224 protein-coding genes, 1 tRNA gene, 1 other RNA gene, 5 pseudogenes, 1 riboswitch and 4 other annotated features (1 of these 236 cut by a window edge) are annotated in these 230,686 nt (G+C 42.0%); of the genes and pseudogenes, 33 read left to right on the plus strand and 198 right to left on the minus strand.

The window, feature by feature from the left end; translation table 11 throughout:
• Positions 1–36: 36 nt before the first annotated feature.
• Together ABC374_RS16440 and rpsU are read right to left on the minus strand one after the other, a co-directional pair.
• Positions 37–480, minus strand: coding sequence for a GatB/YqeY domain-containing protein (locus ABC374_RS16440; protein ID WP_101222605.1), 444 nt, complete (start codon positions 478–480; stop codon positions 37–39).
• Between the two features lie 14 nt (positions 481–494).
• A complete protein-coding gene (gene rpsU, locus ABC374_RS16445) occupies positions 495–668 on the minus strand; it encodes a 30S ribosomal protein S21 (protein WP_028391853.1) in 174 nt (57 codons plus the stop codon).
• A 236-nt stretch (positions 669–904) separates the two neighbouring features.
• Here rpsU and ABC374_RS16450 point away from each other — a divergent pair, with 236 nt between their 5' ends.
• Complete coding sequence (locus ABC374_RS16450) at positions 905–1,837, plus strand: Na/Pi symporter (protein WP_350299511.1); 933 nt, start codon at positions 905–907, stop codon at positions 1,835–1,837.
• Between the two features lie 656 nt (positions 1,838–2,493).
• Here ABC374_RS16450 and deoC read toward each other — a convergent pair.
• The 13 genes from deoC to gpr all read right to left on the minus strand — a co-directional run bounded on the left by deoC (position 2,494) and on the right by gpr (position 17,678).
• Positions 2,494–3,165: a deoxyribose-phosphate aldolase gene (deoC, locus tag ABC374_RS16455; RefSeq protein WP_241589839.1), complete on the minus strand. Its 672-nt coding sequence runs from the start codon at positions 3,163–3,165 to the stop codon at positions 2,494–2,496.
• Between the two features lie 162 nt (positions 3,166–3,327).
• Positions 3,328–4,668 carry a tRNA (N(6)-L-threonylcarbamoyladenosine(37)-C(2))-methylthiotransferase MtaB gene (gene mtaB / locus ABC374_RS16460; RefSeq protein WP_413018950.1) on the minus strand — a complete coding sequence of 447 codons (1,341 nt, stop codon included), beginning with the start codon at positions 4,666–4,668 and terminating at the stop codon, positions 3,328–3,330.
• A 6-nt stretch (positions 4,669–4,674) separates the two neighbouring features.
• On the minus strand, positions 4,675–5,427 hold the full coding sequence (locus ABC374_RS16465) for a 16S rRNA (uracil(1498)-N(3))-methyltransferase (RefSeq protein ID WP_413018952.1): 753 nt from the start codon (positions 5,425–5,427) through the stop codon (positions 4,675–4,677).
• 138 nt (positions 5,428–5,565) lie between these two features.
• On the minus strand, positions 5,566–6,507 hold the full coding sequence (gene prmA / locus ABC374_RS16470; RefSeq protein ID WP_137019093.1) for a 50S ribosomal protein L11 methyltransferase: 942 nt from the start codon (positions 6,505–6,507) through the stop codon (positions 5,566–5,568).
• 36 nt (positions 6,508–6,543) lie between these two features.
• Positions 6,544–7,659, minus strand: a complete 1,116-nt coding sequence (gene dnaJ, locus ABC374_RS16475; protein ID WP_101222611.1) for a molecular chaperone DnaJ — start codon at positions 7,657–7,659, stop codon at positions 6,544–6,546.
• Positions 7,660–7,961: 302 nt separating this feature from the next.
• Positions 7,962–9,794 carry a molecular chaperone DnaK gene (gene dnaK, locus ABC374_RS16480; protein WP_202313405.1) on the minus strand — a complete coding sequence of 611 codons (1,833 nt, stop codon included), beginning with the start codon at positions 9,792–9,794 and terminating at the stop codon, positions 7,962–7,964.
• A 37-nt stretch (positions 9,795–9,831) separates the two neighbouring features.
• Complete coding sequence (gene grpE, locus ABC374_RS16485; protein ID WP_413018956.1) at positions 9,832–10,422, minus strand: nucleotide exchange factor GrpE; 591 nt, start codon at positions 10,420–10,422, stop codon at positions 9,832–9,834.
• Positions 10,423–10,522: 100 nt separating this feature from the next.
• Positions 10,523–11,551: a heat-inducible transcriptional repressor HrcA gene (gene hrcA / locus ABC374_RS16490; protein WP_048682856.1), complete on the minus strand. Its 1,029-nt coding sequence runs from the start codon at positions 11,549–11,551 to the stop codon at positions 10,523–10,525.
• Positions 11,552–11,675: 124 nt separating this feature from the next.
• Positions 11,676–12,827 (minus strand): radical SAM family heme chaperone HemW, encoded by a 1,152-nt coding sequence (gene hemW / locus ABC374_RS16495; RefSeq protein ID WP_350299517.1) that lies wholly within the window; start codon positions 12,825–12,827, stop codon positions 11,676–11,678.
• A gap of 89 nt (positions 12,828–12,916) precedes the next feature.
• A complete protein-coding gene (lepA, locus tag ABC374_RS16500) occupies positions 12,917–14,752 on the minus strand; it encodes a translation elongation factor 4 (RefSeq protein ID WP_413018959.1) in 1,836 nt (611 codons plus the stop codon).
• A gap of 176 nt (positions 14,753–14,928) precedes the next feature.
• A complete protein-coding gene (locus ABC374_RS16505; protein ID WP_053535740.1) occupies positions 14,929–15,252 on the minus strand; it encodes a YqxA family protein in 324 nt (107 codons plus the stop codon).
• Positions 15,253–15,273: 21 nt separating this feature from the next.
• Entirely contained in the window at positions 15,274–16,473 is a 1,200-nt protein-coding gene (gene spoIIP, locus ABC374_RS16510) for a stage II sporulation protein P (RefSeq protein WP_350299518.1), read from the minus strand.
• Between the two features lie 86 nt (positions 16,474–16,559).
• Positions 16,560–17,678, minus strand: a complete 1,119-nt coding sequence (gene gpr / locus ABC374_RS16515) for a GPR endopeptidase (protein WP_241589849.1) — start codon at positions 17,676–17,678, stop codon at positions 16,560–16,562.
• Between the two features lie 274 nt (positions 17,679–17,952).
• On the opposite strand from gpr, the gene rpsT reads away from it, so the two are divergent.
• Positions 17,953–18,219, plus strand: a complete 267-nt coding sequence (gene rpsT / locus ABC374_RS16520; RefSeq protein ID WP_034308554.1) for a 30S ribosomal protein S20 — start codon at positions 17,953–17,955, stop codon at positions 18,217–18,219.
• Between the two features lie 90 nt (positions 18,220–18,309).
• Here the strand turns inward: rpsT and holA are convergent, their stop codons facing one another.
• Positions 18,310–19,323 (minus strand): DNA polymerase III subunit delta, encoded by a 1,014-nt coding sequence (holA, locus tag ABC374_RS16525; RefSeq protein WP_350299520.1) that lies wholly within the window; start codon positions 19,321–19,323, stop codon positions 18,310–18,312.
• A 343-nt stretch (positions 19,324–19,666) separates the two neighbouring features.
• Here holA and ABC374_RS16530 point away from each other — a divergent pair, with 343 nt between their 5' ends.
• Complete coding sequence (locus ABC374_RS16530) at positions 19,667–19,801, plus strand: YqzM family protein (RefSeq protein ID WP_034308559.1); 135 nt, start codon at positions 19,667–19,669, stop codon at positions 19,799–19,801.
• 76 nt (positions 19,802–19,877) lie between these two features.
• Here the strand turns inward: ABC374_RS16530 and ABC374_RS16535 are convergent, their stop codons facing one another.
• The 3 genes from ABC374_RS16535 to ABC374_RS16545 form a co-directional block, all read right to left on the minus strand.
• Positions 19,878–22,184 carry a DNA internalization-related competence protein ComEC/Rec2 gene (locus ABC374_RS16535; RefSeq protein WP_413018963.1) on the minus strand — a complete coding sequence of 769 codons (2,307 nt, stop codon included), beginning with the start codon at positions 22,182–22,184 and terminating at the stop codon, positions 19,878–19,880.
• A gap of 19 nt (positions 22,185–22,203) precedes the next feature.
• The gene (locus ABC374_RS16540) at positions 22,204–22,764 is read right to left on the minus strand and encodes a ComE operon protein 2 (protein WP_413018965.1); all 561 of its coding nucleotides are present in this window, start codon (positions 22,762–22,764) and stop codon (positions 22,204–22,206) included.
• Positions 22,765–22,842: 78 nt separating this feature from the next.
• Positions 22,843–23,478 (minus strand): helix-hairpin-helix domain-containing protein, encoded by a 636-nt coding sequence (locus ABC374_RS16545; RefSeq protein WP_413018967.1) that lies wholly within the window; start codon positions 23,476–23,478, stop codon positions 22,843–22,845.
• Positions 23,479–23,588: 110 nt separating this feature from the next.
• Between ABC374_RS16545 and comER the strand changes: the two genes are divergently transcribed.
• Positions 23,589–24,419, plus strand: coding sequence for a late competence protein ComER (comER, locus tag ABC374_RS16550; protein WP_413018970.1), 831 nt, complete (start codon positions 23,589–23,591; stop codon positions 24,417–24,419).
• A 103-nt stretch (positions 24,420–24,522) separates the two neighbouring features.
• Here comER and ABC374_RS16555 read toward each other — a convergent pair whose 3' ends face one another.
• From ABC374_RS16555 to ABC374_RS16590, 8 genes are read right to left on the minus strand one after another with little or no spacing between them, the layout of a single operon-like run.
• Positions 24,523–25,266, minus strand: coding sequence for a class I SAM-dependent DNA methyltransferase (locus ABC374_RS16555; RefSeq protein ID WP_350299525.1), 744 nt, complete (start codon positions 25,264–25,266; stop codon positions 24,523–24,525).
• Positions 25,263–25,619, minus strand: a complete 357-nt coding sequence (rsfS, locus tag ABC374_RS16560) for a ribosome silencing factor (protein WP_101222622.1) — start codon at positions 25,617–25,619, stop codon at positions 25,263–25,265. The genes ABC374_RS16555 and rsfS overlap by 4 nt, the downstream gene beginning before the upstream one ends.
• Positions 25,619–26,191: a bis(5'-nucleosyl)-tetraphosphatase (symmetrical) YqeK gene (yqeK, locus tag ABC374_RS16565; RefSeq protein WP_350299526.1), complete on the minus strand. Its 573-nt coding sequence runs from the start codon at positions 26,189–26,191 to the stop codon at positions 25,619–25,621. Before yqeK ends, rsfS begins: the two co-directional genes overlap by 1 nt.
• A complete protein-coding gene (locus ABC374_RS16570) occupies positions 26,181–26,750 on the minus strand; it encodes a nicotinate-nucleotide adenylyltransferase (RefSeq protein WP_098369749.1) in 570 nt (189 codons plus the stop codon). Before ABC374_RS16570 ends, yqeK begins: the two co-directional genes overlap by 11 nt.
• 11 nt (positions 26,751–26,761) lie before the next feature.
• Entirely contained in the window at positions 26,762–27,052 is a 291-nt protein-coding gene (yhbY, locus tag ABC374_RS16575) for a ribosome assembly RNA-binding protein YhbY (protein ID WP_076365174.1), read from the minus strand.
• Positions 27,046–27,888, minus strand: coding sequence for a shikimate dehydrogenase (gene aroE / locus ABC374_RS16580; RefSeq protein WP_350299527.1), 843 nt, complete (start codon positions 27,886–27,888; stop codon positions 27,046–27,048). The genes yhbY and aroE overlap by 7 nt, the downstream gene beginning before the upstream one ends.
• A gap of 20 nt (positions 27,889–27,908) precedes the next feature.
• Positions 27,909–29,018 (minus strand): ribosome biogenesis GTPase YqeH, encoded by a 1,110-nt coding sequence (yqeH, locus tag ABC374_RS16585; RefSeq protein WP_413018975.1) that lies wholly within the window; start codon positions 29,016–29,018, stop codon positions 27,909–27,911.
• A complete protein-coding gene (locus ABC374_RS16590) occupies positions 29,015–29,536 on the minus strand; it encodes a YqeG family HAD IIIA-type phosphatase (RefSeq protein WP_101222627.1) in 522 nt (173 codons plus the stop codon). Before ABC374_RS16590 ends, yqeH begins: the two co-directional genes overlap by 4 nt.
• Positions 29,537–30,001: 465 nt before the next feature.
• On the opposite strand from ABC374_RS16590, the gene ABC374_RS16595 reads away from it, so the two are divergent.
• Positions 30,002–30,142, plus strand: a complete 141-nt coding sequence (locus tag ABC374_RS16595; RefSeq protein WP_034311351.1) for a sporulation histidine kinase inhibitor Sda — start codon at positions 30,002–30,004, stop codon at positions 30,140–30,142.
• 52 nt (positions 30,143–30,194) lie between these two features.
• Here ABC374_RS16595 and ABC374_RS16600 read toward each other — a convergent pair whose 3' ends face one another.
• Positions 30,195–30,980 carry a phosphatidylserine decarboxylase gene (locus ABC374_RS16600; RefSeq protein ID WP_350299529.1) on the minus strand — a complete coding sequence of 262 codons (786 nt, stop codon included), beginning with the start codon at positions 30,978–30,980 and terminating at the stop codon, positions 30,195–30,197.
• A gap of 136 nt (positions 30,981–31,116) precedes the next feature.
• On the opposite strand from ABC374_RS16600, the gene pssA reads away from it, so the two are divergent.
• Positions 31,117–31,656 (plus strand): CDP-diacylglycerol--serine O-phosphatidyltransferase, encoded by a 540-nt coding sequence (pssA, locus tag ABC374_RS16605; protein ID WP_350299530.1) that lies wholly within the window; start codon positions 31,117–31,119, stop codon positions 31,654–31,656.
• A gap of 64 nt (positions 31,657–31,720) precedes the next feature.
• Here pssA and ABC374_RS16610 read toward each other — a convergent pair whose 3' ends face one another.
• A complete protein-coding gene (locus tag ABC374_RS16610; protein ID WP_413018978.1) occupies positions 31,721–33,511 on the minus strand; it encodes a M3 family oligoendopeptidase in 1,791 nt (596 codons plus the stop codon).
• Positions 33,512–33,674: 163 nt separating this feature from the next.
• On the opposite strand from ABC374_RS16610, the gene ABC374_RS16615 reads away from it, so the two are divergent.
• The gene (locus ABC374_RS16615; protein ID WP_350299532.1) at positions 33,675–33,977 is read left to right on the plus strand and encodes a hypothetical protein; all 303 of its coding nucleotides are present in this window, start codon (positions 33,675–33,677) and stop codon (positions 33,975–33,977) included.
• A gap of 193 nt (positions 33,978–34,170) precedes the next feature.
• Here the strand turns inward: ABC374_RS16615 and sigK are convergent, their stop codons facing one another.
• Positions 34,171–34,893, minus strand: coding sequence for an RNA polymerase sporulation sigma factor SigK (gene sigK, locus ABC374_RS16620; RefSeq protein ID WP_034308596.1), 723 nt, complete (start codon positions 34,891–34,893; stop codon positions 34,171–34,173).
• A 184-nt stretch (positions 34,894–35,077) separates the two neighbouring features.
• On the opposite strand from sigK, the gene ABC374_RS16625 reads away from it, so the two are divergent.
• On the plus strand, positions 35,078–35,272 hold the full coding sequence (locus tag ABC374_RS16625; protein WP_413018981.1) for a hypothetical protein: 195 nt from the start codon (positions 35,078–35,080) through the stop codon (positions 35,270–35,272).
• 306 nt (positions 35,273–35,578) lie between these two features.
• Here ABC374_RS16625 and ABC374_RS16630 read toward each other — a convergent pair whose 3' ends face one another.
• The 6 genes from ABC374_RS16630 to ABC374_RS16655 all read right to left on the minus strand — a co-directional run bounded on the left by ABC374_RS16630 (position 35,579) and on the right by ABC374_RS16655 (position 40,092).
• Positions 35,579–35,719 carry a YrzI family small protein gene (locus ABC374_RS16630; protein ID WP_072273247.1) on the minus strand — a complete coding sequence of 47 codons (141 nt, stop codon included), beginning with the start codon at positions 35,717–35,719 and terminating at the stop codon, positions 35,579–35,581.
• Positions 35,720–36,205: 486 nt separating this feature from the next.
• Positions 36,206–36,472 carry a YrhC family protein gene (locus tag ABC374_RS16635; protein ID WP_350299534.1) on the minus strand — a complete coding sequence of 89 codons (267 nt, stop codon included), beginning with the start codon at positions 36,470–36,472 and terminating at the stop codon, positions 36,206–36,208.
• Positions 36,473–36,585: 113 nt separating this feature from the next.
• Entirely contained in the window at positions 36,586–37,722 is a 1,137-nt protein-coding gene (locus ABC374_RS16640; protein WP_350299535.1) for a bifunctional cystathionine gamma-lyase/homocysteine desulfhydrase, read from the minus strand.
• A gap of 1 nt (position 37,723) precedes the next feature.
• A complete protein-coding gene (locus tag ABC374_RS16645; RefSeq protein ID WP_413018984.1) occupies positions 37,724–38,647 on the minus strand; it encodes a PLP-dependent cysteine synthase family protein in 924 nt (307 codons plus the stop codon).
• Positions 38,648–38,741: 94 nt separating this feature from the next.
• Positions 38,742–39,437: a 5'-methylthioadenosine/S-adenosylhomocysteine nucleosidase gene (mtnN, locus tag ABC374_RS16650; protein ID WP_101222634.1), complete on the minus strand. Its 696-nt coding sequence runs from the start codon at positions 39,435–39,437 to the stop codon at positions 38,742–38,744.
• 16 nt (positions 39,438–39,453) lie between these two features.
• Positions 39,454–40,092 (minus strand): class I SAM-dependent methyltransferase, encoded by a 639-nt coding sequence (locus ABC374_RS16655; RefSeq protein ID WP_413018987.1) that lies wholly within the window; start codon positions 40,090–40,092, stop codon positions 39,454–39,456.
• Positions 40,093–40,252: 160 nt separating this feature from the next.
• On the opposite strand from ABC374_RS16655, the gene ABC374_RS16660 reads away from it, so the two are divergent.
• Positions 40,253–40,465 carry a DUF2536 family protein gene (locus tag ABC374_RS16660; RefSeq protein ID WP_048682770.1) on the plus strand — a complete coding sequence of 71 codons (213 nt, stop codon included), beginning with the start codon at positions 40,253–40,255 and terminating at the stop codon, positions 40,463–40,465.
• A 65-nt stretch (positions 40,466–40,530) separates the two neighbouring features.
• On the opposite strand, the gene ABC374_RS16665 is transcribed toward ABC374_RS16660, so the two are convergent.
• The 8 genes from ABC374_RS16665 to mltG all read right to left on the minus strand — a co-directional run bounded on the left by ABC374_RS16665 (position 40,531) and on the right by mltG (position 48,900).
• Positions 40,531–41,235 (minus strand): YrrS family protein, encoded by a 705-nt coding sequence (locus ABC374_RS16665; protein WP_413018989.1) that lies wholly within the window; start codon positions 41,233–41,235, stop codon positions 40,531–40,533.
• Positions 41,236–41,322: 87 nt separating this feature from the next.
• Positions 41,323–43,074 (minus strand): peptidoglycan D,D-transpeptidase FtsI family protein, encoded by a 1,752-nt coding sequence (locus ABC374_RS16670; RefSeq protein ID WP_350299539.1) that lies wholly within the window; start codon positions 43,072–43,074, stop codon positions 41,323–41,325.
• 122 nt (positions 43,075–43,196) lie between these two features.
• A complete protein-coding gene (greA, locus tag ABC374_RS16675; protein ID WP_101222638.1) occupies positions 43,197–43,673 on the minus strand; it encodes a transcription elongation factor GreA in 477 nt (158 codons plus the stop codon).
• A gap of 304 nt (positions 43,674–43,977) precedes the next feature.
• Positions 43,978–44,616: a uridine kinase gene (gene udk, locus ABC374_RS16680; protein WP_034308619.1), complete on the minus strand. Its 639-nt coding sequence runs from the start codon at positions 44,614–44,616 to the stop codon at positions 43,978–43,980.
• Between the two features lies 1 nt (position 44,617).
• The gene (locus ABC374_RS16685) at positions 44,618–45,889 is read right to left on the minus strand and encodes a peptidase U32 family protein (RefSeq protein ID WP_144479406.1); all 1,272 of its coding nucleotides are present in this window, start codon (positions 45,887–45,889) and stop codon (positions 44,618–44,620) included.
• A 32-nt stretch (positions 45,890–45,921) separates the two neighbouring features.
• The gene (locus ABC374_RS16690; RefSeq protein WP_350299540.1) at positions 45,922–46,851 is read right to left on the minus strand and encodes a peptidase U32 family protein; all 930 of its coding nucleotides are present in this window, start codon (positions 46,849–46,851) and stop codon (positions 45,922–45,924) included.
• Entirely contained in the window at positions 46,838–47,503 is a 666-nt protein-coding gene (locus tag ABC374_RS16695; RefSeq protein ID WP_350299541.1) for an O-methyltransferase, read from the minus strand. The genes ABC374_RS16690 and ABC374_RS16695 overlap by 14 nt, the downstream gene beginning before the upstream one ends.
• A gap of 260 nt (positions 47,504–47,763) precedes the next feature.
• Positions 47,764–48,900 carry an endolytic transglycosylase MltG gene (mltG, locus tag ABC374_RS16700; protein WP_350299542.1) on the minus strand — a complete coding sequence of 379 codons (1,137 nt, stop codon included), beginning with the start codon at positions 48,898–48,900 and terminating at the stop codon, positions 47,764–47,766.
• Between the two features lie 483 nt (positions 48,901–49,383).
• Between mltG and ABC374_RS16705 the strand changes: the two genes are divergently transcribed.
• Entirely contained in the window at positions 49,384–49,539 is a 156-nt protein-coding gene (locus ABC374_RS16705) for a hypothetical protein (RefSeq protein ID WP_202190573.1), read from the plus strand.
• Positions 49,540–49,789: 250 nt separating this feature from the next.
• Here ABC374_RS16705 and ABC374_RS16710 read toward each other — a convergent pair whose 3' ends face one another.
• From ABC374_RS16710 to cymR, 14 genes are all read right to left on the minus strand, one after another.
• Positions 49,790–50,080 (minus strand): DUF1292 domain-containing protein, encoded by a 291-nt coding sequence (locus tag ABC374_RS16710; protein ID WP_063232962.1) that lies wholly within the window; start codon positions 50,078–50,080, stop codon positions 49,790–49,792.
• An 11-nt stretch (positions 50,081–50,091) separates the two neighbouring features.
• Complete coding sequence (gene ruvX / locus ABC374_RS16715; protein ID WP_034308633.1) at positions 50,092–50,517, minus strand: Holliday junction resolvase RuvX; 426 nt, start codon at positions 50,515–50,517, stop codon at positions 50,092–50,094.
• Entirely contained in the window at positions 50,517–50,786 is a 270-nt protein-coding gene (locus ABC374_RS16720; protein ID WP_034311358.1) for an IreB family regulatory phosphoprotein, read from the minus strand. Before ABC374_RS16720 ends, ruvX begins: the two co-directional genes overlap by 1 nt.
• A 66-nt stretch (positions 50,787–50,852) precedes the next feature.
• Positions 50,853–53,489, minus strand: a complete 2,637-nt coding sequence (gene alaS / locus ABC374_RS16725; protein WP_413018995.1) for an alanine--tRNA ligase — start codon at positions 53,487–53,489, stop codon at positions 50,853–50,855.
• A 311-nt stretch (positions 53,490–53,800) separates the two neighbouring features.
• Entirely contained in the window at positions 53,801–54,877 is a 1,077-nt protein-coding gene (locus ABC374_RS16730; RefSeq protein ID WP_230177052.1) for an AI-2E family transporter, read from the minus strand.
• A gap of 226 nt (positions 54,878–55,103) precedes the next feature.
• Positions 55,104–55,319, minus strand: a complete 216-nt coding sequence (locus ABC374_RS16735) for a hypothetical protein (RefSeq protein WP_034311361.1) — start codon at positions 55,317–55,319, stop codon at positions 55,104–55,106.
• Positions 55,309–55,767, minus strand: coding sequence for a PRC-barrel domain-containing protein (locus tag ABC374_RS16740; RefSeq protein ID WP_413018998.1), 459 nt, complete (start codon positions 55,765–55,767; stop codon positions 55,309–55,311). The genes ABC374_RS16735 and ABC374_RS16740 overlap by 11 nt, the downstream gene beginning before the upstream one ends.
• A 147-nt stretch (positions 55,768–55,914) precedes the next feature.
• Complete coding sequence (locus tag ABC374_RS16745; protein WP_413019000.1) at positions 55,915–56,688, minus strand: TPM domain-containing protein; 774 nt, start codon at positions 56,686–56,688, stop codon at positions 55,915–55,917.
• Positions 56,688–57,257, minus strand: coding sequence for a LemA family protein (locus tag ABC374_RS16750; protein WP_413019002.1), 570 nt, complete (start codon positions 57,255–57,257; stop codon positions 56,688–56,690). Before ABC374_RS16750 ends, ABC374_RS16745 begins: the two co-directional genes overlap by 1 nt.
• 80 nt (positions 57,258–57,337) lie before the next feature.
• Positions 57,338–59,743 (minus strand): SF1B family DNA helicase RecD2, encoded by a 2,406-nt coding sequence (gene recD2, locus ABC374_RS16755; protein WP_413019004.1) that lies wholly within the window; start codon positions 59,741–59,743, stop codon positions 57,338–57,340.
• Positions 59,744–59,779: 36 nt separating this feature from the next.
• Complete coding sequence (locus ABC374_RS16760; protein ID WP_137019033.1) at positions 59,780–60,445, minus strand: tetratricopeptide repeat protein; 666 nt, start codon at positions 60,443–60,445, stop codon at positions 59,780–59,782.
• A gap of 122 nt (positions 60,446–60,567) precedes the next feature.
• Entirely contained in the window at positions 60,568–61,683 is a 1,116-nt protein-coding gene (gene mnmA / locus ABC374_RS16765; RefSeq protein WP_413019007.1) for a tRNA 2-thiouridine(34) synthase MnmA, read from the minus strand.
• Positions 61,684–61,712: 29 nt separating this feature from the next.
• Entirely contained in the window at positions 61,713–62,858 is a 1,146-nt protein-coding gene (locus ABC374_RS16770; protein WP_413019009.1) for a cysteine desulfurase family protein, read from the minus strand.
• Positions 62,859–62,918: 60 nt separating this feature from the next.
• Positions 62,919–63,338 carry a cysteine metabolism transcriptional regulator CymR gene (gene cymR / locus ABC374_RS16775; RefSeq protein ID WP_034308657.1) on the minus strand — a complete coding sequence of 140 codons (420 nt, stop codon included), beginning with the start codon at positions 63,336–63,338 and terminating at the stop codon, positions 62,919–62,921.
• A 1,153-nt stretch (positions 63,339–64,491) separates the two neighbouring features.
• On the opposite strand from cymR, the gene ABC374_RS16780 reads away from it, so the two are divergent.
• Both ABC374_RS16780 and ABC374_RS16785 read left to right on the plus strand, forming a co-directional pair.
• Complete coding sequence (locus tag ABC374_RS16780; RefSeq protein WP_413019011.1) at positions 64,492–65,421, plus strand: nuclease-related domain-containing protein; 930 nt, start codon at positions 64,492–64,494, stop codon at positions 65,419–65,421.
• Between the two features lie 303 nt (positions 65,422–65,724).
• Positions 65,725–66,996 (plus strand): replication-associated recombination protein A, encoded by a 1,272-nt coding sequence (locus ABC374_RS16785; RefSeq protein ID WP_413019013.1) that lies wholly within the window; start codon positions 65,725–65,727, stop codon positions 66,994–66,996.
• Positions 66,997–67,025: 29 nt separating this feature from the next.
• Here the strand turns inward: ABC374_RS16785 and ABC374_RS16790 are convergent, their stop codons facing one another.
• From ABC374_RS16790 to ABC374_RS16810, 5 genes are all read right to left on the minus strand, one after another.
• On the minus strand, positions 67,026–67,673 hold the full coding sequence (locus ABC374_RS16790) for a DUF2642 domain-containing protein (RefSeq protein ID WP_413019015.1): 648 nt from the start codon (positions 67,671–67,673) through the stop codon (positions 67,026–67,028).
• 213 nt (positions 67,674–67,886) lie between these two features.
• Positions 67,887–68,876, minus strand: a complete 990-nt coding sequence (locus ABC374_RS16795; RefSeq protein WP_413019017.1) for a hypothetical protein — start codon at positions 68,874–68,876, stop codon at positions 67,887–67,889.
• Between the two features lie 399 nt (positions 68,877–69,275).
• Complete coding sequence (locus tag ABC374_RS16800) at positions 69,276–69,968, minus strand: ABC transporter ATP-binding protein (RefSeq protein WP_413019019.1); 693 nt, start codon at positions 69,966–69,968, stop codon at positions 69,276–69,278.
• Positions 69,965–70,342, minus strand: a complete 378-nt coding sequence (locus tag ABC374_RS16805) for a GntR family transcriptional regulator (protein ID WP_413019021.1) — start codon at positions 70,340–70,342, stop codon at positions 69,965–69,967. The genes ABC374_RS16800 and ABC374_RS16805 overlap by 4 nt, the downstream gene beginning before the upstream one ends.
• Positions 70,343–70,345: 3 nt before the next feature.
• On the minus strand, positions 70,346–71,131 hold the full coding sequence (locus ABC374_RS16810) for a hypothetical protein (RefSeq protein WP_413019023.1): 786 nt from the start codon (positions 71,129–71,131) through the stop codon (positions 70,346–70,348).
• 155 nt (positions 71,132–71,286) lie between these two features.
• On the opposite strand from ABC374_RS16810, the gene tagU reads away from it, so the two are divergent.
• Positions 71,287–72,216, plus strand: coding sequence for a polyisoprenyl-teichoic acid--peptidoglycan teichoic acid transferase TagU (gene tagU, locus ABC374_RS16815; RefSeq protein ID WP_413019025.1), 930 nt, complete (start codon positions 71,287–71,289; stop codon positions 72,214–72,216).
• 806 nt (positions 72,217–73,022) lie between these two features.
• On the opposite strand, the gene ABC374_RS16820 is transcribed toward tagU, so the two are convergent.
• The 15 genes and pseudogenes from ABC374_RS16820 to ABC374_RS16890 all read right to left on the minus strand — a co-directional run bounded on the left by ABC374_RS16820 (position 73,023) and on the right by ABC374_RS16890 (position 87,886).
• Positions 73,023–73,511 carry a VanZ family protein gene (locus ABC374_RS16820; RefSeq protein WP_413019027.1) on the minus strand — a complete coding sequence of 163 codons (489 nt, stop codon included), beginning with the start codon at positions 73,509–73,511 and terminating at the stop codon, positions 73,023–73,025.
• On the minus strand, positions 73,508–73,639 hold the full coding sequence (locus ABC374_RS16825) for a YwzD family small protein (RefSeq protein ID WP_413019029.1): 132 nt from the start codon (positions 73,637–73,639) through the stop codon (positions 73,508–73,510). The genes ABC374_RS16820 and ABC374_RS16825 overlap by 4 nt, the downstream gene beginning before the upstream one ends.
• A 432-nt stretch (positions 73,640–74,071) precedes the next feature.
• Positions 74,072–75,223: a non-hydrolyzing UDP-N-acetylglucosamine 2-epimerase gene (gene wecB, locus ABC374_RS16830; protein ID WP_413019031.1), complete on the minus strand. Its 1,152-nt coding sequence runs from the start codon at positions 75,221–75,223 to the stop codon at positions 74,072–74,074.
• Between the two features lie 72 nt (positions 75,224–75,295).
• Positions 75,296–76,021, minus strand: a complete 726-nt coding sequence (locus ABC374_RS16835) for a WecB/TagA/CpsF family glycosyltransferase (RefSeq protein ID WP_413019033.1) — start codon at positions 76,019–76,021, stop codon at positions 75,296–75,298.
• 1 nt (position 76,022) lies between these two features.
• Positions 76,023–77,123 (minus strand): glycosyltransferase family 4 protein, encoded by a 1,101-nt coding sequence (locus ABC374_RS16840; protein ID WP_413019035.1) that lies wholly within the window; start codon positions 77,121–77,123, stop codon positions 76,023–76,025.
• Positions 77,124–77,300: 177 nt separating this feature from the next.
• Positions 77,301–78,440, minus strand: coding sequence for a GumK N-terminal domain-containing glycosyltransferase (locus ABC374_RS16845; RefSeq protein WP_413019037.1), 1,140 nt, complete (start codon positions 78,438–78,440; stop codon positions 77,301–77,303).
• Between the two features lie 52 nt (positions 78,441–78,492).
• A complete protein-coding gene (locus ABC374_RS16850; RefSeq protein WP_413019039.1) occupies positions 78,493–79,653 on the minus strand; it encodes a hypothetical protein in 1,161 nt (386 codons plus the stop codon).
• A 254-nt stretch (positions 79,654–79,907) separates the two neighbouring features.
• Positions 79,908–81,059 carry a glycosyltransferase gene (locus tag ABC374_RS16855; RefSeq protein ID WP_413019041.1) on the minus strand — a complete coding sequence of 384 codons (1,152 nt, stop codon included), beginning with the start codon at positions 81,057–81,059 and terminating at the stop codon, positions 79,908–79,910.
• Positions 81,060–81,071: 12 nt separating this feature from the next.
• Positions 81,072–82,172 carry an oligosaccharide flippase family protein gene (locus ABC374_RS16860; RefSeq protein WP_413019043.1) on the minus strand — a complete coding sequence of 367 codons (1,101 nt, stop codon included), beginning with the start codon at positions 82,170–82,172 and terminating at the stop codon, positions 81,072–81,074.
• 334 nt (positions 82,173–82,506) lie between these two features.
• A pseudogene (gene wecC / locus ABC374_RS16865) lies at positions 82,507–83,767 on the minus strand (UDP-N-acetyl-D-mannosamine dehydrogenase).
• A gap of 21 nt (positions 83,768–83,788) precedes the next feature.
• Positions 83,789–84,469, minus strand: a complete 681-nt coding sequence (locus tag ABC374_RS16870; protein ID WP_413019045.1) for a sugar transferase — start codon at positions 84,467–84,469, stop codon at positions 83,789–83,791.
• A 28-nt stretch (positions 84,470–84,497) separates the two neighbouring features.
• The gene (gene galU, locus ABC374_RS16875; RefSeq protein WP_413019047.1) at positions 84,498–85,373 is read right to left on the minus strand and encodes a UTP--glucose-1-phosphate uridylyltransferase GalU; all 876 of its coding nucleotides are present in this window, start codon (positions 85,371–85,373) and stop codon (positions 84,498–84,500) included.
• A gap of 225 nt (positions 85,374–85,598) precedes the next feature.
• Positions 85,599–86,366: a tyrosine-protein phosphatase gene (locus tag ABC374_RS16880; RefSeq protein ID WP_413019049.1), complete on the minus strand. Its 768-nt coding sequence runs from the start codon at positions 86,364–86,366 to the stop codon at positions 85,599–85,601.
• Between the two features lie 94 nt (positions 86,367–86,460).
• Positions 86,461–87,153 (minus strand): CpsD/CapB family tyrosine-protein kinase, encoded by a 693-nt coding sequence (locus tag ABC374_RS16885; RefSeq protein ID WP_413019051.1) that lies wholly within the window; start codon positions 87,151–87,153, stop codon positions 86,461–86,463.
• Positions 87,146–87,886 carry a YveK family protein gene (locus tag ABC374_RS16890; RefSeq protein WP_413019053.1) on the minus strand — a complete coding sequence of 247 codons (741 nt, stop codon included), beginning with the start codon at positions 87,884–87,886 and terminating at the stop codon, positions 87,146–87,148. The genes ABC374_RS16885 and ABC374_RS16890 overlap by 8 nt, the downstream gene beginning before the upstream one ends.
• Before the next feature lie 198 nt (positions 87,887–88,084).
• Between ABC374_RS16890 and ABC374_RS16895 the strand changes: the two genes are divergently transcribed.
• Positions 88,085–88,867, plus strand: a complete 783-nt coding sequence (locus tag ABC374_RS16895; RefSeq protein ID WP_413019055.1) for an SGNH/GDSL hydrolase family protein — start codon at positions 88,085–88,087, stop codon at positions 88,865–88,867.
• Between the two features lie 47 nt (positions 88,868–88,914).
• Here ABC374_RS16895 and ABC374_RS16900 read toward each other — a convergent pair whose 3' ends face one another.
• Positions 88,915–89,682: a tyrosine-protein phosphatase gene (locus tag ABC374_RS16900; protein WP_413019057.1), complete on the minus strand. Its 768-nt coding sequence runs from the start codon at positions 89,680–89,682 to the stop codon at positions 88,915–88,917.
• Between the two features lie 970 nt (positions 89,683–90,652).
• Here ABC374_RS16900 and ABC374_RS16905 point away from each other — a divergent pair.
• Together ABC374_RS16905 and ABC374_RS16910 are read left to right on the plus strand one after the other, a co-directional pair.
• Entirely contained in the window at positions 90,653–90,844 is a 192-nt protein-coding gene (locus ABC374_RS16905; RefSeq protein ID WP_289350504.1) for a hypothetical protein, read from the plus strand.
• Positions 90,845–90,971: 127 nt separating this feature from the next.
• A complete protein-coding gene (locus ABC374_RS16910; RefSeq protein ID WP_413019059.1) occupies positions 90,972–91,208 on the plus strand; it encodes a VOC family protein in 237 nt (78 codons plus the stop codon).
• 173 nt (positions 91,209–91,381) lie between these two features.
• Here ABC374_RS16910 and ABC374_RS16915 read toward each other — a convergent pair whose 3' ends face one another.
• Positions 91,382–91,612, minus strand: coding sequence for a hypothetical protein (locus ABC374_RS16915; protein WP_413019061.1), 231 nt, complete (start codon positions 91,610–91,612; stop codon positions 91,382–91,384).
• Positions 91,613–91,874: 262 nt separating this feature from the next.
• On the opposite strand from ABC374_RS16915, the pseudogene ABC374_RS16920 reads away from it, so the two are divergent.
• Positions 91,875–92,174, plus strand: a pseudogene (locus ABC374_RS16920) (MFS transporter); the annotation flags it as partial.
• A gap of 203 nt (positions 92,175–92,377) precedes the next feature.
• Positions 92,378–92,569 carry a hypothetical protein gene (locus ABC374_RS16925; protein WP_048681418.1) on the plus strand — a complete coding sequence of 64 codons (192 nt, stop codon included), beginning with the start codon at positions 92,378–92,380 and terminating at the stop codon, positions 92,567–92,569.
• Positions 92,570–92,732: 163 nt separating this feature from the next.
• On the opposite strand, the gene ABC374_RS16930 is transcribed toward ABC374_RS16925, so the two are convergent.
• A complete protein-coding gene (locus ABC374_RS16930; RefSeq protein WP_413019063.1) occupies positions 92,733–93,242 on the minus strand; it encodes a hypothetical protein in 510 nt (169 codons plus the stop codon).
• Between the two features lie 207 nt (positions 93,243–93,449).
• On the opposite strand from ABC374_RS16930, the gene ABC374_RS16935 reads away from it, so the two are divergent.
• A complete protein-coding gene (locus ABC374_RS16935; RefSeq protein WP_413019065.1) occupies positions 93,450–93,923 on the plus strand; it encodes a VOC family protein in 474 nt (157 codons plus the stop codon).
• 48 nt (positions 93,924–93,971) lie between these two features.
• Here ABC374_RS16935 and ABC374_RS16940 read toward each other — a convergent pair whose 3' ends face one another.
• The gene (locus tag ABC374_RS16940; protein ID WP_413019067.1) at positions 93,972–95,858 is read right to left on the minus strand and encodes a S8 family serine peptidase; all 1,887 of its coding nucleotides are present in this window, start codon (positions 95,856–95,858) and stop codon (positions 93,972–93,974) included.
• Positions 95,859–96,289: 431 nt separating this feature from the next.
• Here ABC374_RS16940 and ABC374_RS16945 point away from each other — a divergent pair, with 431 nt between their 5' ends.
• Positions 96,290–96,421 (plus strand): hypothetical protein, encoded by a 132-nt coding sequence (locus tag ABC374_RS16945; protein WP_413019069.1) that lies wholly within the window; start codon positions 96,290–96,292, stop codon positions 96,419–96,421.
• Between the two features lie 62 nt (positions 96,422–96,483).
• On the opposite strand, the gene ABC374_RS16950 is transcribed toward ABC374_RS16945, so the two are convergent.
• The 17 genes and pseudogenes from ABC374_RS16950 to ABC374_RS17030 form a co-directional block, all read right to left on the minus strand.
• Complete coding sequence (locus tag ABC374_RS16950) at positions 96,484–97,191, minus strand: ABC transporter ATP-binding protein (RefSeq protein ID WP_350299582.1); 708 nt, start codon at positions 97,189–97,191, stop codon at positions 96,484–96,486.
• Positions 97,191–97,973, minus strand: a complete 783-nt coding sequence (locus tag ABC374_RS16955; RefSeq protein ID WP_101222747.1) for an ABC transporter ATP-binding protein — start codon at positions 97,971–97,973, stop codon at positions 97,191–97,193. Before ABC374_RS16955 ends, ABC374_RS16950 begins: the two co-directional genes overlap by 1 nt.
• The gene (locus tag ABC374_RS16960; protein ID WP_101222748.1) at positions 97,945–98,910 is read right to left on the minus strand and encodes a branched-chain amino acid ABC transporter permease; all 966 of its coding nucleotides are present in this window, start codon (positions 98,908–98,910) and stop codon (positions 97,945–97,947) included. Before ABC374_RS16960 ends, ABC374_RS16955 begins: the two co-directional genes overlap by 29 nt.
• 13 nt (positions 98,911–98,923) lie before the next feature.
• Positions 98,924–99,802, minus strand: a complete 879-nt coding sequence (locus ABC374_RS16965) for a branched-chain amino acid ABC transporter permease (RefSeq protein WP_095390668.1) — start codon at positions 99,800–99,802, stop codon at positions 98,924–98,926.
• A gap of 162 nt (positions 99,803–99,964) precedes the next feature.
• Entirely contained in the window at positions 99,965–101,143 is a 1,179-nt protein-coding gene (locus tag ABC374_RS16970) for an ABC transporter substrate-binding protein (protein WP_350299583.1), read from the minus strand.
• A 549-nt stretch (positions 101,144–101,692) separates the two neighbouring features.
• Positions 101,693–102,400 carry an ABC transporter ATP-binding protein gene (locus ABC374_RS16975; RefSeq protein ID WP_137020395.1) on the minus strand — a complete coding sequence of 236 codons (708 nt, stop codon included), beginning with the start codon at positions 102,398–102,400 and terminating at the stop codon, positions 101,693–101,695.
• A complete protein-coding gene (locus ABC374_RS16980) occupies positions 102,400–103,179 on the minus strand; it encodes an ABC transporter ATP-binding protein (RefSeq protein WP_260358218.1) in 780 nt (259 codons plus the stop codon). The genes ABC374_RS16975 and ABC374_RS16980 overlap by 1 nt, the downstream gene beginning before the upstream one ends.
• On the minus strand, positions 103,154–104,125 hold the full coding sequence (locus ABC374_RS16985) for a branched-chain amino acid ABC transporter permease (protein WP_413019074.1): 972 nt from the start codon (positions 104,123–104,125) through the stop codon (positions 103,154–103,156). The genes ABC374_RS16980 and ABC374_RS16985 overlap by 26 nt, the downstream gene beginning before the upstream one ends.
• A 13-nt stretch (positions 104,126–104,138) precedes the next feature.
• Entirely contained in the window at positions 104,139–105,017 is an 879-nt protein-coding gene (locus ABC374_RS16990; protein WP_101222754.1) for a branched-chain amino acid ABC transporter permease, read from the minus strand.
• A gap of 76 nt (positions 105,018–105,093) precedes the next feature.
• Positions 105,094–106,284: an ABC transporter substrate-binding protein gene (locus ABC374_RS16995; protein ID WP_413019077.1), complete on the minus strand. Its 1,191-nt coding sequence runs from the start codon at positions 106,282–106,284 to the stop codon at positions 105,094–105,096.
• A 191-nt stretch (positions 106,285–106,475) separates the two neighbouring features.
• A complete protein-coding gene (locus ABC374_RS17000) occupies positions 106,476–107,237 on the minus strand; it encodes a tRNA threonylcarbamoyladenosine dehydratase (protein WP_413019079.1) in 762 nt (253 codons plus the stop codon).
• Positions 107,238–107,348: 111 nt separating this feature from the next.
• Complete coding sequence (locus tag ABC374_RS17005; RefSeq protein ID WP_350299586.1) at positions 107,349–108,455, minus strand: M20 family metallopeptidase; 1,107 nt, start codon at positions 108,453–108,455, stop codon at positions 107,349–107,351.
• A gap of 195 nt (positions 108,456–108,650) precedes the next feature.
• Positions 108,651–109,622, minus strand: coding sequence for an NERD domain-containing protein (locus tag ABC374_RS17010; protein WP_413019081.1), 972 nt, complete (start codon positions 109,620–109,622; stop codon positions 108,651–108,653).
• Between the two features lie 540 nt (positions 109,623–110,162).
• A non-coding RNA gene (ssrS, locus tag ABC374_RS17015) (6S RNA) lies at positions 110,163–110,348 on the minus strand.
• Between the two features lie 86 nt (positions 110,349–110,434).
• Positions 110,435–112,204, minus strand: a complete 1,770-nt coding sequence (gene aspS, locus ABC374_RS17020; protein WP_413019083.1) for an aspartate--tRNA ligase — start codon at positions 112,202–112,204, stop codon at positions 110,435–110,437.
• A 12-nt stretch (positions 112,205–112,216) separates the two neighbouring features.
• Positions 112,217–113,489: pseudogene (gene hisS / locus ABC374_RS17025) on the minus strand (histidine--tRNA ligase).
• Positions 113,490–113,586: 97 nt separating this feature from the next.
• Positions 113,587–113,824, minus strand: a binding site (T-box leader).
• An 80-nt stretch (positions 113,825–113,904) separates the two neighbouring features.
• Positions 113,905–114,078: a hypothetical protein gene (locus tag ABC374_RS17030; RefSeq protein WP_034308777.1), complete on the minus strand. Its 174-nt coding sequence runs from the start codon at positions 114,076–114,078 to the stop codon at positions 113,905–113,907.
• A gap of 129 nt (positions 114,079–114,207) precedes the next feature.
• On the opposite strand from ABC374_RS17030, the gene ABC374_RS17035 reads away from it, so the two are divergent.
• On the plus strand, positions 114,208–115,977 hold the full coding sequence (locus tag ABC374_RS17035) for an N-acetylmuramoyl-L-alanine amidase family protein (protein WP_413019085.1): 1,770 nt from the start codon (positions 114,208–114,210) through the stop codon (positions 115,975–115,977).
• Positions 115,978–116,041: 64 nt separating this feature from the next.
• Here the strand turns inward: ABC374_RS17035 and dtd are convergent, their stop codons facing one another.
• The 6 genes from dtd to ABC374_RS17065 all read right to left on the minus strand — a co-directional run bounded on the left by dtd (position 116,042) and on the right by ABC374_RS17065 (position 124,807).
• Entirely contained in the window at positions 116,042–116,485 is a 444-nt protein-coding gene (gene dtd / locus ABC374_RS17040; protein ID WP_241593340.1) for a D-aminoacyl-tRNA deacylase, read from the minus strand.
• Positions 116,486–116,500: 15 nt separating this feature from the next.
• A complete protein-coding gene (locus ABC374_RS17045) occupies positions 116,501–118,699 on the minus strand; it encodes a RelA/SpoT family protein (protein WP_413019088.1) in 2,199 nt (732 codons plus the stop codon).
• A gap of 320 nt (positions 118,700–119,019) precedes the next feature.
• Positions 119,020–119,532 carry an adenine phosphoribosyltransferase gene (locus ABC374_RS17050; RefSeq protein ID WP_034308789.1) on the minus strand — a complete coding sequence of 171 codons (513 nt, stop codon included), beginning with the start codon at positions 119,530–119,532 and terminating at the stop codon, positions 119,020–119,022.
• Positions 119,523–121,898 (minus strand): single-stranded-DNA-specific exonuclease RecJ, encoded by a 2,376-nt coding sequence (gene recJ / locus ABC374_RS17055; protein WP_413019090.1) that lies wholly within the window; start codon positions 121,896–121,898, stop codon positions 119,523–119,525. Before recJ ends, ABC374_RS17050 begins: the two co-directional genes overlap by 10 nt.
• A 146-nt stretch (positions 121,899–122,044) precedes the next feature.
• Positions 122,045–124,306 (minus strand): protein translocase subunit SecDF, encoded by a 2,262-nt coding sequence (gene secDF, locus ABC374_RS17060; protein ID WP_350299593.1) that lies wholly within the window; start codon positions 124,304–124,306, stop codon positions 122,045–122,047.
• 195 nt (positions 124,307–124,501) lie between these two features.
• On the minus strand, positions 124,502–124,807 hold the full coding sequence (locus ABC374_RS17065) for a post-transcriptional regulator (RefSeq protein ID WP_137020410.1): 306 nt from the start codon (positions 124,805–124,807) through the stop codon (positions 124,502–124,504).
• A 171-nt stretch (positions 124,808–124,978) separates the two neighbouring features.
• Here ABC374_RS17065 and spoVB point away from each other — a divergent pair, with 171 nt between their 5' ends.
• A complete protein-coding gene (gene spoVB, locus ABC374_RS17070; protein ID WP_413019093.1) occupies positions 124,979–126,541 on the plus strand; it encodes a stage V sporulation protein B in 1,563 nt (520 codons plus the stop codon).
• Positions 126,542–126,570: 29 nt separating this feature from the next.
• On the opposite strand, the gene ABC374_RS17075 is transcribed toward spoVB, so the two are convergent.
• Positions 126,571–127,227, minus strand: a complete 657-nt coding sequence (locus tag ABC374_RS17075) for a DUF421 domain-containing protein (RefSeq protein WP_350299595.1) — start codon at positions 127,225–127,227, stop codon at positions 126,571–126,573.
• A 193-nt stretch (positions 127,228–127,420) separates the two neighbouring features.
• Between ABC374_RS17075 and ABC374_RS17080 the strand changes: the two genes are divergently transcribed.
• A complete protein-coding gene (locus tag ABC374_RS17080) occupies positions 127,421–127,792 on the plus strand; it encodes a TIGR04086 family membrane protein (protein WP_413019096.1) in 372 nt (123 codons plus the stop codon).
• Between the two features lie 46 nt (positions 127,793–127,838).
• On the opposite strand, the gene yajC is transcribed toward ABC374_RS17080, so the two are convergent.
• From yajC to safA, 10 genes and pseudogenes are all read right to left on the minus strand, one after another.
• Positions 127,839–128,123 (minus strand): preprotein translocase subunit YajC, encoded by a 285-nt coding sequence (gene yajC / locus ABC374_RS17085; protein ID WP_214773395.1) that lies wholly within the window; start codon positions 128,121–128,123, stop codon positions 127,839–127,841.
• Positions 128,124–128,166: 43 nt separating this feature from the next.
• Positions 128,167–129,306 carry a tRNA guanosine(34) transglycosylase Tgt gene (gene tgt / locus ABC374_RS17090; protein WP_034308807.1) on the minus strand — a complete coding sequence of 380 codons (1,140 nt, stop codon included), beginning with the start codon at positions 129,304–129,306 and terminating at the stop codon, positions 128,167–128,169.
• A 36-nt stretch (positions 129,307–129,342) separates the two neighbouring features.
• Positions 129,343–130,371, minus strand: coding sequence for a tRNA preQ1(34) S-adenosylmethionine ribosyltransferase-isomerase QueA (gene queA, locus ABC374_RS17095; RefSeq protein ID WP_350299596.1), 1,029 nt, complete (start codon positions 130,369–130,371; stop codon positions 129,343–129,345).
• Between the two features lie 38 nt (positions 130,372–130,409).
• The gene (locus ABC374_RS17100; protein ID WP_034308809.1) at positions 130,410–130,616 is read right to left on the minus strand and encodes a DUF2905 domain-containing protein; all 207 of its coding nucleotides are present in this window, start codon (positions 130,614–130,616) and stop codon (positions 130,410–130,412) included.
• Positions 130,613–131,611: a Holliday junction branch migration DNA helicase RuvB gene (gene ruvB, locus ABC374_RS17105; RefSeq protein WP_413019099.1), complete on the minus strand. Its 999-nt coding sequence runs from the start codon at positions 131,609–131,611 to the stop codon at positions 130,613–130,615. The genes ABC374_RS17100 and ruvB overlap by 4 nt, the downstream gene beginning before the upstream one ends.
• An 11-nt stretch (positions 131,612–131,622) precedes the next feature.
• A complete protein-coding gene (ruvA, locus tag ABC374_RS17110; RefSeq protein WP_350299598.1) occupies positions 131,623–132,237 on the minus strand; it encodes a Holliday junction branch migration protein RuvA in 615 nt (204 codons plus the stop codon).
• A 335-nt stretch (positions 132,238–132,572) separates the two neighbouring features.
• Positions 132,573–133,073, minus strand: coding sequence for an intercompartmental signaling factor BofC (locus ABC374_RS17115; protein ID WP_230176806.1), 501 nt, complete (start codon positions 133,071–133,073; stop codon positions 132,573–132,575).
• Positions 133,074–133,183: 110 nt separating this feature from the next.
• Positions 133,184–133,783 carry a YhcN/YlaJ family sporulation lipoprotein gene (locus ABC374_RS17120; protein WP_413019102.1) on the minus strand — a complete coding sequence of 200 codons (600 nt, stop codon included), beginning with the start codon at positions 133,781–133,783 and terminating at the stop codon, positions 133,184–133,186.
• 102 nt (positions 133,784–133,885) lie between these two features.
• Positions 133,886–134,833: a phosphotransferase gene (locus ABC374_RS17125; RefSeq protein ID WP_413019104.1), complete on the minus strand. Its 948-nt coding sequence runs from the start codon at positions 134,831–134,833 to the stop codon at positions 133,886–133,888.
• A 2,859-nt stretch (positions 134,834–137,692) separates the two neighbouring features.
• Positions 137,693–137,837 (minus strand): annotated as a pseudogene (safA, locus tag ABC374_RS17130) (SafA/ExsA family spore coat assembly protein); the annotation flags it as partial.
• A gap of 384 nt (positions 137,838–138,221) precedes the next feature.
• Between safA and ypfJ the strand changes: the two are divergent.
• Complete coding sequence (gene ypfJ / locus ABC374_RS17135) at positions 138,222–139,067, plus strand: KPN_02809 family neutral zinc metallopeptidase (RefSeq protein ID WP_413019106.1); 846 nt, start codon at positions 138,222–138,224, stop codon at positions 139,065–139,067.
• A 419-nt stretch (positions 139,068–139,486) separates the two neighbouring features.
• Here the strand turns inward: ypfJ and nadA are convergent, their stop codons facing one another.
• From nadA to nadB, 3 genes are read right to left on the minus strand one after another with little or no spacing between them, the layout of a single operon-like run.
• On the minus strand, positions 139,487–140,593 hold the full coding sequence (gene nadA, locus ABC374_RS17140; RefSeq protein WP_350299604.1) for a quinolinate synthase NadA: 1,107 nt from the start codon (positions 140,591–140,593) through the stop codon (positions 139,487–139,489).
• Complete coding sequence (gene nadC / locus ABC374_RS17145; protein ID WP_413019108.1) at positions 140,590–141,441, minus strand: carboxylating nicotinate-nucleotide diphosphorylase; 852 nt, start codon at positions 141,439–141,441, stop codon at positions 140,590–140,592. Before nadC ends, nadA begins: the two co-directional genes overlap by 4 nt.
• Complete coding sequence (gene nadB, locus ABC374_RS17150) at positions 141,422–143,005, minus strand: L-aspartate oxidase (protein WP_413019110.1); 1,584 nt, start codon at positions 143,003–143,005, stop codon at positions 141,422–141,424. Before nadB ends, nadC begins: the two co-directional genes overlap by 20 nt.
• Before the next feature lie 103 nt (positions 143,006–143,108).
• Here nadB and ABC374_RS17155 point away from each other — a divergent pair, with 103 nt between their 5' ends.
• Both ABC374_RS17155 and ABC374_RS17160 read left to right on the plus strand, forming a co-directional pair.
• The gene (locus ABC374_RS17155) at positions 143,109–144,236 is read left to right on the plus strand and encodes an IscS subfamily cysteine desulfurase (protein WP_413019112.1); all 1,128 of its coding nucleotides are present in this window, start codon (positions 143,109–143,111) and stop codon (positions 144,234–144,236) included.
• A 49-nt stretch (positions 144,237–144,285) separates the two neighbouring features.
• Positions 144,286–144,816 carry a transcription repressor NadR gene (locus tag ABC374_RS17160; RefSeq protein WP_101222780.1) on the plus strand — a complete coding sequence of 177 codons (531 nt, stop codon included), beginning with the start codon at positions 144,286–144,288 and terminating at the stop codon, positions 144,814–144,816.
• Between the two features lie 58 nt (positions 144,817–144,874).
• Here ABC374_RS17160 and ABC374_RS17165 read toward each other — a convergent pair whose 3' ends face one another.
• From ABC374_RS17165 to ABC374_RS17215, 11 genes are all read right to left on the minus strand, one after another.
• The gene (locus ABC374_RS17165) at positions 144,875–145,567 is read right to left on the minus strand and encodes a DUF6944 family repetitive protein (protein ID WP_413019114.1); all 693 of its coding nucleotides are present in this window, start codon (positions 145,565–145,567) and stop codon (positions 144,875–144,877) included.
• A 368-nt stretch (positions 145,568–145,935) separates the two neighbouring features.
• Positions 145,936–146,811, minus strand: a complete 876-nt coding sequence (pheA, locus tag ABC374_RS17170) for a prephenate dehydratase (protein WP_350299610.1) — start codon at positions 146,809–146,811, stop codon at positions 145,936–145,938.
• A 610-nt stretch (positions 146,812–147,421) separates the two neighbouring features.
• Positions 147,422–147,871, minus strand: coding sequence for an ACT domain-containing protein (locus ABC374_RS17175; protein ID WP_034308837.1), 450 nt, complete (start codon positions 147,869–147,871; stop codon positions 147,422–147,424).
• Between the two features lie 40 nt (positions 147,872–147,911).
• Entirely contained in the window at positions 147,912–149,201 is a 1,290-nt protein-coding gene (gene obgE / locus ABC374_RS17180; RefSeq protein ID WP_048688961.1) for a GTPase ObgE, read from the minus strand.
• A 48-nt stretch (positions 149,202–149,249) separates the two neighbouring features.
• Positions 149,250–149,789 (minus strand): Spo0B domain-containing protein, encoded by a 540-nt coding sequence (locus ABC374_RS17185; protein ID WP_350299611.1) that lies wholly within the window; start codon positions 149,787–149,789, stop codon positions 149,250–149,252.
• Between the two features lie 541 nt (positions 149,790–150,330).
• Positions 150,331–150,621, minus strand: a complete 291-nt coding sequence (gene rpmA / locus ABC374_RS17190; RefSeq protein ID WP_061143474.1) for a 50S ribosomal protein L27 — start codon at positions 150,619–150,621, stop codon at positions 150,331–150,333.
• Positions 150,622–150,633: 12 nt separating this feature from the next.
• Positions 150,634–150,966 carry a ribosomal-processing cysteine protease Prp gene (locus ABC374_RS17195; protein WP_101222784.1) on the minus strand — a complete coding sequence of 111 codons (333 nt, stop codon included), beginning with the start codon at positions 150,964–150,966 and terminating at the stop codon, positions 150,634–150,636.
• A 13-nt stretch (positions 150,967–150,979) separates the two neighbouring features.
• Positions 150,980–151,288: a 50S ribosomal protein L21 gene (gene rplU / locus ABC374_RS17200; RefSeq protein WP_034308849.1), complete on the minus strand. Its 309-nt coding sequence runs from the start codon at positions 151,286–151,288 to the stop codon at positions 150,980–150,982.
• A 13-nt stretch (positions 151,289–151,301) separates the two neighbouring features.
• Positions 151,302–151,385 (minus strand) — a sequence feature (ribosomal protein L21 leader region).
• 75 nt (positions 151,386–151,460) lie between these two features.
• A complete protein-coding gene (locus ABC374_RS17205; protein ID WP_413020386.1) occupies positions 151,461–152,933 on the minus strand; it encodes an Rne/Rng family ribonuclease in 1,473 nt (490 codons plus the stop codon).
• Positions 152,934–152,975: 42 nt separating this feature from the next.
• The gene (locus ABC374_RS17210; RefSeq protein WP_101222786.1) at positions 152,976–153,842 is read right to left on the minus strand and encodes a M50 family metallopeptidase; all 867 of its coding nucleotides are present in this window, start codon (positions 153,840–153,842) and stop codon (positions 152,976–152,978) included.
• The gene (locus tag ABC374_RS17215) at positions 153,835–154,584 is read right to left on the minus strand and encodes a peptidoglycan DD-metalloendopeptidase family protein (protein WP_413019118.1); all 750 of its coding nucleotides are present in this window, start codon (positions 154,582–154,584) and stop codon (positions 153,835–153,837) included. The genes ABC374_RS17210 and ABC374_RS17215 overlap by 8 nt, the downstream gene beginning before the upstream one ends.
• 235 nt (positions 154,585–154,819) lie before the next feature.
• Here ABC374_RS17215 and ABC374_RS17220 point away from each other — a divergent pair, with 235 nt between their 5' ends.
• Positions 154,820–155,263, plus strand: coding sequence for a S1 domain-containing RNA-binding protein (locus tag ABC374_RS17220; protein ID WP_034308861.1), 444 nt, complete (start codon positions 154,820–154,822; stop codon positions 155,261–155,263).
• Positions 155,264–155,388: 125 nt separating this feature from the next.
• On the opposite strand, the gene minD is transcribed toward ABC374_RS17220, so the two are convergent.
• From minD to ABC374_RS17270, 10 genes are all read right to left on the minus strand, one after another.
• On the minus strand, positions 155,389–156,192 hold the full coding sequence (gene minD / locus ABC374_RS17225; RefSeq protein ID WP_034308862.1) for a septum site-determining protein MinD: 804 nt from the start codon (positions 156,190–156,192) through the stop codon (positions 155,389–155,391).
• 2 nt (positions 156,193–156,194) lie between these two features.
• The gene (gene minC / locus ABC374_RS17230) at positions 156,195–156,878 is read right to left on the minus strand and encodes a septum site-determining protein MinC (protein ID WP_350299613.1); all 684 of its coding nucleotides are present in this window, start codon (positions 156,876–156,878) and stop codon (positions 156,195–156,197) included.
• Between the two features lie 116 nt (positions 156,879–156,994).
• Entirely contained in the window at positions 156,995–157,513 is a 519-nt protein-coding gene (gene mreD / locus ABC374_RS17235; RefSeq protein WP_350299614.1) for a rod shape-determining protein MreD, read from the minus strand.
• Positions 157,510–158,382 carry a rod shape-determining protein MreC gene (mreC, locus tag ABC374_RS17240; RefSeq protein ID WP_034308869.1) on the minus strand — a complete coding sequence of 291 codons (873 nt, stop codon included), beginning with the start codon at positions 158,380–158,382 and terminating at the stop codon, positions 157,510–157,512. Before mreC ends, mreD begins: the two co-directional genes overlap by 4 nt.
• A gap of 126 nt (positions 158,383–158,508) precedes the next feature.
• The gene (locus tag ABC374_RS17245; protein ID WP_034308871.1) at positions 158,509–159,528 is read right to left on the minus strand and encodes a rod shape-determining protein; all 1,020 of its coding nucleotides are present in this window, start codon (positions 159,526–159,528) and stop codon (positions 158,509–158,511) included.
• A gap of 148 nt (positions 159,529–159,676) precedes the next feature.
• Positions 159,677–160,351, minus strand: coding sequence for a RadC family protein (gene radC / locus ABC374_RS17250; RefSeq protein WP_413020387.1), 675 nt, complete (start codon positions 160,349–160,351; stop codon positions 159,677–159,679).
• Positions 160,352–160,409: 58 nt separating this feature from the next.
• Positions 160,410–160,979: a Maf family protein gene (locus tag ABC374_RS17255; RefSeq protein WP_413019121.1), complete on the minus strand. Its 570-nt coding sequence runs from the start codon at positions 160,977–160,979 to the stop codon at positions 160,410–160,412.
• Positions 160,980–161,170: 191 nt separating this feature from the next.
• Entirely contained in the window at positions 161,171–162,145 is a 975-nt protein-coding gene (locus tag ABC374_RS17260) for a hypothetical protein (protein WP_413019123.1), read from the minus strand.
• Positions 162,146–162,452: 307 nt separating this feature from the next.
• A complete protein-coding gene (locus tag ABC374_RS17265) occupies positions 162,453–163,205 on the minus strand; it encodes a prepilin peptidase (RefSeq protein ID WP_350299617.1) in 753 nt (250 codons plus the stop codon).
• A gap of 362 nt (positions 163,206–163,567) precedes the next feature.
• The gene (locus ABC374_RS17270) at positions 163,568–164,857 is read right to left on the minus strand and encodes a bifunctional folylpolyglutamate synthase/dihydrofolate synthase (protein WP_413019125.1); all 1,290 of its coding nucleotides are present in this window, start codon (positions 164,855–164,857) and stop codon (positions 163,568–163,570) included.
• A gap of 98 nt (positions 164,858–164,955) precedes the next feature.
• Between ABC374_RS17270 and ABC374_RS17275 the strand changes: the two genes are divergently transcribed.
• Both ABC374_RS17275 and ABC374_RS17280 read left to right on the plus strand, forming a co-directional pair.
• The gene (locus tag ABC374_RS17275) at positions 164,956–165,897 is read left to right on the plus strand and encodes an ATP-grasp domain-containing protein (protein WP_413019127.1); all 942 of its coding nucleotides are present in this window, start codon (positions 164,956–164,958) and stop codon (positions 165,895–165,897) included.
• Positions 165,866–166,708, plus strand: coding sequence for an ATP-grasp domain-containing protein (locus ABC374_RS17280; RefSeq protein WP_413019130.1), 843 nt, complete (start codon positions 165,866–165,868; stop codon positions 166,706–166,708). The genes ABC374_RS17275 and ABC374_RS17280 overlap by 32 nt, the downstream gene beginning before the upstream one ends.
• A gap of 49 nt (positions 166,709–166,757) precedes the next feature.
• Here the strand turns inward: ABC374_RS17280 and ABC374_RS17285 are convergent, their stop codons facing one another.
• Positions 166,758–169,409: a valine--tRNA ligase gene (locus ABC374_RS17285; protein ID WP_101222797.1), complete on the minus strand. Its 2,652-nt coding sequence runs from the start codon at positions 169,407–169,409 to the stop codon at positions 166,758–166,760.
• A 43-nt stretch (positions 169,410–169,452) separates the two neighbouring features.
• Positions 169,453–169,679: a binding site (T-box leader), on the minus strand.
• Between the two features lie 225 nt (positions 169,680–169,904).
• On the opposite strand from ABC374_RS17285, the gene ABC374_RS17290 reads away from it, so the two are divergent.
• A complete protein-coding gene (locus ABC374_RS17290) occupies positions 169,905–170,096 on the plus strand; it encodes a hypothetical protein (RefSeq protein WP_101222799.1) in 192 nt (63 codons plus the stop codon).
• Between the two features lie 57 nt (positions 170,097–170,153).
• Here ABC374_RS17290 and ysxE read toward each other — a convergent pair whose 3' ends face one another.
• From ysxE to hemA, 8 genes are all read right to left on the minus strand, one after another.
• Positions 170,154–171,224, minus strand: coding sequence for a spore coat protein YsxE (gene ysxE / locus ABC374_RS17295; RefSeq protein ID WP_413019133.1), 1,071 nt, complete (start codon positions 171,222–171,224; stop codon positions 170,154–170,156).
• Positions 171,225–171,311: 87 nt separating this feature from the next.
• On the minus strand, positions 171,312–172,742 hold the full coding sequence (locus ABC374_RS17300) for a LysM peptidoglycan-binding domain-containing protein (protein WP_413019135.1): 1,431 nt from the start codon (positions 172,740–172,742) through the stop codon (positions 171,312–171,314).
• Between the two features lie 494 nt (positions 172,743–173,236).
• On the minus strand, positions 173,237–174,526 hold the full coding sequence (gene hemL, locus ABC374_RS17305) for a glutamate-1-semialdehyde 2,1-aminomutase (RefSeq protein WP_413019137.1): 1,290 nt from the start codon (positions 174,524–174,526) through the stop codon (positions 173,237–173,239).
• 48 nt (positions 174,527–174,574) lie between these two features.
• Entirely contained in the window at positions 174,575–175,570 is a 996-nt protein-coding gene (gene hemB, locus ABC374_RS17310) for a porphobilinogen synthase (protein ID WP_413019139.1), read from the minus strand.
• A 1-nt stretch (position 175,571) separates the two neighbouring features.
• Positions 175,572–176,363, minus strand: coding sequence for a uroporphyrinogen-III synthase (locus ABC374_RS17315; protein ID WP_413019141.1), 792 nt, complete (start codon positions 176,361–176,363; stop codon positions 175,572–175,574).
• Positions 176,363–177,295, minus strand: a complete 933-nt coding sequence (hemC, locus tag ABC374_RS17320) for a hydroxymethylbilane synthase (RefSeq protein ID WP_137020109.1) — start codon at positions 177,293–177,295, stop codon at positions 176,363–176,365. The genes ABC374_RS17315 and hemC overlap by 1 nt, the downstream gene beginning before the upstream one ends.
• A 9-nt stretch (positions 177,296–177,304) precedes the next feature.
• Positions 177,305–178,135, minus strand: coding sequence for a cytochrome C assembly family protein (locus ABC374_RS17325; RefSeq protein WP_350299627.1), 831 nt, complete (start codon positions 178,133–178,135; stop codon positions 177,305–177,307).
• 10 nt (positions 178,136–178,145) lie between these two features.
• Positions 178,146–179,492: a glutamyl-tRNA reductase gene (gene hemA / locus ABC374_RS17330; protein WP_350299628.1), complete on the minus strand. Its 1,347-nt coding sequence runs from the start codon at positions 179,490–179,492 to the stop codon at positions 178,146–178,148.
• A gap of 254 nt (positions 179,493–179,746) precedes the next feature.
• On the opposite strand from hemA, the gene ABC374_RS17335 reads away from it, so the two are divergent.
• Positions 179,747–180,229 (plus strand): LiaI-LiaF-like domain-containing protein, encoded by a 483-nt coding sequence (locus ABC374_RS17335; protein WP_101222808.1) that lies wholly within the window; start codon positions 179,747–179,749, stop codon positions 180,227–180,229.
• Between the two features lie 59 nt (positions 180,230–180,288).
• On the opposite strand, the gene yihA is transcribed toward ABC374_RS17335, so the two are convergent.
• From yihA to ABC374_RS17435, 20 genes and pseudogenes are all read right to left on the minus strand, one after another.
• On the minus strand, positions 180,289–180,870 hold the full coding sequence (yihA, locus tag ABC374_RS17340; protein ID WP_034308918.1) for a ribosome biogenesis GTP-binding protein YihA/YsxC: 582 nt from the start codon (positions 180,868–180,870) through the stop codon (positions 180,289–180,291).
• A complete protein-coding gene (lon, locus tag ABC374_RS17345; protein WP_137020107.1) occupies positions 180,867–183,188 on the minus strand; it encodes an endopeptidase La in 2,322 nt (773 codons plus the stop codon). Before lon ends, yihA begins: the two co-directional genes overlap by 4 nt.
• A gap of 255 nt (positions 183,189–183,443) precedes the next feature.
• A complete protein-coding gene (gene lonB / locus ABC374_RS17350; RefSeq protein WP_350299629.1) occupies positions 183,444–185,114 on the minus strand; it encodes an ATP-dependent protease LonB in 1,671 nt (556 codons plus the stop codon).
• 407 nt (positions 185,115–185,521) lie between these two features.
• Positions 185,522–186,790 carry an ATP-dependent protease ATP-binding subunit ClpX gene (gene clpX, locus ABC374_RS17355; RefSeq protein ID WP_101222811.1) on the minus strand — a complete coding sequence of 423 codons (1,269 nt, stop codon included), beginning with the start codon at positions 186,788–186,790 and terminating at the stop codon, positions 185,522–185,524.
• A gap of 430 nt (positions 186,791–187,220) precedes the next feature.
• A complete protein-coding gene (tig, locus tag ABC374_RS17360; RefSeq protein ID WP_101222812.1) occupies positions 187,221–188,513 on the minus strand; it encodes a trigger factor in 1,293 nt (430 codons plus the stop codon).
• Between the two features lie 184 nt (positions 188,514–188,697).
• Positions 188,698–189,732: a tetratricopeptide repeat protein gene (locus tag ABC374_RS17365; protein WP_413019146.1), complete on the minus strand. Its 1,035-nt coding sequence runs from the start codon at positions 189,730–189,732 to the stop codon at positions 188,698–188,700.
• A 160-nt stretch (positions 189,733–189,892) separates the two neighbouring features.
• A complete protein-coding gene (leuD, locus tag ABC374_RS17370) occupies positions 189,893–190,492 on the minus strand; it encodes a 3-isopropylmalate dehydratase small subunit (RefSeq protein WP_241593815.1) in 600 nt (199 codons plus the stop codon).
• Between the two features lie 28 nt (positions 190,493–190,520).
• Positions 190,521–191,930: a 3-isopropylmalate dehydratase large subunit gene (gene leuC / locus ABC374_RS17375; protein WP_413019149.1), complete on the minus strand. Its 1,410-nt coding sequence runs from the start codon at positions 191,928–191,930 to the stop codon at positions 190,521–190,523.
• 70 nt (positions 191,931–192,000) lie between these two features.
• A pseudogene (gene leuB / locus ABC374_RS17380) lies at positions 192,001–193,114 on the minus strand (3-isopropylmalate dehydrogenase).
• A gap of 15 nt (positions 193,115–193,129) precedes the next feature.
• Complete coding sequence (locus tag ABC374_RS17385; protein WP_350299633.1) at positions 193,130–194,665, minus strand: 2-isopropylmalate synthase; 1,536 nt, start codon at positions 194,663–194,665, stop codon at positions 193,130–193,132.
• On the minus strand, positions 194,652–195,680 hold the full coding sequence (gene ilvC, locus ABC374_RS17390; protein WP_101222818.1) for a ketol-acid reductoisomerase: 1,029 nt from the start codon (positions 195,678–195,680) through the stop codon (positions 194,652–194,654). Before ilvC ends, ABC374_RS17385 begins: the two co-directional genes overlap by 14 nt.
• A 49-nt stretch (positions 195,681–195,729) precedes the next feature.
• Positions 195,730–196,242, minus strand: a complete 513-nt coding sequence (ilvN, locus tag ABC374_RS17395) for an acetolactate synthase small subunit (RefSeq protein ID WP_101222819.1) — start codon at positions 196,240–196,242, stop codon at positions 195,730–195,732.
• Positions 196,243–196,245: 3 nt separating this feature from the next.
• Entirely contained in the window at positions 196,246–197,961 is a 1,716-nt protein-coding gene (gene ilvB / locus ABC374_RS17400; protein WP_413019152.1) for an acetolactate synthase large subunit, read from the minus strand.
• Positions 197,962–198,076: 115 nt separating this feature from the next.
• Positions 198,077–198,335: a binding site (T-box leader), on the minus strand.
• 291 nt (positions 198,336–198,626) lie between these two features.
• Positions 198,627–199,148 (minus strand): M15 family metallopeptidase, encoded by a 522-nt coding sequence (locus tag ABC374_RS17405; protein WP_413019154.1) that lies wholly within the window; start codon positions 199,146–199,148, stop codon positions 198,627–198,629.
• Between the two features lie 149 nt (positions 199,149–199,297).
• Positions 199,298–199,573 carry a GNAT family N-acetyltransferase gene (locus tag ABC374_RS17410; protein WP_350299637.1) on the minus strand — a complete coding sequence of 92 codons (276 nt, stop codon included), beginning with the start codon at positions 199,571–199,573 and terminating at the stop codon, positions 199,298–199,300.
• Between the two features lie 440 nt (positions 199,574–200,013).
• A complete protein-coding gene (locus tag ABC374_RS17415; protein WP_413019157.1) occupies positions 200,014–200,370 on the minus strand; it encodes a YidH family protein in 357 nt (118 codons plus the stop codon).
• A 44-nt stretch (positions 200,371–200,414) separates the two neighbouring features.
• Positions 200,415–200,588: a hypothetical protein gene (locus tag ABC374_RS17420; RefSeq protein ID WP_170971560.1), complete on the minus strand. Its 174-nt coding sequence runs from the start codon at positions 200,586–200,588 to the stop codon at positions 200,415–200,417.
• Positions 200,589–200,767: 179 nt separating this feature from the next.
• Entirely contained in the window at positions 200,768–201,046 is a 279-nt protein-coding gene (locus ABC374_RS17425) for a 2TM domain-containing protein (RefSeq protein WP_252278123.1), read from the minus strand.
• A 139-nt stretch (positions 201,047–201,185) separates the two neighbouring features.
• Complete coding sequence (locus ABC374_RS17430) at positions 201,186–201,548, minus strand: GIY-YIG nuclease family protein (RefSeq protein WP_413019159.1); 363 nt, start codon at positions 201,546–201,548, stop codon at positions 201,186–201,188.
• Positions 201,549–201,566: 18 nt separating this feature from the next.
• Complete coding sequence (locus ABC374_RS17435; RefSeq protein WP_350299640.1) at positions 201,567–202,322, minus strand: DUF2087 domain-containing protein; 756 nt, start codon at positions 202,320–202,322, stop codon at positions 201,567–201,569.
• Positions 202,323–202,589: 267 nt separating this feature from the next.
• Here ABC374_RS17435 and ABC374_RS17440 point away from each other — a divergent pair, with 267 nt between their 5' ends.
• Positions 202,590–202,850 carry a hypothetical protein gene (locus tag ABC374_RS17440; RefSeq protein ID WP_413019162.1) on the plus strand — a complete coding sequence of 87 codons (261 nt, stop codon included), beginning with the start codon at positions 202,590–202,592 and terminating at the stop codon, positions 202,848–202,850.
• A 91-nt stretch (positions 202,851–202,941) separates the two neighbouring features.
• Here the strand turns inward: ABC374_RS17440 and ABC374_RS17445 are convergent, their stop codons facing one another.
• From ABC374_RS17445 to ABC374_RS17525, 17 genes are all read right to left on the minus strand, one after another.
• Positions 202,942–203,142 carry a hypothetical protein gene (locus ABC374_RS17445; RefSeq protein WP_063575539.1) on the minus strand — a complete coding sequence of 67 codons (201 nt, stop codon included), beginning with the start codon at positions 203,140–203,142 and terminating at the stop codon, positions 202,942–202,944.
• Between the two features lie 191 nt (positions 203,143–203,333).
• Positions 203,334–203,407, minus strand: a tRNA-Arg gene (locus ABC374_RS17450).
• A gap of 172 nt (positions 203,408–203,579) precedes the next feature.
• Positions 203,580–204,092: a metallophosphoesterase gene (locus tag ABC374_RS17455; RefSeq protein WP_350299642.1), complete on the minus strand. Its 513-nt coding sequence runs from the start codon at positions 204,090–204,092 to the stop codon at positions 203,580–203,582.
• A gap of 2 nt (positions 204,093–204,094) precedes the next feature.
• A complete protein-coding gene (locus ABC374_RS17460) occupies positions 204,095–204,706 on the minus strand; it encodes an XTP/dITP diphosphatase (RefSeq protein WP_413019164.1) in 612 nt (203 codons plus the stop codon).
• Positions 204,707–204,913: 207 nt separating this feature from the next.
• Positions 204,914–205,606 carry a Ger(x)C family spore germination C-terminal domain-containing protein gene (locus tag ABC374_RS17465; RefSeq protein WP_413019166.1) on the minus strand — a complete coding sequence of 231 codons (693 nt, stop codon included), beginning with the start codon at positions 205,604–205,606 and terminating at the stop codon, positions 204,914–204,916.
• A 39-nt stretch (positions 205,607–205,645) separates the two neighbouring features.
• Positions 205,646–206,035, minus strand: a complete 390-nt coding sequence (locus tag ABC374_RS17470) for a Ger(x)C family spore germination protein (protein ID WP_413019168.1) — start codon at positions 206,033–206,035, stop codon at positions 205,646–205,648.
• The gene (locus ABC374_RS17475; protein ID WP_413019170.1) at positions 206,032–207,504 is read right to left on the minus strand and encodes a spore germination protein; all 1,473 of its coding nucleotides are present in this window, start codon (positions 207,502–207,504) and stop codon (positions 206,032–206,034) included. The genes ABC374_RS17470 and ABC374_RS17475 overlap by 4 nt, the downstream gene beginning before the upstream one ends.
• Complete coding sequence (locus ABC374_RS17480; RefSeq protein WP_350299646.1) at positions 207,501–208,583, minus strand: GerAB/ArcD/ProY family transporter; 1,083 nt, start codon at positions 208,581–208,583, stop codon at positions 207,501–207,503. The genes ABC374_RS17475 and ABC374_RS17480 overlap by 4 nt, the downstream gene beginning before the upstream one ends.
• Before the next feature lie 217 nt (positions 208,584–208,800).
• On the minus strand, positions 208,801–209,886 hold the full coding sequence (locus ABC374_RS17485; protein ID WP_350299647.1) for a GerMN domain-containing protein: 1,086 nt from the start codon (positions 209,884–209,886) through the stop codon (positions 208,801–208,803).
• 62 nt (positions 209,887–209,948) lie between these two features.
• Positions 209,949–210,182, minus strand: coding sequence for a dihydrofolate reductase family protein (locus tag ABC374_RS17490; protein ID WP_413019173.1), 234 nt, complete (start codon positions 210,180–210,182; stop codon positions 209,949–209,951).
• Between the two features lie 148 nt (positions 210,183–210,330).
• Entirely contained in the window at positions 210,331–211,134 is an 804-nt protein-coding gene (gene racE, locus ABC374_RS17495; RefSeq protein ID WP_413019175.1) for a glutamate racemase, read from the minus strand.
• Positions 211,135–211,144: 10 nt separating this feature from the next.
• Entirely contained in the window at positions 211,145–211,588 is a 444-nt protein-coding gene (locus ABC374_RS17500; protein WP_413019177.1) for a MarR family winged helix-turn-helix transcriptional regulator, read from the minus strand.
• 222 nt (positions 211,589–211,810) lie between these two features.
• A complete protein-coding gene (locus tag ABC374_RS17505) occupies positions 211,811–212,035 on the minus strand; it encodes a helix-turn-helix domain-containing protein (RefSeq protein ID WP_413019179.1) in 225 nt (74 codons plus the stop codon).
• A gap of 122 nt (positions 212,036–212,157) precedes the next feature.
• Positions 212,158–212,622: an acyl-CoA thioesterase gene (locus ABC374_RS17510; RefSeq protein ID WP_350299650.1), complete on the minus strand. Its 465-nt coding sequence runs from the start codon at positions 212,620–212,622 to the stop codon at positions 212,158–212,160.
• A gap of 228 nt (positions 212,623–212,850) precedes the next feature.
• Entirely contained in the window at positions 212,851–213,624 is a 774-nt protein-coding gene (sdhB, locus tag ABC374_RS17515) for a succinate dehydrogenase iron-sulfur subunit (RefSeq protein ID WP_048689018.1), read from the minus strand.
• 17 nt (positions 213,625–213,641) lie between these two features.
• A complete protein-coding gene (gene sdhA / locus ABC374_RS17520; RefSeq protein ID WP_048689080.1) occupies positions 213,642–215,393 on the minus strand; it encodes a succinate dehydrogenase flavoprotein subunit in 1,752 nt (583 codons plus the stop codon).
• Positions 215,394–215,463: 70 nt separating this feature from the next.
• Positions 215,464–216,072: a succinate dehydrogenase cytochrome b558 subunit gene (locus tag ABC374_RS17525; RefSeq protein WP_034308986.1), complete on the minus strand. Its 609-nt coding sequence runs from the start codon at positions 216,070–216,072 to the stop codon at positions 215,464–215,466.
• Positions 216,073–216,456: 384 nt separating this feature from the next.
• On the opposite strand from ABC374_RS17525, the gene ABC374_RS17530 reads away from it, so the two are divergent.
• Positions 216,457–216,927: a YslB family protein gene (locus ABC374_RS17530; RefSeq protein ID WP_101222837.1), complete on the plus strand. Its 471-nt coding sequence runs from the start codon at positions 216,457–216,459 to the stop codon at positions 216,925–216,927.
• A 63-nt stretch (positions 216,928–216,990) separates the two neighbouring features.
• Here ABC374_RS17530 and ABC374_RS17535 read toward each other — a convergent pair whose 3' ends face one another.
• From ABC374_RS17535 to polX, 12 genes are all read right to left on the minus strand, one after another.
• The gene (locus ABC374_RS17535) at positions 216,991–218,223 is read right to left on the minus strand and encodes an aspartate kinase (RefSeq protein WP_350299651.1); all 1,233 of its coding nucleotides are present in this window, start codon (positions 218,221–218,223) and stop codon (positions 216,991–216,993) included.
• Between the two features lie 90 nt (positions 218,224–218,313).
• A riboswitch (Lysine riboswitch) is annotated at positions 218,314–218,490 on the minus strand.
• 61 nt (positions 218,491–218,551) lie between these two features.
• Positions 218,552–220,324 (minus strand): excinuclease ABC subunit UvrC, encoded by a 1,773-nt coding sequence (gene uvrC, locus ABC374_RS17540; RefSeq protein ID WP_350299652.1) that lies wholly within the window; start codon positions 220,322–220,324, stop codon positions 218,552–218,554.
• A 103-nt stretch (positions 220,325–220,427) separates the two neighbouring features.
• Positions 220,428–220,748, minus strand: coding sequence for a thioredoxin (trxA, locus tag ABC374_RS17545; RefSeq protein WP_328113193.1), 321 nt, complete (start codon positions 220,746–220,748; stop codon positions 220,428–220,430).
• 201 nt (positions 220,749–220,949) lie between these two features.
• Positions 220,950–221,927: an electron transfer flavoprotein subunit alpha/FixB family protein gene (locus tag ABC374_RS17550; protein ID WP_309078462.1), complete on the minus strand. Its 978-nt coding sequence runs from the start codon at positions 221,925–221,927 to the stop codon at positions 220,950–220,952.
• A gap of 69 nt (positions 221,928–221,996) precedes the next feature.
• Positions 221,997–222,770, minus strand: coding sequence for an electron transfer flavoprotein subunit beta/FixA family protein (locus tag ABC374_RS17555; protein WP_413019183.1), 774 nt, complete (start codon positions 222,768–222,770; stop codon positions 221,997–221,999).
• Positions 222,771–222,892: 122 nt separating this feature from the next.
• The gene (locus tag ABC374_RS17560; protein ID WP_413019185.1) at positions 222,893–223,666 is read right to left on the minus strand and encodes an enoyl-CoA hydratase; all 774 of its coding nucleotides are present in this window, start codon (positions 223,664–223,666) and stop codon (positions 222,893–222,895) included.
• 124 nt (positions 223,667–223,790) lie between these two features.
• Positions 223,791–224,378, minus strand: coding sequence for a fatty acid metabolism transcriptional regulator FadR (fadR, locus tag ABC374_RS17565; protein ID WP_053535880.1), 588 nt, complete (start codon positions 224,376–224,378; stop codon positions 223,791–223,793).
• A 197-nt stretch (positions 224,379–224,575) separates the two neighbouring features.
• Positions 224,576–226,279 carry a long-chain-fatty-acid--CoA ligase gene (locus ABC374_RS17570; protein WP_413019187.1) on the minus strand — a complete coding sequence of 568 codons (1,704 nt, stop codon included), beginning with the start codon at positions 226,277–226,279 and terminating at the stop codon, positions 224,576–224,578.
• 594 nt (positions 226,280–226,873) lie between these two features.
• Positions 226,874–227,044: a hypothetical protein gene (locus ABC374_RS17575; RefSeq protein ID WP_413019189.1), complete on the minus strand. Its 171-nt coding sequence runs from the start codon at positions 227,042–227,044 to the stop codon at positions 226,874–226,876.
• Positions 227,045–227,243: 199 nt separating this feature from the next.
• Entirely contained in the window at positions 227,244–227,651 is a 408-nt protein-coding gene (locus ABC374_RS17580; RefSeq protein ID WP_034309012.1) for a DUF350 domain-containing protein, read from the minus strand.
• Positions 227,652–227,716: 65 nt separating this feature from the next.
• Positions 227,717–230,071, minus strand: a complete 2,355-nt coding sequence (locus ABC374_RS17585) for an endonuclease MutS2 (RefSeq protein ID WP_413019191.1) — start codon at positions 230,069–230,071, stop codon at positions 227,717–227,719.
• Between the two features lie 35 nt (positions 230,072–230,106).
• Positions 230,107–230,686 carry the final stretch of a DNA polymerase/3'-5' exonuclease PolX gene (gene polX, locus ABC374_RS17590; RefSeq protein WP_413019193.1) on the minus strand. It continues 1,139 nt past the right edge of the window, so only the last 580 of its 1,719 coding nucleotides appear in the window; its start codon lies off the right edge, out of view — the gene reads right to left on this strand; it ends in the stop codon at positions 230,107–230,109.

Raw genomic sequence — 230,686 nt, forward strand, 5'->3', positions numbered from 1 at the left:
TGCCTGCGGTTAGGTTTCGAGTTTTAAGTTTAGAGTTTAAGATAGATGTTGTTGTACTAATTTGTTTACTAGAGAACCATCCGCTTTACCTTTAACTTTAGGCATTAAAGCTCCCATAACTCGCCCCATATCTGCTTTGGATGTTGCATTGACTTCTTCAATCGTTTGTTTAACGATATTAGAAATGTCTTCTTCTGAAAGTTGCTCAGGCATATAAGCCTCTACGTATACTAGTTCGGTGCGGACTTTATCCACGAGATCTGAACGACCTGCGTTTTCAAACTCCTGGAGGGAGTCTTTGCGTTGTTTTAATTCGCGAGAGAGCACTGTCAATTCTTCATCATCTGTTAAATCTTGCCTCTGCTTCAAGGCTTCGTTTTGAATGGAAGCCTTCAGCATCCGAATAACAGATAGTTTGTCCTTTTCCTTGTTCTTCATCGCTTGTTTCATATCATTATTTAAACGCTCGAGAAGACTCATCTTTCCACCCTCTCTTAGAATTTACGTTTTCTTGCAGCTTCAGACTTTTTCTTACGTTTTACGCTTGGTTTTTCATAAAATTCACGCTTCCTAGCTTCCTGAAGCGATCCTGCTTTAGATACAGTACGTTTGAAACGACGAAGAGCATCTTCAAGCGATTCGTTTTTACGAACGACGGTTTTAGACATCTCTTTCCCTCCCTCCGAAAACAACACACTAACTCAAGTTGTCAACATGTTATACATGTACTAAACAATTATAATATATCATCTTTAGCAGGTCAACCAATAAAATCAAACTTATTTTGAATATCATCATGTTATTATCATAATTTTTCACTAAACAATCATTCAACTTGCATGAAAATCCAATTTATAGCATGTCTCCCGTTAATGGGCCATAAGCTTACTAAGAGGTGACAGTCATGCATGAGCTATTTTTATTCCTATTATTCATTGCGATATTTTTGGCCGGTATGTCAGTTTTACGAATAGGACTGTTCAATATGTCCGGTGCAGCATTAAAAAATTTTCTCTCGAAAGTTACGGATAAGCCATGGAAAGGCTTCATGGCCGGAACCATCTTTACGGGGATCCTGCAGAGCAGCTCGGCGGTCATGGTCATGACGGTCGGCCTCGTTTCCGCAGGAAGCTTAACGTTCCCGCAAACAATCGGGATTATTCTTGGAACGAATATCGGATCCACCTTTACAGCAGAGTTCATGACCTTTTCCTTGGATCGTTGGATCATTCCCGGTGTCGTAAGCGGCGCTTTCCTTTGCTTCATGCCAAAAGCATTACCGAGAAGCATAGGGATGTCCCTGATTGGAATCTCGGCCATCTTCGCGGCGATGAGCGGTTTTAAAATGCTTTCGACACCGATTGCAGCCTATTCTTCGATACAAACGCTCATCCATTACATAGAGGGCCATATGATTTATGCCCTATTAGCCGGGATATTATTAACCGCACTCATTCACTCCAGTTCGGCAACCATCGGGATAGCCATGAGCTTTTTGATGAACGGGGAGTTATCCGTCTCCTCCGCAATCATCATCATGCTCGGATCGAATATTGGCACTTGCATCACCGGATACATGGCCAGCATCGGTTCTGGCAGACAAGCTGCCTTCACAGCTTATGCACATATTTGGCTAAACGTCATCGGGGTTGCCGCATTCCTGCCTTTTGTGGACATTCTGGAAAGCGCTGCTGCCTTTTTCACCGAAAACAAGGGGACACAGCTCGCCCATGCCAGTGTCATTTTCAATATCTTGACTTCTTTGGCCGTCTTGCCATGCGCACGCCAATTCTCCAACCTCATTCTTTTGGTGCATCGGCAACACTTAAAGAAATAAGGAGCTGTCCAAAAGTTATTAGAGACATTCTTATGGGCAGCTTCAGGGGAAGATGGACATAATATATAGCTGTAACAGATATAAAAGGATAAATGATTACCGGGAGGTTTTTTAGCTAATCTTTTTATAATTAACTTTATAGTTTAATAAGCTCAAACCACTCAATATAACAGCAGCTAATATCAAAATCCACAAACCTTTATTAGAGAAGGATGTTAGATAAAAAACGATTACTGCCATTATATATAAAACGGTTATTAATGTGTTATATACCCAAAATTTCATCATGCATTTCGTCACTCTTTGTAAGTAGTGTTAATGATAAAAGAAAGTTAAATACCCGTTTTTTCATTTTTCTCCCCCTGTTTATGCATTTAATATAAGTATGTTTACTCCCTGTTTGATACCCCTAATATCCATTGAATCCACAATAAACTTTTTTTTGAATGTATGGGTTCCAAAAATGACAAGTAAAAGTCCAAAATTGATACGTTTCCTCTTTTTCAAGGAAATAAGCGCAATGCACTCCACAAAGGCATGGGCACTCGACTTATACTCCGTTTTATGGAAGTAATAAAAAACAGGCGGAGAAAAATAATTCATTTTTCTCCGCCTGTTTTATTTTTAAGGACTTATTATACGGGTCCCTTACAAAATCAATAATCGGAATCAGCCGTTAAGCCCTTTACGATTGAGACACCTGCACTCGCACCAATTCTTGTTGCACCAGCTTCAATCACTTTCTGGGCATCGCTCGTGTTGCGGACTCCGCCTGAAGCTTTGACACCGATATCCGGGCCAACTGTTTTTCTCATAAGCGTGATATCTTCAACAGTCGCTCCGCCGGTCGAAAAACCAGTTGATGTTTTCACATAATCCGCTCCGGCTTTTACGGCCAATTCACATGCACGGACTTTTTCTTCATCAGTCAATAAAGAAGTTTCAATGATCACTTTTGACAGAGCCTTACCAGTGGATGCCGCTACAACAGCACGAATATCCCGCTCTACCAACTCATCATCCTTGTCCTTCAAAGCGCCGATATTGATCACCATATCGACTTCATGAGCGCCATTGGAGATGGCGTCTTTCGTTTCAAAAGCTTTGGTTTCCGGTGTGGTTGCACCTAGAGGGAAGCCGATAACGGTACAAACTTTCACTTCTGAACCTTCCAAAAGTTCGCTTGCATATTTCACCCAAGTTGGGTTCACGCATACGGAAGCAAAGTTATACTCTCTCGCTTCTTCGCATAATACCTTTATTTGCTCTTTGGTTGCATCTGCTTTTAATAACGTGTGGTCAATTAAACCTGCTACATTTTGTGACATTAATAAATCCTCCTCAAAAACAATCTATACCTAGTTGTACGTACCTCTCATAATACCATAGTTTATCCACTTTGACGATATATATAGTCTTTACCCGAAAGTGCCAAGATAACACATTTAAAAGAGGATAAAAAAAAGACAGCGATTTACCGCTGTCTTAGATTAGATATTGGATGCTTGTTGCAACGGAAAATCCTTCACGACCGTCACGAACTGACCTTCACTAAATGGATAGCCAGACTTTGAAATCTTCACTTTGACGATTTCACCGACCATTTCTTCCGAAGCCGGGAAGACGACTTTCATGTAATTATCGGAATAGCCTTCATAAAGGCCATTTTCCAACTTCGTTTCAGGAATGACTTCAAGAACTTCCCCCTCGAATCGGGAGGCATACTCTTTTGCCAGCTGATCCGACAACGTGATAAGGCGATGTACGCGTTCATTCTTGACATCTTCATCCACTTGATCTTCCATACGGGCAGCCGGAGTCCCTGTCCGTTTTGAATAAGGGAAAACATGAAGTTCGGAGAATTTATATTTTTCTATAAAGTTATATGTCTCCATGAATTCTTCTTCTGTTTCACCTGGGAAACCTACGATGACATCAGAGGTAACAGCAAGACCCGGAAGCGCAATTTTCAACTTCTCGATCCGATCACCGAAGAAATCCATCGTATATTTACGTCTCATCCGTTTTAGAACTGTATCGGAACCCGATTGGATTGGTATATGCAAATGACGTACCACTTTTTTCGAATTCGTCAGCACTTCAATGATCTCATCTGTAATCTGGCTGGCTTCGATGGATGAAATACGGATACGCTTCAATCCATCGACTTTTTCCAAGTCACGCAGAAGCATCGCCAAATTATAGTCTTTCAAATCGTCTCCGTAGCCGCCAGTATGAATTCCGGTGAGGACTAGCTCTTTATAGCCTGCCTCGACAAGCTGTTCAGCTTGGTGAACGACGACTTCCTTTGGATCGCGGGAACGCATCAAGCCACGGGCCCAAGGGATGATGCAGAAAGTGCAGAAATTATTGCAACCTTCCTGGATCTTAAGTGAAGCTCGTGTACGGTCTGTAAAAGCAGGTACATCCAACTCTTCGTAGACACGGTTTTTCATGATATTCCCTACGGCATTGATTGGCTCACGCTCAACCTTGAATTGCTCGATGTAATCAAGGAGTTTAACCCTGTCCTGTGTTCCTACAACAATATCCACACCTGGTATGGCCATGATTTCTGCCGGTGATGTCTGTGCGTAACATCCCGTTACCGCTATGACTGCATTCGGATTTTTACGAATGGCCCGACGGATGACTTGACGGCTCTTCTTATCGCCAGTGTTTGTCACCGTGCATGTGTTGATGACATATACATCGGATGTATTTTCAAACTCAACACGATCATATCCTCCAGTTTTGAATAATTGCCATATAGCCTCTGTTTCATAATGATTCACTTTACAGCCTAATGTATGGAAAGCGACCGTTGCCATTTTTCATCACCTCAATAGTTCTACATGATAAGAAACAGCGGAAAGTGCATATAAAGGTGCTGTTTCAGTTCTTAATATTCTTGGTCCAAGACCGCAAGCCATAAAACCGGCATCAGTCAGTTTTTCAATTTCCTTATCTGCTAAACCACCTTCAGGCCCAAAAACGAATAGGATGGATTGCCCAGCGGTGATATCTTTCAAGACAGAAGCGAGTACAGAAGTTTCCCCCCGTTTTGCCACTTCTTCAAAAGCGATTAATTTATGATCGAAACCAGTTGCATAACCAGCTAGCTGATCTGCCGTCATCGGTTCCTTGATGGCAGGGATGACCGTGCGGTGAGATTGCTCAGCCGCCTCTTTTGAAATCTTCTGGAGCCTCTCCAATTTCTTACCTACCTTTTTGTGGTCCCATTTTACCACCGAACGAGCAGCAATAAAAGGGATAAATTCAACGGCACCCAGTTCAGTACCCTTTTGAACGATATATTCCAACTTATCCCCTTTAGGCAGACCGCTCGCTATCACAACCCTTACAGGAAGTTCCTTTTCTTCATTCTTCCATTCGGAAACGGTCCCTATAACAGCATCATCAGTAATTTCCGAAATTTCCGCAACAGCTGTCATACCATTACCTTTTACCGTAATGATCCGCTCCCCCGGTCCCATCCTCATCACCCTGGCGATATGGTGAAAATCATCGCCTGATATCGTCACCGTGTTTCCATTGATGTCTACATCGTTAAGAAAATACCGTTGCACACTGCCACCCACTTCGTCTAGTCTAAAAAACTCACAGGCTAACAGTCAGGAATCCAGAATGCAAGCCATGCAAAGATTCAAGCTAAAAAAAGGTACTCTGACTATCAAAATACCCGATAATCAGAGTAACTTTTTCAATTAATCATTTCTTTTCGCTATTATTGCCACCCAATCTTCCATCAAGATCGTTTCCTCAACGGTGAAACCAGATGCTATAATCGCATCCTTCACATCTTGTTTCTTAGTTTGAATGATTCCGGAAGCGATGAAATGTCCGCCAGGTTTAACGACCTTCGCTACATCATCCGTAAAACGCATGATCACCTCGGCAAGAATATTAGCCACGACGATATCCGCTTGTTCATTCACACCATCCAGCAAATTGCCTTGTGAAACGGACACTTTATCCTGCACGTTATTTATTTCCACGTTTTGTATGGCTGACTGTACTGCCACTTCATCCAAATCAAGGGACTGGATTCGTTTTGCGTCCAATAATGCAGCTGCAATGCTTAGAACACCAGAACCCGTTCCTACATCAACGACTAAATCCCCAGGCCGTACTGTACGCTCCAGCGCTTGGATGCACATGACCGTAGTCGGGTGTGTACCCGTTCCGAAAGCCATGCCTGGATCAAGTTCAATGATCAATTCGTCACTGCTTACTGGAGTGTAGTCTTCCCATGTTGGCACGATGGTAAAACGTTCGGATATCTTGACGGGGTTATAATATTTTTTCCAAGCCGTCGCCCACTCTTCCTCGTTCACTTCACTAATTGAAACAACATTTTTCCCAAGGTCTATATCAAAAAGAAGGAGATTATTGATTGATTCCTTAATAGCATCAACTGTATCGTTAAGGAAGCTGTTAACGGGCAGATAAGCCTTGATGACTACACCTTCATCCGGATAATCATCTGGGTTTAAATGGTAGATTTCGCCAAAAACATTTTCACGTTCCTTGACTAATTCTAGAGGATCCTCAATGACAACACCGCTCGCACCTGCCTCATGAAGAATATTCGAAACAGGTTCAACCGCTTCATTCGTTGTTTGGATTGCAAATTCAGACCACTTCATAATCTACCAACTCCCAATTTGTTCTTTTACTTTTATTCACCTATCTTTAAAAGCACGCTTTACTTTTGAAAAAAAGCCATCATCTTGTTCATCTACGCCTTGTCCGCTGATATCACTGAACTCACGAAGCAAGTCCTTTTGTTTTTCCGTTAATTTCTTAGGGGTGACCACTAATACGACCACATGCTGATCTCCTTGGCCATATCCTCTTACATTCGGAACACCTTTGCCTTTTAAACGGAAACGAGTGCTTGTTTGTGTACCTGCAGGAATCTTCAGCTTTACTTTTCCATGCAGCGTCGGAACTTCTATTTCATCGCCCAATGCTGCCTGGGCAAAGGTAACCGGCATTTCACAATAAATATCATCGCCATCCCGCTCAAAGAATTCATGGCTGCGTACATGGAAGACTACATACAGGTCTCCTGCCGGACCGCCATTGATTCCTGGCTCTCCTTGGCCGGTTACACGCAACTGCTGGCCATCATCAATTCCTGCTGGCACCTTGACTTGGATCTTTTTACGTTTTTGGACTTTTCCGTCGCCGCCGCATGTTGAACATTTATTAGGAATGATTTTTCCTGTACCTTGACAATGGTGACATGCTCTCCGGTTCACAATCCTTCCGAACGCTGTGTTTTGTTCAACATTCAATTGACCGGTTCCATGACAATGTGAACAGTTTTCCACTTTTGTACCTGGTTTGGCACCAGATCCTTTACATGTATCACAATTCTCTTCACGCGGAATTTCGATCTCAGTTTCTTTTCCGAATGCTGCCTCTTCAAAAGAAAGCGTCATCGTATACTGTAAATCCGCCCCTTGACGCGGTGCATTAGGATCTCTCCTGCGACCGCCGCCACCAAAGAAGCTACTGAAAATATCTTCAAAACCGCCAAAACCGCCAAAGTCCTGACCGCCAAAGCCCTGATTGGGATCTGTATGTCCGAATTGGTCATAATGGGCCTTTTTCTGTTCGTCACTCAATACTTCGTAAGCTTCCTTGATTTCCTTGAATTTATCCGCAGCATCGTCCGCTTTATTAATATCAGGGTGATATTGTTTGGAGAGCTTTCGATACGCTTTTTTGATTTCATCCTTCGAAGCACTTTTCGAAAGGCCTAACACCTCATAATAATCGCGTTTACTCATATCTAAAATCCACTCCCGATTCGATTCACATAAAGGTAATATTATCACTGAACGAAGATAATAATCAACTAGAAAAGTACAATCGGCTTTGACACATTTTTGTAATTTGTACTGCCAGCCCCGATTTGCACATCTTTTTCTCTAAAATCCCATGATTCCCCACCAGCGATTGTAACACTTCCTGACAATGATTCCATCCATTGTAAAAAAAGCCAAAGTCAAGATAACCTGACTTTGACTTTTTTACAATGGCAGGCAGAAACTAACTGCCCAATATTTCAGTGCCCCGATTGGGCCACTTTTTATTTTTTCTCTTCTTCGTTAACTTCTGTGTATTCAGCATCAACCACATTATCGTCTTGAGCTGATTCGCCAGCACCGGCTTCTCCAGCTTGCTGAGCTTTTGCCGCTTCTTCATAAAGCTTCATTGTCAAAGCTTGAACGATTTCGTTAAGCGCATCTTTTTTCACGCGGATTTCTTCAAGCTCATTTTTCTCGATTGCAGCTTTCAGTTCATCCTTCGCTTCATTCGCTTTTGTTACTTCCGCTTCGTCCACTTTGCCTTCTAGATCTTTTAGCGTTTTTTCCGTTTGGAAAACTAACTGATCAGCTTCGTTACGAAGTTCAACTTCTTCTTTACGTTGTTTATCGCTATCGGCATTTTCTTCCGCTTCACGTACCATGCGTTCGATCTCTTCATCAGAAAGTCCTGAAGATGATTTGATGGTGATCGCTTGTTCTTTGTTCGTGCCAAGATCTTTCGCACGAACATTCACGATACCGTTTTTATCGATATCGAATGTCACTTCAACTTGTGGAACTCCACGCGGTGCCGGCGGAATGTCACTCAATTGGAAACGACCAAGAGTTTTGTTATCCGCTGACATTGGACGCTCACCTTGAAGGACATGGATATCAACTGCCGTTTGATTATCAGCCGCTGTCGAGAATACTTGTGATTTACTTGTCGGAATCGTAGTATTACGGTCAATCAGTTTCGTGAATACTCCGCCCATCGTTTCAATTCCAAGTGAAAGTGGAGTTACATCAAGAAGGACAACGTCTTTAACATCTCCTGTTAATACGCCACCTTGAATTGCAGCACCCATAGCCACCACTTCATCAGGGTTTACGCCTTTGCTTGGTTCTTGACCGATTTCCTTTTTGATCGCTTCAACAACCGCAGGAATACGTGTAGATCCACCAACAAGGATTACTTTGTCGATTTCAGATGCTGAAAGTCCAGCATCTTTCAATGCTTGACGAGTTGGTCCCATAGTGCGTTCCACAAGACCTGAAGAAAGCTCATCGAATTTAGCTCTAGTCATCGTTACATCCAAGTGAAGCGGGCCAGCTTCTCCAGCAGTGATGAATGGTAAAGAAATTTGAGTTGACGTTACGCCGGAAAGATCTTTTTTCGCTTTTTCAGCTGCATCTTTCAAACGTTGAACCGCCATTTTGTCTTTTGAAAGGTCGATTCCGTTTTCTTTCTTGAATGCTTCAACCAGGTAATCAATGATGACTTGGTCGAAATCATCCCCACCTAGACGGTTATCACCGGCTGTGGACTTAACTTCGAAAACGCCGTCTCCAAGTTCCATGATCGACACGTCAAATGTACCGCCGCCAAGGTCGAATACAAGGATCGTTTGATCTTCTTCCGTTTTATCCAAACCGTATGCAAGTGCTGCAGCTGTCGGTTCGTTGATGATACGTTCCACTTCAAGGCCGGCAATTTGACCAGCATCCTTTGTTGCTTGACGTTCTGCATCATTGAAGTAAGCAGGTACAGTGATAACCGCTTTAGTAACTTTTTCGCCAAGATACTCTTCAGCGTATGATTTCAAGTATTGAAGGATGATTGCAGAAACTTCTTGAGGTGAGTATTCTTTTCCTTCAATTACTTCTTTATGGTTGGTACCCATATGGCGTTTAATGGAAATGATCGTGTTAGGGTTTGTAATCGCTTGGCGTTTTGCCACTTCCCCTACTTGCCTTTCTCCATTTTTGAATGCCACTACGGATGGTGTTGTACGGTTTCCTTCTGGATTCGGGATTACTTTTGGTTCCCCGCCTTCAAGTACAGATACACAAGAGTTTGTTGTACCTAAGTCAATACCAATAATCTTGCTCATAGTTTCACTACCTCCCAATTATTTATATGTAAAAATCCTATTCGTTCACTTTTACCATTGCAGGTCGAATCACACGGTCTTTAAGAAGGTATCCTTTTTGGAATTCCTCGACGACGATGTTCGAACCGAAGTTTTCATCTTGAACTTGCATGACCGCTTGATGCAAACGCGGATCGAACTCTTGGCCAACCGAACTGATCGGTTCGATGCCTTCTTTAGACAATGCATCAGTAATCGCTTTATAGACCATTTCCATGCCGGATAGCAAGGATTTCGTCTGTTCATTTTCCGCTTCGATTTTTGTAGCTCTTTCAAAATTATCAAGAGCCTCCACTAAATCACTAGCAATGCTTTGAACTCTATATTTTTGAGCCGCCTCCATATCAAGCTTGGCACGGCGTCTTGAATTATCAAAATCGGCCTGCAGACGAAGATAACGGTTATCCATTTCTTCGATTTTCGCCTCAAGTTCAGCAATCTTTTCATGAGCCAATTGAAGTTCATCTTTTTCAACCGGACCTTGGTTATCTTCCGCTGGAATTTCTTCTTCAGCGAAAACTGCTTCTGCAGCACTTTCCTCGATTGTTTCATTTTCCAATGTTTGTTCTTCGTTTTTATTTTCTGTCACAATCTCACCTCCCTAAAAGGGTTTATACAATTTATGCTAAAGTAATATGCCAGGCCGCGGAATATGCTCCCCCGCCACCTTAACAATATTACCTTTGCTACTATTTTTGATACAGTTTTGTCATTAGGGCCGTTAAATCTTTCGAGAAAAACGAAAGCAAACTGATCACTCTCGAATATTCCATTCTCGTTGGACCCAATATAGCCAATGTGCCCACTTGCTCCTGCCCGATTGAGTAGGTCGCCGTTATCAAACTGCAGTCATCGAGCACTGTATTTTGATTTTCACGGCCAATCTTGACGTGGATGCCCGATGGATTTTGAGTAATCAGCTCATAAAATCCCTGTTCCTGCTCAATCATCGATAAAAGCGTGCTTACTTTAGCAATATCATGAAACTCCGGCTGCCTCAGCATATTAGTTTTCCCGCCGAAAAATATTTTTTCGGGCTTTGTGTCCGTCAGGGTCTCCGCAAGGACCGAGACCATCGATCCATAGTTATGGATATGGCGGCTCAACAGAACTGCCACTTCCTTATAAATCTTATCCTTCAGATCAACTAACGGAACATCGACCAAACGGGAATTCAATATGTTCACCATCTTTTCAATTTCGTTTATATCAAAAGAAGGCGGTAAGGAAATCATTCGATTTTCCACATGACCTGTATCGGTAATGATGATGGCTATTGCCGTTTCAGGACTTAAAGGAATGATCTGGATTTTTTTCAGCTTATGCTCATTCACTTTTGGCCCCAGTACAATCGCCGTATAATTCGTCAGTTCCGAAAGTATTTTCGCTGACTTCTGAACGATCTTTTCCAATTCATAAATTCGTTCTACGAAAACGGATTTTAATATCTTCACTTCATTCTTTTTCGGAGCTTGAGGAGAAAGTAAATGATCCACATAATATCTATACCCTTTTTCAGAAGGGATCCTACCGGAAGAGGTATGGGTTTTTTCTAAAAATCCCATTTCTTCAAGATCGGACATTTCGTTGCGAATTGTGGCAGAGCTGAACGTAATTTCATCTTTCTTCGACAAGCTTCGTGACCCGACTGGCTGGGCAGAATGGATGAAATCCTCGATTATCACTTGAAGAATCAATAATTGACGATCAGTTAGCATGTATGATCACCTCTGTTAGCACTCTGTCTCATCGAGTGCTAATATACTAATAAATTATCAAATGAAGCTTATGATGTCAACAATGAAAACCGCTAATTCACCGTTAAAATAACTTGAGTTTCCTTCAGTCGGAATCAATAACGCCCAAAAATGATTGGAACACTTCATTCCCAAGCAGTTTGCCCTGCTCAGTCAAGCGCACGAACCCGCCTTCCACCTTAAGCAGACCCTTTGCCGATCCTTCTTCGAGCGGTTTCCTGAAAATCTCCGTCATTTCAACAAAAAATTTATTCTTGAAGATTTCCAATGATACACCTTCCGTTTTCCGGAGCCCCAAAAACATCTCCTCTTCCATCCGTTCATGAAGCGGTACTGGGTGTTCTTCCAATACAGGCAGCTCGTTCTCCAGCAATGGCGTAATATATTTCTTCACAGGACCGTGATTGGCCACCCTTTTTCCTCCAGTATAGCCATGTGCACCTGCACCAATCCCATAATACTCCACATTATCCCAATATGTCAGGTTGTGCCTGCTTTCAAACCCAGCTCGGGCAAAATTACTGATTTCATATTGATGCAGACCATGCTTCTCCATCTCTTCCATTAGCCTCTCATACATCGAAGCCTCGAGCTCCTGCGGCGGCAGGTTCAATTTACCCCTTCTCATCTGGTTATAAAAAACCGTCTTCGGCTCAACGATCAATGAGTAGCTGGAATAGTGCGGCAATTGAAGGGCAATCGCTTTATCCAGCGTATCCTTGAAATCTTCCATCGTTTGGCCTGGCAATCCATATATCAAGTCGATGCTGATATTCGTAAAGCCAACCTCTTGAGCCAAATGAATCGTTTCATAAACTTCTATAGCCCGGTGAGTCCGGCCAATTCGTTTTAACAATTCATCATTGAAGCTTTGCACTCCAAAGCTAAGTCTATTGACTCCTGAATCATAAAGTATCTCGAGTTTTTTCCTCGAAAGATCCCCTGGATTGGCTTCGAATGTATATTCAGCCTTTTTGGGATCAAAGGGCAGGGTTTCATTGATCGCTTCACATAAGAATGCAAGCTGCTTTTCATCCAGAGAGGTCGGTGTCCCTCCACCGACGAAAACCGTATCCAAACCGGCAGTCGGGTATTTGGAAAGCTGCATCTCCATTTCCCTTTTCATCATCTGTAAATATTCGTCCACCGGCTGTCCCTGCAAAAATACTTTATTGAAATCACAATAGTGACAAATATGTTCACAAAATGGTATATGGAGGTAGGCGCTTTTGATCATTGTGTTCACAACCTTTTAATCGAATGAGTCGATAGAAAAAGAGGCTAGATTTCCTCTACCCTCTTTTTTCTATCTATCGTTTATTTTATTTATTTCTTTGGTGTCGTATCATCCATTTTCAAAACAGCCATGAAAGCTTCTTGCGGAACTTCAACGGAACCTACCTGTTTCATCCGCTTTTTACCTTCTTTCTGTTTTTCGAGCAACTTACGTTTACGGGAAATATCGCCGCCGTAACATTTAGCCAATACGTTTTTGCGCATTGCACTAATTGAAGAACGGGCGATGATTTTTTGCCCGATTGCTGCTTGGATCGGCACTTCAAATTGTTGTCTTGGAATCAATTTCTTCAATTTTTCAACGATGACTTTACCGCGTTCATAAGCAAAGTCCTTATGAACGATGAAACTTAAAGCATCGACAGTTTCAGCATTCAGCAAGATATCCATTTTCACAAGCTTGGACGGTTTATAGCCGATCAGCTCATAATCGAATGAAGCATAGCCTCTTGTATTGGATTTCAATTGATCGAAGAAATCATACACGATTTCCGATAATGGTATTTCGTAATGAATGCTTACACGGGTCTCATCGATATATGCCATATCAATGAAGTTACCGCGTTTATTTTGACAGATTTCCATGATCGCCCCGACAAACTCCGTCGGTGCCATCATCGTTGCTTTGACATATGGCTCCTCGACCCGTTCGATTTTTTGAGCATCAGGCATATTAGACGGGTTATCCACTTTCAGGACCGTTCCGTCCGTTTGGACCACATCATAAATAACACTCGGTGCAGTGGTGATCAGATCGATTTTGAATTCACGTTCAATCCGTTCCTGGATAATTTCCATATGAAGGAGTCCAAGGAATCCGCAACGGAAACCGAAGCCCAATGCTTGCGATGATTCCGCCTCGAACTGCAGCGCTGAATCGTTCAATTCCAATTTCTCCAACGCATCCCGTAAATCATTGAATTTCGATGCGTCAATTGGGTATAGACCGCAATATACCATCGGATTCATCTTCCGGTAACCCGGCAATGGTTCTGTCGCACTATTCACGGCACTGGTAATCGTATCACCAACAGTCGTATCACCAACGTTTTTAATGGATGCCGTAAGGAAACCTACATCACCTACGTTCAGTTCATCCAACAGCTGGGTTTTAGGGTTGAAGACACCCAATTCGGTAACATCGAATTCCTTGCCAGTGGACATCATTTTGATTTTGTCGCCCACTTTAATGGAACCCTCAACAACACGGATATAGGCAACTACACCGCGGTACGCATCAAACAGTGAATCGAAAATAAGAGCCTTGAAAGGAGCATCTGGATCACCTTTTGGAGCTGGAACCAATTCAACGACCTGTTCCAGAATCTCCTCGATTCCGATTCCCGCTTTAGCCGAAGCCAAGACTGCATCGGAAGCATCCAACCCGATCACTTCCTCGATCTCTCCACGCACCCGTTCCGGATCTGCACTCGGCAAATCGATTTTATTGATGACCGGAATGATTTCCAGGTTGTTGTCCAATGCTAAATAAACGTTTGCAAGCGTTTGGGCCTCAATACCCTGTGCCGCATCGACAACAAGGACAGCTCCTTCACAAGCTGCAAGGCTTCGTGACACTTCATACGTAAAATCGACATGTCCCGGTGTATCAATAAGATGGAAGATATATTCTTCTCCATCTTTCGCGTTATATTTCAATTGAATCGCATTCAATTTAATCGTAATTCCACGCTCACGCTCTAAATCCATGGAATCCAACAACTGACTCTTCATTTCACGCTGAGTCATGGCGTTCGTTTTTTCAATGATCCGATCCGCCAATGTAGATTTACCATGATCAATATGAGCGATGATGGAAAAGTTACGAATTTTTGATTGTCTTTTTAATTTTTCTTCTCTATTCATGACGTTCACTCCCACTTGTCGACACAATACACTATTTTTTATTATATCAATAGAAAATGCAAGATTCAACAGAATAGTTACAAAAGAAGCATCATTACAGGGCAACGGATAAAAAAAGGCTGCATTCCGGATTCGGATGCAGCCTTTTGGCAGGGCACACTCAACTTATTTCATACCTAAATCATATCAATAAGTGCTTGAAAGGCACCTGATATGGTCTCTCCAAGCGTTTTGCCGATCGATGAGAAAAAGTTGAAGGCCTTCATTTCTTCAAGCTTTTCTTTTTTCGTCTCCAAATCATGACTCGTTACTTTTTCGCCAAGGATATCCGCTTCCATCTCGCCTTGGTCCGATTGGTTAATAATGAATGCACTATTCAAAGAGGGATCTTCATACCCCTTCATTTTTTTCATCCCGTCGTTCGCTTGCTGCATCCCGATTAGAACACCTAAAAATAATACGAGCACAATCCCTGTACATTTCAACCAAAATCGAACCATGATAAGAGAACTCCTTTCAAATTACTGCGCTTCCGAATCCCCGGTCGGGTTATCCACTGCTTTGGCATCCCAGTAAAATTCACTGAAAACCTCGGTAAAGGCATCAACGGTCAAGTACATTTCCTCGAAAGTATTATCAACACCGCCAATTTCCAAGAGCATGGCATTGCCTGACAAATCCTGATTGTATACTCCATTATGTCCCGCTCCGCCTTGTTTCATAACCCCTCGTGAAATGCCAGGGTATTTTTTCTCCAAAGCTTTATGAAGCTTATTGGCAAGCGCTGCATTTTTTTCGAAGTTCGGGTTATTGCCCCCAACCACGAAGGCAATCTTGGCATAATCTTTACCTTTAATGTTAATGGTCGTATGTTTTTTTCGTTTAGAATCACGATGGATATCAATGATATATTCTAAATCTTTGTTATTGGCCAATGCCGTCTGGACGGATTTTCGTGATTCTTGATAGGATTTGGCATAATTCAATCCTTTATTATTCAGATTTCCCATGATATCCGTTTTATCGAGCGAGGAGCCAATCCCCTTATCAGCCATATCTTCAACCATCCGTTCCCCGAGTTTCGTAATATTGATTTTCGAATGATAGGCTAGATCCGGGTTGGTCACTCCTTTTAAATATGGAAGATATGACTCCCGGTTATGGCTATGGTATATCTCGACCACTTTCCGTCCATTCGTCGTTTGTTTCGGCTGATCGGCGACTCCTTTTTCCGGTTCTTCAATCTCATCCAGGTTTTGCAGGGACGCATCCCTTTCTTCATTCAGGACGTCCACTGGCGGCGAGGATTCGTATGGCATATTCGTATAATTCGTTCCTTCCCCGGCAACGAGGATCTCATTATCAAAAATCGAAAAGCCAGGAAGTTCCCTGCCAAGTAAGCTTCGCGGGTCCTCCAGCGAAATGTTGGTCGAAGCTTTTATCAATTGATTCGTGATCATCGATTCCTGCTTACCTTCCGGCAGGGCATTAAAAAGATAATGATTTTCATTGGCCAGCATCGAGAACAGCATTTTTCCCGAGAATTGGTTGGCTACAGTATGTACGGAATTAGAAGATATCCGATACTCCGGTCTTAGGGAAGTCATGACCCCACTGACTGAAAAAACAAAAAGAAGCAAGGCGAGAATACCTAGAAAAGTTTTTATTATTGTTGATCCGTGAACGGCTGTTATGATTCCTGGGGAATTTCTTCTTTTCATCCTTCCACCCTCTCTATAGCTTGTCTATTAATACCTATGACTTTGCTAGAAAGGGTAGAACACCATTTTTGGGCACTAAAAATGATTTAACGGGTGTAATAGCCGGTATTATCTTGATTTATTGAATGATGCAAGGCTGCATTTAACCCATTGGCTATTAAATTGGCCATATCCTCAATGAAAACATCGACTTCTTTCGGTGTAACCATTAAATTTTGACCAAGCGGTGACAGTACCTCATAAATCAATTTCCGTTTCTCTTCATCAGGGAGGACACCTATCATTCCCAAGAAGGTTTGGCGCTCCTTTTCACCTGGCATATCCTCTTCGGTCAGCTTTGTGCGCTTTCCAAAACTGAATCCAGCGGGCGCCAACGAACGTGATGGCCTGTCCCCTTCATTCAGTTCCTTGCCAAAGTGCTTCAAGATATAATCTATCGTATCGCTGGCAATTGATACGGCATCCACGACGGTAGGTATACCAATCGCTATAACAGGAACTCCCAGTGTAGCCTGGCTCAATTCTTTTCGTTTATTCCCAACACCAGACCCAGGATGGATGCCTGTATCCGTTATTTGAATCGTCGAATTCACTCGTTCGATCGAACGGGCAGCCAATGCGTCAACGACGATCAGGAAATCCGGATTACTTTTTTCGATGACTCCTTTTATGATGTCACTCGTCTCGATTCCCGTAATCCCCATCACCCCGGGGGAAATCGCACTGACCGGCCGATAGCCTTCCTTGACGGACTCCGGCTGCAATTCGAACAAATGTCTTGTGACCACAAGGTTCTCAACGACTGCAGGCCCAAGAGCATCGGGAGTAACATTCCAATTACCAAGGCCGACAACCAAACAACTGCTTTCTTTGGTGATTTTATTCCGTTTCAAAAAGGAAGCCAGTTCGTTGGCGAACACCTTTTCCACCCGTTGCTGCGTATCCGTATCCTGCTGGCGGATCCCCTGCACTTCGATGGTCAAATAGCTGCCCTGCTTCTTCCCGATTTCTTTTTCACCCTCAGCCGTGACCTCGACTAAGGATACCTTCAGATCATCCACTTCTTTTTCCTTAATAATGACCCCTTCGATACGGGATACATCCACTTCCTCTACAACACCTTTATGTTCAAGGGCAATTTCCTTTGCTTCAATCGCCAAATCTGTACGAATTCCGTATTCACTAAGGTCCAAATTATTTTCCATAACGGCCTCCTGATGTTTGAATTGAATCTAATCTAGTATTTTCAATAGTCTCTCTTAAACATTCTGTCGTTTTTGCTTTTTTATTATTCATTTTTTTGGTACAATGAGTGATGACGAGATGAATTTATTCCCGAAATTATAATTACTTTTCGATTCTCAATCTGAAGTATTGCATATTTATGGGCAGTCTGATAGAATATCACTTGTGCTATTTGATATGGATTTGAAAAGTCGAGTTCATATAATCTCGATTTCTTTGTAGGAGGTGAACGGAATGCCAAACATTAAATCTGCTATTAAACGTGTAAAAATCAACGACAAAAAACGCGTTCATAACATTACTGTTAGATCAACTATGCGTACTACAGTGAAAAACGCTGAAGTTGCATTAGCTGGTGAAAACGTTGAAGCTGCTAAAGAAGCTCTTTTAACAGCTGCTGTGAAATTAGACAAAGCTGCATCTAAAGGATTAATCCATAAAAATGCGGCAGCCCGTAAAAAATCTCGTTTAGCGAAAAGACTTAACGCTCTTAACGCATAATGACAAAAAATTAAACGATCCAACCGGATCGTTTTTTTTGTGCCGTTTTTTGCATAAAAAAGGCAGCAGGATATCTGCCGCCTTTTTTTATCATCTAATTTTTAAAAGCAGCAGCTCAAGCGTGATTGCCTTATCGGCTTGGCCCGTCTTCATTTTATAATCCGCTTCCGCTAAGTCGTTGATGATGCTCAATAGCTCGCGTTCCTGGAATTTCCCCGTCTTTTCAAGTGCCAGCTTTACCCTGTATGGGTGCACCTTCAGTTGACCTGCAATTTTTTGCTGGCTATAACCCTGACGGGAAAGCTCCTTCACTTGATACATGAGCCTGACCTGACCCGCCATGACACTCAAGATTTTGATCGGCTCTTCATTCTGCCTGAGAAGATCGTGCAGTATCGTCATCGCACTCTCCATTTTTCGCTGTAAGACATGATCAACAAGCGTGAAGATATTCTGTTCAAGGGATTTAGCAACCAGCTTTTCCACTACCTCGACCGTAATGTGTTTATCAGCTTCTACATAAAGCACCATTTTATCCAGTTCATTCGTAAGCATCATCAGATTCGTTCCTGCAAGTTCAAGTAAAAGCTCTGTAGCCTGCTCATCTATTTGGACTGAAGAAGCTTCGACCCTCTCCTTCACCCACCCTTTTAACTCATGATCACCAAGCTTTTTCGCTTCAACGAGAACCGCCTTACGCTTAAGTTCCTTGGTGATTTTTTTCCGTTCATCCAGTTTCTCATAAGGTGCGGTCAATACGACAATTGAATAAGGAACCGGGTCAGCCAAATACGCTTCGAGTCTTTTCACATTATGTTCAACTCTTGATTTCGTTTTTTCAGCTGTCAAAAAAAATGGGTTTTGCATGAAAACAAGGCGCCTTTCCCCAATAAACGGGAGGGTTTCGACATCTTCAAGTGCAGTTTCAACAGGTGTCTCTTCTAAATCAAATTGAGAAAAGTTAAAATCCATCTCATCCTCGTGAAGGACATTCTCGATCAATAGCTGCTTCGTTTCATTAATTAGATAGGCTTCCGACCCATATAACAAGTATACCGGCGCGAATTGCCCTTTTTTTATACTTTTCCAAACATCTAATACCAATAGAATCCGCCTCTTTACTATGTATTCTTCTCTAATGGTATAGGTGGATGGACCATTTGACAAGCTATAAAGGGAACTAGCCCTTTAAAAGGGCTAATTCCGGATCTATATGAACACTTTCAAGAAAGGCCCGGGTAATCTCCCTTGAAAGCGGGTAGAGTATTCATGTAGAACAAAAATTGAGCTTTTCTTTTTCGCTTGCTTTGTTTGTACTGTTATTTTGACCTCAAAATCCCAAACTATTTGTGACAACTCTTGTCAGTAAAGGAAATGAAGGAATGAAGCCTGTAGATTTTTTTTTGGTAATGTTTTATACTATTAGCAGAAATAGGAGGGGTAAACAATGAACGAATTCGAAAAGAATGTTCAATCAAAGACAGATGACGTCGCTGATTCCGCTATAGGATTCATCGGTTCTTTTGTATTTTTCGCTGCCATGTTCACCATAGCTGTCGTCATTAAAGCTGTCGGATCCTGATTTCAATTACTACATGCACTTATTTTTCCTGATGGAGGCTGCCGCTGCAGTCTCTTTCTTTTTGATTTTCTACATACTATGGGAGAGTCTTCCGAAAGGTTCCACTGCTTTTGTGATACTTGTAAATAATAGAACCATCTTCGTCCGTCCTGAACACCTTTATGCCATTTCTCTCCAGATTCCCAATTACGTCTCGATGAGGGTGACCGTAGCCATTATCTTTTCCAACTGAAATAAGCGCCGCTTTCGGCTGCAGCTGTTCAAGGAAGGGCGTGGAAGAAGAAGTTTTGCTGCCATGGTGACCGACCTTCAAGATATCCGCCTGCAACTGCGGAAATGTTCTCAAAAGTTCACTTTCCCCTTCTTCTCCCATATCGCCGGTCAATAACCATGAAAATCCCCCAAGCTCCGTGAATAGAACTATGGATGAATCATTCTTATTTTCTTCTTTCTCATATGGACTTAGCACAGCAAACGGCGCTCCGCCCGCCACCCAATGGTCCCCCCTTTTCAGGACAGTCATTTTCATTTTTTTATCTCTTGCCACAGTCACAAAATCCATATCCCTGTATTGCTCTTCACTCCAGCCTCCAATGATGATCTCCCCAACTTTAAAGTTTTCTATTAATTCTTTTGCACTTCCCATATGATCTGCGTCCGGATGGGTTAAAATCAGTTTGTCCAATTGGTGGATTCCCTTACTTTTCAATAATGGAACAATGATATCATCCGCGGTGTTGAACTTCTTTCGCTTTTTTGCCCACGTGTCGATTGGAAATGTAATTTGTCCACCCGTATCAATCAAATAGTTACCGCGATTGAAAGGCAGGATAATTAAAATGGAGTCACCTTGCCCAACGTCGATGATCTGCACTTCACCAAAAGGCGAGAACCTTTGTAAGTTATATTGCAAAAGTAAAAGGACAATTATTATTCCGCACCAGATTTTACTTTTTTCAAAGGATACTTCCCATGTCAGGTATAATCCTAAAAGCGAAATAACAAGTAATCCCATCATGATGAAAGGCGGTTTTCCAAACGGAATGGAGGCCAGCGGCAAATCCGATGCAGCATCCGCAGCTTTATTGCAGAGTATGAAGGTATAATTCAATAATGAGATGAGGGGTTGCCCCAAGGAAGGCAGTAATATATGAATGAAGAGGGAAATCAGTGAAAATGGCAGCAATACGATGGAATAAAGCGGAACATACAATACGTTCAGAAACACCCCAAGAAAGAATGCTTCAAAAAAGTGAAAAAGCAGAATCGGAAGGGATGCCAATTGGCATATGGAGCTGACGATGAATAGCTGCGTTGTTTTCTTCGGGTATTGCAAGAAAATGCTTGAAGACATGATAATGGAGAAAGTGACCGCGAATGAAAGCTGAAAACCTATATCAAAGAGCATATTAGGCCGAAAAAACAAAAGTGCCATATAAGCCGATCCGATTGCGATACCCGCCGAGATTCGCTTCTTGAGAAGCAGCAGTAGAAAGAAAAGCATAGCCATTAAACAGGATCTCACCACTGATGGACTGGCACCTGAAAGTAACATGTAAACCGGAAGGAAGATTAAGATGGCCATCATCATTCTTTCCCGTGTAATCCCGACCCTGATGCCGAAGTAAAATAACAGCCCCGTTAAAAAACTGACATGAAGACCGGAAATAGCCAGTAAATGAACCAGTCCGAGCCGCTGATAATTAGTAAGGTCGCCTTCATCTATATATGTCTGGTCGCCGAATATGAGGGCTGTGACAAAACCGCTGGATTCTTCCGGAAAGTGTTCTCTAATATACGTAATCCCCTTCAGGCGCAAATTACGAATCGAAACAAGAATCGGGTTTCCAACCACTTTACAATCTTGAAATGAAATTGAATCCGCTTTGAAAATCCAATGGGTGCCTTGACGCAAAAGATAACGCTGATAATCGAAACTGTTTTCATTTCTGTTTTTGTCGGGAATTTGCAATGTCCCTTCGGCAGGACATGATAAACCTATTCGCAGAAACCGACCCAGCTTTTCCTGTTCCAGTTCTGTGGTGATTTTATAACGCAGCACTAACCGTTCGCCTTTCTCACTGGCAACGAATCCTTTTAAAGAATTTCCATCTATATTCGGTTGATCGGTAAATGTAATGATAAATTGGCTTTCCGTTCCATGATAGGCAGTTTTGTTGCGGTGATCGGTGAAGGAGGCGGACCCTAAAAACACCCCCATGATCACCAAATGAAAACTAAGGGCCTTCACACTTAATCCCACCGAAAAGTAAAGTAAACAGAGAAAAATAAGGATGATGATCAGCAGCCTTACATTTATAAAAGAATGGGCCGTAACACCAAATGTGGCCGAAACGGCTAATAAGATAAGGTGTCGAGCCATGCCTGCCCCCCTGTCCTATTTAATTTTCAAAAATCTGATTGGCCTGCTTTTCCAGCTCCAATACAGCTTCTTTTCCCAGGCCTGTTCGTTCAAGTTGAGCTAACAATGAGAATACAAAGTCCTTTTTTTGTTTTCCATTAACATCGATGGCCCCTTTTGCTTCAACCTTCTCGGTCTTGACGTCAGCCTGTTTAAATAATTCCAGGGCATATGGATGATTTTTGTAATCTTCCGCATAATAAACAGCCTTGATACCAGCTTGGATGAGTGATTTACAGCACTGAAGACACGGAAAATGCGTCACATATATTTCCGCCCCATCAGTAGGCACCCCAAATTTCGCACATTGTAAAAGTGCATTCATTTCTGCATGTATCGTTCTGACACAATGATTATCAATTACATAACAGCCGTCATCAATACAATGCGTCCCACCCGCAATGGACCCATTATACCCCCCCGCAATGATTCTGTTGTCCCTGACGATGGTCGCCCCTACAGTGAGGCGTGTACATGTGCTTCTTAAGGCTAATAAATGGCTTTGCGCCATGAAATATTGATCCCAACTAATTCTGTTCATGTTGTATCCCCTTACCACTAGAATGATTTTCTTCAATTTTACCCTCTTCCTGTCCATTTGTGTAGCATATTCAATCATTCATTTCACCGAAATGGAATCCCGTAACCTTTCAAACGTTTTATCGCCGATTCCCGTTACCTTCTTCAATTCATCGACCTCCTTGAATTTCCCTACCGTTTCCCTGTACTCCAGGATCGCATTCGCTTTGGATGGTCCAATCCCCGTCAAGGTTTCCAAATCTTCCTGTGTAGCTGTATTCAAGTTCACCAGTCCTCCTGACGCCCCCATAGTGGCGGCATCACCATACGATCCGACTGGTATATTCTCCAAGCTCCCCGTGACTTCTTCACCTATTTCCGGAACATAAATGACCATTTGGTCTTCGACGATTTGGGCAAAATTCACTTTATTTTTATCGGCCTTGTCCGTAAAACTGCCTGCAGCCGAAATTAAATCAATCACCCGGTCACCTGCCTGTGCAGTAAAAATCCCTGGGGACTTGACCGCTCCTTTAATGTCCACTTTAATGATGACAGGTTCGGCAGCCGTTTCATTTTCACTTTGTTCGATTTCAGCTTCTTTTTCAGAAATGGAAAATATATCTTCCGTATCCGCCGGATCCTCCCCTTGTTGCAAAAAAAAGTAAATGCCAGCTGCAACAAATGCCACCGCAACGGTAATCTTCGTCATTTTCCTTTTTAAAATTTCATCCATTTCTTTGCCTCCTTGTTGGATTTCGCACGATACATAGTCATAGGACAGATTAAAAATACATAGTGTTTTTAGGAGAATCAATCGCTTTAAGTGAGAGGAGTTGAACGGAATTGAAGAAAATCGGTGTTATCGGAACCGGAAATATGGGTACCATTTTAATCGAGGCATGGCTGGAGGCAAAAATATTGAATCCGGCAGATCTAGTCATTACAAATCGCACACTTTCCAAAGCATTGGTGCTGAAAGAAAAACACCCTGGCATCAAGGTTGCGGAAAGCGCAGCCGAAATCGTCCAACAAGCCGACTTTATCTTTCTATGTGTAAAACCATTACAAATTAACAGCCTATTACAAGGCATCAAACATCATATAAAAAGGGATCAGCTGGTCATTTCCATCACAAGCCCGCTTTCAGTCTCCCAGCTTGAATCGGCAGTGAATGCCCCCTGTGCCCGTTTTATACCGAGCATAACGAACCGTGTCGGTTCAGGGGTTTCGTTACTGAGTTTCAGCCAGAGCTGCAGTAAAGAGAAAGTGTCAGCTTTATATGATTTGGCCTCCGCCATATCGGCACCGGTCATCATTGAAAATGATATAACCCGGGTAGCTTCCGATATCGTCAGCTGCGGTCCTGCCTTCTTCAGCTATTTAGCACAAGCTTTTATTGACGCGGCCTGCCAAACGACGAAGATAGATAAAGAAACGGCTACGACTTTGACTGAGAATATGCTGGTTGGCTTAGGGGAACTGCTTGGTAAAGGGGTTTATACATTGCCGACCTTGCAGGAAAAGGTTTGTGTAAAGGGTGGAATAACGGGTGAGGGGATCAAGGTTTTAGAAGCTGAAACAGGGGAAATGTTCCATCATCTTTTTCAAGCGACACATGAAAAGTTTGCAGAGGACCTATACGAAGTTGAAAAGCAGTTCGGCCATCCTTATTAATATTCGTAATTTATATCTCAATTCCTTCTTAAAATAAAAAAAGAAGAGGTCAGACCTCCACTCGTACAGGATGATGTACGAACGGGGATTCTTGACCTCTTTATTATTTACTGGCTACAAACAAGATTCTTTCGGTTTCCGTTACGAGCGGTGCTTCTTCAAGATCCGCCAGAATTTCAGAAACCGTAAAACCTGCTTGCTCCAACCACTTTTTATATTGTTCAACCGGATAGGTCCGTTGATAATGCAACTCATCAAAACGGTCATACAGTCCGCTTTCATCGTCCCTTACGAAAAAACTTAAATCATGCTCAACACTGTAAAGTTCTTCACCCGGGAAGCAGTCCCATATATAAGATACTTCTTCACCGTTGACAGCAAACGTATTATCGCGAAAGATTTCTTCCATTTTATAAATGGAATGGATATCAAACAAGAATAATCCGCCATCCTTCAAATGCTCATGAACCCGGCTGAACGTCTTGACTATATCCTCCTCATCGCGAAGGTAGTTCAGCGAATCACAAAAAATCGTGACACAATCAAATTGGCCAAGTCCCTCGAGTTCTGCCATATTCTGCTGGAAAAGCGGAATTGATAATCCAAGCTTAACCGCCTTTTCATTGGCAACAAGAAGCATTTCATCAGATAAATCCACGCCGGTGACTTCGAATCCATGCTGCGCCAATTCAACTGTCATTTCCCCGGTTCCACACGCTAAATCCAGGACTTTCCTTCCACCAATTCCATACTGTTCCAGCTTCGCCGTAAGGATCATCAGCCATTTTTCATAAGGTGCGTCCTTCATCAATTCATCGTATACATAGGCAAAGCGTTCATAAGTCATGTAGTCAGTTCACTCTCTAGATCTTCAAAAGGTGCATCTCCCCATAAACGTTCAAGATTATAGTAGTTTCTTTCATCTTTATGGAAAATATGGGCCACTACATCGCCAAGATCCACAAGCACCCATTTCGCCTCGTCAAAGCCTTCAAGACGTTTTACATTGATTCCTGATTCATCAGCTTTGCTCTTCATTTCACGAGCTATTGCTTGTACTTGTTTTTCAGAATTACCGTGGCAGATCAAAAAGTAATCCGCTACAAGGGAAATACCTTGCATGTTCAATGCCACGATATCCTCCGCTCTTTTATCATCCGCCGCTTTTGCTGCAATTACAAGAAGTTCACGTTCAGTCATTACATCTTCTCCTTCAAATTCATGATCAAATCATTATATGTCTTAAATGTGTCAGGGTAAATTGCCTGATTTCTTTTCATTAAAAAAACAACAGTATTCCTTAAAGCCTGGATGACAGCATGATCCAAGTTTTGCTTTGCCGTCTGCCTGACTTCTTCGACACCGGGAAAAGAACGTCCCGGCTCAATATAGTCGGCAAGGTATACGACTTTATCCAAAAGGCTCATGCCAACCCTGCCAGACGTGTGATAGGCAATCGCATCCAAGACTTCAGCGTCCTGAATGCCAGCTTCCTTTTTCACCAGATAAGCCCCGACAGGAGCGTGCCACAGCTCCATATTGTATTCAAGTAACGCCTGGTCCATTTTTTCAGCGATAATAATTTGCTCCATTTCCTCTTTTGGACGGAATTTTGCATAATCATGGAAAATGGCTGCCAGTTCCGCTTTTTGGACGTCGGCACCATACCGTTCAGCAAGTTCAATCGCTGACTCAACCACACCCAAGGTATGAATGTACCTGTGCTCAGTGATTTGTTCTTTGACCAGTGCCAATGCTTCCTCACGATTCATATAAACCATTCCCTTTAATATACTTCACCACTGGATCTGCTATTAAATATTTCACGGTTTTCCCCGTTCTTAACTTCCTTCGTATCATGGAAGAAGAAATGAACATTTGGGGGACTTTCACCATCGTGATTGGGTATACGGTCTTTTCATTATATCCAGGGCGCTTCACCCCGACGAAATTTACCATATGCACCAGCTCGTCGATACGGTGCCAATTCGGTAAGTACTCAATCATGTCTGCGCCAATTATGAAATAGAACTCATTGGTTGGCTCAAGCTCTTTAAGCAATTTTATCGTGTCATACGTATAAGATGTGCCTTTTCTTTCTATTTCAATACCCTCAATATAAAAAGATGGGTTTCCGGCTATCGCGTTTTCCAACATAGCCAGCCTGTCCATATCGGTTACTTCCTCCGATTTTTCCTTATGTGGAGGAACGTGATTTGGCATGAACCTGATTTCATCTAGCTCAAGGGCATCAAGCACTTCATTCGCTATAATCAAATGCCCGATATGCGGAGGATTGAATGTACCGCCAAGAATTCCAATTTTTTTCATAGATAGGTTCCTTAAGGTAATTTAAGTTGTTTGTTTTCTTTTGATTCTTTATACAGCACAATTGTGTTGCCGATAATCTGAACCAATTCCGCCCGTGCACCCTTTGATAAAGAAAGTCCCACATCATCGCGGTCCTCTTCACAGTTTTGCAGGATGCTGACCTTGATTAATTCACGTACTTCAAGCGCCTCACCAATTTGCTTGATGAGATTATCATTGACGCCACCTTTACCAACTTGAAAAATTGGATTGAGGTGGTGGGCCTTTGATCGTAAAAATCTTTTTTGTTTTCCTGTTAACATGTGTTACCTCCTAGTTTGTTCAAGACAATATCTGTCATTCTTGCTGTATCCGGCATAATGCCTGTCCATATCTCAAAAGCGAGCGCAGCCTGGTTGATGAACATCCCCAGCCCATTTTGCGTTTCCGCCCCTTTTTCCCCCGCTTCACGCAGCAGCTTGGTTTGCAGAGGGTTATAAATGATATCACTGACAATGGCACCGGTTTTAAGCTGGTCGACCTTTAACGGTGAATGATCCAATTCAGGACTCATTCCAGAAGAAGTCGTTTGGATGATTAAATCATATTGTGATAAGCTTTCTTCCGCTTCGATAATCGAGAGTGCCTTCGATACTTTATCATATGGGCAATCAGAAACAAGCTGGGCCGCTCTTTCCTTTGTCCGGTTTGCAATATCAACTTGCTTTACCCCTTCTTTCACGAGGGTAAAATAAATCGCACGCGCAGCACCGCCCGCTCCGATCACTAACGTTTTTTTAGCCTTGATGTCACCTGATATTTCATCGCATAAAGATTTGAAAAATCCTTTTCCGTCTGTATTATACCCTATAAACCGACCATTTTTGTTAACAACCGTATTTACAGCCCCGATTGCAAGGGCCAGTTCATCCACTTCATCAAGGAAAGGGATGATTGAAGTCTTATGAGGAATCGTGATGTTAAACCCTTCAATACCAAGGGCTTTCATGCCTTTTACGGCATCGTTCAATCGCTCAGGTGTCACATGAAAATGATGATAAACCGCTTCTATATTTTCTTTTTCAAAAGCATCATTATGAATGTCCGGTGACATCGAATGCGCAATTGGATCTCCCATTACCCCATATATCTTTTTCATAGACTAGACGACCCCTATATTTAGATTAATGATTTGCGAACGATCACATTGACGCCCTTTGGAACATGTGCAACGACTTTCGCTCCTGGCTCATTGACCGTCACCCAGCCAAGACCAGAAAACACAATATCCATTTTACCATCTTTCAAGGAGAATTCATGTGGAATCAGCTTCGGAAACTCCTCGATTTGTTCAGGCCGTGGGGGCGTCAATAATTCCCCGGCATGGTTTTTATACAATTCATCGGCATTTTCCAGTTTCGTACGGTGAATATTCAATTCATTCGAAAGGTAGCAAGTCAGTGAACGCCTTCCGCCTGAGACATAGTCCAGCCGGGCCAACCCTCCGAAAAATAGCGTCTGTCCTTCATTCAGTTGGTAAACTCTCGGCTTGATTTCCTTTTTCGGCATAATCACCTTGAAGTCCCGTTTGTCCACATAGTGAGCCATTTGATGATGATTAATGATTCCTGGTGTATCGATCAATGCCTGTTCATCATCCAAAGGAATTTCGATCATATCCAAGGTAGTCCCAGGGAAGTGGGAAGTCGTGATGATATCGTCTTCACCGCTCAATTCTTTTATAAGACGGTTAATGAAAGTGGATTTACCTACATTCGTACAGCCCACCACGTAGACATCTTTACCTTTGCGGTACCGCTCAATCGCATCAGCCGCTTCCAGTATGTGCTTTCCCTTTTCCGCACTGACAAGCAGGACATCAACCGGGTTTAGACCCAATTCCTTGGACGATTGCTTCATCCAATTGATCAACTTGTTCGTTTTTACGGATTTAGGCAATAAATCGACCTTATTTCCGATCAAAAGAACATCATTTCTTCCTACAAATCGATGAAGGCCAGGCAGCCAGCTTCCATTGAAATCAAAAATATCGACGACTTTGACGATTAAAGAGTCGGTTTCGCCTACTTTATTCAAGATTTTCAAGAAGTCATCGTCTGTTAAGGATACATCCTGAACTTCGTTATAATGTTTCAATTTAAAGCAGCGCTGACAAACGATCGTCTCTTTTTCCAGGGCTGATTTAGGGGCATAGCCCAACTCCTTCGGATCTTCAGTCTGGACCTTCACACCGCAGCCGATGCACACTAATTCTTGATGATTGTTCAATTGTGATCCTCCCATTCTATCATTCCTTTTCGTTTAAAGAACGCCATGATCTTTCTTTCAAAATAACGATTGATCCTTGTTCTGAATTCGTCGGTTTGTGCTACAGGGAGCACTAAGATCGTATGAAACCCGCCTCTGTTCCCTCCCAATACATCCGTCAATAACTGATCGCCGATTACCACCGTTTCTTCCAATTTCAATCCCATTGACTTACGGGCTTTATTGAAAGCTCTTACCATCGGTTTTCTGGCCTGGAAGATAAACGGAATGTGCAGCGGATCGGAAAAAGCCCGAACCCGATTTTCATTATTATTGGACACGATCGTCACTAAAATCCCATGATCCCGCAAATTGTCGAACCATTTGATTAAATCGGGGGTGGCAGTTGGCCTGTCCCATTCAACGAGAGTATTATCCAAATCGGTAATGACTCCCTTGATCCCTCTTTTTTTCAATTCTTGAGGATCTATATTAAAAATGCTTTTAACATGTTCACTCGGCAAAAATAATTTAAGCATATTGACACCTCTATATTTTCATTAAAATTTACCGTTTCCATCATATCGAATTTTTAGCTCACTTTCAAAAAAAATTAGGAAAGAAGGGCTGACGGTAAAGAAACATCATAATGGATGTTTTAAGATATGGAAAGGCATTTTTTATTAAATAATGGGAAATTTGCAGGCAGACCAGAACCAAAGAACTAATTATTCATAAAAGATTTCGACAAAAATTTCATTTGTTCAACCTGTGGATAACTTTACTAACATTTTCCATACTGATGTGCACCATTTCGTTCACCTTGTAAACAACTTAACCACAGGTTATCCACTTTCAACTGTGGATAACAGAACGATTGTTCTCCACGTTTATTTCTGATACAGTAGGGGTACATCAAGGAAGACTTATCAATATATGCAAGTAAACACCAAATTATTCCTCGCAATCCCTACTGGAGGTGAGCAGCCGTATATGGCGTTCTGATGCAAAAACTATCTGATGACCTGTTGCTTGAATCCTATTTTAAAGCACAGAATTTAAAGTTGAGTACCGATTTCATCCGCCTCATAGAAACGGAAATTCATCGAAGATCCCTAACGCATAAAATCCGATCAATATTTTAATATGGAATACATAGGCTGACATCAAATGTCAGCCTCTTATTTTCAATTGAAGTTAGACGGCCCTCATGAAACCAATCGTTTCACCTACACGGACATCTGCGGGAATGGATATGTTTCCTTCAAGTTCAAAACTGCCTTTTTCAAAAAGAAGCACCACTGTTGACCCAAAGCTGAAATAAGAAAATTCCTGCCCTTTTTCCAATTCATGAGATTCATCAGTAATGACGATCGAATTTATGAACATGGCCCCGACTTTCACCATAGCCAGACTTCCCGCTTCATTTTGCAATTCAGTTACTGTCCGATAATTTTTTGATAAAGGCTCTTTTCCATATTTCATCCCCCATTTATTGACGGGGTACGATTTCCTTCCAAGGGTCCAGCGTTTGACTACGGAACCCTTGATTGGTGAATGGATCCTATGGTAATGACTCGGGCTTAAGTATAACACGAGATATTTGCCCCCTAAGTACTTTTCCAAAAAAAGCTCATCCCCGAGCATTTCCTCCATTGAATATATCTTTCCCTTAACGACGATCTTTTTATCAGCCTGTATCTCCCCTGAATCCTCGAGAACACCGTCCACAGGACAAGCTACCGCAGAAGGATCTGCCGTAATTGGCCTGGCGTCCGCCTTTAACTGCCTTGTAAATAGCTCGTGCAGATTGGTATAAGCTTTTAACTCTTTACCAAATTCTTGTTGATTAAGGTTGAATGTTTTTACATACAGTAAAATTAAGGGCCTGCTCCAACGAGATTGGCTAAAATGCTTTAATAATCCTGATGAATACTGACCATTCGTCAGTTCAATAAGAATGCGATATAAAGACTGAAACAAATAAAACCACTCCAAATTGTAAAATTATTCTAAAATTCCCTTGCATAAATTGTGTTAAGTAAAATATTATTATATAATAAATACTTATGTTTACTATATATTGTTTTAATTTGTTTCATTTGAAAGGAGTGAAAAGATGTTTTTATTACACGCCCTCGATCAAACCATTAAAAAAGTGAAAGCACAAACAGCAAATATACTTACTTTAATGAATTTATCCCTTGGTGGATTTGCAATAATTGCCGTGATGCACGGCCAATTGAATTTAAGCCTGCTTTTAATCTTCCTGGCTGCCCTTGCAGATCGCTTTGACGGTATGGTTGCACGGAAGTTCAACATTGAATCGGAATTGGGTAAGCAGCTTGATTCCATGTGTGACATCATATCTTTCGGCGTCGCACCAGCTCTATTATTATACCAAGGAATATTAATAGAATTCGGAGCACCTGGCACACTCTTCACCGTTTTCTATATTGGCTGTGGCGCATTTCGTCTCGCCCGCTTCAATATAAGTGAAAGCAATGGATATTTTATGGGAGTGCCAATTACGGTTGCGGGCTGCATCGCTACTTTAAGTTATCTCGCCATCCCGTATTTCCATCCGGTCTTTTTCTTATCCCTCATGATTATATTATCATTGCTTATGGTCAGTCCATTTAAACTGAAGAAAGTTTAAATAAGAAAGCGGATGTCCTAATGGACATCCGCTTTTTTTCGTTCATATTCAGCCTAAACCCCTTTTATGCTTTTCGGACTAAGGGGTCGGTCAAACGCATGAATTCTTCAACATCCTCCATACAGGCATTGACCGCTTCTTCCCAAAAATCCCGGGTCTTCAAATCGACGCCTAAATGTTTCTCCGCCAGATCCTCGACCTTCATGGAACCGGTATCCTTTAATAGAGCGATATATTTTTCTTCGAATCCTGCAGGTTCTTTCAGGGCATTCGCGTAAATGCCTAATGAGAATAAGTAACCGAATGTGTACGGAAAATTATAAAATGGTACACCTGTAATATAGAAATGGAGCTTTGAAGCCCAGAACGTTGGATTATAATCACTTAAAGCATCGCCATAAGCTTCTTTTTGTGCATCGACCATCAGTTCATTCAACCGTTCGGCACTGACATACCCTTGTTTCCTCTCATCATAAAACCTTGTCTCGAATAAGTAGCGGGCATGGATATTCATGAGTAATGCAACCGAACGCTGTATTTTATCTTCTAAAAGCACAAGCTTTTCTTCCTCACTGGCCGCTTCCTTCACAGCCGCATCCGCTACGACCATTTCAGCAAAAGTTGAGGCGGTTTCAGCCACATTCATGGCATATGACCGATTCAATGGATGGATATCCCTCATTGCATAAGAATGGAATGCATGTCCCAATTCATGAGCCAATGTCGATACATTGGATGGGGTGCCCGAATACGTCATGAAAATCCTTGACTGCTTATTTAATGGGAAGCCGGTGCAAAAACCGCCTGGTCTCTTACCTGGTCTATCCTCCGCTTCAATCCAGCTGTCTTCAAAAGCTTTTTGGGTGAAGCTTACTAATTGAGAACCGAACTTAGAGAATTGCTGTATGATGAAGTCTGCACCTTCTTGATAATCCATTACTTTGGACTGTGCCGTAACAGCAAGCGGTGCATCCAAATCCGCCCAACTTAATTTATCCAAATCCAATAACTCCGCTTTCCTTTTTAAAAACCTCACAAGCGGCTCCTTATGATCGGCAATGACATTCCACATGCTTTCGAGGGTTTCTTTTTTCATCCTCCCTATTTCAAGAGGCTCTTTCAAAATATCATCCCAGCCCCTTTTTTCATTCACACTAAGACGGAATCCAGCCAAGTGGTTCAGCGTCCGGGCAAAAAGGTCACTCTTTTCCTCCCAAGCCTGTTCCCACCCGGTAAATAACTCTTTCCGGGCACCTTCATCAGGATCAGAAAATTTATTCGCCGCTTGGCCTACAGAAAGCTTTTCACCCTTATAAGGGATCGTCATTGAACCGACGATCGTATCATACATTTGGCTCCATCCTTCGAAACCATCCATGGCCAATTGGGTGATTAATGATTCTTCCTTTACGGAAAGCTTTTCCTTTGCCTTTTCCCGACGTTCATCCAATACAAATTTCAATTCATTCAATGGTTCTTTTTCGAGGATTTCTTTAAAAAACGCATCATCAAGCTGTATCAACTTTTCATCCAGCTTGCTTACCACCATTTTTAGTGAAGCGACTATCTTCATTTGTTTGATCCGCAGCTGACCAGCCTTTTTATCGTGCGCATTTTGAGCTTCCAGGCATCCAATGAATGCACTGGCCTGCGTGGATTTCATATTTGTATTTTTATAAAGATCAAATGCCTGGATTAAACTGCTTTCATCATTTCCTTCTGGATTGATATTGCTTACAACCCGGTCTAATTCTTTTACCTCTTCGTTAATTTCATCTAAAAAAATCAGGAACTCCTTAGAAGAGCTTCCTCCTTTAAAAAAGATATCCAAATCCCACGTCAAAGAATATCCCATCCTGCTTTGCCCCCTTTTTATCACTAATCCCATTATAGAGGTAAATTCAATATTTTTCTAATTAAAAGGAATTTTCAGTATTTTTGCCAGAACATTTTTCTATATCCCAGATTAAAAGCATGTTATGATGAATATATTCTTGGGAAAGGGGTGGTTGATTCATATGAAATTCTTTATTCACATGTCTGCCATCATCCTGCTCCTTTGGACGCTGCCCATACAGTTCCATCATCATGCACAGCAGCTGACCATTGAAGAACATACCGATGTTCACCATTGGGATAAGGCCGACAAGAAGCAGCCTTTCGTGCCTTCCTTCAATTCCTGGCAGTCACTTATCATTGTTCTCATTTTCGAATTTTCCATTTTGAGTTATCTTTATTTTCACTCAAATCTACGCCTGCGATATCTCAGTCCGGTTTTTTTTCAGGCGAATTACGTAGCCTTACGCTCTGACATTTTATAAAAACAATAAAATGGAGGAGTGATTCATATGTGGTTCCGACTAATTATGATAGGGGTATTTTCTTTAACCGCTTCACGTCTGTTCCTTTTTCAGGGAATCGAGATTTATCATGCATTTACGGATTTGATCCGAAATAAATATTAAAAAGAAGAGTGCGGGGAAATTCCCCGCACTCTCTTTGACTTTAACATTCCTATCCTTTAGCTTTCTTTTCCTTTTCTTTTTCTGCTCTGTAAAATTCGTGGAACATCTTCATCAATGCACGTTTTTCGATCCTTGATACATAACTGCGGGATATGCCAAGCTCCTTAGCGATTTCCCTCTGGGTTTTTTCCTTTTTCAAATCCAGTCCGAACCTGCCTACAATGACTTCCTTTTCGCGTTCATCCAAAATATCAATATACTTTTTCACTTTTTCTATTTCCATATTGAGCTGAATCGTATCGATGACATCTTCCGATTCCGATTTCAGTACATCGATTAAACTGATTTCATTTCCTTCTTTATCCTGACCGATCGGATCATGCAGGGAAATATCTTTCTTCGTTTTCTTTGTCGCTCGTAAATGCATCAGGATCTCATTCTCAATGCATCGTGCCGCATATGTGGCCAGCTTCGTACCCTTCCCATCCGAATAACTCTCAATGGCCTTGATCAAACCAATTGTCCCAATCGAAATCAAATCCTCTGTATCTTCGCCCGTATTCTCGAATTTCTTGACGATATGGGCAACAAGCCTGAGATTATGCTCGATCAGGATGTTACGGGCATCACCATCACCCTCACTCATAAGCTTCAGATATTTCTTTTCATCCTGAGATGACAGAGGCTGGGGAAAAGCGTTGTTTTTCACATAGGAAACGAATAAGTAAAATTCTTTGATAATATAACCGACAACTGTAAGTATTCCGGGCATTGGTTTCATCCCCCGTTTCTTTGGTTTCCCTATTCATACCTATGCAGCAGTGGGCTTGTTCGTGTCTGTCCCACTAAAAGAAATCAGGAAAGTGTTAAATGTTCAAACCAGCCTGGAGGAATTCCCAAACGAAGGAAGGCAAATGTTCATGATAGGGAATTTTTTAGGGAAGGGGGTTTTTACGATGCGATATAACTATGGACCATACGGATGCAGCTATGGTTATCCGGCTCCGGTTCCTGCGCCTTGCTATGCAGGGTCCGGTTACGGCTTTGGTTATGGCCTGTTTATTGTCCTCTTGATTTTATTGCTCATTTTCGGGTTTTGGTGGTTGCCGGGATGTGGATTTGGTTATGGAGGATCAGGTCCGTGCTGCTGATTCAGGCAAAGAAAAAAACTCGGCCCGAGTGCCGAGTTTCCCCCTTTACATATTCATCTCTACCGTTGCAGTTCCGAGTTAGCGTCATAACAACATACCTTCAATTTTATCATGTTTCCAATGGCCTCTTCCGCTGTACATATATACATACAAACGCTGGCAATACACCGGCAGATCCGTTAGCCGGTATCCTTCTCCTGCCAATAGCAACGCTTCTCTCCTTTTACATAAAACAAATTCAACATTTTAACCTCCACCTTTCTTTAAATTTTATTTTAATGAACGGGATACCAACCTCGTATGTTTTTAGAAAAATGGACGGTGCTTCATCGCTTTATCTAGATGTTCTTCTCGAATCTTGTGAATTCTCTCCTGCTGCAAACATTCCTCGGCAGTCATTTTTTTCATTTTAATCGTGATTGTGAAAAAAAGCATATTCAGTGTCATAATATCACCTCCTTTAAAGGGGCGGCCCATCAAAAAGGCATAAAAAGGCCGCAGAAAGTTAAGTTCTCCTGCGGCTTCTTTTTGAAAATATAAAAAGGCCGCAGGATAAAACACTTCTCCCTGCGGCCGCTATGTTTGAATGATTAATAAAGCCAAATTGCTTTAGAAATATTCCGCTTGGCACAGGTCGAATGTTATTTGATTGTCATTTGAAACGGACCGGCTAATAGTGACGACTCCATGTAGATACAATGTCATTTTCTTCGACCTCCTTTGGAATATTTTTTATTACTTGGTAAGTATATCCACAAATCCGATATTTGTAAACGGCTTTTGCCTATTTATTTGAAAATTTCGATCTTTTTACCCATTTTCAAGAGCTATTATTACCTAAAGGAGGTAAGTGGTATGATAATCTGCCCCTTAATGGGCAACACCAACAGAAAAATAAAAAAACCTGATTCCATTAAAGAATCAGGTTTGCTTTTATTGTTTTAAAGAGTCCTGGTCATCCATTTCGGCCAAGATCTTTTTATATTTTTTGGATAATGAGAAAAATACTATGGATATGCCCAGGAATGTTATTGTCGCTCCCATATAGACATATGTGTCAATGATCGCTTTGTCGCCAGAGGGAAGGATGGTTCCTAAATAGAAGAACGAACCTACACATAACAAAGTGATCGCAAATTGTTTAAAATCGACCATTTTCGAACGCAGCATTGCCGCCGTTTGCATTTTGCGGTTTTTCATGCCATTCCACCTTCTTTCAAGCTAATAAGATATCGATATCTCATTCTACCATATTTATTCCAAATTCCAGGGTGTAAATAATGGCAGTAAGCTTGGAAGCGTTCCCTCTCCGATTATCCTTGTAGCGCTTGTTCCAAGTCTTCCAACAGGTCTTCAACATCTTCCAGGCCAACTGAAATGCGAATCAACCCATCGGTTATTCCAAGCTCTGCACGGCGCTCAGCCGGAATGGAGGCATGTGTCATCAAGGCTGGAATCGAAATTAAGCTCTCCACTGCTCCCAGACTTTCCGCAAGTGTAAAGAATCTCACTTTATTCAAAACGGATGCGGCTTTTTCGGCACTGCCGACATCAAATGAAACCATACCGCCGAATCCACGCGATTGTTTTTTGGCAATATCATGATTTGGGTGGTTTTCAAGACCAGGGTAATAGATTTTCGAAACGTCTTTATGCCCGGATAGGAAACGGACGATTTCGGATGTGTTTTTTTCATGTTCTTCCATCCGGATACCCAGCGTTTTAATGCCTCGCATCAGCAGCCATGAATCCTGGGGCCCTAGCACGCCTCCTGTAGAGTTTTGGATGAAATGAAGGTCATTGCCAAGTTTTTCATCATTCACCACGACAAGACCCGCTACAACATCGCTGTGTCCCCCCAGGTACTTCGTAGCGCTATGAAGCACGACGTCGGCTCCAAGTGTAAGTGGATTTTGCCAGTATGGCGTACTGAAGGTATTATCAACAATGGTCAGGATGCCGTTTTCTTTAGCTATTTTTGATACTTCCTCCAGATCGGTGATTTTCAATAATGGATTCGTCGGGGTTTCTATGAACAATGCCTTCGTATTGTCTTTTATCTCTTTTTCGATCGAGTGCATGTCACTCGTATTGATGAACGTAGCCTCCACCCCGAAGCGGTTAAGCACTTTAGTGATGACCCGGAAAGACCCTCCATAAACGTCATCGGTCATCAATACATGATCACCTTGATTGAACAGCATCATAACCGCGGTCATCGCTGCCATTCCTGATCCGAAGGCAAAGCCTCTTTTTCCTTCTTCTAGATCCTTGATCAACTCTTCGAGGGCATGGCGGGTTGGGTTGCCTGTACGGGAATATTCATATCCCCGGTGATCTCCCGGTCCATCTTGTTTATATGTGCTCACTTGATAAATCGGCACCGAAACCGCTCCTGTTTTTTCATCACCAACAATGCCGCCATGAATCAATTGTGTTTTTTTTCTCATTTCAAATACCTCCTTGATAAATTTTTTTGCTTAAGTATCGTTCACTGGAATCCGGAAATATGACGACGATATTCGACCCACGGGAAGCCTTCGCTGCTTCTTTCATGGCCGCTGCAAATGCCGCGCCCGAAGAACTGCCGACAAGGAGGCCTTCTTTAAGCGCCAATTCCTTTACCATATGGAAAGCATCATGATCGCTTATCGTATGGATTTGATCAAAATACGTTTCATCCATATAGGTTGGCAAAAATTCCATCCCGATGCCCTCTGTTTTATGGGGTCCTGCTTTGCCGCCGTTTAAAATCGATCCTTCTGGTTCGACAATGACCGTTTTGACAGCAGCGTTCTTTTCTTTTATATATCGCGATGTTCCCATGAATGTCCCGCCCGTCCCGGCACCGGCAACAAACACATCTACATCGCCCTCCATCTGTTCCCATATTTCAGGTCCCAGCGTTTTATAATATGCTTCAGGATTGGATGGGTTGGCGAATTGCTGAGGACAATAAGATCCCGGAATTTCAGCCAGCAGCGCCTTAGCCTTGGCAATCGCTCCTGTCATTCCTTCCTCTGTCGGGGTCTGGATCACATTCGCTCCAAGAGCACGCATCAATTCCTGTTTCTCTGCACTGAATTTCTCCGGAACGCAAAAAATCACGTCTACGCCACTGTTTATCGCAGCCAACGCCAAGCCAATTCCAGTATTTCCGGCAGTCGGTTCGATGATCGTCCCGCCCTTTTTCACCTTCCCTGTCTGTAACGCTTGGGCTAACAATTCTTGACCAAGCCGATCCTTCACACTGCCTCCCGGATTAAAGTATTCCAGTTTGGCAAAGATGCGGACTTCATCCGGAAGCGGGAACTGGGTGATTTCCATCATCGGTGTTTCCCCTATCAACTCATGAATGTTTTGAAAGACTTTCATATTCGGACATCCTTTCATAGTTATCCTACCAATTTAATAAGAATTATGCAATAAAGAATGATCAGCGGAAAGGCTTCCGCTGATCACTTACCATTCATTTCATTTTTTCGACCATTTTCAAAATCAGTGCCGCTGAATGAAGAGCCGCAGTTTCCAGGAATTTATCAAAGGAAATATTGGACTCCTTACCTGCGATATCCGAAAGGGAACGAATGATGACAAACGGTGTTTTGAATTGGAAGGCTACCTGTGCAATGGCTGCCGCTTCCATTTCCACCGCATATAAATCAGAGAATTTCCCTCTGACGAATTCAACCCTGACAGGATCATTCATGAAAGAATCCCCCGTAACGATCAACCCTTTCGCCACTTGAATATCCTCGATTTCTTTTGCTGCTTCTTCTGCGATTGCGAGAAGCTTTTCATCCGGGATGAAAGCTGCCGGAAGCTGAGGGACTTGACCGTACTCATATCCAAAAATCGTCACATCGACATCATGGTGGCGAACTTCCGTGGATATGACCACATCCCCTACATTAAGTGCTGGATGATATCCGCCGGCAGAGCCAGTATTGATGACTGCATCCGGTTTGAATTTTTCTAACAGAATCGTTGTGGACATTGCCGCATTCACTTTACCGATTCCCGATTTAAGCAAAATGACCTCGACACCATTCAGTGTTCCTGTATTAAACTCGGAACCGGCAATGGTCACCCGCTCCAAACCTTCCAATTTATCACGTAAAATCGTAACTTCTTCTTCCATTGCTCCGATTATGGCTACCTTCATTAGTAAAAACCTCTTCCTATAATTTTTCCGCCTCCATAATCCAGACAAATTGATTGCAGCGCTCGAAGTTCACTTTATATCCATTTGCTTCAAGTGCTTTTTCCAAAAAAGGAATAGTAGTATAATATTCCGTTTGCAAATCGTTCGCCAAATTATGAAAGCCTGCCTGCCTTGCATCTTTAATCGCTCGTTCATGAGCTTCCCTTGATTGATACATCGTATCCGCAAACACTATTTTACCACCAGTATTCAGTAACTTTCCATAGTTGGCTATCGCTTTTTCTTTTTCTTCATCGGTTAAATGATGAAACGCATACGTGCTCACGATCGAATCAACCTGTTCCGGCTTCGGAAAATCGATAAAATCCCCATCTGCAATTTCTGTTTTTCCACGCAGCTTGCTTACCGCTATTTCCCTCATCGCAGGTGAGGGTTCAATTCCCGATACCTTTAGGCCTTTCATCAAAAGCCTTTCCGTCAAATTCCCGGTACCTACGCCGAACTCCAGCACATGACCATGAGCCCGGTCCGTGACGCTATCCAATATCCTATCATAATGTTTAAAAACCTCTTGATACTCAATATCGTGTCCACTAACCGTATCATCATACGATTTCGACCATTCTTCAAATAAATCGATAAATTCTCTGCCCATTTTTAATCACCTTTTTATGATAAGATAATAAAACCTATAAGCATAATATGAAATAAACGCAGAAACAGTTCTTGTTTTTTAGGCAAATCCATCATTCGGTTCAGATTCGGCGAAAATGGTGTTAAACTAACAGTATCTAAAATGTTGGAGGGGAACAGTCATGAGTTTTCAACTTGACTTAAACTTATTCGAAGATAAAATAGAATTTTTCGAGGCAGAAAGCATCAAGAATCTTGAAGAAAAAATCCAATCACAAATTGAAATCAATAAAGCGATCATGCTCCAGGTGGAATCCGTATCACACCAAATGTATGTAAGTGAGGAAGGCAGACGTTTTTATAGTGCAGTCGTCCACTTTAAAGCAAAAAAGTGATCACGATGAAAAACCCCCGAAATGCGGAATACCTTTCGGGGGTTTTAAGTTTATGATTTTGAACATTACCTTTTATCGTTTGTCTTCAGCTCTTCGACTTTTACAGGCTTCCAACCTGATCCGTCCACCCATTCAATATAAACACGGAAGGTCTTAGGACTATCTCCTTCTGAAACGGTTCCGATTGCCGTATTGGGCGAACCGCCGTTTTGCAGCCACCATATTCTCATGCTGCCTTCATCGATCCCAGCCCCAGTTGCTATGGCTTTACTCATTTCATTCCAATCGACCGAGTCCTTATCGAAGCTTGTAGTGTGTTCCCCGGATTGCTCAGTTCCTACTGGTTCCCAGCCCTCACTCGTATATGTGGCCGCAACATTGCCATCGCCGCTGCCTTCCACTTCCACAAGTTCGGCATCCCCTGCTTTTTCTGGATCTGCACCATCTTCTGCCTTCTCTTCTGAATCTTCCTCTGTTGCTTTACTATCTTCTTCTGAATCTTCCTCTTTTGCTTCACTATCTCCTACTGCGTCTTCCTTCTCTGAATCCGTTTCTTCCTTTTTGCCAGCAGGCTTGTCCGCTACCTTCCCTGAATCTGTATCGGCGATTTGCTTTGGTTCTGTCGTGGCTTTTTTTGTTTCGGTGCCATCGTCACTTAAGAAAATCGTGACTGCGACAATGACGATTAAAATGGAAACAATGGTGATAGCAATATTATATATTTTATTTACTTTTCTTTTTTGATCTCTCTGATTAAAACGTGAGCCCAAGGTCCATTCCTCCCTTACCTTTTCTTACTGCCTCATTTTAACATGATTTAGCTAGAGATAGAAGGGAAGGGTTTCCTACACTTTTCGTCAATTCTCGCTATTGTCCTGGTCCTTGGAGTACAGGACTTTTACAATATCTGAAAAAAGAGGCGTCATGCTGGAACTGTTTTCCTTTGTTTCAAAACTTACGGTAACAAGAGCATATTTGGGATCTTTATATGGAAAGTAGCCCGCAAACCATTTATTGAGCTCCCCTTTTTCGATATTGGTCTGAGCTGTTCCAGACTTGCCGGCGACCTCAACAGGCAAATCTCTCAAGGCAGCGCCCGTTCCTTTCTCTTCCGTCACGACCTTCCTAAGAAGATGCTGCATCTTCATCGCCGTATATGGAGACAGTGTCTCGCCGCCAATACTTTGATTGGGAAAATCGACTACGGTCGTACTGTTGTTAAATTCGACCTTTGAAACGGCTTTGACCTGTTCCTTCTTGCCGCCGCGGGCAATCGTAGCCATCATATTCGCTATAGCGAGCGGTGTCGTTTGGACATCCTGCTGGCCAATTGCCGTTTTGGCAATCATTTTCGGATCTTTTTTTAAATCGTCATCATGCCAGACCTTACCGGCTTGTTCATGATGCAACTGAGTGACTTCGGTGTGATACACATCCCCTTGCCAGCCCGTTTCACCAACCAAACCTAACATTTCAGCATATTTATCCAAAAATTCCGGATCCTTCTCAGCTATTTCCTGTGACAATTCGGCAAACGTCCTGTTGCAGCTTTGGGCAAAGCTATTTTCAAAATTAAGCATGCCCAGTTCCCTCTGTTTATCCGTTTTCCCGTCTATCGTCAAATTACAATTAAATGTCCGGGTGTGACTAGCGGCTTCATAATCGATTGCAGCTGCTGCCGTGACCGTTTTAAAGACGGAGCCCGGTGTTTTTTGAGTCAGCATCATATTGACGGCCCCTTCGCCATTCGGATCTTTTATATTAAGCGCCGGACGTGATACCATTGCGACGATTTCACTTTTTTCAATATCGATCAGTACAAGACCGCCTTTTTTTATCCCGCGGTCATCGACGAGCTTCTCCGCTTTTTCCTGAATTTCTTTATCGATCGTCGTCACGACCTTCACCGGGTAAAGCGGATTTGCAGGTTCCACATATTTAACATCGACACCGAACATTGGTCCTCCGCTGGCGTCCACGTGAAAAACGAGCTTCGATTCCCCAGCGGAAAGCAAGAACTCATCGAAGGTCCTTTGCAGCCCCGTATTGCCTATTTTCGTTTCAGGGGATAAATTCATGTCAGGATAACGTTTTTTCTTTTCTGCATCTGATATATTCGTCGTGCCGATCAATTGCGCTGCAGGGGTTTGATCATGATATAATTTCTCGTTCACGGCAAAGACCCCGGGAATCTTCAGTTCATTGATTGCCTTCGATTGGCTCGATGTCAACTCTATCGGTTCATCCCCGCCAAATACGAATGGTTCCTCTGCCAGTTCTATCGCCCGTTTTAACTCCGCTTCCGATTTGCCTATTATCGAGGCCACTTCATCTATAGGCCATGTCATTTTTTTCAAAAATGGAAATAGGACGAGCGTTGGGATTTCTTCATGTGCAAGCGGTTCTCCATTTCTGTCATAAAACTTTCCGCGTCCATCATCAATCTTTAATATCTGTGAACGCTGATTCACGCTTGCTTCTAATAGGTTCACATCATGCTTTGAAAAAGATTCTGTCGATACAAGTTGGATATAGGCAAGCCTGCCTATGAGCATCAGCATGAAAGCGGTCAAAAAAAGAGCCAGCAACCTCATTCGTTTCTTTTTCATAAAATACACCTCGTAACCATTGTTGACGAGGTGCGAATTTTTAAACAATTATGAACAAATTTAACGCGGCATTTTTCCGATAAAAAATAGGATGCCCCATGGACATCCCCTTTTGCATTTAATTAGTCGATGGAAACAATCTTGACGCTCATTTCGCCGCCAGGAGTCATGATAGAAACCTTGTCGCCGACCCTTTTTCCTATCAGGCTTTTCGCGATCGGGGAATCATTGGAGATTTTCCCTTCGAATGGATCCGCTTCAACGCTTCCTACGATGGAATATGTTTCTTCGTCACCATTTGGAAGCTCAACGAATGTTACCGACTTTCCAAGTGAAACTGTATCTGTATTCGAATCATTGCCTTCAATGATTTTTGCATTACGGATCATGTTTTCGATTGTTGTAATCCGTCCTTCAACGAAAGCCTGCTCTTCTTTTGCGGAATCGTACTCTGAGTTCTCGGAAAGGTCCCCAAAACTGCGGGCGATTTTGATTCTTTCCACCACTTCTTTACGTTTAACCGTTTTTAACTGTTCCAGTTCCTGTTCAAGCTTTAACTTACCTTCAATAGTCATTGGATATTCTTTTTCAATTGCCAAAACCCTTCACTCCTTCAAATTCTTTACAGCAAGCATTCGCTGTCACAAGTTTATGTACTATATAGTGCTTAACCCTGAAATCAAGTCAGAATATATAATTGCGCGACTTAAAAAGTACGCGCTTCGATACTAAGAAACATCCGTTCCTTAGTATATAAACCGACTGCGGTGTGCAGCCGGTTCGTTCTGTATCAAGAATAGAGTATTGCGTTTTCCAACATTTGTCCAGTCTTTCCCAATAAATAGTTGGGATTATTTAAATAAACGGAGGAAAATGGCACCTATCATTATTTATGCTATGTTATTACAAAAAAGACTTTTGTTCAAGGATTGTTTGAATTTTTGTCACCATGAGGTCAATTGCCACATGGTTTTGACCGCCTTCCGGAATGATGATGTCGGCATAACGCTTCGTCGGTTCTATGAACTGATTATGCATCGGGCGAACGACACTGATGTATTGTTCGATGACGGAATCTATGGAACGGCCGCGTTCTTTAATATCACGGGTCATCCGACGAAGGATCCGCAAGTCTGCGTCCGTATCTACATATAGCTTCATATCCATCAAGTCTCGGAGGCGCTCGTCCTCCAGCACAAGAATCCCTTCAAGGATGATGACATCCTGGGGTTCAACTGTAATGACTTCTTCCGAACGCGTATGGATCGAATAATCATAAACCGGTTTTTCTATCGTTTCATAGCGCAGCAATGCGTTAATGTGATCGATTAGCAAATCATTATCAAATGCAAGCGGATGATCATAGTTCGTTTTCAAGCGCTCTTCAAAAGGCAGATGACTTTGATCTTTATAGTAATAATCTTGTTCGATCATCAAGATGGAATGTCCTTGAAAGAATTCAAAAATGGAACGGGTAACACTTGTTTTACCTGATCCAGACCCTCCGGTAACTCCGATGACCACTGGTTTCTTTCTTGTCATGTCAATTCTCCTTCCGCATCATATTGTTCACATAAACTCTATTATCTACTTGAATGCGGACAATTTGAAGCGGATGGCGGGCTGCCTCCAGCTCCTTACCTGACTCATCCCAGATCGTACCGATTTTTTGAGTGAAGTTTTCGATTTCCGGTCCAAAAAACTCCACTTCATCTCCAGGCTTGAAGAAGTTACGTTGCTGCATGGTAACGATTTTAGTTTCCTCGTCGTAATCAAGCACCAACCCTGCGAAGTCGAAGCGAGTCTTTACGGTATGATTCCCGAACATTTGCTGTTTATACCCAGGAATTTCACCTTCCATGAACGATGATGCCGTCTCACGATTCGCACACTTATCAAGCTCTTCCAGCCATTCTTGTTTAATCTTGAAATTGTCCGGATCGGCACAATACGCATCAATCACTTTACGATAGACGCTGACAACTGTTGCAATATAATGAATGGACTTCATTCTTCCTTCGACTTTTAAGCTGTCTATGCCAATTTCAATCATGCCTGGCAGTGATTCAATCAGCTTCAAGTCTTTTGGACTCATTGCGAATGGTGCATCTTCTTTATCGAATAAAGCCTTTTCCCCGTCTTGATCCAACTCATATAAATCATAATCCCAACGGCAAGACTGACAGCAGCCGCCGCGATTCGAATCACGCGCCGTCATATGGTTCGAAAGGGTGCAGCGTCCAGAATAGGCAATGCACATGGCTCCATGAACGAAAGCCTCGATCTCGATATCGACCTTCTCCTTCATTTCACGGATTTCATCAGCACTCGTCTCACGTGCCAAAACAACACGCTCCAAGCCTTCCTCTTTCCAATACTGAACAGCCTTCCAGTTCGATAGGGATTGCTGTGTGCTTAAATGGATCTCGACGTTCGGAGCGACCCGTTTACAGGTTTCGATGATTAATGGATCGGCTACGATGATACCATGAACCCCAGCCTCCTGAAGTCCTTCCAGGTATTCATCCAAACCATCTATATTTTCATTATGAGCGAAGATATTTGTCGTTACATATACTTTAGCGCCATACTTTTTAGCGAATTCGACGCCTTCCTTCATTTCCTCAAACGTGAAGTTGCCGGCATTGGAACGAAGACCATATTCCTGACCGCCAATGAACACGGCATCCGCGCCGTAATGGACGGCAATTTTTAATTTTTCAAGGTTGCCGGCCGGAGCCAGCAATTCCGGTTTTTTTACAATGACTCTCTTTCCATCAACGATCTTGGAAATTTTATCAGCAATAGCATTCAAGGCTATTCCTCCTCTTTCTCTTACCCTTTTCTTTAATAAACCGATTCTTTAAAGAAGAACCCGGTATCCAACTCGCGATTATCCGGCTGAACCGCTTTGACTTTTTCAAAGAGCTCAGATTTAATATCATCATAGCGGTCAGGGTCTTCAGCACATACGTCAATCGCTTCCCGATATAGCTTTGTCATTTCAATGATATATTCCGGTGTTTGCAATAGCCCTTCGATTTTCAGTGAATCGATTTCCGCTTCAATCAATTCCTGAAGTTCATCAATCATGCACATATCATTCGGACTCATGATATGTGTGCCATTTTCATCCTCATAAATCGGGTATTTATTTTCACGTTCCTTATCATGCAAGAACATACTTCTATTTTCCTTCCGATTTTCCACTTCCATTGCCTTGCCTTGGTATTCAAAGTAATTACCTAGAAGCGTACGCTTCGATTGGAACATGCATGTCATGCCGTGCACTTGCACTTCCATCTCCACTTCGGCATTTTCCTTCATTTCCACTATCTCGTCCAGACTTATCTCACGGGCAGCCACGGCACGGACAGCACCGCGTTTCCCCCAGTAATTACATGTATACCAGTTCGTTACCGTCATCTCTGTATTCCAGTGCAGGGGCATATCAGGTGCCACGGCACGGACAGCCATTAAGACTGCGGGATCACCGAATATGATCCGATCGGCACCAGCTTCTTTAAGGAAGGTGACATACCCTTCAAGCTCGTCCACTTTTTCATTATGAAATATGGCGTTCATGGATACATACACTTTCTTGCCCGCAGCATGTGCAAGCTCAATCGCCTTCTCGACAGCTTCACGTTTGAACTCTCCTGCCAGCCTTAGTGCATAACGTTGTTCGCCAATGACGAAGGCATCAGCGCCGGCATCGATGAGTTCTGTTATATGTTCGACACTTGTCGGAGTCACGAGTAATTCAGGCTTTTTCATTTTTGTCACCTCTATGTTTACTTATGGCCACACCATCACCAATCGGCAAAATTACGGTATCGAAATTGGGATGGTCATGTAACCAGATGTTAAAATCTCTGATTTTTTTGATGAGAGCTCGCTTTCTTCTCGTCATTTCCATTTCTTCAATGTTTTCGGCAACCAGGCCTTTGAATAAAACATTATCAGTAATGATGATGCCAGCACTAGCAAGGAATGGTTCAAACAGTTCAAAGAATCGCTTGTACTGCCCTTTAGCTGCATCAACGAAGATGATATCAAACGGACCATGTTCCATGACTTTCGGCCCAGCTTCAAGGGCATCCCCTTCAATGAGGGTGATCCTTTCCGACAGTCCCGCCTTCTTGAAGTTAGCTCTTGCCTGCTCAATACGGGCTTCATTCCGTTCAAGTGTGACGATACGAGCATCCGGAAGGGTCTCAGCCATCCTTATAGCCGAATAGCCAATCGCCGAACCTACTTCCAATATCGCCTTTGGCTGATGAAGCCTTAATATCTGTAGCAGTACCTCAATGCCTTCGGGCTCCATGATCGGCACATTATTTTCCAACGCAAAATCTTCCAACTCCTTAAGCAAACCCGTACGCTCCGGAATTAAGGAATGAAGATATTGTTCTATTTTTCCGTTCAAAACGTTTCCTCCAATTATAAGGAAAACAAAAGCGCTTGGTCAGTAACATGAAGAAATTGATAGGTCAATTTCTTCACAAGGAGCAGCTGAAACAAGTATGCTTGACGATCTACATTTCCTTATCTTTCAAAATAAAACCCGGCATTCGCCGAGTTACGTCACCGATAGGAATCGGATCTAAAATTCACTTGTACTATTCTATCATAAAAACAAGGGGAAAGTAATATCTCTCCCCCCTCAGTCTCATTGCATTTTTTTATTTATTTATTGGAAATATGCTCTGCCTTTTTGATATTGTGGTCATCCAAGGTCTTCGAGTAAAGGACTTCCCCTTCAGGTGTTGCCAAAAAGTATAGGTAATCCGTTTTCTCAGGTTTCAGTACCGCATCGATTGATGTCGTTCCGGCATTTGCAATCGGCCCTGGAGGCAGCCCCTTATTCTTATACGTATTATAAGGTGATTTCACCTCAAGGTCTTTATAATACACCCTGCTCTTATGTGAACCTTTCGCATACAAAACGGTCGGATCCGTTTGAAGCGGCATCTCTTCCTCAATACGATTGTAAAAGACGGAAGCTATTTTTCCGCGATCGACCTGTGCCGTCGCCTCTTCTTCAACAAGCGAAGCGAAGGTCAGCATCTCATGTACGGAATAATCGTTTTTGTCCATCTGGGTCTCGTATGCCTGCAATGTCTCTTCGGTTTTCTTCAGCATCTCGATGACGATCGATTCCAGTGTCGGCTTTTCCTCATAAAAGTCATAAGTAGCTGGGAAAAGGTATCCTTCAAGCGGATATAAAACCTTTTCATTTTCAATTTCCGAGGTCAAGAGCTGCGGAAATTTCTCTTGCATGGCATTAACGAATTTCTTATCATTCAATTCCTTAAATACCTTTTTCGGATCTTCACCCGTCTTGACTGCGATGATATCGGCAATTTGGACAAGCTGCTTTCCTTCAGGAATCGTAATCTTCATTGCAGCTTCCTTCATGAGTTTTCCGGTTTTGATGCTTGTGACGATATCTTCAATTGGCATGGAAGGTGATAATTTATACTCACCTGCCTGAAAACCGGATTCATTGCGGAATTTAATATAATATTTGAATACGCGTGCGTCCTTGATTATCCCCTGCTCTTCAAGCAGTGTCGAAATTCCGTTAACGGAAGAACCGATTGGGATTTTCACTTTCTTGATGGTGTCATCTTCGGGATCGACTGGTTTCATGGCTGAGTTGATATATAAAAAGCCCACAAGACCAACTATCCCAATTAGTACAATAAGCGAAGCTATCGTAATCATGATGATTTTACGAACCAGCTTGGCTTCTCCTTGCTGTTCTAACAATTTCATTCGGATATGTTCCTTTTTAGATAAATTTTTATCCTTTTCATCCATTTTCATTCCCCCTGCAAACTCACACCAACTACAGAATGGTTTCTAGATGATGCTTTCTCTAATTAATCTTTGCTTCGAACATTATACTAAAATCAACAAATAATTACATGTTTTTTGCAAAACTACATTCATCAATACTCTATTTATGGCAAAAATGCACTAGTTTTGTCAATATACAGGTATTATTTAATAGGAAAATAGTGATATATTTGTCTAAGTTTTTTTGAGGGTATATTGATTTCCGCTCCAGGCACTCGCTTTCCGCGGGCGGTCCGGGAGCCTCCTCGGCTACGCCTGCGGGGTCTCCCCTAGACGCGCTTTTCCCTCAGGAGTCTCGCAACTTACTCTCCAATCAACTTTGTTTTAATTATTTACTCAGCTTAAAAATTTGTTCCCTGCATGTATTAGGCATTTCAAGAAATGGCAGGAAAATTCATATAGGAATGGTATTATAGATTTAAGATAAAGAAAGGTGTGAAGGAGTTGGATAATTCTTATTTTGTAGGTTGGGGGACATTGGCACTCATAAACGCCGGACTTGCTCAAGGTAAAAATAGAACGGCGTTGAATTGGTTCTTGCTATCTTTATTTTTGGGTCCGCTCGCCACTTTTATGCTTTTATTCGCAGAGAAAAGATAAGGTGTTACTGGTACATAAATGAAAAAACCGACCTTTTTAAGGGTTTGTACAATTTGAACGTTGATTTCCTTTCCAGGCACTCGCTTTCCGCGGGCGGTCCGCCCTCGGCGCCTTTGCGCCTTTGGTGTCTCCCCTTGACACGCTTTTCCCGCAGGAGTCTCGCACCTTCCAATCAACTTTGTTTTTAAATTTTAGATTGAGCCTCTTTTCAAAAAAAAACCGACCTTTAGGGGCCGGTTTTTTTCTAATCTTATTCTTCTTCTGCTTCTTCTTGGTCAAGGAATGTATTTAACATTTCTTCGACTAGATCCCACTCTTCTTCTGTTTCGATCGGTGTAAGTTCACCATCTTTATTATCTTCGCTCGGTACGAATGATGAAGCGTGGATTTCGATTTCTTCCTCATCATCTTCCGCTGACATCGGATAGTAAAGTACATAAGATTTGTTGAATTTATCTGAGTCGAATGTGAAAAGGATTTCGCAAAGTTGCTCGTTTCCGTTTTCATCTACTACTGTAATGTTGTTTTCGCCGTGTTCCATTTGTATTCACCTCATATTGAATTTGTTTGTCTGTCCAAGAATCCTTGCAGAATCATGACAGCTGCCATTTTATCAATGACTTTCTTGCGTTTGCTTCGGCTCACGTCCGCCTCAAGAAGGACACGTTCAGCCGCCATAGTTGTCAACCGTTCATCCCAGAGAAACACCGGCAGCTTGAATTTGTTTTCCAATCGTTTAGCGAAATCTTGACTGATCTCGCCTCGCGGTCCAACGGTCCCATTCATGTTTTTCGGTAAACCGAGGACAATTTTAGAAACATCATGCTCTTTTATGATTTCATTGAGGCGTTTAAAGCCGAAGTCATTTCCAGCTTCGTTAATTTTGATCGTTTCCAATCCTTGTGCAGTCCAACCCATCGCGTCACTCAGGGCGACGCCGATGGTTTTTGAACCTAAATCAAGTCCCATTGTGCGCATTAGTATTCCTCTCGATGGTTCTTAAGATACGACTTAACCAATTCTTCGATGATTTCATCGCGTTCAAGCTTACGAATAATGTTTCGAGCATCCATATGGCGCGGGATGTAGGCCGGGTCACCAGATAATAGATAACCGACAATCTGGTTTATCGGGTTATAACCTTTTTCCTGAAGTGCAACATAAACTTGAGACAATACTTCTTGTACATCTCTTTCGAATGGTTCTTCGGGAAAATTAAATTTCATCGTTTTATCAAAGGAACTCATAAACATGCACCTCTCCTCAGCGTCCAGAATCCACTATTACCTACATTGTACAACACTTTCCATTGATTATGAAATCGATAAGACCCATTCTTCAACAAAATTAAGCGCTGCATCCAATTTTTCTGGGTCTTTTCCGCCGGCTTGGGCCATATCCGGACGTCCGCCGCCGCCGCCGCCGCAACGGGAAGCAACTTCTTTGACCAATTTACCAGCATGGAAGCCGCGGTCGATGTAATCCTTAGTCACTCCGGCAATCAAATTGACTTTATCACCTTGGGCCGAACCTAATACGATAATGACAGAATCGAGCTTTTGTTTCAAATCATCTGCCATTGCACGCAGATTATTCATGTCGGTAGCTTGAACCTTCGCCACCAATACTTGAACGCCATTTACGTCTTTTACGTTAGAAACAAGGCTGCTTGCTTCAATATTACTTAATTTTGCAGTAAGGCTTTCATTCTCACGATGAAGATCCTTCACTTCAGCCAGTACCGTTTCAATTCTTGAAGGTACATCTTTCAAGTTCGTTTTCAATTTGGCAGCCGCGTCTTTCAAGACACCGATTTGATCAGTCATCAATTTGTATGCCCCTGCACCCGTTACCGCTTCAATACGGCGAGTACCTGCGCCGATGCCGCTTTCGGATACGATTTTGAACAAGCCGATTACGGCTGTATTCGGAACGTGGACACCCCCGCAAAGCTCAAGGCTGTAATCGCCGATTTGAACGACGCGGACAATCTTGCCGTATTTTTCGCCGAACAACGCCATTGCGCCCATAGCCTTTGCTTCCTCGATGTTTTTATAGTCCGTATTCACTTGTAAGCTTTGCCAAATCTTTTCATTTACAATCGTTTCGATTTGTTCAATCTCTTCCGCCGTTATCTGGCCAAAATGAGAGAAATCGAAGCGAAGGCGTTCAGCCTGTACGAGTGACCCTGCTTGATTGACATGTGTTCCAAGCACATCTTTCAACGCCTGATGCAGAAGATGCGTCGCTGTATGGTTTTTCGTGATATGGATCCGATTTTCTTGATTTACCGTAGCAACGATATTGGAATCTGCTGTTAAAGTGCCGGCAGTAACCGTTACACGGTGCAGATTTTGGCCATTAGGGGCCTTTTGGACATCATGGACATCAACCTTCACGGATTCACTGGCCATCGTTCCTATATCGGCTATTTGTCCGCCGCTTTCAGCATAGAAAGGAGTCTTGTTCAGTATCACTTGAACTTCTTCACCTTCTTGTGCCTCCGTTACAAGCTCGCCATTTTTTACTATGGCAGCAACTTTGGCTTCGACAGCGACTTGATCATAGCCGACAAATTCACTTTCAACTTTAATATCTCCCAATACCCCGCCTTGGATTTGCATGGAATCCACATCTTGACGCGCTGAACGGGCACGTTCACGCTGTGCATCCATTTCCTTCTCGAATCCAGCCTGATCGACCGTCATGCCTTCTTCTTCTGCATATTCTTCCGTTAACTCAATCGGGAAGCCATATGTGTCATATAAACGGAATGCATCACTGCCAGGAATGGTTGTACCGCCTTTTTCCTTTTCCTTTTTAATGACTTCAGAAAGGATGGCGAGTCCATCATTTAGAGTTTCATGGAAGCGTTCCTCTTCATTATTGATTACTTTTGCAATGAACTCTTTATTTTTAAGGACTTCAGGGTAGAAGTCTTTCATGATTTCGCCGACGACCGTCACAAGCTCGAACATGAATGGTCGATTGATGTTGATTTGCTTAGCATACCGGACCGCTCTGCGGAGTAAACGGCGCAATACATAGCCGCGGCCTTCGTTGGATGGAAGAGCCCCGTCACCTACCGCAAAGGCTACCGTACGAATATGGTCGGCAATGACCTTGAATGCAACATCTTTTTCTGAATCAACACCATATTTCACATCGGAAATCTCTTCGACTGCCCGGATGATTGGCATGAATAAATCTGTATCATAGTTCGTCGCAACATCTTGAACGACGGAAGCCATACGTTCAAGGCCCATGCCTGTATCGATATTTTTCTTTGGAAGCGGTGTGTAAGAACCGTCCGGATTATGGTTGAATTGGGAAAACACAAGATTCCAAACTTCTAGATGCCGTTCATTTTCCCCGCCTGGATATAGTTCCGGATCATTCGGATCATCGCCATATGCTGGTCCGCGGTCATAGAAAATTTCTGTATTCGGGCCGCTTGGACCTTCACCGATATCCCAGAAGTTCTCTTCAAGGCGGATGATCCTTTCTGCAGGAACACCGATTTTCTTATTCCAGAGTTCGAATGCTTCATCATCTTCAGGATGGATCGTCACAGCCAATTTGTCTTTGTCGAACCCAATCCATTTTTCATCCGTCAAAAATTCCCATGCCCATGTGATGGCTTCTTCTTTGAAATATTCACCAATGGAGAAGTTTCCGAGCATTTCGAAGAACGTATGATGACGTGCCGTTTTCCCCACGTTTTCAATATCGTTTGTACGGATGGCCTTTTGAGCATTTGTAATCCTTGGATTTTCAGGAATAACTCGTCCATCAAAATATTTCTTTAACGTCGCCACTCCGGAATTGATCCAAAGCAATGATGGATCTTCATGAGGAACCAATGACGCACTTGGTTCGATGTTATGGCCTTTTTCACTAAAAAAATCTAAATACATTTGGCGGATTTGAGCACCAGTTAAATACTTCATATATATATCCTCCTTTAAAAATTATGTAATTTTGAGCACACAAAAAAACCCCCATCCCAAAAACAGGGACGAGAGTTGACTCGCGGTACCACCCTGATTATGGACGCAGGAATTCATCCCAGGCCCATCACCTTCATAAAAGCCTTAACGCGGCATGACGGCAGGTATTAGCTGCTCTCAGGACTAGCTTTCTGCTGCTCTTCACCTTACAGTCCCTTTCAGCCTGGGGGACCACTCTCTTTTAGATGGACTTCAGCATACTTCATCCTTCAACGAATTATCTTATGTAATGGATTATATTCACAAGACTTTTATTTGTCAATAAGGGGCGGCTTCTTTCTAAAGTGAACGCGGGCATGAAGTACAAAAACTTTCAATACTGCCAAGATGGGAATCGAAAGGACCATGCCCATGATACCTCCTATTTCACCCCCGGCCAATAATGCGAGCATGATGAACAGCGGATGCATATGGAGGCTTTTACCGACTATAAGCGGCGAAAGGATATTTCCCTCAAGAAATTGAAGTACAAGCACGATGACCGCGATGATCAACACCATTTTAACTGACATTGTCGCGGCAATGACCAGTGCAGGAATCGCCCCAATAATCGGTCCGAAATACGGAATGACATTCGTTATCCCGATTATCGCCCCCAATAGAAGCGGATATTGCATTCCGACTATCCAGAAGAGCAGCGAGGAAATCAAACCGATCACGACACAGACGATGATTTGTCCGCGGATATAGCCGCCAAGCGACGCATCCACATCACGAATGAATGCCCGTCCCTGCTTGCGCCATTTTTTCGGCGTCATATACCATGCCATTTTTTTTAAAACAGTGAAATCTTTCAGGATATAAAATGCGATGAATGGAATCAACGCAATCAGGACGATGAAATCAATCATCTTCATTGCATACTCCATCGCCTTTTCAGGTATACGCTTCAGCCAATCTTCGAAAAGGGTGACACCTTCTTCGAATCTTTCATGAATTCCGAACGGCCAGGCCGCCGTTTGATGGTTGAGTTTATCAATGCTGCCCCGGTACTGTTCAACCAGTTCCGGCACGCTTTCGGACAGCTCGCGAACCTGGCTGACTATCACTGGAATGCCTTTATAAACAGCAAAGCCGATCCCTCCGAAAAACAATAAATAGATGATCGTAATCGAAAGCCAGCGACGCATCCCTTTCTCATTTAAATATTCCACTACAGGGTGCAGCAAGTAACTGATGAACGCACCAATCAAAAAAGGCAGCAGTACCGTCACACATACAGCAACGACAGGTCCCCACATGGGCTTAAGTTTCATAAAGATATAGATAACGAAAAATAAGAGCAATAAAAAACCCAGGCGATAAAACCACTTTAGACGAATACTCACAATAAACACCTCCCGCTCATTTATTCTTCGAAAGGCGGAAGGTTTTCATACATAAAAAAGAGTGCCCTCATTATCAGGACACCCATTGTCGCTATAATAATGATTTTAATCTTTTGCGTATTTTCTTCATGTTCCGTTTAAACATCTTCGAGTTCATCAAGTCAGAACCCATATTCATTAGAGTATTGCGTGAACGTCTAGCCATTGCAAACACCTCTTCCGTTATTTACATACCGAAGCGGCGGTCATTTTCCTCAAACAAATCGTCCAATGAGCTTAAACTTCCATCTTCCTCGACTTGGTGCGTATTTATGAGCCCTTCGGATAGAGTCATTTCAATAAAGCAATTCCAACAATAATATTGATTTACGCCAATCTTCCCCACATCTTTACTGCGGCAATTCGGACATTTAATTTCCAAAATGGACACCTCACTGTTCATAAACTGAAACAATGATGGTATCCTTCCCTAATGCAGGCGGCTGTTTTGATTCTATCACTGTCGACTCCGAGAAAAACCCATCCGTTGTTTCATACGCTATAATCGTGCCCATTTTTTCCTTGAAATATACATCCTGCAGTAAACCAAGCTCTTCGCCCATTTCTGAAAAAAGCATGCGTCCCAATAATTCGTCCTTCGAAAGGCAAATGGAATCCACAGGCACTTTCCTTAAGGTTGAATCCTGTTGCATGATGACGATCCCATCTGGACCGAATGAAGAAATATCGTCGAGTTTCAAATGAAAAGCTCTTTTGAACAATGCTTGTTGATGAACGACCAAGCCTGTTACCTGTCCCATTTCAGAAATTGATAAATCGTGGACCGTGCCGATTCTTTCTCCTTTGATTGTAAAAACCGGCATCCCTTTCAATAAAGAAAACGTCCGCAAGGTCATCCCGCCTTTCCGAACATTTTTATTATCTGTTTTCTATTGTAAATAGATGTGCTGAAAGGTTTTCCATTGTTGGTCCCTCTTCCGGTAATACAGAAACCAGGCCACAAAAAAAGACCGGTTTCCCGGTCTTATACACTTACCTTACCATCCTCTGCTGGCACCTCCGCCACCGGAACTTCCTCCGCCGCCGCCCCGTGGACCGCCGCTGCCGCCTCCACGGCCGCCGCCACCTCCGCGACTGATGATTATCAAAAGGATATTGATTAGCGTTTGAAGGAAAAATCCTTTAAAGAACTTGGCATCGAGGATGACTACGATGATGACTACGATGATAATGAGGAAAATCTGTAAACCTGATGGCTGAAAGGTTTCTGACTCGGGCTGAACGGAGAGATCTTGATAAAACTCGTCACCTAGGTCGTATTCTTTCGTGACATCGTTATATACAGCCTTATAGGTCTCCGTCAGGGCAACATCATATTTACCCTCTTTCACCGCAGGGATGGCCACATCATCCAAAATCTGTCCAGATCTTATATCGGTAATGGCCCCTTCCAAACCGTACCCCACTTCAATGCGGATTTTCTGTTCTTCCACGGCCAGCACAATGAGGACTCCATTGTTCAGCTCGGCATCACCAAGCTTGAATGATCTCAATGCCTCGACCGAGTACTCCTCGATTTCGGATCCTTCCATCGAATCAACCGTCAAAACGGAAATTTGTGCTTTTGTGGCATCATCCAAGCGTTTCCCAAGTTCGATGAGTTCGGATTTTTCCTGATCATCCAGGACACCAGCAAAGTCCTGAACATATATATCCCCAAACGGTTCAGGGATGTTAGGTTGTGCTGCGGCTACGTTTGCTAAACCGAACGTGAGAATGAAGAATAGCGCAAACACAGCGAGTCTTTTCATTATTTATCGCTCCCGAAATCAACCTTTGGCGTTTCTTTTTCTTGATCGGTCACTTCAAAATATGGTTTGGCATCGAACCCGAACACTCCTGCCATCATATTCTTTGGAAAGCGTTTAATCATTTTATTATAGTTGGTAACTTCATCATTATAGTCTTTTCGTGCTACCGTCAGCCGATTTTCCGTTCCTTCCAAACTATCCATGAGACCCTTAAAGTTCTCATTGGCCTTTAAATCCGGATAGTTTTCGACAACCACCAAAAGTCGGCTCAAGGCCCCACTCAATTCTTGATCGGCATCAATCGCTTCTTCAGTCGAATTGGCACCGGCCAGCTTCGAGCGTGCATCACTCACCGCTTTAATGGCTTCCGTTTCATGCGAAGCATAACCCTTCACCGTTTCGACAAGATTTGGAATCAAATCCGCTCTTCGTTTTAATTGATTATCCACCTGCGACCATTTATTGTCGACGTCTTCACTTGCACTTACAAGGCCGTTGTATGAAGATGCTCCATAAATGACCAATAAAACGACAACGACTATTCCTATTATCCAACCTTTTTTCATCAAATCCCCCCTACTCTTTCACATATTAGTTATAGTTCCACCAAAACAATGAATTTTAAACAAAATTCACCCAAAAGAGCCCGCTACATAAAATCATAAGGCGTGACATTCTCCATCCCGATCATCGGGTCAGCATGCATGAGAATATCAAGATAACTTGATTGTTGAGGTACCTCTCCCTTTTCCGCCGGCATTTCTTCTTCACTCAAAATTCCCCGCAGCTTTTCACGCAAAGTGGTTTTACGGCGCATCTCATCATTACGCTCGATCCCTAAACGGAATGCATCTTCTTCACCACAAAGGATCAAGAAATTTTTACTGCGCGTAATCGCCGTATACAATAAATTACGTCGGAGCATCCGATAATAGCTTTTAACTACAGGTAAAATGACAATGGGGAATTCACTTCCCTGCGACTTATGGATGGAGCAGCAATAGGCATGTGTGATCTGGTTCAAGTCCTGCTTCGTGTATGTCACTTCGATGCCTTCGAACGATATGATTACTTTATCGACAGAATCGGTATTTTCTTTAGCGAACAATATGGACACGATTTCTCCCATATCGCCATTAAAGACACCCTCCTCTGGCTGGTTCACCAGTTGAAGCACCTTATCTCCCGTTCTGTATATTACGTCTCCGAATTTTATTTCCCGCCGCTTTTCATCCGCATTGCTATTGAACACTTCCTGAAGCATTTTATTCAGTGCATCAATCCCGGCAGGCCCTCTATACATAGGAGCCAGCACCTGTATATCCTTGGCCGTGAAGCCCTTCGTCCTGGCATTGGCAACCACTTTCTCGATTACTTGGGCGATTTGACCGGTTTGGCAGCGAATGAACGATCGATCTTCTTGCTGTTTCGTGACATCATCCGGAAGCCTTCCTTTTTTGATTTCATGTGCCAATTCAATGATCGACGAGCCATCGGCTTGACGATAAATATGTTCAAGACTGACAGTCGGGACACAATTCGATGCAAGCAAATCCTTTAAAACCTGCCCAGGTCCAACAGATGGCAGCTGATCTTCATCACCAACCAATATCACTTGGACATTTTCCGGCAGAGCTTTAAACAATTGATGGGCCAGCCACGTATCCACCATTGAAACCTCATCGATGATTACGATACGGCCATCCAGCTGATTATCCTCATCATGGGAAAAGCCTTCACTCCCGTTCCACCCGAGCAAACGATGGATCGTAACAGCGGGAAGCCCAGTCGATTCCGCCATGCGTTTCGCTGCACGGCCAGTAGGAGCCGCAAGTACGAATGGAAATGGATCGCTTCCTTCTTTTTTATAATCGTTAATGTCCATGGAAACGCCATGCAGCTCTGCATATAGCTCAACGATTCCTTTGATGACTGTCGTCTTACCCGTACCCGGTCCGCCCGTCAAGATTAACATGGGTGATTGCAGGGCCGTTTGGATCGCTTCCTTTTGGGCCGGGGCATAGGAAACATCCAGCCGCTCTTCAAGCTCCCCAAGTGCCAGCAAGAACTCTGATTCGGGGAACTGGTCCTCATACTCGGTTTGAGCAAGCAGCCGCTTGATGTTCATCACGATTCCCTTTTCCGAATAGAAAAGCGAAGGCGGATAAATTCGTTGATCCTCGACAACTATTTTCCCCTCTTGCGTCAATTCGATTATTTCCGAGGAAATGTTCGTGAACTCAATGCGGTCCCGCTTATTTTCCTCAAGCAGCCGTTTGACCGCTTCCAATAGCTGCTCAGCTTCTATGTAGATATTTCCGTCCTGCAGGCATTGAGATTCAAGCGTATACAAGCACGCAGCCTTGATTCGGTCGGGATGGCTGCCGGAAATGCCCAGCTGATGCCCAAGCTCATCCGCCCGTCCAAAACCAATCCCTTCAATATCCTCTACGAGCTTATACGGATTTCCCTGAACCATCGTGATCGTATCCTGTTTATACATTTGATAGATCTTCATCGACAGCTGCGGACCGAAGCCATATTGATTCAGGGCGATCATCACCTGCTCCAGACCTTGATGCTCGACCAATGTATCATAGAGGCCCTTTGCCTTTTCCCCGGATAGCTTCGGGATATCATCAAGTAGCGAGGGCTGAGCCAGAATTTTTGAAATTGCCTTTTCACCCAGTGTCTCAACAATGCTTTCTGCTGTTTTCTTCCCAATGCCCTTGAAAAGGTCACCTGATAAATAACTGACGATGCCTTCCTTGGATTGAGGCAGATCCTTGCGAAAATGCTCTACATGAAATTGAAGGCCAAAACGCGGATGTTCCTTCATCGCCCCATAAAAAATATAGATCTCATCCTCATGCATCCTTGGAAAATAACCAGTTACGACCGCTTCCTTCTCTTCATAATTCAGATTCGTTTCATGCACACGAATTCTTACAACCGAGTACATATTTTCTTCATTATGAAAGATCGTCACTAAATGACTTCCTTTCATGAACATTTTCTCTTCTGAAAACAAATCCAACGAATCTTGCTGGCTCAACGCTTCTCCCCACCTTTCCATGCATATGCTTTTTATTTACTCAGCATTCATTTCTTCCAACAGTTTCTTACCGTGCGCAGCAAGCATATGGTCAGGCTGTGCTTCCAAAGCCTTATCAAAATAAGCCATCGCTGCTTGCGCATCCTCACGATACCCTGCAAACGCAACACCTAAATTATAATAAGCATCCGCATGATTCGGATCCTGTTCCACAACTAAATTCAGTTGATTGATCAATTCATCATATAATTCCGCATTAGCAAGACATAACGCATATTGGAATCTTGCATCAACGTCCTCAGGGCTCAGCTCCACCGTTCTCTGTAAATAAGGCATCGCCAATTTCGGCTGATCTAATGCCATCAATGTCAATCCAAGCATGAAGTAAGCATCGCTGTTATCCAGCCCTAAACGGATTGCCTTTTCGAACATATCCTTCGCTTCGACTAGTTTAGAATCTGATTCATAATATAAGTTTCCTAAAGAATAGTAAGCCGCTGCTGCATTTTCATCCAGCTCGATCGCCTTTTTGTAAAACTTGACCGCTTTATCCGTTTCACCAACGGCAGTCAATACATTCCCAAAGTTTATGTAGGCAACAGGCTCATTCGGATTTTCCTCGATCGCCTCATTAAAAACTTTCGCCGCTTCTTCGTATTTCCCTTGCTGCATAAATTCAATTCCTTGTTGATTCTTATCCATATCCATTCACACTCCATTTTTATATTAAAAAGTATAGCATAAGCCAGTGATCGAATTCAGGCGGTACACCCGCAATCCAAAAGAAGTCCCCAACCGCAAACACAGCTGGGGACATGCTTATTTTACCCTACGTAAGTCAGTTTTTCACCTTTTTTAAATACTTCATCAATCGTACCGCCGCCAAGGCACACTTCACCTTCATAGAATACGACTGCTTGTCCAGGTGTGATCGCGCGGACTGGCTCGTCAAAGATGACTTCGACGTCACCATTGTCCAAGACCTTCACCTTAACACCGCTATCCTCTTGACGATACCTGAACTTTGCCGTACAAGTAAATTCACCCGCAGGTATATGTTCCGCTACCCAGCTGACATTCACTGCACGAAGGGAATTGGAATACAGCACATCATTATCAAAGCCTTGACACACATATAAAACATTGCGCTTCAAGTCTTTTCCCGCAACAAACCAAGGTTCGCCGCTGCCGCCAATCCCTAGACCGTGACGCTGACCGATGGTGTAATACATCAATCCGTCATGCTTGCCCATGACCTTGCCATCCATCGTGACCATATCACCAGGCTGAGCTGGGAGGTAATTGCTTAAAAACTCTTTGAAATTGCGTTCACCGATAAAACAGATGCCTGTAGAATCTTTTTTCGTTGCCGTGGCAAGACCCGCATCTTTCGCAATTTCACGGACTTCCTTCTTATCAATGTGTCCAAGCGGAAACATGACTTTTTCCAACTGTTCTTGAGTAAGCTGGTTCAAGAAGTACGTTTGATCTTTATTATTATCGACACCGCGAAGCATTTTGTATTCGCCATCCCGGTATTCAACCTGTGCGTAATGACCTGTAGCCACATAATCGGCACCAAGGCTTACTGCATGTTCAAGAAATGCCTTGAACTTGATTTCCTTATTGCACATTACATCCGGATTCGGGGTACGGCCCGCTTTATACTCATCCAAGAAATAAGTGAAAACTTTATCCCAATACTGCTTCTCGAAATTGACCGCATAATAAGGGATGCCGATTTGATTACATACGGCAATTACATCATTGTAATCTTCCGTTGCCGTACAGACTCCGTTTTCATCTGTATCATCCCAGTTCTTCATGAAAATCCCGACAACATCATAGCCTTGATTCTTCAATAGCAGGGCTGACACAGAAGAATCCACGCCTCCTGACATACCCACGACGACGCGGGTGTCCTGTGGTGCTTTTCTCATTCTGTCACCTCATTTATTTAAAGTAAGAATTATCTTCTCACTAATCTATTAACGATTTTAACGGTGGTTTCAGCCGCCTGCCTTACTTCCTCTTCCGTGTTGTTCAGACCGAAGCTGAAACGAATCGAATTCTTCGTCCGCTCCGAATCTTTCCCGAACATCGCCACAAGCACATGCGACGGATCGATTGACCCAGCTGTACAAGCGGATCCGCTCGATACAGCAACACCTGCCAAGTCCATATTAACGAGCATCGATTCCACATTCGTACCCGGAAAACTAACATTCAGCACATGCGGCAGCGACTGTTCCATAGATCCGTTAATTTCATATTGTACATCCGCCTCATCAAAGACGGCAAGCAATACGTCTTTAAATCGCTTGTATTGCTCCTTTTTCTCTTTCATCATGCTTTGTGCAATTGAAACGGCTTCTGCAAAACCGGCAATTGCAGGCACGCTTTCCGTACCAGCACGGCGCTTGCGTTCTTGTTCCCCGCCATATAATTGCGGATTCAGCTTCAAGCCTTCACGCATATAAAGAAAGCCGATTCCTTTTGGACCGTTGATTTTATGCGCGGTTACACTAAGCAAATCCACACCCAACTCTCGAACGTCGATAGAGATCAAACCATATGCCTGAACCGCATCCGTATGGAAAATGGCTTGATGCCCCTTGAGCAGCTCTCCAATTTCAGCAATCGGCTGGACCGTTCCAACCTCATTATTGCCGAACATGACCGAAACCAAAATCGTGTCATCCCGCAATGCGGCCTTTAGATCGGCAATTGAAATAAGCCCCGCTTCATTCACAGGTAAATATGTGACCTCAAAGCCAGACTTTTCAAGGAATTGGCATGTATGCAAAACCGCATGATGCTCAATCTCCGTCGTAATGATGTGCTTCCCTTGTTCTTTATAAGCATTCGCAACACCAATGATCGCCGTATTATCCGCCTCGGTTCCGCCGCTCGTGAAAATGATTTCATTCCGCCCCGCACCGATGCTCGCTGCAATACTCGAACGCGCCTCATCCAAAACATGGCGTGCCTCCCGACCGAAAGCATGAATGCTCGACGGATTCCCGAAGTCATGGCTCATGACCGTCATCATCCTATCGATCACATTCGGATGCATCGGTGAAGTCGCAGCATGATCTAAATATATTCTGTCCACTTTTTTGTCGCCTCCATTAAAAAACGCAAGCGCCTACATAATAGGCGCATTGCTAATCACTTAAATATAGTACATATAAGAATCGATTTCACCCGTATCCTTGTAGCTCGCCAAATCCATAAGCGTCGTATTATCCAATACGTCCTTCACAGCATCGCGAATCCGGATCCAAAGCTGGCGCTTCACCGGCTCCTCATCCTCAATTCCTTCAACAGGGGTAATCGGCCCTTCCAATACACGAATGACATCACCAGAAGTAATCTCCTGAGGATCTTTAGACAGGACATACCCGCCATACGCACCGCGCACACTCTTCACCAATCCCGCATTACGAAGCGGCGCAATCAGCTGCTCCAAATAATGCTCCGACAGATTATGCGTCTGGGCAATCGATTTCAAACTCTTCGGACCTTCTCCATAATGTTTAGCAAGCTCAATCATAATTGTCAAACCATAACGGCCTTTAGTAGATATCTTCATACATATACACCTCAAATTATTTATCCGTTTCTAAATTCTTTTGAAATTATAGCATATTCCCGCCGGAAATGCATTCACCCGCCCTTCATTTGTCAAATTATCCTAATTGGAGAGGTAGGAAAAAGGAAGAAAAGAATGAAATGTGAAGGATAGGATGACGAATTTTATACAGCATTTTGGGTTAGGACTGAATTTTTCGCTCGGACGGCCGGATTATTGCGGGGATAGGTTGAATTATTTGCTTAGACGGTCGGATTATTGTGGCGATAGGGCGAATCTTTCGATCGGACGGTCGGTTTATTGGGTGCTAGAACGGATTTTTCGCTTGGAAGCTGGATTATTTACGCTAGGTCGGATTTTTCGATCGGACGGTCGGATTATTGCGGGGATAGGTTGAATCTTTGGCTTGGACGGTCGGTTTATTGGGTGCTAGAGCGGATTTTTCGCTTGGAAGCTGGATTATTTACGCTAGGTCGGATTTTTCGATCGGACGGTCGGATTATTGGGTGCTAGAGCGGATTTTCCGCTTGGAAGCTGGATTATTTACGCTAGGTTGGATTTTTCGCTCGGACGGTCGGTTTATTGCGGGGATAGGTCGAATCTTTCGCCCGGACGGTCGGTTTATTGGGTGCTAGAACGGATTTTTCGCTTGGAAGCTGGATTATTTACGCTAGGTCGGATTTTTCGATCGGACGGTCGGATTATTGCGGGGATAGGTCGAATCTTTTGCTCGGACGGCCGGATTATTGTGGCGATAGGGCGAATCTTTCGATCGGACGGTCGGTTTATTGGGTGCTAGAACGGATTTTTCGCTTGGAAGCTGGATTATTTACGCTAGGTCGGATTTTTCGATCGGACGGTCGGATTATTGCGGGGATAGGGCGAATCTTTCGATCGGACGGTCGGTTTATTGGGTGCTAGAGCGGATTTTCCGCTTGGAAGCTGGATTATTTACGCTAGGTTGGATTTTTCGCTCGGACGGTCGGTTTATTGCGGGGATAGGTTGAATCTTTCGCTCGGACGGCCGGATTATTGGGCGCTAGGTCGAATTAAGACGAAAGTACGTTACATGCCACATTTAATTTCACTAAAATACAGGAAATCACTTTATTAACCGAGAATACTTCACTTAAATCTATAAGGAGTGGTTATCATGATTATTAAAAACTGCAAGATGCCTTTAAAAATAGACATGCTCGAAGCTCTGATGAGACGCTTACCTCATGGACATGCGAAGCAACCGGCAATTAAATCCCTTCCTGAAAAAGAGTATCTACTCTTTCATGACCTCCGACTAATTGGATCATCTTTCCCCTTCCAAATGGACATCCTCATTCTCACATCCTCTTTCCTTTTAATCCTTGAAGTCAAAAACATGGCTGGTGAAATCTTTTTCGATAATGCATTCAATCAACTTATCCGTACAAATCCAGATGGAAAAACCGAAGCTTTTGATGATCCCATATTGCAAGTGAGCCGGCAGCGACAGCACTTATTAGACTGGTTAAAAACAAAAAGAATGAACAACCTTCCAGTTGAAACCCTCGTTGTCAGTGCCAATTCTTCAACGATCATTCGGGCCGGGAATACGGATATTAATAGAAAAGTGATACGTAAGGATCGGATTCTACTTAAAATTGAGGAATTAAAAAACAAGTATAACGAAGCGGTCCTTTCTACTAGAGCAATGAAACGATTATCGAATTTATTGCTTGATGGTCACATCCCTTATATTCCTAAACCGCTAGAGAATTATAGAATTCCGATTACCGCCCTCCAAACCGGAGTATTCTGCGATAAGTGTCATGCATTTTCGATGGAGCGGAAATCAAGAAAGTGGATTTGCCGTACCTGTTTGGATTTTTCCCTCGATGCTCACATTTCGGCACTTTATGATTATCTATACCTCGTCAAACCTACCATTACCAATAAGGAATTTCGAAACTTCCTACAACTCCAATCCCCATCCAGTGCAAAGAAACTATTACTTTCACTAAAATTGAATCATTCCGGACATACTAGAGGCAGATTTTATCTATTAAATTCTCTCATAGAAGCAGAGGTCGGATTATTACGTCGGTAGGTCGGATTTCTCCGCCGGTAGGTCGGATTAGTCCGCCGGTAGGTCGGATTTCTCCGCCGGTAGGTCGGATTTCTCCGCCGGTAGGTCGGATTTCTCCGCTGGTAGGTCGGATTTCTCCGCTGGTAGGTCGGATTAAACCCCTGTAGGATGAAATATTCCGCTGATAGATTGAATTATCGAGCTCACAGTACAAATTAAATCCCCACACGGACTACTATAATAGGAATTCCCCCTCTTTTATAGCATAATCAGCGCATTTCCCCCATCAGTTGTGATACCTTATATAAAAAGGAGAGGTGCGCAATGAATATTAAACCGCTTGCTTTCCGGATGCGGCCTCGGTCGATAGATGAGATCATCGGGCAGGAGCATCTGGTCGGTGAAGGGAAAATTATCGCAAGGATGGTGAAAGCCAAGCAGCTTTCTTCCATGATCCTGTATGGTCCTCCGGGAATTGGCAAGACTTCGATTGCAAGTGCGATTGCCGGAAGCACGAAGTTTGCTTTTAGGACACTGAACGCGGTGACCAATAATAAAAAGGATATGGAAATCGTGGCCGCCGAGGCTAAGATGTCGGGGAAAGTGATTCTGCTGCTTGATGAGGTTCATCGTCTCGATAAGGCGAAGCAGGATTTCCTATTGCCTTATCTTGAAAACGGGATGATCACCTTGATCGGTGCAACGACCAGCAATCCCTATCATGCAATCAATCCGGCCATCCGTAGCCGGTGCCAGATTTTCGAGCTCAAATCATTGGAAACCAATGATATAACCAAAGCTCTGGAACGGGCACTTCATGATGAAGAGCGCGGGCTTGGTGCGTATAGAACGGATGTCAGCCTTGATGCCCTTACCCATTTCGCAACGGCTTCGAACGGAGATGTCCGCAGTGCGCTTAACGCTCTTGAGCTCGCCGTCATTTCCACCGAACCCGATGAGTCCGGAACGATTCATATAGATCTGCAAATTGCCGAGGAATGCATGCAGAAAAAAAGCTTCTCACATGACAAGGATGGAGATGCCCATTACGATGTTCTGTCGGCTTTCCAAAAATCAATTCGCGGCAGTGATGTGAATGCAGCCCTTCATTATTTGGGGCGATTGGTCGAAGCCGGCGATCTTGTCAGCATTGCCCGCCGCATGGTGGTCATCGCTTACGAAGACATAGGTCTTGCCAATCCGCAGGCTGGTCCCAGGGCCCTCGCTGCAGTCGAAGCCGCTGAACGGCTCGGGTTTCCTGAAGCCCGGATTCCACTTGCCAACTCCGTGATTGAGTTATGCCTATCACCTAAATCGAATACGGCTATTACCGCAATTGATGCGGCTCTTTCCGACATTCGCAGCGGCCATAGTGGAGATGTACCAGATCATCTTAAGGATGCCCATTACAAAGGGGCCACTGAACTCGGACGTGGCATCAGCTACCTTTATCCCCATGACTACGAGAATGGTTGGGTGAAGCAGCAATACTTACCGGACAAACTGCGCAGAAAAAAATATTACAAACCGAAAAAGAGCGGGAAATTTGAACAAGCCCTTGCCTCGGTCTATGAAAATATCGAGAAAAAGAAATAACTCCGGATCACTTCAGACCCGGAGTTTCTTTATTGTGGGAAATGAAAACTTTTAACATGCCTCATGTTGACAAAAATCGCCTCCCCTTGAGCATTCACCATCTCAATAATGCCATCTTTCACTGCACTGATCATCCCGATATTCTGCGGATGCATCCCCAAGTCGAGCACTACCAGTTTATTGGTTAACTTTTTCACCTGCTCCTCCAATGTCCGGGCCCAGCTTAAAGATGAAACCTGTGCCAATTGTTCCCCTTTATTCAAACCGTATGGACCCTTTGCATCATCGCAAACCGAAAGCCACTTTAAATGATCCATCGAAATGAACATCGTTTTAAATACTGGCGAATAAAAGACGAAATAGTTATTCATGATGCCCACGATATAACCATGAACCGAGTTTTTTTTCGTGAGCAGGATTTCAACAAACATCCCCTTCGCATTCATCAGTAATTTTCGGAACGATGTCTCGTCAATCTCCGGCTCTCCTCCCGAACCAATCTCCTCATCGATTATAGGAAAGGAAAAATTCTTAATGTGCCGGAATGGAATGTAACGGTAGGCTTTTCCAGTATACAAAACGATGATGTCAGAACTTACTTCAATTAAAATCCCCGCTTCATGTATATTCCCTGAGAGCTCCAGTTCCATATACTGGCCTATATGCTTTGCTAACAAGCGACTCTTCCCCCTTTATATTAAAATCAACCAAACAAAATGGTTGCTTGGCCATTTTAAAAGCATTTGAACATAAACTTTTGAAAATGAAAAAATAAATCAAAATGGTGTAACGAATCCCAATGAATCCATCTTGGGCAACAACGGCATGTCCACCTTTCATAAGAAGGCACAACAACTCGATCTTGGTTGCTGTACCTGTTTGGTATTTCTTTACCGGATATTTTGATTTGAAGCTTTGATTAGGTTCTCAATCCAAATTTGCTTGAATGCATTTGCACGAGGACTTCTGCGTCTTGCTGATATTTCTTCTGAGCTTGAGCTTGAAGAGCTTTCATCTGAGCTTGAGCTTGAAGAGCTTTCATAAGAGCTTGAAGAGCTTTCATATGAAGAACTGCTCTCTTCTGAAGAACTGCTTTCATCTTTTCTACTTCCGTTTGCTGAATTTCCATTTGCTGAATTTGCGTTTGATGCACCTCCGTCTGACGAACCTCCATCTTCGGATTTTTCATCTGTCTCCTCTTCAGCTTCTTCCTCTACCTGCACAGTTAAGGCAACGAATTGGACATGATCAGTTGTCACATAAAATAATTCTTGATTATGCACAACGATAAGGTACGTATCAGCCACTTCCATCAGGATGCCCTCAACCCTCTCAGGTCCACCAGCGAAAACGGATACCCAGTTGTGGACTAAGCGAGTCAGAATTCCATTTAGTGTATCAGTTCCGTTATAAACAAATTCAGGCAATAATTGTTCGTCTGATTGTTCTATCACTGTTACACTTTTAATATGGGAAATCGGGTATAAAACAAGCCCATCTTTCTCCGTGGATAAAACTAAAAATTCATCTTTCACATCTACAACCCGGCCAACTTTAGATGCCGGACCGCCGCCATTCACTTGAATGCAGCTAGTTTGAAGAGTTGCCAGCAATCCTAAAAAACTGGTCGGAAATACTATTTCTTCTTCCTCGGCCAATAAATCGACTTGTGACTTTTTCGCATTCGCGACAACGATTTTCAAATGATCCCTTGCGTAATACACAAGTTGAGTTTGTTCATCTTTCCCTGTTTGTAAAACGATATAATCGCTTAATACTCCTATAAGCCTGCCTTCTCTAGAATCAGGCCCGCCTTTAAACACCCTCACCGATTTTCCTGTTAAAGCATCAAGGTACGGTAAACCAACAGTCTCTGCCATTTTTCCTTTAGCCTCCAATAGTTATTTATACTTTAATGATATCCGTACTGCATATATATGCGCCTGCTTTCTAATACGGACTCTGCTTATCACCCATTTTGTAGGAAATCGTCGTACGCCTAGAAATCCCCTTTTGAAAAATCACTTTTTCCATTCTATTCAACTTTTAAAAAAGGGCCTTACTTTTTAATAAAAAAACCCCGGAATTTTTTCCGGAGTTACATCAACAAATCTCTATATAGAATGAAATGGCTTTCCTTTGCCCGGATTTTGTCACGGTCATATGCTGCTTGCCTGCGTTTTTCAAGTTAGGATGGACAATTCCTTCATTCTCAACTTTCACTAAGCACCACCCTCCTTAACTGAAAAAAACTCCAAATGAAATTTGGAGCATGACATTTACCTATGTTTTTCCTTTAGCCACCCGATTACCGATTTCCCACCTTTTTCGCGGAGATCTTCGGCTTCTTCCTTTCCAATGGCCTTTCCATCCTTGATTACGATTACCTCATCGAGGATGTTTTCGACTTCCTCAATTTCATGAGTCGCCATGATAACCATTTGCCTTTCAAAATCGATAGAAGATAGCAAGCTCCGGACAATCGAATCCCTGACCATAACGTCCAACCCTGAGAATGGTTCATCCAATAATACGACCGGTGCCTCCCGAGAAAGGGCTAGCACTAATTTAAGCCTTCCCCGATTACCTTTCGACATCGTACGGACCTTCTTCCGGACATCCAATTTCATGGTTTCCAGCATTTCAATTGCCTTATCCCGATTAAAATCACCAAACTGCGAAGCATGAAAATCAATATACTGACCTGCCGTAAAATTGGGATAGAAAAAATCAAGTTCTGTCAGATAAGAAACAACAGAAACTGTTCTCCTGCATACCGGCATCCCAGCGACCGTCACCTCACCATGATCCGGTTTAGCGAGACCCGCAATCAGTTTAAGCAATGTTGACTTACCGCTTCCATTGGCTCCTAACACCCCATAAATCTTCCCCACTTCAAATGTGAGTGATACACCATCAAGCGCAGCAACGCTTCCATACTTTTTCGATACATCATGCAGCTTAACCGTCATTCCGCATCCCCCTGCTTCTTCAAAAACTGCTGTACCGCTGTCAGCATTTCTTCTCTCGACAAGCCAATTTCTTTCATGTTCTCAAAGAATGCCTCAATAACTTCCGTTCGGATCCGGGTACGCAGTGAAGCAATCAGCGCCGGATCATTTTTCACGAATGTACCTTGCCCCCTTCTCGTCTCCACAATTCCATCCCTCTCAATTTCGGTATAAGTACGTTGTATCGTATTCGGATTGACACCCATTTCGACAGCCATTTCGCGGACCGATGGCAACTTATCCCCACTCTTTATCTCACCCCGTACAATTGCATAACAAATTCGATCGGCAACCTGTAAATAAATCGGTTTTGAAGCATGAAAATCCTCTGGCATCCGTTACACCTCAATCTTTCGATCCAGCAGCCAACATGAAGCAAGGAACATTATCACTAATCCAATAACATCCAACCCGCTTGTCAAAAGCGAAATATTTCCCCCGCCTTCTAAATAAAACTCCAATTTGGATTGAGACAAGCTAAACGACGAACCGCTAAAAGCTGGTACAGCCCATATATCATCCAGTTTCTGATATAGCATTGTCTGGCCAACCCAATTTTTCAATAAAACCGTTCCTATAAACAGAAGAAACACTAACAGCCAACGAATATTTTTAATAAGTTGAATCCTTGCGAGTGCATGATACACTACCCATAAAAACATCATAAGCACAGCTATGACAATACTAACCGCCGTCATAACCCCGCCTACCTGTAACAGGCCTATCAACTCCATATTTTCCAGCTGAAAGTCTTGCTGGAAATAACTAGTTGGTACCCTAGAAGCCACAAAAACTAAACAGCAGGCAAATAAAATGGAAATCACCTGAAATAGTACACATGACAATAATTTACTTCCTAGCAACATCGCTGCAGACTGGGGATTGTAAATCCACAATTGCGTCTTCCCTTCATAATTCAAACATCCAAAAATCAAAGAGAACATAATAAATGGTTGCAAGATCATGATTACCCATGTAGACATATAAAAAATACCTGCAACTTCCCAATACCTGGATACTAAAAAAGAAATAAACACAAATCCAACTTGCGCAATCAACAACCACAAAAGTGTGGATTTCCCAATCAACCACTCCTTTAGCACTAAACCTTTAAATGAATTCAATTTTTCCAACCCCTTAAGAATTGTTCTAGTTACATAGTACACAGTTACACCAAAATATGTCAAAGGTATTATAAAATAGCAAAATATACTATTATTTTATTAAGAAATTAAATATAATAGATTAAGTGGTTACAAAAAGAGGAAGGAAGTAAAATATGAGACATGAAAAGAAGAAGAAAAAGAAACGGACATGGCTGAAGGTAGTCGGGATAATTGTCCTACTTTTTATATTAGCAGGGGGAGCTTTTGCCTACTCGGTATGGAATTCACTGACAAAAACTGTTGATACGATGCATACACCAATAGACCGTACTACGGATAAACGAACTAAGGACCTTGCACTATCAGACCAGGAGCCATTCTCGGTGCTCATGCTCGGTGTCGATGAACGTGATGGCGACAAAGGCCGTTCAGATACTATGATCGTCTTGACAGTCAATCCACAAAAGAAATCGGTCAAAATGCTAAGCATTCCGCGTGATACACGGACCGAAATCGTCGGTCATGGTACACAGGATAAAATCAACCATGCATTTGCCTTCGGCGGCGCAAAAATGTCCATGGATACCGTTGAAAACTTTCTTGATATCCCAATCGACTATTATATGAAGATCAATATGGAAGGCTTTAAGGATATCGTGGACGCAGTCGGCGGCGTGACCGTGCAAAACGATTTGGACTTCACTTATGAAGGCGTCCATTTTGCAAAGGGAAGCATTAATCTAAATGGAGAAGATGCGCTTAAATATTCACGAATGAGATATGATGATCCGAATGGTGATTATGGCCGTCAATCCAGACAACGTTCCATCATCGAGGCTGTCATCAAGGAAGGCGCTAGCCTTTCATCACTGACGAAATACGATGATGTCTTCGATGCATTAAGTAAAAATATCCAGACGAATTTAACGTTTGATGACATGATGGACATCCAAAAGAACTACAGAGATGCAAGCAAAAGCATAACACAAGCAACCATTCCAGGAAATGGAACGAAAATCGACGGAGTCTACTATAATATCGTGTCGGATGAAGAAAAAGAAAAGGTCCAATCCGAATTAAAAGAACAATTATCCATCAAATAAGAAAAAATGAAAGAGCTGTCCGGACCCGCATCCCGACAGCTTTTTCATTTTCCCCGTCCAATATTCTGACAAAAAACGAACACCAATTGTAGAGATTTGTTGGAATTTTTGTTGTTTATTAGGCACTAAAAGACGGTATAATCTAATATGAGCTGACAATTCCATCTTCCCCTTGCCCCTATAATCACTTGACACTATCATTCACTGGACCCAGAATTCCATCAACCGTCATTCATCAACTATAATAAATAATCCTAAACAAAAGGAGTGGATTTATATGAAAATCAAAGCAGGCAGCTGGGCTATGCTAAGCAAACAGGACAAAATGTTTATTCTGAAAGCCATCAGTGATCGATCAAGAATGAAATATGTTTCATGAGAAGTGGCTCTTTTCGGCAATACATGAGAGCAACGCCTCTCCCTTTTCAATAAAACGAACTCGAGCCTGAAAAAGGAGAGGAATCTATTTAAACCGATAATCCCATTACAAACAGCATTCGCCTTTTTCTTTGATAATATAGCTATCTTGTTCCATATAAACACCCCAATGCGAGAATTGAAGACCTGTGTAACTGGAATTTCATAGGCCGCTTTATGCTGCCCTCCAACCTTATCCAGAATCCAGTTCTTCACTTTCTTAGTATCGGCCTACAAATCATACTGAAAGGCCTATACTTCCATATTGTAAAATCGCTCGGTAAATGAAAAATCATACAAGCCACTCACATAGCGTAGCATTCATAAACGACAAAAAAGAAGCATGATGCAGACATGCTCCTTAATTAAATGTATTGAAAATAAGTACTTCAGATCCGATGACGCCTTCTCCTTCGATAAATGAAAAGAAAACAGAAGATTCCAAGCAAACCGCCAAACGTGTCCAGCATGACATCCTGCCATAAAGGGGTACGGCCACCGGTTATTTTCTGATGCAATTCATCTGCACTCGCATATAAAAGGACACATATCAGAGCCCCTGAAAACGAAAGAATAGGATTCCTTACAAAACTGCGCCAAACACCCAAAGTCAATAAACCAAACACAAAAAAGATAAAAAGATGGGCACCCTTCCGAATGAAAAACTCCACAAAACCACTCACTCCAGCAGTATGGGCACTAACCTCAACCCCTCCATACATGAATGATATGCCACTTAGCTTATCATACCAATACGGCGTATTGAACTGCGCCAAAAAAGGGGTAACGCTTTGCTCCTCATACGTCTGCGAGGAAAAAAAGAAGATCAGCATCGCCCATGAAATGAGAAGGATGGGGAATATGTATTTACGGATCATACCTTATCAGGCTCCTCAATAATCCCACCTAATTTCTCCTTAAGCTCCTCCACAAGTTCATTTACAGTAACATCCTGCCCAGTCTCACCTTTTGTAAAAGTGTCTTTTAAAATATCAAAAAAATCCATTAGAAATTTCCACTCCAATATAATAGAGCCACTATCTCAAACTTCTATCCTATTCCTACTTTTCAAAAATAAGGAATCTAGCTCTTTTATTTGATAATTACATATAGAGTGGGGATTGGCAAGTGGAATTACATTAATAGGAAGTGAATCTTACAGTTGTATGACAGTTAGTTTCTTTTGACAGGAATGAAGAGCAAAGAGTACCTGTTATTTTCTTTACTTTATACAAATTATGATAATCCTCCCCTTAAAGTAAATATTGATAACTCCACTAATTAAATTTAATAAAAATTTATTTTTGGTGAGTTTAAAAGGACAATACAAAATTAATTGATAAAATCTACCTTTATCATCTTTAAATTTAGTTTTTAGGTGATTGGCTACCCCATACTGTATTAATGTAATAATTTAATCAAACTTAAATTTTGCCTCTTAATCAATTCCATTAAATTCTGTTGGAGCTTTATCAATTTTACCATAACGATATAGGATTTCTTGAACGATTCGATAAGATGCTTTACCATCTCCATACGGGTTAGTTGATTTAGCCATTTCATTATATTTTTCGATATTATTCAATAACTCATGTGCAGTCTGGTATATAACATCTTCATCAGTTCCTACTAACCTTAATGTTCCTGCTTCTACTCCTTCAGGTCGTTCTGTTGTATCTCTAAGAACTAGAACAGGTACACCTAACGATGGCGCTTCTTCTTGAACTCCGCCAGAATCAGTCAAGATAAGATGTGAGCGTGAGGCAAAGTTATGGAAGTCAATTACACCTAATGGTTCAATAAGATGAATTCTTTTATTATTACCCAAAACTTCATCTGCAATTTCTCTTACAGCGGGATTACGATGTACAGGATAGACTACTTGCACATCACTATTTTCTTCTAAAAGTCGTTTAATAGCCTTAAACATATTTCTCATAGGTTCTCCAAGATTTTCTCGTCTGTGAGCAGTCAACAAAATCATTTTGTCAGAGCCTATTTCATCTATAAGATCATGCTTATACGAATCAAATACTGTCGTTTTTAAAGCATCAATAGCTGTATTACCTGTTATAACAATTGATTCTTGCTTTTTATTTTCATGTATAAGATTGTCTTTGGACTGAATTGTTGGCGAAAAATGCAAATCCGCTATAACTCCTGTTAATTGTCTATTTACTTCCTCTGGAAATGGTGAATACTTATTCCATGTCCTTAAACCAGCTTCAACATGTCCAACTGATATTTGATTATAAAAAGCAGCAAGACTTGCAACAAATGTGGTTGAAGTATCTCCATGAACTAGAACCAAGTCTGGCTGTACTTCTTTCATTAAATTATCAAGGCCAGATAAAGCGTTTATAGTTACTCCTGTCAAAGATTGACGTTCTTTCATTATATTCAGGTCATAATCTGGAGTAATATTAAATACTTCTAAAACCTGATCTAACATTTCTCTATGCTGAGCCGTAACAGTAACAATAGACTCTATGGTTTCGGGATATTTTTTTAATTCCAGTACTAGGGGAGCCATTTTAATAGCTTCTGGTCTAGTTCCAAAAATAGTCATTATTTTTATTTTACTTATCATAATAATCTCCTTCATGTTAATAACAGATATTTTACATATGGATTTCTCTGGGGTTTTGCACTAAAATATGATTTATCTACTAAATTTCTCTTTAAAAGTATAGAAGAGAAATTTTAAATTTCCAATAAAGTATCTTCTCCCCATTCTCCCAGGCTCCTGAATAAATCTATAAAACCATTCAAGTCCAACGTTCTGCATCCATTTTGGGGCTCTTTTCGTTACACCAGCAATAATATCAAAACTTCCACCAACACCCATTTGAAATGGAACGTTTAATTGTTTATTATATTTTGATAACCAATACTCCTTCATAGGTGAGCTAAAACCAACTAATAAAATATCTGCAGAAGATATACTAATATTTCGTACTATTTCTGATTCATCCTCCAGTTCAAAATAACCATTTCTATAACCTACAACTTCTAAAGAGGGATAAACTTTCTTATAATGTTTTACAACTTCCTCTTTCGCTCCGAAAAAATAAACTTTGTATCCCTTTTTAGATGAGGTTTGTAGCAATCGTTCCATAATATCAATACCAGTTACTCTTTCAGGCAACGAATTACCTAAGAACTTTGATGCCCATACAATCGATTGACCATCTGCATTCACTAATTCGCAGTTATTCACGATTTCTCTAAGCTTTTGATCTTTTTGAAGTAATACTGCTTTAGATGCATTTACCACAACATGCTGTGTCGGGTTTCCAATCTCAATTATTTTTTCAATACGACTAATTGTTTCATCCATGTCAACTGAATCAACATAAAAATTCAGCATTTTGATTCTTTCTGTCATATTAACCTCTTTTTTCTTGAAAAATTTTTTTTATTACTAACGTTAATTCACCTTTACTATATCTATTTGCAGTAACTATACTTTCCGCACCCAATAATTCTCGCTTTTCTTGTGAATAATTAAAAAATGATATAATTTTATTTTTTAACTCTATGGTATCCCCGGGTTTGAATAATAGTCCATTTTTCCCATCGATTATATAATCTAATAAACCTCCGATTTCGCTCCCAATAACAGGTGTTCCAGAAGCCATAGCCTCTATACCAACTAAACCTAAACTTTCACCTTCTCTAAGGGTAGGAAAGCAAAAAACCTCCATCAAATTATATATTTCATTTAATTGACTCTGTCGAAGCATATTAAATCTTATTACCTTATCTTCAAGATTATATTCACTAATCAATTGATCTAGTTCTTTACTTTTAATACCATCACCAACTATAATTATTTTTTTATCTACCAAAGAGTTTTCAATATTTAATAAATGAACGGCTTTTATTAAGACATCCCATCCTTTTCCAAAGTCGATTCTTCCCACAAATCCTATATATCTTATATCTGATTCCAATTTATATTTATCATACAAATACTCTTTATCACTGATTCTATAAAAAACTTCTTCATTTATTCCACCAGATGGAAATACTTCAATTTGATTACTTACACCATATTTTTCCGATACTATCTGTTTAAAATAATTAGATGGTGTAATTATTTTATATGAGTTTTTCAAAAGGCTTTGTACTGGTCTTTGTAATATATTATGAATTTTAGTCTCTGGTATAACATCACTTCCATGAACATTGGTAATAATCGTCAAATTTTTTTTAAGTTTCTTCACTATCAAAAGTGGAATTGAGTTATGAGTAGCATAATGTACATATATATAATCGTAGTTATATACTAAACATTTATAAATTATTAGAAAATAATGCCTTAAATAAGAAATAATTTTGCTTATTTTTAATTTTTTCTTATACATCACCAAATGAGAAACCTTAAAATCAGCTTCTTCTAAAATAGTTTCGGTGTTTTTTACGAAAACACCATAATTCGGAAATTTTTCATCTGGATACATATTTGATATTAGAAGAATTTTCAAATTTTTTCCTCATTTCTTAATTCCATTTCCCTAAAATAATACTTTTATAGACTATACATTGAAATAGCAGGATCTAGTTTGGCCAGATAGCTTGAACGTAATTTTAAAGGAACACAAAGCTTGATTTGGCTGCAAATAAAGCTTTGTCTCTATTTAATATTAAATTTTTATTGTTTTTTATTTTACTAACTCTTGTTCAATAATTTCATACCGGGAACTCCAATCATTATTTTTAGCAAAGTCCTTTAGTAAATTCTTATCAAATTTCTTTGTTAGCATCATCTTTAAATGACCCAAAAATTCTTCCTGATTAGTAGCAATTTCGAAAGGGCCCTTAATATATTTTACTTCATTAAAGCTAGTAGTTAAGGTCGGTGTACCAGCTGCTAAATACTCAAATAACTTTACTGGATTTATAGCATCCGTTAATTTATTTACCTTAAACGGTATAATTGCTACATCACTGAAGAATAAAAAATTTGGTAGACTACTATATTCTTTAGGTCCAACAATGTGCAAGTTTTTATATTTTTCAAGTCCTTTTAATCCACCGTGATCTGGTCCAATAAAAAAAAACTGAACATCATTTAATTGACTAACTATATATTCTATTAATTCTTTATCCAACCATTCGGCTATAGCCCCAATGTAGACACATCTTTTACTTTTTTGAAATCTCTTATATTCAATTGGTAAAAGATAATTTTCTTTTTGAAAGTCTTCATATTTTACTGCATTAGGTAAATAAACTACATCATTTCTTACCTCTCTTGCTTTATTCTCTAATAATTTTGCAGTCGAAAAAACTAAATCACTTTCAATAATCAACTTCCTCTCAAAATTTTCAAGAGTTTTAAAGAAACCTTTAAAACCTGTTTTTTCATCAGCTAAACGATGAACAAGTTTTTTATAAGTAATAAATTCTTTTATATAATAAGATTTAATATTCGAGATCCATAATATATCAACGTCTCCAAAACCAATTTTATTTAATTCTTTTTTTAAATTTGGAATAGAAGTATACAAAAATCTTTTTCCTATTACCCCTGAATTTAATACAGGAACATTAATAAATGGTATCAATGTAAAAGGTGCATATCCGTAAATATTTTCACTTAATTCAACTCTCTTAGATGAATGAAGTTTTTTTCTATGATTGGTCAATTCTTTATCATTAAAATAGTGTGCCATACTATAGGCTGGAGATAGCCACAAAACTTCATACCCATTTTTTGCAAACAATTCTGCGTAATGATGAGCACCAATTTTCACATCACTATTAAACTCCTGATTTTCAACCATTACTATCTTTTTCAATTTATTTACTCCCTTTATTACAGTTTTCCAATTGAATCTTAAAAGGCTAAATTCAATTTTTACTAAGTTTGTACTGTACATATGCTAAATAATATATTAAGCATACTAGTGAGATTATTATTGGATTTACGAATATATGAGCTGTCGAAATCATAGATAATAGTATTCCAACATAAGAAACACAAAAGCCGTATAAAATACTTTTATTACGTTTTTCAGATATTCGCGCATAATGTAACATAACTAGTAATGTTACTATTAGAAATGAAAAAAACACAAAGGCACCAAGTATCCCTATTTTATTAATAATTGTAATTATAGCATTATCTATATATAAAGAATTTAGTTGAGCAAGTTCACCATTCTGAATAAAGGTTTGAAAGGTCTTTCCTAAACCATAACCCCATTTATTATCATAAAATTCCTCAATTGCTACACTATTTGTTATAATTCTACTTTGCCATGAATTTAATTCATCAGGATTAGTTAGTGCAATTTTCAACTTATTATTAGTATCACTAATAAGTGTATTACTAAATCTATTTTCCCCACTGAAAGAATTGAGAAATAAAAAGAAAATTCCAATAGTAAATGCTAACATCACAATTTTTATTAAAGTATTCTTTTTTTTCTTTTTCTTAAAAACCTCTAGATTAATTAGAACTAAAAAAACAAAAAAGACTATCACTATAGTATTTATAGATTTAGATAATAAAATGGTAAAAAGCAACATTACTATTGAGAATCTTAAATAAAATATCCACTTACCTTCTATTTGAGCAATCTGCTTATTAAATGCTACTGGCATCAATATTACTACCATAAGGGAATTTGTAAAACTAAGTCTCTTTGCACCTTCCCATTGTGTAGAAGCCATGAAACCTTTGAATAATGTATCACTAAAATAAAAAAGACCTATCGTAATAATGCTAAATAAGATTGATGAAATTATTAGAGTTTTAATTACAAGTAAATTGTCATCTTTATTTGATTTAAGAAAATAATATAGTAAAAATGGTAAACAATAATATATTAATACTCTTATATCCCCAAAAATAAAGTCAAAAGAGGAATTAAAAATTCCTACAAAGAAATAAATTATTAAAATCCCTAAAAAACAAACATTAAGAATATCAACTTTAAGGTTAGAAATTTTTATTTTTTTAAACTTTAATAAATAGAAAAAATAAAGTATTAATAAAAAAGTAAACATTAACTCTTGAATACGTATCCTAATACTGCCTATTTTTAAATATAGATGAAAGTATTCAGATACCCCCCAAGAGTAAGGTATTGCTACTAGAATGCCTATAAAAAAAATAAGAGCATTCCTTGGATTTTTAAATAAAATTACTAAAAATGCAAAAGTTAATATCAAAAATAACGGGAATAGATTAATGATTTACCACCTCTATAGTTAGTATGTATTCTTGATAGAAAAATTAATAATAAGCTTTTAATCAAATATTAACGTTTTATTTTTTCGTAAATTGAAATTAGTTTTTGATTTTGAAGACCTAAATTAAAGTTTTTACTAACAAATTCACTTGCATTTAATCCTATTTGATTATCCAAGTTAAGAACACCAATCATTTTTTTTGAGTATTCAGATACATTTTTTTCTTTAACTAAGAAACCATTTTTACCATCTTTTACGAGTTCAGGTATACCTGAATGATATGTGCTGATTACTATTAATCCACTTGCCATTGCTTCCATAATTACAGTTGGTATACCTTCTTGATCTCCGTCTTCTGAAGTTACACTATGGTGTAAAAATACATCCGATTCCTGCATTAACTTTATTACCTCTTTTTTTACAACCTTCCCTAAAAATTGAACATTGTCTTTTAAATCCAATTCTTCACACATACTTTCTATTAAATTGCGTAGTGGTCCATCTCCCCCTAGTTTCAAAATACTATTGGGGTAATATTTATTAAATTCTTTAAATGCCTGTATAGTATATTGATGTCCTTTTTTCTCCACAAAATTAGAAACCTGTAAAAATATGATTTCCTCATTATTGTGAGTTTTTGTTTTAATTGATTTACGTTTTTTAAATACAAAATCTTCAACAGGCACACCAATATAATGTACATTTATTTGAGAATTATCCGCACCAAATTTAACTAACTCATCACCCATATTTTGAGATACTGTAATTATATTTGCATATGAGAAAAGATCTTTTAACTGATTTGTATATACTTTATTTTTTAATAAACTGGAGGCGTCATATCCATGAAAAGTTACCAAAAGTGGTATATTTAATTCCTTCGCTATTGGTAATATCTCTAAAGCGGAAGGACCAAAATGTGAATGAATCATTTTCACATTTTCTTTTAATAACACTTTCTTATAATAATTATGTTGGGCACTAGAAAGTACGGCATATTTATTATTTAATGTTCTATTTATTTTACTCTCAACTTTTCCAAACAAACCTTTTTGATAAGTATAGATTTCTTCCCAAGGAAATAAATCTATATTTTGTGTTTTACTTGCTAATACAATAGGTTTATATTTTTTTGATATACCTTCTAATTGCCTATAAATAAAAGTCATCGATATAGTCAAATACTCTTTTTGATAAATTGCAATTGTTTCTTGATCCAATGATTTCACCTCTTAATTAATGTCAATCTTTTTATTATTTCTTAGTATGTGATAGATGTATATATTATAAATTATTGATGTAATAAAAATGATGATAACCGTCGATACAGCTGCACCATATATAGAAAACTTTTTAATAAGGACCACATTTAAACAAATGTTAATACAGCCCATTGTTATATTAGTCCAAAAAAGAAATTTCACTTTTCTTATCATAGCTAATACGTTTCCAGCAGGAGTACGTAGACTTCCACCAATTAGATATCCAAGAAGCAGTATTCTAAATAAACTAACAATATCCGAATACTCATCCCCAAATAAAAGTTGAATAAGGTATGGTGAAATTAAATACAAGATGCTTACAATAAAAATATTGATTACAATTAGTATTTTTTGTAATCTTTTAAAATTTTCTTTAACCCAATCTTTATTTTCTCTATGTTTAGCGAAATATGGATAGATAAAAGTCATTATAGATAAAGGAATAAAGTTTAAGGCAAAAGGAATAAGAGTAGCGGTCTTATATGTAGCAAGAAGATCCGTATCCATTGTTAATAAACCAATTAAATATATATCAATTAAAAATATTAACTGTGCAATGGCATTGTTAAACAGTGAATAAAGAGAGTATTTTACAAAGTCAATCTTTTCACTTCTCTTTAAGTTTTTTTTACTTTTAAATAAAAATATATTTTCATTTTTACTCCGAATAAATCTAACTCCCAATATAATTGAAATCAAATATGCTAAATATGTACCAATTATTACCCCTTTAATTCCATATACAACAGCCCCGAATAATGAAAACACAAACAATAATAAAGTGTTAATATTATTTTGTTTGGAAAATTCAACATTATATAGTCCTGTTCTTAAATAATTCTGTATAAACTGAAACCCAAATATCAAAAACGGCATAAATCCCATCATCACTAATGAAATTTTTGATTCTTGATTAGGTAAATTGACAGAGAAACTATAGATTAAAATAAGTATACATAAAAATAAATTGAATGCTACCCCAATTTTCAGACCGTATTTATAAATAATATTTCTTTTAGATTCATCTTCACTACCAAATTGTAAAAGGGAGTAGAGTACTCCAAGAACCATTTAATAATAAAAACATATTTAAGGTATTTTGTGCATAACTATAGTTTCCATATTCCGTCTTAGTAAGAAATCTAACTAAAAATATCCCACTGCAAAATTGAATAATTTTATTAATTACACTACTGCTAAAGATATGAAAAAAACCTTTATTTTTTATTTTCTTTAGAAAACCTAAATAACCATGCATTTAATAACTCCAGTCTTTCTTATTAAAAATCGACATAAATACATATAACAATAAGAGTGATTTTTTTATCGATTATCACTCTTATTGTTATATAATGCTATCCTAATTAACAATAATATTTACAGATTTTAAGCAAAATAAATTAGCTTATATATTTGAATTAACCATAATATCTGCTTTTATGTTTAATACACCTTTAGTATCAATAACAATTTTCCCTTTTAAAGCATCTATATCTATATATTTGTAATAATCATGATCTACTAGTAATACAATTTGCTTTTTCAAGAGCTAAATCAGTACTTATGAGTTTAATATCTAATCCCTTCAGTTTTAATGGTAATTGTTCAACATGAGGTTCAGATACATATATAGTTTGATCCAATTCTATAGCTAACTCTTTTACAATATCGATCGCTGGGCTTTCTCTTAAATCATCTATATTAGCTTTAAATGATAAACCTAAACAAGCAATTGTTGGATTAATAACTTCTTTACTGGCTTGTATTACTTTTTTAACAACGAATTCCGGTTTACTATCATTTACATTACGTGCAGTTTTAATTAATTTGGTTTTATCTGATGCATCAACAATAAACCATGGATCAACCGCTATACAATGTCCTCCCACTCCTGGTCCAGGTTGTAAAATACTAACACGAGGATGATGATTAGCTAATTTTATCAATTCCCAAACATCGATATCTAAATCATCACAAATCATAGAAAGTTCATTTGCAAAAGCAATATTAACATCACGGAATGAATTTTCCGTTAGTTTAGACATTTCTGCAGTTCTAGCATTTGTTTTTAGAATTTCGCCCTTTACAAAATGATTATAGAACTCTACTGCCTTTTCAGTAGAATAGTCATTTAAACCGCCTACAATTCGGTCGTTATATATTAATTCTTCTAAAATTTTTCCAGGCAAAACCCTCTCTGGGCAATGAGCAATATAAACTTGTTCATCCTGGTTACCAAATTCATTTACAGTTATGTCTTTTCTAGTTTCTTGTATCCATTCTAAGACTTTTTCTGTCGTTCCAACAGGACTTGTAGATTCCAAAATAACAATATTCCCAGGTTTAATAAAGGGAGCGATAGCTTTGGTAGCTAACTGTACATAATGCAAGTCAGGTTTATGATTCTCTTTAAAAGGTGTAGGCACAGCTAAAATGAATACATCTGCAAAAGTAGGATTAGTAGCAGCAGTTAATAGCCCACTTTCTACGGCTTTTTTTACTTTAACATCCAAATCAGGTTCATAAATATGTGTTTCACCTCTATTAATAGCATTTACTGTTGTTTCATTTACATCTACACCATGAATTTGAAATCCATGATCGGCCAATACCGCAGCAGTTGGTAATCCAATATAACCTAAGCCCATTACACATACTTTTTTCATTTTATTTCCCCATTTCTTATATTAATAAGCACCATTTTGTATTACCATTATTTTTATAGTTCTTACAATAATTTTCATGTCAAACCAAAAAGATCTTTTTTTGATATATTCCAAATCTAAATCTACCATTTCTACAAAACCAATATTATTTCTTCCACTAACTTGCCAGAGTCCGGTACATCCAGGAGTAACTAATAATCTTTGCTTATCATAAGGTGAATATTCATGAACTTCACGAAGCAGTGGTGGCCGAGGCCCTACTAAGCTCATATCACCTTTTAATACGTTCCACAATTGTGGTAGTTCATCAATACTTGTTCGACGAATAAATTTTCCTATCCTTGTAATTCTTGGATCATTTTTCATTTTAAACATCGCCCCTGAGACTTCGTTTAAAGCAAGTAAATCTTTTAATCTCTCTTCTGCATCGGAGACCATTGATCTAAATTTATACATTTGAAATTCATTTTCACCTTTCCCTACTCGAACTTGCTTAAAAAAGACAGGTCCTTTTGGGTCTTCAATTTTTATCAAAATAGCTACAATCAAAAAAATGGGTGATAGTAAGATAAGTCCAATAATTGATCCAATAATATCTATTATTCTTTTTATTCTTATATAGCTTGAATCAGCATTTACTTGATCTGCTGTTAATAAGTGGTCAGATGACGCCACTCTCTGCTCAACTGCTACAGCTTTCAAATTGGCTCCTCCCTTAACCTTATTATTCTCATAACTTTTGTTTTTCTAATAGGTCCTCTATATATGCTAAAACATCATCTTTGATAGTTGCATCCTTTAAAGCAAACTCAATCGTTGTCTGAATAAACCCTAATTTCTCTCCAACGTCGAATCGTTTCCCTTCAAAATCATATGCAAAAACTCGTTGAATTTCGTTTAATTTTTGGATCGCATCTGTCAACTGGATCTCTCCGCCTGCTCCCAGTTCTTGTTTTTCCAAGAACATAAATATTTCAGGCGTGAATATGTACCGTCCCATGATTGCCAAGTCGGATGGAGCTGTTCCTTGTGCAGGCTTTTCGACAAAGTTATTTACTTCATAGCGTCGGCCGTTTTGGTTACTTGGATCGACAATTCCATAACGATGGGTTTCTTCTTTAGGAACGGTTTGTACACCAATGACTGAGGATAAGGTTTTATCATATTCATTCATTAACTGTTTTAAGCAAGGTGTTTCCGCTTGGACGATATCATCACCTAATAAAACGGCGAATGGTTCATTTCCGATGAATTTCCTTGCACACCAAACTGCGTGTCCTAAACCTTTTGGTTCCTTTTGTCTAATGTAATGAATGTCCACTTTGGAAGGAGCTTGGACCTTTTCCAGTAATTCGAATTTGTTTTTTTCCATTAAATTATTTTCCAGTTCAAATGCATTATCGAAATGATCCTCAATTGCACGCTTACCTTTTCCGGTTACAATAATGATATCTTCAATACCTGAAGCCACCGCTTCTTCGATGATATATTGAATGGTTGGTTTATCCACAATAGGCAGCATTTCCTTCGGCATGGCCTTAGTCGCTGGCAGGAACCTTGTACCCAATCCTGCTGCTGGTATTATTGCTTTTTTTACCTTTTTCATTTTTTTCCCCCTCTTGTTATTCCTGTTCATATATTAAAAATAACTGGATGCTGATAAAATTTTATGTATTTTCCTAATCATCAAAAAAAGGATTAAAAACTTAGAGTTTTAGTCCGATATATAAAATGCCATAACATTTGTTCTTTGTTAAAAATTATAAACATTCAGAAAACATAAAATGACTCTGCTGGTTATTAGAATTGACTAAAAATCGTGCTTCAGACATTAAAAAAAACCCAATATTTTTTTCTTTTTAATCTTTTCGGGAACTTCTTTATAAATCGTCTTACCTTTTACTAGCAATTCCGCATTATCTAGAAAAAGGTCAACATAGTCTACACTGAATTTCTTTTCAATCACATCAAAAGCTTCGTTCATTTTGAAGCTTCGACTTGTGATATTATGAGCATCTGATGAAATGAAATGTGTTAGATTAGATTCAATTAATTGCATCGAAAACTTTTGAATGTTCTTTCCGAAGGCACCTGAAACACTGGCAGCAGTTACCTGGGTAAGTGTACCGTTGTTCACAAACTTGTATAAAAGATCCGGATTTTCGATTAATTCCTGGTTTCGTTCTGGGTGGACGATTATCGGAGTCAGGCGCTCGAATTGTATATCTGAGAGCAATTGTTCCGTATAACGCGGGACATGTGCAGATGGCAGTTCAATGAAAAGATACTTTTCTCCATCATTCAGTGTGATGATTTCTTCCAGTTCATAGTCTTTCAAAATCTCTCCATATATCCTTGTTTCTTGCCCTGGCAATATTTCCAATGGAATCGCTTCAGCTTTCAATACCTCATTAAGCTCTGCCACTCTCTGGATGATATCTTGTTTCCGATTTTCGTATTTCCCATTCATATGATGCGGGGTTGCAATGATCTTATGTATACCTTCTAAAACCGCCATTCTCGCCATCTCTAAACTATCCTCAATTGATTGAGCGCCATCATCTATCCCTGGTAATATGTGCGAATGAATATCTATCATTTCTCGCCCTCCTCCCTCTGATTCTTTTAACCTATAAAAATTACAATATTTCCCTTATAAATATAATATAAAAAGCAGGAAATAAGTAGTGCTTTTACTTATTTCCGTAATAATAGTAATATTGGCTGTTTTTTTGCATTTTTTTATTATTTAACACAACCCCCAAAAGGTTACAAGAAGCTGCATTCAATAGTTCTTTTGCCTTCAACGCTTGTTCAGTTCCTGTTTTCCCGCTCGAGATTACAAGAATCGTTCCGTCACATTTATTCGATAGAATTTGTGCATCCGTAACGGCCAAGACTGGTGGTGTATCCATGATAATGACGTCAAATTCTTCGTAGAAACGTTCGAATAATTCATTCATCGAGTTAGAGCCTAGCAATTCAGCCGGATTAGGGGGAATTGGGCCGCTGGATAATACGTATAGATTTTTTTCATCCGTTTCAACGACAGCATCCTTCAAATCCATACGTTTCGTTAATACATTCGTCATTCCAAAGGTATTAGGTAAATTGAAGGTATAATGAACTGTTGGTTTTCTTAAGTCCGCATCCACAAGCAGAACCTTTTTTCCTTGCTGCGCAAATACGACCGCAAGATTGGCTGCTGTGGTGGATTTTCCTTCACCTGGTCCTGTAGAAGTGACCATGATCGAACGCATCTCTCCATCAACAGCAGAAAATTGAATATTCGTCCGAATGGTACGGAATTGTTCCGATATCGGGGATTTCGGATTGAACTTCGCAATTAATTTTCTTTTAGTATCCAAATTTTTCTTTTTAGCCAATTTTTTCACCTCTTCCACGTGTTGCTGGTCTTTCCGAACGTAAGCTATTATCTCCTTGGCCATCAATTGTCCCAATGACACCAAGAATAGGCATACCTAGTTGCTTCTCGATATCTTGCTCTGTCTTTATCGTGTTATCCAAATATTCCAAAAGGAAAGCAACACCTACACCTGCCATTAATCCGACAACCAAAGCAATCGCAATGTTAAGTAATGGTTGCGGCTTGATTGGTGATGGATTTTCTTTATATTCTGCCTTTGCCAGCAAAGTCACATTATCTACATTCATGATCTCGACTATTTGCTTTTGAAATACTTCTGCCGTTTTATTAGCAATATCCACTGCTGTTTTCGGATTTTCATCCTCGACAATGATGTTGACAACCTGTGAATTTTGTTCACTGGCTACCGAAATTTTTTCGTTTAGCTCAGCTGCTGTCATGTCAAGATTAAGATCTTCTTTAACTAATTCCAATATCGCCGAACTTTTAATGATGACATTATATGTATTAATTAATTGAAGATTCGTTTGAACTTCGTTGTAATTATAAAGTGCTTCTTCATTCTTGGATTGATTGACAAGTAATTGTGTGGATGCCTGATAGATTGGCGTCAAAATAAAATAGCTGACAGCCCCGCTCACTAAAACGGCAAGTGCTGTAATGATTATTATTAGGCTTAAACGCTTTCGCAAAGTCAAAAATAGGTCTTTTATACTTATTGTTTCTTCCATGATTCCCTCCAACTTTAAAATAACAGCATTGGTATTATATCACAAAACCTTGCCATTCATTGTTTTTTTTGTCATAATTTTAGGTAATTTGATATTTATATTAAAACCTATTTCCTTATAAATTGGTATAGATATTTTAATATCGGTATAATTTTCATTAAAAAAGTGTCTAATTCAGGCATATTATGGAGGAATCATATGAAGGTCATCATACCTACTCTTATTGTTTTAGCATGCGTTGTATCTTTGGTCATAGGTAATATTCATTGGAATGGTAAAATCTCCGATGCTAGTGTCAGTCAGACTGAGCCAAAAAGTACGAAGGGGGAAACTAGTAATTCAAGTCCCGATAATGAAGAACTCGTAAAATACATAGGGAATTGGCCGAAGGCAAGCAAAGACTTATATAAAAAAAGATTGGCAGAAGGGAAACCTTTTAAGATTTTGATGGTTGGATCGAATTCCCTTGGCAATGAGGGGTATAACTTGCCTGATGATTTAGCTGACCAGCTTAAAGATGTTTATGGAGACACCGTTCATGTGGACGGTTTACTTTACGATTTGATGTCTTCACAGTTTGTTCTTCAAAACAAACAAAATGATTTAATAGAGGCCAAGGCCGATTTAATTTTGTTCGAACCTTTCACACTAAAGGATAATGGGAATGTCGCCATTGAAGATTCTCTTGGAAATATAACGACGATTATTGAGGATGTCACTGCAGCAAACAAAGAAACACAATTCATTCTGCAGCCCCCGAACCCTTTATATAATGCAACCTACTATCCTAACCAAGTGAAGGAATTGGAAAAGTATGCAAAAGATAAGGATATTCCTTATCTCAATCATTGGAGTAATTGGCCAGATCAGGCATCAGATAAAATGATAGACGTTTTGAACGAAGAACGGGAATTACCTAATGAAAAGGGCTATAAAATATGGAGTTTGTATCTGGAAGAATTCTTTATTAAGCAGTTTTAAAACAAAAAGCCGCATCACCCTATACTGGGATGCGGCTTTTTTTGGATTTAAAATATACCTAAGAATTTTCTTGATTCAATTTTCTGCGGCATTTCTTTGTATGCCAATTTACCTTGAACCAAAAGCTCGGCATTGTCCATGAATAAATACCTCATATCGACACCAAACTTATTTTCTATTTCAGTAAAAGCCTCGGTCATATGGAAAGCACGGCTTTTCGTATTATGGGCATCAGATGCTATATAGTGAGTCAGGTTTTTCTCGATGAGTTGAAAGGCAAACTTTTTAGTTTTCTTACCAAATCCACCAACGATACTTTTTGCTGTTATCTGAGTCAAAGCTCCATGTTTAACCAGCTTGTAAAGGTGATTTGGAGAGTCCATAAACTCCAGATTCCTTTCTGGATGAACAATGATGGGAAATAGCCCTTTCATTTGCAATTCATATAATAAGGGCTCTGTATATGCAGGAACATGGTCTGCCGGCAATTCGATGAACACATATCTTCCGCCATCGTTCAAAGTTAAAATTCTTTCGGCCTGATAATCCGCTAAAAGATCTCCATAGATTCGTGTTTCCTGACCTGCCAACACGTCCAAATCAATTGATTCAGCTTTCAATGCATCGTTTAGTTCTGCCACTTTTTCTATAATATCAAATTTCTCATTTTCAAAAGAACCATTTTTATGATGAGGAGTGGCAATGATTGTCCGTATACCCTCCGATACAGCAAGCTTAGCCATGGCTATACTCTCTGTAATGTGCTTAGCCCCGTCATCAACGCCTGATAATATATGAGAGTGTATATCAATCATCTTTAAAACCTCTTTCCGCTCTGTCGGACAAACTTCATAATTATTTACACATAAATCTAACATTTTAATGAATTTTATACAAATAAATATAATTGGTGATTACTATTAAACTCCAGAAATCCTTAAACGGATATTTTTAGTCATTAAAATCCTTGAACTATTGAAATATCCTGAATATTACTATAAATCTTACCTCCGTTCTCTATTATGAACAATAGGAAAGAAGGCATGACTTTTATTTAATAACCAATACTAGAAATTTATTTCAATAGATTTGTCCTATAGTCTTTTTATGTTTTCATCTGAAATATAAAAATGCTTTTCATTAAATTTAAACGATATAAACCCGAGGACATGATCTCCCATCTGGTTTATTACCAAGGTGCAAATACTCACATTGTATTAGCTGTACCTGATTTGATGCTGCGATTAAGTGGCATGAGCAGCTGTTGTACTTCAAGTTATCGGCTGATTGCAGATGGAGGTTAGTCTCGACAAAAATAAAAAGAGCCCTAGGGCTCTAAAATAAACTATTAACAATTAATTTTATCCATCCAATAAAAGAAATCCATAACGGTATGCTCAAAGATGTACCAAACAAAAGTCCTTTTAAGAAATTCCCTTCATTTTTACCTACCATATTGAACACACCTCTCGGCTTGGTTTCTTGTGATAATTATAATTGAAAGCGCTTTCTTTGTATATGAGGCATTTGTAGTAATTACTTTACAATTTGATCCTTAAGAGGTGCCGGCAAGTTGAATCAGTCGGTTAACTGAAGAAATTATAACAATCTTCTAGGACTCATCATGAAACTCTACCCCTGATGCTAGACATGATTCCCCATTGGCACATTTTTTAACCCTATGTAAACTATGTTATGGTTTTATTTGTTTTAAGTAATGTTATTGTATTCCCTGTTTCCTTCTCTCATTTTCGTTGTATGATAGAAAAAAAAGGAGTTTTGGGAATGATTATTCTGCAGTATATTGGAAAAGTTTTTTCATTCATGCATAAGGATATACCGGAAACTCATGTTAAATGCCATGTTTGTGCAGGTACAGGTGCCTATGATATTTATACAGATTGTCTTACTTGTAATGCAAAGGGATTAATAAGTAAATTTGAGTATAATAGGAGGCTTGAAGAGGGTGAAATTTAATGAATTTCATGAGTCGATATATGTAATCAAAGAAGCAGTATTGGCTATTGCTTCTTTTTTTTGTCCAAAAAAAGTACCGTTTGCCCCTCACCTTAAATGGGTATTTTAATGATCAGGGGGGAAACATATGACAGCAATTATTCACATTGGATTGGCTGTACCTGATTTGGGTGCTGCGATTAAATGGTATGAGCAGGTATTGGGATTCAGGTTATTGGCGGGTCCCTATTCGTTTGATACAAGTATGGAGAATAAACCTAATATGACTAATGATCTTCTTGGTAATACTGTTAAAAAGATGCTAAATGCTCAAATGATGGCGGATAATGGAGTGGGGATTGAGCTTTTTGAGTTTCTGGAATAAAAGCCGCGATTATTCCGCTTTGCCATTTACTTTTGTCGTTTTGTACCGCCTCCATTTACTGTCGGTTTCACAGAGGCTGTTTTATCTTCTATATCATTCGACGTACTAGATCTAATTAAGATTATTTAAATTCAAAAAATCCAGCATTTCTGCTGGATACTCCAAAGTACCAATCACTTAACCAAATTCAATACTTCTAGAAGTCTACCATCTGAATTATAGTTGAAAGTAACCGTCTTATCGTCATGAATGTGATAGCTTAAACCAAAAAACTCTCCGTCTTCCGGAAATTTTTGTATAAAATCCTCGAGTTGTTCGGAATTTAGTTTAACGACCATTGGTTTCTTCTTATTATGTAGAGAATCTTCTACCCTCTCCATTACAGTCTCTGTAAATCTACCCATAATTATCTCCTTTAATCTCTCATTTCCCAAATAATATACCTTATAAATGGTAAATAAAAGGTCCTTAATTAAAATTTCATAATAATGACACGATTCCTTAACAACTCTCCCAAGCATCTGATATTTTTACCATAATTACCCATAACATTAATTAATTACCATTGTATCTGCACGGTTGTTTCACGCAAAGTTAATTCCACTCTACAGAAGGGTTCTGTATAGACAGGAACATGATTTAATGGCAATTTGATAATAATCCGCTATAATAGCCTGGATGCCAAGTAACATGATTCTGTATATGGCAGCTATTTTTTATGGCATTGGATTCGGTGCTGTCCAACCGGCTCTTCAAGCGTGGTCTCTTGAACACGCTGCCCGAAATCGAAAAGGCATGGCCAATACCACTTTCTATTCCTTCTTTGATCTTGGTATCGGTTTCGGTGCCATCCTCTTCGGACAAATCGGCTATCTATTTGGTTATAAAGGCATTTACATAATGGCAGCTGTCTCTGTGGGAATTTCAATATTGGCTTACCTATGGATTTTAAGAAAAATGAAGTAATTTAAATTAAGGGACATCTTTGTGGATGTTCTTTTTTTCTTAAAACAGAATGATTTTGTAGAACAGTTTATCGCATTTGCATAAGCACATTTTTAACCCTATGTAAACTATGTTATGGTTTTATTTGTTTTAAGTAATGTTATTGTATTTCCAGTTTCCTTCTCTCTTTTTCGTTGTATGATAGAAAAAAAGGAGTTTTGGGAATGATTATTCTGCAGTATATTGGAAAAGTTTTTTCATTCATGCATAAGGATATACCGGAAACTCATGTTAAATGCCATGTTTGTGCAGGTACAGGTGCTTACGATATTTATACAGATTGTCTTACCTGTAATGCAAAAGGGTTAATAAGTAAAGTTGAGTATAATAGGAGGCTTGAAGAGGGTGAGATTTAATGATTCCATAAACAAAAAGTTAAATATCATCATCTTATAGAGGATTTAAATTGTTACGCTAAAGCAGAATGAAACTGCGCTGGGACTAATTCACAAAACAGTTTTAAATCCATTTTTCTAACTCACTATTCCACCGTTAGTTAAAAGATTTTTAATAAACATTTTAATTCCACACAAAATTGGGATTGAACTCTTCTGGGTCGATCTCTGCTTGTTTGTAGATAACAGGTTTTTCATTGGGCTTTTTTATAGTTAATTCAGTTTTTTCTTCGTTTAATTCTAAGGTAAGAAATGAAGTCCTGTTTGGCTCTTCTTCATTAAATATGACAGCAGTGATTTTGTTTTCCACTGGCTCTGTTACTTTGAAATAACTCACCATTTTCTCTTTGCCTTTTTTTGAGATTTTATCCATTATGTAATTGCCATCACCATCACTTTGGATAAGTATATACGACTCATCCTCTATCCAACCACCGTAAAGATGATACTTTGGAGCATCATAAGATGGTACATTATTGGGTCTTATAGGATTTTGAATCTCTTTTTCCTCTTGTACTTCCACCTTTTCGGTTTTGATGTTGTCACACGCAGCAAGACTTACCATAACAAGAAATCCTAAAGCAATTTTTTTAATATAAACAAATTTGTTCCCCAAAAAAAGTGCATGATGCATATAATGAACACCCCAGTTTTTTTATAGGTTCAATATTCTATTCTCCATCGTGTTAATTCCATTATACGTAAAAAATGGTAATTTCACTATCCCGTTTTTTGATTTATATCTTTAAATATTAAAATATAAAAACGAAAAGCCTCTCCCGCAAATGTACCGTTTGTCCCTCCCCTACAAAGGGTATTTTAATGATCAGGGGGGATACATATGACAGCAATTACTCATGTTGGATTGGCTGTACCTGATTTGGATGTGGCGATTAAGTGGTATGAGCAGGTGTTGGGATTCAAATTATTGGCGGGTCCCTATTCGTTTGATGCGAGTGAGGAGAATGAACCTAATATGACGAATGATCTTCTTGGTGATGAAGTTAAAAAGATGCGTAATGCTCATATGATGGCGGATAATGGAGTGGGGATTGAGCTTTTTGAGTTTGAGGAACCGAGAATGCCTAAAGGTGAGAGTCGCGGTTATGAGGGCTTTTTTCATATTTGCTTAGTATCGGATGATATCGAAAAGCTGGCTAATGATATTGCTGCTTCTGGCGGTAAAAGGCGAAGCGATATATGGAATACCTGGGAGAACAAGCCCTATTATTTAATCTATTGTGAAGATCCTTTCGGCAATATCATTGAGCTTTACAGCCGAAGCACGGAATTGATGTATGGCAACAAAGATTGAGACAGAAGCAGCCCCCAATTATTATTGGGGGCTGCTCTTGTTTTTCTATCACTTTTTAACCGTTACTTTTCTTGATTCGCTTACGTTTTTCGCTTTATCTTTGGCATAAATATATAGGTTCCTTCCCTCTTTTTGCTTAGGAATTCTAACCGTGAAGGTACCTTTGGTCGTTGCTGTGGCAGAGCCGATCACTTTTTTTGATGCTTTGACGTACACTGTGGAATTGGCCTCTGCTTTCCCTGCTACTATTGTGGTTTTTATGTTGACTGGGTTGACTGTCGGTTTACTTGGTGCTGTTTTGTCTGCGACGGTCACGGTTTTGATCGAGCTTATATTTCCTGCTTTATCGGTTGCTGTAACGGATAGGACTTTTCCGGCTTTTTGTTTTTTTGACATCGTTACGGTGAAATTCCCTGAGCTGTTCGAATTTGCTTTGCCTAAAACCGTTCTGCCAGTTTTGACAGTGACGGAGGAGCTTGCTTCCGCTTTGCCGGTTACTTTTACGGTATTGTCACCTACCGTATTTACCGACGGTCTTGCAGGAGCCGTTTTATCTGCCACTTTAAATGAAACGGGTATACTTTTATTTCCCGATTTATAATCGATAAGCCTAGTAGAGATGGTCGTGCCGGCTGTTTGTTTTGCGATGGTCGCTGTAAACGTTTTTTCGCCGTTGATCTTCATTGTGGCCAGTTGTTTTTTATCGGTATAAATGGAGACGGTCCCCGTTTTAAAATCAACCGGGATTTTCCCATTGATTTTGGTGTCCTTATCGGATATTGCGGTCACGGCCGGTTTGGTCAGCGTCTTCATTTCCAGTGCTTTTTTTGCATTGACCCGCCCGTTTCCATAGTAGATGTCTTTCCCTTTTGCACCTAGGTCCAAGGCTGAATCATAGAGGCGGTATTCGACCTCCGTTGTGTTGAGTTTGGGCTCATGGGACCAAATCAGTGCAGCTACACCCGCCACCATCGGCGTGGCCATCGATGTTCCGCTCATCCAGCCGTATTTACCATAAGGCAGGGTCGAAAGGATATCATCTCCAGGGGCCGCAATATCGACTGTTGAATGGTAGTTGGAATAACCGGGACGCTTGTCCCTTGAGTCAGTGGCAGCAACGGAAATGACGTGGCTGAAGGCGGCTGGGTACACACGCTGTACATTTTTCCCCATATCCCCTTCATTCCCGGCAGCCGCCACGATAAGGACGCCTTTTTTATAGGCTTCCTGGACAGCCTTGTTCAAGGCCTCCGAATAACTGGTGTCTCCTAAACTCATATTGATGATGTTTGCCTTTTGCTGAACGGCATAATGTATCGCTTCAATAATGTCGGCCGTATCGGCATACTCCCCATCAAAGACATTGATCGGCATTAGTTTAACGTTCGGGGCAACACCCGTTCCGCCTATGCCGTTGTTCGCAGAACCTGCAATGATGCCTGCGATATGCGTTCCATGCTCCCCTTTTGGGACGATATGCTTCCGATTGCGTATCGTATCATAGGCATTGACGATCCTCCCTTTTAAATCTTCGTGGTTGCGATCGATTCCGTCGTCAATGATGGCCACGATCAATTCCTTCGAGCCCATCGATTTTGTCCACGCTGCATTCGTACCAAGCTTTTTATGGTGCCACTGGTCTATGTAGGCTGGGTCGTTCGGACTTTCCATCTTCTTGAAAAGATAGTTTGGTTCTGCATATTCCACATTCTTCTGTTCTTCAAGTTCCTCAATCAGGGCGTCGGTTGTTTCCCCTTTAGAAACCTCCACCTTTTCTATCAACTCGTTGATCGGTTCATCGTTTTCCTCTTTATACTTGACGATGACACCATCAGATTGCGGCGTTTCTTCTGCAGAAGCAGAATCTGGCTGGTAGATTGGCAGAATCATAAACAGTAATACTACCGGTAATATGGCCTGAATAAGTTTGTGCATACAATCACTCCAAAAAATATGATTAAGAATAGCTAACGATGAGGTTTGATCATGAACCATTTCTACTATTATTCCTAACTAGATTGTATACCGTCTGATTTGGATTTACTAACCTTTTTATCTAGTTAAATTAACTTATTTGCACAACAAAAAAACCACTATAAAGTGGTTTTAGTTTGTCGACAAAATGGGATCTACACAAAGCGGTTGACTGTAGATAATAATTTGACTGTAAAATTTGTACTTTGATTTCCTCTCCAGGCACTCGCTTTTCCCGCAGGAGTCTCGTACCTTCCGTTCCAATCAACTTATTCAGGTAGAACACTTTTGTCTAAAAAAGGGTTCTAAGTATCTCACCCCGAATCCATTTTTTAAAAGAAGACTTGTTTATTCTTCATGTTTTTTACTTTTTATATGGATCAAACACTAGATTGAAGAAATTTGCGACACTCCTGCCGAATTACTGGCTAGCCGAGACCACAGCCAGTTACTTTGATGAAGCATGGCAGACAGTCGGCGGAAAGGAGCAGATTTCTGCAATCAACTGGAACTTTTTAAAATAAAAAAACTGTAGACAAATTCGCTTTCCTTCGAGTTTGTCTACAGTCAACCGCTATAAAGTGGTTTAATGTCCGCCTAAATAGGCATTCTTGATTTCTTCGCTTGCGGTCAGTTCCTCTGATTTGCCTGATAGGACGATTCGGCCGGTTTCGACAACATAGGCTCTGTCCGCGATGGATAGTGCTAAGTTGGCATTTTGTTCGACTAGCAGAATCGTTGTACCCGTTTTGTTGATTTCTTCGATGATATTAAAGATTTGCTTCACCAATAATGGCGCAAGTCCCATCGATGGCTCGTCCAATAACAGAAGCCGGGGCTTGGCCATGAGTGCCCTGCCCATTGCGAGCATTTGCTGTTCCCCGCCGGAAAGTGTTCCGGATTGCTGTTTCAGGCGCTCTAGCAAACGCGGGAATAATTCATAGACTTTCTCCATATCCTGCTTGATGCCTGCCTTATCCTTACGTAAATAAGCACCAAGCTGAAGGTTTTCTTCAACGGTCATGTTGGCAAAGACCCGTCGGCCTTCTGGGACATGGGAAATGCCCATTTTCACGATCGATTGTGCTGCCTTTCCGCCGATGGAATCCCCTTCGTATAGAATCTTCCCTTGTTTTGGTTTTAATAGGCCGGAAATGCTTTTCAGCAACGTGCTTTTCCCGGCTCCGTTCGCCCCGATCAGGGTTACGATTTCGCCTTCGTTAATAGAAAGCGAGATTCCTTTCAGGGCTTGAATGTTTCCGTAATAGACGTTGATGTCCTCGATTTTTAACATTATGAAACCTCCTCGCCCAGATAGGCCTCGATGACTTTTGGATTGTTACGGATTTCCTCTGGCTTTCCTTGAGCGATCAGTTGTCCGTGATCGAGTACATATATGCGTTCGCAAACACCCATGACGAGCGGCATATCATGTTCAATCAATAATACGGTCAAATCGAATTTCTCACGGATGAGGGCAATCAGGTTCATGAGTTCGTGCGTTTCCTGGGGGTTCATCCCTGCAGCCGGTTCATCCAGCAAAAGCAGTTTTGGGTTGGCTGCAAGTGCACGGGCGATTTCCAAACGTCTTTGTTTACCATATGGCAGGTTCTTCGCCTTTTCATCCTTATATTGATCAAGGTTGAAAATTTTCAGGAACTCAATCGCCTTTTCATCCATTTCCTTTTCGCCTTTAAAATGGATCGGCATGCGGAAGATCGAACTTAAGATATTATGCTTCGAAAGCGAATGATAGGCCACTTTTACATTATCGATCACGGATAGTTCACTGAACAAGCGAATGTTCTGGAATGTCCGGCTGATTCCTTTTTGCGTGATTTTATATGGAGGCAGTTTTCTTAAGTTCTCACCTTCCAAAGAAATCGTGCCCTCCGTCGGGACGTAAACTCCTGTCAGTAAGTTAAAGAAAGTCGTTTTTCCAGCGCCATTCGGCCCGATCAAGCCAATCAGTTCTCCTGGATATAACTCGACGTTAACATCAGAAACGGCTTTAAGCCCCCCGAACTGGATGCCGACCGAATCGACTTTAAGCAGCGGTGTTTTTATTTTTTTCATGGCTGCTTCCTCCTTTACGTTTGAACATGGATGTTATTTCTTTTGTCCCCATTAAGCCTTGTGGGCGATAGAGCATCATCACGATTAGCACAAGACTGTAGATGATCATTCGTGTTTCCGGATAATCCTGCAGGAAAGTCGTTACAACAGTCAATAATATCGCGGCCAATACGGCACCGGAAAGACTTCCAAGACCGCCAAGCACGACAAGGATCAAAATATCAAATGATTTCAAGAATCCGAAGTTCGATGGCTGGATGATATAGAAGTTATGAGCGTAAAGCCCTCCGGCAATACCGGCAAAAAAAGCACCGATCGCAAATGCCACAACTTTATAGTACGTCGTGTTGATTCCCATCGAATCGGCAGCCGTTTCGTCCTCGCGGATCGATATGCAGGCCCTGCCGTGGGTCGAGCTAGTAAAGTTTCGGATGACGATGATTGTTACGATAACGGAAGCGAATACCCACGGCCAAGTGGTCAAATGGGAAACCTGCATGCCGCTCGCCCCGCCGACATAATCGATATTCAAAAGCATAATCCTGACGATTTCACCAAAACCCAGGGTCGCAATCGCCAGATAGTCACCTTTTAAGCGTAAGCTTGGAATTCCGATGATCAAGCCTGCCAGCGCTGACGCCAAACCGCCGACTATCAATGCCGCATAAAATGGCATTTCCAGCTTCATCGTCATGACGGCTGAAGCATAGGCACCGACTGCCAGGAATCCGGCATGTCCGATGGAGAACTGCCCGGTTATCCCGATGATCAAATGCAGGCTCGCTGCCAGAATGATATTGATCCCGATGAACATGAGCGTATTTTGATAAAAAGGATTTAGCGATCCGCCGCCGATTAACACTTGAACTGCGGCGAAAAAGATCAATGATAGTGAAATCGAGAGCCAAAAACCTTTTGCTCGCTTAATTGTAGTCATTGCTTTGTCTCCCCTATACTTTTTCTTTTTTGTTTTTACCGAATAAGCCTTGTGGCATGAAAATCAAGATAAGAATCAGTACGACGAAGGCTACAGCATCACGCCATAATGAGTAACCGGCGGCACTGACCAAAGCTTCGATGACACCTAGCAATAGGCCACCGACCATCGCGCCCGGTATAATCCCGATCCCTCCAAGTACGGCGGCAACGAATGCCTTCAATCCCGGAAGCACACCCATAAGCGGCTCGATCTTAATATAGTAAATACCGAAAATGACGCCCGCTGCCCCAGCCAATGCGGAACCGATTGCAAAGGTGGCAGAAATCGTGTTATCGACATTTATCCCCATTAGCTTAGCTGCATCCGCATCGTAGGAAACGGCACGCATCGCTTTTCCTATTTTTGATTTATGAACGATGATTTGAAGGATGATCATCAAGACTACAGCCACTCCAAAAATCAAAACCGATTGACTATTGATGGAAACTCCAAAAATATTGAACTTGTCTGTCGGCAATACATCATTCGGATAAGCTTCCGGCTGTGCACCGCGGACGTAGATGAATCCGTATTCAATCAAAAGGGAAACACCGATGGCAGTGATAAGTGCCGCGATACGTGTTGCGTTACGTAATGGCTTGTACGCGATACGTTCGATCAATACTCCAAACAGCGCACAGACCGTCATCGAGATTAATAGGGCAGGCACGAATGACAGATCCAGGACCGTTATTGAGTAAAACCCAACGAATGAGCCGACCATGAATACATCACCATGTGCAAAGTTTATCAATTTAACAATCCCGTAAACCATCGTATATCCGAGAGCGATAAGGGCATAAATACTTCCTAGTGAAACCCCGTTTATTAACTGTTGTATCAATTCCATGTTCGACTCTCCTTGAAAATCTAATTTTATGAGTGATTAGTCCAGACTCTTTCATTCCGCTAAGGGGATGTTCAGCATCCTGGCATGCTTGAAAAATGAGAATTCGCCAGCACCTTCTTATTGACGAAGGGCCGGCGAAAGGATTGGAGTTGTACTCCGAAATTAAGGATTGATTTTTGTGTTGAAAACTTGCTCTCCCTCTTTAAACTCAAGGATGGTAGCAGATTTGATTGGATTATGTTTTTCATCCAATGTGAATGTACCCGTTACAAGCTCAAGGTCAGCCGTTTTTTCCAGCGCTTCTTTGATTTTTTCTGAATCCGCTGATCCAGCACGTTTAATCGCGTCTGCAAGGAAGTATCCTGTGTCATATCCTAGAGCGTTAAATGCATCCGGGGATTTATCTTTGTACTTCGCTTTAAATGCAGACACAAAATTCTGAATTTTCTCATCAGGGTCACCTGAAGAATAATGGTTCGTGATGAACGTATTATTTAGAGCTTTTGCACCGGCAATTTCTACTAGCTTAGGAGAATCCCAGCCGTCGCCGCCCATGAATGGAACGTCAAGTCCAGTTTCACGTGCCTGCTTCACGATCAGACCAGCTTCCTCATAGTAACCAGGAAGGAAAATGAAATCAGGTTTTGCCGATTTCAAACGAGTCAATGTGGAACGGAAATCAGTATCCTTCGCGATGTAAGCTTCCTCAGCAACGATTTTTCCACCATTTTTTTCAAATTGTTCTTTAAAGGCTGCCGCTAATCCTTTTGAATAATCACTTGCGCTGTCAATATAGATTGCTGCACTTTTCGCTTTGATTTCTTTAGTGGCAAAGTTCGCAGCTACCGTTCCTTGGAACGGATCGATGAAGCTTGTCCTGAAAACGTAATCGTTCAATTTATCCTTGCTGAAAGTGATTTCCGGGCTTGTACCGGAAGGTGAGATGACCGGCACTTTATTATCTTGTGCAATCTGTACTTGTGCAATCGAGTTCGTGCTTGTCGCTGCACCTACGATCGCTGCAACCTGATCTTGTGATGTCAGCTTGATCGCTCCGCTTGTCGCTTCTGACGCTTCTGATTTATTATCGACTTTTATAAGTTTGATTTTTTTACCGTCAATGCCTTCTTTATTTATTTCTGCAGTCGCAAGCTCCAGACCTTCTGCAATCGATTGTCCATATGAAGCAACACCGCCTGATAATTCAAGGTTGACACCGATTTTTATCGTATCTCCATCTCCGCTTGATTTTTCTGATGAACCAGAGCTGGAACAACCGGCTAGCACTCCTGCAGCAAGTGTTAGAGAAAGGAATGCACCTGCTAGTTTTTTCTTTTTCATAAATAATCCCCCCGTTTAGTAATCATCGCTCTGATGCATGAATATTTATTCAAGATGCCTCAGAAAAAGTTGATTAGATGAAATTTTTGAAATTAAATTAATATTTCGAAAAATAGTTTACCGCATAATTTTCATTCCGTCTATACAATAATTGTGAGAAGATTTCGCCAAATAGGATATTTTTCACAGGAAGTGCTATATCATTTTTATCTTTATATATTTTAAATATTGCGAAAATAGGCGTTATAATCAGAAAAAACTGATAATTTAATTATTTCGATATTGTAAATTCCTTATTTATTGCTCAAAAAATTTTATTCATTCCCTTATTTTTTTAATCCTTTTAATTACATTTTTACCAAAATAGAAGTATATTGATAGGGAATTAAACCCAGTTTTTCAGTTCTTTTTTAGTCTTAATTCCTATATCAAAATTGAATAATACTATATTGGATGTATAAAATCATGCATGAAAATATTGTACTTTTTTATCTTCCTGCATATATTGCATAACCCGATCATCAAACAAAAAAACCGCCAAACGGCGGTTCAATGGCCTCCTAAATAGGCCATTTTTATTTCTTCACTTGAAGTGAGTTCCTCGGCATTGCCCGACAGGACGATTCGGCCCGTTTCAACTACATAAGCCCGATCTGCAATCGATAATGCAAGGTTGGCGTTTTGCTCGACCAAAAGGATCGTTGTTCCGGTCTCACTGATTTCCTGGATGATGTTGAAGATTTGCTTCACCAAAAGCGGTGCAAGGCCCATCGAAGGTTCATCGAGCAGTAATAACCGTGGTTTTGCCATTAAGGCCCGGCCCATTGCAAGCATCTGCTGTTCACCGCCTGAAAGCGTGCCGGCCTGCTGTTTGATTCTCTCCAGCAGCCTCGGAAATAGCTCATACACCTTTTCCATATCATTATTGATGCCATCTTTGTCTTTCCGTAAATAAGCCCCAAGCTCCAGGTTTTCGGCAACCGTCATGTTGGCAAAGACACGTCGCCCTTCAGGTACATGGGATATGCCCATTTTCACGATAGACTGTGCAGCTTTTCCTCCAATCGGCTCGCCTTCGAACAAAACCTTTCCTTGCTTTGGTTTTAACAGACCGGATATCGTTTTGAGCAACGTGCTTTTTCCCGCTCCGTTCGCCCCGATCAGGGTCACGATCTCGCCCTCGTTAATCTCCATGGAAACCCCTTTTAACGCTTGGATATTGCCATAATAAACATTGATGTCCTCTATTTTCAGCATCAGGAAACCTCCTCCCCTAGATATGCCTCGATAACCTTAGGATCATTGCGGATTTGTTCCGGCTTTCCGTGAGCGATAAGCTGTCCATGATCAAGAACGTAAATCCGTTCGCATACCCCCATTACAAGTGACATATCATGCTCGATGAGCAACACGGTAAGGTTGAATTCCTTCCGGATAAAAGCAATGAGGTTCATTAATTCTTTCGTTTCGTGCGGGTTCATCCCGGCTGCGGGTTCGTCCAGTAAAAGAAGTTTCGGATTGGCGGCTAGAGCACGCGCAATTTCCAGCCGCCTTTGCTGTCCGTATGGAAGATTCTTCGCTTTTTCATCCTTAAAATGGTCAAGATTAAAAATCCTCAAGAATTCGAGCGCCTTTTCATCCATTTCCTTTTCACCGGAAAAATGTCCCGGCAGCCGGAATATGGAGCTTGGAATTCCATGCTTGGCAAGCGAGTGGTAAGCAACCTTCACGTTATCGATCACGGATAACTCACTGAAGAGGCGAATGTTTTGAAAGGTCCTCGAGATCCCTTTTCGGGTAATTTTATATGGCGGCTGCTTATTTAGATTTTCCCCATTCAAAGCAATCGTTCCTTCTGTAGGGACATACACACCCGTCAATAAATTGAAGAAAGTCGTTTTCCCAGCTCCATTCGGCCCGATCAGGCCTACAAGTTCCCCTGGAAATAATTCCACGTTCACATCGGACACAGCTTTCAACCCGCCAAAACGGATACCCACCGAATCTACTTTAAGCAACGGTATTGTGGCTTCCATCCTTTGGGCCCCCTTTCGTTTTTTTATTTGTGAACAATGACGTGATTTCTCTTGTTCCCATTAAACCCTGCGGGCGGAAAATCATCATCAGGATCAGGACAAGGCTGTAGATGATCATCCTCGTTTCCGGATAATCCTGAAGGAACGTCGTCACGATCGTCAGTAAAATTGCGGCCAAAACCGAACCTGAAAGACTTCCAAGACCGCCAAGTACGACGAAAATCAGAATATCGAAGGATTTTAGGAAACCGAAATTCGATGGCTGGATAATATAGAAATTATGGGCATAAAGCGATCCGGCGATTCCGGCAAAAAAAGCTCCGATGACGAAAGCCGCCACTTTATAATAGGTCGTATTGATTCCCATCGCATCAGCGGCCGTTTCATCTTCCCTTACGGATATGCATGCCCGTCCGTGAGTCGAATTGGTGAAATTCCGGATGACTAAGACGGTGATCATCACACAGGCAAAAACCCATGGCCAAGTAGTCAGGTGGGATACCTGCATCCCGCTTGCCCCGCCTACATAATCAATATTCAAAAGGACGATCCGGACAATTTCGCCAAATCCAAGCGTAGCTATCGCCAGGTAATCCCCCTTCAGACGCAAGCTCGGCACCCCGATCACCATGCCCGCAACAGCGGCTATTACGCCCCCAGCCAATACAGCTATGATGAAAGGAAGTTCAAGCTTCATTGTCATGACTGCCGAAGCATAGGCCCCTACCGCTAAAAAACCTGCATGACCAATCGAGAACTGCCCGGTTATTCCAATGATTAAATGCAGGCTCGTCGCCAGCATGATATTGATGCCGATGAACATGAGCGTGTTGATATAAAATGGGTTGAGCATTCCGTTTGAAATGGTGTACTGCATGATTCCGAAAAAAATAAGTGCGAGCACGATCGAGAGCCAAAAACCCTTTGAATTCTTTAAAGTAGTCATCGCCATGTCTCCCCTATACTTTTTCTCTTTTATTTTTACCGAAAAGACCCTGCGGCAAGAAAATCAAAATCAAGATAAGTACGACGAAAGCCACACCATCGCGCCATAATGAATAACCGGCAGCACTGACCAAAGCCTCGATCACTCCAAGCAGTAGACCGCCGACCATCGCGCCCGGAATGATGCCGATGCCGCCCAAGACTGCTGCAACAAATGCTTTAAGGCCAGGAAGGACACCCATCAACGGCTCGATTTTAATATAGTAGATTCCAAAAATGACACCAGCCGCCCCTGCAAGGGCCGAACCTATGGCGAACGTAGCGGAAATCGTATTATTCACATTGATTCCCATCAGCTTAGCCGCTTCGGAATCGAATGAAACGGCACGCATCGCTTTGCCGATTTTGGTTTTATGGACAACGAATTGTAGGATGATCATTAATATGATGGAAACAGATAAGATCAATATCGATTGACTGCTGATGGAAACTCCCAATATATCGAGTTTATCCATCGGAAGGACATTATTTGGATAGGCTTCCGGCTGGGCGCCCCGGATGTAAATCAGCCCGTTTTCTATCAGAAGGGAAACACCGATGGCCGTTATCAAGGCCGCAATCCGTGTTGCATTACGAAGGGGTTTATAAGCAATCCGTTCAATTAAAACGCCAAAGATGGCACATGAGACCATCGAAATCAATAAAGCTGGGATGAAGGATAAGTCCATTACGGTAATGGCGTAAAACCCTACAAATGAACCGACCATGAATACGTCTCCATGGGCGAAGTTTATGAGCTTGACGATTCCATATACCATCGTATAACCAAGCGCGATCAAAGCATAAATGCTTCCGAGTGAAATGCCATTTACCAATTGCTGAATCAGTTCCATATTGCACTCTCCCCGTTAAGGTGTTTTTTAAGTGAATATAGAATAGGGGGGACTTGCCCCCTATCCACGTAAGGTATTATGGATTGATTTTTGTTTTGAATGTTTGTTTGCCATCCACATATTCCAAGATGGTCGCCGATTTGATCGGATCATGGTTTTCATCGAGGTTCAGCGTTCCGGAAACTAATTGAAGATCTTTGACATCTTCCAACGCTTGTCTGATTTTTTCAGGAGAAGCATCACCTGATCTCTTGATGGCATCAGCCAGGTAGTAGCCAGTGTCATAGCCAAGTGCGGCAAAGGCATCCGGTGTTTTATTGTATTTCTTTTTGAAGGCTGCAACGAAATCCTGGATTTTTGCATCTTCATCTTCCGGAGAATAGTGATTCGTGATATAAGTATTTTTCAAAGCATCCGCTCCGGCAATTTCAACGACCTTCGGGGAATCCCAGCCGTCTCCGCCCATGAATGGAAGGTCTATGCCGTCTTCACGTGCCTGTTTTAAGATCAATCCGACTTCCTCATAATAACCAGGAAGGAAAACGAACTCTGGTTTTGAGGATTTGATACGTGTCAATGTAGAGCGGAAATCAGTATCTTTAGTTACATAAGCTTCTTCCGCCACGATTTTACCGCCCTTGGCAGTGAACGCTTCTTTAAAAGCTGCGGCCAATCCTTTGGAATAATCACTTGCGCTATCCACATAGATCGCAGCCGTCTTTGCCCCTATTTCGTCAGTTGCGAAATTGGCTGCCACCGTACCTTGGAATGGATCGATAAAGCAAGTCCTGAACACATAATCATTTAATTTTCCAGCTTTGTTGGTGATGTCGGGATTTGTTGCAGTTGGTGTGAGTAGAGGAACTTGATTATCCTGTGCGACCTGAACCTGTGCCAATGTATTAGTGCTTGTCGCAGATCCGACTACAGCCACAACCTTGTCCTGGCTGACCAGCTTGATCGAACCGCTTGTAGCTTCTGCAGCATCTGATTTATTATCTACCTTAACTATTTCCAATTTTTTACCGTCGATGCCCTCTTTATTAATCTCATCGATGGCCAGTTGCAATCCATCGGCAGCCGATTGGCCGAATGATGCCGTACCTCCGGACAATTCAAGGTTGGCCCCAATTTTGATTGTGTCACCCGAGTTTGATGAACCCCCGCCTGAACTGCTAGTTTTCGAGTCGCCGCCACTACAACCTGCCAGCGCCCCTGCAACCAATGAAAGTGATAGAAACACTCCTGCTAGCTTTTTCTTCTTCATTTGAAACCCCCTTGTTTTGTATGTTCTTTTAAACAAATAGAATATCTGAATAAAAATAATATTCTGAAAATAGTTTATCTCATTCTTTCGACCCCGTCTATATGATATGGATAAAAAAGTTATTAAAAGGGAATATCTACTATTCGACACAAAAAAAAAACTGACCCTTTATAGAGTCAGTTAACTTCTTATCAATCGTTTACACGGCGAACTTCAATGTTTTTTAATATATCATTGATCACCCAGCTAGCTGCAATTAAGCCTGCTACGGATGGTACGAAAGCATTCGAAGATGGCGGCATTTGCGCTTTACGGATTTTTGCCTCATCATTGCCGACTTCTTTTCGGACATCCTCACGAATGACAATAGGGCTCTCATCGGAGAAGACAACCGGGATTCCCTTTGTTATGCCCTCTTTACGCAATCTAGTACGAATGACCTTGGCAAGCGGATCGGTATGCGTTTTGGAGATATCGGCAATTTGAAAACGCGTCGGGTCCATCTTATTAGCGGCCCCCATGCTTGAAATCACCTTGATATTCCGATTCAGGCATTCCTTCATCACATGCATCTTATAAATGACCGTATCCGATGCATCAATGACATAGTCCAGGCCATAACTGAAGAATTCCTCAAACGTTTCTTCTGTATAGAACATTTTAAGAGCGATCACTTCGCAGTCGGGATTGATGTCTTGAATGCGATTTTTCATCAATTCCGCTTTCGGTTGACCGACTGTTGATAATAGAGCATGGATCTGCCTGTTTACATTCGTGATGTCGACATCGTCTTTATCCACAAGAATAATACGGCCTACCCCCGTACGTGCCAATGCTTCGGCTGAAAATGAACCAACGCCTCCTACACCCAGGACCGCAACCGTCGTGTTTCTCAGAATATCGATTCCTTCCTTGCCAATTGCCAATTCATTTCGTGAAAACTGATGCAGCATATATATTCAACTCCAATAAATTCTGTTCTTATTTAGCTTCCCAATTAACAATATATCATAAACATCATTTATGACAAGCGAAATATGAGCAGTCTAATCGGAATTAGTGCACTAGGTCATTTTTGATAATTTTTGAAGGACGGTAGCCAAAAGGAGAGTCCTTTCCGTCAGGCTCGGAATTTCCAAATACTCCTCTTCACTATGTGCATTTCCTCCAACGGGCCCGAGTCCATCCACTGTCGCGATTCCCAATTCAGAAGTGATGGAAGCATCCGAGCCTCCACCCGTGGCCGTATCCGTGATTTCGATGCCGATTTCCTTCCCAGCCTGACGGATCGTCTCTAAAAGCAAGTTCGATTTCTCATTCTTTTCCATGGGAGACCGATCCATTTTTCCGCTTAGTGTCGTTTTCGTTCCGGGAATATAGGTCTCGGCACAGATTTTTTTCAACTGTTTGAGAACGATGCCTTCCTGCTTTTTTTCCGAAATCCGCACATCGACGAAGGCAGCCGCATGGGAAGCGATCATATTGACAGCGGAGCCTCCTTCAATTTTGCCGACATTAACGCTGATCCCTTTCTTTTGATCATTCAATCGGTGTAAGGCGATGATCTTATGGGCCAATTCTTCAATTGCACTTCGTCCCTTTTCCGGTTCGATCCCCGAATGGGCAGCCACCCCCATAATATCGACTTTAAACTGACCGCAGCCCCTTCTTGCCGTGACAAGCGAACCGTCCGTCCTTGCGGGTTCAAGAATTAATGCGAACTTCTTATTTGCCGCTTTTTCCGATATGAGGGATGCGGACGTCGGTGACCCGATCTCTTCATCACTATTAAGAATGATTTGGATATGCTTATAGCCTGTCTGCCCCGTCTGTTTCAAGCAATGGATCGCATAAAATAGCTCAACCAAACTAGACTTCATATCCGCCACACCAGGACCGTATGCCCGATTTCCTTTCACCTTAAATGGACGTTTTTGCGCTGTCCCCTCTGGAAAAACCGTATCCATATGGGCAACGATTAAAATATGCGGTTGATTCGCCTCACGATGCTGGATGACCAGCTGATTGCCATAATTCTGTTGCTCAACAGTATTCACAATAAAATCCAGACTTTCAAATTTCGCTTTTAATATCGAACCAATTTCATCAATACCCTTTTTCGTATGAGAACCACTATCTATATTCACTAGCCGCTCCACTAATTGAAGCATTTCCTTCCTCTTTGCATACAATAAGTCTTTCAAAGCCCTCACTACTTTCTATCCTTGGCTGAATATTGCTCAACCTTACTATAATTTACGAATCTATATTGCCGAATGTTACTTAAATGGGAAGATTTGAAGTTTATTCGAGGTTTTTGGGTTTTTTTCGTTAGATTGGGGTGTTTACTCGTGAGTTTGCGCCTTTTACTCGTGAATTAGTCCATCAAGTCTATACGCTCTATTTTTAAATTGCCCCGAATAAGGCAACTCCAGTGCAGACAGTATCCGCTGCATGATATCAATTGAATCTATTTGTAAAAAGAGCCGTGCTTGTTTATTTGTTATATTGGGTTTTATAAGGAGAGCAAAATCGCGAAGAGCTTGAATGTGGGCATCCTTTGAAGTGTAAGAACAATGACTACAGGACCATTTGCCCCAGTGATATTGCATATGGAGAGCAGAGCATTCTGGACATTGAACGCTTTTGAGCAGATCTTGCTCATCGATTTGATAAAATTCGAGGATATCAGGATTATGCGGAGTGTTTTTTTGCAGAATCGTATTCGAAAGTCTATTGCTCTGCCTTTGGGTTAATTGCTTAGAAGAATATTTTTCATCCAGGGTATGAATTTTGGAGATCAGGGTTTCTTTTCCCGTGATTTTTTTGAAAATGGGGGTAAAACCTGGGGTAGTCCGGATGATGGTATTCGAGTTTGCATTGGCAATGAGCGTTTCAATCGGCAGCGAGGGGAATTTGTGAAAAGTAAGCCAATCATTAAATCGGGATTTTTGCACGTCAACCTGGATTAGCGGATCTAGATAAGCTTGTTCCTGTCCATCTTTTGTCCGAATCAATTGGGGATAGGTACGGTCAAAATAGAGCGTTCCCGCAAAGTTTTTTACTTCGATGATGATGCCGTAATTCCGGGTGATTATTAGGAAATCCATTTGAAAATAACGGCTCCCGTCGTAGCCTAACCTCAAATCATGAAATACTCGATATTCTTTCGGAAGATTCTTCAGTTCTTTTCCGATACTCCGCTCCCCGTTAAATCCTGTACGGATTTTCCGGAAATCATTCCTTATTCTTTCCTGTTTTGGATGATTTGCTGATAGCCTCCTGCTTAATGCCTCCAGTTTGAGCATTTTCATAGGCCTTTCACACGGTTTTAGCATCCATACATCAACTCCTTCTACTTTAGCTTCTTTGTTAATGCCCTTTTTTCCTGCTAAAACACTGAAATCAGGCGTTTTACCGTGAGTTTGCTCGGTTTAATTCTTGAGATTTGTAGCTTACTTATGAGTTCTCGTCATTTACTCTTGAATTTGCACGATTTACTCGTGAATTTGCACGAATGACTTGAGAGTTCCAGCCGTTTACTCGTCAGTTTCCGCTTTACTCGTGAGTTCGCGGCATTTACTCGTGAATTTGCACGTTTTACTCGTGAGTTCCCGCCATTTACTCGTGAATTTACGTTTTACTCGTGAATTCGCATCATTTACTCGTGAATTTGCACGTTTTACTCGTGAGTTCGCGGCATTTACTCGTGAGTTCGCATCATTTACTCGTGAATTCCCGCCATTTACTCGTGAATTCTCACTATTTACTCGTAATTCGCACCATTTACTCGTGAATACACGCATTTTCTCGTAAGTTCACTATTTTCACGCACAAAAAAACCCATGTTATGTAACATGGGTTGCTTTGTAAGGTGTAAGAGTCCCAATTGTGCCGTTTACGCCTTTGTTTTGAACCCGCTCTCCGCAGGTGGGTGCTCGGTTCCTCGCGTTTGTAAGTCCTCTTCGAGGGAGGCTTTTACGCGGCCAGGAAACTAGTGCTCCCGGTAACTATAAGTGTTCGGTCAAAACTTATAGGTTAAAGAACGAACACATCAGGACTCTTACTTATTGGAAATATCATATCATAATGCTTAACTCTGTTTCAAGAAAAAACACCTAGGTATTTTTTCATATTTTTCCCAAATGAATTATTTTTTAAGTGCTGCAAGTCTTAGGTTAAGTTCGGCCAATTGCTTGTCACTTACAGTACTCGGTGCGTCAACGAGCAGGTCGCTTGCACTTGCTGTTTTCGGGAACGCGATGGTGTCGCGAAGGTTCGTGCGGCCTGCGAGCAGCATGACCATGCGATCCAGTCCAAGGGCGATTCCGCCGTGTGGAGGCGTTCCGTATTCGAATGCGTCCATTAGGAAGCCGAATTGTGCGTTGGCTTCTTCTTCGGAGAATCCAAGTACTTTGAACATTTTTTCCTGAACGTCGCGTTCGAATATCCGCAGTGATCCACCGCCAAGTTCGTAGCCGTTCAGTACAAGGTCATATGCTTGGGCACGGACGCTTGCTGGGTCTGACTCCAATTTGTCCATGTCTTCACGGAATGGCATTGTGAATGGATGGTGTGCTGCATAGTAGCGTCCTTCTTCTTCGTCATATTCAAATAATGGCCAGTCGGTCACCCATAGGAAGTTGAATTTGCTTTGATCGATCAAGCCTCTTTCTTTACCAAGCTTGATGCGCAGTGCTCCAAGTGCATCAGCGACTATGCCTTTCTTATCCGCAACGAATAAGATTAAATCGCCCACTTCGGCTTCCAATACAGATACTAATTGCTCTTGATCTTCAGCGAAGAATTTGGCGATCGGCCCTTTTACGCCGTCTTCTTCAACCTTCAGCCATGCAAGGCCTTTTGCACCATAAATCGCTGCAAATTCAGCTAATCCATCAATGTCTTTTCGGGAATAATCCGCATTTCCGTCCTTAACGACGATCGCCTTTACTTGTCCGCCGCTTGCAACAGCGCCGGTGAATACTTTGAAATCACTGTCTTTGACGATTTCGGAAACATCTTTAAGTTCCATTCCGAAGCGTGTATCCGGTTTGTCGGAACCGTAACGGCTCATCGCTTCATTGTAGGTCATTCTAGGGAATGGCAGTGTTACGTCCAGTCCTTTTACGTCTTTCATCACTTTAGCCATCATGTTTTCGGCTGTCTTGATGATATCTTCTTGGCTCATGAAGCTTGTTTCGATATCGATTTGCGTGAATTCAGGCTGTCTGTCAGCACGTAAGTCTTCATCACGGAAACAGCGGGCAATTTGATAATAACGTTCGAAACCTGATACCATCAATAGCTGCTTGAAGATTTGCGGTGACTGCGGAAGTGCATAGAACTCCCCTTCGTGCACACGGCTAGGCACTAAATAGTCACGTGCTCCTTCAGGTGTACTTTTTGTTAAGATAGGTGTTTCGATATCAAGGAAGCCTTCACCGTCCAAGTAATCACGGATGGCTTTTGTTGTTTGGTTACGCATTTTCAGCGTTTCGAACATCGCTGGACGACGGAGGTCCAAATAACGATATTTCAAGCGGATGTCTTCTGATACATCCGTTCTTTCATCAATGATGAATGGAGGGGTCTTTGCTTCGTTTAAAATAGTAACGTTTTCGGCTTGAACTTCGACGGTCCCTGTTGTTACGTTCGGGTTGAAGTTGGCTTCATCACGTTTGATGACTGTCCCTTGGATATCAAGGACGTATTCATTACGGATTTTTTCGGCTGTTGCCAGCGCTTCTGCCGAAATGTCCGGATTGAAAACGACTTGGACGACTCCGCTTCTGTCACGTAGGTCGATAAAGATGACACCGCCCAAATCCCGGCGTTTTTGTACCCATCCTTTTAATGTTACTTTTTCACCAATAGCTGCTTCTGTCACTTCACCATTGAAGTATGTTCTGCCAAACATGGTATTTCCCCCTTAAGCCTGTAGCTTTTTGAATTGTTCAACGAATGTAGCAAGATCCATCTGGACTTGTTCACCGGTTTCCATGAACTTCACATTGATTTTATTATTTGCCAATTCATCATCCCCGAGTGTCGCCACATATCTTGCTTCGAGGCGGTCGGCTGATTTGAATTGTGCTTTCACTTTACGGTCTTGATAGTCTTTTTCGACGGTAAAACCGGCATTCCGCAATTGATGGGCAAGTTTGACGGTATAATCCTTGGCTGTTTCACCTAATGAAACAAGATAGCAGTCAATTCCCTTTTTGATCGGAAGCTCGATGTTTTCTGCTTGGAGGGCTGCAATCAGGCGTTCAATGCTAAGTGCAAAGCCGATTCCGGGTGTTTCCGGTCCGCCAAGTTCTTCAGCAAGCCCGTTATAACGGCCGCCTCCGCAAAGGGTAGTTATGGCACCAAAGCCTTCTGCATCACTCATGATTTCAAAGGCGGTATGATTATAGTAATCCAAGCCGCGCACTAGAGTCGGATCTTCGACGAAATCGATTTCCAAATCGGTTAAATGCTGTTTCACCTTTTCGAAATAAATACGGGATTCATCATTTAAATATTCAATGATGGATGGAGCCGTGTTCATCAATTCGTGACCGTGATCCTTTTTGCAATCCAGGATACGCAAAGGATTCTTTTCCAGACGGTTTTGACAATCGCCGCAAAACTCGCCGATGCGGGGTTCGAAATGTTTGATTAACGCATTGCGATGCGCTGTCCGGCTTTCCTTATCACCAAGGCTGTTGATCACAAGTTTCAGCTTTTTCAAACCAAGTTCCTTATACAGGTTCATTGCAAGTGACAGAACCTCTGCATCAATTCCTGGATCCTTACTTCCTAAAGCTTCGATGCCGAATTGAACGAACTGGCGGAATCGGCCTGCTTGCGGACGTTCGTACCGGAACATCGGCCCGATATAATAAAGCTTGACCGGTTGATTGGCCAACCCGAACATTTTGTTCTCGATATAGAGACCGTACAACCGATGCGGTGCCTTCCGGACGAAGGGTTAAGTTCCTTTCACCGCGATCTTGAAATGAATACATCTCTTTTTGGACGATATCGGTTGTATCCCCTACACCACGTAAAAATAATTCCGTGTGCTCAAAAATTGGAGTGCGGATTTCTTTATATTGATAACGGTGACAGATCTCACGCGCCGTGTTTTCGATATACTGCCAAATTTCCGTTTGGCCCGGCAATAAATCCTGGGTACCTCTAGGAATCTGAATAGACATTTGTGTTTCCTCCTTTAAAGCAAGACGCCCTTTCTGATACGGCGCTATACTGATTTTTTCCAAACAAAAAACTCCCGCCCCTTGTAACTTATATGTTACAAGGGACGAGAGTTTGGATATCCCGTGGTGCCACCCTAGTTGAAGCACAAAAAAAGTGCCTCCGCTCAAAAAACAGTTAACGCCTGTTTTACGTTCATCTCCTATTAAGTAAATCCGTTCGGAGTGAAGCCTACGGAGGGTTCTTTCATTAAGTCATCATGTGGAATGCTTTCAGCCTCGGCATTTCCTCTCTTTTCATGTGTTTCTTAATTACTCTTCTCCATCATTGGTTATTGCAGTAATAAGTCTGATATTTTATAATCATACGGACGTTAACATCAAATGTCAAGGCAGACTGAGGATTTTGTCTCATTTTTTATTGGTTCAAACGTTTTTTCAGATTTTTGATCGTCCGGACATTGACTCCGAATTCAGATGCCAATTCAACAAGGTTTGCGCTTTGTTCCTTTTGGATGAAATCGTGAAAATCGACACCCAGTACTTGATTGCCTCCGCTTAAGCTCGTTTGATCTTTTTCGCTGAATTTCATGTGGTTTCCCTCCTAGAGTTATATAAGCTCTATTCTTTCCTAAAAAAAATGTTTTTTGCACAGGGAAAGAGGGAAATTTTCATTGAACGAGAATACATACATATAGACATTAAAAGGGAGAGACAACTTATGAAGAAGAAATCGGGTTTATTCGGCCTGACACTTATGCTGATATTCTCAGCGATTTTCCCCGTCAATCACGCTTTTGGAAAAGATGAAGGGAAAAATATCGTGACGACCCAAGTGGTCAATGTCCGTGAAGGTGCAGGTCTCAGTTTCCCTATCGTAAAAAAACTGGCAAAAGGGGAATCGTATCCCATCCTGAATGAAGATGGCGACTGGATCGAAATCCGGATTGGCGCCGGCAAAACGGGTTGGGTTGCCAATTGGCTAGTGGAGAGACAAACGGGGTCTGATACAGATCTGGTCAAAAAGGAATCCGGACAAGGTGTGATATCAGGCAGCTCGGTCCGCGTCCGTACAGGTCCAGGCACTACATTTCAAACGGTTGGGTCCTTGAGTAAAGGTACAGCTGTTGACATCATTGAAAAAAATGAAAATTGGATAAAGATCAAAACGGCGGCTATCGAAGGATGGGTCTCTTCTGACTACCTTAATCTCCCCGCCGCATCAGGAAATGCAGCCAAGAAAGATTCAACTAAGAAAAAAGAAACGAATCAATCCGTAAAAACCGGAGTAACTTTGGTGGATCGGCTCAATGTCCGTTCGGAACCGTCGAAAAGCAGTGCCACGCTCGGAAAGCTGAATAAAAATACGGCAGTGACCGTTTACCGGGTTGAAAATGAATGGGCTGAAATTGATTTCCAAGGAGTCCGCGGTTGGGTAGCTGAACCCTACATACAAGTAAGCGAAGGTAAAGAAGACATGAAAAATGATCCGGCAGGCGCCACTGCAAGGGTGACCGCTACGGGTTTAAATGTCAGGAAAGAAGCCTCTCTCTCAAGCAAGGTCATCGCTTCGGTGAACAAGGATGAGACGTACGCCGTGCTGCAAACAAAGGGAAATATGACACAGATCAAGCTCTCCGGTTCGAAAAAGGGTTGGGTCGTGAGTTGGTATCTGGAAAAAGAGAATGTTGAACAAACGGTGAAGGAAAAAAAGGTTGATGTAAAAGGAAACAAGATTACCATCATTCATGATGGTACGATCCTTAGAAGCGAGCCTGATGGCAACTCGAAGATTGTCGAGCAGGCCAATGCAGGTGAAACGTTCTCCGCATCAGGTATGGAAGGCGACTGGTATTCCATTAAACTGAAGAGCGGAAAAACGGCTTATGTGGCCGGATGGATCGTGACGATCGAAGGGAATTCCGAGCAGATCCAACGACCTGGCGTTGAAAAATACTTAAAGGATAAAACCATTGTGATCGATCCGGGCCATGGCGGCAGGGATAGCGGTACAATAGGCGTCGGTGGAACATTCGAGAAAAACCTGACGATTCGTACAGCAGAGCTGCTGCGGGACAAACTTCAGGCGGCAGGAGCTAAAGTGATCCTGACCAGAAGCGGAAATACCTATGTTCCACTTCCTTCCCGGGTCAGCACTTCTCATATACATAATGCGGATGCATTCATCAGCCTCCATTATGATAGCACCAAGGACCAGATCACCAGCGGAATTACCACATACTACTATCATGACTACCAGCGTGCATTGGCGGCTACTCTGGCCAATTCGCTCGGTACAACCATGCAGGTGCCCAATCGTGGATCACGTTACGGGAATTTTCATGTTACCCGCGAAAATAAACGGGTAGCTACACTTATTGAACTAGGTTATTTAAGCAATCCCGTGGAAGAATTGACGTTAACATCGAATGAGTATCAAGAAAAAATCACATCTGCCATCTATAATGGATTGGCGCGGTATTTTAAATAAGAATTAGAAAAGCCAGCTTCGCATCGAAGCTGGCTTTTCTACAAAAAAAACCTGCCGCAGCAGGTTATTTTTTGCTTTCAAGTATTAGTGTAACGGGACCGTCATTAGTAAGCTGAACATCCATCATGGCACCAAATTGACCGGTTTCCGTATGGACGCCTTTCTTGCGGAGTTCCTCATTAAATGCCTCATATATTTCATTCGCCTCTTCAGGACGGGCGGCGTCCATGAAGTTCGGTCGACGGCCTTTGCGGCTATCGCCGTATAAGGTGAATTGTGAAACTGATAAAATCGAACCTCCCACATCCAATAGTGAATGGTTCATCTTTTCATTTTCATCTTCAAATATTCTGAGATTTACAATCTTATCTGCCAAATAGGCGGCGTCATCGATGGTATCCCCATGGGTGACACCAACCAACAGGACGAGCCCGCTGTCGATTTGCCCGATTATTTGGTCTGCGACAACGACTTTTGCCGCTTTGGAACGTTGTAAAACAACACGCATGGCAATAAAAACTCCTTAGTTCATTATCCTTCTAACGGAATAAACATCTGAAATTTGTTTGATTCGGTCGACGACCTTTTGTAAATGGGCAATGTTATGGATATAGATCGACATGTGAATGGTCGCCACCTTATTCCTGTCGGATTTACCCGAGACCGCCGAAATGTTGGTCTTGGTTTCATTGACGGCTTGCAGCACTTCGTTTAATAAGCCGCGACGGTCATAGCCGCTGATTTCAATTTCAACGATGTATTCCTTGCGTTCATTAATCGTACTTTCCCATTCAACCGGCACAAGGCGATGGTCGGCATCCCCGCTATCCAGATTCGGGCAGTCCTGTCTGTGAACTGAAACTCCACGGCCTTTGGTTATATAACCAACGATTTCGTCCCCTGGCACTGGGTTGCAACAGCGTGATAAACGGATAAGCAGGTTATCTATCCCCGGTACCTGTACACCTGAGTCACGTTTTTTAGATGGATTGGAGAAGGTTTTCAGATCGGCTACCGCTTCAGAAATATCCGCTTCTTGCTCGACCATTTTCTGCTTACGCCATTTTTCGGTAAGGCGGTTAGCTACCTGAAGGGCAGTGATTCCGTTATATCCGACTGCTGCATACATATCTTCTTCATTCAGGAAGTTGAATTTATCTGCAACACGCCTGATATTCTCGGCCGTCAGGATTTCCTTCAGGTCGAACTCCATATCCTTGATTTCCTTTTCAACAAGCTCTTTGCCTTTTTCGATATTTTCTTCCCGGCGCTGCTTCTTGAAAAATTGGCGGATCTTGTTTTTCGCCTGAGATGTTTGCGTTAGTTTAAGCCAATCCTGACTTGGACCATATGAATGCTTGGAAGTTAAGATTTCTATGATGTCGCCAGTTTTCAGTTTATAATCCAGCGGTACCATTTTCCCATTCACTTTGGCACCAATCGTTTTGTTTCCGATTTCCGAGTGAATCCTGTATGCGAAATCTATCGGGTTGGATCCTGATGGCAGTTCGATGACATCGCCTTTTGGTGTGAAAATGAATACCATATCAGAAAAAAGGTCTATTTTAAGGGATTCCATGAATTCCTCTGCATTAGTCGCATCATCCTGGAATTCAAGAATTTCCCGGAACCATGTCAATTTTTCTTCCAGTGAAGGCTGTTCACCGACATCTTTTCCTTCTTTATAAGCCCAGTGCGCGGCAACCCCGAACTCGGCAATGCGATGCATATCGGAAGTACGGATCTGCACTTCCAGCGGGTCGCCTTTCGGTCCGATCACCGTCGTATGAAGCGATTGATACATATTCGGCTTCGGCATCGCAATATAATCTTTGAATCGGCCAGGCATCGGCTTCCAGCATGTATGGATGATCCCTAAAACGGCATAGCAATCTTTTATGCTATTGACGACGATCCGAACTGCAAGCAAATCATAAATTTCGCTGAACTGCTTATTCTGCAAAGCCATTTTACGATAAATGCTGTATATATGTTTCGGTCTCCCGGAAAGGTCAGCCTTAATATTGACTTCCTCAACGTTTTTACGCACTTCATCAATGACTTCTTCCAGATACTTTTCACGTTCTGCACGCTTTTTCTTCATCAGGTTGACGATTCGGTAATACTGCTGAGGATTCAAATACCTTAGTGCAGTATCTTCAAGTTCCCATTTAATTGTACTGATACCAAGACGATGAGCAAGCGGTGCGAAAATTTCCAACGTCTCGTTCGATATCCTTCTCTGCTTTTCCTGGGGCAGATGCTTCAAAGTCCGCATATTATGAAGTCTGTCCGCAAGCTTGATCAAGATGACCCGTATATCCTGGGCCATAGCCACGAACATTTTCCGATGGTTTTCCGCCTGTTGCTCCTGCTGTGATTTATACTTGATTTTCCCTAACTTTGTCACGCCATCCACAAGCATGGCGACTTCAGGACTGAAATTTTCTTCAATATCCTTAAGAGTGATCTCCGTGTCTTCAACAACATCATGTAAAAAACCTGCCGCAATGGTTGCAGGGTCCATTTCAAGTTCAGCCAGAATGCCCGCCACTTGAATCGGATGAATAATATACGGCTCTCCCGATTTACGGAATTGTTCTCGGTGAGCATACTCTGCATACTTAAACGCTCTATGAATAAATTCAGCTTCTTCCGGCTGAAGATATAAGCTGGCCCGTTCTACAACCTGCTCGGCAGTCAATATTTGATCATTAGCCATTTAATCACCTTAACCCCACTTTAACTGCCACCGGATATGATCCGGATTGAGTATGATTGGTAGCACTTCCCTTTATTATTCTGCAAAACGTGACAATTTTTGCAAAAAAAAATAAATCCGCTTAAACGGATAAAAGTGCAAATAAACTTATTAGCAGAAAAACTCTTTATTATTACTATTATCGAAAAAAAAGGCAAGGATGTAAAGAGTTAAACGTGTATTTTATAAAGAATACTGCATTTTTTCACTGGAAATTCGACAAAATCCAGAAAAAACGGGTAAAAACAGAAAGAGCACCCTGGTCAGAGTGCTCTTCTTTATTAAAAGCTCATTAATGTCAAGACATCATAGCCGTCTAATTTATCTTTACCATCCAAGTCAGTCAATTCAATAAGGAATGCAATCCCGGCTACAATTCCGCCAAGCTGTTCAACCAATTTGATCGTCGCTTCGATTGTTCCCCCGGTAGCAAGTAAATCGTCCGTAATCAGTACACGCTGTCCCGGTTTAATGGCATCTTTATGGATTGTCAATACATCCTTGCCATATTCTAATCCATATTCGACTTTTATCGTTTCACGTGGAAGTTTTCCTTCTTTTCTCACTGGCGCAAAGCCCACTTCCAATGAGTATGCGACTGGACATCCGATAATGAATCCGCGCGCTTCCGGCCCGACCACCAAGTCGATATTCTTATCGCGAGCGTACTCGACGATCTGGTCTGTTGCGTATTTATAAGCTGCACCGTTATCCATTAATGTTGTAATATCTTTGAAGACAATACCCGGTTTTGGCCAGTCTTGCACAATTGTTACATATTGCTTTAAATCCATTGCTTTGTTTCCTCCTCAAGGTCTGTTGCCTCATGAACTAAATAATGATTGAACCAATCGAATAATTGCTGATAGGAAGAATAAACAAGCTCTTGTTCAAGCTCAAATTGCTCTTTCTTTCTTGTATACGATTCAGATTCACTGAGATCGCGTTTTTTCGCATTGGTTGTGAGCATAATTAACCCATTATCTATTGTAACAAAATCAAGCTCAAAAAACACCTTAGAAATGAAATCCACCGTATCTCTTGACCAACCGCGATATTTGGCTAGGTCATCACCATATCTTTTCACATCGAGCGGCCCCTTTTTGGCAAGGAAGGCATAAAACCACTTAAAATGATCTCTTGTTGGCATCGTACTTAGGAAATGGTCCTGTTCATGGGAAAAGTGAGCGTAGATACGCGAAGGGTGTTTATCGGCAATCACCCGTTTCAAATATTCCCTTGACTGCGGCATGTCCATGAATACCAAATGACCTTCGAAGCAGTCGAGCTGCTCTGCATCCAGTTCATTCTTTATAATAACGAGATCCGGATGGTTTTGTAAAAATGGATATCTGCTATAAATATCTTCCGAGAAAATGACGATCTTCCGGTTTTGTGCAGGAATGTCGGCAAGCCACTTCTCTGCCTGTCCCTTGCCGCGGTAATCGAATAACTGCCAATGGTTTACCGAGACATCCTGGACAAAGATCTGGGGCTTTTTCATATTATTCCACTCATTGATGGAAAGCTCACCAATAACCGAGACCTCAGCATGCGGAGCTATTTCATCGACAAAATGACCAAGACCGAAGCCCACACCGTCAAGTTTATGATTTTCACCATCTTCAAGCGAGACCTTCAAGTGATTTTGGTTGGCACCTATTTTGCGGACACTTGAAAGCTGTACGGAATCTATCAATATTTTCGGCTTGGGATTCGTTACCCCAAATGGCGCCAGCAAGCTCATTTCCTGAATCGTTTGAATGGAAACGTCAGCTAAAGTCGTAGCACCGTCCAAGTTTGTAATCGGTGTAAAGTCCTCTTCGTTCAGTTGTTCCTTCGCAATCAAGTTCATACGGTCCCTGAGCTCCTGGACATCTTCAATTTTCAATGTCATTCCAGCAGCCATCGGATGTCCACCGAAATGAGGCAGCAGTTCACGGCAGGCGGAAAGACTTTGAAAAAGATCGAAACCTGCGATGCTACGAGCAGAACCTTTCGCGAATCCCTTTTCCCTGTCATAGCTCAATACAATAGTGGGCCGGTAAAAGCGTTCAACAAGTTTAGAGGCCACAATCCCCACGACTCCTGCGTTCCAGCCTTCCCTTCCGATTATGAGCACGCCATTGGACTCCGGCGGGAAGTTTTCCTCGACCTCAGCAATCGCTTCCGCCGCCATTGCTGCAACCATTTCCTGCCGCTCTTTATTGATATCATTGATTTCATTCGCAAGTTCCACCGCTTCTTCCAGGCTTTGTGACATCAATAAATCGACAGCGGGATCTGCATCTCCAAGGCGCCCGACAGCATTGATCCTCGGTGCCATCGCAAAGCCGATTGATTCTTCATTCAATGCTTCCTGCTGAACATTCGCCACTTTCATTAACGCAACAAGTCCCGGGCGGCGAGTCAAACGTAACTGCTCGATGCCTTTCGCAGCAATGAGGCGGTTTTCCCCTTGCAAAGGCACTAAATCCGCTATCGTGCCGATTGCCGCTATTTCAAGCAGATCCTCAGGCAATTCCCCAAGCAGTGCGTGTGCAAGCTTAAATGCGACCCCTACTCCGGCAAGGTCTTTAAATGGATAGGAACTGTCCTCAAGTTTAGGATGGATGATTGCCAATGCCTCAGGCAGTTCCGGCCCCGGTTCGTGGTGGTCAGTCAATATATAATCCATGCCAAGCTCGCCGGCAAGTTTCGCTTCATCGATTGCAGAAATTCCTGTATCGACGGTTATTAATACGTTCACCCCTTGCTCAGCTGCAAGGCGGAACGCCATCGGATTGGGACCATATCCCTCTGTAAACCGATTCGGGATATAAAAATCAACATTGGCCCCCAATTTCATCAATGCCGTCATCATCACTGTGGTCGATGTCACGCCATCCGCATCATAATCACCGAATATACGTATTTTTTCTCCATTTTGAATGGCTTCTCTTATTCTATATACCGCTTTATCCATATCCTTCAATAAAAATGGATCATGAAAAGTTTGATTTTTTACAAATAAAAATGATCGGGCACTTTCAATCGTATCCAGGCCTCGATTCACAAGCAGGGCTGCAACCAAAGGTGTGATATGAAGCTCTTCAGCTAGTACAGCAACTTTGTTTTCATCGGCAGTACGCAAGTTCCACCGGGTTTTTGGCTTTAACATTTATTCACCCCTCAACTTACTCATTATACAAAACGAATATACCAGTTTCAATTTTATTTTAAACTCATAAATGGCTGTAATTCCCTATCCTATAAACTTAGTTTAACAAAAAGAAGGCTGGCATCATGCCAGCCCCCTCTCACTTATTAAACTTGTCCTTCAAGACTTTGTTTCTTTTCTTTTGCGGTATTCAGCGGACCTTTCTTCTTCAATTCCCTGATTTTCAAATCAAGCCAGAATTGGGAAGCGATCAATAGCGATGAATACACGCCGCATATTAAACCGATAAACAGCGCAATGGAGAAGTTACGGATAGCTTCACTACCGAAGATCATCAACCCGATAACTGTAATTAGAACGGTCAGAACCGTGTTAATGGATCTCGTCAAAGTTTGCCTGATACTGATGTTCACAATGTTCTCAAGCTCTTCGGCGGTTTTGATTTTACGGCTGAAGCGCAGGTTTTCACGAATACGGTCAAAGGTTACAATCGTATCATTGATCGAATAACCGACAATCGTCAGAACCGCAGCAATGAAGGTGATATCCACTTCGAGCCGGAGTAAGCTAAAAATCGTGATGATGAAGAATGCATCATGTATAAGCGCAACCACAGCAGGTACGGCCATTCGCCATTCAAATCGTATCGATACATACAAAATGATACCGATTGATGCAATCGCTAACGATTTCATGGCATTTTTCGCAAGCTCTTTCCCTACAGTCGGTGATACGGTGCTGACATTCGGTTCTGCTCCGTAATCCTTTTTGAAATGGTCCTTCAATTCAGCAATCTCTTGTTTATCGAGGACACCGACTGTCCGAACGACAGCATTTTTATTGTCTTGTCCAGCGAGCCTGACATCCTTGATATCCTTCTCGTCAATACCGACCTTTTCCATTTCGGTTACGACTTGCTGCTTCGTTAAAACATCGTTGGACGCAATCTCGATGCGGGTACCGCTCGTGAAATCAATCCCAAGATTCAATCTGAAGACGAGCAGGAAGATGATCCCGATAATGGTGACACCGATTGAAATGCCATAAAAAACTTTCCGATGTTTGACGAAATCGATTTTATCAAAGCGTGTTGGCAATGACATTAAATCCATTTTCTCGGATAAATCATGAATGTGCTTCTTCTTCACGCCAAACCATGTTGTACGTTTGTCGAGGAATCCGCTATTCACCCACAGGCTCATGAAGAGGCGTGTACCATAAACGGCTGTAATGAAACTCATTAAGATCGAAATGATCAAAGTGGTGGCAAACCCTTTAACCGAGCTTGTTCCATAATAGAACAGTACGGCCGCAGCCAACAAGGTCGTTAAGTTGGCATCCGTGATTGTAGCAAGTGAATTCTTGGTACCTTCTTTATAAGCTGCCTTAACGGATCTGCCAAGTTTCAATTCATCCCTGATTCGCTCATAGGTTATGATATTGGCGTCGACAGCCATCCCGACACCGAGAACCAATGCCGCAATACCAGGCAGAGTGAGCACCGCATTCATCCAATCAAACACTAATAGCGTCAAGAAAAGGTATATGCTTAAAGTGACGACTGCAATGAATCCCGGGAAGCGGTAATACACAAGCATGAAGATAAAAACAAGTGCAATTCCGATGATTCCTGCAAAAATAGTATCATTCAGGGCACCTGCACCGAATTGGGCACCTACTGAAGTGGAGTACTTTTCTTTCAAATCAACAGGCAGGGCACCTGCATCCAGAAGGGCTGCAAGCTCTTTCGCTTCTTCCACCGTGAATTGACCGGTAATATACACCTTCTTCGTATTAAAAACTTCACTGACAGCTGGAGCTGAAATCATATTGTCCTGTGAAGAGGTATCTTTGATGGAATCTTTTCCTTCCTCAAAATCCAGCCAGATTGCAAGTACATTAGTAGGACTTTCCATCGTGGATATTTTTTGAGTGATGTCCTTAAATTTATCCACATCTTTCAATGTGACTTCAACAACCGGTTGATTATCTTGGAACGTTTGTTTCGCGCCGCCTTCTTTCAGATCGGCACCGGTCATCATTTCCTTATCGTTGTAGTCACGGAAGGATAATTTAGCTTGTGTCGAGAGGATTTCCCGAGCGTTGTTTTGGTCTTTGACCCCAGCCAATTGAACGCGGATCCGGTCTTTCCCTTCGATTTGAATGTTAGGCTCGCTAACACCCAAAACATTGACACGCCGCTCAAGTGAGCTTACTGTAGCCCGTAAAACATCGGGGGTGATCTTTTCCCCATTCAGCGGTTTTACTTCATATAACACTTCAAAACCGCCTTGAAGATCAAGACCCAGCTTGATATCCTTTAGGATTCCTTTTGAAGTCGTCCCCATCGCTGCGAAAATCAAAAGTGCGATTAGAAAAAACGCAACGATCCTGCTTCTTTTTACCATTATGTAGTAGGCCCCTTTCTATAATACGCCTGTTCCTGAAGTTAAAAAAACTGTCATTTTTTGTTTAAATGATAACTGCATTCCCTTTGCTGTTTAAGAAAAAAGACACAGCTTTCCATGCTTTTCCAAAAAAAGCATAACCATATCTATTATGAGTCAAATACAAACAGCTGTCAATTTAAGTATATCTTTGCGTCATTCTTTCAAAAGTTCCTTCAGTTCCTCTTCAGAAAGCGGCTCAAATAGGTTTGGTGATTTATAAGCTTCGACCATTTGGAAAGTCATGAACTGGTTGCTCGAAAATGTCACGATATCTGCGACAAGTTCATGTATGTGAATGTTTTCCTGCGGACGCTTCCATTTATTTTTGGTTAAGGTTCCCCATATGTCTTCCTCCGTTACGGCATTCAATCCGACCATTTGGAATTCCTCACGCTTGCTCTTCAAGAATGGACGCACCTTTAGATAATACCTTTGATAGGGATGATTCTTTTTTGCCATCACTTTGCCTCCAGTAAAAATGATTCTCAAATGAATGCGCATTTTCTTAGAAGGGTTTCTAATCATTTGTTAGAACGCAAACAAACACTTTTGTCATGCTTTGTCCAAGTACAAGCATATAGATAATTGTATAGCATAACCGCTTTTTTGAGAAGGCAGGGAGGGAGTTCAATGTCCAAATTTTTAAAAGGGACGCTGATATTATTAATCGCAAGCCTGATTACAAGGGTTCTTGGTTTCATTAACCGCATTGTCATCGCCCGCTTCATCGGCGAAGAAGGCGTTGGTTTATATATGATGGCTTTACCGACCCTCTTTCTCGTCGTGAACATAACCCAGTTAGGCCTGCCAATCGCCATTTCGAAATACGTGGCTGAGGCAAATGCCAGAGGTGATGAACGGAAAATCAAGAAAATCCTTGTCGTTTCTTTGGCCTGCACCTTTACTCTATCGATGATTTTCACTCCTGCGATGCTGCTTTTCGCGCCGGCTCTCTCAGAATACCTATTCACTGACAAACGGACGTTATGGCCGCTCATGGCGATTGCCCCTATCGTACCTATCATCGCCATATCTTCCGTACTGCGCGGTTATTTCCAAGGCAAGCAAAATATGAAGCCCTTCGCTTTCTCACAAGTTATCGAACAGGTGGCCCGAATCACTTTCATAGCCGTCCTGACGAAGGCCTTTTTGCCATATGGAATCGAATATGCTGCAGCCGGGGCGATGTTCGCATCGATTATCGGTGAGCTTGTATCTCTCATCTACTTATTGACCAGCTTTAAATTAAAGAAACATTTTAAGTTCAGAAAGGGTTTCTTCAAGAATGTCAAATCCGGAAAAGGAACATTCACCGAATTGATGGGGATTGCCCTTCCTTCCACCGGGAGCAGGATGATTGGATCGGTTTCGTGGTTTTTCGAACCGATAGTGGTCGCCCAGAGTTTGGCACTTGCCGGAGTCACCGCGGCCGCAGCGACCAGTCAATATGGGGAGCTGACAGGGTACGCCCTGCCTTTACTCATGCTTCCTTCCTTCGTTACGTCATCATTGGCGACGGCACTTGTCCCGGCAGTGAGTGAAGCCCGTACGACCGGAAACTTTTTACTCGTTGAACACAGGCTTCAGCAGGCACTGAAGATCACCTTTATCACAGGCTGTTTAGCTATCGTCATTTTATTCATCTTTGCCGAACCCATTTTACAAGTCATGTACGGCTCTTCGCATGCTGCCGTATTCATTAAATTCCTGGCACCCTTTTTCATCCTTTATTACTTTCAATATCCGCTGCAATCCATGCTGCAAGCACTAGATCTTGCAAAGGCCGCAATGTTCAACAGCCTGGCTGGCAACATCCTTAAAATCGGTGTGATCTGGCTGCTGGCGTCAAAGGAAAGTTTCGGAATCATGGGAGCCGCAATCGGGATAGCCGTCGGTACGATGCTCGTTACCTTCCTGCATTTTTCAACCGTGCTGAAGGTCGTCCCTTTCACGCTTCATTTCCGCAGCTATTTGTCAGCTTTGGTTCTTGCATTAATTTCCGGATGGGGTGGTTATTATCTTTATCAATTCCCGCTCTCCTCACAGCCACTTGGCATACGGCTTTTGCTTTCCGTGACCGTCGTCATCCTGCTGTTCACATTTTTCCTGCTTATGACCGGCAGCATAAAAAAGGCGGATCTGATCAGGATTCCCGTAGTGGGCGGCTTTTTATCAAAATTCGCTTGGAAATAAAATGAACCGAAGCATCCAAGGGCTTCGGTTCATTTCTTCGTTTCATTTTTATCGATGTAAAATTGGCCATCTATGTATCCGCAAATCGAAATCTCTTTAACCTTCGTTTCTCCATGTTTTTTTAACTGATTCAGAAGCCAAAAATGGTTTTTCCCAATTTTATCAAGATTTTCTTCCTGTATCTCTCCGTCAACAATTAGCGGGAATGGTACCTGACTTTCTGACCCTTCTTCGTCGCTTTTTTTAATCACCGAGAGCCTTCCTGAAGTTTCAAGGATGGCAAATTGAACTTCGTTTATATCAATAATTCCTTGTTCACGAAGTTGGGTCAATAAGTCATCAAAATTATATCTTTGTCTGCGCATCGCTTTTTCATCTATTTTCCCCTGATTAATGATGATCTGCGGCTTGCCGTCCATGAAATTGCGTAATTTGACACTTTTCAATGAGGCAAATGCCAATGTAATTTGGAGGATCGCGAGGACAAACATTGGGATAGTCTGTCGGATAAACGGTTTTTCCAAATCTTCAAAGGATAGCACAGCAATGTCCCCTATCATGATGGATACCACTAAATCGAGAACGCTCAGTTCCCCAACTTCCCGCTTCCCCATCATTCGAAAAAGGAACCAGATGACCAGATAGATTACCGCCGTTCGAAAAATGATCCCTAGATAGATATCCACTTTAACAACACTTCCTTCATCCATAGGATGGCTTGGGAATTGAAAAATTACTCCATAATATTTTCTAATTTTACGGGAAGCTTCTTAAACCTGGTCTAAAGGTTCGATATCGGGAATATGCTTGTACAAACACATAAACAGGCTATACGTATCAGCCTTTTAAAAAGGAGGAATACCCATCGAAACTAAAAAAATGAGTGTCGCCGTAATTTATGGCGTAGGCTCCATCTTTGCCATAGCGATGATTGCTAGTTTAATCGTTTCCATCCTTCTTCGTTTTACTTCACTGACGGAATCATCCCTGACATACGTGGTCATGATCGTGTCCTTTTTATCGCTGTTCATTGGTGGATTCATTTCAGGAGGCAAAGGGAAAAAGCAAGGACTATTCTTGGGCGGAAGCACTGGGCTGCTTTATCTGTTGTTCGTGTTCCTTTTTCAATATTTAGGTCACGATGCACTTTTCACCATCAAGCAATGGATATACTATGGCTGTTTTGTGATTACGGCCATGATGGGTGGCGTTCTTGGGGTCAACATGAGTTCAGACTCACGCTCCGATTAAAAAAAGACAGCAAAAAACCGGGCACATGGCCCGGTTTTCGTTTGTTTTATAGGGATGTTTCTTTATTCGGTGCGCTTTCCGTAATTTCACGGATTGCTGCACGGTCAAAAGTCAGTTTTGTACCGTCTGGTGATTTAATGACGATTTGCAGTTCATCGATTGCATCGATTGTTCCGTGCATGCCGCCGATAGTAGCAACCTTATCACCTTTTTTCAAACTGCTTTGCATGTTTTGCGTAGCCTTTTGGCGTTTTTGCTGCGGGCGGATCAATAAGAAATAGAACAATACGAACATTAAAATCAACGGAAGTATTTGTGCTAAAGAACCCATTTAAGTATATTCACTCCTTTCGTTCATTAAAATATTTATGGAATTAGAAGTTTCTCGCATTTGGTTCATTGAAACCATACTGCTCAAAAAACTCTTCCCTAAAGTCTCCAAGACGATCTTCTCGAATAGCTTGTCTGACCTGTTCCATCAAGTTTAACAGAAAATGAAGATTATGGTAAGTCGTAAGGCGAATACCAAAGGTTTCTTCACATTTAATCAAATGGCGGATATATGCCCGGCTATAATTCTTGCAAACATGGCAATCGCAATTTTCATCGATTGGACCGAAATCGCGTGCATACTTCGCATTTTTCACAACCAGCCGCCCATTGCTCGTCATGAGCGTGCCATTACGTGCGATTCGCGTCGGCAGTACACAGTCAAACATATCAACACCGCGGAGTGCACCATCGATCAATGAGTCCGGTGAACCGACCCCCATAAGGTAACGCGGTTTGTCAGATGGCAGTAGCGGAGTTGTAAACTCAAGGACGCGGTTCATGATATCCTTCGGTTCCCCTACGGATAACCCTCCAATAGCATAACCCGGGAAGTCAAGGGAGACAAGGTCTTTTGCACTTTGTTTGCGAAGATTTTCAAACTCCCCGCCTTGAACGATTCCGAACAGCCCTTGGTCATTTGGACGCTCATGTGCATTCAAACAGCGTTCAGCCCAGCGCGATGTCCGTTCAACTGACTTCTTCATATACTCTTCAGTCGCCGGAAATGGCGGACATTCATCAAATGCCATCATAATATCGGAGCCAAGCGCATTTTGTATTTCCATAGCTTTTTCCGGAGATAAAAATAATTTATCGCCATTCAGATGGTTCCTGAAATGCACACCCTCTTCTTCAATTTTGCGGAACTCGCTTAAACTGAAGACTTGAAAGCCGCCTGAATCGGTCAAAATCGCCCGATCCCAGTTCATGAACTTATGCAATCCGCCAGCTTCCTTGATGATTTCATGCCCCGGACGCAGCCATAGGTGGTACGTATTGCTCAGGATGATGCCTGCCCCCATTTGTTTCAAATCTTCCGGGGACATCGTTTTGACAGTAGCCATCGTTCCAACCGGCATAAATGCCGGCGTTTCAAAAGAACCATGCGGTGTATGGACCCGGCCTAGCCGTGCCCCTGTCTGTTTACATGTTTTGATTAACTCATATCGTATTGCAGTCAACGCAATAACTCCCTTCAAGAGCTTCTCACTCTTATATTACTTAATTAACATTGCATCTCCAAAACTAAAGAACCTGTATTTTTCTTCCACAGCCGTTTCATAGGCATGAAGTACATGCTCCCTGCCTGCAAGTGCAGAAATAAGCATGATTAAAGTCGATTTGGGCAAATGGAAGTTCGTTATCATCGCATCGATCCCTTTGAACTCATATCCAGGATAAATGAAGATGCTCGTCCAGCCATTCTCTTCCTTGAAAACCCCATCATTGCGGGACGCAATCGTTTCCAATGTCCTTGTGGACGTAGTGCCGACCGTAATGATTTTCCCGCCTTTTTCTTTCACATCATTCAGTAATCTGGCAGTGCCTTCCGTCATTTGATAAAATTCCGAATGCATTTCGTGGCTATCTATATCGTCGACACTTACCGGACGGAATGTACCAAGCCCAACATGCAGCGTGATGAAGGCGATGTGGACACCCATCCCTTTAAGTTTCCCGAGCAAATCCTCCGTAAAATGCAGGCCAGCGGTAGGTGCGGCTGCAGATCCCCGTTCCCGCGCATAAACCGTTTGATAGCGGTCCTGGTCGTCGAGTTGTTCCTTGATGTATGGAGGTAACGGCATTTCGCCAAGCTTCTCCAATATTTCATAAAATATGCCTTCATATTTAAATTCAAGGATTCGGCCGCCATGCTCAAGTACACCTGTACAAACAGCACTCAGCTTACCATCGCCGAAAACGATCGTCGAGCCTTCTTTAATCCGTTTGGCCGGCTTCACAAGCGTTTCCCATACATCATCATGCTCTTGCTTAAGCAGCAAGACTTCGATTTTTGCACCCGTTCCTTCTTTACTGCCGTATAGCCGGGCCGGAAGCACCTTCGTATCATTCAACACAAGGCAATCTCCCGGTTTGATATATTCCGTGATATGGCTGAATACATCATGCTCAAGCTTGCCGGTTTCTTTGTCCAGCACCATCAATCTACTTGCTTCTCTATCCTCCAAAGGAACTTGGGCAATCAGTTCCTCCGGTAAATGAAAATCAAACATATCCAATTTCATCTGTTCCACTTCCTTACGTGTCTATCAAGCTGTAATCATTATTTAAAACGGCCGATCAAATAAAAAATCGCGGACAATACAACACTGACGATGATTGATGTAACGATGGGAAAGTAAAACGTCGTATTCCCCTTTTTCAGAAAAATATCTCCCGGCAGCCTGCCGAGATGGATATATTTCATCGCAAAACCAATCACGAATATAATCACACCCAAAATCATGACCATCTTTGGTATATTCATCATTCAGGCATCTCCATTCCGAAATGCTCATAAACAAGCTGTGTTGCCATCCGGCCTCTTGGGGTACGCTGAAGAAAACCGACTTGTAACAGATATGGTTCATAGACATCTTCGATCGTATGTGCCTCTTCGCCAATCGTTGCCGCAATCGTTTCCAGACCCACGGGCCCGCCACGGAATTTTTCAATGATCCCTTTAAGTAATTTATGGTCAATATGATCGAGTCCTAAACGGTCGACCTGCATTAATTCCAGCGCATAATCGGCAAGTTCGGCCGTTATCGTACCATCACCGCGTACCTGGGCGAAATCCCTGACCCTCCGTAAAAGCCGATTGGCAATCCTCGGTGTGCCCCTTGATCTTCTTGCAAGCTCTGCCGCTGCTTGATCATCCATTTCCGTATCCATGATTCTTGCCGTACGGATGATGATATCAGTCAAATGGTTTTCCGTATAATATTCAAGACGGCTCAAAACGCCAAAACGGTCCCTGAGCGGTGCAGACAGTGAGCCTGCACGTGTCGTGGCCCCTACGAGGGTAAACGGCGGCAAGTCGATCCTGATCGAACGGGCTTCCGGTCCCTTACCGACTACAATATCCAGACAGAAGTCCTCCATAGCCGGGTATAGAACTTCTTCAACGACACGGGGAAGACGGTGAATCTCATCAATGAACAATACATCACCCGGTTCAAGTGCACTCAAAATGGCCGCCAGATCTCCCGGCCGCTCAATGGCGGGACCGGAAGTCGTGCGGATATTCACACCCATTTCATTGGCGATGATGACGGCAAGCGTCGTCTTTCCAAGGCCAGGCGGTCCATATAAAAGTACATGATCGAGCGTTTCTTCACGCATCCTTGCCGCTTCGATGTATACACCTAAATTCGCTTTCACTTTATCCTGTCCGATATATTGCTTTAAGTTTTGCGGCCGCAAGCTTTGTTCAAAGGACAGTTCGTTCAAATCGGCTTCCTGATTGAATATTCTCTCCTCCATTGCGCCACTCCTTATCTTAACATCATTTGCAATGCTTTCTTAATATATTGCTCGGTCGTCATATCTTCAGACTGCAATTTCTTGGCAACCTTTTGGACTTCCTTTTCAGAATAACCAAGAGCCTTCAATGCAAGAACGGCTTCATCCAACTCCTCTGTATAACCATTTGGACTGAGTGCAGCCGTGACTCCTTCGTTAAACAAGCTTGGAAACGCATCCGGAATAATATTTTCAAGTTTCCCTTTTAAATCGAGGATCATTTGCCGTGCCGTTTTCTTTCCGACTCCCGGGAATTTCACCAAAAACGATTCATCTTCATTTTCGATCGCCTGCACCACCTGATCAACCTGGCCAGATGCCAATATGGCTAGAGCACCCTTCGGCCCGATTCCGGTTACATTCAATAATTTTGTGAATAACGCCTTTTCTTGACGAGTCTGGAATCCGTATAATGCGGCCATATCCTCACGAACATAATGATACAAGAAAACTTGAATTTCTTTCTGGTATTGAGCGGAAAAAATAAAAGGATTCGGCGTCATCACTTGATATCCGATCCCCCCATTTTCCACAACTATGTATTCAGGTCCAATATAATCGACCTTACCTTTTATATAATCATACAAATTAATTCTCTCCCTGATTTTGCTGTACCTCTCATTTTATCATAAAAAGGGGGTGTTGTTCATTAAAAGTTATTTCATAATCGGCAAAGTCTTTTCACAAGGATTTCCGGGTGTTACTACTATGCTTAAAACAAAGTTGATTGGAACGGGTGTGCGAGACTCCTGCGGGAAATACGCGTCCAAGGGGCCGCAAAGGCGCCGAGGGCGGACCGCCCGCGGAAAGCGAGTGCCTGCAGTGGAAGTCAACGGCCAATGTAAAATACTAAAAAAACTGTAGACAAACTCCATCCTTATCGAGTTTGTCTACAGTCTGAAAGATGGGGTGTAATCCCACCCTAGTTTACCGAATATGGCTCATATTCTTTAATGAGCTGTTTATATTGGTCTTTATTCATGATCGGAATCCCTTTTTGCAGTTCCTCCTGCTTGTATGCTTCAAGTTTACCAACGTCTATTTGGTAGAAAGTATGAATGATCTTGGCGTGCTCAGGCCTTCCGATAAAAATGGATAACGTACCATCTTCCCTCATCCCAAGGTAACCATTCGCTTTTAAAAGCGGAGATATGTCATTTTCAATTTTCTTCATGACAATCTGCTCTTCATTTTGATCGACTACTTTCCATCCTTCATATTTTGACCAAAAGTCCTCCATCGACCAAATGGTTTCTGTCAATTTCTCTTCACTTAACTCGCCATCCAGATACATACGCTGAAGAATGACCTTCCTCTCAATTGGATCATTTTCCTTTTGAACGGTTTCTTCGGCAAAAACGGTTAAGCAAAATGGCAATATGAAAAGCGTCATGAAAAATTGGATTCTGAGTTGATTAATCAATATACTCACCTCTTAAGGCGTTTACTTTTTATGTAGTTTGACCCAAATAAGGATTATTAACCAGAAAAAAATCAAAAAAGAGCTGACTCCATATCGGGTCAGCCCACTAATTATTTCAAGTGATTTTCGTGAATGTTAAGATTATCGAACATGTCATTGGCATCCAAAATGATCATTTCCCTAGTGTCTCCATCCCGAAGATTGTTATCAAGTGTCATCGTCCTGAAATAGACACCTTCATCGGTGGTGACATATAGGGTACGGCCATTGGTAAGCGGTCCGATTTCCTTCTTGATTCTTTCTTTAACATCTTTTGCTTGGCTGTAGTCATCAAGCAGCAAGGCTACCAGCATTTCGTCTTTCATGATGATCGTCCTGGCATCGATGACCGGCTCCACTTTATTGGCGACACCATTGACTTTGTCGGCTAAAGCGCCTTCATAAGAATTATAATAAGATGATCGCGCCTTTAGCGGTTTACTCTCATGTCCATGGTAGTTACGGTCACTCTTACTGTATGCATCATCTTTATTGTATAAACCTTGCACCATATTCTCATAATTGATGTTGCGTACCAATGCATCTTTTTCATGGTATCCTGTATCATTCGTGATATTTTCATCTTCCGCAGTATCATTATTAGCACATCCAACCAAACTGACGGCGGCCAATACCGTACAAAGCGGCTGTGCCCATTTTATTTTCTGCACCAATAACCCTCCCATTGCAATTGAATGAGCTATATTCCGCTCATAATTAGCATGGGTGTCGAACGGGAAATGTACTCTGTAAGATACGGCCAAAAACCCGTTTTAATTCCTATTAAGGGAAGAAATCCTTTTTGCCAATTTTTCATTCATCGCCATCCGCTCCGAAAAACCTTCCACGGTCATTTTCCAGACCGAATGAAGCTGGGAAGAACTTTTATTAAGACGATTCCATTCACGGAAAATATCGGTAGGATAAGTTAAAGCATATAAAAAGGCCAGATCTGACTGATACCTTTGCAATTGCGGCACATCCCACAGCTCGGTGGCCGCATCTTCCAAATGATGCGATATTCGATTTGCATATTGTAAATAATCAATGCACCTCGGGGCATTTGCCATTAAGTCAAAATCGATTAAAGTCAAAGTGCCGTCCGCTCTGCGCAAGAAATTATGGTGGGCACAATCACCATGAATGATTACTTTCTTTTCCTTATTCCATAAAGACTGATTTTTATCAAACCCCTCTAGCGCCCACTCACCCCATCTAATCCATTCCTTGATAATATCTTCGGAAACATATTGGCGAACATAAGAAAAGTTCTTTTTAAAAAGTGATAAACGTTCTTTCCACTTTTTTGATTGATTGAACACAGGCGCGTTAATGGAGAGATGTTCCGACACATCATGGAAGCTTTCCAGTAACTTAATTCCCTCTAAACGGTCCTTATGATTGGAATATCTGAATTTTTTCTTACTCGGCGGAAAATAGTCCATACTCCCATACCATTTCCCTTTAAATTCAAAGGGCATTAAATTCTGATGAATATAATACGTTTGATGAAAACCCTTTTGTTTTAACAAAGAAGTCAATTCTCTTTGCCGATCCCACTTTTCAAAGCTATCGAATCCTTTAAGGATCATTGGATGACCCTTTTCAAAAGTTATTAAATAGACACTGCTTTGAATATGGCGGACATTCTTTGGCTTACGATTTAAATAAGATAGGAGACGAGTGTTAAAAACACTGTCTCCTTGATAATTAGTAGTCATCGCTTTCATCTACATATGTCGGTATCCCAAATGTTTCAGGCGCACGAACGCCCCCGAATTGGCCTGGCTGGCCACCCATTTGTCCAGGTAACATAGCTTCAGGTTGCCCCCCTAGCTGACCGCGCATCATTTCCGGCTGACCACCAAATTGTCTAGGCATCATTCCCGGCTGGCCTCCATTTTGATCGCCCATCATCCACGGCTGACTTCCATTTTGACGGCCCATCCACGGCGGACCTCCGGTTTGACCGCCCATCATCATACCTGGCTGGCCTCCATTTTGGCCGCCCATCATCATGCCTGGCTGACTTCCGTTTTGGCCGCCCATCATCATACCTGGCTGACCTCCGTTTTGGCCGCCCATCATCATACCTGGCTGACCTCCATTTTGACCGCCCATCATCCACGGCTGACCTCCATTTTGACCGCCCATCATCATGCCTGGCTGACTTCCGTTTTGGCCGCCCATCATCATACCTGGCTGACCTCCGTTTTGGCCGCCCATCATCATGCCTGGCTGGCCTCCGTTTTGACCGCCCATCATCATGCCTGGCTGGCCTCCATTTTGGCCGCCCATCATCATGCCTGGCTGGCCTCCATTTTGACCGCCCATCATCATGCCTGGCTGGCCTCCATTTTGACCGCCCATCATCATACCTGGCTGGCCTCCATTTTGACCGCCCATCATGAATGGAGGACCTCCTATTTGAATCTCTTTTATGCCTGGCTGACCTCCGTTTTGACCACCCATGCCTGGCTGGCCTCCGTTTTGGCCGCCCATCATCATACCTGGCTGGCTTCCGTTTTGGCCGCCCATCATCATGCCCGGCTGGCTTCCGTTTTCGCCGCCCATCATCATGCCTGGTAGGCCTCCGTTTTGACCGCCCAACGTCATGCCTGGCTGGCTTCCGTTTTGGCCGCCCATCATCATGCCTGGTAGGCCTCCGTTTTGATCGCCCATCATCATGTCCGGCTGGCCTCCGTTTTGACCGCCCATCATCATGTCTGGCTGGCCTCCGTTTTGACCGCCCATCATCATGTCTGGCTGGCCTCCGTTTTGACCGCCCATCATCATATCTGGCTGGTCTCCGTTTTGACCGCCCATCATCATGTCCGGCTGGCCTCCGTTTTGGCCGCCCATCATCATGTCTGGCTGGCCTCCGTTTTGACCGCCCATCATCATGTCTGGCTGGCCTCCGTTTTGACCGCCCATCATCATGCCCGGTTGGCCTCCGTTTTGACCGCCCATCGTCATGTCCGGCTGATCACCGTTTTGGCCGCCGCCCATCATCATGTCCGGCTGACCTCCGTTTTGGCCGCCCATCATCATGTTCGGCTGACCACCGCTTTGGCCGCCCATCATCATGTTCGGCTGACCACCGCTTTGGCCGCCCATCATCATGTTCGGCTGACCACCGCTTTGGCCGCCCATCATCATGAATCCTTCATATTGAGCCGATTCTACTGACTCTTCTTCATATTGTTGCATCTCTTTCTCCATTTGAGACTCATTAAGCGACATCCCTTGGTATGGGGCCTGTTGCTGCTGTGACTGAACGGATTGATATTGGTGATAATCTGGATGGTGATGTGCATTGGTATCCATTTTTTGGTTCCCTTGATACTGTCCTTTCACTTCCGGCCCATAAGTTCCAAGTAACCCCTTATTACAGCCGCAATCTTCCTCTTCCTCTTCCTCACCGGCAGCCTGGTTATACTGCTGAGGGAAGTTATAGTTATTGTTGTATGAAGATGGCGATTCGCCTGGTGACTCATAATCTTGTTGCATATATGAACCTGCTACTTGTGCTTGTTGATTCATCCCTCCATAGTAATGGTGCGGAACCGGTGCGGAGGCTGGATATGGATATTGTTGCTGGCTTGGTATATTCATGCTCGCCCCTTGAACGAATCCTTGATCCATCATTTCCATGTCAGGGGATTCGCCCCAAATATCAGAGCTCTCTTCCATCATTTGATAACCATATGTTTCCGGAGCCGTCTGATACCCTGGAACTCCTTGATACGGAGCTTGCATATGCATCTGCGCCCACGGTGGCGGCTGAATGCAATAACCGCTTCCGGGCAAAATTGGTGTTACTGGAATACAATCATCCACCGGCTCAATGTATTCCTGTGCTGGCTGTACAGCTGGCTTTTTCTTCTTTTTAGTGGCTACCGGCTCTTCTTTTTTCTTTGGTAAAGGTGGTGGTGCAGGAGGCTTTTGCACACTCATATTGGTCATGTTGACCATATAGTAATTATTGATATCGATTTCCGGAATCACCGGCATGGGCACCGGAATTTCTTTTGGAACGATTTTTTGCTTTTCTTTAATGATTGGCTTTGGCGGAATGATCTGCTGCTCTTTCTTGACTGGTTGTTCCTTCACTGGCTGTTGAACGATTGGTTGCTCTTTTATCGGCTGTTGATATTTCGGCTGTTCTTTTACCGGCTGCTGAAATTTCGGCTGCTCTTTTATCGGCTGTTGATATTTCGGCTGCTCTTTAACCGGCTGTTGAAACATCGGCTGCTCTTTTATCGGCTGCTGAAATTTCGGCTGTTCTTTTACCGGCTGCTGAAATTTCGGCTGTTCTTTTACTGGCTGTTGAAACATCGGCTGTTCTTTTACCGGCTGTTGAAACATCGGCTGTTCTTTTACCGGCTGCTGAAATTTCGGCTGTTCTTTTACCGGCTGTTGAAACATCGGCTGTTCTTTAACAGCCGGTTTTTGCATAATTTGCTGCTCTTTTATAGGCGCTGGCTGAGCCTGGTACGGTTGAATTTGGGATTCTTTAATTCCCGGTTGAATATTCACGTTTGATTTAGCCGTTTCTTTTATTACAGCTCCGGATGTCCCTGGTATTTTAATTTTCATTCCGGGCATCATCATGTCCGGGTTGCTCAATTGTGCGTTAACTTTTTTAAGTTCTTCAAAACTGACGCCGTATTTTTTGGCGAGTTTCCAAAGTGTATCGCCTTTTTGGACTATATGAATTTTCACGCTGTTAACCCCTCCTGTGCATATGTCCATATATTCTATGAAGCAGTGGGTGAATTGCTATTATTTTTATCATGAAAACTTATGCGTGAAAAATGACATTTATGATTGGATCAATGATTTAGGAAAATGGAAGGTACTTTTTTGGAGAGGAAATAAATGATATGACATCTTCGAAAAGGAATGCCATTCTTAAAAAGTATTTAATTGCGACCATTGCCTTCATTCTAAAAAAAGGAGGCAATGGTTTTTAGGTTGGAAGCTATCATGTTATGAAACACTTCTTTCAAGCTTCTGTCTAAACTCAGGGAAATCCGGGTATAAGAAAGTAAATGACCTAAGGCTTTGTCTTCAGGTACTTATCTTACATCCCTGGGGGGAATAATAATGAAATGGAAAGGTAGACAGGGCAGCTCGAACGTCGAGGACAGAAGAGGCATGAGCGGAAAAGGCATGGCCGGAATCGGCGGAGGGGTCGGATTGGTAATTGTCTTGATCGTGACGCTCCTTGGCGGTAATCCTAGCGAATTGCTAGGCAGTTTGAATTCTACTGAATCGAACAATGGCAGCACTTATGTCGAGACTGATGAAGAGAAGGAACTTGCGCAGTTCGTATCTGTCGTCCTTGCAGAAACGGAGCAGGTCTGGACAGAAGAATTCCGAAAAAATGGACTGGAATATAAGGAACCGAACCTTGTCCTGTATTCAGGCAGTGTCGAATCGGCATGCGGAATGGCAGCTTCTTCGGTAGGGCCATTTTATTGTCCGGGTGACAAAAAACTATATATTGATCTCAGCTTTTATCAAGAGTTGAAGCAAGAGTTCCAGGCACCCGGTGATTTCGCCATGGCCTATGTTATTGCCCACGAAGTCGGACATCACGTTCAGACAATTTTAGGGACAACGGAAAAGGAAATGCCCGATCGTTCACAGGTCAGCGAGACCGAATATAATAGGTATTCTGTCCGTCTTGAACTTCAGGCCGATTATTTGGCTGGAGTTTGGGCACATCATGTCCAAGGAGAGAATTTACTTGAAAAAGGCGATCTTGAGGAGGCCTTGAATGCAGCAAGTGGTGTGGGGGATGACCGTATCCAAGAAAAGGCACAGGGTTACGTGGTTCCGGACAGCTTCACGCACGGTACATCCGAACAGAGAAAACGGTGGTTCAATAAAGGTTTTAAATCCGGTGATATGAATGAAGGCAATACTTTTAAAGCGAGTAACCTTTAAAAGTTCTTACCTGTTTTGATTACAATAAGAGAAAAGGGGGTCTTATCCCCCTTTCAGATTGTAGACCAATTCGAAGAAAAAAGAGTTTGTCTACTAAAAATTGCAGTTGATTTCAGAAATCCGCTCCCTTTCCGCCGACTGTCTGCCAAGCCTCCTCGACGCAAGCGTCTGTGGGGTCTAGGCTAGCCAGTTATTCGGCAGGAGTGTCGCAAATTTCTTCAACCCTGTGAGTTTCAGCTAAAAACAGTAAAAATACATGAGGATAACTCGGTATTGTTTTAAAATCATGGCAATAATCCCTTGATAAAATCGTGATAGGGATTCGGGATAAGACCATTCCAATCCCCATTAGGTGGACAAACTCAAAGGGGTATTGCCCCTATTTCCTTATGATCCAAAGTCTTTTTAAAATGCACAACTCAAACGCGTTCCAGCATTCTGTTTAGAGCTAGGATGGCATTATCCGCAATGTTCTTCTCCACTTTGATCGGATTGATGATTATACCTTCTTCAATTGATTCAAGCGCCCACAGCAGGTGCGGCAGATCAATTCGATTCATCGTAAGACATGGACACATATTCGGATTTAACGAGATGATGTTCTTGTCAGGATTATTGGCGATAAGTCGCTTGACAAGGTTCATTTCCGTTCCGATTGCCCAGGAACTACCTGGTTCGGCTCTTTCGATCATATTGATGATGTACGATGTCGAACCCGCATAATCTGACAGTGCGACTACCTCACGGCGGCATTCGGGATGAACGATGATATTCATTTCAGGCTGCTCCGCTCTAAGTGTTTCAATATTCGCAATGGTGAAATTTTCATGGACTGAACAATGGCCTTTCCATAGAAGTACTTTCAGGTCTTCGAGTTCCCCTTCATAAATCAATTCATCCTTATGCGGATCCCAGACAGCCATTTCATTCAATGGGATTCCAAGGTCAAAGGCTGTATTCCTTCCAAGATGCTGATCGGGAAGAAAAAGGATCCTTTCTTTTTGCGAAAGGGCCCAGGAGACCATCCCCTGTGCATTGGAAGAAGTCACCGTCGCCCCGCCATTTTTCCCAACAAAAGCTTTGATGGCCGCGGTGGAATTAACATAAGTTAGCGGAAGGATCGTATCGCCAAATAAATCCTGAAGCTTTGTCCACGCCCGTTCCGTTTGTTCAATATCCGCCATATCCGCCATGGAGCAGCCTGCACGCATGTCAGGAAGGATAACCGTCTGCCCTTCTTCCGTCAAAATATCGGCTGTTTCAGCCATGAAATGCACACCGCAAAACACGATATAATCCGCTTCGCGATTTTGCGCGGAAAGCTGAGCCAATTGAAGTGAATCCCCCGTTGAATCCGAAAATTGAATGACTTCCTCCCGTTGATAATGATGGCCTGGGATATATAGACGGTTCCCCAGTCGTTTCTTGATGTCATGGACCCGATTCTCCATCTCTTCCTTTGTCATCGTTTTATACTTTTCAGGCAATGTATTTCCTGCTGTTTTAGCCATCTCCAATATGTTCATTTCAATATCCCCTCACGTTCTTTGACCTTTGCGCTAATATCAAGTGACCTGACACTGTGCGTCAAGCTGCCCAACGAAATATAATCTACCCCAGTTTCCCGATATGAAGCTAGATTGTCTAAATGGATCCCTCCAGAGGCTTCAGTTATGATGTGGGCGGGAACCAATTTTATCAGTTGCTTGATTTCTTCGGGGCTCCGGTTATCGAACATGATGATATCTGCACCGGCTGCCACTGCTTCAAGCACCTGTTGTGGTGATTCCGTTTCCACTTCCACTTTAGTGGTATGTCCCAGTTTGGATTTTACCGTTTGAACCGCTTTCGTTATGGACCCAGCGAAAGAAATATGGTTGTCCTTTATCATGACTGCATCATACAGACCATTTCTGTGATTGTATGCCCCGCCGGAACGGACCGCATATTTTTCAAGCATCCGCAGGCCTGGTGTTGTTTTCCTCGTATCACAAGCTCTCGTCTTCGTCCCCGCTAAAATCATGGCAGCTTTATGAGCCTGTGTCGCAATGCCGGACATACGCTGCACTAAATTCAAAACGACCCGTTCCCCTTTTAAAAGAGAGGCCATATCGCCGGTCATTCTTGCAAGCTGCTGCCCTTCTTCAAAGACTTCGCCATCTTGAACAAAAACGAAAACCTCGATTTGCTCATCCAACAATGCAAATCCCGTCTTGATGACGTCCCCTCCACTAAAGACCCCGCCTTCTTTTGCGATGAATGTCAAAGTTCCTTGTTCACCTTGATCAAAAATCGTATCACTCGTTACATCGCATTCCCCTATATCTTCCATTAAAAATTGTTGCAGCATCTGCTTAAGCATCAATATATTCATATAGTCGTCTCCCTTTCACTCGGTTTTTCACATCCGTGCAAGCAAGGATAACCGAATTTTCAAGCCATTGGGCGTCATCTTCGTTTGGATAGTCACTGCGGAAATGACCGCCCCTGCTTTCCGTCCTGGTCAATGCGGATTCGGCAATCAGCCACGCCACTATCATGGCATTGGTTTTCGTTATTTCTTCTATCGATAATTCCGTTACTTCCAAATGCAGCAATTTTTCGATATTAAATGTCTCAAGATAATCCTTCAGTCGAGTTAATCCCGCTTCATTTCGAACGATTCCCGCTTCGTTCATTAATTTTTCCTGCAATGTCTTTAGATCAGGTAAAAAGGAAACTGGACTGGAACTCTTGGACTGCTCTTTTTCTTCCGGTATCGCCCTTGCCGGCACGTTAGCAAGGAAACGGCCAAGTGCATTTCCAAAAACCAGCCCTTCGAGAAGGGAGTTGCTTGCCAATCGGTTTGCACCATGTACACCCGTGCACGCTACTTCACCTACAGCAAACAAAGAAGGAACTGAGGTCTGCCCGAATTCATCCACTTCAATTCCCCCCATTAGAAAATGGTTTCCAGGTGCAACGGGGATTTTCCCTGATTGAAGGTCCAGCCCGCTTTTTTCACATAATGAGCTCACTGTCGGAAAACGATTCTTAAAATCCTTAATCATCGAAATATCCAAAAATACCTTTTCACCGCGCTGCAAATAAGAAAAAATCGTTTGTGCCACAATATGCCTTGGAGCTAGATCTTTCAAGCTATGGACATCCTTCATGATCGGCCTTCCCATTTCCGTCACTAATCTCGCACCATCGCCCCGGACCGCTTCTGAAACCAGCCCTTGCGCTTTGCCATTTACAAAAAGCAGGGTCGGATGGAACTGTATGAATTCCATGTCACGAACTTTTGCACCGGCCTTGAATGCAAGTGCGATTCCATCACCTGAAACCGTTTGTGAATTTGAAGTGAAATGGTATAGTGAACCACAGCCGCCTGTTGCCAAAACCGTCTGTTCAGCATGATAGGTAACAAGATCCCCTGCCTTATCAAGTGTTTTGACCCCTATGCAGGAATCATCTTTCCCGATGATCAACTCCACTGCTGCAACATTCTCCATTACAGTAATCGATGATTTTTTCAAGCACCCTATAAGATGTTCCATGATGTACTTTCCTGTAGCATCTCCGTGACTATGGAGGATTCTTCGTTCACTGTGGGCACCCTCCATGCCAAGCAATAGAGTTCCGTCATGATCATGGTCAAATCGCATACCCGATTCTATTAGCTCAGCTATAACCGAAGGTGCCTCTGCGACGAGTTTTTCCACTGCCTTCACTTTGTTATATCTCTGACCAGCCGCCAGCGTATCTTTTTTATGTAAGGATACTCTGTCACGATCAGATATTGCAGCAGCAATCCCGCCCTGAGCTAAATATGAATTGCCATGACGGATATTTGATTTTGTGATGAGTATCACATGCTTATGTTCACTTGCTTCCAATGCCGTTTTCAAGGCAGCAATCCCGCTGCCTATCACGATGATTTCCGCTTTTACCATTATTTCATTCCTCCTGTTTATGACAGGTGTCTTGACAACTATATTTACATATTATTAAACTATTATCAAGAGTTTTTTAAGATTAAAGGATGGAAGTGATTTCTTGATTTATTTGGATTATGCCGCTACAACTCCGATTGATGAGGAGGCTCTCGACGTATTCAGCCAAGCATCCCGGAAGTTTTTCGGGAATGCGAGCAGTTTGCATGATATTGGCTCTGAGGCGGCACGTTTATTGGATATGTCACGACAGCAACTCGCAGAAATGCTGAACATAAAAAAGGAAGGAATCATCTTTACGAGCGGCGGATCAGAAAGCAACATGCTTGCCCTAGATACATTCATCGCTTCGAAACCATCCTGGCAGAACCACTTGATCGTAAGCCGAATTGAACATGCATCTCTTGCCAATTTCGTGGCGAAGCTTGAACAAGATGGCTTCGAGGTTACTTATTTACGGCATTTGGAAGATGGCCGTGTTGATATTGAACATCTCCAGGAATGTATGTCGGAGAAAACATGTTTGGTCATTGTTCAGCATGTGAATTCGGAAATCGGGGTCATTCAACCCATTGAGCAAATAAGTGAAATCGTTCGTAAACACCAGGCTTTTTTTCATGTGGATTGTGTCCAATCATTTGCCAAATTACCGCTTGGCAAGATAGCTGCCTCATGTGATGGACTATCCGTTTCCAGCCATAAAGTTTATGGTCCAAAAGGGACTGGGGCCGTCATTTTCCCGGCCATCCACCAGTTGAAGGCTTCGGTACCGAATATCACACATGAGTATGGTTTCCGACCAGGAACAGTGGACGTCCCCGGAATAGCCTCCTTCGTAACCGCTGCTAAGAAATTGGGGGATGTCATGGAAGATGAACGAAAACGGATTTCCACACTTAGGATGCAATTGATCCAACAGCTAACGGAAAGGAAAATCGATTTTGAAATCATCGAAGCAAAAAACGAGCAATTGCCTCACATCCTGGCGCTGACCTTCGCTGGATTGCAAGGACAGTACATCATGCTGGAATTAAACCAGAAAGGATTCGCCGTTTCGACGGGAAGCGCCTGTCAAATCGGTAAACAGGATCCTTCAAAAACGATGATGGCCATTGGGAAAAGCGAAGATGAAGCCCATCAATTCGTCCGCTTTTCCTTTGGCAAAAACACGTCGGCCGACGACATTCACAAGTTGGCGGACTGCATCGAAGGAATAGCTGCCATTCGATAAAACCCTACAATCTGTGTTAGAATGTTTGTAATTAAAGAGGTGAATGTTTATGGAAAGAAAGAAATTACTCGGGGAAGAAAGACGGACGAAACTCTTACATTTATTGCAAACAAGCGCGGAGCCTGTAACAGGCAGCGAGCTTTCGCAGATAACGAATGTAAGCCGGCAGGTTATCGTTGGTGACATAACCCTCCTGAAAGCGCGGAATGAGCCTATCATTGCGACGAGCCAAGGCTATCTGTACTTACAAACGGGGAGCACGCAAAAGCCTGAACGGATCATTGCTTGCCAACACGATCCTTCCCGGACCCAAGAAGAGCTATATTTACTCGTGGATATCGGCATCACCGTGAAAGATGTCAAAATCGAGCATCCCGTATACGGCGACCTAACAGCTTCCATCATGGTCAGCAGCCGAAAGGAAGTCCAGCAATTCCTTTCAAGGGTAACGGCAACGAATGCATCGTTTTTATCGGAACTAACGAGCGGCATCCATCTCCATACACTGAGCGCATCATCTGAAGAACTGCTCGACGAAGCGGAGTGTGCTTTGAGGGATGCCGGCATTTTAGTCGATTGAATGAACGAAAAAACCTCAAAAGCCATATCTTTTGAGGCTTTTTTTATTGGCCTTATGTTCACTCATCATTGGAATTGCTTTCATTTGAGCTGCCATCCCCGGAGTTTTCAACTTCGTTACTTCTCAACTGCCCGATAAGACTAATGACGGAACCGACCGCCTGTACCCACCCTCCCATCACTTGGATTGATTCAGCATCAGATGGCTTCTCTTCCAAATAAGGATATTGATATTTTTGCAGTTCCTGCTCCTTATCTTGTTCATCTTGCTCTTGATCCTTATCTTGGTCTTTTTCTAGAATGCTATTTTTAAGTTCGGCAATTCCACCTATCGCTTGCATCGAATTCCCAATCGCCTGTAACAAATTCCCCGTTGCATTGAAGGCCTGCTCCGGTTCATCCGGATTTTCGTATGCCCCCGCCAAAGCGGTGCCTCCGCCCAACGCTTGAATCAGATTACCTTTGATGATTAATTCCTGTTTCGTTATTTCATCAAAATCAATGACTAGGCCTAAGATAACGGTCGAATTCCCGATCGCCTGTATTATATTACCGAATTTATCTAGAGACCAGGTTTCTTCTGCGTCCGCCAATAAGGCATTTCCTGTTGCTTGAAGTTCATTTCCAATCAAATCTAAGTTCTTACGAAATTCTTCGTCCAAGACATTGGATGGTGTACCAGCAACAGCGGAAATGACGGTTCCTATCGCTTGAGTCCAAGAACCGAAAGTTTCTTTGAATTGACTATCCATCTCTGCTGACCACCACCCTCTCTCTGCTTTTTTGATTAAAAAGGTGTATCCACTGAATTAGTCATCAACTTATGTATTACCGTTCCTATTTCCACATGTGCCATATCGAGATTTACCTATTGTATTTGCTTTCATCACAATCGGTGTTTGTTTTTCATCCAGAATCATTCTGCCTATTTCTATATATTTCATAAAATGACAGCCAACCATTTTAGGAACTTGTACGCAAAGGGAATACAAACCTTTACGACAGCCTTCACAAAAAAATGCCCCGGAAATACTCCCGGGGCACCCTTTTTATTCTTGTATATAACTCAACTGAGGCTGTACCATTTATCATTTCAGAAAAAAATTTCACAATAAAAAAATCAGCGCTGCGGTACACCTGTTTGGACTTTAAAGCATGAATAGCTTCCCATGATCGATACCGTACATCCTAAGGCCTCAAGCTCGGAAATCGCTCCTGGGATTAGGACATCGTCAAGGGGCATTTCGATGTCGATGATGAAAAAGTAATTGCCCAATCCTGTTTTCATGGGTCTTGATTCAATCTTGGAAAGGTTAAGCTTCCTCCAGGAAAAAGCGGAAAGGACTTGGTGCAGCTGCCCTGAGTGGTCGGCAGGCAGCTGAATCATCAAGGTCGTTTTCTTGTCCCCTTCAACGGTCAAATGCCCTTCAAAGTCGACTTCACTGTTGGATACGACGACAAACTTGGTGTGATTATGTTCGTAATCGTGAATATTTTGTTTTGCAATCGTCAAACCGTATTCCTCTGCTGCCATATCATTTGCAATTGCAGCAATATTGATATCGGGATTCTCCATCACCATCTTCGCAGCGGCTGCTGTGGATGTGACATACTCATACGGAATGCCCCTTAGCTCATTATGTAGAAATTTGCGGCATTGAGCGATGGCATGGGAATGCGAATATACCATGTCAGGTTTGAAACCAGGATATGCATGGTCCGGATGCACCATATAATGCTGTTGGATTGGAATCGTCACTTCGCCTTTCATCGGCAATGTGACTTCATGGACTAAGTAATCCATCGTTATATTTACCGAACCCTCCAAAGCATTCTCGATCGGTACGAGCGCGTGATTCACTTCCCCGTCCCGAACAGCATCAAGGCAGTCCGGAATCGTGTTCATCGGTATTTTTATATCATTAGGAAATAGTCGCGATACAGCTAAATCCGTGAACGTTGCTTTTGGTCCAAGAAATGCAATTTTTGATGTCATATTATAAACTCCTTCTCACGGAAAATCTACTGTTTATGTTATGCCATTTTCTGATTTTTTACAATACTTAATCGTTAATTTCCTCTTACAAATGAAAACAGCCTGTAGACAAACCCGATAATAAATGAGTTTGTCTTCAGGCTGTTTTAGGTTTTTAAACTTTGACCGTTGATTTCCGCTCCAGGCACTCTTTCCGCGGGCGGTCCGGGAGCCTCCTCGGCGCATTTGCGCCTGCGGGGTCTCCCTTGGACTGCTTTTCCCGCAGAGTCTCGTACCTTACGTTCCAATCAACTTTGTCTATTCAGCGAGATCAACTTGAAATGATTACTAGAGCCCGTTGGCCTTTAGGTTACGGTTTCCATGATAAATGCCTCACTTCTCTACGTTCGGCAAAAATTATGAGCACTCTTTTGCGGTGCTACTATCGTCCCCAACACAAATCCATTACAGTCTGCGCCGCAGGAAACGAATAGGCATACTGTTTTGTTTCCTCACCCTTCACATAGTAGCCACTCTCAGGATCAGTTGGAAAAGGTTTCAGAATCAGACCAATTCGAAACCTTTTGTCTACAAACTGACAGCCTGTACATGTGAAATGTACAGGCTGTTTTCATGCGCCGTTACCAATGATTTCGACTTTTTCGACGAACTCCATTTTACGCAGTTTAGTAAGCAGTTCATTAATATCCATCGTCATCCCACCCGTATTCAGGGATAGGGTGACATTTGCACGTCCCTGCAAAGGAATCGTTTGGTGGATGGTCATGATGTTGCAACCGGATGAGGCGACGAGCCGTAAAAGCTCCGATAGAGTACCAGAACGATCTTCGAGATAGAAGAACAGTGTAATCAGCTTTTCCTTAACAACTGTATGAAACGGAAAAACCGTGTCACGGTATTTGTAAAAAGCACTCCTGCTTAGGTCCACTCGCTGTACCGCTTCCCAAACTGATTCCGCTTTTCCCCGTTCAATCATTTCTTTTGCATCCAGCGTTTTTTTCATCGCTTCGGGAAGGACATCCTCTCGAACGAGGAAAAATTTCTGATCGGACTTATTCAAACTCCGCACGCCTCCTTTTGCCTGCCATCATGGTCTCCAATCAATCAACAAATTCAAATTCATATTCAAGGATACGGACGATATCGCCATTTGTCGCACCTTTTTGGCGAAGGCCTTCGTCGACTCCGAATGAACGAAGCTGTCTGGCGAAACGACGTATGGACTCTTCACGGGTGAAGTCAGTCATTTTGAATAAACGCTCGATCTTGAATCCTGATACGGCAAAGCTGCCATCAGGTTCGCGTTCAATGTTAAATTCATCCGACTGTGATGTATGTTTATATAGAACCCGGTGGATTCCAGTATTCTCTTCTTCATGTTCAAGAGGGAACTCAGGTGTCTCTTCGATTTTATCAGCAATAGCATAAAGAAGCTCACGGATCCCTTCACGCGTCACGGCAGAAATCGGGAAGACAGGATAGTCTTCTTCCAGCTTTTCTTTGAAAGCCGCTAAGTTATCCTCTGAGTCCGGCATATCCATTTTACTTGCTACAATGATTTGCGGACGTTCAGTCAAGCGCAGGTTATACTCTTCCAACTCTTTATTGATTGTTTGGTAGTCTTCATATGGATCCCGGCCTTCAAGACCCGACATATCGATTACATGAACGATTACCCTCGTTCTTTCAATATGGCGCAGGAATTGATGTCCAAGGCCCACACCTTCTGAAGCGCCTTCGATCAGACCAGGTAAATCGGCCATGACGAAGCTGCGGTGATCTTCCGTTTCCACCATTCCGAGGTTCGGTACGATCGTCGTAAAATGGTATTCGGCAATTTTGGGCCTTGCTGCGGATACGACAGATAGCAAAGTGGATTTCCCTACACTTGGGAAACCAACCAAACCGACATCAGCCAACAGTTTCAATTCCATGACTATATCACGTTCTTGGCCCGGTTCGCCGTTCTCAGCGATTTCAGGTGCAGGGTTGGCTGGTGTGGCAAAACGGGAATTTCCCCGGCCTCCGCGGCCACCTTTGGCAATGACGGCGCGTTGTCCGTGCTCAACTAAATCAGCAATGACTTCCTTCGTTTTGTCATCAATGACAACGGTGCCAGGTGGAACCTTGATGACCATATCCTTTGCAGCCGCACCATGCATGTTTTTGGACATGCCATGTTCTCCGCGAGGTGCCTTAAAGTGACGTTGATAACGGAAATCCATTAATGTACGCAAGCCCTCTTCCACTTCAAAAACGACATTGGCTCCATTACCGCCATCTCCGCCGGCAGGTCCGCCTTTAGGTATGAATTTCTCACGACGATAAGCAACTATCCCGTTACCACCGTCTCCGCCTTTTACATAGACTTTCGTTTGATCGACAAACATGCTATCACTTCCTTGTTTTCTGCAAGTCATTTCTTGCTGTATACTTCTCTAAAAGTTAATATCCATCTTAAAAAATATTTCATCCTCATTACATTCAAGAATTTCAATTGCTTGCTCGGCCGTTAATGAACCTTCCAAAAACTCGATCACTGGGGATTGATCAATGAACCTGCCTTGCAAATGAAATGAACAGTGCATATCGCTCACTTCTTTTTTACACATGGAAACAGCCAGTATATTTTCAAAAAACGGATCGAGATTCTTATCGAGAATTTTAAAGAAATCGTTTGTCCAGCGATACATCAGACAGTCCATCTCAGTTGAACCTTCAAAAACATCAATGATTTCATATTCGCAATAAAATGATCCATTATTCCAATTCGACGTCAACAACATTTCGGTGAACTTAGGTAAATTCAAACTGGAGAGGCGTGCTTCATTCTGGGTTTCAACAATGATTTCATCAATGATGCCCTTGACACGATCAATTCTGTTCAACTCCAGATTCCCTTTGATGATTTGAATTTTATTCAGCCAGTCATGCCTGGTTTGACGCAGAGTTTCAATAGTCGTCCAATTTTTATCCATTATTAACACCTTCAATTATGATAAAGAAACTTTTTTTCAGCTCTATCATGTTGAATACTTCCATTTGTACAGTATATCAAAAAAATAACAAACAGGAAATGAAGCTCGATTCACATGCCTTCACATGAAAGCCCCCGTCCAAAAAATACAGCCGCACACCCTGAGTTCTTTGGACGATGGTAGAGCCATTTGAACTAAAAAAGAGAATGGGCCTTTTATGCACCAATTGGAGATATTATAGTTGAATTGGAGTGTCTATTTGGTTTAAACCAAATCGGATGGATGAGTAATCTTGGATTTCCCCCCTGAAAGTTTAAGAAAGCCCGCCGATTGGCGAGCCTTTTGTAAGTCAGAGGTTGTTTTCCTTATACTAATGACTAAAGTCTCCTGCAAAATGCTGGTTCATTTCCTATATAGTATAAATAAAGGGCCGGACCCCTTCATCACTATATAGCATACCATTATTAAAAATGACGCGGTATATAGTGTCTTGTAGAAGGAATCAGACCCTTTTGAGTCAGCCTCTGTTCAAAGATGCCAATTATGCTTCTTGTGCAACTGGATATACGCTTACTTTTTTACGGTCACGTCCGAAACGTTCGAATTTAACAACACCGTCTACTTTAGCGTATAGAGTATCGTCTCCACCACGGCCTACGTTCTCACCAGGATAGATTTTTGTTCCGCGTTGACGGTAAAGGATAGAACCACCAGATACGAATTGACCATCTGCACGTTTAGCGCCAAGACGCTTGGAGATTGAGTCACGTCCGTTCTTTGTAGAACCTACTCCTTTTTTCGAAGCGAAGAACTGAAGATTTAATCTTAACATTTGTTCCACCTCCTATTGGTTGAGGATAATTTTCATGTATTTACCATAATCACGTTCGATGGTTTGCAGCGATATGAGCATGCCGTTCAAAAGCAGCTGAACCTTCTCTTCCGATTCCGGCGAAAGATTCCCCGGAATGACGCAGCGAAGATAGCCGCCTTCTCTCCCTTGCTCAATCTCAGGCTCTACGTCCGTTAAGGACATGATTGCATTGACTGCCCCGAAGGAAACAGCCGATACACCTGCACAAACGATATCAGAACCTTTTTTAGCAAAATTAGCATGTCCGCTTAAGGTGAACGAAGCAATCCGTTCCTGCGGAGCATCAAATACAACTTTGATCATCTAGAATCAGCCCTTACGCGTTGATTGCTTCGATAACAACTTTAGTGTATGGTTGACGATGACCTTGTTTTTTACGATTGTTTTTCTTCGCTTTGTATTTGAAAACAGTGATTTTCTTTTGCTTACCTTGTTTTTCGACAGTACCTGTTACAGTAGCGCCTTCAACTAGTGGAGCACCGACTTTCACGTCTTCGCCACCTACGAATAAAACTTTGTCAAATGTAACAGTTTCGCCTGCTTCTGCGTTTAATTTTTCAATGTAAACCGCTTCGCCAGCTGCTACTTTAATTTGTTTACCGCCAGTTTCGATAATTGCGTACATACTTGCACCTCCTTAAATGTCTCAGACTCGCCAATCACAGGCGTTTTACCAGAAAGGCAAAAGCTTAAAACCTGATGTTGAGCGGTTGTAGCACGGGTGCTACAAACATAACATTAAAATCCTAACATGAAACAGGAAAGGCTGTCAATATATTTATAACAATTCCCGCCCTTCACTCGAAAGCCCGCCCGATTTCCTGAATGCTCCCGAAGCGCTTGATGGAGTAAGCATTCCTCGAACCTGGGATAAAAGACAGAAATATCTTTTTACCGATCAATTCCTCCAATGTCGGCCGATATGATTCCTTTTCACCAAGCAGCACGTCAGCCACCGCTTTACTGACCTCCACCCAGACCGCTTCATCATCCGTCTTCCTGTGTTCCAGCAGTTCACGCTCCAACCGGAAGGCCACCGTTTCAGGGCTCTCGATTTTACCGCTTCCACTGCAAACAGGGCAAGGCACCGTCGTCATTTCACTTAAAGACGGGGAGGTTCGCTTTCTCGTCATTTGTAAAATGCCCAGTTCCGTAAAACCGATGACCTGGGTTCGCTTCTCATCCCTCACCGCTTCCTTTTTAACGATTTCGATGATTTCCTGCTTATGCCGGGACTGCTCCATATTGATGAAATCTATCAGGATGATTCCGCTGATATTCCTCAATCTCAGTTGACGGGCGACCTCTTTCGCCGCAGCCTGATTAACCGCAAACAACGTTGCTTCCTTCGCCACCTTGCCGGTGAACTTACCTGAATTGACATCGATTACGGTGAAAGCTTCCGTTTCTTCAAAAATTAAATATCCGCCATTCTCAAGCCAAACGATTTTCTTGGCCATTTTCTCAACTTGCGCTTCCACATTCCATTCGGAAAAAATATTCTTTGTACCCGATACATGGGATATTTCCCACTCCTTACGGTTTTCCTGTATCCATTTTTTCAACTCGAGATAGGCCTCGAAGTCATCGATGGCAAGTTCCCCGGTCGCCGTTCCCGACATTTCGGAAATGATCATATCAAGGTATTCATCCCTCTCATAGAGAAGGGACGGGGCCTTGAGGGACGCAGCCTTAAGTTCAAGCCCTTTAAAGAGCTCCCGCAATCCATTTAACCTGTCAAGGAAGACCGATTCACTTTCGTTCTCCATCGAGGTGCGGACAATCAATCCCTCATCAGGATTTTTATGCTGCAAGGCAGTTTCGCGCCATTGCTTCTGAAGATCATTGTTTTTGAATTTCTTTGAAACACCAACATAATCTATTCCATGTATGTATACGAGGGAATCTGTCGAAAACTCGATCAGCCCAGTCAATTTAGCTCCTTTGGTGCCCGTTTCATCCCGCGTCACCTGAACTAGCAGCTTTTCTCCTTGACGGACAAATTGACCGATCGATGCTTTCCCATCACTTTTTTTTGTCAGCTGGAAAGAGGGAATCTCGTCACGGTGTAAAAAACCATTTTTCTCTGCACCATAATCAATGAAGACGGCATCCATGCCCGGTAACACCTTCGTCACCTTCCCAAGATAAATGTTACCGACCGTACTACGCTTTTGAGGCGGCATGATTTCAAGTTTACGTAAAACACCATTCTCAAGTACAGCCACTCTTTTTTCGCGCGAAGCTAGGTTCGCGATCATTTTTTTCATCAAAAAAAATCCTCTCCTCAATTTGAAGAAAGGATAACATATTTAATAAGAATATAATAGGTCGCCGATTTTCCCGTTTGTCATTTTCTCGGAAAAATAGGCATGAAGGATTTCCGTTTCATCCAACGAGCCGCTCTCTTTCCCGTTTTTCATGATGATCACGGGGTGTTTACAACCGCGTTGAAACATTTCCAGCACTTTATAAATCGGTTCTTGTGAATCCACCGAGATCGGCTTCAGTTTCGCCAAATCATTCGTATGCCCGTAATGGCGCTGCAAAAGAAAGCGGATGAACGCATAATACCTCTGCCGCCATTCCATGACGAGTGAGAGACTTATGAAAAAGATGATGAGCCAGATGTTCAAATTGAGCGGATCCAGAATGAGCCAGGTCAAAAAAGCAAGGAAAGCGAATACTGCAGAAAAGTGAAGTGTATGTTTCTGCGCTTCCAGAAAGGTGCAGTATAGGGAAACACCGATGAATAGCAGCCGTCCCCCGTCCAGGGGCCAAATTGGCAGCAGATTAAAAATCAGCAGCATAAGATTCATATACAAAAATGGCTGGTACAGCTCATATGGGATAATGGTAAAGAAATAGAGCAAAAAAGCTGCGCCAATGAGCCAAACATGTTGAAGCGGACCGGCAAGCACCACCGCCAAATCCTCCTTCAAACTCTTGTTTCCATATTCCTCAGTCTCGACAGCCCCGCCAAAAGGAAGCAGCTGGATTGACTTTATCCGCCATTTGAAGTGCTGGGCACAGACGGCATGCCCCATCTCATGTATGAAGACGATGAGCAACAGCATCATCACTTCAACGAAATGGGCTGTGAGGATGGCGATGCCAATGACAAACCACAATGTCGGATGCACCCTGATTTTAAACAGTAACTTCCCATATTCACTCAAAGGAAATCACCTTTTTAGGATCGACGAAAGCATCATTTTCTTTTATCGCTAAATAAAACCTGCCCATGGATCCATCTTCACTTAGTGTAACCTGTCCGACTTCATTGCCCTTTTTAACGAACTCATACAATTTCACATCAATTCCTTCCAGCTGCCCATACCAAGATTCACTTTTATTGGCATGCTGAATGACGACCGTCTTTCCGATCCCCTCCTTTTCACCGGCAAAAATGACTACCCCTTCATTAACGGCCTCGACCTTTGAGCCTTTGCTCGTTTCCAAAATGATTCCCTCACCGTTCGTCTCGAAGTTTTGGGTAATCTTCGCAGAAGCTGGCATTGCATATTCTTCATTCGAATCAACAGTTTCCGTATCGGCTTCATTCGGTAAAAAAGCGATCGGTTTACCAAACGCACTTTCGTACCAATTGGAGATTGAAGCGAACTGAAATTCCTTGTTCATGTTCTCCGTGACAAAACTCCTGGCAGGGTCAAGCCGCACAGAAGGGTGTTTGAACATCACCGCGACAATCAGGAACAGGCATACACTGGCAAGGATTTTAAAGAAAAAATATTCTTTCTTGAAGAGCGGATGATCTTTTTCGGAATACCCGTTATATGAATCAATACCATATGGTTCCTCATTGTTGATCTCCGTCCAACTACTGCTTCCTGACGGTTTATCATTAAACTTGCGTCTCTTGGCGATACGATTGCGGATATCTTTCCTGCGATCATCCATTCCAGACTTCCCCCCCTGCTCATTCAAAGCGCTATATTACAACGTATGAGCAACTTGTCCAGACTATTCTGCACTTCCCTGAAAATTTTTTTCGATGAAAAATTCACCGAAACTTATGAATTCCCAAGGTGGTTCGGGCATCGATTCAGAAAATCGAATAATTGAGATTGATATTGTTCCCCGGAATTTGTTATAATAAAGTGGTTTTAACATTATTGAGGGGGAACATTTTTTTATGTCAATCGAAATAGGCAGCAAAGTACAAGGTAAAGTAACAGGTATCACTAATTTTGGAGCATTCGTAGAATTACCAGGAGGCTCAACAGGTCTTGTGCATATCAGTGAGGTAGCAGATAGCTATGTAAAAGACGTAAATGACCATCTTAAAGTAGGCGACCAAATTGAAGTAAAAGTGATTAGTGAGAAAGACGGAAAAACTGCCTTGTCCATCAAAAAGGCTATAGATAGACCCGAAGGGCAAACCTCTTCTTATACCAAACGCCCACCACGCCAAGGGGATAGCCGTTCTAAAGATTTTCGTTCAAAAGGTAATTTCCAACCAAAGGAAAATTTCGAAGATAAAATGGTGCGCTTTTTAAAGACTAGTGAAGAAAATTTATCGACTCTTAAACGCAGCACCGAATCAAAACGCGGCGGCAGAGGCGGAAGACGCGGATAACCCGCTGCATTTTTAGCATATAGATCAGGCAAGCCAGTATACGGCTTGCCTTTTTTATTTCACAAGAAGTATAAAAAAAGCGAGGGCATCAAATGCTCCCCGCTTCTTGACAAAAGAATATAGATTTACCGCACGCTGAAGAATTTTTTCAATTTGGACATGAAGCCCTTTGGTTCGCTGCCAATTGGAGTCAAGGGCACAGATTCACCAAGGATCCTTCTGGCGATGTTCCGATAGGCAAGTGAAACTCTATTGTCCGGATTATAGGCAATGGGTTCCTTTTTATTCGCTGCCACAATGACCTGGTCATCATCAGGAATGACGCCGATCAAATCAATCTTAAGAAAATCGGCAACTCCATCGATATCCATTTCTTCATCCTCATGAAGCAAATGGCCGCGGATCCGGTTGATAATCAATTGAGGCGGTTCAATATGCTCTTCTTTTTCAAGCAGGCCAATAATACGGTCAGCATCCCTGACAGCCGGTCTCTCTGCAGTCGTAACGATGATTGCCTTGTCTGCCCCAGCTATGGCATTCCTGAAGCCCTGTTCAATGCCTGCAGGGCAATCAATGATGACATAATCATAGTCAGGCTTCATATCGCTGATGAGTTTCCTCATCTGCTCTTCATTCACCACTGTTTTGTCACTATTTTGCGGAGCGGGAAGCAGATAAAGCAAATCCTCGAAATGTTTATCTTTTATAAGCGCCTGGTGTATCTTACAGCGCCCTTCGACCACATCGACCAAATCATAGATGATGCGATTCTCCAATCCCATGATCACATCCAAATTCCGAAGACCAATATCCGTATCAATCAAGCAAACCTTTTTGCCTAGAAGAGCTAAAGATGTTCCTAAATTGGCGGAGGTGGTCGTTTTCCCGACACCACCCTTACCGGATGTTATAACTATTGCCTCTCCCACGATTAGAGACCCCCTTCTAATCTATTTAAATTAGGTCTATATTTCTTTAAGACTTGCAATTTTTCTATTATGATATTTTGTTCTTCATCCATGAAGGCACATTCCAAGTCATGTCCCCATTTCGCATATTGGTCAGGAGATAAATTCACTTTTCCGGCAATGCGCAGCTGGGCAGGCTTCATGACAGAGGCAGCTATAATGGCCTCTTTATTCCCTTTATATCCGGCATGGGCTATTCCCTTTAGCTGTCCCATGATATATATGTTGCCACCCGCACGAACCGTTCCGTCGGGATTGACATCCCCTATCAGCAGTAAGTCCCCAGGAACTTCAAAAACCTGTCCCGACCTTATCACCTTGGTCACGGTCGTCACTTGGTTTTCATCTTTCCATCGTTTCGCTTCATCCTTCGTAAGGACATTCGAAATCATCTCATCTACGAAAAGCTTCTTCTTTTTATGGATGACCTCTTTAATCTTTTCTTCTTGTTGTTCATCAAGATAGCGGTTCCCTGTATGTACTTTTACGGAAATGGACGGGTCATTTTCTTGAAACTGATAGTTTGCCGAAAGCTTCACTTCTAACTCTTTCAATAATTCGGAAAATGAGCAAGAATCATCGAGATGAAGCATAAACCCGTCTTTTGTTCCCTTAATCATGACATTTTGCTGAATTCTTTTATTCATGACGTTTGTTTCACCTCAATGAAATATAATTCGACATAGGAAAACAAATTTCCTTTTTCTACGTACACGGAAAAGAGAAAATACATTTCCCACCTGCTTCTTAAGACACAGGAACGTTATTCCGTTTCTCCTTGCAAATCAAGTTTTTCAATCATTCTCTTTAAAGGGTAGCAGCTGATAATAATGAATGCGAGATTCAATAATAATGTCGGAATCAATCTCCGTTCCGCAAATTCACCAAATCCCATATCAGCAAAAGATAGTATGATATTCATTTGATAGATGACAACCTCTAAAACTGCCGTGAATAAAAGCGCAGTAAGACAGGCAATCAATATATTATTTTGCAGGATTTTCATGCATTTCGATATCAGATAGGCAAGAAAAGGCAGCAGGAACATGTAAGTCCCAAGGATTTCCGTATATACGACATCATAGGTCAACCCAAGAATCGCACCATAAAGCATACCCATTTTCCTTGAACCGAACATGGTCAGAAAAAAAACGAAAGCCATCATGAAATGGGGCACGAGGATTTTATCGGCCCCGAATGCATTTCCAGCGAACATCTGGGCGAAGATGCTTTCAAAAACAAAAAAAACCAAGGCTATAAAAGAAAGGATGAAATATCTCACTCAGCTTCATCCTCCCCTTCACTTTCTTTCGGTACACCGTCCACTTCGCGCTGAACGACCATGACATTATTAATATCATAAAAATCCGTGGAAGGTTCAATATATGCGGTCTGGTTCAATCCATATTGATCCACTTTGACATCGACAACTTTCCCGATCAGCAGACCTTTCGGAAAGATCCCTCCATAACCGGATGTGATGACCAATGAATTTTTCTTGATCTTTTTATCATATGGGATCCGTTTCATCAGCAAAAGGTTCTTCTTATCATCGAATCCTTCAATCAAGCCATATGCTTTATCATCACCTTGGACAATCGCTGAGACACGATTGGCTTTATCGATCGAGCTTAAAAGTTGAACCGAGGCCGTGAAATCCGTCGCTGATTTCACCTTACCGACTAACCCATTGGACGTGATTACAGCCATATTTTTTTCTACCCCATTACGCTTCCCTTTATTAATCGTCAGCATTTCATGCCAGCGGTCGGGATTACGTCCAATGACCGTCGCCTGAGTGGGCGAATACTTGCGCAGGTCATCTTCTTTTTTGAGGTTATCGCGAAGTTCTTCATTTTCTTCCTTTAAATCTTGGACTTGGGTTTTCAATAATACATATTCATCCAAGCGGGCTTTCAATTTTTTGTTTTCATCGTATGTATGTTGAAGGTCTTTTAAGCCCCCTACAAAACCTGTTATACCCGATACTGGCTTATTAAACACATTTCCGACCCAGCCTGTCGTATCTTTCAGGAATTGCTCCGGCCAAGTCAACTCTTCTCTCTCCCTTAATGAAAAACCGATCAATGCCACGAGAACGATAATACTAACGAGTAAGAGAAGGAGCTTTTTATTAAAAAACTGTGGCATGGTGATTACACCTCTATCTAAAATTTCTTAAAAATACACTATGGATTTAATTAAACAGCAAAACATAAGAAAAACCGGCTCAAAATTGCACCTTTTGTTGAGCCGGCCCTATTTGAGAAGTAATGCTTATCGCGAATCTCTTGATTTAGTCTTGAATAAATGAATGTGGTCCAGCGCTTTTCCCGTTCCGATTGCAACACAATCCAGCGGATTTTCAGCGATGATCACCGGCATTTGCGTTTCTTCACTGATGACTTTATCCAAATTGCGCAGCAAAGCGCCCCCGCCTGTCAGCACAATGCCTCTGTCCATGATGTCAGCCGCTAATTCAGGTGGTGTTTTCTCTAAAGTGTTTTTCACGGAATCCACAATTGCAGAAACTGTGTCGCTTAATGCTTTGGATATTTCCTCAGCTGTAATTTCGATCGTTTTCGGTAATCCAGTCAATAAGTCACGGCCGCGAATTTCCATGTTTTCTACGCCTTCCGTATCCCCAGCAGAACCAATTTCCATTTTGATCGCTTCAGCAGTACGCTCACCGATCATCAAATTGTAGTTCTTACGGATGTAAACGATAATGGCATCATCCATTTCGTCACCGGCGATACGGATCGATTGGCTTGTAACGATTCCGCCAAGGGAAATGATTGCCACTTCCGTCGTTCCTCCGCCGATATCAACGACCATGCTCCCTGTAGGCTCCCAAACAGGAAGGTCCGCACCGATCGCTGCTGCAAACGGTTCTTCGATTGGATATGCGTCACGGGCTCCAGCTTGTCTAGCTGCATCGATGACTGCACGCTGCTCAACTGCCGTAATTCCAGAAGGCACACAAATCATGACATATGGCTTGTTGCCGAATACGCCCTTCTTTTGAGCTTCCTTCATATAGTACTTCATCATGGTAGCCGTCGTTTCATAATCGGCAATTACTCCATCCTTCATCGGGCGGAGGGCAACCACGTTACCAGGTGTACGGCCGATCATGTTTTTCGCATCGTTTCCGACTGCAACGATTTGCTTTGTATCTGTTTGCACAGCTACAACCGATGGTTCACGTACTGCGATACCTTTTCCTTTCACATAGACAAGCGTATTCGCCGTTCCTAAGTCAATCCCTATATCTCTAGCGCCAATTCCAAACATTATGGTATCTCCCTTTCGTAAACAAAAATGCCTTTTTATAAGTTCAATAAATAATTTGTCGTTTTTTGACAATAAGAGTTTTGAAAAAGTTTCCTCTTTTAAAAATCATAAACAATATTATATCGTATCGTCAAAAATTTTGATAGTGTCATAAATAACCTTTTTCCTTCAAACTAACATATTTATGTTCCCCGATGATGATATGGTCCAATACTTCAATCCCGATTATTTTACCACATTCGACTAACCTTTTCGTCACTTCAATATCTTCTCTGCTGGGAGAGGGGTCTCCGGAGGGGTGGTTATGAAGACAGATGATAGAGGCAGCGGACCTTTTGAAAGCCTCTTTGAAGACCTCGCGCGGATGCACGATCGAGGCATTGAGGCTGCCGATGAATACCGTAGTTTTTTGAAGCACTTGATTTTTCGTATTTAAATAGAGACAGACGAAATGTTCCTGTGATAAAAAGCGCATTTCTTCCATGCAATAATTGGCTCCATCTTCAGGAGATCTAATTACATAACGGTCTTGATCATTTAAATTGTTAATTCTCCTGCCAAGTTCGACAGAGGCCAGGATTTGAATCGCTTTTGTTTCACCAATCCCTTTAATCACGGTCAGTTCTTCCACTGAGGCTTCTTTTAGCAGGCGCAGGCCCTTGAAGGAATTGATGAGCCTGCCGGATAATTGCAGGACGGATTCTTCCCTTGATCCCGTCCTCAATAGCAGAGCGAGCAATTCCTGATTGGAGAGACTCTGCGGTCCGTCCTGCAGAAACCTTTCGCGCGGTCTCTCCTCTTTCGGGTAATCCCGTATTAACATTTTTTCGCTCAAAAGATCAACCCTTCCTTAGAAAAGGAAAGATGCCAGAGGAAATCGATCAGCCTAACTCTTCCTGCATCGCTTTAAGTTCCCGGGCCAGTCTCGAGACAGGAAGCCCGACAACTGAGAAATAGTCCCCTTTGATTCGTTCGACAAGAAGAGATCCGTATCCTTGAATCCCGTAGCCGCCAGCTTTGTCAAAAGGTTCCCCGCTATCCAGATAACGTTCGATTTCAGCCTCTGGCAGCTCCCAAAATGTAACTTCCGTTTTTTCTGCGAATACTCTGCGATGCTTGCCGAATAGAATGGCGACACCTGTGTATACTTCATGTGTCCGTCCCGATAACATTTCCAGCATTCTTTTTCCATCCGCACGGCTTGTCGGCTTACCCAATATCTCACCATCAAGGACAACAACGGTATCCGAGCCGATTACCCAGCTTTCCTGAAATTTTGCCGCGATGGCTTCCGCTTTACGGGAAGCCAGTTCTTTCACCGCTCCATCAGGACACATGTTTTCATCAATACTTTCATCGACATTGGAATTCATGCTTTCAAAGGGGATTTGAAGAAATTGTAGAAGTTCTTTACGACGTGGTGATGAAGAAGCTAAAATCAATGGCTGCATAATATAAAAGTCACCTTTCTTTACATAGGGAGATACATATCTATCCTATCAAATAATGGTGCAATCCACAATTATTGTTTACTAGGAATCGACAAATGCCTGTAAGTATTTCCCGGAAAATAAAAAAGGTGTCACAGATGGTTTCATATTGGGGAGCTTGTCCCATTAGGCAGCCCCCCTTTTTTCTTTACTTAACTCGATATGTTTTGGTAATTCAATAAAAAATTCAGAAGACTTTCTTGAGCCTGGAATAGCTTTTCTTCATTTTTGGAAGTCTCATATTCATCAATCGACTTTGCCGCAGCAGTCAGGTCATCGTTCATCTTTGAAAACGCCGGCGATAATTTCCCCGCCTTCAGTTCATCCATGTTTTTTTTCAGGGTTTCTTCGTTTACCGTCCCTGCCTTTCCACGAAGCTTTGTTGCGGATGTTTCTGCCAAAGAAGCATATACTGCCTTCATCTTGTCGAGAGTTTTCTCTTCTTCTTGGCTTGTCCCGGCCGCTTCAAAATTGATTTCCTTCCAATATACATCCACATCATATGACTTTAAGTACAAGGCCAGCTCTTTACTTGCAGCTAGACTCTCTGCTGATCCCAAGAATAGATAATAGCTGTCTTCCAATTTGAAGATTTCAGCAGGAACCTGCTTTTCAATGATTTTCTTTTGTATTTGCCTTGCCGCATCCTCGCTGCTGAATACTCCACCCTGTACAAGGAATGTCTTCAGCTGGTTTCCTGGTTCAGTCACTGCCGCTTTTTTATCTTCAACAGTGGCTTCCGTTGGAACCGGGGGCTCGACCGAAGATACTTCGGCTTTTTCCTTTGTAATCGTTTTAACGGCGATCAAGCCAAGAATCGACCCAAAAAAAACAGCACAAATGACAGCGATCATGAATGTCTTGATCGGTTTTTTATCAGAACTTTTCAGCGAACTGGTACCAAAACCGATGAGCTTCGGCATTTTCTTCTTTGGCGGTGTGGGAACCAATACGATTTTGTTTTCATTTGAATCCTCAGGGAGTATCCATTCGAAACTCTCATCTGTGTGTTCCTGTTCCTGCTCCTTACTCGCCGCCTCTTGACTTTCAATCTTTTTATCGGCAAATACTTTTTCTTCCCCATTTATTTTAATCGTTACACCCTTGCTTTGTTCCGGCTTGCCCAATTTTTTTCCTCCCCTCCAGATCATTTTTTTCATCCTAACATAGAGGTAAAAAAAAATAACAAGACTTTTGTCGTCTTGTCATTAATAGGTTTCGTCAAATTTCCCTATTCATAAATGGGTAACGAAAATAGACTTACAGGTACTGGTACTTCTGGTTCATGAACCATTCAATATCGCCACTCACCAATTACATATATCACTCTTTCGTGTCAGCTTCACTTGCAGCCAATTGGGGATAGTTCCCTACTGAGCTATTGTTCAGGTGATTTTTGACAAATTCCTCTTGAATTAGGATGGTTCTATAAGCTCATCTTAAAAAAGTTACATACCAATGTAAAAGGGAATCGCCCCAAAAATAAGCAGTCAATGTCCCAAAAACGATATACGGTCCGAAAGGAATAAGTGTTTTCTTTTTTAGGATTCCGGTCAGCAATCCGATGATGCCAAGCAATGCCCCATAAAAGCACGCAAAAAGAAACGATAACAGCACCATCTTCATTCCCAGTACAAAGCCAATCACTGCAAACAGCTTGATATCACCGCCACCCATGCCACCCTGACTCACTACTGCGATTAATAACAGCAGGCTAAAGCCAACCACGGCCCCGACAATTGAACCCCACCAGGGCGACAGCGGAAATGAGACTCTTAAAACGATAAAAATCACCGTAAAGAAAAGCAGTATTTTATCGGGTATGAGCATATAGGCGACATCAGTCACGAAGATGATCATAAATAATGAAATCAATGTCAAGCCAACCAAGAGTTCACTCGACCAGCCAAGGAATATCGGAGCAGAGGTAAACAAAACACCGGTCAGCATTTCCACGGCCGGATAAAGGGGGGAAATCCTTGCTTTACAGCCCCGGCATTTACCGACTTGCAACATATAAGAAATAACCGGTATCAACTCGAAGAATGTCAATGTACGCCCGCAAGAAGGGCAGGCGGAGCGACGATTCGCAAATGAATGACCAGCTGGAACACTTAAACCGACAACGTTAAAGAATGAGCCTAAAATTAAGCCCAATACGAAGAGATAGATATGGATAGCCATCATTTATACAAAGTGCATGAGGATTCGATTGCCTTTCTTTGAAACCCTGATATAAAAGTCCCTTCCGCTATGTAATCATCACTGGGGTTCTTCATGATTATTCATTCCTCCCGTCATTTCATTAAGTAGATCCTACTATTCATCAATCATGTAGAATCAATATATAAACATATTTTAACAAATATACTTGGTGATTTGTTATCAATCACTCTATTAGAGTTTTTTCTTTTCAAGAGGCTCTTTAACAAGAGAAAAGGACCTTTAAAAAAGGTCCTTTTTCAGGTTACTCATGAAGTTGACCATTCACTAGTTCTCTCTGTATAGCAAAAGGAAAAATAAATTAGTCCACCGGTAATGCACATCCTTTAGGCATTTCCCCTGATTAGGAACTCCCTCACAAGTGAAAGGAAATGGAGCGACCCTGTGATGACAAGAATCTCTTTTTCCCCTGTTTTCCTTCTGCCTTCCGTTATCGCCGCCTGCCAATCCTTGTTTATACGTTTATTTGGATGACTGCATTTTTCATAAAGCGTTTTCGCATCCGCCGCCCGTTCATGGTCGAATTCGGTAATGATGATTTCCATCGCTTCTGTTTCCAGTCCATGAAGCATCTCGGAATAATTTTTATCTTTAAATGAACTGAATACGAATCGGTACTTATAGTCGGGGTAATGCACTTTTAGCGTTTCCTTCAGCACTTCGATGCCGGCAGGATTATGTGCACCATCGATGATCACCAACGGCTCATCCGATATTTTCTCAAAGCGGCCATCCCATTTCGCTTCGCCTATTCCTTTAAGGATGCTTTTTTCATCGATATTTTCCATTCCTAATGTGACAGCAGCTATGGCCATTGCCGCATTCTCCATTTGATGACGGCCTAGCATCCGCATTTCCACATTATCGATGGACCTGTCGGCAAGCGAAAATGAGAAACTTTGCCCTCGTTCACTTTGCTTTATATTCCCTATATGAAAGTCTTTACCTAATTGGTAATAAGGTACGCCTAAAGATAACGCTTTTTCTTCAATTACTTTTGCTGGCTCCCCGGCTATGACTCCGCTGATGATCGGCGCCCCGCTTTTAATGATGCCCGCCTTCTCAAAAGCAATTTCCCCAAGTGTGTTACCCAGGATGTTCGTATGTTCCAAAGAAATCGAGGTAATGATCGAAAGAAACGGCTGGATGACATTCGTTGTATCGAGCCTGCCTCCCAAACCGGTTTCCATCAAAACCAAATCCACTTCCTTTTTGCTAAAATAAGAAAATGCCACCGCAGTCAAAATTTCGAACTGAGTAGGACCGTCCCCTTTACTGTCCATCTCTTGGATAATCGGCCAAAGCTCCCGGAAGACAGCGATAAAATCCTTATCACTGATTTCATCTTCATTAATCTTGAGCTGTTCATTCATCCGTATTAAATAAGGTGATGTGAAGGAAGCGACCCGAATTCCTTGGGCAAGCAGGATCTCTTTAATATATTGCAGTGTTGATCCTTTCCCGTTAGATCCTGCAATGTGAATATACTTTAGCCCCTTGTGCGGGTCACCTAATTCAGTTAACAATGCTTCCATCCGTGATAGGCCAAAATTCATGCCCAATTGAACTTGGCGCCGTTCAAAAAAATGATTGATTTCTTTCATGGTTGTTACCATTATCGTTGTGCCTCCTCTTTCTTTATACCGCTCTAATGCGTTAAGATTATTTTATCAATATATGATCGATTAACCTAGATGAAAGGTAGTGTTTTACCATGAAATCTTCAGATTTCCACTGTTGGATTGTCGTTAACGGCTATTTACAGCATGATAAGTTTTCCAGTTTAGCTTTGTTCATTAAAGAGGCGGCTGAAAGGAAAGATATCACGGCAACCCTTATCCGTAATTCAGATCTCATTCCCATAATCGAAAAAGGAGTGCCACTGCTTAAAGGAAACTTTGATAAGCTTCCTGATTTTGTTCTGTTCATGGATAAAGACATTCATTTGGCACGCCATTTGGAATTGCTCGGCATCCCCGTTTATAACAGCAGTAAAGCGATCGATATTTGCGACAGCAAAGCAAAAACACATCAAGCATTGACCGGGCATGGCATACCGATGCCGAAAACCTTATTTCCCCCTTTTACGTACGAAGGGATTGAAAGGGTCAATATGGATGCTTTTATACAAATCGGCAATGAACTTGGGTATCCACTTATCGTTAAGGAAGCATACGGTTCTTTTGGGGAACAAGTATATTTGATCCAAACAGAGGATGAGTTACTAAAGACGATCCGTAATCTTGGCCACAAACCATTTATACTCCAGGAATTCATCGAGCACAGTAAAGGTCGGGATATTCGTGTGAATGTCGTGGGAAATCAAATCATAGCAGCGATGCAACGCCATTCGGAGCAAGACTTCCGAGCTAATATGACTGCCGGAGGGCAGGCTGCTCCATATATACCCACCAGTGAAGAAGCACAACTTGCCATCCGATGTGCGCAAATTCTGGGTGCCGACTTCGCTGGCGTCGATTTGTTGTTCGGTAAAGAAGGTCCGCTTTTGTGCGAAGTGAATTCGAATTCGCATTTGCTGAATATTTATGAATGTACAGGCATCAACATCGCTGATAGCATGTTCGATTATATCTTGAAAGAATTAGGAAAAGGAAGTGCATCTGATGAAAAAACAAGCAGGCTGGTTGATTTATAACCGTGAGGATGCCTTAAAAAACAAAGGATACATAGATTGGATGCTTGACGAAGCCAGTAAGCTTGATCTTGATTTACACTTTCACTTTCGGGAAGACCTTAGGATCGGTCATCGTTTCAACGAGTTGTACGTGGAACATGAGACGCAGCCAATTTCATTGCCAGACTTTGCTATCGTCCGGACCATCGATCCTTTTTTCACAAAGCAACTTGAGCAACTGGGGATTCCTTGCTTTAACTCCTCCTTCGTATCGGAAATCGCGAATGACAAAGCAAAGACGCATCAATATTTGTCCTCGCTTGGGATTCCAATGGCCGATACCGTATATTGTAACGGAAGGCCGAATGCCGATGACATGGAGTTCCCTTTCATTGCTAAAGAAACAAGTGGACGCGGCGGGAAACAAGTATATCTAATACAACATGCCGATGATCTTGCCGAACTGAATGATGGAAATTGGATAGTCCAAAAACCTGGCTTATTCGGTAAAGATATCCGAGTATTTGTAATTGGAAAAAAAGTGAAGGCTGCTGTACTTAGGGAATCCGCTTCAAGTTTCAAGGCAAATTATACGCTGGGCGGAACGGCTTCACTATATGAGCTATCTGCAGCTGAATTAGCCCTTGTTGAAAGAGTAATGAGGTCGTTTGATTTCGGCCTGGTCGGTATCGATTTCATATTTGCCGAAGATGGCAGCCCCATGCTCAACGAAATCGAGGATGTCGTTGGCAGCCGGACATTAAGTGCATTAAGTGATATGAATATCGTATCGGAGTACCTTACATTCATAAAAGAAAGAATATCCTCCTAACGAAACACAAAAAGGATGAACCGGCATAAAGCTGGTTCATCCTTTTGTTTTACAGTTGTTTCAGTTCGCTGATCCTGTGAATTACTGAGTCGCGTTTTTCGCTATAGTCTTTTTCCTTGGCACGTTCTTCTTCGATGACGCTTGCCGGCGCCTTTTTGACGAAGCCCTCGTTGCCTAGTTTTTTCTGTACACGCTCAACTTCTTTATTAAGTTTGTCGAGTTCTTTTTCAAGACGTTTCACTTCTTCGTCAATATTGATCAGTCCTGTCAGCGGAAGGATCAGTTCTACGCCAGTTACGACAGCTGTCATCGCTTGAGCAGGTTCCTCGACTTCAATTCCGATCGTCAATTGTTCAGGATTACAGAAACGCTCGATATAGCTGCTGTTTTTCTGTAACGTCTCTAAGATTGACTCATCTTTCGCTTTTAAAATCAAATTGATTTTTTTGCTAAGCGGTGTGTTCACCTCAGCACGGATATTACGTACGGAGCGGATGATTTCAACAAGCAGCTTCATTTCCTCGGCTGCAGCTGTATCTGTCAATCCTTCATTCACTTCCGGCCAAGCGGCAACAGTGATGGACTCACCTTGATGCGGAAGGTTCTGCCAGATCTCTTCGGTAATGAAAGGCATGAACGGGTGTAACAATCTCATCGTGTTATCCAGTACATAAGCCAAGATCGAGCGCGTCGTTTTCTTCGCTGCTTCGTCTTCGCCATATAGCGGAAGCTTCGCCATTTCAATATACCAGTCACAGAAGTCATCCCAAATGAAGTTGTATAGCACACGGCCCACTTCACCAAACTCATAACGGTCCGCAAGTCTGGTTACGTTGGAAATCGTTTCATTCAAGCGCGTCAAGATCCATTTATCGGCTACAGACTTCTCACCGCTTAAATCGATTTCGTCATAAGTCATGCCATTCATGTTCATCAAAGCAAAACGGGATGCGTTCCAAATCTTATTGGAGAAGTTCCAGACCGCTTCCACTTTTTCCGTGCTGTAACGAAGATCCTGTCCTGGCGAGCTGCCAGTAGACAAGAAGTAACGCAGTGAATCGGCACCGTATTGATCGATGACATCCATCGGATCGACACCATTGCCAAGCGATTTACTCATCTTGCGCCCCTGTTCGTCACGAACGAGTCCGTGGATCAGCACATCTTCAAATGGTCGTTCACCCGTGAACTCAAGAGCTTGGAAAATCATCCGTGAAACCCAGAAGAATATGATATCATAACCTGTCACAAGTGCCCCGGTTGGATAGTAACGTTGGAAATCGATACTGTCCTTGTCAGGCCAGCCCATAGTCGAGAACGGCCATAATGCCGAGCTGAACCATGTATCCAGAACATCCGTATCTTGTTCCCAGTTTTCAGCGTCCGCAGGCTCTTCGTGACCTACATACACTTCACCTGTTTCTTTATGGTACCAGGCTGGAATGCGGTGACCCCACCAAAGCTGACGGGAAATGCACCAGTCACGGATATTTTCCATCCAATGCAGGTACGTTTTTTCGAAACGATCCGGTACGAAATGAACTTTTTCCTCATCGGATCCTTTTTGAAGCTCAACGGATGCATCAGCCAGCGGCTGCATTTTAACGAACCATTGCGTCGAAAGATATGGTTCAACAACAGCACCGCTTCTCTCTGAATGTCCCACTGAGTGAAGGTGATCTTCGATTTTGAAGAGTACTCCTTCTTCCTGAAGGTCTTTGACGATTTGTTTACGGCATTCAAACCGGTCCATGCCTTCATATTTACCAGCCTTTTCATTCATCGAGCCATCTTCATGCATGACAAGGATGCGCTCCAAATCGTGACGGTTCCCGATTTCGAAATCATTCGGGTCATGAGCCGGAGTAATTTTGACCGCGCCTGAACCAAATTCCATATCGACATAATCATCACCGACAATCGGGATTTCCCGGCCTGTAATTGGCAAGCGGACCATTTTGCCGATCAAGTGTTTATAACGGTCATCTTCAGGATGTACAGCAACAGCAGTATCACCAAGCATCGTTTCTGGACGGGTAGTGGCAATTTCAATTTCACCTGATCCGTCAACCAACGGATATTTCATATGGTAAAATGCGCCCTGCACATCTTTGTAAATAACCTCGATATCGGATAACGCCGTTTTCGTCGATGGATCCCAGTTGATGATGTATTCGCCGCGATAAATCAAGCCCTTGTTATAAAGCGAAACGAACACTTCGCGCACAGCTTTTGAAAGCCCCTCATCAAGAGTGAAGCGTTCACGTGTATAATCAAGTCCAAGACCCAGCTTTGACCATTGTTCACGGATATGGCTCGCATATTCCTCTTTCCATTTCCATGTCTCTTCTACGAATTTTTCACGTCCTAGGTCATAACGGCTCACGCCTTCCGCACGAAGTTTCTGTTCTACTTTCGCTTGAGTGGCGATACCGGCATGGTCCATGCCCGGCAACCATAAAACATCATAGCCCTGCATTCTTTTCATGCGTGTCAAAATATCTTGAAGTGTCGTATCCCAAGCGTGGCCAAGATGAAGCTTACCTGTCACGTTAGGCGGCGGGATGACAATCGTATATGGTTCTTTTTTATCATCACCCGTCGTTTCGAAAAACTTTCCATCAAGCCACCATTTGTAGCGGCCTTTCTCTATCGTCTGCGGATCATATTTAGTCGGCATAGAAATTTGATTTTCTTCCATATCATTTCCTCCTTTTTAGGCATAAAAAAAACTTCCATCATCATAAAAGGACGAAGGAAGTTGTTCGCGGTGCCACCTTTTTTCCGAAAAAGAAAAAACTCTTTCGGCTCTCAAATCGGATAACGGCTCTTCACCGGCCTTCGCTACTAAGAGGTTCACGAAGACTGCTCACGGACGACTTCGGATGCTGCTGCCTGGAAACCTCGCACCAATTTGGTTTCCTCTCTGAAAAGTGCATATCATCTTACTATTTCCGGTCTTTGCATTGATTCATATTCATATGTAAATTCATTGAATGCATATAGTATATAGTACAAAAAATATGGGGCTCCAGTCAATCATCTTTTCGCTTACTTTCCCAGGAATCATCCCATTTGATACATTCAAGGTCGTTTTCTTTATTTTATCCTCCAGGAACAGTAAATGTGATGGTTTATCACCTTTTCCACTGCCCACCCATATTATATAAGAAGTCCTAAAAAGGAAGGTAATAATATGAAGCGAAGATATACTCCCTATACTTTACCGCCTTGGATGAAGAAATTCCGCGGTGTCTGCCAGCAGTTCATCGTCCCCTTTATCGTATTCCAAGGATTACGCACACTGATTTTTCCGACTTTCTTCGATATGCTCCTGCTAATCGCATTTATTTTCCTGGCCATGTCTTTATATTTCGAATGGATTTAATTATTCCCTTACAGCAAAAAAAATATACATGACTGGAGATGATCCAATCATGTATATTTAGCTTGGAGGTGATTGTTCTTCTTTGGCAGCCTCTGCAGCAGCTTTTTTCTGCTGTTCGATCTCTTCGATTTTCATCACCATATATTCAATATTTTTCAGAAGCCAAAATTGCCGCTGCAGTTGAGTAACATTATCAAGCTCTGAACGATGGACTCTGCCATCGGAATAACTCTTCACTAATTCCAAAGCTGATCCAGGGAATGCCAGATAACTTTGCATGAGCAGCAATTCTTCTTCCTTCAACGGAAAATAACGAAAATAGTTATATAGCCAGTCAACGCAGTCATCGCATTGGACAGGATAGGTCCTGGCCGATTTAACGAGAAATGGCAGTAAATCGAAATGCGGCGGAGCCGTATTCGAATTCTCAAAATTGATGAAGTAGCCATACCCTCGATCATCATAAACGAAATGCTTCAAAGAAACCTTTCCGTGCGTGACCACGGTTCGAACCTTTTCACTTTCCTTCGTTTTTTCATACCAGGTTTCAAACTTCTTGATCGAATACTTTAGCGCCTGTGAAATATCAGTGTAGAAAGAACAAACCGTCATTTCGAATGGAGACATATACCACTTCTTTTCACAGCTGACAATATACTCATCCATAAAGTCCTTCTCGTTATTCCAGACATCAAGCGTCCGCTCATAATGGGCTTCCCTTTCCTCAATATCCACTTGTATTTCCTTAACGGAAAGTGTATGCATCCGAGCAAGCTCCCTGAACATTTGCTTATGTTTTTCATCGCGCTCCCCGTCCCCCTCATTATTGAGCCAGGGCATCAGGTAATACAAACGGCCATTATGCAGAACGGCGTAACGCTGATCCATCGTTTGATAAATCGGAACGATCCGATTATAGCCGCGATGGTATAGTTTTTGAACATTTTTGATAAAATCAATGCCGTTCTGGGGTAACATCGATTTCAAGGCAAATGTACCGCGATCACTGTATACTTTTTTCACACGCCCGAAGTCCTCGATATATTGTACATACATGGCATATTCCTTCAATACGGTTTCCGTGTCCCGATTCCGATTGGCAGGCTGCTGATTCTCGTTTTCCCTCACGAGACTCACTCACTTTCTCTAAAAAACTAAAGATTCTCCAGCACCTAAAAAACAGGAGCAGACCATATGCTCTGCTCTCTGTCCCGATCAATTCTTATATGCAACCGCCTTCGGTATATAGATGACTTGCCCTTCATGAACGTTTTGATTCGACTCCAATTCATTGCTGAAAAGTATCGATTGAACCGTAACATCATATCGTTGAGCCAAGTCATCAAGCGTTTCCCCTTGCTGAACAATGCAAACTTTCATCCTTACCAGTTCTTCTTCCTGTTTCCGTCCGAATAAATCCATGATGGAAGGCTGCTTCTCACCATGATCGGCCGTTTCTTTATCATCACGTTCCGCGGCTTGTTTCCTGCCTTTGAAATTCTTAACCTCCTTAGCCGGAGGCGCGGGTCTTTCCCTCTTTTTGAATAGATCGCTTAAGGACGAATTGGATTCCTCTTCCTGCTCCACCTTTACATGTTCATTTAGAATAGGACCCGCTGCAACGCCATCTTCCTCCTGCCGTATGACATCCTCGGTTTCTTTGGAAACAGGGCTATTTTGATGATTGGCTGCTTGACTTGGCTCTTCTACTACTTCTTCTACTTCTTCTTTCAATGTCACTCTAGGAATCTCTATCTTCTCCACTGGATCCTGCCTGCTTGGTTCCTGCCTGCTTGGTTCTTCCTCCAGTTTCCCCTCTTCCATGGAAGGTACCTTATCCGTTGGGTCAGACGGATCTCCAATAACTTCTTCCTCTACAGCTTCAGCTTCTTCCTGTCTATGCACTTCCGTTTCCCACTCCTCCTCTTCAGGATATGGTGAAACGGGAATTTCAAAAACTGGGGCACTATGCTGATCGCTTAAATAAATCGGTTCCTCTTCTTCTTCTTCATTTACTTCAGAAACTCGTTTTGACTCTGCAGAAAAGGGCGCGTATAACTCTTCTTCCTCCTCATCACGGAAAACAGGCTGAAAGTCCGGGATCGGCGGCACTGCTGCCGCATAAGGAATATACGACTCATTTTCCCCATCCGTTTCTTCTTGTTCCTCTGTTTCCCCAACTTCCTGCTCCGTATCGAACCGTTCTTCGACATATGAATCATTATAGATTCCAGTTATCAAAAGATCCGCCTGCAATTTCAAACAGTTATGCTCTGGCAGGGCATAATCAAAGCTTTGAATCGAGACATCGACCTCATCCAATGAGGCAATCCGATTATTCGGAATCGTTATGTCAACCGGAAAACGGTGTGTGAACTCATTTAGTCCATTGAGATGCCTCTCGACCTTTTGAACCGCTTTTGGCAAAAAGGTCTGCGAAAACTCCTCTTCTTCACCATTTTGCGAGTCTTTATATTCACCGCTTAAATCCAACGAGCCTCGTATAAAAACATATTGATCACTTTCTTGAATCGTCACATTTGGATCAAGCGAAATGGAATATAGCTCAGCCACTTCCTGTCCCTTCTGGAACCAAACGGATTCCTCTAAAGAAAATCGTAAATACGATTCATTTTCTTGCGACAAAAACAACTCCTCCTTTCAGCTTCAGGAAACGGTACCTATACCAATATCAATCTATGAAGGAAGGAAGATGATTATTCCTTAATTTCATATGCCACACTCGAGACCTTATATTTCCTGAACCTTTTAAAAAGAAGGGATTCAAATTTTTCAGGCTAAATTGTATCAATCGGCCTGAAACCATTTTATTTCGGCCTATCTCTATTTTAATTCGTCCTACCACTCAATAGTTTCAACCTATCTCCATATTAATTCGACCTATCTCCATATTAATTCGACCTTTCGCCATTTATTTCGACGTAACACCAATTAATTCGACCTTTCGCCATTTATTTCGACCTAGCACCATATTAATTCGACCTTCAACATTTAATTCGACCTTCACGTACTGATTGAATTCAAAAAAACTGGCTGCCATTCTCCAAAAGTTTTTGGAAAATGGTAGCCAGTTCAAATTTATCATTATTCAATATATCGGTAGTTCATGAAGCCTTGCATCATTTTTTTAATTTTGCAAAAGCCTGTTCTGCCGCTGTAATGGTTTTTTCGATATCTTCATCACTATGTGCAGTGGAAAGAAATAAACCTTCAAACTGTGACGGCGGCAAGTAGATGCCTTGATTCGCCATTTCCCTATAGTAAGAAGCAAAGAACTCTAAATCGGATGTTTTTGCTGTATCATAGTTTACGACTTCTTCATTCGTAAAGAAAAGTCCAATCATGGAACCGGCACGGTTGAATGTATGGGGAACTCCGTACTTTTCCGCTGCTTCCCCAATACCTTTTTCGAGCATGTCCCCTTTTCGGGTGAACTCATCATAAGATTCTGGAGTCAATTGGCTCAGCGTTTCAAGGCCTGCCGTCATGGCAAGAGGGTTACCCGACAATGTTCCCGCTTGATAGATTGTCCCACTCGGGGCAATTTGTTCCATGAATTCTCGCTTGCCTCCGAATGCTCCTACAGGCAAGCCGCCGCCAATAACTTTCCCAAGGCAAGTCAGGTCAGATACGATGTCAAAATAGCCTTGTGCACAATTATAGCCGACACGGAACCCTGTCATAACTTCGTCAAAGATCAATAGAGCCCCGTATTGGGTCGTCACTTCACGTAAGCCTTCGAGGAAACCAGGTTGTGGCGGAACCACACCCATGTTCCCTGCAACAGGTTCTACGATGATACAGGCAATGTCTTCGCCAAATTGTTCAAATGCGTATTTGGTCGCAGCTAGATCATTATATGCTACTGTAATCGTATTTTTTGCGATGCCTTCCGGTACTCCCGGGCTATCCGGTAAACCTAATGTCGCAACCCCGGAACCCGCCTTGATCAGCAAGGAATCGCCATGGCCATGATAGGAGCCTTCGAATTTCAGGATTTTATCACGGCCTGTAATGCCTCGTGCCAGCCTTAGTGCACTCATCGTCGCTTCGGTACCTGAAGATACCATACGGATCATTTCAATCGAAGGCACTCGTTCAATAACCAACTTGGCCAGTTCATTCTCAATCAGCGTCGAGGCTCCAAAGCTTGTACCTGACTCCGCTACCTTTTTCAATGATTCCACGACACGGTCATTCGTGTGACCCAGGATAAGCGGTCCCCATGAAAGAACATAGTCGATATATTCATTTCCATCGATATCATACATTTTTGAGCCTTTTCCACGCTCCATGAATATGGGGTCCATGTCCACAGATTTGAAGGCGCGCACCGGGCTGTTCACGCCGCCTGGCATCAAATTTTTTGCTTCGGCAAACGCTTTTTTCGATTTTTCATATGACCGCATGATTCAATCCCCTTTTTCCATTACAGGTTATATTTTTTATATCATTGATTATCTTTGATTATCTTCGTTTATCCAGCGTGCTACCTCTTTTGAAAAATACGTAATGATCAAGTCGGAACCTGCGCGTTTCAAGCCTGTCAGCATTTCCATCACTATCGCTTTTTCATCAATCCAGCCATTTTGGGCAGCTGCCTTAACCATTGAATATTCACCGCTGACATTATAGGAAACAATAGGAAGATTAAAGTTATTCTTAACGTCCCTGATGATGTCCATGTAGGAAAGGGCCGGTTTCACAATTAGGAAGTCCGCACCTTCAGCAACATCGGATTCAGCTTCACGGAATGCTTCAAGGCGATTGGCGGGATCCATTTGGTATGTTTTCCTGTCGCCGAATTGTGGCGCACCATTTGCGGCATCACGGAATGGGCCGTAAAAAGCCGAAGCATATTTCACCGCATAGGACATGATCGGAATATCTTCATAACCCGCTTCATCCAGACCTGCACGGATGGCCGCAACGAAACCGTCCATCATGTTGGAAGGTGCAATGATATCGGCGCCGGCCTCTGCCTGGCTGATTGCCGTTTTGGCAAGAAGGTCAAGTGAAGCGTCATTGAGGATTTTTTCCCCTTCCACGACCCCGCAATGGCCATGGCTTGTATACTCACATAGGCAGGTATCCGCTATGACAATAACATCAGGATATTGTTTTTTAATAAAACGGGTTGCCTCTTGGACAAGTCCGTTATGGTGAAATGCCCCTGTGCCCTGTTCGTCTTTATCATGATCGAAAGGGACACCGAATAAAATGACTGATTTAATGCCCAGACTCACGACTTCATCCATTTCGGCCCCCAGATTATCCATGGATAGCTGATGGATACCTGGCATGGAGTTGATCTCATTTTTCACATTTTCTCCGTCGATGACGAAGATCGGATAGATCAAATCCTCTTTATGCAATTGTGTTTCACGGACTAAAGCCCTCATGCCAGCACTTGCACGCAAGCGACGGTGGCGATTGAATGGAATGTTTTTCATTTTAAAGTTCCTCCTTTTTACTTCTTTTCAAAATGAAGCGTATTAACTCCGCAACCATGGCATCCGTTGTATAAATATCTGGACAGACATTGACGGATAGCCCATGTTTTTCAGCCGTTTTAGCGGCAATCGGCCCGATGCAGGCGATGATGATCCGGTCTATGTATGTATCCAATTCATGGCGTTTCATGATCTGTAAAAAATGATTGACCGTCGATGAACTCGTAAAGGTTATGATGTCGATATCATCGTTCTTAATAAGCTGCACCAGTTTTTTTTCACTGCTTCGAGGAAGCACGGTATGATAAATAATCACTTCATCACAGGATGCACCAGCTTCATTGATTGCCTCCGCAATAACCGCCCTTGCGAGATTTCCTTTTGCCAGCAACACGCGGGACCCTTTATCAAGCAGGGCATTGAACTCCGCCACGAACCCTTCGGCAACAAACTGAGTTGGAACGAAATCCGCCTTATATCCATGACGTTTCAGTGCCGCTTCTGTTTTGGAGCCGATTACGGCTATTTTCGGAAGCTTTAAAGGCTGGTTACCAAGAAGCTTAAAGAAGAAATCCACCCCATTTTGACTTGTCAGAATGATCCAGTCATATGTAAGCAACTCATCTAACCGCTGTTGTACATCTTCCAAATGATCAGGAAGAGTGAACTCAAGCAATGGCACAAGAAGCGGCGTTCCGCCATTTTTTGCGATCGACTCTTTTAAACCATCTGCCTGTCCTTTCCCTCTGGTGATTAATACCTGATAATCCTTAAGAGGTTGAAAGGGATTCATTACTGATCAAGCTCTTCTTTTACGCGATCGATCAATTCTTTACCGCCCATTTCGCTAATCTGTTTGGCAGCAGCATGCCCAACCGCCTCGGGATCGGTTCCCTCAACCATTTCTTTATAAATAACCTTGCCATCCGGGGCAGCGACCAAAGCCGTCAAGGAAACGGATCCATTATCTTTTGCCACCGCAAATCCGGCAATCGGCACCTGGCATCCGCCTTCCATTTTATCCAAAAAGGCACGTTCCGCTTCAACCGTTCTTTTCGTTTTTTCACAGGTCAATTTCGCAAGTTCCGCCAGCAGCTCTTTGTCGTCTTCGCGGCACTCAATGGAAAGTGCTCCTTGTCCAACTGCCGGAATGCAAATATCTTCATCTAAAAATTCCGTTACGATGTCCTTCTCCCATCCCATTCTTGATAGTCCGGCAGCAGCTAAAATGATAGCATCATAATCTTCCGTTTTCAGCTTATTCAGACGGGTATCGATATTACCGCGAATCCATTTAATTTCAAGGTCCGGCCTTCTAGCCAATATTTGCGCGCCACGCCGCAAGCTGCTTGTACCTATGATGGAACCCGGCTTCAGTTCGGAAAGGGTTTCATGATTTTTTGAAATCAAGGCATCCCGATGGTCCTCCCTCGGTGGTATACAGCCAATCGTCAAGCCCGGAGGCAGCACTGCAGGCATATCTTTCATACTATGTACTGCCATATCAATTTCTTTATCCAGCATCGCTTGTTCGATTTCTTTAACGAATAAGCCTTTTCCGCCTACCTTTGAAAGTGTTACATCAAGGATTTGGTCACCCTTTGTGACAATTTCCTTCACCTCGAACTCGTATGGGACCCCAAGCTCTTTAAGTTGATCGATAACCCAGTTCGTTTGGGTGATCGCTAATTTACTACGTCTAGAACCGACAATTATTTTTCTCATAGTTTCCTCCTATGTATTCCAAAAGTGGAATGTTGAAAGGCTTCCGAAAAGGAAAAAGTTAATTAACACAATCATGAAAGATCCAATATTCAGAAAGGCTAGCGTCCTTCCATACATTTGTTTCCGAATTTTCAAGTATAAAAACACACTGTAAGCGATAAGCAAAATAAATGAGCCGATGATCTTCATGTCCAGCCAGGATACCCCAGGAACTTTTATATATGCCCATTGAATCCCCAGGATAAGGGAAACCACTAATAATGGAACACCTATTACTGCGAGGACATAAGACATTTGCTCGAGCTTTGTTAGATCGCCGAGTCGAAGCAGGCGTTTTCCCCATTTCTTCCGTTTCAATAAATCATATTGGATTAAGTATAAAAGTGAAAAAACGAAAGAAAGCGTGAATGCCCCATATGATAGGATGGCAAAAGTGATATGTATGAGCAGTAGCTCTGAAACCAGGCGCTGTGCAAGCACTTGAGATTCTATCTGAACAGGTGCAAAGGTATGGATGGCCATAACCATGAAACCTAATACATTCGTAAAAAAGACAATAAAATCGACTCTTAGCAATCGGTTAATGATTAAAGATAACGATATGAGGACCCATGCATAAAAATATAATCCTTCAAAAATCGTCAATACCGGGAACCTTCCCGTTTTCAACACATACAGAAATAAAAAAATTGTTTGCAGTACCCAAACAATAGAAAGCAACCAGAAGGCGACCCTGTTCGCCTTCTGGTTATTATTGAGGAAATCGATAAAATATAAAAGCATACTGATGGCATACAACAATACAGTGGCTTCATGCAATCTTGTCATTAGTAATTCCATATCTACCTCATTACTGGACAGGAACTGGATTCAATAGGGATGACTTGGAGCTGTTCCGTTCTTTTTCATCCGCAACCAGCTGGTCTTCAATCAATTCCTCTAAATGGAAGATTTTCACGAAATTATTTAATTGCTCTTTTGCATTCGGCTCATCTGCCAGCTCTTTTGCATAAAGAATCGGATCTTTCAGCATTTGGTTGATGATGCTTTTCGTATGCTTGTTCAGAACTTTTTTGTCACGTTCGCTCAAATGCGGAAGCTTTCTTTCGATGCTTTCCATCGTTTCCTTTTGTATTGATAGGGATTTTTCCCTTAAAGAAGAAATGACGGGAACCACACCAAGTAAATTGATCCATTGATTGAAATCAACGATTTCTGATTCGATCATCAATTCTATTTTCTCGGCAGCTATTTTACGTTCTTCGATATTGGCTTGCACGATCCCTTCAAGATCGTCAATATCATACAAGAAGACATTTTCCAGCTCAGCCAATGTTGGATCGAGGTCACGCGGCACTGCGATATCGACCATGAAAATAGGACGGCCTTTACGAAGCTTATTGATGAATGACATCATTTCTTTTGTTACAAGGAGATCTTTTGATCCAGTGGAAGTAATCAGGATATCGGCTTCCACTAAAGCGCATTGCAGCTCTTGAAGCTGTTTCGCCGTACCATTGAATCTCTCCGCCAGGTCGACCGCTTTCTGAAAGGTGCGGTTAATGACTGTAATGCTGTCGGCACCATTGCTATGCAGATTTTGAATGGCCAGCTCACCCATCTTACCGGCCCCAAGAATCAAGACATTCTTGCCGTTCAGGCCTCCAAAGATTTTCTTGGCAAGCTCGACTGCCGCATAGCTGACGGAAACGGCATTTGTATTGATTTCGGTTTCCGAATGAGCTTTTTTAGCCAATGTAAGGGCTTGCTTGAAGAGATGGTTAAAAACGGTACCGATCGTATCTTCCTTCTGCCCTAACAGATAGCTCGAACGTACTTGTCCCAAAATCTGAGTTTCTCCCAGTATCATGGAATTCAAGCCGCAGGTAACTGAAAATAAATGCTCGACAGCCCCATCGCCTTCATAAATGAACAGATATTTAGAAAATTCTTCTTTATCGATATTAAACCATTCCGAAAGAAATTCCTTTATATAATACCTGCTTGTATGAAGCTGATCACCGACCGCATAAATTTCCGTCCTGTTACACGTTGAAATAATAATATTTTCCAAGATGCTTTTTTTATTTTTAAGAGCTTTCATTGCCTCGGCAAGTTCGGCTTCGTTAAACGATAGTTTTTCCCGAATTTCTACAGGGGCAGTTTTGTAATTTATACCAACCGCTAGAATATGCATCCTTTTGTTTTGCACCCCCAAAATTTTTCATGTAAATTTATTATACCATGTACTAAAATGGTTTTACGCAAATAATATGAACAGTTTATGAATAACGTATGCTACCATGAAAAGACAGCCGAAACGCCCGAAATGCTACAAAAGGTGTCTAAGCGGGATTGGTAAGTTACATACATATTTCGACATTGTGTACAAAAGTACCATATCAAAAATGGCAAAAAACTTCAAGTAATCGAATTGCATAGGAGGATAAAATGAAAACGCAGCGCATTTTCCCAGGAATCGTATTAATCGGTTTCGGGCTCTATTTTTTTCTTGAACATTCCCAAATCGAAATCTTTCCAGGCTTTTTCAGCTGGCCCACTTTATTATGTATAGTCGGTGCAGCCTTCCTGATTCAGGCATATAGCGGTAATGAATATGAGTCCATCCTGCCAGGCGTCATCTTACTGGGGTTCGGGGCTCACTTCCATATCGTCGAGAATCTGGATATTTGGCCGGATAATATAGGTATCTTTATTTTAATCATCTCGCTGGGATTTATTCTCCGGGCACGTAAAACAAATTCTGGAATGTTTCACGGGATGGTAATACTTCTCATCTCGATCACTTTCTTATTCTATGATCAAATCACATCGTCTTTTGGGCTTGTTGAAACAAGTACTGCGAACATCGAAAGGTTTTGGCCATTTGCGTTGATGGCAATCGGCATTTATTTTTTGGTTCGAAAAAAGTGAGAATTGTTGCCGATTCCATAATGAAAAAGGGTATTCCAGATGCGGAATACCCTTTTCTTTTACATATATTTCTTAAGGACGCCCCAGGCTTGTTCCTTGCCTTCGCCTGTTTCACCAGAGAATAGAAGCAATTCATCTTCTTTTTCCATATTTAACGTTTGGCGTGTGATTTTCAAGTGTTTCTGCCATTTGCCTTTTGGAATCTTATCCGCTTTGGTTGCAATGACGATCCGGGGCAGATCATAATGCTTCAGGAATTCATACATCGCGATATCATCCTTTGTAGGCGGATGACGCAAATCCACAATCAGAAGCGCAGCGCGGAGCTGGTCTCTGGAAGTGAAGTACGTTTCGATCATTTTTCCCCAAGCATCACGTTCAGTCTTGGATACTTTCGCATAACCATAACCCGGTACATCCACAAAATGGAGTGCTTCATTTATGATATAAAAATTCAAGGTTTGCGTCTTACCCGGTTTAGAGGATGTGCGCGCCAAGTTTTTTCGATTGATCATTTTGTTGATGAAACTGGATTTCCCAACGTTGGAACGGCCTGCCAAGGCAAATTCCGGTATTGGAGTATTGGGATATTGTTCAGGTTTCACAGCACTGATGACAATATCTGAACTCGTCACTTTCATTCGTTCACACCTACCAATGCATGCTCAAGGACTTCATCGACGTGTGAAACTGGAACAAATGTTAATGCTTTACGGACACTTTCCGGGATATCATCAATATCCTTTTCGTTATTTTGCGGAATGATGATTTTCGTAAGTCCTGCGCGATGGGCCGCTAAAGATTTTTCTTTAAGCCCGCCGATCGGAAGAACCCGTCCGCGTAATGTAATTTCGCCTGTCATGCCTACCTCTTTTCTGATCGGCCTATTTGTAAGGGCCGATATTAACGCTGTTGCAATCGTGATGCCTGCAGAAGGGCCATCTTTTGGGACCGCACCTTCAGGGACATGAATATGAATATCATATTTTTCATGGAAGTTCGCATCAATCTGAAGTTTCTCGGTTTTTGAACGGACATAACTGAAAGCAGCCTGGGCCGACTCTTTCATTACATCGCCAAGCTTTCCTGTCAGGATCAGCTTGCCTTTACCTGGTGATAAGGAAACCTCGATTTGCAGCGTATCGCCGCCTACCGATGTGTATGCCAATCCATTAGCTACACCAACTTGGTTCTCGACCTCCGCCTGTCCATAATGGAACATGGTTTTCCCTAAAAACTCCTCGACATTCTTTTCTGATATGACGACCCGCTTTTTATCTCCGGACACGATGATTTTTGCAGTCTTCCGACAGATGCCTGCAAGCTGTCGCTCCAAACTTCGAACACCGGCCTCCCGAGTGTAATAACGGATGATTTTTGTAAGAGCTTCCTCACGGATTTGCAGTTGTGTCTTCAATAAACCATGGTTTTCCAGCTGTCTAGGCAGCAAGTGATCCTTGGCTATATGAAGTTTCTCTATCTCAGTATAACCTGCAATCGAAATGATTTCCATACGATCACGAAGCGGGCCAGGAATCGATCCCAAATTATTCGCCGTCGCCACGAACATGACTTTGGAAAGATCGTAAGTTTCTTCAATATAATGATCACTGAAATTATGATTTTGCTCTGGATCGAGCACCTCCAGCATCGCTGCAGATGGATCTCCCCTAAAGTCATTGGACATCTTATCCACTTCGTCCAGTAAAAAGACTGGATTGATCGTTCCAGCTTTTTTCATGCCTTGAATGATCCTTCCTGGCATCGCCCCTACATATGTACGGCGATGTCCGCGGATTTCTGATTCATCGCGCACCCCACCTAAAGATATACGGACGAAATTCCTATTCAGCGATGAAGCGATCGATTTGGCCAAGCTGGTTTTCCCGACCCCTGGCGGTCCCACCAAGCAAAGGATCGGTCCTTTCAATGAATTGGTCAATTGCTGGACGGCCAGATACTCAAGCACCCGCTCCTTCACCTTTTCCAAACCATGATGGTCCCGGTTCAGGATTTTTTCGGCTTTATGAATATTCAAGTCATCTTTGGTCGCTTTGGTCCAAGGAAGCGAGATCAACCATTCGATATAATTGCGGATGACAGAACTTTCGGCCGAGCTGGAAGGAACCTTTTCATAACGGTCCAATTCCTTTAGTGCCGTTTCTTTGATGTGCTCAGGCATTTCCGCTTCTTCTATCTTTTCGTTGAGAACCTCAATTTCCCCTGTTTTTCCTTCTTTATCTCCCAATTCCTTTTGGATCGCTTTCATTTGTTCTCGTAAATAATATTCCTTTTGAGTCCGTTCCATCGAACGCTTAACACGCTGGCCGATCTTTTTCTCGAGAAAAAGAACTTCTTTCTCGTTATTGATGATCTCGATTACTCGGCTTAAACGCTCCTTCATATCAATGGTCTCAAGCACTTCTTGCTTCTCCTTCAATTTCAAAGGCAAATGGGAAGCGATTATATCCGCTAATCGTCCAGGCTCTTCAATATCCGAAGTGGAAGAAAACGTTTCACCGGTTATTTTCTTGGACATTTTTATGTATTGTTCAAAATAATCCAGTAGAGTGCGCATTAATGCCTGATGTTCAGCATCCTTTTCATCACTGTCTTCATATATTTTAATCTTGGCACCATAATGTGTCTCATAATCGTAAAATTCAATGACTTCTGCGCGGTTCAACCCTTCCACCAACACCCGGATTGTACCATTTGGAAGCTTCAGCATCTGTTTTACCTTTGTTAAAGTTCCCATTGTAAATAAATCTTCTTCACCTGGTTCGTCCAACGAAACATCTTGTTGTGTCGTCAAAAATATAAGATGGTCTTCCACCATTGCTTTCTCAAGGGCTTGTACCGATTTATCTCGGCCTACATCTAAATGAAGTACCATCGTTGGATATACAAGCAGTCCTCTAAGCGGCAGGAGGGGGACGATGATTTCTTTATCAGTCATTTCCTGACACCTCCATCTAATTAGTATCGTCGTTGTAAACTATTTACCCATGTTCTCAACCTTTTAACAATTCTATCCTATTTATATAGAAGTGTCTATTCGTTTACCTTAACACGTTTCGACTGCTATTATTATCTCCAATATTAGATAAAAAAGCACGTCTGAATGCGTGTTTATTTTTACTTCAGGTTTGTCCGGAACGCTAATATGGTCCTTAAAATGCCCCGGTTCTTGTTTTTAGCCGGGGCATTTCCTTTATACACTTTCTTTTTTTGATAGGTCCAAGGTTGTGAGGATTTGTTCCGACATCAATTCTTTTTTCAGTGCCTGATCCAGCACTTCTTTCACATTCGAAACGGGAATGATTTCTATATCCTTGATTTCAGATAGAAGTGGCTGCATGTTTTCGGCTGGGACGATTACTTTCTTTGCCCCGGCCAGTTTTGCTGCCTTGATTTTCGGAATGACACCGCCGATCGGTTTAACGCCGCCATGAATGCTTATTTCTCCAGTCATCGCCACTGTGTGATCAACAGGGATTTTATATATGGCCGAGTATATGCCTGTGGCCATTGCAATTCCTGCAGAAGGGCCATCTACTGGACTTCCGCCCGGAAAGTTCACATGGATATCGAATTGATCGGCAGGCACTCCCATCGACCGCAAAACCGTAATGACATTTTCAATTGAACCTTTTGCCATGCTCTTGCGGCGAATCGATTTGCCGCTTCCGCCGCCGATACTTTCTTCTTCAACGATGCCAGTAATGTTTATCGATCCTTTTTCATCAGTAGCGGCCATGACCGTAACCTCGATTTCCAGCAACGCCCCGCTGTTGGGACCATAAACTGCAAGACCGTTGACAAGACCTATTTTAGAATTCGCTTCTATTTTCCTGTCCATTCTTTGGGTCAGCTGGCTGCTATGGGCCATCCAATCTATATCTTCTTCTCTGATAAAAGTCCTGTTTTCATTAATTGATATTCCAGAAAGAGTCTGAATCATGTTGACAGCTTCCCTGCCATTCCGGGCATAATCCGAGATCGACTGCAAGCCTTTTTCACTGATGGTGATCCCCACTTTATCTGAAGCATTCTTAGCCACGGTGATTATTTCTTCCCGGTCAAGTTCACGGAAAAACACTTCTATGCATCTTGAACGTATCGCAGGCGCGATTTCATTTGGTGTTCTAGTTGTGGCTCCAATCAATCGAAAGTCAGCCGGCAGTCCATTTTTAAAAATATCATGGATGTGAGTGGGAATATTTTGATTTTCCTCTTGATAATAAGCACTTTCCAGAAAGACCTTACGATCCTCCAATACCTTTAACAGTTTATTCATCTGTATTGGATGAAGCTCCCCTATTTCATCTATGAAAAGTACGCCTCCATGAGCATTGCTGACTGCACCCTGCTTTGGCTGCGGAATGCCTGCCTGTCCCATTGCCCCGGCTCCTTGATAGATTGGATCGTGCACAGAACCAATAAGCGGATCGGCAATCCCCCGTTCATCGAACCTGGCTGTGGTGGCGTCCAATTCAACGAAAACGGCTGAATTCTTAAAAGGGGACTTGCCATTTTTCTTCGCCTCTTCCAAAACAAGTCTGGCAGCTGCCGTTTTCCCTACCCCTGGAGGACCGTAAATTATCACATGCTGGGGATTCGGCCCGCACAAAGCAGCTTTTAAAGATTTAATCCCATCTTCTTGACCGATGATTTCATTAAATGTGCTTGGTCTGACTTTCTCTGCCAATGGCTCTGTTAACGAAATCGATCTCATCTTCCGTAATTGGTCCATCTCCTTACGTGAATCTCGGTCAATGGAAACTTTTTGTGTCCGCTGGCCTTTCAATAAGTTCAAAAAATACAATCCAATAATAATCCCAAAAAACAGCTGGATAAACAACGCCAATCCTGTCCAATTCATCGTATTCCCTCCTGCTCTCTCCTAGTTTGTCATTTCTGTTAGTATCTCCTTTGGAAGGGCGAAATTATCCAAGAAATTCGTGTTGAAAATTTGGCGTTTTTATCCTAAATAACAACAATCTGAAAAAAAGACAAAGAAAAAGACTGCCGGGATGAACTGGCAGTCTCAGACTGTAAACAACTCGAAATTAACTGGTTTTACCCTACTATTTTGAGGTTTTAACGTTGATTGGAACGTAGGGCACTCGCTTTCCGCGGGCGGTCCGGGAGCCTCCTCGGCGCTCTGCGCCTGCGGAGGCTCCCTTGGACGCGTATTCCCGCAGGAGTCTCGTACCTTCCGTTACAATCAACTTTGGTCTATAAAAAAAGACTGCCAGATGAACTGGCAGTCTTTCTATTCCTTATAAATCAAGCAGATGTTTTCTTTTCTTGTCCTTTGATGGTTGTACCGTCTTTAAGGACGAGCTTTGGAGATTCGTTTTTCGAAATCGTGCTGCCTGTGATTACACATTTTGCAACATCATCACGTGAAGGCAGGTCGAACATCACTTCAAGAATGATGCCTTCGATGATGGATCGCAGACCACGTGCACCAGTTTTACGTTCAATTGCCTTTTTAGCAATTTCACTTAGCGCTTCCTGTTCGAATTCCAATTCAACATCGTCAAGCTCAAGCAACTTTTGATATTGTTTAACAAGGGCATTTTTCGGTTTTGTCAGGATTTCGATCAAAGCAGCTTCATCCAATTGCTCAAGAGTCGCAATTACCGGAAGACGTCCGATGAATTCCGGAATTAAACCGAAACGAAGCAAGTCTTCAGGAAGGACTTTGGAAAGCAATTCTTTTTCTGCAACATCATCCTTCTTCACGTCAGAGCCAAAACCAATGACTTTTTGACCAAGACGGCGTTTGATGATCGGTTCGATGCCATCAAAGGCACCGCCGCAGATGAACAAAATATTGGTCGTATCGATTTGGATGAATTCCTGATGTGGATGTTTACGTCCACCTTGAGGCGGAACGCTTGCAACCGTTCCTTCAAGGATTTTCAATAATGCTTGTTGCACACCTTCACCTGACACGTCACGTGTAATAGAAGGATTTTCTGATTTACGGGCAACTTTATCGATTTCATCAATATAAATGATGCCTTTTTCCGCTTTTTCCACATCATAATCAGCGGCTTGGATCAGCTTTAGAAGGATGTTTTCGACATCTTCCCCAACATATCCAGCTTCCGTCAATGAAGTGGCATCAGCAATCGCAAAAGGAACATTCAGTAATCGCGCCAATGTTTGCGCAAGAAGGGTTTTCCCGCTTCCCGTCGGTCCTATCAGGGCGATGTTACTTTTAGAAAGCTCCACATCGTCGACTTTGCTATTGGAATTGATACGTTTATAATGGTTGTAAACAGCGACAGCCAAAGATTTCTTTGCCTGTTCTTGTCCAATCACATATTCGTCAAGAATTTCACGGATTTCCATAGGTTTAGGAACATCCCTGAATTCTACTTCTTCATCAGTGCCCAGCTCTTCTTCGACGATCTCCGTACAAAGTTCTATACACTCGTCACAAATATAGACACCTGGACCAGCAACCAGTTTACGGACTTGTTCTTGTGTTTTACCGCAAAAAGAACATTTTAACTGTCCTTTTTCATCATTAAATTTAAACATGTACGTTCACCCCTTTAAATACTCTTCCAACTCTATTACATAGCGGTACCCAATCGTATTGAAAAAAACTAGGCACACATCTACTTAAGCATTCCAAAATCCCTAGTATGTTTTGCATTTTATCATGTTCTTGGAAGTTTAGTAACAAAAATGCTCACGCGTCCGAGTTGTTAAATAAGTACAATAATCAATCAATATGTATTTGCCCTTTACCAGTATGCCCAAAACTTTGGATTTTTAAAAGCAGGATTTGCTGTATAAATATGTATATGCGGTATTAGAACTAATCTACACTGAAATCCAAAAAAAATCAATCAGGAAATTACCGATATTTGAAATTTACACTAATTCTCAATATGTATAAAACAAGGCACGATTACTCGCGCCTTGTTTTTTTAAGGAAATATTTAAATCTACTTATTTATAAAAATTATTTTGCGTCAACTGTTTTGCTGTTTTCTACCAAGAAGTCAATTGCTTTCTTAATTTTAAGATCGCCTTTGATTCCTTCTAAGTTTCCAAGAGCTTGTTTGATCGCATCAACTTCCATATTGTACATAGTAGCCATTTGTGCAAGTTCAGCTTCTACATCTTCGTCAGTCGCTTCAAGTTTTTCAACTTCAGCGATTGCTTCAAGAGTTAGGCTCGTACGAACTTGTCCTTCAGCTTCTTCTTTCATTTGCGCTTTTAAAGCTTCTTCGTCTTGACCTGAGAATTGGTAGTAAAGTTCCAAATTCAGACCTTGAGATTGAATGCGTTGAGAGAACTCATTCATCATGCGGTCAACTTCATTTGAAATCATCGCTTCAGGAACATCCATTTCTGCCCCTTCAACAGCTTTACCAATTACAGTGTTTTGAATGAAGTTTTCTTCTTCGTGTTTTTTGTCATGCTCTAATTTATGTTTTGTTTTTTCTTTAAGTTCAGCCAAAGTTTCCACTTCGTCGTCGACATCTTTCGCGAACTCATCATCCAACTCAGGAAGTTGTTTTGTTTTGATTTCATGAATTTTCACTTTGAATACTGCTGGTTTACCTGCAAGTTCAGCAGCATGGTATTCTTCAGGGAATGTAACTTCGATATCTTTTTCAGCACCAGTTTCAAGACCGACAAGTTGCTCTTCAAATCCTGGAATGAAAGAGTTTGAACCGATTTCCAATGAATGGTTTTCTGAAGCTCCACCTTCGAATGCTTCACCATCAACGAATCCTTCAAAGTCAAGAACAACTGTATCGCCTTCAGCAACTTGTCCTTCTTCTTTAACGACAAGCTCAGCTTGACGCTCTTGTAAAGTTTTCAATTCGTTTTCAACATCTTCGTCAGTTACTTCAGTATTGAATTTTTCAACTTCAACACCTTTGTAATCTCCCAATTTAACTTCAGGCTTAACTGTTACAGTTGCAGTGAAGATCAGGTTTTCGCCTTTTTCCATTTTCTCGATGTCGATTTCAGGACGATCTACAGGCTGAATTCCAGCTTCTTCGACAGCATTTGCATAAGCATCTGGAAGAATGATATCAAGCGCATCTTGGTAAAGTGATTCTACGCCGAATTTTTTTTCGAACATTTGACGTGGCATTTTACCTTTACGGAAGCCAGGTACATTTACTTGTTTCACTACTTTTTTGAAAGCTGCGTCTAAACCTTCGTTTACTTTTGCAGCGTCAACTTCAATTGTTAGTACGCCTTGATTACCTTCTTGTTTTTCCCATTTTACAGACATGTGTTTCCCTCCAAAAAATCTATATACTTCAATAATAAGCATTGGATGAATATGCTTTGCAAGTGTTAACAAGTCATCCTTCAAATATACCCAAAAAATATTGGGGAAATCGTCAAAATTAGACGAATATACATTACAACCACTACATTATACCACAGGATTAATCTGTTACAACAGCAATAGCTTAAATAATGGGATAAGAAATTTCTTCAATTTCTTTTATATAGGAAAGAATATCCGTAATGCTTTCCTCATCAGCTTGGTACAGGTCCGCTAAGTCCCTACCGAAAACTTCCCCGGTCATGTATTCTTCCGCCAAGGCATGATAGGCAGCTGCCCATGCAGGCAAGCTTTCAGGTCCGGGTTCAAGAGGAAACAATAAAAAAGAATGACGTTCAATCAAACTATGGACCATTTCAAATAAGCTCGGATTATCCTGACTGATTTCCGCTTCGGTCAGTCCGGTTACCTTCTTATAGAAGTCCGTCTCCTTCAAACTTTTCAATTCCCTTGGTATGACCGACTTCGATTGATTGAATTTCCTCAACGTCACTTCCTCGTTATATTCCTGGTCGATAAGGATGTTAAGGAGCATCGTTTTAAAGAAAGGGTGTCCTTCATCTTTTTGTAGAAATTTTTCGATTTGAGGGATAAATGGTCGAATATTGATATTCGTGAGTTTTGAAATGACCATTAGCATTTCATTATCCGTTTTCCCTTCAAAAAGTTCATCCTCCTGCAATTCCTCTGAAAGCTGCTGATTTTGCCTTTCCTTCTCCTCTTTTTTATCCTCAAGGGCCCTTTTACTGAACTGAAGCATCTTTTCGAAATGTTCCTCTTTATCAAAAGGAATTTGGCTTTCTTCAAATAGCAGTTCGATCGTCGTGACCATTTCCTGATGCTCGCCTAATTGCAGAAGTACCATCAAATAAATATTGATCAGTTGAAAATAGTCACCTATGCCTTTATTCAGCATCTCTATACACAACTCTTTTGACTCCTTGTAACGCTCAATTTCGACTAGTGAGACCACTAGCCCCATGCAAACTTCATCATTCTCGGGCTCATACTCCCTGGCTTGGCTGAAAAGCTGTGCAGCCGCTTTAAAGTTTCTGTTTCCAAGCTCATCCAATCCCTTTGCAATCAGCCTTTCACCGAGATTTGGAAAGGCGATAATCTTGGTTTCTCCGGCCTTCTTTTGGTTATTCTCATTATCCATCCTATTTTCCGCCTCACCGTTCGCTTTTTGAAAAACAGTTTAGCATGTAATAGCAGGAAACACAAAATTTATATGGGCGGATGAACACCTTTCTTTCCCAGATAAAAAAATCCCGCATCCTTTCAAATTAAGAAAGGAGAACGGGATATGTCTTCTTCTATTAAATACTCGAAACCGCCTTTTTTTGAGATTCATAGGCAGAAATCTCTTTATCATATTGAAGCGTTATCGAAATTTCATCCCAGCCTTTGATGAGCATTTCCTTCCAATATGGATGAATTTCAAAGCTTGTTTCAAACCCTTGACCATCATTCAATGTCTGATTGGGAAGGTCGATCGTCAACTCATAGTCAGGTGCGGACACTCTCTCCATTAAATAGTTTACTTCAGCCTGGGTTAAAGCGATGGGGACCATGCCATTTTTCATGCAATTACTTTTAAAGATATCAGCATAAGACGGAGCGATGATGATATCGAATCCGTAGTCTTTCAATGACCAAGGGGCATGCTCACGTGAAGAACCGCAGCCAAAATTTTCTCCTGCTATTAAAATGGACGTGTTTTGATTATGAGGCTGATTCAATTCAAAATCAGGACGCTTCTTTCCATTTTCATCAAAACGCCAGTTATAGAATAAAAATTCGCCAAATCCGCTTCGCTCAATCCGTTTTAAAAATTGCTTTGGAATGATTTGGTCCGTATCCACGTTTTTACGGTCAAGTGCCGCCGCTCTTCCTTTATATATAGTAATTGGTTCCATTCTATGCACCTCCGGTTAATTCGTATTCTTAATGGACTTGTTCAGTTCTTTTCAAATTCCTAATATCGACAAATTTCCCATGAATGGCGGCCGCGGCAGCCATAGCCGGACTGACCAGGTGCGTTCTTGCTCCAGCGCCTTGCCTGCCTTCGAAGTTCCGATTACTTGTGGAGGCACAATGCTCACCGGCCGGAACCACGTCAGGATTCATGCTCAGGCACATGCTGCAGCCCGATTCACGCCATTCGAAGCCCGCAGATTTGAAAATTTCATCCAACCCTTCATCTTCCGCTTGCCTTTTGACGCTTTGTGAACCGGGAACGACCATCGCCCGAACTCCTTTTTGAACAGTCTGGCCTTCAATCATTTCTGCAGCTTGCCGTAAGTCCTCAATGCGTGAATTGGTACATGATCCTATGAAAACATGTTGTACGGGAATTTCCGTGATCGGCATTCCTTCCTTAAGACCCATATACTCAATGGCTCGATTCAGTTCCTTGGGATCCATGATATCTTCGGCGAAGGTAGGCACTTTACCGTCCACGCCACTAGCCATTCCAGGATTCGTCCCCCAGCTCACCATTGGTGGAATCAAACTGCCATCAAGAATGATTTCTTGGTCATAAACAGCATCCTCATCACTGGAAAGTGTCTTCCAGTCCTGAACACATCGTTCGAACTCTTCTCCTTTCGGCAAATATTTACGACCTTTCAAATAAGAGAACGTTGTTTCATCGGGAGCTACCAGCCCCGCTCTTGCCCCGCCTTCGATCGACATATTGCAAACCGTCATTCTCTCTTCCATCGACATATCCCGGAAAACTTCCCCGCAATACTCAATGATATGTCCAGTACCGAAATTGACGCCGAATTTAGAAATCACATATAAAATGACATCTTTCGCCATTACACCATGACCAAGCTTGCCATTAACTTCAAGCTTTAATGTTTTCGGTTTAGTTTGCCATAGGGTTTGTGTGGCCAAAACATGCTCGACCTCACTCGTACCGATTCCAAACGCAATCGACCCAAACGCACCATGTGTGGAAGTATGACTGTCTCCGCAGACAATCGTCATCCCTGGCTGTGTAAGCCCTAATTCCGGCCCGATAACGTGAACGATACCTTGATCCGGGCTGTCTAAATCAGCAAGGCGGATACCGAACTCCTTACAGTTTTGCTCAAGCGCCTCTAGTTGTTTCCTTGCAATGTCATCCTCGATGAAATAGCGATTAACGGTTGGCACATTATGATCCATTGTCGCGAAAGTACGGTCGGGTCTCCTGACTGTGCGTCCTTTTAATCTCAATCCTTCAAATGCTTGCGGAGAGGTCACTTCATGAATATATTGAAGGTCTATATAAATTAAATCCGGTTTATTCTCCTCTTCATTTACAATATGGCGATCCCATATTTTCTCTATTATCGACTTTCCCATCACTATCCCACCTCGATCAATCTTGTATTTTTTTAAAAAACACGGCCTAATGTTAGGCCGTGAAAGAAGTTTATGCGTAAGCTCCCATGATGTTGGAAATGGCTTCCTGGTCTAAAAGATTTGCTTTTATTTCTGCAATCATCTCTGTAGTTGACGTAATACTTGGTTGGCCATTTGCGATATCGCCTGTTCTTAAGCCATATTCAAGGACCGTTTCCACTGCCTGCTCAACAGCTTTCGCCTCATCTTCCAAACCAAAGGATAGACGCAGCATGGAGGCCGCTGATAAAATCGTCCCAATCGGATTAGCCAGGTTTTTGCCCGCGATATCCGGGGCGGAGCCATGAATCGGTTCATATAGATTAGGCCCACTTGTTGATATGGAGGCGGAAGGTAGCATTCCAAGCGAGCCAGTCAATACCGACGCTTCATCGCTTAAAATATCACCGAACATATTCTCCGTCACGATAATATCAAATTGTTTCGGGTTTTTGATCAATTGCATGGCTGCATTATCAACAAGCATATGTTCAAGAATTACATCCGGATAGTCCTTGGCAACTTCTTCAGCCGTCTCACGCCACATCCTGCTGGATTCAAGAACATTCGCTTTATCCACGGATGTTACTTTTTTCTTGCGATCCGATGCTATTGCAAAAGCAAGTTCAATGATGCGCTTCATTTCGCTTTTCTGATAGAAAAGTGTATCGACGACCGCCTCTTTCCCTTCTTTTTCAACGCGCTCACTTGGCTTTCCGAAATAAAGGCCGCCAGTTAGTTCCCTGACAATCACGAAATCCACATCTTCAATGAATTCCTTTTTAAGAGGAGAAGATTCCGACAAGCTGGAATAATAGCTGATTGGACGGATGTTGGCATAAAGATTCAAATCTTTTCGGATTTTCAACAAACCTCGTTCCGGTTCTTAGGTGCGCAGGCTGGTCATCCCACTTAGGTCCTCCAACGGCCCCTAATAATACCGCATCGCTGTTTTTACAAATCTCCACTGTTTCATCCGGCAGGGGTGAACCTGTGTTATCGATGGCCCCTCCGCCAATCTCACCATATTGAAATTCAAAATCGTGTCCATATCTTTGGGCAACGGCTTCGAGGATTTCTACAGCGCCTCTTGTTACTTCTTTCCCGATGCCATCTCCTTGAAGCACCGCAATATTCCTTTTCATCGAAATCTCCCCTTCCTATTGTAATACTGCTTTTTCTTCCAGTTCCTTCATGATGATCACACGGTTCACAGCGTTCAAATACGCTTTGGCGGATGCTTCCAAGACGTCCTGATCAAGACCCCTGCCGCTTGTTTCCACACCGTTATAATCAATTTTCACAAAAACCTGAGCAAGGGCATCCATTCCGCCGCCCACCGATTGAATTCGATAGTCCAGCAAGTTGATCTCGCTGCCCAAACATCTTTCAAGCGTGTTATATAAGGCTTCTACACTTCCTGCACCTGTAGCCGCTTCCTGAATCTCTTCATTATCGCCTTTTTTCAGTGTGACCGTCGCTGTCGCCGTCTGATGGGTACCATGGGAGATCTGTAAGGAAATCATGTCATAAAAACTGATATCCGTCGCTTTCTCTTCAAGCACCAGCGCAACGATATCTTCATCCGTCATGTTCTTTTTATTATCGGCCAATTCCTTGAACTGAATGAATAATGAGTTCATTTCCTCATCCGTTACCGTAAAATTCAACTCTTGTAATCTTTCTTTGAAAGCATGGCGTCCTGAATGCTTTCCTAAAACTAGTGAATTGGACGAAACCCCGACAAGTTCAGGTGAAATGATTTCATATGTCGTTTTTTCTTTTAACACGCCATCCTGGTGAATGCCAGATTCATGTGCGTATGCATTGGCACCAATAATGGCTTTATTAGCAGGTACTTGCATTCCCGTAAGGCGGCTGACCAAATCACTGGTCCTTTTTATTTCATTCAATACAAGACCCGTTTCCGCTTGATAGAAATCTTTACGGATGTAGAGTGCCATGGCCACTTCTTCAAGCGCCACGTTTCCGGCACGTTCACCAATTCCGTTGATTGTGCCTTCGACTTGCGTAGCCCCGCCTTCGATGGCAGCCAATGAATTGGCCGTCGCCATTCCAAGATCGTCATGGCAGTGTGCGGATAAACTAACTTTATCAATAGAAGGAACATGTTCACGAAGGTATCTGAAAATGTTTCCGTACTCGATTGGAGCTGCATACCCTACAGTATCCGGGATGTTAATGACCTTAGCACCAGCTTGAATGACCGCTTCGACGATTTCAGCCAAATAGTCAAGTTCTGTACGGCTTGCATCTTCTGCAGACCATTGTACGATAGGAAAACGAGCTGCCCCGTACTTGACCATCTCAACTGCCTTTTCAATCACTTGCTGCTTCGACATTTTCAACTTATATTCACGATGAATGGGCGAAGTGGCGATGAACGTATGCAACCTTGGTTCTTCCCCGCCCCTTAATGAATCCCAAGCTGCATCGATATCTCCTTTTACAGCACGCGCCAGCCCTGTGACAGAGCTGTTTTTGATTTTGCGCGCGATTTCCTGTACGGAGTTGAAATCCCCTTTGGATGCTGCCGGAAAACCGGCTTCGATAATATCAACACCCAATCTTTCAAGCTGATAAGCAATTTCAAGTTTTTCGGTAAAATTCAAATTTACACCGGCTGATTGCTCCCCATCTCGAAGTGTAGTTTCAAATATATTAATTTTTCGCAACGGCTACCACTTCTTTCTCTTTTTGTTGAGGTTTTACGAATGGCATCATTTTTCTTAATTCACGGCCAACCACTTCGATTTGATGTTGGTTTTCACGATTATTGATAGCATTGAAGACTGGACGATTCGCTTGGTTTTCCAAGATCCATCCTTTTGCGAACTCACCGTCTTGGATGTCTTTCAAGATCGCTTTCATTGCCTCTTTCGTAGTTTCCGTCACAACGCGTGGTCCAGAAACGAAATCTCCCCATTGAGCTGTGTCAGAAATGGAATAGCGCATGTTTTCCATACCGCCTTCATACATAAGGTCGATGATTAATTTAAGTTCATGTAAACACTCGAAATATGCTACTTCCGGTTGGTATCCAGCTTCTGTCAAGGTTTCGAATCCAGCTTTCACAAGGGCAGTCAATCCGCCGCAAAGTACGGCCTGCTCTCCAAATAGATCCGTTTCCGTTTCTTCCTGGAATGTAGTTTCCAAACCGCCAGCTCTTAAAGAGCCGATTCCCCGAGCGTAAGCAAGGGCCAAATCTTTTGCTTCACCCGTAACATTTTGATAGATGGCGAATAATGCCGGCACCCCTGCACCTTGTTCATATGTACGGCGAACAAGATGTCCCGGACCCTTTGGAGCGACTAATAATACATCTACGTCTGCCGGAGGAACGATTTGATTGAAATGGACGTTGAATCCGTGTGCGAACATTAACGCTTGACCTGCACGCAGTACCGGTTTGATTTCTTCTTGGTATACTTTCGGCTGAGTTTCATCCGGTAATAGGTTCATGATCACGTCTGCCTGTTCAGCTGCCTCTTTCACCGTGTAAACATTAAAGCCGTCTTCCACCGCTTTATCGAAGGATTTACCTTTCCTGATTCCGATGATTACATCTACACCGCTGTCACGTAGGTTTTGTGCATGTGCGTGTCCTTGTGAACCATATCCGATAACCGCTACCTTTTTATTGTTGAAGAAATTCTCGTTTGCTTCTGCGTTATAATATACTTTTGCCATAATAATTACATCTCCCTTTTCATCATTGTTTTTTGTTTTGGTTTTTGTTTTATACGATTGTCGCACTCTTAGCGTGTGCAATTTGCATTCCACGCGGGATGGCGGCCGTCCCTGTCCTTGCCAATTCCTTGATGCCATATGGCTTGATCAGTTCAATGAAGGCTTCGATTTTATCCGATTCCCCTGTGATTTGAACTGTCAAGCTATCTTTACTGACATCAATAACTGAAGCTCGGAAGGGTTCGATGACTGAATAAATCTCAGCTCGGGTTTGTGTAGTCACCAATATTTTAATGAGTGCAAGTTCCCTCGCCACAATCGATTGATTCGTAATATCATATACTTTCAAAACATCGATCTGCTTATTCAATTGCTTGGTGATCTGTTCAATGACAGCTTCGTCATCAACATCGACCACGAAGGTCATCCTTGAAATGCCATCCTGTTCGGAAGGTCCGACAGTCATGCCTTCAATGTTATAATTTCTTTTCGTGAACAGGTTCGTAATCCGATTCAGGACGCCTGGCCTGTTGTTCACGGTGAGGCTAAGAATTCCCTTCATTGATTAAACTCCTTCCATTTCATCAAGCCCTTTTCCTTGTGCTACCATCGGAAAGACATTTTCGTTTTGTTTTACCCGGAAATCAATCAACACTGGACCATCAGTCTTTAACGCTACATCCAGGCAGTTGCTTGCTTCTTCCTCCGTCGTCACTTTGTATCCCGGAATTCCATAAGCATCGGCCAATTTCACGAAATCCGGATGCGATTGAAAAATACTGTGTGAGAAACGTTTATCATGAAAGAGTTCCTGCCACTGTCTTACCATCCCTAGTGCCCCGTTGTTGACGATGATGATTTTGATTGGCAGATTCATTTCGGCAATGACTGAAAGTTCCTGCAGGCACATCTGGAATCCACCATCCCCCGATATGGAAAGCACCGTCGCTTTCGGATTCGCCAGTTGCGCTCCGAGAGCCGATGGTAAGCCAAAGCCCATCGTCCCCAATCCACCGGAAGTGACCCATGAATCCGGTTTGTTAAATGGATAGTATTGCGCTGCCCACATTTGATGCTGTCCAACATCCGTCGTAACAATGGCTTCCCCATTCGTTTTTTCATGAAGCATCTGGATGACCCGCTGAGGTTTCAATACGCCTTCTTCATGGGTATAACGCAATGGGAACTCTTCATTCCATGCAGTCAGCTGTGTTGTCCATACATCAATTTCCGGTTTCTTGCCATTTTGCGTAATCAACTCCGCCAGCGCTTCCTTGGCACTTCCGACGACCGGAATTTTTGTCGGCACATTTTTACCGATTTCCGCTGGATCAATATCGATATGGGCCACCGTTGCATGCTGTGCGAATTTCGCTAGGTTCCCAGTCAATCGATCATCGAATCTGGCACCGATATTGATTAATAGATCACATTTCGCTAATGCCATGTTTGCTGCATAGCAGCCATGCATACCACCCATTCCGATAAAGAGAGGATGTTCCGCCGGAAAGCCCCCAAGACCCAATAAAGTGTGGACGACGGGAATGCCTTGCTGCTCGACATATTCCTTTAATAGATGGGAGGCCTTTGCATGCAGGACACCTGCCCCTGCAAGAATGACCGGTCTTTTCGCCCCGCTTACTGCTTCAACAAGCTTTCTGATCTGTAAGTAATTCGGCTTGGTCGTCGGCTGATAGCCCGGGAGATTCATTTCTGGCTCCTCTTCAGTCGATACACCTTCTATAATGGCCATGTCCTTAGGTATATCGATTAATACTGGACCGGGCCGGCCGCTTGAAGCGATATAAAAAGCTTCTTTTATAATGCGCGGAAGGTCTTCCGGCCTCCTTACCTGATAGTTATGTTTTGTGATCGGGGTAGTAATCCCCAGTACATCAGCCTCCTGGAAAGCATCCGAGCCAATTACACTGGTAGCTACCTGACCCGAAATTACCACAAGCGGTAAAGAGTCAATCATTGCATCGGCCAAACCGGTGACAATGTTCGTTGCCCCTGGACCGGATGTAACTATGACCACCCCCGGCTTGCCGGTAATCCTGGCGTATCCTTCCGCTGCATGAATCGCACCTTGTTCGTGCCTTGTCAAAATATGAAAAAGTTCTGAACTGTAAAGCTTGTCATAAATCGGCAATACAGAACCTCCCGGATAACCAAAGATGACTTCAACATTTTCCTTTTTCAATGCATTCAGCAGAAATTCAGCACCACTATAATGTGTCTTTCCCCTTTTCCGATCAGCAACAACTGACTTTTGTGTCATTTCGTAAAAAACCTCCTTCACTTTTCTATTAAATATTTCATAACATTCAGAATTTTCAGCTTTTTATGCATACAAAAAAGCCTTTTCACCCCAAATGTACTTGCACTAGGCAAGTTAAAGGGGTGAAAAGGCTTGATGAGCCACTCCACGGTACCACCCTTTTTCGCATGAAACTCCATGCGCACTTTGAATAGCCTACACTATTCTCTGTTTTGGTAACGGGTACTGGTACGCACCCGTTCAGCCCTACTAGTCTGACGTTCAAGCTGAAACTCCAAGGTGAGTTCATCTTTAGGGACAATACCGGCTCTCAGCTACCCGGCTCTCTGTGACTGCCTTTTTAAAAGACTACTTATCCTCTTCAATGCTTTTCGCATTATTCATATTTTTCGAAACGCTTATGTTTGATGTCTTGTATTTGTGATTATCTTACGTGTATTTCAGGTAGTAGTCAACAGGTTTTTTGAAATTTTTTGATAATTCTAAATTGAAAGATTTGTTGTATCCGCTTACATACCTATCATGACCACATTTTACAAAAAAAGTTTTTTCAATATTTAATTTTTAAAAACGTCACATACCCCATTAAAATTATTAAAGTGAGTGATAACAAACTTCTCCACTGAAATATCCTCGCACTACCCACATGATGCCAGTCACTAGTATTAGTGTTCACAAATAGCGGACCATCCATTTTCCCTTTCACTGTTCGCTGACGCCACTCTTGATACAAGATTCGGCCTCAATCCCTTTTGAAGATCTCTCGTGGATAAACCGCCTGCCATTCCAAGATGCGGAAAATCACGGAACAATTCAAAATCCCCTCCCCAAACAAATCCCAGGGATTTTGCTATGGCCGCCACCCTTGTCCACTTTTCGCCCTCTGTCCATAATGTCCGCTTGCCGTCATCACTAACAATGACAAAATCTACAGCAAGGCCATAGTTATGCAAGGACTGGCCCCCTCTGGCATAAGTCACGATTGGCTTTGATTTATTCGTTCTGCCCCGTTTATACAATTCATTTTGTTCTGGGAAACTTCGGTAACCAGCCGTTATTTGAACAAATATCCCCGCTTCATAAGCTAATTTAACCACTTCAAGTATCGTCTCGTTCACGACTGGGTTCATACCGCTTCCCATATTTTCCTTTGCACGATTCAATAGGGTTTGTAATTTGATGGCCATCCTAGCACCTCCCCTATATTAAATGCGAACAACACTGTAGGCGGAAAGGCGTTTAATATTTTTTCCTTCGAGAATTGAAGGGGTAAAAAAAAAAGACAAAGGGGCTGAACACAGGTGATATGAATCATCCCCTGGTTCAGCCCTCCGGTTCATTTAGCCAATACATCCTCGTATTCTGCATTTTTTTCAAATTGTTTTTGAACGAACGAACATACCGGAACAATTTTCAGTTTTTCCTCCCTTGCGAATCCTATTACCTTTTCAACAAGGGCATTTCCTACCTTTTGCCCGCGAAGCTTGTCAGAAACAACGGTATGATCGACCGTGATTTCATCATCACCTGATTTAAAGAATGTAATTTCCGCTAATTTCTCACCAGATTCTTCGACAAAAAAAGAACTTTCACCTTTTCTGATATCAACCATGTTAATGACCTCCTTTTAGTTCCTTTTTATCATATCTCACAAAATGGAAATTAAACAAATATTTAAAACTTGAATGAAATTGAATAAAGTAAAGCACTTTCAAGAGTTTTAAAGCTAGCATTATCCATGTTAAGTTTATTCACAAACTGATGGTGGCTAATATAAAATTTTTAAAGGAAGGCAAAAGGCAAAACTTGACCGACCTTTCCTAGCCTCGGATATACACTTCCGGTAATATCTAAGCTTTACCATGGCTGACGTGCACAATACTGAATGAAATATTTTTAAAAGGTTTTAATTTCTCTCCATAACCAAAATGAAATACATAGTTTTTCAAGCTTTCATTTTTTGATTGAATTTATATAATGGAAGAAATCTTTCCGTAAAGATGTAAGAATAAGTATTTAATAGTAGATACTGAAAAAACTGCCCTTTAAATGTTAGGACAGTTTTACACTTTTATGAAAACAAAATATAAAATGATCATCGATAACAATATGACCATAAAAACAGCGATTAGAATAACGTGCGCACTCGTGGGCCCCTTCATTGATTTGCCGCTTCTTCTGAAGATAACCGAACGTCGCCAGCACTGTAATCACAAGGCCCAATGCACACATCCCCAGCACGATACTGATCAGGTCAATACGGGGATCCCGATGCACACCAATCGTAAAATGCAGGCTTGTCGCAAGAAAACCAACCCCCACTATCGCAATCACCGTTCTTACCCACGCTAAAAAGGTGCGTTCATTAGCCAGATGCTGCTGGGCATATTTCAATTGGTTTTTCTCCATGTCATCACCTTAATCGAACGTTTTTGATCAACCTTAAAAATCAGTCATCTTTTCAGCAGCGAAAAGGCCCTGAACATAGACCCGACAAACATTAGCCCTGCACCGCCGAGCAATAAATATATACATAGAGTTTTATCAATAACATTCAAAGGATAAAGTAATGCCCCTAGCGCTATGATTGCTCCTATCCCCGTTATGGTCCATCCTATTTTTTTCATTCGCAACTCCTAAAATTAATTATTTAGTGAAGGTCCTCCACGGGTTTCCCCCTTTTTCATAGATAGGTCCCTCATTACTAGCTTAAACCATTTAAAAACTTACAACAAGTGAGATCCACCGATTATTTTCCCGCAAAAAAAGAGCCACAAATGACTCCCTGTTTTGAACACGCCCAAATTCAGCCGTTCTTTTTATCCTTTTCCATATACTCTTTTATTTTTCTTTCTTCCCACTCAGACCCGAAGTTTCCTTGTGCAAGAATGGTAATTCCATGTATCAGAACACCAATCCCCCACCCTCCAAGGGGATAAAGGAACCACCAATAACCGGAATCCGTCAATAGGTTAATCGCAATCAACATGACATTCACCAATACATACACCATTAGATGAATGTAGAATGCCTTAAGGTTTTCAACCCTTTTTTTCGCCCGTAGATATCCATCTCCATTTTCCATCCCAGCACCTCCTAATCATAAACACTAAAGTATATTACCATCTGCTTCCATAATACCTTATTTTTCATAAAGAAATAAGAATGAAATGCATCAAAGGTAAATCGGGAGCTGGGAATTAAGGAGAATCTCTAAAGGCCACTTACAAGTCAGTGGATTTCATTCTATTGTATCCCCGTTCTTCGTATGGCTGTATTTTTTCCATCCACATTTCTTCAAGTTTTTTCAATTCCCGTTTAACATCAAAAAATCCTGTATCTTTCGGCTTCAATACTTCCAGTACCTCAAAAGAAAAAGCATCTTTCCCATATTGGTTCCACTCACCTTGCAGAACTTTATTGGTGTTTGTTCCGACTTCCAATTCAAATTGTTTCCCCTTCAACGTCTTTAAATTCCTGGTGCTTCCGATAAAAACTTTATTATTTACCGTATTTCTGATTTGGTATACACCTGCTTCAACTTTCGTTTCTTTATATAATTGCTTCAATTCTTTTTTACGATCCATCTTTCTTGCCTCCAGTCATCATTTCTTCAGCCAATATTGGCTCCCATCAGTCTTTCTATCCAAGAATCCATATTCTATTAAATATCTTCTCAAAAGAACATGATCATGATAAACGGCACCCAATATTTGATTGATTTCTTTTTCTTCATATTTCCGCTCATTTTCAAAACGGTTCATAATTTCTTGGAGAATGATCAGCCTTTGTTTTTCCTTTGGCGGGAAAGACTTTAATGTATCCTGACTGCCTTTAGGGAAGTATTTTTTCAATACAGTCACCTTTTCTTCCTCTGTAACGTTATAACGATCATCGACCATCCTTGCTTTTTGATGAAGCGGGATAAATGCCGGCGCATGTTCATCTTTATCTTTCAAAAGTTCCATCAGGGCTAAAAACAACTTAGCCTGACGCTCTTTCTCTTTCAACACAAAACGATGGTTCCGAATGGTGGACGGACTGCCAATTCCCATTTCCTCCTGAACCTCAGCATCATTCTTCCCTTGGTAAAATAGGCGAAGAAGGCGGTTTTGATGGTCCGTGAGACCTGTAAGTTTTTTATCGAGATCAATCAAGTATTCAAAAACGGAGCTGTGTGCATGTTCAATATGAATTCGCATATACCTCTTTGCTTCATAAAGAACCCCATCTTCCGGGTATACTATCCCCTTTTCAACTGCATTTCCGCACAGCAAACAAACATATTGATTCTCACCTTCTATATATCCTTGTTTAAGCTCATCCTGAGATGCGTTCCAAAACATTTCAGCGTCCTTCATAAAACAAACACTTCCCTATAAAGTTTATAATATAATAAACATAATATTAATTCGTTTGCATTATGTCAATGTTTTTTCTGATTTAACTCCAGAAAAGTATCCAAAGATGACCTTGATAGTCAGAGGGGCTTCATAACATACAGCTGGCAGGCGAATACACCATCCATTCCCAGGACACTATGCCGATATAGTATATTGAATAATAAGCGTATTTTCCCCAATAATATGCTATATAAGCTTGAATAAGCTTTAGAGGAGGATATATTATTGAAAGATGAAAACGATGCAATTGTTCCATCAATCCATAACACCGATTTACACAAGGCAATACAATATTTATCGGAACAATTCAAGGTATCACTGCCAGAATTACGCGATACGATTGATTTACTTATACAAAACCAATCAAGTGGGATGCAGCTTAGTGTAGAAGATCATAAAAGTTCACCCGTCGAAGAATTGAATACGGCAATAATCAAAAACCGTGAAATCATTAAAAAAAATCTCCAAACATTAAATAGAATTTGATATAGAAAAAAGGCATCCGATCATGGATGCCTTTTTTCTGTGGAGCATATGAAATTCCTAATATAAGTCCTTCGTTAGAGCTCATTAAGTATTAGCTAGGCACAAACTTAAGTATTCCTTCCAGATAAACACCTTGTTCTTTTCGTTTGCATTCCCTCAACTTGATTCTTCCTTCTTTTTCTAACTCCTTAGCTAATTGGACCACTTCAGTTCCATCTTCGGTTATTTCGACTGAGAAGAAATTGCCCCGAGTGGAAGTTTGAATGAACTTGAATAATCTATCTTTATTCATTTAAACATCTCCTTATTTATAACAAGTTCGACATAAAAGTTCATCCACCTGCGATAAATATAAATAAAAAACTTCTTGTCGTCATACGAACTTTAGCAGTTAAAAGGATAACAAATTGAAAACATCCTCGTTGACTTAAGCCAAAAGTAAAAAAGCCAAAACCTTAGAAGGTTTTGGCTTTTTCTAGTTAGTGTCCCAGGAGAGATTCGAACTCCCGACCGACGCCTTAGAAGGGCGTTGCTCTATCCAGCTGAGCTACTGAGACGTTTATGATATAAGTTGCGGTAAAACTTATGTATTACCTTAACTGTTCCCTTAGGACACTTCTTATTATAGTAGGATATCAAAAGAAAGTCAACGGTTTTTCATAAAAAGTTTTTTCTTTTTTTATGAACTAGGAAGCGGGGAAAAACGCTTCCTGTTCATTATACATGAAGTCATTCCATTTGATAAGCATTTCTTAGTTCTTCAACGATTTTTCCTTCAAGGTCAAAATAGATGATTTCAAGTTGGTCATTTCCGATTTCCAAAATGGCATAGGTTTTCTCTTTTCGTCCACGCGGCTGACGTATGCTTCCCGGGTTGATGAAGAGCTTGCCGTCAATCAATTCGGAGCCTGCAGCGTGGGAGTGACCAAAGCAAATAATATCCGCCCCTGTCTCTTCACTTTTATAAGATAGGTTCATCAAGGTCATATTTATGTTATAGAGGTGTCCATGCGTAAGGAAGAAACGCTTGCCTGCGATATTCTCCACAATATCATTCGGATATGCCGAATCATAGTCACAATTCCCGCGAACGGCCAAGAACCCCGACATGTGAGGGTCATTTCTTTCCAACTCTGAATCACCGCAATGGATCATGGCAGCAACCTCTTGTTTATGACGGTCGGTAATCATGCTGATTTCATGAGTTAAGCCATGACTGTCACTCATTATTAGCACTTTCATCGTCACATTCCTTCTTCCCTTTTTAGAAATAGATCAAGTTTTTCATCTAGAGCCCTCAATGCGTTGGCACGGTGGCTGATTTTGTTTTTTTCCTCTTTTGTCAATTCGGCGTTTGTTTTGCCCTGTTCCTCAACAAAAAAGATGGGATCATAACCAAATCCATTCGTTCCTGAAGGCTGTTCCGTGATCAAGCCTTCCATCGTTCCCGATACCGTAACTGTTTCCTGGTTGGGTGACGCTAGTGCCAAGGCGCAATAAAATCTCGCCGTCCTAGCCTCTTTTGGCACGCCTTCCAGTTCGCGGAGGACTTTTTCCGTGTGTGCTTCATCGCTCTTGTCCTCTCCAGCATAGCGCGCAGAATATACGCCTGGACGGCCCTCCAATGCATCTACAATCAATCCGGAATCATCAGCAATGACAAAGTGGCCTAGCTGATGGGCAATGGCCTCTGCCTTCAGGATCGCATTTTCTTCAAAGGTCGTGCCTGTTTCCTCAACATCCGGAGCATCCGGTACATCGAGAAGTGTTTTGACTTCATATCCTTTAGCAGAGAATAAGCTTTCGAACTCCTTGGCTTTCCCTTTATTTTTCGTTGCAATGATTACTGTCTTCATTTTTCATTTCACCCTTTTTCATTTTATCGGCATGAGAGCTCTTTTCGGGCTAAGAAAGAATTTGCTGTAATTCGTCATATGTAAAAGCCGCTTCTTCCAGTGCCAAACGGACGGATTCAGCGCTGCCTTTCATGATCAACAACAGCCGCTGAACTTTCCAGATAAGTTAAGTCTAACACAACTCCCTTATCTGCAATACTTATAAAACTAACGTTTGTAATTTTCACTATGTTCAATATGGATATTAACTTTTATGTTATTTATTGAAGACTTATCAAAGGAATTAATAATTTTATTATCCCACTTATTGGCATGGTATCTGTATGCCTTTTCACTTATGTTAAAAAGATCTGTATTGATTTTTTCCCCAGTCTCCAATGTCTTCAAAATATCTTGCTTAATTTTTATTTCTACCTTTTTTTCGATTTTTTCCATATCCAGGTTGTCTATATTTTGTTTCAATATTCCATTTGCTCTAACTTCTAAATCATATAAGGGTTTCTTTTGTTGTTCCAATACTATGATGTTTGTTTTGGGGTCCATGATTTCAACACTTACCTTTTGTTTATTCAGGGAAAAAAACATGACTGTCGCCTTATTTTCAACCCATTTCATACCAATCAAATCTTGTTTACTTACGAACCCTTTATACTGTTGTTTTGATAAAACATAGCCGCCATTCAACGTTGGTATCTTTTTTTCTTTCCCCTTGTCTGTGTAATGACGCTCATTTATTACCAAAGAGGGAATTAAAATGGAACCAACCGGTTGATAAAATTTCGAAACCAGTTCACTGAATTTTAACGGGGAAATGAAATAGTTTTCATTAATAACGGTCTCTGGCCTTTGAATGATCGTGAATAAGTTAGGAAGATTAAAGAAACTATCACTGTCAAACACCTTTTTAATATCCCCGTTTGTAACAAACAGCCATGAATTTTATCGCAATAAGGGCTCTTTGCCTACATATTCAATGAAATCCTTCATTTTCTTATTGATTACATCCTCACTTAAAATGAAGGAGTTAACATGCCCGATATATAGTGGCAATGCTGCATTTTGTTCTAATTCAGTAAATGCTTCTTCGATACTTTCCCCTTTGCCTTTCCCAATGACAACACCAGTTTTTTCTTGTAATGCTGTGGCCCCCTCTTGTTTTGCTATATCCGCAAAATTCAATGCTTGAAAGTATAAGATGAATTCACCCTCTTTATAATCGATTCCTAGAGCGGATCCATATGTTTGAGCTTGAATTTCCTTCATTCCCCAGCAGCCTGTCATCAATAAAAGTTGACAGCCAATTACCATGACTGCAATTAGCTTTCTCATTTGTCCGACTCCTTTTGCGGTTCATTATCACTGGATTGTAGAGCTTGATTCCGCTGCCTTAACATCCCATATGGAAGCTTGAATAAGACTTTTAACATATCCGATTTATTTGGTTTGGAAAATGGATTCACAAAGGGCTGTCCGAAACTTTCCAAGGAAACCACAACAATCAAGATAAGAAATATTCCCATGAAGAATCCAAACAAGCCTAGAAATGCTGAACATGCAAATATGAATAACCTTATAAGAACGATATTCCCAGCGATATTCTGATTGATTATGGTATAGCTTGAGAGAACTGTAACAGCTATTACAACGAGCATGGAGGGTGAAGTCAGCCCTGCCCGAATCGCTGCATCACCTATAATCAATCCACCCAATACAGAAACCGTCGGACCAACAGCTTTTGGCAGGCGAAGACCAGCTTCCTTAAATAGTTCGAACAATATGATCATCATGAATGCCTCCAAAGAAGCAGGTATGGGTAAGCCCTGTCTCGTGATTGATATCGTCGCAAGAAGCGAAAAGGGAATTTGATCGAATTGATAGGAAACCAACGCTATAAAAAACCCCGGTAACGTAACGGTTACAAATAAGGCAACTACACGAATGATGCGAATAAAACTAATGTAAAAAAAGCTTGCATGTGCGTCATCAGCAGAATAAAGTAACTGATTAATACTGGTTGGTCCGATCAAGCCTGTGGGATTCCCATCTACCAGGATGGCAAAGCGCCCTTGATTCAAGGATTCAACAACATAGTCCGGTCGACCGATATACTCCATTAAGGGGAAGATGGAAAATTGATTATCATATAAGAGTTCTTCAACTTGGTAACTGCTGACTATGATATCAACCTTTAATGAATCCAATCGTTTTTTAATATCCAAAAGAATCGAGGGATTGATAATGTCATCTATATAAAGCAGCAATATTTTAGTTTTACTTCTTTTCCCGATTGTATATTCTATACATTTAAGTGATGCCGTTTTTAACCTTTGGCGAATTAAAGACATGTTATCCGATATATTCTCAACAAATCCATCCCTAGGTCCCCGAATGGAAGATTCTATATTGGATTCTTCCGGACTGCGCTTAGGGGAATTAGCTAATGGGGTATGGTAAATTTCGTTGGAAGATTCATTAATGATGATCAGGTCTCCTGAAAAAAGAATGCTTTCCACTTCCTCTTTTAAATCGGAGCCCTTTTTAAGCGTACTGATTTCCATGATATTGCTTAATTGATCAATTGTTAATTCGCCATTTTCTTGAACCGCTTTAGATATTGTAGGCAGAATCACTTCATTGATGAATGGCATATCCACTAAGTTTGGCGCATATAAAAATCCCAACAAATAACGACCTTCATTATCAAAAGTTTTTGTTCTTAAAACAACATCGGAAGAATGTTCGAACCATTTTCGGATTTGGTCAATACAAGAAGGAGTACCATTCCAATTTCCCTTCATAATGTTTCACCTTTTCCTTTTCCCTTTATAAAAATAAGAATTAACAGTATAATTGCAGCACTTAAAAGAAACAGACTGCTGATTGGAAAGAAATACTTGTAGATAAGATTAAAAAATGAAGTAGCATCCCAATGGATTAGCGTGCCAATAACAATTAACAAATATAGCGAAAGCAGTATCCACTTCTGATGTTTTGAATTTGAGATTAATTTATAGCCTATAAATAAACATAAACTTATTCGAATCATGGCACCTGAAAGCCATTGGAAAATGGAAAGGAAATCAAGTCGAGTAATATAATAGCCAAACCTTAGCAACTTCCACTGTTCGTAAGCTGGATTCCTCATTTTCACTGCTTCCACAGAACCAAATTCTGCAATCGCTCCCATGAGGGGTCCTAACGTCAGCATGATTAAGATAATACCAACCAGTAAAAGCCACTTGGCTTTTAGCTTATTTTTCAGGTAAGGAGTTAAAAATAAAAAAACGATGATTTCTAAATATCCTGCACTCGTATACAGAATTCCATTTAAAGTATTGCTATATCCGCTTTCAAATATCGGGAACAATAATTCGTAATTCTTATTACTCGTATTCCCCAGCCCCACAAATATCCCGAAAAAAGTGACGACCGGAAGAAATAGGAGAGCCAAAGTACTTATGGTGCGTATTCCTTTATAACTTGCAAAAATACATATAAAGGTGAATAGGCTGACAACTACGATGTTTGGTATGTCATGAGTATAATTAGCTTTTGCCCAAATCACTGTAAATTTGACGGTAATGAAGGCGTTAATTATAAAGTACAACCCAAATGCTATAGTGAAGATATATGTAACAAAAGGTGTAGACCATTTTTTCAGAAAAGAGATTATATCTTCTTTATCTAGTTTTTTATAAATATAAAAAATAAATAGCGTCCAAACAAAACATGGAACAACACTTATTATGACACTTATCCATGCGTCGCGTTGAGATGCGGTCAATATATTGGGAAGGAGCAGGACATGTACCATGAATCCTGTATTCATAATGATCAAAACATAGATGTGTAAAGCCTGAATGACCTTTTGATCCAAAATAATATCCCCCCATTAATTACATGATTAAAAGTAATTTCCCCTTTTAAAAATTTATTTATGTAAAAACTTTCTCTTGATACGAGAAATTGCTTAGCTGAGGTATTAGTTTTCAACTAAAACAACAATTAAATTGTATATAACAGGGGCAATGGTGGAATAAAAAAAGAGGCAGCTGCTGGCTGCCTCTTTGTGTTTTCTAGATATAAATCGCGCTTTAAAAACTACCTGTGTTGACTTTCTCTGGACGGACCACTGGTTCGGATAATTTCTTGCCTTCTTCATTAAGAACATCTGCGCTGCCCTGCACTTGCACTTCAACGCTTTCAATTCCTTTCTGTTCCGTTAAGGAAAGGACCAAGGCATCAAGGACTTCTTGTGATACCTTTTTCTCTTTAAAGCTTCCAAGGATATTTTCGTTAAAATTGAGGCTGACCTTACCTTCTGCCACCTTAGGCTCGTCAAGTAAAGCTACATCGCTCATGAACCCTGTTTGCAGGCTTGAACCCGAAGGACTCTTCGTTAATTCCTGAATGACCGCTGTTACATTATCAGACACCGTTTCGCTGATCCTGCGTGTCACAGGAACATAATAGGTGTACTCCTCGTCACCGCCTACATAATAAACGGTCAGTGATTTGGTATTGGAAATGTCGACTACGTCACTCGTATCGATATTGATTCCTGACGACCTTGAGATATTCTCATCTATCGGTGTGCCATTGACAGGCATTTCGGATATATCTTCCCCATTAATTCTCATTTGGATTTTCTCAACCGAGTCGAATTGAGTCAGTGTCCATGTAATGGCTTGAAGGATTTTAAGTTCATCCTCTTTCTGATAATTTTTGAACTCCGGCGAAAAGTCCGCCACAGCCACTCCGTCTTTAATGTTCACGCTTATTTGGGTATCGGCAGGAATGACGGCCCTGAATCCATTCGGAAGTTTATCCGTGACAGGTCCGTTAGTGACAAGGTAATCAAGAGCCTGTTTGGCGACAGCTTCCGATTTAGGAAGTTCCAACGTCTGTGGAACCACATACCCGCTTTTATCAATTAAATATAACTCCGTCTTCACTGTTTTCGATTCAACAGCGCCCTCTTCTCCATCAGTCGCGGGCTTTTCCTCACCATTCGTTTCTGTTTCTTTTTCTTTTAATGAAGATTCATCCTCGACTAATGAAACATCCTTTGGCGGATCTATTTCCTTTTTCTCTTCACCGCCAAATAATCCGCAGCCTGAAAGCCAAAAAGAAGATGCCAGAATGGTCACAGCCATTGTTACTTTTGATTTATTGGACATAAAATCACTCCTAGGACAGTTTGTACTCCTATTTATACGAGCCCTAGGGGAAAATAGACCAATTATTTTTCCCTCTGATAGTGGAGCTGGGCAATTTGCCCGTACTGCTGCATCTTTGTCAGCTTCTGATTGAGCAATCGATTCCCATCCCCAAGTATAATCGGAATGATGGACAGGATCATTTCATCCACCTGCGTTTCCCTCATGAAGTCACTCACTATTTCTGCACCGCCGACAAGACAGATCCTTGAACCTTCTTTCTGTCTTCCGATGAAATCACCTACAACTTCGTTCATAAACTCGGCATATCCTTCTATCCCTTTCGCACTTCTTGATAGTGAATTCTTGTTCCAAAATATGAATCTGATATATGTCTCATAATCACCCTATCTATACTAACACCGTCTGTTCAAGACAAGAAAAAAAGACTTCCAAATGGAAGTCTTATAAGTGATCGATTTTAATTGTTTCGATGGTATTGACATGAACACCGAGCCAGCTCGACGCGATGGAACCAAACATATCTCTGGAACCGGTTGTATAAAAGCGATGAACGGGGCGGAGCTTGCTTTTATTGATTAATTTATAGTAATCCAAAATGACACTTGCCTCACGGGCCGTTTCTTCCCCAGAGGAAATGACTTGTACTTCATCCCCCATATAGGAAGAGATTACAGGCCCCAGCAGTGGATAATGGGTACATCCAAGGATCAATGTATCGATCTTCGTTTTCTTCAACGGGTTCAAGGTTTGTGCCACGACCCTATTGACGATACCCCCATCAAACTCCCCGCTTTCTACGATTGGGACAAATTTCGGGCATGCTAAACTATCTACTTTCACATCGGAATTGATGGAGGCTAGCGCGTCGTCATATGCTTTGCTTTTCACCGTGCCTTCCGTACCAATAACGCCAATATGCAAGGAATCAGAAACTTTCAATGCCGCCCTTGCCCCTGGATGGATGACACCCAACACCGGTATCGGAAGTGTTGCCCTGATTTCATCCAGTACAGCTGCAGTCGCTGTATTGCAGGCGATGATCAGCATTTTTATTTCCTTCTTCATCAAAAACCTCGTCATTTGCCATGTAAAGGTTTGGACATCTTTTTTGGTCCTCGGCCCATAAGGGCATCTTGCTGTATCACCTAAGTAAATTATATTTTCATTTGGAAGCTGACGCATGACTTCTTTAGCTACTGTCAAACCGCCTACCCCTGAATCAATGATGCCTATCGGTTGTTTCAAAAAACTCGCCTCATTTTTCTTTCATTTCTTGATGTAGTTTTACTAGAATCCCTTTGAGGGACATGATGTCAGATTCGGTAAAATTGACTAACACGCCACTCAAGTACTGCTGCCGTTTATTAATCACTTCTTCGATTATCCGTTCACCTTCTTCAAGAAGGTGAATTCGAACCACACGCCGGTCCTTTTCATCCCTGACACGCTGGACAAGCTGATGTTTCTCCATGCGGTCAATCAGATCCGTCGTTGTGCTGAAGGCGAGAAACATCTTCGTGGACAATTCGCCAATCGTCATGTCTCCTGATTCAAAAAGCCATTGCAAAGCCACGAATTGAGGAATGGTAATTTTATAATCATGGAGAATTTCTCTTCCCCTTTGCTTAAGCCATGACGATACATAGCGCAATTCCCTCTCGATATCGGCCACATATGCCGCCTGCTTCCCTTCATCCATACACACAGCTCCCCACTTCATGAAACTTATCATACTACCATTTTGGATGAAAGTGAAATGATTTTCAAGATTGATTACCTGGAATCATAATGAAACGCTCTCCATAAAAATAAGCAGCATCCAAAGAAGTCAAAACAACCAAATTGTTTTGCCCTTCCTTATATGCTGCCAATGAACGGGAGAGAAAATATTTATAAGGCTTACGTATTAAGAGTTAACACATTAAAGCTTAAGTTCTCCCATACGAAGGAGTTCTATGACTGCCTGCGAACATCCTTTAACTCCAAGCTTCTGCATCGCATTCGAAATATGGTTTCGAACTGTTTTTTCGCTAATAAACAATTCACCTGCGATTTCTTTTGTTGTTTTGTCTTGTACTAGTAACTCAAATACTTCTTTTTCTCTTTTGGTGAGTAGTGGCTTATGAGTGAATTCGTTCTCCTTCAAGTAATGTTACCCTCCTTGCCTTCACCAGCATAAAACCCGGAGTGGGTGTCTATTTAGTCAAGATATAGTATGTCGGCTGGGGCAATGGAGTGACTCTTTTACTTGTCTAAATGGAAATATTTTTAGGAATGTTCCAGCACAGTATGCCACATCGACTGCTTCATCTCTTCCGTCCAAGGTATCGGCTTTCCGGTGGCCTTGGAGACTTGCACAATCGTCCCCCTGCCCGTTAGACAAATTGATCCATCTTGTTTGATCCCCATATAATGTATGTCCACTGAAGAATTTCCGATATGGTCAGCTTTCACATGGATCGTCAATAAATCATTGAAAAACACCTGCTTCAGGTAATCACACTGTAAGTTAGCAACAACCGGCATCTCACCGCATTCAGCAGAGGTCCAATCCTTCATGAATCCCATGCTATTGAAATACTCAATCCGTGCTTCCTCAAAATAAGTAAAAGGAATCGTGTTATTCAGGTGCCCAAACATATCAGTTTCTGAAAAACGGACCTTAATCTCATGTTTAAAGGAAAAATCATTGATCCACTCCGCTATATTATCGATATATGATATTCTGCCCAACTTGTGCACACCCTTTCTGAAATGAATGACTATTCACTCATTTTATAAGAAAACAGCCATAATGAAAAGTATTTTATATTGGAAGCTGTTTAATTTGATCATTCTAACTTCATTAATCGAACATTATGCATTTGCCGGGTGCCGCAAATCATTTTACACATCAATCCCAGCTATCAATCCAAAAAAAAGAACCCATATCATAAGATACAGGTTCTTTCATTTTCATTATTAAACTTCATCGCTGCCGAAGAAGTTACGGAATTGTTGGATCGTAGTATCACGGTTCAACGCTGCAATCGAAGTCGTTAATGGAATGCCTTTAGGGCAAGACTGCACACAGTTTTGTGAGTTACCGCAGTTTGCAAGTCCTCCATCACCCATGATCGTATTTAAACGTTCAGCTTTGTTCATTGCACCAGTTGGATGTGCGTTGAATAAACGAACTTGTGATAATGGTTGTGGCCCCATGAAGTCTGAATTGCTGTTTACGTTCGGACAAGCTTCCAAACATACACCGCAAGTCATACATTTAGATAACTCGTAAGCCCATTGACGTTTCTTTTCTGGCATACGCGGTCCTGGTCCAAGGTTGTACGTTCCATCGATTGGAATCCATGCTTTTACCTTTTTCAATGAGTCGAACATACGGCTGCGATCGACTTGCAGGTCACGAACAACAGGGAATGTACGCATTGGTGCTAGACGAACCGGCTGCTCCAATTGATCGATAAGAGCTGTACATGATTGTCTTGGTTTACCATTGATAACCATTGAACAAGCACCACATACCTCTTCAAGACAGTTCATGTCCCATGCGATTGCTGTAGTGTGCTTGCCTTGTACCGTTACTGGATTACGACGAATTTCCATTAGGGCGGAAATTACGTTCATATTCGGACGGTACGCTAATTCGAATTCCTCATCATAAGGAGCTGAATCCGGTGTATCTTGACGAGTGATTATAAAACGGACTGTTTTAGTCTCAGATTTAGTTTCAACCATTTTTTTGCTCCCCCTCTTTAGTGTTTCGTAGTGTAGTCACGTTTACGCGGTGCGATCAGTGATACATCTATGTCTTCATAATGGAATTCAGGTGCTTGATCCAAGCCTTTGAATGTTGCCATAGTAGTTTTCATGAATTCCTCATCATTACGTTCTGGGAAATCAGGTTTGTAATGCGCTCCGCGGCTTTCGTCACGGTTTAACGCACCAATTGTGATTACACGAGCCAATTGCATCATGTTTTGCAGCTGTCTAGTGAATGCAGCTCCTTGGTTACTCCATTTAGCCGTGTCATTGATGTTAATTTTCTTGTAACGTTCCATCAGCTCAAGAATCTTGTTATCCGTTTCTTTCAGCTTGTCATTGTAACGAACTACAGTAACATGCTGTGTCATCCACTCACCAAGTTCTTTGTGAAGGACGTACGCATTTTCATTACCATCAAGAGACATGACTTCATTCCATTTCTCTTGTTCTTGTTTTTCGTACCCTTCATACAATGAAGAAGGAATGGATTCTGAAGTTTTAGCAAGGCCTTCAATATATTTAACGGCGTTCGGTCCAGCGACTGAACCACCATAGATTGCAGAAAGAAGTGAGTTGGCACCAAGACGGTTACCGCCATGTTGTGAGTAATCACACTCACCTGCAGCGAATAAACCTTTGATGTTAGTCATTTGGTCATAATCAACCCAAAGTCCGCCCATAGAATAGTGAACGGCAGGGAAAATCTTCATTGGAACTTTACGAGGATCTTCACCCATGAATTTCTCGTAGATTTCAATGATTCCGCCAAGTTTAATATCAAGTAATTTCGGATCTTTATGTGATAGATCCAGGTAAACCATGTTTTCACCATTAATGCCAAGCTTCATGTTCATGCAGACGTCGAAGATTTCACGAGTCGCGATATCACGAGGTACTAGATTACCATAAGCAGGGTATTTTTCTTCAAGGAAATACCAAGGTTTTCCGTCTTTATATGTCCAGATACGTCCACCTTCACCACGAGCGGATTCACTCATTAGACGAAGTTTGTCATCTCCAGGGATTGCTGTCGGGTGAATTTGAATGAACTCACCATTAGCATAATTTACACCTTGTTGATAAACGATGGAAGCAGCTGAACCTGTATTGATCATTGAGTTAGTTGATTTACCGAAAATGATTCCAGGGCCGCCGCTCGCCATGATTACAGCGTCTCCAGGGAATGATTTGATTTCCATTGAAGTCAGGTTTTGAGCTACGATACCACGTGCTGTTTGCTCATCATCGATAACAGCTCCAAGGAATTCCCAGCCTTCATATTTCGTTACAAGGCCTTCAACTTCATAACGGCGAACCTGCTCGTCCAATGCGTAAAGTAATTGCTGACCAGTTGTTGCACCAGCGAATGCTGTACGGCTATGTTGAGTACCACCGAAACGACGGAAATCAAGAAGACCTTCCGGAGTACGGTTGAACATAACACCCATACGGTCAAACATATGAATGATCGATGGTGCTGCTTCGCACATCGCTTTAACCGGCGGTTGGTTAGCCAAGAAATCTCCGCCATAAACTGTATCGTCGAAGTGGATATATGGAGAATCCCCTTCACCTTTTGTATTAACTGCCCCGTTGATTCCGCCTTGGGCACAAACTGAGTGAGAGCGTTTAACAGGCACTAAAGAAAATAAATCAACCTGTTGTCCCAGCTCTGCTGCTTTGATCGTAGCCATTAATCCAGCTAGACCTCCACCAACGATAACTATTTTACCTTTACCCAATTCTGTCACTCCCTTATTTCCATTAGCCAAGCTATGTTTTTCCTAATTCTTATAAATGAACTCTATCTTCTTATACGAAAGCGAAAATTGCGCTGATTCCGATATAAGAAAGAAGAACGAAAACGATCAATGTAAAGTAAGTCATGATTCTTTGCGATCTTGGTGAAACTGTAAGACCCCAGCTCACTGCAAATGACCATAATCCATTAGCAAAGTGGAAGATTGCCGAGATAATACCAACAATATAGAACACAATCATAAATGGACTAGAGAAAATTTCAGCCATCATGTCAAAGTTAACTTCAGCACCCATAGCTGCTTGAATTCTAGTTGCCCATATATGCCAAACAAGGAAAATCAACGTTATGATTCCAGTTAGACGTTGTAGCATGAACATCCAGTTACGGAAGAAACTAAATCTGCCTAAATTGTTTTTTGCTGTAAAGGCAATATAAATTCCGTACACAGCATGGAAAATGAGCGGTAGATAGATGACGACCCATTCTACCAGAATCTTCACGGGCGTATACTCAATTAAATGAACTGCCCCATTAAAAGTTTCTTCTCCTTTTGTTGCCATAAAGTTTACCGATAAATGAAAAATTAGGAATAGACCAATTGGAATTACTCCTAGAAGTGAATGAAGCCTGCGATTCCCAAACTCACGATTTTTTGCCACTAAGTGCCCCCCCTTAATTTGTGAAAAATCATGCAAAGATAAACTGGTGGCTACCTTTTATCTCCGCGTGAAAATACAGTATAGAGTCAAAAAAACTCCTCTATACTTCCTTTACAATTATGTGACATGTCCATTTTACTCCTGACTTCTATGTGCGTCAAGAAAACGGATACAAGAAATCTCTTTTTCAGAATAGATTTTATTGGATTAAATTGGCTATTTTTTGCATGTCAAGATGATATTTTGAATAAATTTCTAATTTAACTATTAATATCTCGGTATAATTTCTCATTTTTTTCCAATTGTTATTTAAATAAATAAAAAACAGTATAATTTGCAAAAGAAATACGTTTATAATAGATTTACAGAAAGAGGCGATAAATTATGAAAAAAAATATTGCTGCTGCGATAGAAGAAGAGATTCAAACTGAAGAAATTCAAACTGAAGAATTCCTGGTTCCAGCTTTCGGATACGAATTAATCAGAGAAGTTCTATTGAACGATATTCTCGGAAAAGACTCTAATCAAATCCTCTATTGGGCAGGTAAACAATTAGCAAGAAAATTCCCATTGAATGGCGATCAGGAAGTGATTGAATTTTTCCAAAGCGCTGGATGGGGCAATCTGGAAATCTTGAAGTATACGAAACACGAGATGGAGTTATCCCTGACGGGTGAAATAATCAGCCGCCGCCTGGATTTACACCCTGATTGTCACTTCCAACTTGAAGCCGGTTTCCTTGCCGAGCAGTTTACACTGCAAAAAAAATTCCTCAGCGAATCAACGGAAGAAATCAAACGCCGCGCAAAAAAAGTGATATTCACCATCCAATGGGATCCCAGAGATCCAATCTAATGAGCCCTTAAAACAGACTTACCCTTTTTACCGGAAGTCTGTTTTTTATTGGACTCCTGACACTTAAGCTAGCACATTTGCATGTTGACCTAGTTTAAATGCTTCATGAAGAGATTCAACCGCCTTCACCATTTCCTTTTCATTGACGACAGTCGAAACTTTAATTTCCGATGTGCTGACCATTTTCACCTGGATGCCTGTATTGGCCATCACTTCAAACATCTCGGCAGCCACTCCCGGATTGGATACCATACCAGAACCGACGATGGACACTTTGGCCAATCCGCTCTCCGTTTCGACTCGGTCGAATCCCAATTGTTCTTTATTATTTTCCAGCACGATCAAGGCCGCTTCCGTATCTTCACTTTTTGTGGAAAAAGATAGATTGGTCGTATCCTCGGCAGTCATGCTTTGAATGATGATGTCCACATTGATCCGGTTTTTCGCAAGTGTTGTGAAGATTGTGGATAATGCACCAAGTGATTGGGGCAAACCATATATTGTGACCCTCGTAATACTGTCTTCAAAAGCAATCCCGCGTACAATTAAGTTTTCTTCCATAGTTGCTTCCTCCTCAATGATCGTTCCTGATTCTCTCTCCATGCTTGAACGGACTTCAAGCGGAATTTGATAATTTTTTGCATATTCGACAGCCCTCGGATGAAGGACGCCCGCCCCCAGGTTGGCAAGTTCCAGCATTTCATCATAAGAAATGGATTGGAGTTTTCGTGCGCCTTTTATGTAGCGAGGGTCCGTTGTGAAAACGCCCGTTACATCCGTATAAATATCGCATCTATCCGCATTCAGCGCTGCAGCGATGGCAACCGCCGTCGTATCGGAACCGCCTCGCCCTAAGGTAGTGATTTCCCCATTTGCATCGTTACCCTGGAAACCGGCCACGACCACTATTTTCTTCTCCTGTAGCTTAGCTTGGATCCTCGTGGCATCGATGTTTAAAATCCGGGCATTCCCATGAACGGATTCCGTTTGCATGCCAGCCTGCCAGCCAGTATACGAAATGGCTTCATGTCCTTTTTCAATCAATGCCATCGTTAACAGGGAAATCGTTACCTGTTCCCCCGTAGTCAAAAGCATATCCATTTCCCTCTTGCTCGGGGTTCCGGAAATATCCCGGGCCATGGACACCAATTGATCCGTGGTTTTCCCCATGGCTGAAACAACGACGACTACCTCATTTCCATTCTGCGCTTCCTCGATTACCCGATCGGCAACATTTTTGATTTTTTCTACGCTTCCGACGGATGTTCCGCCAAATTTTTGAACGATTAATGCCATCCTCATGCACCCTCTCTACCTTTTTAGGCAATAAAAAAAGCAATGAGAAATATCTCATTGCTGTGATCACATATCTAAATACTGTAAACACAGTGAGATAGCTCTCCAGGGTATAAACCCTGACAATCCGCCATTTATTAAATGTCGGACCAGGAAAACAAGGTATGAGTCTTGTATTCCTTCGGCGTCATCCCCTTTCAAAACCTTTCATGGAAGCTCATACTTCTCCAGGTTTTTACTCTTGAATTCCGCACCTCTATCAGCACTTTTAAGTTGTCTAGTTAAAAATTCTTTTTAATCATAGCATAGAGATTTATCGGTAGCAAGATTATTCTTGTAATTTTCTAACGATTCCCTCGGCTACCCCTTTTGGCATGCCAGCTTCCATGATTTCCTCGGCCGTCGCCTCTTTGATTTTCTTCAATGATCCAAAATGCCTTAATAATTGCTTCCTTCGCTTTTCCCCGACTCCTGGAATATCATCAAGCTGGGAGTGAACTGCATTTTTCCCGCGTAGCTGGCGATGAAACGTAATCGCGAACCGATGCACTTCATCCTGAATTCTTTGCAATAGGTAAAATTCCTGGCTCCGGGAATCAAGAGGTACGATTTCAAGCGGATTTCCGATCATCAATTGCGAGGTCCTATGCTTTTCATCCTTAATGAGGCCTGAAAGTGGAATATCAAGGCCCAATTCATTTTCCAGAATATCCCGAACGGCTTCGACATGTCCCTTTCCGCCATCAATGATGATCAAGTCCGGAAGCGGCAGCCCTTCTTTCAATACTCGTGAATATCTTCTTCTGACCACTTCACGCATCGATTCATAATCATCAGGCCCTTGGACCGTCTTGATCTTATATTTGCGGTACTCCCTTTTTTCCGGCTTTCCATCAATGAACACAACTAAAGCGGAAACTGGGTCACTTCCCTGGATGTTGGAGTTATCGAAAGCTTCAATTCGATGCGGTGTGTAGATACCCAGTTGCTTCCCGAGGTTTTCCACCGCATTGATCGTTCTTTCTTCATCCCTTTCTATCAAAGAGAATTTTTCCTGAAGCGCGATGGAGGCATTCTTATTCGCCAATTTAAGCATGTCTTTTTTCGCTCCCCGTTTCGGGTGAATCGTTTTGACACCAAGCAGCCCTTCGGCCATTTCGGCATCCACTGATTCAGGCAGCAAGATTTCCTTTGGTTTAAAGTGGTTCGTAATCTCGTAAAACTGACCGAGGAATGTAAGAAGTTCCTGTTCGGGTTCATCGTAGACCGGAAAAAGCGAAACATCCCTTTCTATCAATTTACCCTGCCTGACAAAAAATACCTGAACGCACATCCAGCCTTTATCATAGGCAAAGCCAAATACATCCCTGTCGATGAAATCGGTCGTCATCATTTTCTGCTTCTCCATCGTAATATCGATGTGGGCAATCTTGTCACGGAACTCCTTGGCCCTCTCGAAATCGAGCTCTTCCGATGCCTCCAGCATTTTTTCAGTCAGTTCTTTTTTTATTTCAGTATGCCCGCCGTTCAAGAACCGGTTGATATCATCGACCATTTTTTTATATTCCTGTTCCTCTACATCATATACACATGGGGCCAGGCACTGGCCAAGGTGATAGTAGAGACAAACGCGATCCGGTAACGTATTGCATTTTCTTAGGGGATAGATGCGGTCGAGCAATTTTTTCGTTTCGTTAGCTGCAAATGCATTCGGATAAGGGCCGAAATATTTCCCTTTGTCTTTTTTGACTTTTCGCGTAATGATTAGACGCGGGTGGCGTTCCGCAGTCAGCTTGATGAAAGGATACGTCTTATCATCCTTTAGCATGACATTATATTTTGGGTCATGTTTTTTGATTAAGTTCAACTCTAAAATAAGAGCCTCGATGTTGGAAGAGGTGACGATGTATTCGAAATCCTCAATCTCATTCACGAGTCGAAATGTTTTCCCATCATGAGATCCCGTAAAATAAGAACGGACACGATTTTTCAACACTTTCGCTTTGCCTACATAGATGATCGTTCCCTGACGATCTTTCATTAAATAACAACCAGGTTGATCGGGAAGAAGGGCAAGTTTATTCTTTATTTGTTGATTCATGCATTCAGCCTCCTGTTCTCCCTTTTTTACAATCATTATATATCAAGATAGCGAAAAAAGCTTCAAGTCCGCAGACTTGAAGCTTTTTTTAGCTATCTTACTATTACGCGTGTTTTGCAATAAGTTCAGCAAGTGCTTCTTTAGGTTGGAAACCAACAACCTTATCGACCACTTCACCGTCTTTAAGCACGATTAATGTCGGGATGCTCATCACACCGAATTTTCCAGCTGTTTCTTGGTTTTCATCTACATCCACTTTTACGATTTTTGCTGTATCGCCAATTTCAGTATCAAGCTCTTGAAGAACAGGAGCGATCATTTTACAAGGTCCGCACCATGGAGCCCAAAAATCTACAAGAACGACACCTTCGCTAGTATCTGTTGTGAAAGTCTGGTCAGTTGCATTTACAATAGCCATATATATTTCCTCCTCAAATTTACTCAAATAACTAAAAACAGTATACCACTGTTGCTCAAATCGATGCTAATATTTTGCTTCAGTGGTAGGATGTCCAAAAAAAGAGTAATTATGCAGGCCAAACCCCCTCCCCATTAGCGCAAATAAAGGGGCAAGACATGTATCGGCTTATGCCGAATGTCTTGCCCCTCATCAGTATTATTTCTATTACGCGTTAACTTTAAGTTTTTTGAATTCTTCCGTAAGTAATGGAACGACCTCGAAAAGATCTCCGACAATTCCATAATCAGCCACATTGAATATGTTAGCTTCCGGGTCTTTATTGATGGCAACGATAACCTTGGAGTTGGACATTCCTGCTAAATGCTGGATCGCACCGGAAATTCCGCAGGCGATATAAAGGTCAGGTGTTACGACTTTACCCGTTTGCCCGATTTGTAATGAGTAATCGCAATAGTCTGCATCACATGCTCCGCGGGAAGCTCCTACCGCTCCGCCAAGAACCTGTGCCAGTTCCTTTAATGGTTCAAAACCATCTTCACTTTTCACGCCACGGCCACCCGCGATGATTACTTTCGCTTCTGAAAGGTCGACCCCTTCACTGGCTTTTCTAACAACATCCTTAATGATTGTCCGTAAGTCCTTAATATCCACACTTAATGTAGAAACATCACCAGAGCGGGACTCATCTTTCGCTAATGGTTCGATATTGTTCGGACGGATTGTCGCGAAAATCACGCCATCTGTAACAATTTTCTTTTCAAATGCTTTACCAGAATAGATCGGGCGGGTGAAAACGATATTTCCGCCTTCTTCTTCAATGGATGTAACGTCGGAAATCAATCCTGATTCAAGTTTTCCAGCCAATTTAGGTGCAAGGTCTTTTCCTAAGGCCGTATGTCCAAAGAAAATCCCTTCTGGCTTTTCCTGCTCGATGACGGCAAGCAAGCTTTGCGCATATCCATCTGAAGTATATTGTTTCAATTGATCATTTTCGACTGCAATAACCCGGTCTGCACCATACTGGATCAATTCATTACCGAAATTTTGAACACTGTCACCAACTAAAACACCAACGATTTCCCCGCCATCCGCAGCAAGCTTAGCCGCACCGATAGCTTCAAATGATACATTTCTTAGTGAACCATCACGAACTTCGCCCAATACAAGAAACTTTCTAGCCATTTATAAAAACCTCCTGTGCTCTATTTTTCTTTTTGTCGTGTGTTGTTGTTTTGAAAAGTACCGTTTCGATTAAATCACTTTTGCTTCACTGCGTAATAATTGAACTAGCTCGCTAACTTGAGCACTGATTTCTCCGTCCAAAACTTTTCCAGCTTCTTTTTTAGCAGGAAGGTAAATTTCAATCGTTTTTGTTTTGGCCTCAACATCGTCTTCTTCCAAATCCAGGTCATCCAATTCCAATTCTTCAAGCGGTTTTTTCTTCGCCTTCATGATTCCTGGCAATGAAGGATAACGTGGCTCATTTAGCCCTTGTTGCGCTGTCACCAATAATGGAAGAGATGCTTCGATCGTTTCAGAGTCCCCTTCGACATCACGGATAACGCTTACATTTCCATTTGCTATGTCCAATTTAGTAATGGTTGTAATATAAGGAATCTCCAAAATTTCGGCAACGCGTGGTCCCACTTGACCAGAGCCGCCATCGATTGCAACGTTCCCTGCAATGATTAGATCGGCATTTTTATCTTTTAAGTATTCGCCAATAATTTTGGCAGTCGTGAATTGGTCGCCATTTTCTATGTCGTCTTCTATATTTATCAATACGGCTTTGTCAGCACCCATTGCCAGCGCCGTACGTAATTGCTTTTCAGCCTCTTCTATTCCGACGGAAATAACCGTTACTTCGCCGCCTTGTGCATCACGCACCTGGATTGCTTCTTCAACTGCATACTCATCGTATGGATTAATGATGAATTCTGCTCCATCCTCATTAATTTTCCCGTTGGATAGCGTAATTTTTTCTTCTGTATCAAATGTTCTTTTCAGCAGTACATAAATGTTCACGATAATACCTCCCGAATAATTTGAGTTTTGAAGATTATGAATTTTATTGATATATAGTAATGTTCTACAGATTTCACCAAAATCCTGCATGATATATAAAAATAGTTATTTATACCGAAACATCATTTCCCTTTGAATACTGCTTCCCTTTTTTCAATGAAAGCGGCGATTCCTTCTTGTGCATCAGCAGTATCGAAAGCCTGGCCAAAGAGGGCGGCTTCCCTTTCCACACCTTTATGGTAGGAATCATGCTTGGAATAATTCAATAACTCAATGGCCGACTTTAATGCCAGTGGGCTTTTCTTGGCAATTTTATTGGCTAGTTCCATAGCTTTGGGAATCAGTTCTTCATCCGTGAAGGCATGGTTCGCCAACCCGCAATGTACAGCCTGGGTACCTGAAATCGGTTCACTTGTAAACAGCATTTCAGCTGCCTTTGCCATGCCCACATAACGAGGAAGACGTTGGGTCCCAGCAAATCCAGGTATTAAGCCCAACTGCAGCTCAGGCAAACCAAGTTTAGCCCTTTCGGTGACTAAGCGGATGTGGCAGGCCATAGCCAACTCCAATCCTCCGCCAAGCGCCGCTCCATGGATGGCTGCAATGACCGGTTTTGGAAAAGATTCGATTTTCTCAAATACAGATTGACCATTCTTGGTCAGCTTCTCGAAAGCTTTCCCGTCTTTCACTTCCGTAAACTCTTTAATGTCTGCTCCTGCAGAGAAGAATCTTCCTTCACCATGAAGAAAGACAACCCGTACTGCTTCGTCTTTCTCAATTTGATCGAAGGCCTGTGAAAGCTCTCCGATGATAGCCGAAGAAAGTGCATTTGCTGGTGCATGATCAATCGTTATAAAAGCCACATGATTTTCGACAGAAAGCTTAAGATATTCCATATCAATCCCTCCAGGCATGCTAGTCAAACTTTTTTGAAAATTCTATATGTATCACTTCCAGTTAAAACTAGAAGCAGAATTAACCGTTTCTTTCGAGGATAGCTAGCCATCCTCGAAAGAATCGTTAACTTTTCAGGCCACAGCCGCCAATCAGCAAGCGGTGAACGTCTGGTGCAAGGTCAGGAAGCGAATACTTTTGCTCATTCATGACCCAAGTCGTCACAGTTTCATCAATCGTTCCAAAAATCATCTGCCTGGCAAGTAAATTATTTAAATCAGGCAGGAATTCGCCGTTCTCTTTTCCTTCTATAATGATCTGATCGATTAAATTTAAATACCCTCTTAACACATCATTAATTCTAAGGCGCAATTCTTTATTCGACTGTCTTAATTCCAACTGAGTGACAATTGCTAAATTCACGTCTTCTGAAAGGTTTTGAAAATGTTTTTGGATGAGCACATGCAGTTTTTCCGAAGCAGTGGTCTTTCCTTTTATCTCTTCTTCAATCTGTTCCACAAAATAGCCCATCTTTTCATGGAATAATGATATTAAGATATCTTCTTTATTCTTAAAATAAAGATAGATGGTGCCATCCGCTACTCCTGCCTGCTTGGCGATTTTGGATACTTGGGCTTGATAGTAACCGTTTTGGGCAATTACAATAACGGCCGCATCAATAATTTGATTATACTTTGGTCTGTTGCTTTTCACTGGATGTCCCCTTTCAGAAAATGAATGAACCATCATTCATATTTCTATCATAAAATGACGACCCTTTACTGTCAAGCAAAACTTCTAAGGGTCCTGACATTCCACTCTGTTCATTGTACAGTCCCCATCCATAGGTTGTCCAGTTGTTCTGCGAAACGGAGCCCTCTTCCGCTGCTCCGTTAAAAGGGGGTGCCTGTTTAAGCTTCTTTTCTTTCCTCGGATATTTTTTTCTTTTCTTCCTCGATAAGGACTCTTCTCAGGATTTTTCCTATCGTCGTTTTAGGAAGTTCATCCCTGAATTCATAGCTGCGCGGCACCTTATAGGAAGCCAGGTTCTTTCTGGCAAATTCATTCAATTCCTCTTCAGTGACCCTGGCATTTTTTTTCAGGACGACATAGGCCTTGACGGTCTCCCCGCGATAAGGGTCAGGGATGCCTGCCACAACTACTTCCTGTATGGCCTCATGCTCGTATAGCACCTCTTCCACCTCACGTGGATATATATTGAAACCGCCCGCAATGATTGTATCCTTTTTCCTCTCGACGACATAAAAGAACCCCTGCTCATCCATGTAACCCAGATCGCCTGTAAGCAGCCAGCCATTTTTAAAGGTTTTTTCCGTTTCATCCGGACGGTTCCAATAACCTTTCATTACCTGTGGTCCTTTTATGGCAATCTCGCCTATTTCATTCGGAGGAAGCTCTTCATTGGATTCCAGGGACAGAATCGCCGAGTCAGTGTCCGGCCACGGCAGTCCAACGCTTCCTTTTACACGCGGCTGATCCCAAATGAAATTAGCATGTGTCACCGGTGAGGTTTCTGAAAGTCCATAGCCTTCAACAAGCTTCCCGCCGGTAATTTTCTCAAACTGCTCCTGGACCTCTAAGGGCAATGATGCAGAACCGCTTATACAGGCATTGATGGAAGAAAGATCATATTTAGCGATATCCGGATGGTTCAAGAGACCGATATACATCGTTGGCGCACCTGGAAACATGGTCGGTTTCTGTTTTTGGATGGTTTTAAGCGTCGCTTCGATATCAAACTTTGGCATGATGATCATGGTGTTCCCTTCCATGACGGAAAGTACCAAGACTGTAGTCATGCCGTACACATGGAAGAAAGGCAGAATCGCAAGGATCCTTTCCTCACCGCGCTTATTTTTATAAAGCCAAGCATTGCACATTTTCGTATTTGCCAGCAAGTTCTTATGGGTAAGCATTACCCCTTTGGGAAAGCCAGTTGTCCCGCCTGTATATTGCAAAAGGGCAAGGTCATTATCCACATCGATCGGCACAGTGACGACTTCTTCAGTGATGATCTTTCGTTTCATGATTTCGGAAAATAAATGATGATTCCCTTCATGCTCAACATTGATGACAATGCCGTATTGCTTTTTTTGAATAAAAGGATAGATTAGATTTTTCGGGAATGGCAAATATTCCTTGATAGCGGTTACAATTATATGTTCTAAATCCGTTCTTGATGCCACTGCAGAAACACGGGGAAATAAAATATCCATCGCTAAAATTATCTTCGCTCCGGAATCTTTCATTTGATATTCTAATTCACGTTCCGTATAGGTTGGGTTCGTTTGAACGACGACTCCTCCGGCCATCAATATCCCAAAAAAGCTTATGACACCCTGAGGGCAGTTAGGAAGCATGACGGCAACGCGTTCACCTTTTTGAAGTCCGATACTTTTTAAATAGGCTGCAAACTTTAAAGCAGATTCATGCACTTCCCGGAAAGTTAGTTCTTTTCCCTGGAAATGAATCGATACTTTATCAGGGAATTCTTCGGCTGATTCCTTCAAAAAAGAATAAAGAGGTTTATCTTCGTACGACAAAACAGCGGGTATCTGTTCCGGATAAATAGCTTGCCATGGCTTATTGCTCATTTGCCCCCTCCTTCTGAATATTCTCAATACTCTTTATCATTATAATACAATCGGGATTTTCTTACAATTGCCGAATTTCAGAGTATAAAGACCTTATGATGAGAAGCAGGCCAGTATATATGTCCTATGCCAACCACGGGGATATTGGATGAAACACTTAAAAAGGGAAACAAAAAAAGGAGTGGTTCCACTCCATACAGACTGTAGACAAATTAGAGTAGAACCAGTTTACCTTCAATTCTAGTAAAAGTTTCATCTCATATAAAGAATAAAAAAATCATGGAGTATAACTAAGTCTTGTTTTATAAATTATGGTAATCATTCCTTCAGTAAAATCGTGAAAGGGATTCGGAATGAGACCATTCCTAATTGTCGACAAATTGATTGAAATGCCAAACTGTAGACAAATTTGAAGAAAAGCCAGGTTTGCCTACTGTCTTTAAAAAGACAGTCCAGTTGATTGGAACGGAAGGTACGAGAATCCTGCGGGAAAAGCGCGTCCAGGGGAGACCCCACAGGCGCAAAGAGCGCCGAGGAGGCTCCCGGACCGCCCGCGGAAAGCGAGTGCCTGGAGTGGAAATCAACGCTCAAATTTTACAAACCCTCAAGAAAAAAGTTCCAGCTGATTTCAGAAATCCGCTCCCTTTCCGCCGACTGTCTGCCAAGCCTCCTCGACGCAAGCGTCTGTGGGGTCCCGGCTAGCCAGTTTTCGGCAGGAGTGTCGCAAATTTCTTCAATCTTTTGTATCAATTTGGAGTGAACCATATTCCTCCTCCTCTGCCGTCATGTCTATTTGACCAATGTTATTCTATCTTTTGTAAGAGTTCAAATAAAAGAAGCGGCACAATGGCCGCTTCAGTTGAAGAATGTCATATAAATGATTCCAAACAGAAAAAAGATACCGCAACAAACAATTAATACTTTTGCAAGTTTCTCCACAGCTTACTCCCTTTCATGAAGGGCATTAAGAAATTCCGGCGCCGATGACAAAAGATAATGCGATTGATATGATCATCGATAGGAATCCAACTGCCCGATTATCTTTTTGTATTTCTTCATCTATTTTAAATCCAGGAGTCATAAATTCAAAAATGAAATACCCGATCAACAGCAGGACAAATCCGTATACGCCCCAGCCAATCATGGTAAGAAGCGAATTCTGATGGAGAATGGACTGTTGGAATACATAGGCGATCCCAAATATTTTACCACCTGTTGCCAATGCGACAGAAAGGTTTCCCTGTTTGATTTCTTCCCAGTTCTTGTACTTTGTGACAAGTTCAAAAATTGCTAAAAAAACAATCATGCACAAAATAACGACACTGTAACGAGCAGCTATATATACATATTCATTTTCCCACATGTTCTCCATGGTCCAACTCCCGAATGGTAACTAGCCACCCGGCTTGGCTGAATAGCCGGAGTGACCGCTTTCCTTTATTTAAATTCCACCACCGTAACACCTGTTCCGCCTTCACCGGCTTCGCCGAAACGAATCCTTTTGACAGAGCGGTGATTTTTCAAGTATTCCTGGACCCCGGATCGAAGAGCTCCCGTTCCTTTACCATGAATGATGGAAACACTCGAATAACCGGCCAAAAGAGCATCATCAATGTACTTTTCCACTCTTGAAATTGCATTTTCATAGCGTTCTCCACGGAGGTCAAGTTCCACGCTAACATGATAATCGCGGCCTTTGATCGTGGTAAGCGGCTTTGTTTCTTTTACTTTTGTGCTCTTGATGAATTCCAGGTCAGACTCCTTCACCTTCATCTTCATGATGCCGATCTGAACCTGCCATTCATTATTTGAGACCTTCTCAATCAAGTGACCTTTTTGACCAAAGCTTACTACCTTAACTTCATCTCCAGGTTTCAAGCTTTTATCCAGCGGCCTCGCAGCTTTATTTATTGTTTTTTTCACTTTAGGCGCTGCTTCTTCAAGGCGTTTTTTTGCATCGATCAGTTCATGCTCTTTAACATCGGCATGCTTTTCAAGTCGCAGTTTACGTAAGTCGGCAATGATTGCTTCCGCTTCCCTTTGTGCATTTTCAACGATTGCCGCTGCCTCTTTGGCTGCCTTTTCAACCATCGCATCCCGTTCTTGATGGTACTCATCAATTTGCTTTTGAAGGTCTTTATGAAGAATTTCCGCCTGTTTCAGGTGATTCTTGGCTTCCAGTTCCTCTTCTTCGGCCTTCTTGCGGCTGTCTTCAAGGGACGCTATCATATTTTCAACTTTATTCGTATCCTCACCAATATGGCTGCGGGCATTGCTTATCACGTTTTCTTCCAAACCAAGGCGCTTGGAAATTTCAAACGCATTACTCCGCCCTGGTACACCGATCAAAAGTTTATAGGTGGGACTCAAGGTTTCCACATTAAATTCGACGCTTGCATTAATGACGCCTTCCCGATCATATCCATACGCTTTTAATTCCGGGTAATGTGTCGTTGCAATCACACGTGCTCCGCGCTTATACACTTCATCCAAAATGGAAATGGCCAAAGCTGCGCCTTCCTGTGGGTCTGTTCCCGCTCCAAGCTCATCGAATAAAACAAGGCTGTCATAATCGACATGCTTAAGGATATCGACAATATTGACCATATGCGAAGAGAAAGTACTTAAGCTTTGTTCAATCGACTGTTCATCGCCAATATCGGCATAAACAGAGGAAAACACAGCCGTTTCGGAACCATCCAGCGCAGGGATTTGCAGACCGGACTGGGCCATTAACGTACAGAGGCCAATCGTTTTCAGGGTAACAGTCTTACCACCTGTATTCGGACCGGTGATGACGATTGTCGTAAATTCATCACCAAGAAAAATATCATTGGCCACGACAACATCATTCGGAATGAGCGGGTGTTTCGCTTTGAATAACTTTACGCGCCCCTCATTATTCAGAATCGGCTTGGATCCTTTTATCGCTTTTGCATACTTTGCCTTGGCGACAAGGAAATCGATTTGTGCTAGTACTTTGACATTATGAAGCAATTCAGGGGTGAACGCACCGACTTTTTCCGATAGTTCGACCAATATCCGTTCTATTTCCTGCGTTTCCTTCACTCGGGTTTCCTGCAGGACATTATTCAGCTGAACAATTGCTTGCGGTTCAATGAACAACGTCTGCCCTGATGATGATTGATCATGAATGATCCCGCCATACACACTGCGGTATTCCTGTTTTACCGGGATGACGAATCGGTCATTCCGGATGGTGATGATGGCATCGGATAACATTGTTGATGCATTGGAAGAACGGATCATACTTTCCAGCTTTTCCCTGACACGGCTTTCGTTCGTCCGAATTTGGTTTCTTAGGGTACGAAGCTTGTCACTGGCAGAATCCATCACTTCGCCATGTTCGCTTACTGCATACGTAATTTCCTGCTGCAAATCAATCAATGGATGAAGGGAATCGATATATTCGGCTAAAAGCGGAACATCAATTTCCTGCTCTGCGAGTTCTTCGAAGAAACGGCTTAGGATCCTGCCGGCACGAATCGTACTCGCAAGTTCCATCAGTTCCATCGGTGAGAGCATACCGCCAATCTGTGCCCTTTTTGCATGTGGACGGATATCGAAAATCCCGCCCAATGGCAAGTTACCTTTCAACCTTACGATTTTGGCAGCCTCATCTGTTTCTTCCTGCCACCTCGACACTTCTTCAAAATCCGTGGAAGGCATCAATTGCTCTGCCTTTTCCTTTCCTATGGATGAGGATGCGTGTGAGATTAATTGTTCTTTTATTTTATGAAATTCCAATGTCTTTAAAGCTTTATTATGCATGGAGTTAAAGCTCCTCCTTATTTATGGGCAAATAGTTAATCATTTCTCTTTAAAAACGCCAATAAGCCATCCGTATCCCTTGCATTAAGAACCGTGGATTCTTTAATCCAGCCCTTTTTGGCTGATGCGACCCCAACAGGCATATGTTCAAGCATGTCGATGCTGTGGGCATCCGTATTGATAACGATCGGAACGCCTGCTTCCTGAGCCTTGCGCAGATGCGGCGGTGCCAAATCCAATCGGTTCGGATTCGCATTCAATTCCAAGGCAGTATTCGTTTCACGGGCCAGTTCGATCAGCATTTCTATATCCACATCATATCCGGTGCGTCTGCCGATGATCCTTCCCGTTGGGTGGGCGATGATATCTACATGCGGATTATTCAGAGCCGTTTTTAAGCGCTCCATGATCGTTTCCCGAGGCTGTGAAAAGCTTGAGTGAATCGATGCGATCACCAAATCCACCTCTGCAAGCAGCTCATCGTCATAATCAAGTGTCCCATCAGGAAGTATATCCATCTCTATCCCGGAAAGAACGGTAAAGTCAGTGTATTTTTCATTAAGTTCATGGATGATCCGTTTTTGTTCACGTAAACGTTCAGCGGTCAAGCCGTTC

It is taken from the genome of Peribacillus phoenicis (assembly GCF_047238085.1).
In the GTDB taxonomy this organism is placed as follows: Bacteria; Bacillota; Bacilli; order Bacillales; family DSM-1321; genus Peribacillus.

What these genes read in the sequence shown, in the direction of transcription:
- ABC374_RS16440 (WP_101222605.1), bottom strand. Translation starts at nt 480, where the DNA reads ATGAGTCTTCTCGAGCGTTTAAATAATGATATGAAACAAGCGATGAAG.
- rpsU (WP_028391853.1), bottom strand. Translation starts at nt 668, where the DNA reads ATGTCTAAAACCGTCGTTCGTAAAAACGAATCGCTTGAAGATGCTCTT.
- ABC374_RS16450 (WP_350299511.1), top strand. Translation starts at nt 905, where the DNA reads ATGCATGAGCTATTTTTATTCCTATTATTCATTGCGATATTTTTGGCC.
- deoC (WP_241589839.1), bottom strand. Translation starts at nt 3,165, where the DNA reads ATGTCACAAAATGTAGCAGGTTTAATTGACCACACGTTATTAAAAGCA.
- mtaB (WP_413018950.1), bottom strand. Translation starts at nt 4,668, where the DNA reads ATGGCAACGGTCGCTTTCCATACATTAGGCTGTAAAGTGAATCATTAT.
- prmA (WP_137019093.1), bottom strand. Translation starts at nt 6,507, where the DNA reads ATGAAGTGGTCTGAATTTGCAATCCAAACAACGAATGAAGCGGTTGAA.
- dnaJ (WP_101222611.1), bottom strand. Translation starts at nt 7,659, where the DNA reads ATGAGTAAACGCGATTATTATGAGGTGTTAGGCCTTTCGAAAAGTGCT.
- dnaK (WP_202313405.1), bottom strand. Translation starts at nt 9,794, where the DNA reads ATGAGCAAGATTATTGGTATTGACTTAGGTACAACAAACTCTTGTGTA.
- hrcA (WP_048682856.1), bottom strand. Translation starts at nt 11,551, where the DNA reads ATGCTAACTGATCGTCAATTATTGATTCTTCAAGTGATAATCGAGGAT.
- hemW (WP_350299517.1), bottom strand. Translation starts at nt 12,827, where the DNA reads ATGATCAAAAGCGCCTACCTCCATATACCATTTTGTGAACATATTTGT.
- lepA (WP_413018959.1), bottom strand. Translation starts at nt 14,752, where the DNA reads ATGAATAGAGAAGAAAAATTAAAAAGACAATCAAAAATTCGTAACTTT.
- ABC374_RS16505 (WP_053535740.1), bottom strand. Translation starts at nt 15,252, where the DNA reads ATGGTTCGATTTTGGTTGAAATGTACAGGGATTGTGCTCGTATTATTT.
- spoIIP (WP_350299518.1), bottom strand. Translation starts at nt 16,473, where the DNA reads ATGAAAAGAAGAAATTCCCCAGGAATCATAACAGCCGTTCACGGATCA.
- gpr (WP_241589849.1), bottom strand. Translation starts at nt 17,678, where the DNA reads ATGGAAAATAATTTGGACCTTAGTGAATACGGAATTCGTACAGATTTG.
- rpsT (WP_034308554.1), top strand. Translation starts at nt 17,953, where the DNA reads ATGCCAAACATTAAATCTGCTATTAAACGTGTAAAAATCAACGACAAA.
- ABC374_RS16530 (WP_034308559.1), top strand. Translation starts at nt 19,667, where the DNA reads ATGAACGAATTCGAAAAGAATGTTCAATCAAAGACAGATGACGTCGCT.
- ABC374_RS16535 (WP_413018963.1), bottom strand. Translation starts at nt 22,184, where the DNA reads ATGGCTCGACACCTTATCTTATTAGCCGTTTCGGCCACATTTGGTGTT.
- ABC374_RS16540 (WP_413018965.1), bottom strand. Translation starts at nt 22,764, where the DNA reads ATGAACAGAATTAGTTGGGATCAATATTTCATGGCGCAAAGCCATTTA.
- ABC374_RS16545 (WP_413018967.1), bottom strand. Translation starts at nt 23,478, where the DNA reads ATGGATGAAATTTTAAAAAGGAAAATGACGAAGATTACCGTTGCGGTG.
- ABC374_RS16555 (WP_350299525.1), bottom strand. Translation starts at nt 25,266, where the DNA reads ATGACTTATGAACGCTTTGCCTATGTATACGATGAATTGATGAAGGAC.
- rsfS (WP_101222622.1), bottom strand. Translation starts at nt 25,619, where the DNA reads ATGACTGAACGTGAACTTCTTGTAATTGCAGCAAAAGCGGCGGATGAT.
- yqeK (WP_350299526.1), bottom strand. Translation starts at nt 26,191, where the DNA reads ATGAATCGTGAGGAAGCATTGGCACTGGTCAAAGAACAAATCACTGAG.
- ABC374_RS16570 (WP_098369749.1), bottom strand. Translation starts at nt 26,750, where the DNA reads ATGAAAAAAATTGGAATTCTTGGCGGTACATTCAATCCTCCGCATATC.
- yhbY (WP_076365174.1), bottom strand. Translation starts at nt 27,052, where the DNA reads ATGTTAACAGGAAAACAAAAAAGATTTTTACGATCAAAGGCCCACCAC.
- aroE (WP_350299527.1), bottom strand. Translation starts at nt 27,888, where the DNA reads ATGAAAAAGATATATGGGGTAATGGGAGATCCAATTGCGCATTCGATG.
- ABC374_RS16590 (WP_101222627.1), bottom strand. Translation starts at nt 29,536, where the DNA reads ATGCTTAAATTATTTTTGCCGAGTGAACATGTTAAAAGCATTTTTAAT.
- ABC374_RS16595 (WP_034311351.1), top strand. Translation starts at nt 30,002, where the DNA reads ATGCAAAAACTATCTGATGACCTGTTGCTTGAATCCTATTTTAAAGCA.
- pssA (WP_350299530.1), top strand. Translation starts at nt 31,117, where the DNA reads ATGTTTTTATTACACGCCCTCGATCAAACCATTAAAAAAGTGAAAGCA.
- ABC374_RS16610 (WP_413018978.1), bottom strand. Translation starts at nt 33,511, where the DNA reads ATGGGATATTCTTTGACGTGGGATTTGGATATCTTTTTTAAAGGAGGA.
- ABC374_RS16615 (WP_350299532.1), top strand. Translation starts at nt 33,675, where the DNA reads ATGAAATTCTTTATTCACATGTCTGCCATCATCCTGCTCCTTTGGACG.
- sigK (WP_034308596.1), bottom strand. Translation starts at nt 34,893, where the DNA reads ATGCCCGGAATACTTACAGTTGTCGGTTATATTATCAAAGAATTTTAC.
- ABC374_RS16625 (WP_413018981.1), top strand. Translation starts at nt 35,078, where the DNA reads ATGCGATATAACTATGGACCATACGGATGCAGCTATGGTTATCCGGCT.
- ABC374_RS16630 (WP_072273247.1), bottom strand. Translation starts at nt 35,719, where the DNA reads ATGACACTGAATATGCTTTTTTTCACAATCACGATTAAAATGAAAAAA.
- ABC374_RS16635 (WP_350299534.1), bottom strand. Translation starts at nt 36,472, where the DNA reads ATGAAAAACCGCAAAATGCAAACGGCGGCAATGCTGCGTTCGAAAATG.
- ABC374_RS16640 (WP_350299535.1), bottom strand. Translation starts at nt 37,722, where the DNA reads ATGAGAAAAAAAACACAATTGATTCATGGCGGCATTGTTGGTGATGAA.
- ABC374_RS16645 (WP_413018984.1), bottom strand. Translation starts at nt 38,647, where the DNA reads ATGAAAGTCTTTCAAAACATTCATGAGTTGATAGGGGAAACACCGATG.
- mtnN (WP_101222634.1), bottom strand. Translation starts at nt 39,437, where the DNA reads ATGAAGGTAGCCATAATCGGAGCAATGGAAGAAGAAGTTACGATTTTA.
- ABC374_RS16655 (WP_413018987.1), bottom strand. Translation starts at nt 40,092, where the DNA reads ATGGGCAGAGAATTTATCGATTTATTTGAAGAATGGTCGAAATCGTAT.
- ABC374_RS16660 (WP_048682770.1), top strand. Translation starts at nt 40,253, where the DNA reads ATGAGTTTTCAACTTGACTTAAACTTATTCGAAGATAAAATAGAATTT.
- ABC374_RS16670 (WP_350299539.1), bottom strand. Translation starts at nt 43,074, where the DNA reads ATGAAAAAGAAACGAATGAGGTTGCTGGCTCTTTTTTTGACCGCTTTC.
- udk (WP_034308619.1), bottom strand. Translation starts at nt 44,616, where the DNA reads ATGACAAGAAAGAAACCAGTGGTCATCGGAGTTACCGGAGGGTCTGGA.
- ABC374_RS16690 (WP_350299540.1), bottom strand. Translation starts at nt 46,851, where the DNA reads ATGAAAAAGCCTGAATTACTCGTGACTCCGACAAGTGTCGAACATATA.
- mltG (WP_350299542.1), bottom strand. Translation starts at nt 48,900, where the DNA reads ATGGATGAAAAGGATAAAAATTTATCTAAAAAGGAACATATCCGAATG.
- ABC374_RS16710 (WP_063232962.1), bottom strand. Translation starts at nt 50,080, where the DNA reads ATGGAACACGGCGAAAACAACATTACAGTAGTAGATGAAAACGGAAAC.
- ruvX (WP_034308633.1), bottom strand. Translation starts at nt 50,517, where the DNA reads ATGCGCACAATGGGACTTGATTTAGGTTCAAAAACCATCGGCGTCGCC.
- ABC374_RS16720 (WP_034311358.1), bottom strand. Translation starts at nt 50,786, where the DNA reads ATGAGTTCCTTTGATAAAACGATGAAATTTAATTTTCCCGAAGAACCA.
- alaS (WP_413018995.1), bottom strand. Translation starts at nt 53,489, where the DNA reads ATGAAGTATTTAACTGGTGCTCAAATCCGCCAAATGTATTTAGATTTT.
- ABC374_RS16735 (WP_034311361.1), bottom strand. Translation starts at nt 55,319, where the DNA reads ATGAACAGTGAGGTGTCCATTTTGGAAATTAAATGTCCGAATTGCCGC.
- ABC374_RS16745 (WP_413019000.1), bottom strand. Translation starts at nt 56,688, where the DNA reads ATGAAAAGACTCGCTGTGTTTGCGCTATTCTTCATTCTCACGTTCGGT.
- ABC374_RS16760 (WP_137019033.1), bottom strand. Translation starts at nt 60,445, where the DNA reads ATGGATAAGAATCAACAAGGAATTGAATTTATGCAGCAAGGGAAATAC.
- mnmA (WP_413019007.1), bottom strand. Translation starts at nt 61,683, where the DNA reads ATGAGAAAAGCACCACAGGACACCCGCGTCGTCGTGGGTATGTCAGGA.
- cymR (WP_034308657.1), bottom strand. Translation starts at nt 63,338, where the DNA reads ATGAAGATATCTACTAAAGGCCGTTATGGTTTGACAATTATGATTGAG.
- ABC374_RS16780 (WP_413019011.1), top strand. Translation starts at nt 64,492, where the DNA reads ATGATTATTAAAAACTGCAAGATGCCTTTAAAAATAGACATGCTCGAA.
- ABC374_RS16785 (WP_413019013.1), top strand. Translation starts at nt 65,725, where the DNA reads ATGAATATTAAACCGCTTGCTTTCCGGATGCGGCCTCGGTCGATAGAT.
- ABC374_RS16795 (WP_413019017.1), bottom strand. Translation starts at nt 68,876, where the DNA reads ATGGCAGAGACTGTTGGTTTACCGTACCTTGATGCTTTAACAGGAAAA.
- ABC374_RS16800 (WP_413019019.1), bottom strand. Translation starts at nt 69,968, where the DNA reads ATGACGGTTAAGCTGCATGATGTATCGAAAAAGTATGGAAGCGTTGCT.
- ABC374_RS16805 (WP_413019021.1), bottom strand. Translation starts at nt 70,342, where the DNA reads ATGCCAGAGGATTTTCATGCTTCAAAACCGATTTATTTACAGGTTGCC.
- tagU (WP_413019025.1), top strand. Translation starts at nt 71,287, where the DNA reads ATGAGACATGAAAAGAAGAAGAAAAAGAAACGGACATGGCTGAAGGTA.
- ABC374_RS16820 (WP_413019027.1), bottom strand. Translation starts at nt 73,511, where the DNA reads ATGATCCGTAAATACATATTCCCCATCCTTCTCATTTCATGGGCGATG.
- ABC374_RS16825 (WP_413019029.1), bottom strand. Translation starts at nt 73,639, where the DNA reads ATGGATTTTTTTGATATTTTAAAAGACACTTTTACAAAAGGTGAGACT.
- wecB (WP_413019031.1), bottom strand. Translation starts at nt 75,223, where the DNA reads ATGATAAGTAAAATAAAAATAATGACTATTTTTGGAACTAGACCAGAA.
- ABC374_RS16835 (WP_413019033.1), bottom strand. Translation starts at nt 76,021, where the DNA reads ATGACAGAAAGAATCAAAATGCTGAATTTTTATGTTGATTCAGTTGAC.
- ABC374_RS16850 (WP_413019039.1), bottom strand. Translation starts at nt 79,653, where the DNA reads ATGTTTACTTTTTTATTAATACTTTATTTTTTCTATTTATTAAAGTTT.
- ABC374_RS16860 (WP_413019043.1), bottom strand. Translation starts at nt 82,172, where the DNA reads ATGGTTCTTGGAGTACTCTACTCCCTTTTACAATTTGGTAGTGAAGAT.
- galU (WP_413019047.1), bottom strand. Translation starts at nt 85,373, where the DNA reads ATGAAAAAGGTAAAAAAAGCAATAATACCAGCAGCAGGATTGGGTACA.
- ABC374_RS16880 (WP_413019049.1), bottom strand. Translation starts at nt 86,366, where the DNA reads ATGATAGATATTCATTCGCACATATTACCAGGGATAGATGATGGCGCT.
- ABC374_RS16890 (WP_413019053.1), bottom strand. Translation starts at nt 87,886, where the DNA reads ATGGAAGAAACAATAAGTATAAAAGACCTATTTTTGACTTTGCGAAAG.
- ABC374_RS16895 (WP_413019055.1), top strand. Translation starts at nt 88,085, where the DNA reads ATGAAGGTCATCATACCTACTCTTATTGTTTTAGCATGCGTTGTATCT.
- ABC374_RS16900 (WP_413019057.1), bottom strand. Translation starts at nt 89,682, where the DNA reads ATGATTGATATACACTCTCATATATTATCAGGCGTTGATGACGGGGCT.
- ABC374_RS16905 (WP_289350504.1), top strand. Translation starts at nt 90,653, where the DNA reads ATGATTATTCTGCAGTATATTGGAAAAGTTTTTTCATTCATGCATAAG.
- ABC374_RS16910 (WP_413019059.1), top strand. Translation starts at nt 90,972, where the DNA reads ATGACAGCAATTATTCACATTGGATTGGCTGTACCTGATTTGGGTGCT.
- ABC374_RS16915 (WP_413019061.1), bottom strand. Translation starts at nt 91,612, where the DNA reads ATGGGTAGATTTACAGAGACTGTAATGGAGAGGGTAGAAGATTCTCTA.
- ABC374_RS16925 (WP_048681418.1), top strand. Translation starts at nt 92,378, where the DNA reads ATGATTATTCTGCAGTATATTGGAAAAGTTTTTTCATTCATGCATAAG.
- ABC374_RS16930 (WP_413019063.1), bottom strand. Translation starts at nt 93,242, where the DNA reads ATGCATCATGCACTTTTTTTGGGGAACAAATTTGTTTATATTAAAAAA.
- ABC374_RS16935 (WP_413019065.1), top strand. Translation starts at nt 93,450, where the DNA reads ATGACAGCAATTACTCATGTTGGATTGGCTGTACCTGATTTGGATGTG.
- ABC374_RS16940 (WP_413019067.1), bottom strand. Translation starts at nt 95,858, where the DNA reads ATGCACAAACTTATTCAGGCCATATTACCGGTAGTATTACTGTTTATG.
- ABC374_RS16950 (WP_350299582.1), bottom strand. Translation starts at nt 97,191, where the DNA reads ATGTTAAAAATCGAGGACATCAACGTCTATTACGGAAACATTCAAGCC.
- ABC374_RS16955 (WP_101222747.1), bottom strand. Translation starts at nt 97,973, where the DNA reads ATGAAAAAAATAAAAACACCGCTGCTTAAAGTCGATTCGGTCGGCATC.
- ABC374_RS16960 (WP_101222748.1), bottom strand. Translation starts at nt 98,910, where the DNA reads ATGACTACAATTAAGCGAGCAAAAGGTTTTTGGCTCTCGATTTCACTA.
- ABC374_RS16965 (WP_095390668.1), bottom strand. Translation starts at nt 99,802, where the DNA reads ATGGAATTGATACAACAGTTAATAAACGGGGTTTCACTAGGAAGTATT.
- ABC374_RS16970 (WP_350299583.1), bottom strand. Translation starts at nt 101,143, where the DNA reads ATGAAAAAGAAAAAACTAGCAGGTGCATTCCTTTCTCTAACACTTGCT.
- ABC374_RS16975 (WP_137020395.1), bottom strand. Translation starts at nt 102,400, where the DNA reads ATGCTGAAAATAGAGGACATCAATGTTTATTATGGCAATATCCAAGCG.
- ABC374_RS16980 (WP_260358218.1), bottom strand. Translation starts at nt 103,179, where the DNA reads ATGGAAGCCACAATACCGTTGCTTAAAGTAGATTCGGTGGGTATCCGT.
- ABC374_RS16985 (WP_413019074.1), bottom strand. Translation starts at nt 104,125, where the DNA reads ATGACTACTTTAAAGAATTCAAAGGGTTTTTGGCTCTCGATCGTGCTC.
- ABC374_RS16990 (WP_101222754.1), bottom strand. Translation starts at nt 105,017, where the DNA reads ATGGAACTGATTCAGCAATTGGTAAATGGCATTTCACTCGGAAGCATT.
- ABC374_RS16995 (WP_413019077.1), bottom strand. Translation starts at nt 106,284, where the DNA reads ATGAAGAAGAAAAAGCTAGCAGGAGTGTTTCTATCACTTTCATTGGTT.
- ABC374_RS17000 (WP_413019079.1), bottom strand. Translation starts at nt 107,237, where the DNA reads ATGCTGCATCAGTTTTCACGAAATGAATTGGCAATTGGCAAGGAAGGA.
- ABC374_RS17005 (WP_350299586.1), bottom strand. Translation starts at nt 108,455, where the DNA reads ATGCTTCAATTAGTGGAGCGGCTAGTGAATATAGATAGTGGTTCTCAT.
- ABC374_RS17010 (WP_413019081.1), bottom strand. Translation starts at nt 109,622, where the DNA reads ATGCTAAAACCGTGTGAAAGGCCTATGAAAATGCTCAAACTGGAGGCA.
- aspS (WP_413019083.1), bottom strand. Translation starts at nt 112,204, where the DNA reads ATGTTTGGCAGAACATACTTCAATGGTGAAGTGACAGAAGCAGCTATT.
- ABC374_RS17030 (WP_034308777.1), bottom strand. Translation starts at nt 114,078, where the DNA reads ATGAAATTCAGCGAAAAAGATCAAACGAGCTTAAGCGGAGGCAATCAA.
- ABC374_RS17035 (WP_413019085.1), top strand. Translation starts at nt 114,208, where the DNA reads ATGAAGAAGAAATCGGGTTTATTCGGCCTGACACTTATGCTGATATTC.
- dtd (WP_241593340.1), bottom strand. Translation starts at nt 116,485, where the DNA reads ATGCGTGTTGTTTTACAACGTTCCAAAGCGGCAAAAGTCGTTGTCGCA.
- ABC374_RS17045 (WP_413019088.1), bottom strand. Translation starts at nt 118,699, where the DNA reads ATGGCTAATGATCAAATATTGACTGCCGAGCAGGTTGTAGAACGGGCC.
- ABC374_RS17050 (WP_034308789.1), bottom strand. Translation starts at nt 119,532, where the DNA reads ATGGATTTAAAGCAATATGTAACAATTGTGCAAGACTGGCCAAAACCG.
- recJ (WP_413019090.1), bottom strand. Translation starts at nt 121,898, where the DNA reads ATGTTAAAGCCAAAAACCCGGTGGAACTTGCGTACTGCCGATGAAAAC.
- secDF (WP_350299593.1), bottom strand. Translation starts at nt 124,306, where the DNA reads ATGGTAAAAAGAAGCAGGATCGTTGCGTTTTTTCTAATCGCACTTTTG.
- ABC374_RS17065 (WP_137020410.1), bottom strand. Translation starts at nt 124,807, where the DNA reads ATGGCAAAAAAGAATCATCCCTATCAAAGGTATTATCTAAAGGTGCGT.
- spoVB (WP_413019093.1), top strand. Translation starts at nt 124,979, where the DNA reads ATGTCCAAATTTTTAAAAGGGACGCTGATATTATTAATCGCAAGCCTG.
- ABC374_RS17080 (WP_413019096.1), top strand. Translation starts at nt 127,421, where the DNA reads ATGAGTGTCGCCGTAATTTATGGCGTAGGCTCCATCTTTGCCATAGCG.
- yajC (WP_214773395.1), bottom strand. Translation starts at nt 128,123, where the DNA reads ATGGGTTCTTTAGCACAAATACTTCCGTTGATTTTAATGTTCGTATTG.
- queA (WP_350299596.1), bottom strand. Translation starts at nt 130,371, where the DNA reads ATGAAATTGGATATGTTTGATTTTCATTTACCGGAGGAACTGATTGCC.
- ABC374_RS17100 (WP_034308809.1), bottom strand. Translation starts at nt 130,616, where the DNA reads ATGATGAATATACCAAAGATGGTCATGATTTTGGGTGTGATTATATTC.
- ruvB (WP_413019099.1), bottom strand. Translation starts at nt 131,611, where the DNA reads ATGGAGGAGAGAATATTCAATCAGGAAGCCGATTTGAACGAACTGTCC.
- ABC374_RS17125 (WP_413019104.1), bottom strand. Translation starts at nt 134,833, where the DNA reads ATGACTACTAATTATCAAGGAGACAGTGTTTTTAACACTCGTCTCCTA.
- ypfJ (WP_413019106.1), top strand. Translation starts at nt 138,222, where the DNA reads ATGAAATGGAAAGGTAGACAGGGCAGCTCGAACGTCGAGGACAGAAGA.
- nadA (WP_350299604.1), bottom strand. Translation starts at nt 140,593, where the DNA reads ATGAACATATTGGAGATGGCTAAAACAGCAGGAAATACATTGCCTGAA.
- nadC (WP_413019108.1), bottom strand. Translation starts at nt 141,441, where the DNA reads ATGAATATATTGATGCTTAAGCAGATGCTGCAACAATTTTTAATGGAA.
- nadB (WP_413019110.1), bottom strand. Translation starts at nt 143,005, where the DNA reads ATGGTAAAAGCGGAAATCATCGTGATAGGCAGCGGGATTGCTGCCTTG.
- ABC374_RS17160 (WP_101222780.1), top strand. Translation starts at nt 144,286, where the DNA reads ATGGAAAGAAAGAAATTACTCGGGGAAGAAAGACGGACGAAACTCTTA.
- ABC374_RS17165 (WP_413019114.1), bottom strand. Translation starts at nt 145,567, where the DNA reads ATGGATAGTCAATTCAAAGAAACTTTCGGTTCTTGGACTCAAGCGATA.
- pheA (WP_350299610.1), bottom strand. Translation starts at nt 146,811, where the DNA reads ATGACATCAAAAATTGCATTTCTTGGACCAAAAGCAACGTTCACGGAT.
- obgE (WP_048688961.1), bottom strand. Translation starts at nt 149,201, where the DNA reads ATGTTTGTCGATCAAACGAAAGTCTATGTAAAAGGCGGAGACGGTGGT.
- ABC374_RS17185 (WP_350299611.1), bottom strand. Translation starts at nt 149,789, where the DNA reads ATGGATAAAAATTGGACGACTATTGAAACTCTGCGTCAAACCAGGCAT.
- rpmA (WP_061143474.1), bottom strand. Translation starts at nt 150,621, where the DNA reads ATGTTAAGATTAAATCTTCAGTTCTTCGCTTCGAAAAAAGGAGTAGGT.
- ABC374_RS17195 (WP_101222784.1), bottom strand. Translation starts at nt 150,966, where the DNA reads ATGATCAAAGTTGTATTTGATGCTCCGCAGGAACGGATTGCTTCGTTC.
- rplU (WP_034308849.1), bottom strand. Translation starts at nt 151,288, where the DNA reads ATGTACGCAATTATCGAAACTGGCGGTAAACAAATTAAAGTAGCAGCT.
- ABC374_RS17205 (WP_413020386.1), bottom strand. Translation starts at nt 152,933, where the DNA reads ATGAAAAAAATGATCGCGAACCTAGCTTCGCGCGAAAAAAGAGTGGCT.
- ABC374_RS17215 (WP_413019118.1), bottom strand. Translation starts at nt 154,584, where the DNA reads ATGGATGATCGCAGGAAAGATATCCGCAATCGTATCGCCAAGAGACGC.
- ABC374_RS17220 (WP_034308861.1), top strand. Translation starts at nt 154,820, where the DNA reads ATGTCAATCGAAATAGGCAGCAAAGTACAAGGTAAAGTAACAGGTATC.
- minC (WP_350299613.1), bottom strand. Translation starts at nt 156,878, where the DNA reads ATGAATAAAAGAATTCAGCAAAATGTCATGATTAAGGGAACAAAAGAC.
- mreC (WP_034308869.1), bottom strand. Translation starts at nt 158,382, where the DNA reads ATGCCACAGTTTTTTAATAAAAAGCTCCTTCTCTTACTCGTTAGTATT.
- ABC374_RS17245 (WP_034308871.1), bottom strand. Translation starts at nt 159,528, where the DNA reads ATGTTTGGAATTGGCGCTAGAGATATAGGGATTGACTTAGGAACGGCG.
- radC (WP_413020387.1), bottom strand. Translation starts at nt 160,351, where the DNA reads ATGTTAATACGGGATTACCCGAAAGAGGAGAGACCGCGCGAAAGGTTT.
- ABC374_RS17255 (WP_413019121.1), bottom strand. Translation starts at nt 160,979, where the DNA reads ATGCAGCCATTGATTTTAGCTTCTTCATCACCACGTCGTAAAGAACTT.
- ABC374_RS17265 (WP_350299617.1), bottom strand. Translation starts at nt 163,205, where the DNA reads ATGATGGCTATCCATATCTATCTCTTCGTATTGGGCTTAATTTTAGGC.
- ABC374_RS17270 (WP_413019125.1), bottom strand. Translation starts at nt 164,857, where the DNA reads ATGGTAACAACCATGAAAGAAATCAATCATTTTTTTGAACGGCGCCAA.
- ABC374_RS17275 (WP_413019127.1), top strand. Translation starts at nt 164,956, where the DNA reads ATGAAATCTTCAGATTTCCACTGTTGGATTGTCGTTAACGGCTATTTA.
- ABC374_RS17280 (WP_413019130.1), top strand. Translation starts at nt 165,866, where the DNA reads ATGAAAAAACAAGCAGGCTGGTTGATTTATAACCGTGAGGATGCCTTA.
- ABC374_RS17285 (WP_101222797.1), bottom strand. Translation starts at nt 169,409, where the DNA reads ATGGAAGAAAATCAAATTTCTATGCCGACTAAATATGATCCGCAGACG.
- ABC374_RS17290 (WP_101222799.1), top strand. Translation starts at nt 169,905, where the DNA reads ATGAAGCGAAGATATACTCCCTATACTTTACCGCCTTGGATGAAGAAA.
- hemL (WP_413019137.1), bottom strand. Translation starts at nt 174,526, where the DNA reads ATGCGGTCATATGAAAAATCGAAAAAAGCGTTTGCCGAAGCAAAAAAT.
- hemB (WP_413019139.1), bottom strand. Translation starts at nt 175,570, where the DNA reads ATGAAAAACATTCCATTCAATCGCCACCGTCGCTTGCGTGCAAGTGCT.
- ABC374_RS17315 (WP_413019141.1), bottom strand. Translation starts at nt 176,363, where the DNA reads ATGAATCCCTTTCAACCTCTTAAGGATTATCAGGTATTAATCACCAGA.
- hemC (WP_137020109.1), bottom strand. Translation starts at nt 177,295, where the DNA reads ATGAGAAAAATAATTGTCGGTTCTAGACGTAGTAAATTAGCGATCACC.
- ABC374_RS17325 (WP_350299627.1), bottom strand. Translation starts at nt 178,135, where the DNA reads ATGGAATTACTAATGACAAGATTGCATGAAGCCACTGTATTGTTGTAT.
- hemA (WP_350299628.1), bottom strand. Translation starts at nt 179,492, where the DNA reads ATGCATATTCTAGCGGTTGGTATAAATTACAAAACTGCCCCTGTAGAA.
- ABC374_RS17335 (WP_101222808.1), top strand. Translation starts at nt 179,747, where the DNA reads ATGAAAACGCAGCGCATTTTCCCAGGAATCGTATTAATCGGTTTCGGG.
- yihA (WP_034308918.1), bottom strand. Translation starts at nt 180,870, where the DNA reads ATGAAAGTGACGAGTTCAGATATTGTCATCAGTGCTGTGAAACCTGAA.
- lon (WP_137020107.1), bottom strand. Translation starts at nt 183,188, where the DNA reads ATGACTGATAAAGAAATCATCGTCCCCCTCCTGCCGCTTAGAGGACTG.
- lonB (WP_350299629.1), bottom strand. Translation starts at nt 185,114, where the DNA reads ATGAATTGGACAGGATTGGCGTTGTTTATCCAGCTGTTTTTTGGGATT.
- clpX (WP_101222811.1), bottom strand. Translation starts at nt 186,790, where the DNA reads ATGTTTAAATTTAATGATGAAAAAGGACAGTTAAAATGTTCTTTTTGC.
- tig (WP_101222812.1), bottom strand. Translation starts at nt 188,513, where the DNA reads ATGTCTGTAAAATGGGAAAAACAAGAAGGTAATCAAGGCGTACTAACA.
- ABC374_RS17365 (WP_413019146.1), bottom strand. Translation starts at nt 189,732, where the DNA reads ATGGATAATGAGAATAACCAAAAGAAGGCCGGAGAAACCAAGATTATC.
- leuD (WP_241593815.1), bottom strand. Translation starts at nt 190,492, where the DNA reads ATGGAACCAATTACTATATATAAAGGAAGAGCGGCGGCACTTGACCGT.
- leuC (WP_413019149.1), bottom strand. Translation starts at nt 191,930, where the DNA reads ATGGGAAAGTCGATAATAGAGAAAATATGGGATCGCCATATTGTAAAT.
- ilvC (WP_101222818.1), bottom strand. Translation starts at nt 195,680, where the DNA reads ATGGCAAAAGTATATTATAACGCAGAAGCAAACGAGAATTTCTTCAAC.
- ilvN (WP_101222819.1), bottom strand. Translation starts at nt 196,242, where the DNA reads ATGAAGGGAATTCTTAGCCTCACCGTGAACAACAGGCCAGGCGTCCTG.
- ilvB (WP_413019152.1), bottom strand. Translation starts at nt 197,961, where the DNA reads ATGACACAAAAGTCAGTTGTTGCTGATCGGAAAAGGGGAAAGACACAT.
- ABC374_RS17405 (WP_413019154.1), bottom strand. Translation starts at nt 199,148, where the DNA reads ATGGCCATCAAATTACAAACCCTATTGAATCGTGCAAAGGAAAATATG.
- ABC374_RS17410 (WP_350299637.1), bottom strand. Translation starts at nt 199,573, where the DNA reads ATGGTTGATATCAGAAAAGGTGAAAGTTCTTTTTTTGTCGAAGAATCT.
- ABC374_RS17415 (WP_413019157.1), bottom strand. Translation starts at nt 200,370, where the DNA reads ATGGAGAAAAACCAATTGAAATATGCCCAGCAGCATCTGGCTAATGAA.
- ABC374_RS17420 (WP_170971560.1), bottom strand. Translation starts at nt 200,588, where the DNA reads ATGAAAAAAATAGGATGGACCATAACGGGGATAGGAGCAATCATAGCG.
- ABC374_RS17425 (WP_252278123.1), bottom strand. Translation starts at nt 201,046, where the DNA reads ATGGAAAATGGAGATGGATATCTACGGGCGAAAAAAAGGGTTGAAAAC.
- ABC374_RS17430 (WP_413019159.1), bottom strand. Translation starts at nt 201,548, where the DNA reads ATGGATCGTAAAAAAGAATTGAAGCAATTATATAAAGAAACGAAAGTT.
- ABC374_RS17435 (WP_350299640.1), bottom strand. Translation starts at nt 202,322, where the DNA reads ATGAAGGACGCTGAAATGTTTTGGAACGCATCTCAGGATGAGCTTAAA.
- ABC374_RS17445 (WP_063575539.1), bottom strand. Translation starts at nt 203,142, where the DNA reads ATGAATAAAGATAGATTATTCAAGTTCATTCAAACTTCCACTCGGGGC.
- ABC374_RS17455 (WP_350299642.1), bottom strand. Translation starts at nt 204,092, where the DNA reads ATGAAAGTGCTAATAATGAGTGACAGTCATGGCTTAACTCATGAAATC.
- ABC374_RS17460 (WP_413019164.1), bottom strand. Translation starts at nt 204,706, where the DNA reads ATGAAGACAGTAATCATTGCAACGAAAAATAAAGGGAAAGCCAAGGAG.
- ABC374_RS17470 (WP_413019168.1), bottom strand. Translation starts at nt 206,035, where the DNA reads ATGAGAAAGCTAATTGCAGTCATGGTAATTGGCTGTCAACTTTTATTG.
- ABC374_RS17475 (WP_413019170.1), bottom strand. Translation starts at nt 207,504, where the DNA reads ATGAAGGGAAATTGGAATGGTACTCCTTCTTGTATTGACCAAATCCGA.
- ABC374_RS17485 (WP_350299647.1), bottom strand. Translation starts at nt 209,886, where the DNA reads ATGTCCAATAAATCAAAAGTAACAATGGCTGTGACCATTCTGGCATCT.
- ABC374_RS17490 (WP_413019173.1), bottom strand. Translation starts at nt 210,182, where the DNA reads ATGAACGAAGTTGTAGGTGATTTCATCGGAAGACAGAAAGAAGGTTCA.
- ABC374_RS17500 (WP_413019177.1), bottom strand. Translation starts at nt 211,588, where the DNA reads ATGGATGAAGGGAAGCAGGCGGCATATGTGGCCGATATCGAGAGGGAA.
- sdhB (WP_048689018.1), bottom strand. Translation starts at nt 213,624, where the DNA reads ATGGTTGAAACTAAATCTGAGACTAAAACAGTCCGTTTTATAATCACT.
- ABC374_RS17530 (WP_101222837.1), top strand. Translation starts at nt 216,457, where the DNA reads ATGAAAAAAAATATTGCTGCTGCGATAGAAGAAGAGATTCAAACTGAA.
- ABC374_RS17535 (WP_350299651.1), bottom strand. Translation starts at nt 218,223, where the DNA reads ATGGCATTAATCGTTCAAAAATTTGGCGGAACATCCGTCGGAAGCGTA.
- uvrC (WP_350299652.1), bottom strand. Translation starts at nt 220,324, where the DNA reads ATGAATCAACAAATAAAGAATAAACTTGCCCTTCTTCCCGATCAACCT.
- ABC374_RS17550 (WP_309078462.1), bottom strand. Translation starts at nt 221,927, where the DNA reads ATGGCTAGAAAGTTTCTTGTATTGGGCGAAGTTCGTGATGGTTCACTA.
- ABC374_RS17560 (WP_413019185.1), bottom strand. Translation starts at nt 223,666, where the DNA reads ATGGAATATCTTAAGCTTTCTGTCGAAAATCATGTGGCTTTTATAACG.
- ABC374_RS17570 (WP_413019187.1), bottom strand. Translation starts at nt 226,279, where the DNA reads ATGAGCAATAAGCCATGGCAAGCTATTTATCCGGAACAGATACCCGCT.
- ABC374_RS17575 (WP_413019189.1), bottom strand. Translation starts at nt 227,044, where the DNA reads ATGGTTCACTCCAAATTGATACAAAAGATTGAAGAAATTTGCGACACT.
- ABC374_RS17580 (WP_034309012.1), bottom strand. Translation starts at nt 227,651, where the DNA reads ATGGAGAACATGTGGGAAAATGAATATGTATATATAGCTGCTCGTTAC.
- ABC374_RS17585 (WP_413019191.1), bottom strand. Translation starts at nt 230,071, where the DNA reads ATGCATAATAAAGCTTTAAAGACATTGGAATTTCATAAAATAAAAGAA.